199 protein-coding genes, 1 tRNA gene, 2 rRNA genes, 5 pseudogenes and 1 riboswitch (2 of these 208 running past the window's edge) are annotated in these 215,184 nt (G+C 73.4%); of the genes and pseudogenes, 99 read left to right on the top strand and 108 right to left on the bottom strand.

The genetic code is table 11. The annotated features are described in order from the left end of the window. A 23S ribosomal RNA gene (locus OOK41_RS19475) occupies positions 1-2,971 on the top strand (it extends 136 nt beyond the left edge of the window). A gap of 85 nt (positions 2,972-3,056) precedes the next feature. Then, positions 3,057-3,173 (top strand): 5S ribosomal RNA (gene rrf / locus OOK41_RS19470). Between the two features lie 71 nt (positions 3,174-3,244). Here the strand turns inward: rrf and OOK41_RS19465 are convergent. Continuing rightward, complete coding sequence (locus tag OOK41_RS19465; RefSeq protein ID WP_266266212.1) at positions 3,245-4,240, bottom strand: alpha/beta hydrolase family protein; 996 nt, start codon at positions 4,238-4,240, stop codon at positions 3,245-3,247. Between the two features lie 37 nt (positions 4,241-4,277). Continuing rightward, entirely contained in the window at positions 4,278-5,762 is a 1,485-nt protein-coding gene (locus OOK41_RS19460; RefSeq protein ID WP_266266211.1) for a VCBS repeat-containing protein, read from the bottom strand. Between the two features lie 310 nt (positions 5,763-6,072). On the opposite strand from OOK41_RS19460, the gene OOK41_RS19455 reads away from it, so the two are divergent. The 4 genes from OOK41_RS19455 to OOK41_RS19440 all read left to right on the top strand — a co-directional run bounded on the left by OOK41_RS19455 (position 6,073) and on the right by OOK41_RS19440 (position 14,219). Continuing rightward, on the top strand, positions 6,073-9,345 hold the full coding sequence (locus tag OOK41_RS19455) for a DUF2961 domain-containing protein (protein WP_266266210.1): 3,273 nt from the start codon (positions 6,073-6,075) through the stop codon (positions 9,343-9,345). Positions 9,346-9,356: 11 nt separating this feature from the next. Beyond that, the gene (locus OOK41_RS19450; RefSeq protein ID WP_323136184.1) at positions 9,357-10,874 is read left to right on the top strand and encodes a VCBS repeat domain-containing M23 family metallopeptidase; all 1,518 of its coding nucleotides are present in this window, start codon (positions 9,357-9,359) and stop codon (positions 10,872-10,874) included. Positions 10,875-10,893: 19 nt separating this feature from the next. After that, positions 10,894-12,999, top strand: coding sequence for an N-acetylmuramoyl-L-alanine amidase (locus OOK41_RS19445; RefSeq protein WP_266266209.1), 2,106 nt, complete (start codon positions 10,894-10,896; stop codon positions 12,997-12,999). Between the two features lie 101 nt (positions 13,000-13,100). Further along, complete coding sequence (locus tag OOK41_RS19440) at positions 13,101-14,219, top strand: DUF4185 domain-containing protein (protein WP_266266208.1); 1,119 nt, start codon at positions 13,101-13,103, stop codon at positions 14,217-14,219. Positions 14,220-14,294: 75 nt separating this feature from the next. Here the strand turns inward: OOK41_RS19440 and OOK41_RS19435 are convergent, their stop codons facing one another. Both OOK41_RS19435 and OOK41_RS19430 read right to left on the bottom strand, forming a co-directional pair. Then, positions 14,295-15,863 (bottom strand): WD40 repeat domain-containing protein, encoded by a 1,569-nt coding sequence (locus OOK41_RS19435; RefSeq protein ID WP_266266207.1) that lies wholly within the window; start codon positions 15,861-15,863, stop codon positions 14,295-14,297. Between the two features lie 113 nt (positions 15,864-15,976). Further along, positions 15,977-16,597 (bottom strand): L-threonylcarbamoyladenylate synthase, encoded by a 621-nt coding sequence (locus OOK41_RS19430; RefSeq protein WP_266266206.1) that lies wholly within the window; start codon positions 16,595-16,597, stop codon positions 15,977-15,979. A gap of 85 nt (positions 16,598-16,682) precedes the next feature. Between OOK41_RS19430 and OOK41_RS19425 the strand changes: the two genes are divergently transcribed. Then, entirely contained in the window at positions 16,683-17,084 is a 402-nt protein-coding gene (locus OOK41_RS19425; protein WP_117670625.1) for a hypothetical protein, read from the top strand. On the opposite strand, the gene OOK41_RS19420 is transcribed toward OOK41_RS19425, so the two are convergent. From OOK41_RS19420 to OOK41_RS19405, 4 genes are read right to left on the bottom strand one after another with little or no spacing between them, the layout of a single operon-like run. Then, positions 17,059-17,367, bottom strand: coding sequence for an acyl carrier protein (locus OOK41_RS19420; protein WP_266266205.1), 309 nt, complete (start codon positions 17,365-17,367; stop codon positions 17,059-17,061). The genes OOK41_RS19425 and OOK41_RS19420 overlap by 26 nt on opposite strands. Continuing rightward, positions 17,367-20,438 (bottom strand): amino acid adenylation domain-containing protein, encoded by a 3,072-nt coding sequence (locus OOK41_RS19415; protein ID WP_266266204.1) that lies wholly within the window; start codon positions 20,436-20,438, stop codon positions 17,367-17,369. Before OOK41_RS19415 ends, OOK41_RS19420 begins: the two co-directional genes overlap by 1 nt. A 25-nt stretch (positions 20,439-20,463) precedes the next feature. After that, complete coding sequence (locus OOK41_RS19410) at positions 20,464-21,969, bottom strand: class I adenylate-forming enzyme family protein (RefSeq protein ID WP_266266203.1); 1,506 nt, start codon at positions 21,967-21,969, stop codon at positions 20,464-20,466. After that, positions 21,966-27,548 (bottom strand): non-ribosomal peptide synthetase/MFS transporter, encoded by a 5,583-nt coding sequence (locus tag OOK41_RS19405; RefSeq protein ID WP_266266202.1) that lies wholly within the window; start codon positions 27,546-27,548, stop codon positions 21,966-21,968. Before OOK41_RS19405 ends, OOK41_RS19410 begins: the two co-directional genes overlap by 4 nt. 139 nt (positions 27,549-27,687) lie before the next feature. Here OOK41_RS19405 and OOK41_RS19400 point away from each other — a divergent pair, with 139 nt between their 5' ends. The 7 genes from OOK41_RS19400 (at position 27,688) to OOK41_RS19370 (ending at position 35,901) form a co-directional block, all read left to right on the top strand. Further along, complete coding sequence (locus OOK41_RS19400; RefSeq protein WP_266266201.1) at positions 27,688-30,516, top strand: condensation domain-containing protein; 2,829 nt, start codon at positions 27,688-27,690, stop codon at positions 30,514-30,516. Positions 30,517-30,673: 157 nt separating this feature from the next. Continuing rightward, positions 30,674-31,204 carry a SigE family RNA polymerase sigma factor gene (locus OOK41_RS19395; protein WP_243639958.1) on the top strand — a complete coding sequence of 177 codons (531 nt, stop codon included), beginning with the start codon at positions 30,674-30,676 and terminating at the stop codon, positions 31,202-31,204. Continuing rightward, the gene (locus OOK41_RS19390) at positions 31,201-32,643 is read left to right on the top strand and encodes a hypothetical protein (RefSeq protein WP_266266200.1); all 1,443 of its coding nucleotides are present in this window, start codon (positions 31,201-31,203) and stop codon (positions 32,641-32,643) included. Before OOK41_RS19395 ends, OOK41_RS19390 begins: the two co-directional genes overlap by 4 nt. Positions 32,644-33,149: 506 nt before the next feature. Beyond that, positions 33,150-34,355, top strand: a complete 1,206-nt coding sequence (locus OOK41_RS19385; RefSeq protein WP_266267898.1) for a helix-turn-helix domain-containing protein — start codon at positions 33,150-33,152, stop codon at positions 34,353-34,355. 187 nt (positions 34,356-34,542) lie between these two features. After that, a complete protein-coding gene (locus OOK41_RS19380; protein ID WP_266266199.1) occupies positions 34,543-34,707 on the top strand; it encodes a hypothetical protein in 165 nt (54 codons plus the stop codon). Next, positions 34,694-35,527, top strand: coding sequence for a helix-turn-helix domain-containing protein (locus tag OOK41_RS19375; protein WP_266266198.1), 834 nt, complete (start codon positions 34,694-34,696; stop codon positions 35,525-35,527). The genes OOK41_RS19380 and OOK41_RS19375 overlap by 14 nt, the downstream gene beginning before the upstream one ends. Continuing rightward, entirely contained in the window at positions 35,512-35,901 is a 390-nt protein-coding gene (locus tag OOK41_RS19370) for a hypothetical protein (RefSeq protein WP_266266197.1), read from the top strand. Before OOK41_RS19375 ends, OOK41_RS19370 begins: the two co-directional genes overlap by 16 nt. A 390-nt stretch (positions 35,902-36,291) precedes the next feature. Here OOK41_RS19370 and OOK41_RS19365 read toward each other — a convergent pair whose 3' ends face one another. Continuing rightward, complete coding sequence (locus OOK41_RS19365) at positions 36,292-36,627, bottom strand: hypothetical protein (protein ID WP_266266196.1); 336 nt, start codon at positions 36,625-36,627, stop codon at positions 36,292-36,294. Between the two features lie 289 nt (positions 36,628-36,916). Between OOK41_RS19365 and OOK41_RS19360 the strand changes: the two genes are divergently transcribed. Continuing rightward, the gene (locus tag OOK41_RS19360; RefSeq protein WP_266266195.1) at positions 36,917-37,519 is read left to right on the top strand and encodes a hypothetical protein; all 603 of its coding nucleotides are present in this window, start codon (positions 36,917-36,919) and stop codon (positions 37,517-37,519) included. A gap of 183 nt (positions 37,520-37,702) precedes the next feature. Here the strand turns inward: OOK41_RS19360 and OOK41_RS19355 are convergent, their stop codons facing one another. From OOK41_RS19355 to OOK41_RS19345, 3 genes are read right to left on the bottom strand one after another with little or no spacing between them, the layout of a single operon-like run. Continuing rightward, positions 37,703-38,167 carry a hypothetical protein gene (locus tag OOK41_RS19355; RefSeq protein ID WP_117670680.1) on the bottom strand — a complete coding sequence of 155 codons (465 nt, stop codon included), beginning with the start codon at positions 38,165-38,167 and terminating at the stop codon, positions 37,703-37,705. Continuing rightward, a complete protein-coding gene (locus OOK41_RS19350) occupies positions 38,142-38,774 on the bottom strand; it encodes an RNA polymerase sigma factor (protein ID WP_266266194.1) in 633 nt (210 codons plus the stop codon). Before OOK41_RS19350 ends, OOK41_RS19355 begins: the two co-directional genes overlap by 26 nt. A 31-nt stretch (positions 38,775-38,805) precedes the next feature. Next, positions 38,806-40,116, bottom strand: coding sequence for a S8/S53 family peptidase (locus OOK41_RS19345; protein WP_266266193.1), 1,311 nt, complete (start codon positions 40,114-40,116; stop codon positions 38,806-38,808). 193 nt (positions 40,117-40,309) lie between these two features. Between OOK41_RS19345 and OOK41_RS19340 the strand changes: the two genes are divergently transcribed. Both OOK41_RS19340 and OOK41_RS19335 read left to right on the top strand, forming a co-directional pair. Further along, entirely contained in the window at positions 40,310-42,925 is a 2,616-nt protein-coding gene (locus OOK41_RS19340) for a CHAT domain-containing protein (protein ID WP_266266192.1), read from the top strand. Between the two features lie 191 nt (positions 42,926-43,116). After that, positions 43,117-43,917, top strand: a complete 801-nt coding sequence (locus OOK41_RS19335) for a trypsin-like serine protease (protein WP_266266191.1) — start codon at positions 43,117-43,119, stop codon at positions 43,915-43,917. Between the two features lie 250 nt (positions 43,918-44,167). Here OOK41_RS19335 and OOK41_RS19330 read toward each other — a convergent pair whose 3' ends face one another. Both OOK41_RS19330 and OOK41_RS19325 read right to left on the bottom strand, forming a co-directional pair. After that, entirely contained in the window at positions 44,168-44,734 is a 567-nt protein-coding gene (locus OOK41_RS19330) for a GNAT family N-acetyltransferase (RefSeq protein WP_266267897.1), read from the bottom strand. Between the two features lie 14 nt (positions 44,735-44,748). After that, positions 44,749-46,863: a penicillin acylase family protein gene (locus OOK41_RS19325; protein ID WP_266266190.1), complete on the bottom strand. Its 2,115-nt coding sequence runs from the start codon at positions 46,861-46,863 to the stop codon at positions 44,749-44,751. A 47-nt stretch (positions 46,864-46,910) separates the two neighbouring features. Between OOK41_RS19325 and OOK41_RS19320 the strand changes: the two genes are divergently transcribed. The 6 genes from OOK41_RS19320 to OOK41_RS19295 all read left to right on the top strand — a co-directional run bounded on the left by OOK41_RS19320 (position 46,911) and on the right by OOK41_RS19295 (position 55,041). Then, positions 46,911-47,624 carry a siderophore-interacting protein gene (locus OOK41_RS19320; protein ID WP_266266189.1) on the top strand — a complete coding sequence of 238 codons (714 nt, stop codon included), beginning with the start codon at positions 46,911-46,913 and terminating at the stop codon, positions 47,622-47,624. Then, complete coding sequence (locus OOK41_RS19315; RefSeq protein WP_266266188.1) at positions 47,621-48,865, top strand: MFS transporter; 1,245 nt, start codon at positions 47,621-47,623, stop codon at positions 48,863-48,865. The genes OOK41_RS19320 and OOK41_RS19315 overlap by 4 nt, the downstream gene beginning before the upstream one ends. Positions 48,866-48,900: 35 nt before the next feature. After that, a complete protein-coding gene (locus tag OOK41_RS19310; protein ID WP_266266187.1) occupies positions 48,901-50,436 on the top strand; it encodes an MFS transporter in 1,536 nt (511 codons plus the stop codon). Positions 50,437-50,775: 339 nt separating this feature from the next. Next, a complete protein-coding gene (locus tag OOK41_RS19305; protein ID WP_266266186.1) occupies positions 50,776-52,962 on the top strand; it encodes a carbohydrate-binding module family 20 domain-containing protein in 2,187 nt (728 codons plus the stop codon). 410 nt (positions 52,963-53,372) lie between these two features. Continuing rightward, entirely contained in the window at positions 53,373-53,933 is a 561-nt protein-coding gene (locus OOK41_RS19300) for a GNAT family N-acetyltransferase (RefSeq protein WP_266266185.1), read from the top strand. Between the two features lie 172 nt (positions 53,934-54,105). Continuing rightward, positions 54,106-55,041, top strand: a complete 936-nt coding sequence (locus OOK41_RS19295; protein WP_266266184.1) for a siderophore-interacting protein — start codon at positions 54,106-54,108, stop codon at positions 55,039-55,041. Here the strand turns inward: OOK41_RS19295 and OOK41_RS19290 are convergent. Beyond that, a complete protein-coding gene (locus OOK41_RS19290; protein WP_266266183.1) occupies positions 55,008-55,670 on the bottom strand; it encodes a low temperature requirement protein A in 663 nt (220 codons plus the stop codon). The genes OOK41_RS19295 and OOK41_RS19290 overlap by 34 nt on opposite strands. On the opposite strand from OOK41_RS19290, the gene OOK41_RS19285 reads away from it, so the two are divergent. Next, positions 55,669-55,992 carry a TraR/DksA family transcriptional regulator gene (locus OOK41_RS19285; RefSeq protein WP_117670581.1) on the top strand — a complete coding sequence of 108 codons (324 nt, stop codon included), beginning with the start codon at positions 55,669-55,671 and terminating at the stop codon, positions 55,990-55,992. The genes OOK41_RS19290 and OOK41_RS19285 overlap by 2 nt on opposite strands. A gap of 48 nt (positions 55,993-56,040) precedes the next feature. Here the strand turns inward: OOK41_RS19285 and OOK41_RS19280 are convergent, their stop codons facing one another. Then, positions 56,041-56,505, bottom strand: a complete 465-nt coding sequence (locus OOK41_RS19280; protein WP_266266182.1) for a septum formation initiator — start codon at positions 56,503-56,505, stop codon at positions 56,041-56,043. Between the two features lie 102 nt (positions 56,506-56,607). Between OOK41_RS19280 and OOK41_RS19275 the strand changes: the two genes are divergently transcribed. From OOK41_RS19275 to OOK41_RS19260, 4 genes are all read left to right on the top strand, one after another. Further along, the gene (locus OOK41_RS19275; RefSeq protein ID WP_117670577.1) at positions 56,608-57,297 is read left to right on the top strand and encodes a response regulator transcription factor; all 690 of its coding nucleotides are present in this window, start codon (positions 56,608-56,610) and stop codon (positions 57,295-57,297) included. Next, entirely contained in the window at positions 57,294-58,577 is a 1,284-nt protein-coding gene (locus OOK41_RS19270) for a HAMP domain-containing sensor histidine kinase (protein ID WP_266266181.1), read from the top strand. The genes OOK41_RS19275 and OOK41_RS19270 overlap by 4 nt, the downstream gene beginning before the upstream one ends. Before the next feature lie 71 nt (positions 58,578-58,648). Then, positions 58,649-59,143 carry a PepSY domain-containing protein gene (locus OOK41_RS19265; protein ID WP_266266179.1) on the top strand — a complete coding sequence of 165 codons (495 nt, stop codon included), beginning with the start codon at positions 58,649-58,651 and terminating at the stop codon, positions 59,141-59,143. A gap of 341 nt (positions 59,144-59,484) precedes the next feature. Next, positions 59,485-60,060 carry a sigma-70 family RNA polymerase sigma factor gene (locus OOK41_RS19260; RefSeq protein WP_266267896.1) on the top strand — a complete coding sequence of 192 codons (576 nt, stop codon included), beginning with the start codon at positions 59,485-59,487 and terminating at the stop codon, positions 60,058-60,060. A gap of 76 nt (positions 60,061-60,136) precedes the next feature. Here OOK41_RS19260 and OOK41_RS19255 read toward each other — a convergent pair whose 3' ends face one another. The 3 genes and pseudogenes from OOK41_RS19255 to OOK41_RS19245 all read right to left on the bottom strand — a co-directional run. Further along, positions 60,137-60,892, bottom strand: a complete 756-nt coding sequence (locus OOK41_RS19255; RefSeq protein WP_117670676.1) for a zf-HC2 domain-containing protein — start codon at positions 60,890-60,892, stop codon at positions 60,137-60,139. Positions 60,893-62,013: 1,121 nt separating this feature from the next. Beyond that, positions 62,014-62,475: pseudogene (locus OOK41_RS19250) on the bottom strand (hypothetical protein). Positions 62,476-62,699: 224 nt separating this feature from the next. Continuing rightward, a pseudogene (locus OOK41_RS19245) lies at positions 62,700-63,044 on the bottom strand (methyltransferase domain-containing protein); the annotation flags it as partial. Between the two features lie 230 nt (positions 63,045-63,274). Between OOK41_RS19245 and OOK41_RS19240 the strand changes: the two are divergent. Next, positions 63,275-64,291: a methyltransferase gene (locus OOK41_RS19240; protein WP_266266178.1), complete on the top strand. Its 1,017-nt coding sequence runs from the start codon at positions 63,275-63,277 to the stop codon at positions 64,289-64,291. Between the two features lie 55 nt (positions 64,292-64,346). Here the strand turns inward: OOK41_RS19240 and OOK41_RS19235 are convergent, their stop codons facing one another. The 4 genes from OOK41_RS19235 to OOK41_RS19220 form a co-directional block, all read right to left on the bottom strand. After that, positions 64,347-65,378 (bottom strand): methyltransferase, encoded by a 1,032-nt coding sequence (locus tag OOK41_RS19235; RefSeq protein ID WP_266266177.1) that lies wholly within the window; start codon positions 65,376-65,378, stop codon positions 64,347-64,349. Further along, positions 65,375-66,553 (bottom strand): aminotransferase class V-fold PLP-dependent enzyme, encoded by a 1,179-nt coding sequence (locus OOK41_RS19230; protein ID WP_266266176.1) that lies wholly within the window; start codon positions 66,551-66,553, stop codon positions 65,375-65,377. Before OOK41_RS19230 ends, OOK41_RS19235 begins: the two co-directional genes overlap by 4 nt. Further along, complete coding sequence (locus OOK41_RS19225; protein ID WP_266266175.1) at positions 66,550-67,848, bottom strand: tryptophan 2,3-dioxygenase family protein; 1,299 nt, start codon at positions 67,846-67,848, stop codon at positions 66,550-66,552. The genes OOK41_RS19230 and OOK41_RS19225 overlap by 4 nt, the downstream gene beginning before the upstream one ends. A 68-nt stretch (positions 67,849-67,916) precedes the next feature. Beyond that, complete coding sequence (locus OOK41_RS19220) at positions 67,917-68,630, bottom strand: tryptophan 2,3-dioxygenase family protein (protein ID WP_266266174.1); 714 nt, start codon at positions 68,628-68,630, stop codon at positions 67,917-67,919. 292 nt (positions 68,631-68,922) lie between these two features. Here OOK41_RS19220 and OOK41_RS19215 point away from each other — a divergent pair, with 292 nt between their 5' ends. Next, positions 68,923-69,912: a diacylglycerol kinase gene (locus tag OOK41_RS19215; RefSeq protein WP_117670561.1), complete on the top strand. Its 990-nt coding sequence runs from the start codon at positions 68,923-68,925 to the stop codon at positions 69,910-69,912. Positions 69,913-69,990: 78 nt separating this feature from the next. On the opposite strand, the gene OOK41_RS19210 is transcribed toward OOK41_RS19215, so the two are convergent. Next, on the bottom strand, positions 69,991-70,761 hold the full coding sequence (locus OOK41_RS19210) for an HAD family hydrolase (protein WP_117670670.1): 771 nt from the start codon (positions 70,759-70,761) through the stop codon (positions 69,991-69,993). Positions 70,762-70,847: 86 nt separating this feature from the next. Between OOK41_RS19210 and OOK41_RS19205 the strand changes: the two genes are divergently transcribed. Both OOK41_RS19205 and OOK41_RS19200 read left to right on the top strand, forming a co-directional pair. After that, positions 70,848-73,649 carry an RNA helicase gene (locus tag OOK41_RS19205; RefSeq protein ID WP_117670559.1) on the top strand — a complete coding sequence of 934 codons (2,802 nt, stop codon included), beginning with the start codon at positions 70,848-70,850 and terminating at the stop codon, positions 73,647-73,649. A 162-nt stretch (positions 73,650-73,811) separates the two neighbouring features. Further along, entirely contained in the window at positions 73,812-74,702 is an 891-nt protein-coding gene (locus OOK41_RS19200; RefSeq protein ID WP_266266173.1) for an MHYT domain-containing protein, read from the top strand. Between the two features lie 156 nt (positions 74,703-74,858). Here the strand turns inward: OOK41_RS19200 and OOK41_RS19195 are convergent, their stop codons facing one another. The 3 genes from OOK41_RS19195 to OOK41_RS19185 form a co-directional block, all read right to left on the bottom strand. Beyond that, a complete protein-coding gene (locus OOK41_RS19195; RefSeq protein WP_117670556.1) occupies positions 74,859-75,779 on the bottom strand; it encodes a 5'-3' exonuclease in 921 nt (306 codons plus the stop codon). Positions 75,780-75,828: 49 nt separating this feature from the next. Beyond that, positions 75,829-76,164, bottom strand: a complete 336-nt coding sequence (locus OOK41_RS19190) for a DUF3040 domain-containing protein (protein WP_266266172.1) — start codon at positions 76,162-76,164, stop codon at positions 75,829-75,831. Between the two features lie 110 nt (positions 76,165-76,274). Beyond that, positions 76,275-77,027: a Clp protease N-terminal domain-containing protein gene (locus tag OOK41_RS19185; RefSeq protein ID WP_266266171.1), complete on the bottom strand. Its 753-nt coding sequence runs from the start codon at positions 77,025-77,027 to the stop codon at positions 76,275-76,277. A gap of 165 nt (positions 77,028-77,192) precedes the next feature. Here OOK41_RS19185 and OOK41_RS19180 point away from each other — a divergent pair, with 165 nt between their 5' ends. The 3 genes from OOK41_RS19180 (at position 77,193) to OOK41_RS19170 (ending at position 80,097) form a co-directional block, all read left to right on the top strand. Further along, positions 77,193-78,308, top strand: coding sequence for a Xaa-Pro peptidase family protein (locus OOK41_RS19180; protein WP_266266170.1), 1,116 nt, complete (start codon positions 77,193-77,195; stop codon positions 78,306-78,308). Beyond that, complete coding sequence (locus tag OOK41_RS19175) at positions 78,305-79,447, top strand: acyl-CoA dehydrogenase family protein (protein ID WP_266266169.1); 1,143 nt, start codon at positions 78,305-78,307, stop codon at positions 79,445-79,447. Before OOK41_RS19180 ends, OOK41_RS19175 begins: the two co-directional genes overlap by 4 nt. 146 nt (positions 79,448-79,593) lie before the next feature. Continuing rightward, entirely contained in the window at positions 79,594-80,097 is a 504-nt protein-coding gene (locus OOK41_RS19170; protein WP_117670546.1) for an Lrp/AsnC family transcriptional regulator, read from the top strand. Here OOK41_RS19170 and OOK41_RS19165 read toward each other — a convergent pair. Continuing rightward, the gene (locus tag OOK41_RS19165) at positions 80,030-80,638 is read right to left on the bottom strand and encodes a histidine phosphatase family protein (protein ID WP_266266168.1); all 609 of its coding nucleotides are present in this window, start codon (positions 80,636-80,638) and stop codon (positions 80,030-80,032) included. The two genes, OOK41_RS19170 and OOK41_RS19165, sit on opposite strands and share 68 nt — an antisense overlap. 167 nt (positions 80,639-80,805) lie before the next feature. On the opposite strand from OOK41_RS19165, the gene OOK41_RS19160 reads away from it, so the two are divergent. Beyond that, positions 80,806-80,991, top strand: coding sequence for a CsbD family protein (locus OOK41_RS19160; RefSeq protein ID WP_117670542.1), 186 nt, complete (start codon positions 80,806-80,808; stop codon positions 80,989-80,991). A 140-nt stretch (positions 80,992-81,131) separates the two neighbouring features. Continuing rightward, complete coding sequence (locus OOK41_RS19155; RefSeq protein WP_266266167.1) at positions 81,132-81,806, top strand: bifunctional 2-polyprenyl-6-hydroxyphenol methylase/3-demethylubiquinol 3-O-methyltransferase UbiG; 675 nt, start codon at positions 81,132-81,134, stop codon at positions 81,804-81,806. A 95-nt stretch (positions 81,807-81,901) separates the two neighbouring features. Here the strand turns inward: OOK41_RS19155 and OOK41_RS19150 are convergent, their stop codons facing one another. Then, positions 81,902-83,308: a KamA family radical SAM protein gene (locus tag OOK41_RS19150; RefSeq protein WP_266266166.1), complete on the bottom strand. Its 1,407-nt coding sequence runs from the start codon at positions 83,306-83,308 to the stop codon at positions 81,902-81,904. Positions 83,309-83,463: 155 nt separating this feature from the next. Here OOK41_RS19150 and OOK41_RS19145 point away from each other — a divergent pair, with 155 nt between their 5' ends. From OOK41_RS19145 to OOK41_RS19105, 9 genes are all read left to right on the top strand, one after another. Then, on the top strand, positions 83,464-84,513 hold the full coding sequence (locus tag OOK41_RS19145) for a zinc-binding alcohol dehydrogenase (protein ID WP_266267894.1): 1,050 nt from the start codon (positions 83,464-83,466) through the stop codon (positions 84,511-84,513). Positions 84,514-84,518: 5 nt separating this feature from the next. Beyond that, positions 84,519-86,105 (top strand): amidohydrolase, encoded by a 1,587-nt coding sequence (locus tag OOK41_RS19140; protein ID WP_266266165.1) that lies wholly within the window; start codon positions 84,519-84,521, stop codon positions 86,103-86,105. A 74-nt stretch (positions 86,106-86,179) separates the two neighbouring features. Then, complete coding sequence (locus OOK41_RS19135) at positions 86,180-87,739, top strand: lysine 5,6-aminomutase subunit alpha (protein ID WP_117670668.1); 1,560 nt, start codon at positions 86,180-86,182, stop codon at positions 87,737-87,739. Next, positions 87,736-88,488 (top strand): OAM dimerization domain-containing protein, encoded by a 753-nt coding sequence (locus tag OOK41_RS19130; protein ID WP_117670532.1) that lies wholly within the window; start codon positions 87,736-87,738, stop codon positions 88,486-88,488. Before OOK41_RS19135 ends, OOK41_RS19130 begins: the two co-directional genes overlap by 4 nt. Next, positions 88,485-88,877, top strand: a complete 393-nt coding sequence (locus tag OOK41_RS19125) for a hotdog domain-containing protein (protein WP_117670530.1) — start codon at positions 88,485-88,487, stop codon at positions 88,875-88,877. Before OOK41_RS19130 ends, OOK41_RS19125 begins: the two co-directional genes overlap by 4 nt. After that, positions 88,874-90,211: a glutamate mutase L gene (locus tag OOK41_RS19120; protein ID WP_266266164.1), complete on the top strand. Its 1,338-nt coding sequence runs from the start codon at positions 88,874-88,876 to the stop codon at positions 90,209-90,211. The genes OOK41_RS19125 and OOK41_RS19120 overlap by 4 nt, the downstream gene beginning before the upstream one ends. A 498-nt stretch (positions 90,212-90,709) precedes the next feature. Further along, on the top strand, positions 90,710-92,263 hold the full coding sequence (gene lnt / locus OOK41_RS19115; RefSeq protein WP_266267893.1) for an apolipoprotein N-acyltransferase: 1,554 nt from the start codon (positions 90,710-90,712) through the stop codon (positions 92,261-92,263). A gap of 38 nt (positions 92,264-92,301) precedes the next feature. Further along, the gene (locus tag OOK41_RS19110) at positions 92,302-93,096 is read left to right on the top strand and encodes a polyprenol monophosphomannose synthase (protein ID WP_165878202.1); all 795 of its coding nucleotides are present in this window, start codon (positions 92,302-92,304) and stop codon (positions 93,094-93,096) included. 55 nt (positions 93,097-93,151) lie between these two features. Further along, the gene (locus tag OOK41_RS19105) at positions 93,152-93,682 is read left to right on the top strand and encodes an FxsA family protein (protein WP_266266163.1); all 531 of its coding nucleotides are present in this window, start codon (positions 93,152-93,154) and stop codon (positions 93,680-93,682) included. A gap of 67 nt (positions 93,683-93,749) precedes the next feature. Here OOK41_RS19105 and OOK41_RS19100 read toward each other — a convergent pair whose 3' ends face one another. The 3 genes from OOK41_RS19100 to OOK41_RS19090 form a co-directional block, all read right to left on the bottom strand. After that, positions 93,750-94,091: an RNA polymerase-binding protein RbpA gene (locus OOK41_RS19100; protein WP_046564157.1), complete on the bottom strand. Its 342-nt coding sequence runs from the start codon at positions 94,089-94,091 to the stop codon at positions 93,750-93,752. Between the two features lie 405 nt (positions 94,092-94,496). Beyond that, positions 94,497-95,639, bottom strand: coding sequence for a hypothetical protein (locus tag OOK41_RS19095; RefSeq protein WP_266266162.1), 1,143 nt, complete (start codon positions 95,637-95,639; stop codon positions 94,497-94,499). Between the two features lie 143 nt (positions 95,640-95,782). Next, positions 95,783-97,132 carry an MFS transporter gene (locus OOK41_RS19090; protein WP_266266161.1) on the bottom strand — a complete coding sequence of 450 codons (1,350 nt, stop codon included), beginning with the start codon at positions 97,130-97,132 and terminating at the stop codon, positions 95,783-95,785. Positions 97,133-97,212: 80 nt separating this feature from the next. On the opposite strand from OOK41_RS19090, the gene OOK41_RS19085 reads away from it, so the two are divergent. Genes OOK41_RS19085 through OOK41_RS19075 form a run of 3 tightly spaced genes read left to right on the top strand, consistent with a single transcriptional unit; the run spans position 97,213 to position 100,041 of the window. Beyond that, positions 97,213-97,860: a TetR family transcriptional regulator gene (locus OOK41_RS19085; protein WP_266267891.1), complete on the top strand. Its 648-nt coding sequence runs from the start codon at positions 97,213-97,215 to the stop codon at positions 97,858-97,860. Positions 97,861-97,909: 49 nt separating this feature from the next. Beyond that, positions 97,910-99,220, top strand: a complete 1,311-nt coding sequence (locus tag OOK41_RS19080) for an NAD(P)/FAD-dependent oxidoreductase (RefSeq protein ID WP_266266160.1) — start codon at positions 97,910-97,912, stop codon at positions 99,218-99,220. Continuing rightward, on the top strand, positions 99,217-100,041 hold the full coding sequence (locus OOK41_RS19075; protein WP_266266159.1) for an SDR family oxidoreductase: 825 nt from the start codon (positions 99,217-99,219) through the stop codon (positions 100,039-100,041). The genes OOK41_RS19080 and OOK41_RS19075 overlap by 4 nt, the downstream gene beginning before the upstream one ends. A gap of 16 nt (positions 100,042-100,057) precedes the next feature. On the opposite strand, the gene OOK41_RS19070 is transcribed toward OOK41_RS19075, so the two are convergent. Next, positions 100,058-100,708, bottom strand: a complete 651-nt coding sequence (locus tag OOK41_RS19070; protein WP_266266158.1) for a LysE family translocator — start codon at positions 100,706-100,708, stop codon at positions 100,058-100,060. Between the two features lie 212 nt (positions 100,709-100,920). Here OOK41_RS19070 and OOK41_RS19065 point away from each other — a divergent pair, with 212 nt between their 5' ends. The 5 genes from OOK41_RS19065 (at position 100,921) to OOK41_RS19045 (ending at position 103,210) form a co-directional block, all read left to right on the top strand. Next, on the top strand, positions 100,921-101,496 hold the full coding sequence (locus OOK41_RS19065; RefSeq protein WP_266266157.1) for a GNAT family N-acetyltransferase: 576 nt from the start codon (positions 100,921-100,923) through the stop codon (positions 101,494-101,496). Positions 101,497-101,539: 43 nt separating this feature from the next. Beyond that, a complete protein-coding gene (locus OOK41_RS19060; RefSeq protein ID WP_266266156.1) occupies positions 101,540-101,923 on the top strand; it encodes a TetR/AcrR family transcriptional regulator in 384 nt (127 codons plus the stop codon). A 1-nt stretch (position 101,924) separates the two neighbouring features. Next, positions 101,925-102,269, top strand: a complete 345-nt coding sequence (locus OOK41_RS19055; protein WP_266266155.1) for a multidrug efflux SMR transporter — start codon at positions 101,925-101,927, stop codon at positions 102,267-102,269. Continuing rightward, entirely contained in the window at positions 102,269-102,592 is a 324-nt protein-coding gene (locus OOK41_RS19050) for a multidrug efflux SMR transporter (RefSeq protein WP_266266154.1), read from the top strand. Before OOK41_RS19055 ends, OOK41_RS19050 begins: the two co-directional genes overlap by 1 nt. Before the next feature lie 138 nt (positions 102,593-102,730). Further along, positions 102,731-103,210, top strand: a complete 480-nt coding sequence (locus tag OOK41_RS19045; protein ID WP_266266153.1) for a DUF1992 domain-containing protein — start codon at positions 102,731-102,733, stop codon at positions 103,208-103,210. Between the two features lie 198 nt (positions 103,211-103,408). Here OOK41_RS19045 and OOK41_RS19040 read toward each other — a convergent pair whose 3' ends face one another. Continuing rightward, positions 103,409-104,245: a serine hydrolase domain-containing protein gene (locus OOK41_RS19040; protein ID WP_323136265.1), complete on the bottom strand. Its 837-nt coding sequence runs from the start codon at positions 104,243-104,245 to the stop codon at positions 103,409-103,411. A gap of 272 nt (positions 104,246-104,517) precedes the next feature. Between OOK41_RS19040 and OOK41_RS19035 the strand changes: the two genes are divergently transcribed. After that, positions 104,518-105,015, top strand: coding sequence for a YcxB family protein (locus tag OOK41_RS19035; protein WP_266267889.1), 498 nt, complete (start codon positions 104,518-104,520; stop codon positions 105,013-105,015). A gap of 23 nt (positions 105,016-105,038) precedes the next feature. On the opposite strand, the gene OOK41_RS19030 is transcribed toward OOK41_RS19035, so the two are convergent. The 3 genes from OOK41_RS19030 to OOK41_RS19020 form a co-directional block, all read right to left on the bottom strand. Next, the gene (locus OOK41_RS19030; protein ID WP_266266151.1) at positions 105,039-105,839 is read right to left on the bottom strand and encodes a class I SAM-dependent methyltransferase; all 801 of its coding nucleotides are present in this window, start codon (positions 105,837-105,839) and stop codon (positions 105,039-105,041) included. A gap of 25 nt (positions 105,840-105,864) precedes the next feature. Continuing rightward, complete coding sequence (locus OOK41_RS19025; RefSeq protein WP_266267818.1) at positions 105,865-107,118, bottom strand: IS701 family transposase; 1,254 nt, start codon at positions 107,116-107,118, stop codon at positions 105,865-105,867. A gap of 248 nt (positions 107,119-107,366) precedes the next feature. Beyond that, the gene (locus OOK41_RS19020) at positions 107,367-108,482 is read right to left on the bottom strand and encodes an NAD(P)/FAD-dependent oxidoreductase (protein ID WP_266266149.1); all 1,116 of its coding nucleotides are present in this window, start codon (positions 108,480-108,482) and stop codon (positions 107,367-107,369) included. A 30-nt stretch (positions 108,483-108,512) separates the two neighbouring features. Here OOK41_RS19020 and OOK41_RS19015 point away from each other — a divergent pair, with 30 nt between their 5' ends. Together OOK41_RS19015 and OOK41_RS19010 are read left to right on the top strand one after the other, a co-directional pair. Continuing rightward, positions 108,513-109,238 carry a TetR/AcrR family transcriptional regulator gene (locus tag OOK41_RS19015; protein WP_266266148.1) on the top strand — a complete coding sequence of 242 codons (726 nt, stop codon included), beginning with the start codon at positions 108,513-108,515 and terminating at the stop codon, positions 109,236-109,238. 291 nt (positions 109,239-109,529) lie between these two features. Next, positions 109,530-109,727, top strand: a complete 198-nt coding sequence (locus OOK41_RS19010; protein ID WP_266268067.1) for a hypothetical protein — start codon at positions 109,530-109,532, stop codon at positions 109,725-109,727. A 111-nt stretch (positions 109,728-109,838) separates the two neighbouring features. On the opposite strand, the gene OOK41_RS19005 is transcribed toward OOK41_RS19010, so the two are convergent. Continuing rightward, positions 109,839-110,552: a hypothetical protein gene (locus OOK41_RS19005; protein WP_266266147.1), complete on the bottom strand. Its 714-nt coding sequence runs from the start codon at positions 110,550-110,552 to the stop codon at positions 109,839-109,841. A gap of 73 nt (positions 110,553-110,625) precedes the next feature. Next, the gene (locus OOK41_RS19000; protein ID WP_266266146.1) at positions 110,626-110,778 is read right to left on the bottom strand and encodes a hypothetical protein; all 153 of its coding nucleotides are present in this window, start codon (positions 110,776-110,778) and stop codon (positions 110,626-110,628) included. A 654-nt stretch (positions 110,779-111,432) separates the two neighbouring features. On the opposite strand from OOK41_RS19000, the gene OOK41_RS18995 reads away from it, so the two are divergent. Together OOK41_RS18995 and OOK41_RS18990 are read left to right on the top strand one after the other, a co-directional pair. Continuing rightward, complete coding sequence (locus OOK41_RS18995) at positions 111,433-112,632, top strand: IS110 family transposase (RefSeq protein ID WP_266267887.1); 1,200 nt, start codon at positions 111,433-111,435, stop codon at positions 112,630-112,632. Between the two features lie 486 nt (positions 112,633-113,118). Further along, on the top strand, positions 113,119-113,676 hold the full coding sequence (locus OOK41_RS18990; RefSeq protein ID WP_117670655.1) for a dihydrofolate reductase family protein: 558 nt from the start codon (positions 113,119-113,121) through the stop codon (positions 113,674-113,676). A gap of 163 nt (positions 113,677-113,839) precedes the next feature. Here the strand turns inward: OOK41_RS18990 and OOK41_RS18985 are convergent, their stop codons facing one another. The 3 genes and pseudogenes from OOK41_RS18985 to OOK41_RS18975 form a co-directional block, all read right to left on the bottom strand. After that, complete coding sequence (locus OOK41_RS18985; RefSeq protein ID WP_266266145.1) at positions 113,840-114,811, bottom strand: hypothetical protein; 972 nt, start codon at positions 114,809-114,811, stop codon at positions 113,840-113,842. An 8-nt stretch (positions 114,812-114,819) separates the two neighbouring features. Then, positions 114,820-115,167 (bottom strand): PadR family transcriptional regulator, encoded by a 348-nt coding sequence (locus tag OOK41_RS18980; RefSeq protein WP_266266144.1) that lies wholly within the window; start codon positions 115,165-115,167, stop codon positions 114,820-114,822. 178 nt (positions 115,168-115,345) lie between these two features. Beyond that, positions 115,346-116,752, bottom strand: a pseudogene (locus tag OOK41_RS18975) (hypothetical protein); the annotation flags it as partial. 144 nt (positions 116,753-116,896) lie between these two features. Here OOK41_RS18975 and OOK41_RS18970 point away from each other — a divergent pair. Continuing rightward, a complete protein-coding gene (locus OOK41_RS18970; RefSeq protein WP_266267885.1) occupies positions 116,897-117,841 on the top strand; it encodes an aminoglycoside phosphotransferase family protein in 945 nt (314 codons plus the stop codon). Between the two features lie 591 nt (positions 117,842-118,432). Here OOK41_RS18970 and OOK41_RS18965 read toward each other — a convergent pair. Then, the gene (locus tag OOK41_RS18965; RefSeq protein WP_266266143.1) at positions 118,433-119,779 is read right to left on the bottom strand and encodes an MFS transporter; all 1,347 of its coding nucleotides are present in this window, start codon (positions 119,777-119,779) and stop codon (positions 118,433-118,435) included. A gap of 80 nt (positions 119,780-119,859) precedes the next feature. On the opposite strand from OOK41_RS18965, the gene OOK41_RS18960 reads away from it, so the two are divergent. Next, complete coding sequence (locus OOK41_RS18960; RefSeq protein ID WP_266266142.1) at positions 119,860-120,822, top strand: LysR family transcriptional regulator; 963 nt, start codon at positions 119,860-119,862, stop codon at positions 120,820-120,822. Here OOK41_RS18960 and OOK41_RS18955 read toward each other — a convergent pair. After that, positions 120,805-122,022, bottom strand: coding sequence for a macrolide family glycosyltransferase (locus tag OOK41_RS18955; protein ID WP_266266141.1), 1,218 nt, complete (start codon positions 122,020-122,022; stop codon positions 120,805-120,807). The two genes, OOK41_RS18960 and OOK41_RS18955, sit on opposite strands and share 18 nt — an antisense overlap. Before the next feature lie 165 nt (positions 122,023-122,187). After that, the gene (locus OOK41_RS18950; RefSeq protein WP_266266140.1) at positions 122,188-122,790 is read right to left on the bottom strand and encodes a CatB-related O-acetyltransferase; all 603 of its coding nucleotides are present in this window, start codon (positions 122,788-122,790) and stop codon (positions 122,188-122,190) included. 807 nt (positions 122,791-123,597) lie between these two features. On the opposite strand from OOK41_RS18950, the gene OOK41_RS18945 reads away from it, so the two are divergent. Continuing rightward, complete coding sequence (locus OOK41_RS18945) at positions 123,598-124,446, top strand: hypothetical protein (RefSeq protein WP_266266139.1); 849 nt, start codon at positions 123,598-123,600, stop codon at positions 124,444-124,446. A 40-nt stretch (positions 124,447-124,486) separates the two neighbouring features. Here OOK41_RS18945 and OOK41_RS18940 read toward each other — a convergent pair whose 3' ends face one another. Further along, positions 124,487-125,878, bottom strand: a complete 1,392-nt coding sequence (locus OOK41_RS18940; RefSeq protein WP_266266138.1) for a hypothetical protein — start codon at positions 125,876-125,878, stop codon at positions 124,487-124,489. A gap of 470 nt (positions 125,879-126,348) precedes the next feature. On the opposite strand from OOK41_RS18940, the gene rox reads away from it, so the two are divergent. Further along, positions 126,349-127,779, top strand: coding sequence for a rifampin monooxygenase (rox, locus tag OOK41_RS18935; RefSeq protein ID WP_266266137.1), 1,431 nt, complete (start codon positions 126,349-126,351; stop codon positions 127,777-127,779). A 25-nt stretch (positions 127,780-127,804) separates the two neighbouring features. On the opposite strand, the gene OOK41_RS18930 is transcribed toward rox, so the two are convergent. Next, positions 127,805-128,647, bottom strand: coding sequence for a TIGR04222 domain-containing membrane protein (locus OOK41_RS18930; protein ID WP_266266136.1), 843 nt, complete (start codon positions 128,645-128,647; stop codon positions 127,805-127,807). A gap of 56 nt (positions 128,648-128,703) precedes the next feature. Here OOK41_RS18930 and OOK41_RS18925 point away from each other — a divergent pair, with 56 nt between their 5' ends. Both OOK41_RS18925 and OOK41_RS18920 read left to right on the top strand, forming a co-directional pair. Continuing rightward, on the top strand, positions 128,704-129,132 hold the full coding sequence (locus OOK41_RS18925; RefSeq protein WP_266266135.1) for a DUF2087 domain-containing protein: 429 nt from the start codon (positions 128,704-128,706) through the stop codon (positions 129,130-129,132). 218 nt (positions 129,133-129,350) lie between these two features. After that, positions 129,351-130,352 carry a tyrosine-type recombinase/integrase gene (locus tag OOK41_RS18920; protein ID WP_266266134.1) on the top strand — a complete coding sequence of 334 codons (1,002 nt, stop codon included), beginning with the start codon at positions 129,351-129,353 and terminating at the stop codon, positions 130,350-130,352. A gap of 49 nt (positions 130,353-130,401) precedes the next feature. Here the strand turns inward: OOK41_RS18920 and OOK41_RS18915 are convergent, their stop codons facing one another. Then, entirely contained in the window at positions 130,402-132,108 is a 1,707-nt protein-coding gene (locus tag OOK41_RS18915) for an acyl-CoA dehydrogenase family protein (protein WP_266266133.1), read from the bottom strand. Positions 132,109-132,228: 120 nt separating this feature from the next. On the opposite strand from OOK41_RS18915, the gene OOK41_RS18910 reads away from it, so the two are divergent. After that, a complete protein-coding gene (locus tag OOK41_RS18910) occupies positions 132,229-132,687 on the top strand; it encodes a hypothetical protein (protein WP_266266132.1) in 459 nt (152 codons plus the stop codon). A gap of 21 nt (positions 132,688-132,708) precedes the next feature. On the opposite strand, the gene OOK41_RS18905 is transcribed toward OOK41_RS18910, so the two are convergent. From OOK41_RS18905 to OOK41_RS18895, 3 genes are all read right to left on the bottom strand, one after another. After that, a complete protein-coding gene (locus OOK41_RS18905; protein ID WP_117670473.1) occupies positions 132,709-133,422 on the bottom strand; it encodes a thymidine kinase in 714 nt (237 codons plus the stop codon). Between the two features lie 87 nt (positions 133,423-133,509). Continuing rightward, positions 133,510-134,901, bottom strand: coding sequence for an MFS transporter (locus tag OOK41_RS18900; protein ID WP_117670471.1), 1,392 nt, complete (start codon positions 134,899-134,901; stop codon positions 133,510-133,512). Between the two features lie 22 nt (positions 134,902-134,923). Next, positions 134,924-135,691, bottom strand: coding sequence for a glycerophosphodiester phosphodiesterase (locus OOK41_RS18895; RefSeq protein ID WP_266266131.1), 768 nt, complete (start codon positions 135,689-135,691; stop codon positions 134,924-134,926). A 427-nt stretch (positions 135,692-136,118) separates the two neighbouring features. On the opposite strand from OOK41_RS18895, the gene OOK41_RS18890 reads away from it, so the two are divergent. Next, complete coding sequence (locus tag OOK41_RS18890) at positions 136,119-136,532, top strand: nitroreductase/quinone reductase family protein (RefSeq protein ID WP_117670467.1); 414 nt, start codon at positions 136,119-136,121, stop codon at positions 136,530-136,532. A gap of 53 nt (positions 136,533-136,585) precedes the next feature. On the opposite strand, the gene OOK41_RS18885 is transcribed toward OOK41_RS18890, so the two are convergent. Continuing rightward, positions 136,586-137,353 carry a 1-acyl-sn-glycerol-3-phosphate acyltransferase gene (locus tag OOK41_RS18885; RefSeq protein WP_266266130.1) on the bottom strand — a complete coding sequence of 256 codons (768 nt, stop codon included), beginning with the start codon at positions 137,351-137,353 and terminating at the stop codon, positions 136,586-136,588. A 188-nt stretch (positions 137,354-137,541) separates the two neighbouring features. Between OOK41_RS18885 and OOK41_RS18880 the strand changes: the two genes are divergently transcribed. The 3 genes from OOK41_RS18880 to eis all read left to right on the top strand — a co-directional run bounded on the left by OOK41_RS18880 (position 137,542) and on the right by eis (position 141,253). Further along, entirely contained in the window at positions 137,542-138,957 is a 1,416-nt protein-coding gene (locus tag OOK41_RS18880) for a cytochrome ubiquinol oxidase subunit I (protein WP_266266129.1), read from the top strand. A gap of 12 nt (positions 138,958-138,969) precedes the next feature. Then, positions 138,970-139,968, top strand: a complete 999-nt coding sequence (gene cydB, locus OOK41_RS18875) for a cytochrome d ubiquinol oxidase subunit II (RefSeq protein WP_266266128.1) — start codon at positions 138,970-138,972, stop codon at positions 139,966-139,968. A 112-nt stretch (positions 139,969-140,080) separates the two neighbouring features. Then, a complete protein-coding gene (eis, locus tag OOK41_RS18870; RefSeq protein ID WP_323136264.1) occupies positions 140,081-141,253 on the top strand; it encodes a GNAT family N-acetyltransferase in 1,173 nt (390 codons plus the stop codon). Positions 141,254-141,322: 69 nt separating this feature from the next. Here eis and OOK41_RS18865 read toward each other — a convergent pair whose 3' ends face one another. Beyond that, positions 141,323-142,015 (bottom strand): hypothetical protein, encoded by a 693-nt coding sequence (locus tag OOK41_RS18865; RefSeq protein ID WP_117670649.1) that lies wholly within the window; start codon positions 142,013-142,015, stop codon positions 141,323-141,325. Between the two features lie 67 nt (positions 142,016-142,082). After that, positions 142,083-142,544 carry a peroxiredoxin gene (locus tag OOK41_RS18860; RefSeq protein WP_323136179.1) on the bottom strand — a complete coding sequence of 154 codons (462 nt, stop codon included), beginning with the start codon at positions 142,542-142,544 and terminating at the stop codon, positions 142,083-142,085. A 122-nt stretch (positions 142,545-142,666) separates the two neighbouring features. On the opposite strand from OOK41_RS18860, the gene OOK41_RS18855 reads away from it, so the two are divergent. Continuing rightward, entirely contained in the window at positions 142,667-143,395 is a 729-nt protein-coding gene (locus OOK41_RS18855; RefSeq protein WP_117670647.1) for an SDR family NAD(P)-dependent oxidoreductase, read from the top strand. Between the two features lie 16 nt (positions 143,396-143,411). On the opposite strand, the gene OOK41_RS18850 is transcribed toward OOK41_RS18855, so the two are convergent. Next, positions 143,412-143,666, bottom strand: a complete 255-nt coding sequence (locus tag OOK41_RS18850; RefSeq protein ID WP_266266126.1) for a hypothetical protein — start codon at positions 143,664-143,666, stop codon at positions 143,412-143,414. 207 nt (positions 143,667-143,873) lie between these two features. Between OOK41_RS18850 and OOK41_RS18845 the strand changes: the two genes are divergently transcribed. Continuing rightward, entirely contained in the window at positions 143,874-144,641 is a 768-nt protein-coding gene (locus OOK41_RS18845) for a DUF5753 domain-containing protein (RefSeq protein ID WP_266266125.1), read from the top strand. Beyond that, entirely contained in the window at positions 144,632-144,826 is a 195-nt protein-coding gene (locus OOK41_RS18840; RefSeq protein WP_266266124.1) for a DUF397 domain-containing protein, read from the top strand. Before OOK41_RS18845 ends, OOK41_RS18840 begins: the two co-directional genes overlap by 10 nt. Before the next feature lie 203 nt (positions 144,827-145,029). Here the strand turns inward: OOK41_RS18840 and OOK41_RS18835 are convergent, their stop codons facing one another. The 4 genes from OOK41_RS18835 to OOK41_RS18820 are packed head-to-tail and all read right to left on the bottom strand — an operon-like array spanning position 145,030 to position 146,478. After that, a complete protein-coding gene (locus tag OOK41_RS18835) occupies positions 145,030-145,152 on the bottom strand; it encodes a hypothetical protein (RefSeq protein WP_256371549.1) in 123 nt (40 codons plus the stop codon). Next, on the bottom strand, positions 145,149-145,763 hold the full coding sequence (locus OOK41_RS18830) for an MFS transporter (protein ID WP_266266123.1): 615 nt from the start codon (positions 145,761-145,763) through the stop codon (positions 145,149-145,151). The genes OOK41_RS18835 and OOK41_RS18830 overlap by 4 nt, the downstream gene beginning before the upstream one ends. Next, positions 145,760-145,975 carry a hypothetical protein gene (locus tag OOK41_RS18825; protein WP_243639935.1) on the bottom strand — a complete coding sequence of 72 codons (216 nt, stop codon included), beginning with the start codon at positions 145,973-145,975 and terminating at the stop codon, positions 145,760-145,762. The genes OOK41_RS18830 and OOK41_RS18825 overlap by 4 nt, the downstream gene beginning before the upstream one ends. Next, positions 145,960-146,478: an MFS transporter gene (locus OOK41_RS18820; RefSeq protein ID WP_266266122.1), complete on the bottom strand. Its 519-nt coding sequence runs from the start codon at positions 146,476-146,478 to the stop codon at positions 145,960-145,962. Before OOK41_RS18820 ends, OOK41_RS18825 begins: the two co-directional genes overlap by 16 nt. A gap of 749 nt (positions 146,479-147,227) precedes the next feature. On the opposite strand from OOK41_RS18820, the gene OOK41_RS18815 reads away from it, so the two are divergent. Both OOK41_RS18815 and OOK41_RS18810 read left to right on the top strand, forming a co-directional pair. Next, the gene (locus tag OOK41_RS18815) at positions 147,228-148,247 is read left to right on the top strand and encodes a tyrosine-type recombinase/integrase (protein WP_266266121.1); all 1,020 of its coding nucleotides are present in this window, start codon (positions 147,228-147,230) and stop codon (positions 148,245-148,247) included. Between the two features lie 117 nt (positions 148,248-148,364). Beyond that, a complete protein-coding gene (locus OOK41_RS18810) occupies positions 148,365-149,264 on the top strand; it encodes a bifunctional 5,10-methylenetetrahydrofolate dehydrogenase/5,10-methenyltetrahydrofolate cyclohydrolase (RefSeq protein ID WP_266266120.1) in 900 nt (299 codons plus the stop codon). A gap of 138 nt (positions 149,265-149,402) precedes the next feature. Here the strand turns inward: OOK41_RS18810 and OOK41_RS18805 are convergent, their stop codons facing one another. After that, entirely contained in the window at positions 149,403-150,182 is a 780-nt protein-coding gene (locus tag OOK41_RS18805; protein ID WP_266266119.1) for an endonuclease/exonuclease/phosphatase family protein, read from the bottom strand. A 214-nt stretch (positions 150,183-150,396) separates the two neighbouring features. On the opposite strand from OOK41_RS18805, the gene OOK41_RS18800 reads away from it, so the two are divergent. Further along, the gene (locus tag OOK41_RS18800; protein ID WP_165878199.1) at positions 150,397-151,170 is read left to right on the top strand and encodes a TSUP family transporter; all 774 of its coding nucleotides are present in this window, start codon (positions 150,397-150,399) and stop codon (positions 151,168-151,170) included. A 42-nt stretch (positions 151,171-151,212) separates the two neighbouring features. Here the strand turns inward: OOK41_RS18800 and OOK41_RS18795 are convergent, their stop codons facing one another. After that, positions 151,213-151,827 carry a malonic semialdehyde reductase gene (locus tag OOK41_RS18795; RefSeq protein WP_117670451.1) on the bottom strand — a complete coding sequence of 205 codons (615 nt, stop codon included), beginning with the start codon at positions 151,825-151,827 and terminating at the stop codon, positions 151,213-151,215. A 101-nt stretch (positions 151,828-151,928) separates the two neighbouring features. On the opposite strand from OOK41_RS18795, the gene OOK41_RS18790 reads away from it, so the two are divergent. Genes OOK41_RS18790 through OOK41_RS18780 form a run of 3 tightly spaced genes read left to right on the top strand, consistent with a single transcriptional unit; the run spans position 151,929 to position 154,131 of the window. Continuing rightward, complete coding sequence (locus OOK41_RS18790; protein WP_117670449.1) at positions 151,929-152,285, top strand: helix-turn-helix domain-containing protein; 357 nt, start codon at positions 151,929-151,931, stop codon at positions 152,283-152,285. Positions 152,286-152,326: 41 nt separating this feature from the next. Next, positions 152,327-153,109, top strand: coding sequence for a GNAT family N-acetyltransferase (locus OOK41_RS18785; protein WP_117670447.1), 783 nt, complete (start codon positions 152,327-152,329; stop codon positions 153,107-153,109). After that, positions 153,091-154,131, top strand: coding sequence for a lysylphosphatidylglycerol synthase transmembrane domain-containing protein (locus OOK41_RS18780; RefSeq protein WP_266266118.1), 1,041 nt, complete (start codon positions 153,091-153,093; stop codon positions 154,129-154,131). The genes OOK41_RS18785 and OOK41_RS18780 overlap by 19 nt, the downstream gene beginning before the upstream one ends. 51 nt (positions 154,132-154,182) lie before the next feature. Here the strand turns inward: OOK41_RS18780 and def are convergent, their stop codons facing one another. Next, on the bottom strand, positions 154,183-154,692 hold the full coding sequence (gene def / locus OOK41_RS18775) for a peptide deformylase (protein ID WP_117670443.1): 510 nt from the start codon (positions 154,690-154,692) through the stop codon (positions 154,183-154,185). Further along, complete coding sequence (locus OOK41_RS18770) at positions 154,689-155,873, bottom strand: chorismate-binding protein (RefSeq protein ID WP_266267880.1); 1,185 nt, start codon at positions 155,871-155,873, stop codon at positions 154,689-154,691. Before OOK41_RS18770 ends, def begins: the two co-directional genes overlap by 4 nt. Before the next feature lie 162 nt (positions 155,874-156,035). Here OOK41_RS18770 and OOK41_RS18765 point away from each other — a divergent pair, with 162 nt between their 5' ends. Next, positions 156,036-156,236, top strand: a complete 201-nt coding sequence (locus tag OOK41_RS18765) for a DUF5999 family protein (protein ID WP_036371784.1) — start codon at positions 156,036-156,038, stop codon at positions 156,234-156,236. Positions 156,237-156,364: 128 nt separating this feature from the next. Here OOK41_RS18765 and gcvP read toward each other — a convergent pair whose 3' ends face one another. Both gcvP and OOK41_RS18755 read right to left on the bottom strand, forming a co-directional pair. Beyond that, a complete protein-coding gene (gene gcvP, locus OOK41_RS18760) occupies positions 156,365-159,175 on the bottom strand; it encodes an aminomethyl-transferring glycine dehydrogenase (RefSeq protein WP_266266117.1) in 2,811 nt (936 codons plus the stop codon). A 77-nt stretch (positions 159,176-159,252) separates the two neighbouring features. After that, positions 159,253-159,353, bottom strand: a riboswitch (glycine riboswitch). An 89-nt stretch (positions 159,354-159,442) separates the two neighbouring features. Further along, positions 159,443-160,306: an NAD-dependent protein deacetylase gene (locus tag OOK41_RS18755; RefSeq protein WP_117670435.1), complete on the bottom strand. Its 864-nt coding sequence runs from the start codon at positions 160,304-160,306 to the stop codon at positions 159,443-159,445. A gap of 96 nt (positions 160,307-160,402) precedes the next feature. Here OOK41_RS18755 and OOK41_RS18750 point away from each other — a divergent pair, with 96 nt between their 5' ends. Next, complete coding sequence (locus OOK41_RS18750) at positions 160,403-161,065, top strand: NAD(P)H-binding protein (RefSeq protein WP_266266116.1); 663 nt, start codon at positions 160,403-160,405, stop codon at positions 161,063-161,065. 24 nt (positions 161,066-161,089) lie between these two features. Here OOK41_RS18750 and OOK41_RS18745 read toward each other — a convergent pair whose 3' ends face one another. The 15 genes from OOK41_RS18745 to OOK41_RS18675 all read right to left on the bottom strand — a co-directional run bounded on the left by OOK41_RS18745 (position 161,090) and on the right by OOK41_RS18675 (position 173,476). After that, entirely contained in the window at positions 161,090-161,719 is a 630-nt protein-coding gene (locus tag OOK41_RS18745) for a hypothetical protein (RefSeq protein ID WP_266266115.1), read from the bottom strand. Continuing rightward, positions 161,716-162,939: a globin domain-containing protein gene (locus OOK41_RS18740; RefSeq protein ID WP_266266114.1), complete on the bottom strand. Its 1,224-nt coding sequence runs from the start codon at positions 162,937-162,939 to the stop codon at positions 161,716-161,718. Before OOK41_RS18740 ends, OOK41_RS18745 begins: the two co-directional genes overlap by 4 nt. A 3-nt stretch (positions 162,940-162,942) precedes the next feature. Next, entirely contained in the window at positions 162,943-164,115 is a 1,173-nt protein-coding gene (locus OOK41_RS18735; RefSeq protein WP_266267878.1) for a nitric oxide synthase oxygenase, read from the bottom strand. A 340-nt stretch (positions 164,116-164,455) separates the two neighbouring features. After that, positions 164,456-165,043 carry a MerR family transcriptional regulator gene (locus OOK41_RS18730; protein ID WP_165878198.1) on the bottom strand — a complete coding sequence of 196 codons (588 nt, stop codon included), beginning with the start codon at positions 165,041-165,043 and terminating at the stop codon, positions 164,456-164,458. Between the two features lie 209 nt (positions 165,044-165,252). Further along, positions 165,253-165,717, bottom strand: a complete 465-nt coding sequence (locus OOK41_RS18725; RefSeq protein WP_073833177.1) for a bifunctional nuclease family protein — start codon at positions 165,715-165,717, stop codon at positions 165,253-165,255. 225 nt (positions 165,718-165,942) lie between these two features. Further along, positions 165,943-166,647 carry a MerR family transcriptional regulator gene (locus OOK41_RS18720; protein ID WP_207892842.1) on the bottom strand — a complete coding sequence of 235 codons (705 nt, stop codon included), beginning with the start codon at positions 166,645-166,647 and terminating at the stop codon, positions 165,943-165,945. Between the two features lie 50 nt (positions 166,648-166,697). Next, positions 166,698-167,150, bottom strand: a complete 453-nt coding sequence (locus OOK41_RS18715; RefSeq protein ID WP_007071101.1) for an FHA domain-containing protein — start codon at positions 167,148-167,150, stop codon at positions 166,698-166,700. A 212-nt stretch (positions 167,151-167,362) separates the two neighbouring features. Further along, positions 167,363-167,743, bottom strand: coding sequence for a glycine cleavage system protein GcvH (gcvH, locus tag OOK41_RS18710; protein WP_117670635.1), 381 nt, complete (start codon positions 167,741-167,743; stop codon positions 167,363-167,365). A gap of 63 nt (positions 167,744-167,806) precedes the next feature. Next, the gene (locus tag OOK41_RS18705) at positions 167,807-168,700 is read right to left on the bottom strand and encodes a DUF881 domain-containing protein (protein ID WP_266266112.1); all 894 of its coding nucleotides are present in this window, start codon (positions 168,698-168,700) and stop codon (positions 167,807-167,809) included. A gap of 10 nt (positions 168,701-168,710) precedes the next feature. Beyond that, positions 168,711-169,043, bottom strand: a complete 333-nt coding sequence (locus tag OOK41_RS18700) for a small basic family protein (RefSeq protein ID WP_007071104.1) — start codon at positions 169,041-169,043, stop codon at positions 168,711-168,713. Further along, entirely contained in the window at positions 169,040-170,011 is a 972-nt protein-coding gene (locus OOK41_RS18695) for a DUF881 domain-containing protein (RefSeq protein WP_266267875.1), read from the bottom strand. The genes OOK41_RS18700 and OOK41_RS18695 overlap by 4 nt, the downstream gene beginning before the upstream one ends. 17 nt (positions 170,012-170,028) lie before the next feature. Beyond that, positions 170,029-170,679, bottom strand: a complete 651-nt coding sequence (locus OOK41_RS18690; protein ID WP_266266111.1) for a CDP-alcohol phosphatidyltransferase family protein — start codon at positions 170,677-170,679, stop codon at positions 170,029-170,031. 258 nt (positions 170,680-170,937) lie between these two features. Continuing rightward, positions 170,938-171,402 (bottom strand): MarR family transcriptional regulator, encoded by a 465-nt coding sequence (locus OOK41_RS18685; protein WP_266266110.1) that lies wholly within the window; start codon positions 171,400-171,402, stop codon positions 170,938-170,940. A 47-nt stretch (positions 171,403-171,449) separates the two neighbouring features. Further along, entirely contained in the window at positions 171,450-172,637 is a 1,188-nt protein-coding gene (locus OOK41_RS18680; RefSeq protein WP_117670420.1) for a PP2C family protein-serine/threonine phosphatase, read from the bottom strand. 92 nt (positions 172,638-172,729) lie between these two features. Further along, positions 172,730-173,476 (bottom strand): SAM-dependent methyltransferase, encoded by a 747-nt coding sequence (locus OOK41_RS18675; RefSeq protein ID WP_266266109.1) that lies wholly within the window; start codon positions 173,474-173,476, stop codon positions 172,730-172,732. A 126-nt stretch (positions 173,477-173,602) separates the two neighbouring features. Here OOK41_RS18675 and OOK41_RS18670 point away from each other — a divergent pair, with 126 nt between their 5' ends. From OOK41_RS18670 to OOK41_RS18660, 3 genes are all read left to right on the top strand, one after another. Beyond that, positions 173,603-174,484, top strand: a complete 882-nt coding sequence (locus OOK41_RS18670) for a universal stress protein (RefSeq protein WP_266266108.1) — start codon at positions 173,603-173,605, stop codon at positions 174,482-174,484. Positions 174,485-174,647: 163 nt separating this feature from the next. Continuing rightward, entirely contained in the window at positions 174,648-174,857 is a 210-nt protein-coding gene (locus tag OOK41_RS18665; RefSeq protein WP_091609202.1) for a phosphatidylethanolamine-binding protein, read from the top strand. Next, positions 174,854-175,330 (top strand): hypothetical protein, encoded by a 477-nt coding sequence (locus tag OOK41_RS18660; RefSeq protein WP_266266107.1) that lies wholly within the window; start codon positions 174,854-174,856, stop codon positions 175,328-175,330. Before OOK41_RS18665 ends, OOK41_RS18660 begins: the two co-directional genes overlap by 4 nt. Here OOK41_RS18660 and OOK41_RS18655 read toward each other — a convergent pair. Then, positions 175,327-175,533 carry a hypothetical protein gene (locus tag OOK41_RS18655; protein ID WP_117670412.1) on the bottom strand — a complete coding sequence of 69 codons (207 nt, stop codon included), beginning with the start codon at positions 175,531-175,533 and terminating at the stop codon, positions 175,327-175,329. The genes OOK41_RS18660 and OOK41_RS18655 overlap by 4 nt on opposite strands. Before the next feature lie 168 nt (positions 175,534-175,701). Between OOK41_RS18655 and OOK41_RS18650 the strand changes: the two genes are divergently transcribed. Continuing rightward, the gene (locus OOK41_RS18650; protein ID WP_117670410.1) at positions 175,702-176,355 is read left to right on the top strand and encodes a hypothetical protein; all 654 of its coding nucleotides are present in this window, start codon (positions 175,702-175,704) and stop codon (positions 176,353-176,355) included. A 63-nt stretch (positions 176,356-176,418) separates the two neighbouring features. Here OOK41_RS18650 and OOK41_RS18645 read toward each other — a convergent pair whose 3' ends face one another. The 13 genes and pseudogenes from OOK41_RS18645 to rho all read right to left on the bottom strand — a co-directional run. Further along, positions 176,419-176,604, bottom strand: a complete 186-nt coding sequence (locus OOK41_RS18645; protein ID WP_117670408.1) for a hypothetical protein — start codon at positions 176,602-176,604, stop codon at positions 176,419-176,421. A 77-nt stretch (positions 176,605-176,681) separates the two neighbouring features. After that, positions 176,682-176,879 carry a hypothetical protein gene (locus tag OOK41_RS18640; RefSeq protein WP_007071112.1) on the bottom strand — a complete coding sequence of 66 codons (198 nt, stop codon included), beginning with the start codon at positions 176,877-176,879 and terminating at the stop codon, positions 176,682-176,684. Positions 176,880-177,013: 134 nt separating this feature from the next. After that, on the bottom strand, positions 177,014-178,804 hold the full coding sequence (gene selB / locus OOK41_RS18635) for a selenocysteine-specific translation elongation factor (protein WP_266266106.1): 1,791 nt from the start codon (positions 178,802-178,804) through the stop codon (positions 177,014-177,016). A gap of 1 nt (position 178,805) precedes the next feature. Then, complete coding sequence (selA, locus tag OOK41_RS18630) at positions 178,806-180,104, bottom strand: L-seryl-tRNA(Sec) selenium transferase (protein WP_266266105.1); 1,299 nt, start codon at positions 180,102-180,104, stop codon at positions 178,806-178,808. Between the two features lie 24 nt (positions 180,105-180,128). Beyond that, positions 180,129-180,224: transfer RNA gene (locus tag OOK41_RS18625), tRNA-Sec, on the bottom strand. A 68-nt stretch (positions 180,225-180,292) separates the two neighbouring features. Next, positions 180,293-181,402, bottom strand: a complete 1,110-nt coding sequence (gene nrfD / locus OOK41_RS18620) for an NrfD/PsrC family molybdoenzyme membrane anchor subunit (RefSeq protein ID WP_117670401.1) — start codon at positions 181,400-181,402, stop codon at positions 180,293-180,295. Then, complete coding sequence (locus tag OOK41_RS18615; protein ID WP_117670399.1) at positions 181,399-182,442, bottom strand: 4Fe-4S dicluster domain-containing protein; 1,044 nt, start codon at positions 182,440-182,442, stop codon at positions 181,399-181,401. Before OOK41_RS18615 ends, nrfD begins: the two co-directional genes overlap by 4 nt. Then, positions 182,435-185,749 carry a formate dehydrogenase gene (fdh, locus tag OOK41_RS18610; protein ID WP_266266103.1) on the bottom strand — a complete coding sequence of 1,105 codons (3,315 nt, stop codon included), beginning with the start codon at positions 185,747-185,749 and terminating at the stop codon, positions 182,435-182,437. Before fdh ends, OOK41_RS18615 begins: the two co-directional genes overlap by 8 nt. A gap of 367 nt (positions 185,750-186,116) precedes the next feature. Continuing rightward, positions 186,117-186,431, bottom strand: a complete 315-nt coding sequence (locus OOK41_RS18605) for a MazG-like family protein (protein ID WP_117670395.1) — start codon at positions 186,429-186,431, stop codon at positions 186,117-186,119. 94 nt (positions 186,432-186,525) lie between these two features. Further along, positions 186,526-187,149, bottom strand: a complete 624-nt coding sequence (locus OOK41_RS18600) for a hypothetical protein (RefSeq protein WP_266266102.1) — start codon at positions 187,147-187,149, stop codon at positions 186,526-186,528. A gap of 467 nt (positions 187,150-187,616) precedes the next feature. Continuing rightward, complete coding sequence (locus tag OOK41_RS18595) at positions 187,617-188,348, bottom strand: hypothetical protein (RefSeq protein ID WP_266266101.1); 732 nt, start codon at positions 188,346-188,348, stop codon at positions 187,617-187,619. A 198-nt stretch (positions 188,349-188,546) separates the two neighbouring features. Then, complete coding sequence (locus OOK41_RS18590) at positions 188,547-189,728, bottom strand: DUF3626 domain-containing protein (RefSeq protein WP_266266100.1); 1,182 nt, start codon at positions 189,726-189,728, stop codon at positions 188,547-188,549. A 112-nt stretch (positions 189,729-189,840) separates the two neighbouring features. Beyond that, positions 189,841-190,944: pseudogene (gene rho, locus OOK41_RS18585) on the bottom strand (transcription termination factor Rho); the annotation flags it as partial. A gap of 495 nt (positions 190,945-191,439) precedes the next feature. Here rho and OOK41_RS18580 point away from each other — a divergent pair. Then, positions 191,440-191,598 carry a hypothetical protein gene (locus OOK41_RS18580; protein ID WP_266266099.1) on the top strand — a complete coding sequence of 53 codons (159 nt, stop codon included), beginning with the start codon at positions 191,440-191,442 and terminating at the stop codon, positions 191,596-191,598. Between the two features lie 28 nt (positions 191,599-191,626). On the opposite strand, the gene OOK41_RS18575 is transcribed toward OOK41_RS18580, so the two are convergent. The 4 genes from OOK41_RS18575 to OOK41_RS18560 all read right to left on the bottom strand — a co-directional run bounded on the left by OOK41_RS18575 (position 191,627) and on the right by OOK41_RS18560 (position 194,968). Further along, entirely contained in the window at positions 191,627-192,256 is a 630-nt protein-coding gene (locus tag OOK41_RS18575) for an MBL fold metallo-hydrolase (protein WP_117670381.1), read from the bottom strand. Further along, positions 192,253-193,341 (bottom strand): S-(hydroxymethyl)mycothiol dehydrogenase, encoded by a 1,089-nt coding sequence (locus tag OOK41_RS18570; protein WP_266266097.1) that lies wholly within the window; start codon positions 193,339-193,341, stop codon positions 192,253-192,255. The genes OOK41_RS18575 and OOK41_RS18570 overlap by 4 nt, the downstream gene beginning before the upstream one ends. A gap of 110 nt (positions 193,342-193,451) precedes the next feature. Continuing rightward, positions 193,452-194,309, bottom strand: coding sequence for an MFS transporter (locus OOK41_RS18565; RefSeq protein WP_266266096.1), 858 nt, complete (start codon positions 194,307-194,309; stop codon positions 193,452-193,454). Continuing rightward, on the bottom strand, positions 194,306-194,968 hold the full coding sequence (locus OOK41_RS18560; protein WP_266266095.1) for a GntR family transcriptional regulator: 663 nt from the start codon (positions 194,966-194,968) through the stop codon (positions 194,306-194,308). Before OOK41_RS18560 ends, OOK41_RS18565 begins: the two co-directional genes overlap by 4 nt. A 300-nt stretch (positions 194,969-195,268) precedes the next feature. On the opposite strand from OOK41_RS18560, the gene OOK41_RS18555 reads away from it, so the two are divergent. Beyond that, the gene (locus OOK41_RS18555; protein WP_266266094.1) at positions 195,269-196,714 is read left to right on the top strand and encodes a cryptochrome/photolyase family protein; all 1,446 of its coding nucleotides are present in this window, start codon (positions 195,269-195,271) and stop codon (positions 196,712-196,714) included. Positions 196,715-196,720: 6 nt separating this feature from the next. On the opposite strand, the gene OOK41_RS18550 is transcribed toward OOK41_RS18555, so the two are convergent. Genes OOK41_RS18550 through OOK41_RS18540 form a run of 3 tightly spaced genes read right to left on the bottom strand, consistent with a single transcriptional unit; the run spans position 196,721 to position 200,045 of the window. Beyond that, positions 196,721-197,569 (bottom strand): alpha/beta fold hydrolase, encoded by an 849-nt coding sequence (locus tag OOK41_RS18550; protein ID WP_266266093.1) that lies wholly within the window; start codon positions 197,567-197,569, stop codon positions 196,721-196,723. Next, complete coding sequence (locus tag OOK41_RS18545) at positions 197,566-198,483, bottom strand: SDR family oxidoreductase (RefSeq protein WP_266266092.1); 918 nt, start codon at positions 198,481-198,483, stop codon at positions 197,566-197,568. Before OOK41_RS18545 ends, OOK41_RS18550 begins: the two co-directional genes overlap by 4 nt. Positions 198,484-198,512: 29 nt before the next feature. Continuing rightward, on the bottom strand, positions 198,513-200,045 hold the full coding sequence (locus OOK41_RS18540; RefSeq protein WP_266266091.1) for an NAD(P)/FAD-dependent oxidoreductase: 1,533 nt from the start codon (positions 200,043-200,045) through the stop codon (positions 198,513-198,515). Between the two features lie 113 nt (positions 200,046-200,158). Here OOK41_RS18540 and OOK41_RS18535 point away from each other — a divergent pair, with 113 nt between their 5' ends. The 5 genes and pseudogenes from OOK41_RS18535 to OOK41_RS18515 all read left to right on the top strand — a co-directional run bounded on the left by OOK41_RS18535 (position 200,159) and on the right by OOK41_RS18515 (position 203,071). Then, positions 200,159-200,818: a TetR/AcrR family transcriptional regulator gene (locus tag OOK41_RS18535; protein ID WP_266266090.1), complete on the top strand. Its 660-nt coding sequence runs from the start codon at positions 200,159-200,161 to the stop codon at positions 200,816-200,818. A 124-nt stretch (positions 200,819-200,942) separates the two neighbouring features. Then, positions 200,943-201,641, top strand: a pseudogene (locus tag OOK41_RS18530) (helix-turn-helix transcriptional regulator); the annotation flags it as partial. A gap of 52 nt (positions 201,642-201,693) precedes the next feature. Next, positions 201,694-201,936, top strand: a complete 243-nt coding sequence (locus tag OOK41_RS18525) for a WYL domain-containing protein (RefSeq protein ID WP_266266089.1) — start codon at positions 201,694-201,696, stop codon at positions 201,934-201,936. A 229-nt stretch (positions 201,937-202,165) separates the two neighbouring features. After that, positions 202,166-202,585: a VOC family protein gene (locus tag OOK41_RS18520; RefSeq protein WP_117670364.1), complete on the top strand. Its 420-nt coding sequence runs from the start codon at positions 202,166-202,168 to the stop codon at positions 202,583-202,585. Between the two features lie 57 nt (positions 202,586-202,642). Further along, a complete protein-coding gene (locus tag OOK41_RS18515; protein ID WP_117670362.1) occupies positions 202,643-203,071 on the top strand; it encodes an archease in 429 nt (142 codons plus the stop codon). Positions 203,072-203,128: 57 nt separating this feature from the next. Here the strand turns inward: OOK41_RS18515 and OOK41_RS18510 are convergent, their stop codons facing one another. Then, on the bottom strand, positions 203,129-204,547 hold the full coding sequence (locus tag OOK41_RS18510) for an RtcB family protein (protein WP_266266088.1): 1,419 nt from the start codon (positions 204,545-204,547) through the stop codon (positions 203,129-203,131). A gap of 180 nt (positions 204,548-204,727) precedes the next feature. Here OOK41_RS18510 and OOK41_RS18505 point away from each other — a divergent pair, with 180 nt between their 5' ends. Together OOK41_RS18505 and OOK41_RS18500 are read left to right on the top strand one after the other, a co-directional pair. After that, the gene (locus tag OOK41_RS18505) at positions 204,728-205,642 is read left to right on the top strand and encodes a pentapeptide repeat-containing protein (protein WP_243639923.1); all 915 of its coding nucleotides are present in this window, start codon (positions 204,728-204,730) and stop codon (positions 205,640-205,642) included. Between the two features lie 59 nt (positions 205,643-205,701). Then, entirely contained in the window at positions 205,702-205,932 is a 231-nt protein-coding gene (locus tag OOK41_RS18500) for a hypothetical protein (RefSeq protein ID WP_117670357.1), read from the top strand. Between the two features lie 69 nt (positions 205,933-206,001). Here OOK41_RS18500 and OOK41_RS18495 read toward each other — a convergent pair whose 3' ends face one another. From OOK41_RS18495 to OOK41_RS18480, 4 genes are all read right to left on the bottom strand, one after another. Continuing rightward, positions 206,002-206,193: a ferredoxin gene (locus OOK41_RS18495; RefSeq protein ID WP_117670383.1), complete on the bottom strand. Its 192-nt coding sequence runs from the start codon at positions 206,191-206,193 to the stop codon at positions 206,002-206,004. 14 nt (positions 206,194-206,207) lie between these two features. Further along, positions 206,208-207,431, bottom strand: a complete 1,224-nt coding sequence (locus OOK41_RS18490) for a cytochrome P450 (protein ID WP_266266087.1) — start codon at positions 207,429-207,431, stop codon at positions 206,208-206,210. Between the two features lie 89 nt (positions 207,432-207,520). Next, entirely contained in the window at positions 207,521-207,994 is a 474-nt protein-coding gene (rnhA, locus tag OOK41_RS18485; RefSeq protein ID WP_117670353.1) for a ribonuclease HI, read from the bottom strand. A 92-nt stretch (positions 207,995-208,086) separates the two neighbouring features. Then, positions 208,087-209,280: a lycopene cyclase family protein gene (locus OOK41_RS18480; protein WP_266266086.1), complete on the bottom strand. Its 1,194-nt coding sequence runs from the start codon at positions 209,278-209,280 to the stop codon at positions 208,087-208,089. 161 nt (positions 209,281-209,441) lie between these two features. Here OOK41_RS18480 and OOK41_RS18475 point away from each other — a divergent pair, with 161 nt between their 5' ends. Then, positions 209,442-210,566: a serpin family protein gene (locus OOK41_RS18475; RefSeq protein ID WP_266266085.1), complete on the top strand. Its 1,125-nt coding sequence runs from the start codon at positions 209,442-209,444 to the stop codon at positions 210,564-210,566. Positions 210,567-210,618: 52 nt separating this feature from the next. On the opposite strand, the gene OOK41_RS18470 is transcribed toward OOK41_RS18475, so the two are convergent. Further along, entirely contained in the window at positions 210,619-211,212 is a 594-nt protein-coding gene (locus tag OOK41_RS18470) for a GNAT family N-acetyltransferase (RefSeq protein ID WP_266266084.1), read from the bottom strand. Positions 211,213-211,339: 127 nt separating this feature from the next. Here OOK41_RS18470 and OOK41_RS18465 point away from each other — a divergent pair, with 127 nt between their 5' ends. Further along, positions 211,340-211,666 carry a hypothetical protein gene (locus tag OOK41_RS18465; RefSeq protein ID WP_128763645.1) on the top strand — a complete coding sequence of 109 codons (327 nt, stop codon included), beginning with the start codon at positions 211,340-211,342 and terminating at the stop codon, positions 211,664-211,666. A 166-nt stretch (positions 211,667-211,832) separates the two neighbouring features. Here the strand turns inward: OOK41_RS18465 and OOK41_RS18460 are convergent, their stop codons facing one another. Continuing rightward, positions 211,833-212,765, bottom strand: coding sequence for a TauD/TfdA family dioxygenase (locus tag OOK41_RS18460; protein ID WP_266266083.1), 933 nt, complete (start codon positions 212,763-212,765; stop codon positions 211,833-211,835). 352 nt (positions 212,766-213,117) lie between these two features. Between OOK41_RS18460 and OOK41_RS18455 the strand changes: the two genes are divergently transcribed. From OOK41_RS18455 to OOK41_RS18445, 3 genes are all read left to right on the top strand, one after another. After that, positions 213,118-213,600: a hypothetical protein gene (locus OOK41_RS18455; protein ID WP_266266082.1), complete on the top strand. Its 483-nt coding sequence runs from the start codon at positions 213,118-213,120 to the stop codon at positions 213,598-213,600. A gap of 89 nt (positions 213,601-213,689) precedes the next feature. Then, positions 213,690-214,325: a class F sortase gene (locus OOK41_RS18450; RefSeq protein WP_266266081.1), complete on the top strand. Its 636-nt coding sequence runs from the start codon at positions 213,690-213,692 to the stop codon at positions 214,323-214,325. A gap of 76 nt (positions 214,326-214,401) precedes the next feature. Then, positions 214,402-215,184, top strand: the 5' portion of a protein-coding gene (locus OOK41_RS18445) for a magnesium and cobalt transport protein CorA (RefSeq protein WP_117670337.1). The gene runs 327 nt beyond the window's last position; 783 of the gene's 1,110 nt are visible here — the first part of the coding sequence; the start codon lies at positions 214,402-214,404; its stop codon lies beyond the right edge, outside the window.

Here is a 215,184-nt window from a genome sequence, read left to right as displayed (position 1 = left end):
AGTCATGTGATGTCACCCGCACCTGAATGCATAGGGTGTGTGGAGGGAACGCGGGGAAGTGAAACATCTCAGTACCCGTAGGAAGAGAAAACAAGAGTGATTCCGTGAGTAGTGGCGAGCGAAAGCGGATGTAGGCTAAACCGGTTGCGTGTGATACCTGTCAGGGGTTGCGTGGTCGGGGTTGTGGGACCCTGCTGAGTGTACTGACATGCATTCGAGAAGTTATAAAGCCAGTTGCTAGCCGAACAGTCTGGAATGGCTGACCGTAGGCGGTGAGAGTCCGGTAGGTGAAAGTGGCTGGTCTTCTGTGGGTGTTCCCGAGTAGCGGCGGACCCCTGTAATCTGCCGTGAATCTGCCAGGACCACCTGGTAAGCCTAAATACTTCCTGGTGACCGATAGCGGACGAGTACCGTGAGGGAATGGTGAAAAGTACCCCGGGAGGGGAGTGAAATAGTACCTGAAACCGTTCGCCTACAATCCGTCGGAGCCTTGCGGGGTGACGGCGTGCCTTTTGAAGAATGAGCCTGCGAGTTAGTGGCATGTGGCGAGGTTAACCCGTGTGGGGGAGCCGTAGCGAAAGCGAGTCTGAATAGGGCGTTCAGTCGCGTGTCCTAGACCCGAAGCGGAGTGATCTAGCCATGGGCAGGCTGAAGCGCGGGTAAGACCGCGTGGAGGGCCGAACCCACCAACGTTGAAAAGTTGGGGGATGACCTGTGGTTAGGGGTGAAAGGCCAATCAAACTCCGTGATAGCTGGTTCTCCCCGAAATGCATTTAGGTGCAGCGTCGCGTGTTTCTTGCCGGAGGTAGAGCACTGGATGGTCTAGGGGGCCCACAAGCTTACCGAAATCAGCCAAACTCCGAATGCCGGTAAGTGAGAGCGCGGCAGTGAGACTGCGGGGGATAAGCTTCGTAGTCGAGAGGGAAACAGCCCAGATCACCAGCTAAGGCCCCTAAGCGTGTGCTAAGTGGAAAAGGATGTGGGGTCGCATAGACAACCAGGAGGTTGGCTTAGAAGCAGCCACCCTTTAAAGAGTGCGTAATAGCTCACTGGTCAAGTGGTTCCGCGCCGACAATGTAGCGGGGCTCAAGCACACCGCCGAAGCTGTGGCATTCACATTTTAATCTCGCGTGCCCTTGATGGTGCGTGCAGGTGTGTGGATGGGTAGGGGAGCGTCGTGCCGGGGGTGAAGCAGCGGGGTGACCCAGTTGTGGACGCGGCACGAGTGAGAATGCAGGCATGAGTAGCGAAAGAAGGGTGAGAAACCCTTCCGCCGGATGACCAAGGGTTCCAGGGCCAGGCTAATCCGCCCTGGGTGAGTCGGGACCTAAGGCGAGGCCGAGAGGCGTAGTCGATGGACAACGGGTTGATATTCCCGTACCCGCGAAAGAGCGTCCCTGATGAACTTCGTTGTGCTAACCATCCGATCTTGGTGAGGTCTTCGGACTGATCTGGGGGAGCGTGGGAACCTGGCGGGTAGTAGTCAAGCGATGGGGTGACGCAGGAAGGTAGCTGATCCCGGCCGGTGGTTGTGCCGGGGTAAGCGTGTAGGCCGTGTTGTAGGCAAATCCGCAACACATGTGGCTGAGACGTGATGCCGAGCCGATTCAGGTGAAGTCAGTGATCCTATGCTGCCGAGAAAAGCCTCTAGCGAGTTCTTAGCGGCCCGTACCCCAAACCGACACAGGTGGTCAGGTAGAGAATACCGAGGCGATCGGGCGAACTGTGGTTAAGGAACTCGGCAAATTGCCCCCGTAACTTAGGGAGAAGGGGGGCCGGAGACGTGAAGCCCCTTGCGGGTGGAGCGTTGTATGGCCGCAGAGAGCAGGGGGAAGCGACTGTTTACTAAAAACACAGGTCCATGCGAAGAAGTAATTCGATGTATATGGACTGACGCCTGCCCGGTGCTGGAACGTTAAGGGGACCTGTTAGCTCTTCGGGGCGAAGCGGAGAACTTAAGCGCCAGTAAACGGCGGTGGTAACTATAACCATCCTAAGGTAGCGAAATTCCTTGTCGGGTAAGTTCCGACCTGCACGAATGGCGTAACGACTTCCCCACTGTCTCAACCACAGGCCCGGCGAAATTGCATTACGAGTAAAGATGCTCGTTACGCGCGGCAGGACGGAAAGACCCCGGGACCTTTACTATAGCTTGACATTGGTATCCGAATTAGCTTGTGTAGGATAGGTGGGAGCCGGTGAAGTCCATACGCCAGTATGGGTGGAGGCAATCTTGAAATACCACTCTGGTTGATTTGGGTATCTAACTTCGGGCCGTTATCCGGTTCAGGGACAGTGTCTGGTGGGTAGTTTAACTGGGGCGGTTGCCTCCTAAAGGGTAACGGAGGCGCCCAAAGGTTCCCTCAGCCTGGTTGGCAATCAGGTGTTGAGTGCAAGTACACAAGGGAGCTTGACTGTGAGACTGACAGGTCGAGCAGGGACGAAAGTCGGGACTAGTGATCCGGCACTTGCGAGTGGAAGCGGTGTCGCTCAACGGATAAAAGGTACCCCGGGGATAACAGGCTGATCTTCCCCAAGAGTCCATATCGACGGGATGGTTTGGCACCTCGATGTCGGCTCGTCGCATCCTGGGGCTGTAGCAGGTCCCAAGGGTTGGGCTGTTCGCCCATTAAAGCGGTACGCGAGCTGGGTTTAGAACGTCGTGAGACAGTTCGGTCCCTATCCGCCGTGCGCGTAGGATACTTGAGAAGGGCTGTCCCTAGTACGAGAGGACCGGGACGGACGAACCTCTGGTGTGCCAGTTGTCCCGCCAGGGGCACGGCTGGTTGGCTACGTTCGGAAGGGATAACCGCTGAAAGCATCTAAGCGGGAAGCCTGCTTCAAGATGAGGTATCCCACCCCTCTTTGAGGGGGTAAGGCCCCCAGCTAGACGACTGGGTTGATAGGCCGGAGATGTAAGCTCGGTAACGGGTTGAGTTGACCGGTACTAATAGGCCGAGGACTTGATTACTAAGCTGCTACGCGTCCACTGTGCAACTCTCGGCAAATGAACAACAGACCAGTTGTGTTGGTGTTGTTTGATATGTCGATAGAGTTACGGCGGTCATGGCGGAGGGGAAACGCCCGGTTACATTCCGAACCCGGAAGCTAAGCCCTCCAGCGCCGATGGTACTGCACTCGGGAGGGTGTGGGAGAGTAGGACACCGCCGGACATTCTTTCAAGAAGGGCCACCCCTGCGGGGGTGGCCCTTCTTGCGTCTACCGCCGAGCCGTCGGTGCCGGATCAGCCCGCACGACGGAGGCGGCCGAGCATCCCGTTGAGGTCCTGGACGAAGAGCTCGTGGCGGAAGTAGTGACCGCCGGGCACCTCACGCCACTCGTGCGGGATCCCCGCCTGACCGAGAGCGGCCCGGAACTCGCGCTGGCCGGCCAGCACCTGGGTCTCGTTGACCGTGTCGAACCAGTTGACCGGGTCGGGCGAGGTGCCGGCGGCCAGGAAGATCCGCTTGTTGTGGTAGCTCCCGATCCGCTGCACCGGGTTGTCGGCGCTGACCCGTGCCTCGTCCCACAGCGGGGCGCCGTAGACGGTGCCGCCGCCCAGTTCGACCGCGGCCGAGCTCAGGTTGGCCCAGTGCACGACGAGGCCGAAGTCCCGGCGCAGGCTGGCCGGGCCGGAGTGGGAGCTGACCGAGCAGAAGTGGCCGTAGTACTTCGCGGCGTACTTCAGGGCGCCGAACCCGCCCATCGAGAAGCCGGCGACGGCGCGTCCGTTGTACTCCGCGAAGGTGCGGAAGTTCGACTCGATCCACGGCAGCAGTTGTGCGATGTGGAACGTCTCCCAGTTGCGTGGCCCCGTGTTGCTGCTGACCGGGTTGGAGTACCAACCGGTCGCGGCGTCCGGCATGACGACGATGATCTCCCTGCCGGCGGTGAGGTTGATGATGTTGTCGTTCATGTGGAAGGTCCGGAAGTCGGCGTTCCCGCCGTGCAGCAGGTACAGCACCGGGTAGCGCTTGTTGCTGGTGTGGTACCCGTCGGGCAACAGGACGTTGACAGCGGGATCCCACTGGATCGCATCGGTGGCGAAGCGGTAGTACTGGAGGCGACCGCCGTTCTCGTTGCGGTCGACGATGCGCAGGCCGTGCCCGTCGCCGGCGGCCTGGGCCGGGAGCGGCGCGCCGAACGTGCCCGCCAGCGCGCCGGCGGCGGCGACTCCCGCGGCACCGGTCAGGAGCCGCCGGCGGGTGAGGGGCCGAGCGCCTTCGGGGTTGATTTGCATCGATTCTCCTCGGGGAAGCTGCTACGGGTTCGGGGGTTCAGAGGGTGGTTTCTTGGGGGAGGCCGAAGAAGTCGTGCCATTTGGTGGTGGGGGTGAAGGTGGTGCCGGTGGAGAGGGCTACGTGGACGTCGTTGGTGGTGCCTTTGGTGAAGACGATGATGTCGTCTTTGCCGTCGCCGTTGGCGTCGGCGAGGTAGGGGAATTCGCCGGGGAGGCAGAAGTGGTCGTGCCATTTGATGGTGGTGCCGGTGAAGGTGGTGCCGGTGGAGGTGGCGGCGTAGACGTCGGCGTCGGTGTTGCAGGTGAAGGTGACGATGTCGTCTTTGCCGTCGCCGTTGATGTCGCCGACGCGGGGTTGTTCGGTGCCGACGGCGAAGAGGTCGTGCCATTTTTGTGGTGTGCCGAAGGTGGTGCCGTTGGAGAGGGCGATGATGACGTCGGAGGCGGTGGTGGGGCCTTGGGTGAAGGTGATGATGTCGTCTTTGCCGTCGCCGTTGACGTCGCCGGTGGCGGGGTGTTCGCCGGGGATGGAGAAGTAGTCGTGCCATTTGATGGCGGGGGCGAAGCTGGTGCCGGTGGAGAGGGCGACGTAGACGTCGGCGGTGTTGTCGTGGGTGAAGGTGATGATGTCGTCTTTGCCGTCGCCGTTGACGTCGCCGGTGGTGGCGACTTCGGCGCCGGGGGCGAACCAGTCGTGCCATTTGGTGGCGGGGGCGAAGCTGGTGCCGGTGGAAAGTGCGACGTAGACGTCGGCGAGGGATCCGTGGGTGAAGGCGATGATGTCGTCTTTGCCGTCGCCGTTGAAGTCGCCGGTGGTCAGGGTTTCGCCGTTGAGGCCGAAGAAGTCGTTCCACTTCACCGAGGTGCCCGTGAACGATGATCCGGTGGACGTCGCGACGTACACGTCGTTGAGTGAGCCCTGGGTGAACGCCACGATGTCGTCCTTGCCGTCACCACTGAAATCCGTCGGCGAACCCGGAGCCATGCCGGTGACCCGCGACGCCTCGGCGAGTAGCGACCGGGCCTTGGCCTGCGACTGGTCGTAGCGGTCGGGAAAACCGGAGCGTTGGACGCACTGCGCGACCTGACCGGCGGTGTAGCCCGGGTTGTTGCGGTCGCAGGTGATGGCCCGGGTGAAGAACTGCGTCGACGAGTAGACCGGGTCCATGATCTGCTCCGGAGTGCCCCAGCCGTAGTCCCAGCGCTGCTGGAACACCCCGAGGGAGGACTTGTCCCCGCAGGGCAGGTTGTTCATGTGGGACTCGACCCAACCGGTCTCGAAGCCGGCGAGCATCACCTTGTCGTTGACGCGCAGGTTGAGGCCCACCCGGTGCACGATGACGATGATCGACGGGTCGTGGTTCGCCGGTATCGAGGTGCAGGCCAGCGTGCCGGGGCCGTCGGTCGAGGGGACCGCGGCGGCGGGTGCCGCCGGGGCGGTCACCGCCAGCGTGGCGACGGCGACGGCGGCGGCCAGCCGGGCCGCGAGGGGGAATGCGGGCGTTCGGGTGCGAGTGTCCATGATGGCCCTCTGGGAAGCGGGGAGCAGTGGTCCGGGCGGGGCGGCCGTCCCGGGCGAGGACGAGCAGCGAGTGCGAACGACGACATCTGTCGATAGATACATGAAACTTACGGCCACTCGACGGCGCAGTCAAGGAAGAAACTTTCGTGCCGGTCGGGTGCTCGGAAACGGCCTGCCACCTGCGGGAACGAGGACCTGTGGGAGCGTCGCGCCGCGAGTGCTCACGAGGCAGGGTATTGACAGAAATCGAATGCGTTGGCTTCACTTCCGCCAGTGGCGCCGTCCAGGGGCCCGCCCGCCGAGGTGACACATGGCCCGATCCCGCGGCTTGCGTACCGTCGTCCTCACGGCCGCCCTCGCCATGGCCGTCGCGTCCGCGCCGCCTGCGGCGTCCGCCACGCCCGGCCCCGCCGCCGCGCCCACGACCACCGCCTCGGCCGCCCCCGGCGCCGTCGGCTGGGACGTCTACCGACGCCTCGACCGGCTGCCACACCTCGGCAGCGGTGCCCGGACCCGGCAGTTCTCCAGCTACGACCGGACCGGCGGCAACGACGACGGGTTCAGCGGCGCCCACTCCTGCCTGCGCACGGACGGCGGCTGCGTGATCGCCGAGGACCACGGCGCCGGTGAGATCGAGTCGATCTGGTTCACCCGCGACGACGGCGCGGTCGCCGCCACCGGGTGGATCCGCATCGAACTGGACGGCGGGACCGTCGTCGACACCGGGTTGCAGCACCTCGTGGACGGCGGCCTCGGCGCCCCCTTCGTGTTTCCCCTGGTGAGCAACGCCGACCAGACCTCCGGCGGGGTGACCGTCAAGGTGCCGATGCCCTACCGGCGGTCGATGCGCGTCACCACCCAGCACAACCCGCTGTTCCACCACGTCACCTACCGCAGCTTCGCCGACGCCCAGGATGTCCCGTCCTTCGATCCCGCGGACGCCGCCACCGACGTGGTGAGCCTGCTGCGGGCCGCCGGCACCCGCGACCCCAAGCCGGCACAGCCGGGCGCCGCCACGATCAACGGCACCCGCACCGTCCCCGCCAACGGCCAGGTCACCCTCGCGACCCTGACCGGCCCCCGGGCGGTCACCGCGCTGCGCCTACGGGTGCCCGACGCGAGCGCCACCGACTCCCGCCTCGGGCGGCTGCGGCTGCGGATCACCTTCGACGGTCGGACCACCGTGGACGCGCCGGTGGCCGAGTTCTTCGGCTCCGGGCTCGGCGAACGGCCGGTCCGGTCGCTGATGTCCGCCATGGACACCGCCCCCGGCGGCTGGTACAGCTCCTGGTGGCCGATGCCGTTCCGGGCCGCCGCCGCCGTGGCCCTCGTCAACACCGACGGCGTCGACCTCGCCGGCGTCGGCTGGGAGATCACCTCCGCGCCCGGCGCCCAGTGGGCCGACGCCCTGGCCGCCGACGGCGACGCCGGCTACTTCACCGCCCAGTCCCGGCGGGGGGCGACCACCCCGGGGCAGGACTGGACCGTCGCCGAGCAGGGCGGGCGCGGGCGTCTCGTCGGCGTGTCGCAGACCATGCGCGGCCACGTCGCCGCCGGCAACACCCGCAACTACCTGGAGGGCGACGAGCGGGTGCACGTCGACGGCTCGGCGACGCCGCAGCTGCACGGCACCGGCACCGAGGACTTCTACGAGTCCGGCTGGTACTTCAACCGGGGCACCTACTCGGGCGTCTTCACCGGCAACCCCGGGCACCAGGTGCGCACCGGCGGCTGCCCGTACGAGTGCGACGCGGCGTACCGGCTGATGATCGGCGACGCGGTCGACTACGGCACCGGCCTGCGGTTCGGCATCGAGCACGGCCCGGCCAACGACATGCCCGCCGAGTACGGCTCCACGGCCTACCTCTACACCCAACCCACCGTCGGGCAGGCGCTCACCGACACGGTCACCGTCGGTGACGCGGCGAGTCGGACGGCCCACGACTACTCCGACGGCCCCGCGGCGCAGTACCCCCTCACCTCGGTCTTCGAGGGCGACGACGACGCGGCGACGGTCACCGGGCAGGTCCGCGCCACCTCGGCCCCGGTCCGGTTCCGCCTCGCCGTCGCCCCGGACAACCAGGGCGTACGGCTGCGGCGCACCGGCGAACAGGGCGCGGCGGGCCAGCAGGTGGCCGTGGCCGTCGACGGCGTCGCGGTGGGCACCTGGGCCCAGCCGCAGGGCAACGGCGTGCAGCGGTGGCGCAGCGACGAGTTCGTCCTGCCCGCGTCGGTGACCACCGGCCGGGCCTCGGTCACCGTGACGCTGACCCCAGCGGCCGGCCGGCCCGCCTGGACCGCCAGCTCCTACACCGCGTCCAGCCTCGTGCGACCGTACGCCGACACCCGGCCACCGACGACGGTGGCCGCGCCGACCGTCGGCGCCCGGACCCACGCGGTCGCCCTGAGCTGGCCGGCGGCGACCGACGACGTGGGCGTCGCCGGCTACCGGGTCTACGGCGCGCGCGCCGCCGACGTGCCGACCACGCCGGCCAACCTGCTCGGCACCGTGCGGAGCCCCAGCTTCCGGCACGGACCGCTCGTCGCCGGGCAACGGTGGCACTACCGGATCGTGGCGCTGGACGAGGCGGGCAATGCCAGCCTCGCATCGGGTACCGCCACGGTGCTCAGTCGTGGGCGCAACACCAGCGACGTCGACGGCGACGGCCGGGACGACGTGGTCGGCTTCACCCGCGGCGCCACCGCCGACGTCTTCGCCTCGATCTCCTCCGGCAGCGGGTTCGCACCGGCCGCCAGGTGGCACGACTTCTTCGCCACCGACGCCGAACTGCCCTTCACCGGCGACGTCGACGGCGACGGCCGGGCCGACGTCATCACCTTCACCCGGGGCGCGGCCGCCGACGTCCACGTCGCGCTGTCCACCGGCACCGGCTTCGCCCCCGCCAGCAGGTGGCACGACTTCTTCGCCGTCGGCACCGAGATTCCCGCCGTCGGCGACGTCGACGGCGACGGGCGAACCGACATCGTCACCTTCACCCGGGGCGAGGCCGCCGATGTCTACGTCGCGCTGTCCACCGGCACCGGCTTCGGGCCCGGGGTGAAGTGGCACGACTTCTTCGCTGCCGGCACCGAGACCCCCGCCGTCGGCGACGTGGACGGCGACGGGCGCGACGACATCGTCACCTTCCTCCAGGGAGCCGGCGGCGCCGTCTACGCCTCGCTCTCCGACGGCAGCCGCTTCGTGCAGCACGCCTGGAAGTGGGGCGACGGCGTGGCCACCGGCAGCCAACTTCCCGCGCTGGCCGACGTCACCGGCGACGGCCGTGACGACGTCGTCGCCTTCACCCGGGGCGCGAGCGCCGACGTCCTGGTCCGCCCCTCCACCGGCGGTGGCCTCGGCGCCGCCGCGACCTGGCACGGCAACTTCGCCGTCGGCATCGAGCTGCCCGGCGTCGGCGATTTCGACGGCGACGGGCGCTGCGACGCCGTCACCTACACCCGCGGCAGCGCCGCCGACGCCTACGTGTCGCTCTCCGACGGCAGCCGCCTCGTGCAGAACGGCTGGCGGTGGAGCGACCAGATCGCCCCCGGCTCCGACCTTCCCCGCCCGAGCCTTCCCTGACAGGAGCCGCCATGCCCCGGCACCCGAGAACCGTCCGTCGTTCCCTCGTCGCGCTGGTCACCCTGGCCGCAGCCGTCCTGACCGGCGTTGTCGCGGCGCCCACGGCCGCGCTGGCCGCACCCAACTTCAAGGCGCCGTTCCCGTGCGGGCAGCGGTGGACCTACGACCACCACAGCGCCGAGGTGCGCCAGGCGCTGGACTTCGTGCGGGCCGACGGCGGCACCACCGGAGGGACGCCGCAGGTCGCCTCCGCCGCCGGCGTGGCCCGCCGCTACTCGCAGCCCAGCGGCGCCGGCAACTACGTGGTCATCGACCACGGCGGCGGCTGGACCACCTACTACTTCCACCTCAGCGCCTACTCGGTGCCCGACGGGGCGTACGTCGAGCAGGGTCAGCAGATCGGCGTCACCGGCAGCACCGGCAACTCCTCCGGCCCGCACGTCCACTACGAACAGCTCTACAACGGGGTGGGGCAGACGATCGTCATCAACGGCGTCTCGCTCGCGCCCTACCCGGGCCAGTACAACCAGAAGTACCTCGTCAGCGACAACTGCGGCGGTGGTGGTGGGGGTGGTCGGTATCTGGCGGGTTCGCCGACGGATTTCAGTGGTGACGGTAAGGACGACATCGTGGCGTTCACCCAGGGCTCACTCAACGACGTGTACGTCGCGACGTCCACCGGATCATCGTTCACGGGCACCTCGGTGAAGTGGAACGACTTCTTCGGCCTCAACGGCGAAACCCTGACCACCGGCGACGTCAACGGCGACGGCAAGGACGACATCATCGCCTTCACCCACGGATCCCTCGCCGACGTCTACGTCGCACTCTCCACCGGCACCAGCTTCGCCCCCGCCACCAAATGGCACGACTGGTTCGCCCCCGGCGCCGAAGTCGCCACCACCGGCGACGTCAACGGCGACGGCAAAGACGACATCATCACCTTCACCCACGACAACACCGCCGACGTCTACGTCGCCCTCTCCACCGGCACCAGCTTCACCGGCACCGCCATCAAATGGCACGACTACTTCTCCATCCCCGGCGAACACCCCGCCACCGGCGACGTCAACGGCGACGGCAAAGACGACATCATCACCTTCACCCAAGGCCCCACCACCGCCTCCGACGTCATCATCGCCCTCTCCAACGGCACCACCTTCGGCACACCACAAAAATGGCACGACCTCTTCGCCGTCGGCACCGAACAACCCCGCGTCGGCGACATCAACGGCGACGGCAAAGACGACATCGTCACCTTCACCTGCAACACCGACGCCGACGTCTACGCCGCCACCTCCACCGGCACCACCTTCACCGGCACCACCATCAAATGGCACGACCACTTCTGCCTAACCGGCGAATTCCCCTACCTCGCCGACGCCAACGGCGACGGCAAAGACGACATCATCGTCTTCACCAAAGGCACCACCAACGACGTCCACGTAGCCCTCTCCACCGGCACCACCTTCAGCACCCCACAAAAATGGCACGACTTCTTCGGCCTCCCCCAAGAAACCACCCTCTGAACCCCTTCGGAGAGTCGCCATGTTCATTCGTTCCCCGCGACGCAGGCAGAAGCCTCCGCTGGCCGGCGTCCTCGTCGCCACCCTGACCGCCGCCACCCTGACGGCCGCCGCGCCGGCCACCGCCGCGCCGACCGACCGGGCCGACGGCCTCGCCGCCGCCTTCACCGCCGCCAGCAGCCGCTACGACGTGCCCCGGGACCTGCTGGTGGCGGTGGGCTACGGCGAGAGCCGGCTCGACGACCACGGCGGGCAGCCCAGCGCCGCCAACGGCTACGGTCCGATGCACCTGGTCAGCAACCCCACCAACCGGTCACTGGACGAGGCCGCCGCGCTCACCGGCGCAGCGGTGGATCAGCTCAGGGCCCGGCCGGAGGTGAACGTCCGGGGCGCGGCGGCCGTGCTGCGCTCCTATGCCGACACGGTGCGGCTGCGGGCTGCCGACCGGCACCGGGTCGACGCCTGGTACCCGGTCGTGGCCCGCTACGCCCACGCCGGCGACGACGCGACCGCCCGTCTCTACGCCGACCACGTCTACGACCTGCTGCGGCAGGGCTTCGCGGGACGTACACCCACCGGGCAGCGGATCAGCGTCACCGCCCGGCCGGTGCGGCCGGAACTCGGCCGGTACGCCACGGTCGCCCCCGCCGGGAGCCGGTCCACCGGATCCCCGGCCGCCCTGGCGGCGGTGCCCGAGTACGGTCCGGCCCGGTGGGTCGCCGCCAACGGCGGCAACTACCAGCCGGGACGCTCGGCCCGGATCACCACCGTGGTCGTCCACGTCACCCAGGGCTCGTACGCGGGGACCGTCAGCTGGTTCCAGAACCCGTCGGCCGGGGTCAGCGCGCACTACGTCGTCCGGTCCAGCACCGGAGAGATCACCCAGATGGTGCGGGAGGGCGACACCGCCTACCACGCCCGTTCGGCCAACCCGTACTCGGTCGGTATCGAACACGAGGGCTTCGTGGACAACCCGGCCTGGTTCACCGACGCGATGTACCGCTCGTCGGCCGCCCTCACGCGCTACCTGTGCGACAAGTACGGCCTGCCTAGGGACCGCAGCGCCATCAAGGGGCACAACGAGCTGCCGGGCAACGACCACACCGATCCCGGGCCCCACTGGAACTGGAACTACTACATCTCCCTGGTGAACGCCGGTGGTGGTGGGGGTGGTCGGTATCTGGCGGGTTCGCCGACGGATTTCAGTGGTGACGGTAAGGACGACATCGTGGCGTTCACCCAGGGCTCACTCAACGACGTGTACGTCGCGACGTCCACCGGATCATCGTTCACGGGCACCTCGGTGAAGTGGAACGACTTCTTCGGCCTCAACGGCGAAACCCTGACCACCGGCGACTTCAACGGCGACGGCAAAGACGACATCATCGCCTTCACCCACGGATCCCTCGCCGACGTCTACGTCGCACTCTCCACCGGCACCAGCTTCGCCCCCGCCACCAAATGGCACGACTGGTTCGCCCCCGGCGCCGAAGTCGCCACCACCGGCGACGTCAACGGCGACGGCAAAGACGACATCATCACCTTCACCCACGACAACACCGCCGACGTCTACGTCGCCCTCTCCACCGGCACCACCTTCACCGGCACCGCCATCAAATGGCACGACTACTTCTCCATCCCCGGCGAACACCCCGCCACCGGCGACGTCAACGGCGACGGCAAAGACGACATCATCACCTTCACCCAAGGCCCCACCACCGCCTCCGACGTCATCATCGCCCTCTCCAACGGCACCACCTTCGGCACACCACAAAAATGGCACGACCTCTTCGCCGTCGGCACCGAACAACCCCGCGTCGGCGACATCAACGGCGACGGCAAAGACGACATCGTCACCTTCACCTGCAACACCGACGCCGACGTCTACGCCGCCACCTCCACCGGCACCACCTTCACCGGCACCACCATCAAATGGCACGACCACTTCTGCCTAACCGGCGAATTCCCCTACCTCGCCGACGCCAACGGCGACGGCAAAGACGACATCATCGTCTTCACCAAAGGCACCACCAACGACGTCCACGTAGCCCTCTCCACCGGCACCACCTTCAGCACCCCACAAAAATGGCACGACTTCTTCGGCCTCCCCGGAGAAACCACCCTCTGACATCCGAACCTCCAAGGCTCGGCGCGCACCGCCCGCCGGCCGGGGGCATCGAGCGCACGCGCGCCCGGCCGGACCGGCCGGGCGCGCGGGAAGGACCTGACATGACACTGGACCGTCGGGCATTCCTCGGCAGGGTCGCCGCGGTCGCCACGGCCTCGGCCGTCGCGCCGGCCCTGGCTCTCTCCGGCCCGGCCCAGGCGGCCACCTGGAAGAAGCGGGTCACCGGCGCCGACCTGGACACCAACAGTCGGTGGCAGGTCGCGGGCACGGACCTCGGCATCCCGTACGTGCTGGAGAACGGCTCGATCGGCTACCTCTTCGGCGACACCTTCAACACCCCGTGGCCCGAGGGCCCGCCGCTGCCCAACGACTGGCGGTCCCCGGTGATGCTGCGCTCCAACGTCCACCCGGGCGCGCCCGGCGGGATCGTCTTCGACAGCGCCGCGCGGGTGGCCGGCAACGGCCGCGCCCCCGAAATCATGCACAACGGCCACTTCGGGATCGGGATCGACGGCCTCTGGGAGATCAGCGTCATCCCCAACGACGGGATCAGCTTCCCCGAGACCGGCCGCCAGTTGATCTCCTACATGAGCATCGAGAACTGGGACTCCGTCGGTCCCGCCGGCCCGCACTGGCGCTCGCGCTACGCCGGCCTGGCCTACTCCGACAACGGCAACGACTTCGTCCGGACCCCTCTGAAGTGGTGGAACAACGGGAACAACACCGACCCGTTCCAGATGTGGACGATGCAGCGTGACGGGGACTGGGTCTACGTCTTCTCCGTCCGCGCGGGTCGCCAGGACGGCCCGATGATGCTGCGTCGGGTCCGCTGGGACCGGCTGTTCTACCCCGAGTCGTACGAGGGCTGGGGCTGGAACGGCAGCAACTGGGGCTGGGGGCGACCCTGCACTCCGATCCTCACCGGCCGGTTCGGCGAACCGTCGGTACGCCGGCTGCCCGACGGCACCTGGGTCATGTCCTACCTCAACTGTGTGACCGGCTGCATCGTCACCCGCACGGCCGGCGGGCCGGACCAGGTGTGGACCGCCGAGAAGGTCCAGGTGTTCCCGTGGCAGGAGCCGGCGCTGTACGGCGGCTTCATCCACCCCTGGTCCGGCAGGAACGCCAACGAGCTGCACCTGATGGTCTCGAAGTGGACCCGGACGCCCGACAACCGCAGCACCGCCTACCACGTCAGCCAGTTCGTCGGATCCCTCTGAACCACCGCAGGTCGCCGGGCGGCGGGGCGCCCTCGTCCGCCCGGTGACCTGCGACGCGGGACCGGGCCGGGGTGGTCAGGAGGCCCCCTCCGGCGCGGCGAGGGACCGCAGCGCCGGCCGGAGGCGGATCTGCTCGACCGCGCGGTCGTAACCGGCGAGCATCAGGAACGAGTCGTCGCCGTCGCCGACCTGGCACATCGACCGGATCCAACCCGTCGAGCCCGCCAGCATGTCCAACAGCGACCCCCCGGTGCCCAACGAGCCCCGCCGCGTCCCGCTCGCCGGGTCCCACAGGGTGACGCCGATGCCGTCCCCGGCCGCGGCGAGGAGCACCTCGCCGTCCAGCTCCACCGTGCAGAGCGCATAGCGAGGGGCCTCGTCGTCGAAGGAGTCGAGGCGCTCGCCGCTGTCGGGGTCCCACAGGACCACGGTGCCGTCGCCGGCCGCCGAGGCGAGCCGGGTCACGCCGTCGACGGTGACCGCGCAGACGGCGTTGACGCCGCCCCGCTGGGCGCCCAGGTGGCGGACCAGCCGCCCGTCGGCCGGGTCCCACAGCCGGACGGTGCCGTCGGCGTACCCGGCGGCGAGCAGGATCCGACCGTCCACTGGCACGGTGCACAGCGCCCGGACGACGACCCACCGCGCCTGCCGGCCGACGACCCGCACCTGGCGGCCTGTCTCCGGCTCCCAGATCCGGATCCGGCAGTCGTCCCCGCCGGAGGCGAGCAGGACGGTGTCGCCGACCGGCACGGGGCACAGGGCGTTCACCGGGCCCCGGTGCCCGGCGAGGGCGTGTACCGGCTGGCCGGTCTCGGGGTCCCAAAGGTGCACGGCGTCGCCGTAGCCGGCGGAGGCGAGCAGCACCCCCCTCGGTGTCTCGACCGCGCAGGCGGCCCGTACCAGGCCGGGGGTGAGGCGGTCGAGCTGCCGGCGGAACGCGGCGGGCAGCGAATCCGGCAGCAGGCCCGACAGGTCGGCGAGCACGCCGCCGGAGCCCATCGTCCGCAGGTGCTCGCCGGCGCCCGGGTCGCCGATCCCGACAAGGTGCCCGATCCCGCCGTACGCGGCCCGCACGCGACCGTCCACGCGCACCGGTGTCACGCAGGCGTGCCACGGCCTGGTCCACGCCAGGGTCGTGCCCACGACGAGGGTGCCTCCCGCGACGAGGCCGCCCAGCAGCGCGCCGGGCCACCGGTTCGCCGACTGCACGCCCGGCACCACCTGGACGGCGGCGAGGTACCAGGCCGCCGGCACCACGAACCGCGCCGCGAGCCGGGCCACGCCGAGGACGTCCGGCGGGAACGGCTCCGCCCGCAGGGCGCGACCACCGCCGCGCAGCAGCGAGAACAGCACCGCCAGCGCCGCCAGGATCCCCCCGATGACCGCCGCCGGACCGGGTTCGTCGGTGAACGAGGCCAGCAGGACGAACGCGACGGCGGTCGAGAGGAACCCGCGGATCCACGGCGCGGCCCGGGAGAAGGCGACCCGGGACAGGCCCAGGGTCAGGGCAGCGCCGAGGGCCGTCACCACCGCGACCGCCGCCAGCGGCCAGAATCCGTCGGTCCGCAGGGCGTCCGGTTGTGACCACCGCACCGCGATCAGCACCAGCAGCGTCGCGGCGACCGGCAGGATGAGTCGCACCATCGAATGACCTCACAGTCCGCGTCCCCGGTGTATCCGGGGATCGATGAGCTTTCAGCGAATGCGGGTCCGATTGTGCCGAACGGCCGCCACCGTGCGGCGGCGGACCGGCAGCACTACGCGAAGCGGGACGGGTCGCCCGCGCCGACGCGGACGACCTCGGGTTCGCCGTCGGAGAAGTCGACCACCGTGGTCGGCTCGGTGCCGCAGTCACCGGAGTCGACGACCGCGTCGACGACGTGGTCGAGGCGTTCCTTGATCTCCCAGCCCTGGGTCATCGGTTCGGCGTCGCCGGGCAGCAGCAGCGTGCTCGACAGCAGCGGCTCGCCCAGCTCGGTGAGCAGCGCCTGGACGACGGGGTGCTCGGGGATGCGGACGCCGACGGTCTTCTTCCTCGGGTGCAGCAGCCGGCGGGGCACCTCCTTCGTCGCGGGCAGGATGAAGGTGTAGCTGCCGGGGGTGGCCGACTTGACGGCGCGGAACACGGCGTTGCCGAGGTGGACGAACTGACCGAGCTGCGCGAAGTCCCGGCACACCAGGGTGAAGTGGTGGCCGCTGTCGAGGTGGCGGATCTCCCTGATCCGGTCCATGCCCTCCTTGTTGCCCAGCCGGCAGCCCAGGGCGAAGCACGAGTCCGTCGGGTAGGCGATCAACCCGTCCCCCCGGACGAGGTCGACCACCTGCCGGATCGTCCTGGGCTGCGGGTTGTCGGGGTGCACGTCGTAGTACTTCGCCATGGGCGGAAGCTTAGGCCGACGCTTGGCTGTGTCGTCTTCCTGACAGTGTTCGATCGCCGTGAAGGTAGACCTCCATCGTTGTCTCATGGTGCTTCGACCGCCCCGCGCCGACGGGTACGACAGCGTGCTGCGCCGCCCGCCGATGCCCGGCCCCGTGCTGATCACCGTGCTCGTCTTCGCGCTCCTGGCGCTGCTGTTCCTGCTGGCGACGGTGCACCGGCTGCTGGTCGAGGACGGCTCGCTGGGCGCCGCCGTGTTCTTCGCCGCCATGGCCGTCACCTGCGCCTTCGTGGCGTTCAGCCTGTCCGGCCGGCGCCCCTGGGCGGCCTACCCGGCGTACGTGTCGTCCGGGCTGTTCGCCGTGGCCTCGCTCGGGATGTTCGGCGCGATCACGATCGTCGGGGTCGGCCTGCTGGCCTGGGTGCTGTGGGCCCTGAACACGCGCTCTGCCCGGGAGTGGCTCAGCGGCCGTCGCCGGCTGCGCTGACCGCCGCCGCGCCGTCCACCAGGTCGCCCGTGTCGTCCGGGCGGGCCGCCGCGACGACCGCCACTAGGTCGTCGAGGGTGTCCAGCCGGTGGCCGGGATCGGTCAGCTCGACCTCCACGCCGTACTCCAGCTCGATCGCGTCGACCAGGCGCAGCAGGCCGAGGGAGTCGACGCCGAGGGCGACCAGCGACCCGCCGCCGAGCACGTCGGTGGCCGGCACGTCACCCCCGGTGGCCTCGCTGACCAGTGCGGCGAGCCGCGCGCGCAACTCGGTGCTGCCCATCAGAGTTCCTTTCCGGACTGTCGGACGATCTCGGCGATCTCCGCGATCGTGGGGGTGTCGAAGAAGGCGTCGAGCGGCACCTCGACGCCGAGCCGCTGCTGGATCCGGCCGCTGATCCGGGTGATGGTCAGCGAGTGCCCACCCAGGTCGAAAAGGTCCTCGTGCACGCCGATGTCGGGGATCTTCAGCACGTCCTGCCAGATCTCGCGCAGGACGTCCACGACCGGGTCGCCAGCCTCCTCGGGCGGGGCGGTGGCCGCCGCGACCGGGTCGGCCCGGGGCGCCGGCGCGGGCAGCGCCGCCCGGTCGACCTTGCCGTTCGGGCTCACCGGGAGCCGGTCCAGCAGCACCCAGTCGGTGGGCAGCACGGCCGCCGGCAGGCTCAGCGCCAGGTGCCGGCGCAGGTCCGCCGGGTCCGCGACCGCGCCGGCCCGGGCCACCACGTACGCCGCCAGGCGGGCCTCGCCGTCGCCGTCGGCGCACAGCGCGGTGGTGGCCTCCGCCACCGCCGGGTGCTCCAGCAGCCGGGCGGTGACCTCGCCCAGCTCGATCCGGTGCCCCCGGATCTTGACCTGGTCGTCGGCCCGGCCGAGGAAGTCGATCCGGCCGTCCGGCAGCCACCGGCACCGGTCGCCGGTGCGGTAGAGCCGCCCGTCGCCGTCGCCGAACGGGTCCGGCACGAACCGCTCGGCGGTCAGGTCGTCGCGCCCGAGGTAGCCGTCGGCCAGCCCGGCGCCGGCCAGGTACAGCTCGCCGGGCACCCCGACCGGCACCGGCCGCAGCGCCTCGTCCAGCAGGTACGCCCGCACGTTGGGCAGCGGGCGGCCGATGGTCACCTCGGTCGGGTCGGCGGGGACGTCGGCGGTGCTGGCGTAGATCGTCGCCTCGGTCGGGCCGTACCCGTTGACCAGCCGGGTGGTGCGGGCCCGCAGCTCCCGGGCCAGGGTGACCGGCAGGGCCTCCCCGCCGGCGAGGGCGACCAGCGGTTTCGCCGTGTCCAGGCCCGCCTCCAGCAGCACCCGCCAGCCGGACGGGGTGGCCTGGGCGTGGGTCACCCCGGCGTCGCGGACCAGCCGCAGCACCCCGGCGCCGTCCAGCGCGTTCACCGCCGAGGCGACGACCACCCGGCCGCCGGTGACCAGCGGCAGGAACACCTCCACCGCGGAGATGTCGAACGACGGCGAGGTCAGGTGCAGCCAGCGGTGCCCGGGCCCGCTGTCCAGCAGGTCCCGCATCCCCAGCAGCAGGTTGGTCAGCGCGCCGTGGCGCACCGCGACGCCCTTCGGCCGGCCGGTGGAGCCGGAGGTGTACAGCACGTACGCCAGGTCCGCGGCGGCCGGCGCGTCCGGGTCCCGCGCCGGGTCCGGGCCGGTGAGCAGGTCCACCCCGTCCAGGGCGAGTTCGGGCCGGGCGTCCTGCGCCCCGCCGGACGCGGTCACCACCAGCGCCGGGTCGGCGTCGGCGAGCACCAGGTCCCGCCGGGCCGGCGGGTGGCCGGGGTCGACCGGCAGGTACGCGGCCCGGCGGCGCAGCACCGCCAGCATCGTCACCACCGTCCGCCAGGACCGGTCCAGCGCGACCGCGACCAGCGACCCGGGGCCGACGCCGCGCTCGCCCAGCAGCGCCGCGAGCCGGGCGCTGGCGGCGTCGAGCCGGGCGTAGCTGAGCGCGACGTCGCCGTCGACGACGGCCACCGCGTCCGGGTCCGCGGCGACCCGGGCCGCGAACAGCTCGGGCACGGTGTCGCCGGGGTACGCCCGCGCGGTGTCGTTCCAGCCCTCGGTGACAAGGTGCAGCTCGTCGGCGGGCAACACCGGCAGGTCGCCGACCGGTCGCGCGGGGTCGGCGACCACGGCGCCGAGCAGGGTGCGCAGGTGAGCGCCGATCCGGGTGACCGCGTCGGTGTCGATGGCGGTGGGGCTGTGCTGGAGGCTCACCGCGATCCCGTTCGGGCCGTCCACGATCTGCACGTGCAGCGCGTTGCGGGCCGCGCCGCCGAACAGCGTCCAGTCCACTCCGGTGGACACCCCGGGGAAGGCCGGCTCGGCGCCCCGCCGCCGGTAGCCGACCGAGACTCCGGTCAGCGCGGGCGCCGGGCGCAGCCCCGACACGGCGTGGGCGAGCGGCACCGCGCGGAACCGGTACAGCTCGCGCAGCCGGGCCCGCACGGCGCGGGCGTGCTCGGCGAACGTGCCGCCGGCCGGGTCGGCGGCGACGGGCAGCTCGTTGACGAACAGCCCGACCCGGTCGGCCTGCGCGGGCGTACGGGTGGACAGCGTGACGCCGACCGGGACGCCCCGGTTGCCGTACCGGGCCAGCAGGGCGTGCACCGCGGCGAGCAGCAGCTCGAACCGGGTCACCCCGAGCGTCCCGGCGGTCCGGCCCACGCCGTCGGCCAGCTCGGCGGGCAGGTCGACGTCCACGGCGGCGCCGGGTTCCGCGCCGGTGGGCAGCCGGCGCAGGCCGGGCAGCACCACGTCGCCCGGGCCGGACCAGTGCCGCGCCCAGTACGCGCGGGCCGCCGGCAGGTCGACCGCGACGCGTTCCCGCTCGGCCGCCGCGTCCCCGGCGTACCCGTCGCAGCGGGGCGTGGCCCGCGCCGGGAGGCCGGCGAGCGCGGCGGCGTACGCGTCGGCCAGGTCCCGGGCCAGCACGTCCTTGGACATCCCGTCGAAGACCAGGTGGTGGACGGTGACCAGCAGCAGGTGCCGGCCGTCCGGGGCGGTCAGCAGCGTGAACCGGGACAGCGGCCCGACCCGTAGGTCGTGGGGGCGGGCCAACTCCTCGGTGACCCGCGTGGGCGTCCACTCGCCGAAGGCGACCGCCGGGCGCACCTCGGCCGGAGCGAGCCCGGGGGTGCCGTCGGCGTCGCTGACCACCCGGGTGCCGAGGACCGGATGCCGGTCGGTCACCGCCGCGCACGCCTCGACGAGGGCCCGGCGGTCCAGGTCGGCGGCGAACCGGACGCCGAGCGCCATGTGGTACGCCGTGCCGGCGACCCCGGCCTGCTCGGTGAACCAGACGGCGTGCTGCGCGTATGTCGCCTCGGCGGTGCCCACATGCTCTCCCATGAATCGCGGTCCCGGTGCTGGGTGGTCAGTTGTCGAACAGGCCGGTGAGCTGCCGCTTGAGCACCTTGCCGCCCTCGTTGCGGGGCAGGCTGTCGAGCAGCAGCAGCCGGGCGGGAAGCTGGTGGTCGGCGAGCCGGTCGGCGAGGAAGCCGCGCAGCGCCGGCAGGGTCAGCCCGTCGGCGTCGGCCTGCGGCCGGGGCACCACGGCGGCGGCGACCGCCGACCCGAGCACCGGGTGCGGCACCCCGACCACGGCCGCCTCGGCGACCAGGGGGTGCTCGTGCAGCGCCGCCTCCACCTCGAGGGAGGAGACCTTGAACGCGCCGGACTTGATGACGTCCTGGTGCCGGTCGGTGAGGTAGAGGAAGCCGTCGGCGTCGATCCGCCCGACGTCGCCCATCCGCACCCACCCGTCGCGGAAGGTGGCCCGGTTGGCGGCCTCGTCGCGGTAGTAGGCGCGGGGGTACGGGGCCCGCAGCCACACGTCGCCGGTCGTCCCGGGCGGCAGCGGGGCGCCGTCGGCGTCGGCGACGCGTAGCTGCCCGCCGACCGGCCGGCCCACCGCGTCCCGGCGTGCCGGATCGAAGATCATCGTGGTCTGGGCCGGCGCCGCCTCGGTGGAGGTGTAGTAGTTCACGATCGTGGCCTGCGGGAACGCCTCCGCGAGCCGGGCCGCCACCGCCGGCGGCAGCGCCGCCGCGGTCGACCCGATCAGGTGTACACCGGCCAGGTCCCGGCCGCGCAGCGCCCCCGAGCCGAGCAGCTCGATCGCCATCGACGGGACGACGAACAGGGTCCCTGTGCCCGGGGTCTCGACCAGCCGGGCGAACCGGACCGGGGTGAACGCGGGGAGGGTGAGCGCGCCGGCCTTCGCGGTCAGCGCGTTGAACAGCATGGTCTGCCCGGCGTTGGTGCCGATGGCGAACGCGTGCAGGAACCGCTGCGAGTGGGCCAGCGCCAGCCGGCGCGGGTTCGTCGGCGCGCCGACGGTCAGGTTGGCGTGGCTGGCGCCGACGCCCTTCGGGCGGCCGGTGGTGCCGGAGGTGTAGAGGATCTGCGCGAGGTCGCCGGGGCGTACCGTCGGCAGGTCGGCGTCGGTCGCGGGCTCGGCGGCCAGGTCCCCGGCCCGCCACACCGGCACTGCGGCGGGGGCGTGCGGGGCGGGGGTGTCGTCGCCGTGCACGACGGCGGTGGCCGCGCAGTGGGCCAGCGCGTGGTCGAGCTGCCCGGCGGCGAGCCGGTCGGACAGCGGCACGGCCACCCCGCCGGCCCGCAGCACCCCGCAGTACGCCACGGCGAACCGGGTCCAGTCGCGGGCGCCGAACACCAGCCCGACCCGGTCGCCGGGGCGCAGCCCCCGCCGGCCCAGCGCGGCGGCGACGGCGGTCGCGCCGGCGGACCACTGCGCGAAGGTCAGCGCGCCCACCCCCGCCACCTCGACCGCGACCCGGTCCGGGTGCAGGGCGGTGCGCCACGCCAGCAGCTCCGGCACCGTCCGGGCGGGCGGTGGGCCGCTCGTCGTCGCGGTCACCGCCGTCCACCCCCGGTCCCGGCCAGCTCGGCCCGGCGCTCCCGATCGCCGCCGTCTACTGTGGCGCGGCCCCCCGGCTCCCCGGCACCGGTGGCCCGGGCCTGACGTTCCTCGATGCCGACGAGGTCGTCCGGCGGGGCGTCGGGCACCTCGTCGTCGAACCGGGCCAGCACCGGCGTGGCCAGCGCGACCAGCGCGGTCAGCGCGATGCACACCCCGAACACGACGTACAGCAGGCCGTGGCCCCGGCCGGGGCCGACGCCGAGCACCGCGCCGACCGTGCCGGCCAGCGCGCCGCCGGGCAGCAGCAGCGGCTCGGCCGCCCTCGCGGCGAACGGGACGATGATCCCCCATCCGAGGGGCATGGTCGACCAGGCGATCATCTGGTTGAGCGCGAACACCCGGCCGTGGAAGCGCGGCGGCACCTTGGTCTGGATGATCGTGTTGTAGACGCCGTTGACGATGCCCAGCGACAGGTACATGCCGAACGCGCCCGCGCCGACCAGCAGCGGGTCCGGCCGCAGCCCGGTCAGCACGGCGGCCACCGCGATGCCCAGGGTGCCCAGCAGCACCGCCCGCATCCGGCGGCGGCTCGGACCGCCCCAGACCAGCATCACCAGGCCACCGACGGCCGCGCCGACGCCGCCGGTCAGCGCGATCCGCGCCACCTGGTCCAGGTCGGCGAAGCCGAGCACCAGCGGGGAGAGCAGGTACAGCGCCGGGAACAGGAACAGGTTCAGGGCGGCGAAGAAGGTCAGCATCGCGCGGAACTCCCGCCGGCGCAGCGCGTAGCGCAGCCCGGCGACCATCTCCTCGCCGATGCCCTCCCGGCGTTGCAGGGCCAGGGTGCGGGGGAACCGGACGAGCCCCAGCACCCCCATCGCGAACACGTACGACGCCACGTCGATGAGCAGGATGCCGCGCAGCCCGACCGCGTCCAGCAGGGCGACCGCGACCAGCGGGACGGTGAACTGGGTCAGGCCCATCGCGGTCTGGGTCACCCCGTTGGCGTGGCCGAGGAAGCGCTTGGGCACCAGCTGCGGCACCGCCGAGACGAACGCGAGGCGTTGGAAGGCCAGCGCCACCGACAGCCAGGCGACCAGCGGGTAGAAGTGCCACACCTGCGCCCGGTCGGCCAGCACCAGGACGGCCAGCACCGCGTTCGCGCCCCCGGCGGCGACGCCCGCCGCCAGCAGCACCCGCCGCCGGCTGGTCCGGTCGATCACCGCGCCGGCCAGCGGGGCGACCAGCAGGCCGGGCAGCAGGCCGAGCACCGCGAACAGGGCGAACCGGGCCAGCGACCCGGTCTCCAGGTAGATCCACAGGGGGATCGCGAAGTTGGTCAGCGCGGTGCCCATGCTGGAGACGACCTGCCCGGCCGCGACCAGCCCGAAGCGGCGCATGCTCGGCTCCGGCGCCCTCGCCGGGGCGGTGGGTGGCCCGGCGGGCTGGCGGGAGACGCCGACCAGCTGCCACGCGGGCTCCGGCCCGCCGGTCGGCGTGGGCGGGACGGGCGAGTCGACCTGCCGGTGCACGGTCGTGACGATCTCGGCCAGCTCGCCGGCCCGGTACTTCAGGAAGTAGTGCCCGCCCTCGTCGATCACCGCGAGCGCGGTGCGGTCGGTGAGGAAGTGCCACTCCCGGAACCGCTCGCTGTGGTAGTCGGTGCTGCGGTCCCGCTCGCCGACCACCGAGACCACCGGCGCCCGCAGCGGCGTCACCTGTCGGCGCATCAGCTCGGTGAAGTACTCCTCGGAGACCCGGGCGTCGTGGCGCATCGCCCGGATCAGGAACGCCACCTCGCCCGGGTCGAGGGAGCCGACGGACGTGCCCTGCGCCTGCAACCAGGTCCGGTAGATCCGGTCGCTGCGCACCCGTTCGGCCAGGCGCAACCGCAGCAGCGGCCCGAGCAGCCCGCCGGCCGGCCGGCCGAACGGGAACACCGCACCGAGGTACACCGCCTCCAGCTCCCGGCCGGCGGCCTCCAACAGCCGGGCCACCTCCACGGCGAGGGCCCCGCCGGGGCCGCAGTGCCCGTACAGGACCAGCGGACCCTCCACCCGGGACAGGATCTCGGCAACGACGTCGGTGGCGACCTCCTCGATCGGCGCCGGATCGTCGGCCAGGCCGATGTCGTGGCCCGGCATGGCCACCGACAGCAGCCGGTACCCGGCCGGCAGCGCGTCGGCCAGCGGCTGGTACACCACGGCGCTGCCGCCGCCGTACGGGACGCAGACCAGCGTGGCGACCCGGTCGGCGGCGGGCACCGGTGGGGTCAGCTCGTGCAGCAGCCCGCCCGGCCCGGCCGCGCCGCCGGTGGCCAGGACGGCCAGCTCGCGGACGGTGCGGTGCCGGAACAGGTCCATCACGCTGACCGTGCCCGTCGCGCCGCCGTCGACGGTCGCCAGCTCCCGGCGCAGCCGGGCCACCACCTGGGTGGCCAGCAGCGAGTGCCCGCCGAGGTCGAAGAAGTCGTCGGTGGCACCCACCTCGGCCACCCCGAGCACGGCCTGCCAGATCCCGGCGATCAGCGTCTCCACGGGCCCGGCCGGCGGCACCCGCTCCCCGGCCGGGGCCTCGTCGGTCGGCTCCGGCAGGGCCCGCCGGTCCACCTTGCCGTGCTCCTGCAACGGCAGCCGGTCCAGCATCACCCACCGGCCGGGAACCATGTGCTCGGGCAGCCGGTCGGCCAGGACCCGGCGCAACTCGGCCGGCTCCGGCGCGGCAGCCCCGGGCGTCGGCTCCAGGTACGCCACCAGCCGGTCGTCGCGCAGCAGCACCGCCGCCTGGTGCACCCCGGGGCAGTCCCGCAGCGCGGCCTCGACCTCGCCCAGCTCCACCCGGTAGCCGCGGATCTTCACCTGGTGGTCGCGGCGGCCGAGGAACATCAACTGCCCGTCGGCGCGCCACCGGCCCAGGTCCCCGGTGCGGTAGAGGCGGGAGCCGGGTGGGCCGTACGGGTCGGGCACGAACCGCTCGGCGGTCAGCCCGGGCCGGTTGAGGTAGCCGCGGGCGAGGCGCTCCCCGCCGAGGTACAGCTCGCCGGGCACCCCGACGGGCACCGGCCGCATCCGCTCGTCGAGCAGGTACACCCGGGCGTGCGGCAGCGGCCGGCCCGTCGGCACCGGGCCGGTGGCCGGCCCGTCGGCGTCCACCTCGTAGGTGGCGACGCCGACCGTGGCCTCGGTCGGGCCGTAGTGGTTGAACACCCGGGCCGGCCCGGCGGCGGCGAGCGGGACGATCCGCTCCAGGTCGGACGCCTCCCCGCCGAGGATCAGCGCGCGGGCGGGCAGCAGGTCGCCCGGCCCGGCGTCGGCGGCCAGCGCCGCGAGGTGCGACGGGGTGATCTTCAGGTAGTCGATCCGGTGGGCGCGTAGCTGCTCGGCCAGCTCCGCCCCGGTGCACCGGCGCTGCACCAGGTGCACCGTCCCGCCGCTGGCCAGCGCCAGGTAGAAGATGGTGACGGCGAAGTCGAACGACATCGACTGCATCAGCGCGTACCGGGCGGCCGGGACGACGGCGAACCGGTCGGCCACCCCGTCGAGGTAGCGCAGCACCTGCCGGTGTGCCACCGCCACCCCCTTCGGGGCGCCGGTGGAGCCGGAGGTGTAGATGACGTACGCCAGGTTCCCACCGGTCGCGCCGGTGGACGGCGGCGTGTCGGGCCCGGCGGCGACCTCGGCGGCGATCCGGTCCAGGCAGGCCGCCCCGGTGACCGCGTCCGCGGGCAACCGGTCGCGCAGCTCCGCGCTGGTCAGCACCACCGCCGGCCGGGCGTCGGCGAGCATCAGCCCGAGCCGGGCCGGCGGCTGCTCCGGGTCCAGCGGCAGGTACGCCCCGCCGGCCCGCAGCACCCCGAGCAGCGCCACGGCCAGCTCCACCGACTGCTCCAGCAGCACCCCGACCAGCGTGTCCGGGCCGACACCGCGCCCGCGCAGCCAGTGCGCCAGCCGGTTGGCCCGCCGGTCCAGCTCCCGGTAGGTCACCGCGTCCGCGCCGCACACCACGGCCGGGGCGTCGGGGGTCGCGGCGACGTGCGGGGCGATCAGGTCGGCCAGGGTGGCCGCCGCCCCGGTGACCCCCACGCCGCCGGGCCCGGCCCCGTCGGCCCCGGGCTCGGCACGGCCGACCTCGTCCCGGTCGGGCCGGGCCAGCGCCAGCACCCGGTCCCGCTCGGCGGGACCGAGCAGGTCCAGGTCGACCACCGGCAGGTCCGGCCGCGCCACCGCCGCGCGCAGCAGGGTGTCGAGGCTCGCGGCCAGCCGGGCGATCGTGTCCGCGTCGAACAGGTCGGTGTTGTAGACGAACATCCCGCGCAGCCCGTCGGCGGCCTCGCTGACGTACAGCGACAGGTCGAAGCGGGCGGCGGCGGCGTCCGCGCCGAGGCTCTCGGTGGTCAGCCCCGCCGGCCACCGACCGCCGGTGCGGGCGTAGTTCTGGAGGGTGAACAGCACCTGGAACACCGGTGCCCGGCTGACGTCCCGGGGCACGTTCAGCTCCCGGACCAGCCGCTCGAACGGGATCTCCTGGTGGGCCAGGCCCTTCACCACGGTGCCGCGGGTGCGCCGCAGCAGCGCCGCGAAGCTGGGCTCGGCGCCCGGGGAGTCGGCGGTCGCGCCGACCGCGGAGAGGTCGGCCCGCAGCGCCAGGGTGTTGACGAACAGGCCGATCAGGTTCTCCAGCTCCGGCACCACCCGGCCGGCGACGGGGGAGCCGATGGCGAAGTCCCGCTGGCCGGTGTGCCGGAACAGCACGGCCTGTAGGCCGGTGAGCAGGGTCATGTAGAGGGTGGCCCGGTGCGTCCGGCTCAGCCGGCGCAGCCCGTCGGTCAGCTCGGCGTCGACGGTGAACCGGTGGGTGCCGCCGGCGTACGACTGCACGGCCGGGCGCGGCCGGTCGGTGGGCAGCTCCAGCGGCGGCACCCCGGCCAGCGCCCCGGCCCAGTAGCCGAACCCGTCCCCGGTTGCCGGCCCGTCGAGGCGGTTCCGCTGCCAGGCGGCGTAGTCGACGTACCCCGTCGTCGGGGCGGCCGGCGCCGGCCCGCCGTCGCGCAGCGCGGCGTAGCCGGCCGCCACCTCGCCGAGCAGCAGGTCCAGCGACCAGCCGTCGCTGACGATGTGGTGCATGACCAGGTGCAGGACGTGGTCGTCCGCGCCCAGGCGGATCACCGTCGCCCGCAGCAGCGGAGCGGCGCCGAGGTCGAACGGGGTCCGCACGGACGCGGCCACCAGCTCGCGGGCCTGCGCCAGCGACCCCGCGTCGGTGACGGTGACGGGCACCCGTACCTCGGGCAGCACCTCCACGAGGGGTTCGCCGTCGGCGTTCTCGGCGAAGCGCATGCGCAGGCTGTCGTGCCGGGCGGCGGCACCGTCCAGGGCGGCGCGCAGCAGGTCGACCTCCAGGGGCCCGCGCAGCCGGGTCGTCGACCAGACGAGGTACGCGGCGGTGCCGGGCGTGAGCTGCTCGGTGAACCAGATCCGTTCCTGGCCGAACGACAGCGACGACCCGGCCACGGTGCCGGGCGACGTCGCAGGCGGCGGGAGGGGGACGGCCCGCGTCGGTAGGTCGAGATTCGTCACGCGGAAGCCTTCTTACCCAGGTGTCGGACAGAGCCCGTAGTCTGCATGCTGCGAACAGCGCATCGCGTCGTCTGATCGGTCCACTGTGGAAAATCCGATCGACCGACCCGGGGCGGTACGGCCCGTCGTACGGTCGGGAATGCGATTCGCCGATGCCGTGGTGCCCACCGAGTGGGCGGACGAGACCCTGGTCCACGCGCCCTTCCGCGGCGCTGGCGCCGGCACGGCGCCGCTGACCTGGGCCCAGCAGGTGATCTGGCGGGCGAACGCCCGCCACGGCTCCAACCACCGCTTCCTCAACCTGCGCCGCACGGTGCCGCTCTCCGCCCGGGCCGGCGCCGACACCGACCGCGCCAGCCGGGTGCTCGGCGCGCTCGTCGGCCGGCACGGGTCGCTGCGTACCCGGGTGCGCACGGTCGACGGCGAGCCCCGCCAGGAGACCGCCGCGACCGGGCAGCTGCCGCTGCTGGTGCTCGCCGGCACCGGCGACGGCGCGCAGGCCGCCCGGGACGCCGCGGACCGCCTCGGCGACGTCGCGTTCGACCACGCGCGGGAGTGGCCGGTACGGGTCGCCCTGGTCACCGTGGACGGCCGGGTGCGGCAGGTGGTGCTGGTGTTCAGCCACTCCACCGTCGACGCCCACGCCGCCGAGGTGGTGCTGCGGGACCTGCGGCTGATCCTGCTGCGCGGGCAACTGGACACCCCACCCGGCCCCCAGTCGGTGGACGTGGCCCGGCTCCAGCACGGGGCCGACGGGCGCCGCTCCGAGCGGGCCGTGGCGTACTGGCTGCGGGAGTTCGCGCGGCTGCCCGCCGAGCCGCTGCCGCCGGGCGGCCCCGGGCTCACCCCCCGCCTGCGCCGGGGCGTGCTGGTCTCCTCGGCCGTCGACCTGGCGGCCCGGGCGATCGCCGCCCACCACCGGGTCAGCACCTCGGCGGTGCTGCTCGCCGGCGTGACGGCGCTGGCCGCCGCCCGGGCCGGGCGGGACCGCTGCGGCCTGTTCCCGATGGCCCACAACCGGTTCGCCGCCAGGTACGCGAACGCGGTGGCCAACCTCGGGCAGATCGGGTTCGGCGTGCTCGACGTGGCGGACCGCCCCGCGTTCCCGCTGCTGCTGTCCCGCGTCTGGCAGGCGTCGCTGAACGGCCTGCGGCACGCCTGCTACGACCCCGCCGCGCTGCGCCGGGCATTCGCCGACGCCGACCGCGACTACGAGACCGCATTCCTGCCGCACTACTATTTCAACGACGTCCGGCTGCCCGTCGGCGGCGCGGTTGCCGCGCCGGAGGTGACCCGACGCGACCTGCGGGCCGCCATGGCGCGTACCGGATTCTCCTGGACCAGAGGGCTGGACCGGGCGTCCTGGCACCTGCTGACCCACGTGGTCGACGAGCCGGGCGGGGTGGGGATAACCCTCACCGTCGACACCCGTCACGTCGCGGTCGACACGGTCGAACCGTTCCTGCGCGAGCTGGAGGAACTGCTGGTGGAAGCGGCATTCGCCGAGGTCTCCTGGCCGTCGGCCGCCCCGGCGGCGGCCCCGGTGGTGGCGGCGACGCCGCCCGTGGAGCTCCCGGCCGAGGCCGGCGAGGAGATGGCGTACGCCCGGTTCGCGGGCGGCCGGGCCGCGACCGGCCCGCTCACCTGGGGCCAGCGGGCGATGTGGCGGGCCGTCGAGGAGTTCGAGTCCCCGAGCCACAGCGTGCTGAACCTGCGCCGCGTCCTGGCCGTCTCGGCACGGGCCGACGTCGACGTGGCACGGGCCGTGCGGGCCGTCGCGGCCCTGGTGGACCGGCACGAGTCGCTGCGCACCCGGGTCCGCTCCGTGGACGGCGAGCTGTACCAGTCCGCCGCCCCGGCGGGCGGGCTGCCCGTCCTGGTGCACCCGGTCCCGCCCGCCGCGGCCGACCCCGACGGCCGGTCCGCCGCCGCGGCCCTGGCCGCCCGGCTGGGCGAACCCCGGTTCGACCACGCCGCCGAGTGGCCGCTGCGCGCCGCGCTGGTCACCGTCGACGGCCGGGTGCGGCAGGTCGTGCTGGTCTTCAGCCACTCCACGGTGGACTTCCACGCCACCGAGACGGTGCTGCGTGACCTGCGGATGCTCGTGCTGCGCGGCGCGCTGTCCCACCCGCCCGGCCCGCAGTCCCTCGACGTCGCCGAGCGGGAGCGGGACCGGGAACGCCGCCGCTGCGACCGGGCGGTGGCGTACTGGCTACGGCAGTTCCCCGGCCTCACGGTGGGCCTGTTCGACCCGGTGGGCCCCGGGCACACCCCCCGCTACCGCCGGGGCTCGATGGTCTCCGAGGCGGTCTACCACGCGGTCCGGCTCGTCGCCGCCCGGCACGGCGTCAGCAGCGCCACCGCCCTGCTCGGGGCGACCGCCGCCGTGCTCACCGCCGAGGTCGGCGGGGACGTCTGCGGCGTGTTCACCATGGCGAACAACCGGTTCCAACCCGAGTACGACGTGGCGATCAGCAAGCTCAACCAGATCGGGCTCTGCCGGCTCGACCTGGCCGACCGGCCCGGCTTCGCCGAGCTGCTGTCCCGGGCCCGCAAGGCGTCGCTGGACGCGTACCGGCACGCCTACTACGACCCGAACGAGCTGGAACGAGCGTTCGCCGAGCGGGGGACCGACTACCGCACGGCGCTGGCCCCGTTCTGCTACCTCAACGACATCCGGCTGCCGCACGACAACGACCCCGGCCCGGCCGGTCCGGACGAGGCCACGGTGCGGGCGGCGGCGAGCCGCAGCACCTTCCGCTGGCTGGAGGAACTGGACCGGTTCGGCTGGCGCTGCCGCCTCCAGGTCATCGACGCTCCCGGCGCGGTCGAGCTGGCCGTCACCGTGGACACCCGCTACCTGCCCCCGGAGCGGGCCGAGCGGTTCCTGCGCGCGGTGGAGGCGCTGCTGGTCGAGGCGGCCTTCCACGACGTGCCGTGGCCCTGGTCCCCGCCGCCGGCCGGCTGATCGACCCCGGCTCCCGGCGGGGCATACATGGTGGTGAGCCACCGGCGGATCCGAATCCGTCTCGACGTACGGTTTCCCACTCAACCCCGGACGCCGCCGATCGCGTCTCACTCTGCATCCGCACGTGAACGCGAGGCGGATGCGACCTGGAGGTGGCGTGAGTCGGCACGAGGACGACGAACAGTTCCGGCTGTTCGTACAACGACAGTGGGGGCCGTTGCTCCGAACGGCCTACCTGTTGACCGGCGACCGGGGGACGGCCGAGGACCTGGCGCAGTCGGCGTTGGAGAAGACCCATCGGCGCTGGGGGCGGGTACTGCGCAGGGACGCGCCCGAGGTCTACGTCCGCCGGGTGATGGTCAACACGGCGATCTCCTGGCGGCGTCGGCGGCGACCGCTGGAGGTGCCGCTGCTGACCTCCGACAGCGCGCCGACGCCGGACGCGTACGCGCAGGTGGAGCAGCGGCAACTGCTCCTCACCGCGCTGCGTCGGTTGCCGCCGAGGACCCAGGCGGTTCTGGTGCTGCGCTACTTCGAGGACCTCAGCGAGGCGGACACCGCCAGGGTTCTCGGCTGCTCCATCGGCTCGGTGAAGAGCCAGGCGTCGCGCGGGTTGGCCCGGCTGCGGGTCGAGTTCGCCCCACCCGCCCCGCAGTCCCCGGTACGGCTCGAGGAGGAACTGGCATGACCGAGAGCTTCGCGGATTCGACGCTCAGTCCTGCGCTGTGGCAGGCCGCGCACGGCGTCAACGTACCTGAGGACCCGTGGCCGGGGTTCGCCCGGCGCGAGCGACGGCACCGGCGGACGCGGCTGATCCGGGCGGCGGTGGCCGTCGCGGTCGGGGCCGCGCTCGTCGGGGTCCAGACCAACGTGGTGCCTCTGCCCAGGTGGGCGCCGGGCATCGCGGTCGCCGCCGCTCCGGCAGCGCTGCTCGACGCGCCGCCCCGGGGCGCGCTGGCCGGCGATCAGGCCTGGCTGGACGCGCTGCGGGCGCGGATCAGCACCGATCCGTCGATGAGCACCGACACCGCGTTGGGTGGCTGGAACCCGGACGGTATCTGGGAGGTCGGCGATCGCGACCGGATTCGCCTGCTCTACGGCAGTGACCAGCCGGGCCACCGGGTCGCGCTGGTCGCGGTGCCGCTGCGGTTCGGCCTACTGACCAAGGAGGCGCTGGTCTGGTACATGGGTCCGGCCGGGGCCGGTGCCCAACAGATGCACTACGCCGGCCACAGCGAGGGCGTCGACAGTCCGGTGATGACCCTGATGCGGGCCGGTCCCGACCGGGGCGGATTCGCGGTCGTCGTCGGGCCGGCCGAATCGACCGTGATGATCAGCGGCGACCCTCGGTACACGCCGGCGGGAACCCTGGAGTACCAGGACCTCGCCAGGGCGGACGGCAGCGGGGTCGGGTTCGCCGTCCTGCCGCCCGCGCCGCTTCGGAACGAACCCGTCGTCCGGGTCAGCCGTGGCGACCACGTGCTCTACCAGGGCGGCCTGGGCGGCGGCCCGTACGCCGCGATCGACCCGTCCGGGCCGGAGCTGGACGTCCTGCTCACCGCCGCCCGACGGGGCGCCCGAGGTACGCCGCTGGACGACGCCAACCTGCGCAACTTCGCCGGATCGGCACTCCTCGACAGTCGCCTCCCGGCTGCCGGGACGACGGTACGGGTGCGTTGGTCGGGCAGCGAGCACGGCCAGGCCGCCGCGCTGCTCACCGTGCAGCCTGCCGGCGGCGGGGTGATCGCGTACGCCATGCACGGCGACGACCGCACCGGCTGGTGGACCGACCTGCGGCTGCTGCTGCCGGCCGAGGGTGCCGACCAGCGACCGATCGGCTGGCGGATCCGGGCCGACAACAGCACCCGCACGCCGACGGACCAGGTGCGGGTGATCGCCCCGCCGGACGCGGCCCGCGTCACGGTCACGGTCGGCGGCGCACCCCCGGCCACGGTCACCCTCGACGCGTCGCACGCGGGCACCACCCGGATACCGCCGGACCAGCCGGCCACCCTCACTGCGTACTCCACGGACGGCAGCGTCCTCGGAACCACTCCGTTGCCGCCGGTCGAGGCCAACATGTCGGGCCTGCCGGGCGACAGCCCGGCTACCCGGGTGACCCCCTGACGAACCGAGAGCGTGGCCGAGCCGTCCGAAGACGGCTCGGCCACGCCGAGCAGGTTCAGCACGCGGCGGCCCGCTCCCACCCTCCCCACCTGGTCTGAAACGGATGCCGCCCGGCGTGTCACCAACCCGGAGAACGTTCCTGGACAGCGCACCAGTGAGGCTCCGCTGGGCTCAAGGCATAGCCGGGCGGCCACAATCGACGGTGTCAGATCTCGCGGACCCCGCTGCTCGCCCAGGCCGCCCTGGCGATGGCCCGCAGGCGACGGCCCGCCATGGCGACGACCTACCTCCAGGCCGACGACCCGGTCAACGCCGGCCGGACGCTGATCGCCGCCAGGCAGTAGATCCTGCACTGCCTCAAGCGCTACATCGTCCGCGACGTCTCCACCGCCCTGGTCGCCGACTTCGCCGCCCTGACCACTTGACCTTCATAGGAGCATAGTGGCGACCGTTACGTTCTATCGACGCCCGATGTACCGTCGGTAGTGGTTGTCTGCTGACGAGAGCTGGGGTGGGTTTCTCCTTCCTGCGCTGGGAGCGTCGTTGTGTCGCACGTCGATCCGCGGTTCGGGGCTCGGTTGCGGGCTCTGCGTGCCGGCCGGGGTTTGTCTCTGCGGGCGCTCGGGCAGCTCGCGCATCGGGGGAAGAGTCACCTGCATGATCTGGAGACCGGTGCGAAGGCTCCGACGCCCGAGACGGCCCGGCATATTGATGGGGTTCTTCAGGCTGGCGGTGCGCTCGTGCGGCTCGTTGGTCAGCCTGTCGATCATGGCGCTGAAGCCGATGATCTGCTTGCTCGGGTGCGTGCCAGTGATGTGAGCGTCGAGACGCTTACCCGGATCGAGGCGAGCGTTGATGACCTGGCCAGCGCGTACGCGACCACCCGGCCGGTGGATCTGCTTCCGATGGTGCGGAAGCACTTGGCGTATGTGGGCCGGCTGCTCGACGGTCGGGGGACTCTGGCGCAGCGGCGGCGTTTGGTCGTTGCGGGCGGCTGGTTGACCGTGCTGCGGGCGACGGTGCACGTCGACCTTCAGCAGCGTTCCGCGGCCGGCGCGCACCTGGTCGCCGCTGGCACGCTTGCCGAGCATGCCGCGCATCCGGAGATTCAGGCGTGGTGCCTGGAGACCCAGGCGTGGGACCGGCTCACCCAGGGTGAGCACCGACAGGCGATCGACCTGTCTCAGCAGGCCCAGCGGGTGGCGCCTCGGGAAAGCTCGGCGCACATCCAGGCGACGGCGCAGGAGGCGCGGGGGTGGGCGCGGGTGGGTGACGTGCGGCGGACCCGTGACGCGCTGGACCGTCTGGAACGGTTGACCGCGAATCTGCCCGTGCCGGAGCGGGCTGAGCACCATTACCGGTACGACCCGACGAAGGCGCTGGCGTACACGGCGACGACGCTGTCGTGGGCGGGTGACCCGGCTGCCGAGCAGGTGGCCCGGGTGGCGTTGGCGGAGTTGGACCCGCGCGGTGACGGGGGCGACCGGCCACGGCGGTCCGCTTCTGCCCGCCTGGACCTGGCTTTGGCGTTGGTGGCCGCCGGCCAACCTGACGAGGCCGGCGCGGTGGCCGCTGAGGCGATCCGTTCCGGGCGGGTGGCGTCGTCGAACTGGTGGCGGGCGCGAGAGGTGCTCCGGCGGGTCGAGCAGGCCGACGCGGCAGAGGCGTCGGCGCTGCGTGAGGTGTGCCAGGTGTACCGGCCCGTCGGCTGACAGAGGACAGTCGACCCGGCCAGCGGACACTCAACACCTTTGTGTGATCGTCCAGTCGCTCAATGCTGTGTTCGAGGGCGGGATTGGCGCGAACACACCAGATGGCCGCGACCCGCTCGCAGCCGGGCGCGGCGGTGTCGGTCCTTCCAAGAGCACGCCGCCGCGCCCCTACCAGCGGAGGTGGGGGATGAGCGACAACGGTTCGGTCGAGGGCAGAGGCGAGCAGATCCAGCAGGAGGAACGGGAAGCCGCCAAACGACGGATCCTGGCGCTGGCCGAGGAGGAACGGATACCGGCCGAGGAGACGACCAGGGCGGTGCCGGACCGACGGTGGCGTCGTGGACAGCAGTGATCTCCTGCCGGTGGGTCGTCGGGTGGCGTACTGGCGGGGGCGGCGCAAGCTCTCCCAGCAGGTGTTCGCCGACCGGCTCGGCAAGTCCAAGAGCTGGGTCGACAAGGTCGAGCGGGGTGTCCGGTCGCTGGACAAGATGTCGGTCCTCCGGGACGTCGCCGCCGTGCTGCGGATCGACACGGCGGTGCTGCTCGGTCGGGACACCCGGCCCGCCGACGTGACCGGGCGGGTCGAGGGCGTCGAGCGTGTCCGGGAGGCCCTGTCGACGTACGACATCGCGGTGGGCCGGTCGGCGGCGCGCTGTCAGGTGTTGTCGGCTGATCGGCTGGCGCGGGATGTCACACACGCTTGGATCACCTTCCAGCACGCCCGGTACCCGCAGGTGATCGCGCTGGTGCCGGACCTGCTGGCTGGCGTGCAGCGTGTCCACGCCGATGATCCCGGGTGGGGCCGTCCACTGCTGGTCGAGGTGTACCGGGTGACCGCGTCGCTGCTGGTGAAGCTCGGCGAGGTCGACCTGGGCTGGCTGGCCGCCGATCGGGCGATGGCCGTGGCCACCGGTGACTCGGCGCTGGTGGCCGCCGCAGCCGTGCAACTCGGCCAGGTGCTGCGCGCCTCGGGGCGAGCGCGGGCGGCCCTGTCGGCGATGCTGGCCGCCGCGTACCGGATCGCCCCGTCCAACCCGGACGACGGGACCCCGGCCGCACTGTCGCTGTGCGGGACGCTGCTTGTGCAGGCGGCCCTGGCGGCGGCGCGTGGCGGTGACGACCGGGTCACGTCGAACTCATCGGCGAGGCTGCCGGCATGGCGGCCCGGGTAGGCGACGGCCACGATCACCACCGGACCGCGTTCGGGCCGACTGCGGTTGACCTGGCCCGTGCCGCCGCAGCCCTCGAACTGGGCAACGCACACGACGCGGTCGCCTGGCACGAGCAGGCCACGAAGCGGGACGGCTGGCGGTGGCTACCGGTCGAACACCGCGCCGCCCACCTGCTCGACGCCGCCCGCGCCTACCTCCAAGCCGACGACCCGGCCAGCGCGGGCGGGGCCCTGGTCGACGCCGACCGCACGGCACCGGCCGAGGTACGCCACCGCCCCGCCGCCCGGAAGGTGCTCGCCCAGGTAGCCCGCGACCCGCACGCGCCGGCCACGATCATCCAGCTCGCCGTCGCCCTCGGGGTGACCCCAGCATGACCGGGCCGTTCCTGTCGCTGGCCCAGATCCGCAACCGGCTCATCCTCACCGCCCGAGCGGTCCTCCGCGACCACCGGACCGGCCCGGACGGCAGCTGCCGGGTCTGCCACACACCGGACTGCCCGGTAGCGACCGCCGCCCGCAACGTCATCGACGCCGCCGAAGAACTACAGCAGCGAAGTACAGCAACCGAGCCCACCGAACCCGACCGCGACGACCCTCAGCAGGACGGATTCCTCGGGCGACACCCGCCTCCAGTGCGCGGTGGAGCTGCTCGTTCGCCGCCGAGCTGGGACCGACGGGATCACCGCCAACACCAGCACCACCGGCACGGTCGCCGCCGGAATCGACGGGAGTTCCCGTTCGACCGGGAGGTTGTACCCGCCGCGCTCAGGCCCGCCCAGCGGGCGGGTCGTCCAGCTCCAGCGGCGACCCGCCGAACCGCCACGACACGTCGTCCTCGCCGCGGCGCACGAGCGCGTGCAGGAAGCAGGGCTCCTCGTCGTCCTCGTCGACCAGCAGCCACGTCTCGGGTGGGTGGCCGGCCGCGGCGAGCGCGTCGTCGTCCAGCCAGCGGGCGCCGCCGCCGTCGGACGGCAGGAACCCCTCGACGGCGGCCCACCCCGGCCCCGGCTCGAACCGCCCATGGACCCACGGGAAGTCGCCACCGACCCACACCAGGGTCGCGACGTGCAGACCACCGACCAGCCACCTCGACCGGTTCACTGCGCACCCCGTGTGTCGCGGTTCATGGCGTCCTCTCGCGGCCGGCGGCGGTCGATCGGCGAGGGCGGCAGGCGCTTCCGCCGTCGCCCGCCGTGGGCAGCCTAGCCCTGCCCTGAGCCGTCCCTCAGCTTCCTGTCGTCGGATCGGCGTCTGATTGATCCGACCTGGCGTCATCTGGACAACCGCCACCTCCGGTGTCGGTATCTGCGGGCCCGCGGCCGGCTCCTGAAGCCATGACCACGCCGGTCCGGGACCCTGGCCGGCCACCCCGTCGATGGGAGACAGCGTCATGGCATTCCTGGGTAGCCGCGCCCGGCGCGCGGCGCTGGCCCTGCTCGCCGGTACGGCCCTGGCCGGCCTGCTGGGCACCCCCGCCGCCCCCGCCGCCCCGCCGGCCGCGCAGCCGGACCGGGTCATGACGGTTACCGACGTCTGGATGCGGGACGTCGCCACCGACGTCGGCCTCCAGCCGCACACCGGCAGCCCGATCTGGTCCAGCCCCGACGTGAAGGTCTGTCCGACGGCGGTGGCGTGCGCGACCAGTCAGTTCCCGGTCGTCGGCATGACCAGCTACATCTTCGTCACGCTGCGCAATCCTGGCCCGTACGGTGCGGGCACCGACAGCGGGTCGCTGCGGATCTACCGCACCTCCCCGGGCGGTGGCATGGTCTGGCCGACGGACCTGACCTGGGTCGCGACGGTGAATGTCGTCGTGCCGGCGGGCGCCACGACCGTGGTCGTCCCGTGGGGCGCCGTGCCCGGCCCCGGTCACTTCTCCCTGCTGGCCGTGTGGGACTCCCCGGACGACCCGTTGCCGCTGCTCACCCCGGACCTGATGACCAACGTCCGGAACAACAACAACATCGCCTGGCGCGACCTCCTGTCGGTCTAGCCTTCGCGGGCGGGCGCCGGGATCCGGCCGATCGCCGGCGCCGATCCCGCTGCTGGTGGCCACCGCCGTCCGATGGCCGTACGGCGGGGTTCCGGACCGTCGGGTCCGGGGACCCCGCCGTACGCCTGCCAGCGTGAAGATCGTCGGGCGGGGCCGGGCCTGCGGAGGGACGGCGGCCCGCCGCTAGCTGAGGCTGACCCAGTCGGTGGCCACCGCGTACCCGTCGGCGCGGGCGGAGAGCCGGACCGGGCCGGCCGGGGGAGCGCCCAGCGAGAAGAAGCCCACCTCGTCGACCGGCGCCTCGTCGTACGGGCCGGTGGCGGTCCGGGCGGTGACCCGGCCGCCCCGGGGCGGGGAGAGCTGACCGACGATCCCGGCGTCGCTCACCTCGATCTCCAACACCACGGCGCCGCTGCGGAAGGACAGGGTCCGCGCCGCGCCGCCCGAGCGGGTCAGCCCGGCGGGCTCGGCGTCGCACGCCGAGTCGAACGTCAGCTCGGCGACCGCCAGTTCGGCGTCCACGGTCCGCCAGGCGAACGCCGCCCGCGCGGCGGTCAGGAACTCCTCGGGAACGGGTCCGGCGTCCCACAACGCCGCGCCCAGCTCCACGGTCAGGGCGTCGTCATCGCCCGGCGGCCACGGCGCCATCGCGGTCACCCCCGTTCTTGTTGGGGCCGCGACGGGCCCCGAGGAACGGGGCGAGCGCCGGGCAGTTTCGCAGCCTGTGCAGGCAGCGGGCCTGGGTGGGGCCGATGCTGCCGACCGGCATGCCGAGTCGCTCACCGATCTCCCGGTAGCTGACCGGCGGGTCGGCGGTGAGCAGGGCCAGCAGCTCCTGGCAGCGGGGCGGAAGCTGGGCGAAGCCCTCCCGCAACGCCTGGCGCCGCTCGGCCCGCAGCAGCGCCTCGTCCGGCGCCGCCGCGTCCACCAGCGGCCCGTGCCGGGCGTCGAGCGCGTCGTCGTACGGGTCGACCGGCTGGCTGCGCCGGCCGAGGCGGGACAGTCGGTAGCACTCCCGCCGGGCGGTGGTGGCCAGCCAGGCGGCCAGCGCCTGCGGGTCGCGCACCTGGTCCAGCCGCTCCACCAGGCGCAGCCAGACGGTCTGGTTGATGTCGGCGGCGTCGGCGCGGCTCATCCCGTGCGCCCGGATCACCGAGACCACCAGCGGGGTGTAGCGGCGCACCAGGTCGGCCCATGCCGCCTCGTCCCCGCCGGCGGCGGCGGCCACCAGGCCCGTCGCGGTCAGGTCGGTCACCGGCGTGCCCCTTCGCCGTCCGGGTCGGGCCTCACGCGACCAACACCCCGTAGTCGGGGTGCCAGCGGGGGTTCGCGAGCAGCGCGAGCCGGGCCGCGTCGGCGCTCAGGCCACCGGCGACCATCATGGCCGCCAGCCGGCCGGAGACGTACGCCGCGGCGAACGAGGTGCCGGCCCACCCGGCGAAGCCGTGGAACACCCGGGTCGGTCGCCCCGGCAGCGGAAGCTGGCCCTCGACGTACGTGCTGTCGCGCTCGCCGAGCGCGCAGGCGTCGACCCACGGCCCGAATCCGCTGTACGCCGCCGGTGCGGGGCCGGTGCCGCCCTGGCTCACCGCGGCCACGCCGAGCACCCGGCCCAGCGCGGCCGGCCAGGCGGGGCGGCTGGTGCCGGCGTTGCCGGCGGCGGCCACCACGGCGGTCTGCGCCGGCAGCGCGGCCACGGCGTTGACCAGGGGCAGTGGGGGCAGGTCGTCCTGGGTGAAGCCGCCCAGGGACAGGTTGACGACGGACACCTGCGGCCCGAGCCGGGCCATGGCCGCCACCAGCATCGACTCGTCGCCGACGCCGGTGGGGTTCAACGCCTGCTCCGGGTCGACCTTCACTCCCGGCGCGGCCTGCCGGACCACCCCGGCGACGAAGGTGCCGTGCCCGCCCTGCGGGGCCAGCACGTCGCCGGCGACGTACAGGGCGTCCTCGTCGTCCGGCTCGGGCAGGTAGCTGCCGCCGAGCCACTGCGGATGGTAGCTGCCGGCCTGCCGCCAGATCCCGGTGTCGCAGAGGCCGACGGTGACCCCCGCGCCCTCGCCGAGCCGGGCCGGGTTCGGCGCGGCCAGCGCGCCCACCGCCTTGGGTGGGCCGCCCGGGTTGCCCATGATGTTGCCCAGGCCCAGCAGGACGTGGTGCGGCTGCACCGCCGGGACCGGCTGGCCCGGCCACTGCTGCGGGCTGCGCAGGGCCGACACCACCGTGGGGATGTCGGTCTCCTTGGCGAACAGCAGCCGGGTGACGCCGGCGAAGCCGGTGCCCACGGTCACCTGGTGGCCGCGCGCGCGCAGCCAGGCGGTGACCCGCTGGGCGTCGGCGTCGGCCGCGAGCAACTGCCGGGGGCGGTAGAGGAACTCCCGGCCCGGGACGGTGTGCCGCCGCACGTTGGGGTCGGCGGCCAGCGCGTCGGAGAAGGCCCGCTGGTAGGCGTCGTCGTCGGTGCTCTCGCCGGCTGCGGCGCCGGGCCGCAGCCCGCCGCCGAGGGGCGCCGCCGCAGCGAGCGCGCCGAGGGCCAGCAGCCGCCGCCGGGACAGCCGGTCGACCGACGGCGGCGTGCGGGGACGGTCAGGCGGCACCGGTCCTCCAAGCGGTTGCGGGCAGCGCGGTCGTCGGGTTCCCGGTGCGGTCGTGACAGCACGTCCGGGGCGCTGTCGATTCTTCCAAAGCATAGTTAAATGTCAATGACACAAAAGGTCGACCCGGCCGGTGGAAATCCCATTTGTGGGGTCCGCATTGACGCTTGTCGGTTCATCGGGAACGCTGTCCGACATGGCCGACAGGGCCGATCCCGGTGTCGGAGCGGCCCAGGCCGCGCTCGACGCGGTGCAGCGCTACCCGCGCGAGGCGATCGCCATCGCGCAGCGGGTGCTCGCCGCCGGCCGCGCCGTCACCGGCGACGAGCGCTCCACCGCCGAACGGGCCGTCGGCCTGGCCCTGCGGGAGCTCAACGACCTGCCCGGCGCGCTGCGGCACCTGCGCCGGGCGGTGCGGGCCGCCGCGACGCCCCGCACCCGCGCACTGGCCCGGATGAGCCTCGGCTACGTGCTGGCCAACGCCGGCCGCACCGGCGCGGCCCTGCGCGCGGTGACCGCCGCCCTGCCCCCGCTCGTCGGGGCCGACGCCGGGCGCGCCCGGATGCAGCGGGGCGTGGTGCTGCACTACCGGGGCCGCTACGACGAGGCGGTGCGCGACTACTCCCTCGCCGTAGAGATCGCCCAGCGCGAGGGCGACCCGCTGCTGGAGGCCCGGGCCCGCAACAACCGCGGCCTGCTCAACGCCCACCGGGGCGCCGGCCGGGGCCGCGACGGCGACCTCGCCCGGTCGGCGGCGATCTTCCAGCGGCTCGGGCTGGAACTCGCCGCCGCCGACGCCCGCTGGAACCTGGGCATCGCGGCGGGCCAGCGCGGCGACACCGTGGGCGCGCTGCGCTGCTTCGCCGAGGTCGAGCAGGAGTACCGCCGGTTGTCGGTGCCCCGGCCGGCGCTGCTGCTGGACCGGTTCGAGCTGCTGCTGTCGGTGCCGTTGCTCGACGAGGCGGTCGAGGTGGCCGGGGCGGCCGTGCGGGAGCTGAGCCGCCGGGGGATGGCCTCCGACCTGGCCGAGGCGCTGCTGGCCCAGGCCCGCGCCGCGCTGCTCGCCGGGGATCTGGACACCGCCACCGACGCCGCCGCCCGGGCGCGGGTCCGCTTCCGTCGCCAGGGGCGGCGTACCTGGGCAGCCTTCGCCCGGCACGTCGAGTTGCGCGCCGAGTTCCGTCGCGGCACCGGCTCGGCGGCGCTGCTCACCGCGCTGGTGCGTACCGCCGACCAGCTCGACGCCACCGGCTGGCCCGGCCCGGCGCTGACCACCCGGATCGACGCCGGCCGGCTGGCCGCCGCGCTCGGCCGTACCGAGAAGGCGGCGACCCTGCTGGGCCGGGCGGCCCGCGCCCGCCGGCGGGGCACCGCGCCGGGCCGGGCCCAGGGGTGGTACGCCCTGGCGCTGGCGCGCCGGCTCGCCGGGGACGACCGCGCGGCGGCCCGGGCGCTGCGGCGCGGGCTGGCCGTGCTGGACAGCCACCGGGCCTCGCTCGGCGCCACCGAGCTGCGGGCGCACAGCGGGGCGTACGGGCAGCAGTTGGCCGCCGAGGGCCTGGATCTCGCCGTCCGGTCCGGCGTTGCCGGCCGGGTCCTGGCCTGGGCGGAGCGGTGGCGGGCCAACGCGCTGCGCACCCGGCCGGCGCTGCCGCCCGAGGACCCGGACCTGGTCGCGGCGCTCAGCGAGCTTCGCCTGGTCAGCAGCCTGCTGGAGGACGCCCTGCTCGTGGGCCGGCCGACGCACGCGCTGCGGGGCCGGCAGGCCCGGCTCGAACAGGTGATCCGGGACCTGGCCCGGCGGGTGCCCGGCGGTGGCGACGTGACGGCCCCGCCGGGCGTCGCGGCGCTCGCCGCCCGGCTCGGCCCGCGCGTGCTGGTGGAGTTGGTGGCGCACGGGGACCGGCTGCGGGCGGTGCTGGTCCGCGACGGCCGAGCCAGCCTGCACGACCTCGGTCCGCTCGCCGAGGCGGTGGAGCAGGCCCGGCGGCACCGCTTCGGCCTGCGCCGGCTGGTCACCACCGGCGACACGGCCGCCGCCCGGGCCGGGGTCGGGCACGCCGCGGCGGCCCTGGACCGGCAGCTTTTCGACCCGCTGCGCCGACGGCTGGGCGACCGCCCCCTGGTGCTCGTGCCGGTCGCGGCGCTGCACGCGGTCGCGTGGTCCGGCCTGCCGACGTGCGCCGGGCGGCCGGTGACGGTGGCCCCGTCGGCCACGGTCTGGCTGCGCGCGGACGGCCGGGCGGCGCCCGACGGCGCACCGGTGCTGGCGGCGGGTCCGCGACTGCCGGCCGCGCGGACCGAGGTCGAGCTGCTCGCCCGCGAGCTGCCCGGCTCCCGGCTGCTCGCCGGGGCGGACGCCACCGCCGACGCGTTGACCGCCGCGCTGGACGGCGCCGGGCTGGCCCACATCGCCGCGCACGGCACGTTCCGGGCCGACAACCCGCTCTTCTCCGGCCTGGAGCTGGCCGACGGGCCGCTGCTCGCATACGAGCTGGAACGGCTGCCCCGCCCGCCGGGCTGCGTGGTGCTCTCCGCGTGCGACTCGGGGCTGTCCGGGGTGCGCCCCGGCGACGAGGTGCTGGGCTTCACGGCGGTGCTGCTGGCGCTGGGCACCCGATGCCTGGTGGCGGCCGTGCTGCCGGTGCCGGCCGACCTCACCACCGCGCTCATGCTCGACCTGCACCGGCGGATGCATGCCGGGGCCCGGCCGGCGCGGGCCCTCGCCGACGCCCAGGCCGCGTTCGTCGCCACCGGCGACGGCTCCGCCGCGGCGACGGCCGCCGCCTTCGTCTGCTTCGGCGCCGGGTGAGCGCCGTCCGTGGTGGACGGGTCCGGTCCGGGTGGCTCGGGTGCGCGCCCGAGGGCCTCGGCCCGGCGTAGGGATAACACCGTCGTATGACCCGGAGAGGATGATCAGAAATCAATATCCATCAATAGAATTTCCGTCATCTCGAACGAGGTGCGTCCACCCGGCGCGCCGGTCTCGATGCGGAGGAACACATGGTTCGCTGGCGCACCCTCACCGGCCTGTTGGCCGCCGCGCTGGTCGCGGTGACCGCGGGCAGCCTCACTCTCACCGCACCCGCCGCCGCCGCGCCGCCCGACGGCACGATGACCCCCAACGTCGTCGGCGGCACCCGGGCCGCCCAGGGCGAGTTCCCGTTCATGGTGCGGCTCTCGATGGGCTGCGGCGGGGCGCTCTACAGCCCGCGGCTGGTCCTCACCGCCGCGCACTGCGTGGGCGCCACGGGCACCAACACCAGCATCACGGCCACGCTCGGCGTGGTCGACCTCCAGTCCAGCAGCCGGATCACCGTCCGGTCGAACTACGTCTACCGGGCCCCGGGCTACAACGGCTCCGGCAAGGACTGGGCGCTGATCCGGCTGGCCACCCCGGTCACCGGCCTGGCCACCCTGCCGATCGCCACCAGCGGCGCGTACGACAGCGGCACCTTCACCATCGCCGGCTGGGGCGCGGCGCGGGAGGGCGGCGCGCAGCAGCGCTACCTGCTCAAGGCCACGGTGCCGTTCGTCAGCGACTCGGTCTGCAACTCCAACTACGGCGGCGAGATCATCGCGGCCGAGGAGATCTGTGCCGGCTACGCCAGCGGCGGCACCGACACCTGCCAGGGTGACTCGGGCGGCCCGATGTTCCGCCGCGACGCCAGCAACGCCTGGATCCAGGTCGGCATCGTCAGCTGGGGCAACGGCTGCGCCCGCCCCGACTACCCGGGCGTCTACACCCAGGTGAGCTACTTCTCCTCCGCGATCGCCTCGGCCGCCGCGAGCCTCGGCGGCTGACCGACCCGACGACGGGCGACCGGCGGCGTCCAACCCGTCGGGACGTGGCCGATCCGGACCCTTGCACCGCCCGGCGGAGATCAGGTGGAACACGCCGTGGTAGTCGACCAGGGCCTGGCAGAGCGGGCCGGGCAGGTCGGAGCGGCCGTTGGTGCAGATGTTCAGCGCCGGGTGCGGGTTGGTGGCGGTGTGGTGCCACAGCACCCCGATCTACCCCTAGGATCACCGTGAAACTTTCTGTCGATCCCGCTCAGTCGGCCGGCGGCGCGGGGTGGTCGGCCTCGAACCGGGCCCGGGTGAGGAAGGCCAGCTGCGCCCGCTTGTCGGGCATGTCGATCTCGTCGTCGAAGGTGAAGCCGGACCGCTCCAGCCGGTGCAGCGCGGGCCCGTTGCGCACGTCCGGCTCGACCACCACCCGCTGCCGGGTCGGGTCGCGCAGGAGGAACCTCACCAGCGCGGGCCCCACCGTCCCGGTGAGGTTGCGCGGCGGACGCCGCCCGGGGGAGAGCAGCAGGTGCATGCCGATGTCGCCGGGCCGGACGGAATACCGCTCGCCGACCGGATCGGCCTCCGGTTCGTAGCTCTGGAACAGGCCGATCGGCTCGCCGTCGAGCAGGATCAGGTACGCGTGGTGGGTGGCCAGCCCGTCGACGAAGGCGTACACCTCGCGCACCTCCTCGACGGTGTGCCCGGCCATCCCCCAGAACACCGCCCGGGGCTGGGTCACCCAGCCGTGCAGCAGTTCGGCGTGGGCCGCCGGGTCGACGGCGACGAGGGACAACTCGCCGACGTCGGGCACCTTCTCTCGGTACGCCACGGTCTTTTGGTGTGTCACGGGGTCCTCGTCTCCTGCTCGGGGGTGAGCCGCGCCCAGTCGGTGACCACCGGGATCAGCTCCCCGGCGGCCCACCGGGGCAGTTGGTCGTCGAAGTGCGGGTCGCCGGGGCGGCCGGAGGCGCCGAACGGCACCACCCAGCGGCTGTCCGCCCGGTCGGTCAGGTCCCAGACGTAGCGGGCGACCGGGCCCCGCCAGCAGGCGTCGGAGAGCCCGGGGACGCTGCTCGTGGCCAGCACGCAGTCGGCGTCGCCGGAGAGCGTCACGCGCTCGCGCATCTCCTCCACCGCGACGTCGACCTCCTTGGCCACCGACAGGTGCACCGGGTGCAGGACGTGCCGGCGTCCCCAGGTGCCGGGCGGGTCGCCGTGCGACACCTCCTCCAGCGCGGCGGCGGCCACCGGCCCCACGTCCACGCCGAGGCGGTCCAGCCCCGCCACCACGGCGTCGAGGGCGTGGCCGATGCGGCCGAGGGGGTTGGTCCATGCCGCGAACAGCTCGTCGTACGCACCCTCGGCGCGCAGCGGACGCAGCCGCGGGTGCTCGTGCAACCCTCGGGCCAGCGCCCCCCGCCATGCGGCGAACGCGCCGGCGTCGGCGCTGTCGGCGCGCATCCGTCCGTCCCAGGCGGCCAGCCGGTCGCGCAGCGCCCGGGCCGGCGTGCTGAGGGCGTCGGCGTCGACGCGGTCGAGCGCGCCGCGCAGGACGGCGGCCTCCAGCCGGTCGTCGGTGTGCACGCTCGCCGGCCCGGCCCCGGCCGCCAGCAGCGTGCGGATGCGCCGGGCGCGGTGCGGCGGCGCGAAGTCGACGCCGAGCGCCGCCACGTCGGGCCGGCGGTCGTTGGCGCAGACCACCGGCCCGGTCACCGCGGTCCGGGGCAGCGGGGCGTAGTCGCCGGTCCAGCGGTAGCGCGGCTCCCAGCCGGGCACCGGCTCCCGCCGGCACCGTTCGTCGCGGACCGGGACCAGGCCGGTGACGAGCTGGGCCACCGTCCCCGACCGGTCGGCGACGAGCACGCTGTTGACCGGCTCGACCCAGCGGCCCAGCGCCGTGGCGACGTCGTCGACGCTGCGCGCCCGCAGCAGCGGCAGCAGCGCGTCGAAGCCGAGGCGCTGCTCGACCCGGGCGGGGGTGCGCAGGCTGATCGCCTCGCCGGTGTGCCGGTCCTCGTCGACGACGGGGCCGCGGGGCGTCTCGATCACCTCGACCTGCACCGGCTCGCCGCCGCGTACCACGATGCGCTCGACGTGGCGGCGGGCCGGCGCCCAGCCGTCGGCCTCGCGCACCAGGACCCGGTCGCCGTCGCGGCGCAGCCGCTCCCGGTAGAGGTCCTGGTAGTCGGCCATCGCGTTGGTCACCGCCCAGGCCACCTCGCCCGCGTGGCCGAAGTGCGGCAGGCCGGGGACGCCGGGAAAGGCGAACCCGAGCACGTCGAACTCGGGGCAGGCCAGGCGCACCTGGTGGTAGATGCCGGGCAGTTCGAGGATCCGGTGCGGGTCGCCGGCGATGACCGGGCCCCGCCCGGTGGCCGGGTCTGCCGGCACGGCCCAGGCGTTGCTGCCCGACCCGGCCGGTGGCTCGGCGCTGAACAGCCCGTCGGCCGCCGGCCCGAGGGCGGCGGCGACGTGCGCGCGCCACAGCTTGTTCGGGAAGGTCGCGAACAGCACGTGCTGCACCAGGAAGACCCCGAGCGGGGACCAGGGCCGCCACCGGCCGGGGGCGCAGCCGGCGGCGGCGAACTCGGGGGCCCCGGCGGCCCCCTCGGCGAGCCCGTCGTTGACCCCCTCGGCGTACGCGGCGACCCAGCGCCGGGTGGCGGGGTCGAGCCGGACGAAGCAGCGCCGGGCGGTGTCGTCGAGGCGGGCCCGGCGGGCGAACCGGTCCCAGCCCACCTCGGCGGGGCCGACGTGCTGGGCGAGCCGGCCCTCGGAGCGCCACCGCTCCACCTCGATCTGCCATGCCCGGTCGAGCGCCGCCGCCCGGCCCTGTAGCCGGGCCAGGTCGTCCACAGTGTCCGCCCACAGGTGCGCCACGCCCCAGGTGTCGCGACGGATGCCGGCCGTCCGGGCGTGCGGCGCACGCGGCGGGGCCGGCTCCCACAGCAGCTTCAATTTAGGTTACCCTCCCCTAACTTAGGCAGACCTTACTGGAGGGGTCCGTGAAACGGAACTGGGAAGCCCTGGTGCTGCGCGCGATGGGCGGCCGGACCTTCCGGCTGACCGTGCGGGGGACCGAGTCGGTCGGCGGGAGTTACCAGCGGCTGCACCTCGACGACGGCGGCCTGCTGGCGGAGTGCGGCGTGCACCCCACCATGTGGGTCCGGCTGTGGTTCGACAACGAGGGCCGCTCCCACCAGCGCGCCTACACCCTCGTCGACCCCGACGCGGCGGCCGGCCGGTTCAGCCTGGAGTTCGCCCTGCACGACGGGTGTGCCGCCCGGTGGGCGAGCGCCGCCCAGGTCGGCGACACCATCGAGGCCACCGTGCAGGGCAGCGCGTTCCGGCTGCCCGACCCGGCCCCGCGCCACCTCTACCTGGTCGGCGACGCCGCGTCCCTGCCGGCGGTGAACAGCCTGCTCGACGCCGCCGCGGACATCCCGGCCACGGTCTGGGTGGAGTACGCCCACGACGGCGAGCGGGCGCTGCCGACCCGGGACCGCGCCGGCCACGAGATCAACTGGGTGCCCCGCCGCGACGACGGCCGGCACCTCGTCGACACCGTCCGCGCGGCGCTGCCCGCCGGCGCCGACGACGCCCACTACTGGGTCGCCTGCGAGGCGGCCAGCACCCGCGACCTGACCAGGCACCTGCGCCGCACCCTCGGGGTGGGCAGGCACCAGCTCACCGCGCTCGGGTACTGGAGCGCCCGGTGAGGTCGCACCTCGGCACGCTCACCGCCCTCTACGTCACCCAGTACCTCGGCATCGGCTTCATCACCGTCGGCCTCACCGCGATCCTGCGCGACGGCGGCACCTCGCTGGACACCCTCGCCCTGTTGCAGTTCGTCGGCCTGATCTGGCCGATCAAGTTCCTCTGGGCGCCGTTGCTGGACCGGTACGGCTCCCGCCGCCGCGGCCACTACCGGTCCTGGCTGCTGGTGCTCCAGGGCGGCCTGGTGCTCGCGCTGCTGGCCCTGCTGCCGTACACCCGGCCCGCCGGGCAGCTCGGCCCGGTCGTGGCGATCTGCGCCGCGTACGTGCTGCTGTCGGCCACCCAGGACATCGCCGTCGACGCGGTCGCCGTCCGGGTGCTCTCCGCCCGCGCCCGGGGCGCCGGCAACGGTATCCAGGTGGCCGCCAGCTACCTCGGCAACCTGCTCGGCGGGGGCGCCTGCGTGGTCGTCTACGACCGGTACGGCTGGGTGCCGGCGATCCTGCTGCTGGCCGGGCTGACCGCCGTCGGCCTGCTGGTGGTGTGGCGGTTCCGGGAACCCGGGCGCACCGCCCGTCCCGCCGGCGCCGGCCAGGCGTACCGGGCGCTGCTGACGGTGTTCGGCCAGCCCGGCTGCCGCTGGTGGACCTTCGGCGTGGTGCCGCTGGTCTACACCGGCGCCGGCGCGGCGTACGCCGTGCTGTCCCCGGCCCTGGTCGACGCCGGCTGGTCGCTGGAGCGCATCGGTGTGGTCACCGGCATCGTCACCAGCGCGCCGGCCGTCGTCGCCGGCCTCGTCGCCGGCGCGTCGGTCGGCCGGTTCGGCCGCGCGGGCGTGCTCGTCGCCGCCGGGGTGGCGCTGGCGGCGTCCACGGCGCTGCTGCTGCCGCTGCTCACCGGGCGGGCCCCCCTCGCGCCGACGGTGCTGGCGCTGTCGGGATTCATGGCCGCCTACACGGCCGCCAACGTGGTGCTCTACACGGTCAACATGGACTACTCGCGGCCCGACACCGGCGGCACCGACTTCACGGTGCTGTCGTCGTTCGGGATGATCTGTTCGTTCGCGGCGGCCTCGGTCGGGCTGGTCGTCGCCGACCGGGTCGGCTACCCCGCGGTCGCGGTCGGCTCCGTCGTGCTGGTGGCCGCCGGCGTCGCGGTGGGCGTGGCGCACCAGCGCCGGCACCGCCCGTCGGCCCCGCCACTGCCGAGGCCCACCGGCGAGCCGGTGCCCGCCGCGAGCTGACCGTCCCGCCGTTCCGCCGTTGCGACAGGAGCGCCATGAGCCTGCCCGAACCCGCCGTCCGGACGCTGCCCGCCCGCGCCCGCCCGCTGCCCACCCGGTGGCTGATCCTCGCCGTGCTCTGCCTCGCCCAGGTCACCGTGGTGCTCGACAACACCGTGCTGACCGTGGCGGTGCCGGTGCTCACCGCCGAGTTGGGCGCCAGCACCGCCGACGTGCAGTGGACCATCAACGCGTACGCGCTGGTCCAGTCCGGCCTGCTGCTCACCGCGGGCAGCGCCGTCGACCGGTACGGCCGGCGCCGGCTGCTGCTGGCCGGTCTCGTCCTGTTCGGCGCCGGATCGGTGGCCGCGGCGCTCGCCCAGTCCACCGGGCAGCTCATCGCGGCCCGGGCCGGCATGGGCATCGGCGGCGCCCTGCTCGTCACCGCCACCCTCGCCGTGGCGATGCAGGTCTTCGACGCCGCCGAGCGGCCCCGGGCCATCGGCATCTGGGCGGCGGCCAGCGCGCTGGGCTTCGCGGCCGGGCCGCCCGTCGGCGGGCTCATCCTCGCCCACTTCCCGTGGGAGGCGATCTTCCTGGTCAACGTCCCGATCGTGGCGGTCTGCCTGGTGGCCGCCGGGGTCCTGGTGCCGGAATCCCGCGACCCGGCAGGCGGCCGTCTCGACCTCGGCGGGGTGGTGCTGTCCACGGCCGGCCTCACCGGGGTGGTGTACGCGATCATCGCCGGTCCCGACCGGGGCTGGGGCTCCGCCCCGGTGCTCGGCACGGCCGCCGGGGGAGTGCTGCTGCTCGCCGCCTTCGTGTGGTGGGAACGGCGGGTCGCCCACCCCATGCTGGACATGGGCTTCTTCCGTGACCGCCGCTTCGTCGGCGCGGTCTCCGGGGTCGTCCTGATCACCTTCGGCGCCACCGGCGCGCTGTTCCTGCTGACCCAGCACCTCCAGTTCGTACGCGGGTACCCGGCCTGGGAGGCGGGCCTGCGGATGGTGCCGTTCGCGCTGTCCATCGTCGTGCTCAACCTCGCCGGCATCGCCGCCCGGCTGATCCACCGGCTCGGCACCGCCGGGGCCATCGCCGTCGGCATGACCCTGCTCTCCGGCGGTCTGCTGTTCGTCACCCACGCCCCCGGGGACGGCTACGGCGTGCTGCTGGCCGGCCTGCTCACCATGGGCACCGGCTGCGCCCTGGCCAACCCGGCGATCGTGGAGGCGGTGATGAGCGCGATCCCGCCGCAGAAGGCCGGCGCGGGCGCCGGTGTGGACGGCACGATGACGGAGGTCGGCAGCAGCCTCGGCGTCGCCGTCCTGGGAGCCGTGCTGAACGCCCGGTTCGCGGCGCTGCTGCCCGCCGCGCTGGCCGGCGCCGGGTCGTTCCCCGCCGCGCTGGCCGCCGCCCGGACCGACGCGGACCGGGCGCAGGTCGCCGACGCCTTCCGCGTCGCGTCGGAGTCCGGGCAGACGGTGGGCGCGGTCGCCGTCCTGACCGGTGGTCTGCTCGCCGCCTGGCTGCTGCGCCGGGCGCAACGAAGCGGTGGAGGCGTCGCACGCGAACGGCTGCCGCAACGGGCCTGAAAGTTGCTGGAAAGTCTTGCGGACGAAGCTACGGCGGTCCGCGCGACGCGTCAAGGCTGTCCCAGCGCGGGCTGCCGCGTTCCGCCGCCGAGCTGCTCGTCTCCGGCCCGGCCGGGCGGCGGCGATGTCCAGGTCCCGCCCTTGCCCGGCGGGGTCGGGACGGCGAGCGCTTCCGGCCGGGAGGCGGCGCCTCCGTGGCGGCGATGTTGCCGGCGGGTTTCAAAAATCTTGCCGCAAGGTCTTGCAATTCCTTTCAGATATCCAGCATCGTCTTGCTACCCGGACGGCCGTCCACTCTCGCCAGTACCTCTTCGACCCCGGAAGAAGGTCCTCCCTGCCATGGAATCCGTGAGGCCACACCCGCGTAGCCGCGCCGCTCGCCTGCTGCTCGCCGCCGCGGTCGTCGCGGCCGGCGCGACGCCGGCCATCGTCGCCGCTGCCACCACCGCCGCTCCCGCCCGCGCCGCCGTCACCCTCAACGACAGCGAGGTGACGGCGAACCTGTGGGAGTGGAACTGGACGTCCGTCTCCGCCGCCTGCACCAACCACCTCGGCCCCGCCGGATACGGGGCGGTCCAGGTCGCCCCGCCCCAGGAGTCGGTCAGCCTGCCCAACAGCGCCGACGGCGTGCACCCCTGGTACGAGGTGTACCAGCCGGTGTCGTACAAGCTGGAGAGCCGGTTCGGCAGCCGGGCGCAGTTCGCCGACATGGTCACCGCCTGCCACAACGCCGGCGTGCGGGTGTACGTCGACGCGGTCGTCAACCACATGGCCGGCGCGAACAACCCCGAGTCCGTCGTCGGCTACGCGGGCACGGACTTCTCCGGTCCCGGCTACAGCTTCCCGGCAGTGCCCTACGGCACCGGCGACTTCCACCGACCGGGCGACAACTGCCCGACCTCCGGGGGCATCAACGACTGGAACAACGAGGCCCAGGTGACCAGCTGCGAGCTGCTGGCCCTGACCGACCTGTACACCGAGAAGGACAGCGTCCGCACGAAGATCGCCGGCTTCCTCAACGACATGATCGGCCTCGGCGTCGACGGGTTCCGGGTCGACGCGGTCAAGCACGTCAGGAAGGACGACTTCGCCGCCATCCTCGGCAAGGTGAACAACACCGTCGCCGAGAACAAGCGCCCGTACGTCGCGCAGGAGATCTTCGACGGCGCCAGCAACGACGCGCTCAAGGCGCGCGCGTTCACCGGCAACGGCGACGTGCTCGACTTCGCGTACGCCAAGGGCCTCCGGTCCGCCTTCCAGGGCTCGATCTCCACCCTCGCCAACATCCCGAGCTGGAACCTCGACGCCCCCAGCGCCAACGTCTTCGCCATGGTCACCAACCACGACCTGGAGCGCGACGGGGTCGTGCTGTCCTACAAGAACGGCACCGACTACACCCTGGCCAACTACTTCGCCCTGGCGTACCCGCACGGCAAGCCCTCGGTCTACGACAGCTTCACCTGGTCCAACCGCAACCAGTCCCCACCGGCCAACGGTAACGGCTACGTCACCGACACCGCCTGCGGTGCCACCTGGAACTGCCTGACCCAGTCCACCGGAGTCAAGGGCATGGTCGGCTGGGCCAACGCCGCCCGGTCCGTCAAGACCGTCTCCGACTTCACCGCCGTCAACAGCAACGTCATCGGCTTCCACCGCGGCGACCGCGCCTGGTTCGGCGTCAACGACTCCGGCAGCGCCGCCACCGCCACGTTCGCCACCGGCCTCGCCGACGGCCAGTACTGCGACGTCGTCTCCGGACCCGCCACCTCGTCCGGCTGCGCCGGCGGCACGGTCACCGTCTCCGGCGGTCGGGCCACCGTGACGATCCCCGCCAACGACGCGGTCGCGATCCACGTCAACGCCAGGCCCGGCGGCGCCACCCCGTCGCCGACCGCCTCGCCCACCCTGACCGCCAGCCCCAGCACCACGGTCGCCACCACCTTCACGGTCACCGCGAACCCGGCCGCCGGCCAGGACGTCTACGTGGTCGGGAGCATCCCCGAGCTGGGCTCCTGGGCCCCGGCCAGCGCCGTGCAGCTGCCCGCGCAGGGCGGCAACACCTACCGCGCGGTGCTCGACCTGCCCAAGTCCACCGCGGTGGAGTACAAGTTCATCAAGAAGACCGCTGCCGGCGCAGTGACCTGGGAATCCGGGGACAACCGCAGCTTCACCACCCCGGCGGCCGGCAGCTACGCGGTGACCGAGACCTTCCGCGGCGACACCGTCACCGCCGGGCAGATCGCCACCTCGTTCCACGCCACCGTCACCACGTCCTACGGCCAGAACGTGTACGTCGTCGGCAGCGTCGCCGCCCTCGGCGGCTGGAACCCGGCCAACGCCGTCCTGCTCTCCTCAGCCGACTACCCGACCTGGCGGGCCACGCTGAACCTGCCCCCGAACACCGTCGTCGAGTACAAGTACCTCAAGAAGAACCCCGACGGCACGGTCACCTGGGAATCCGGCGGCAACCGCACCTTCACGACCCCGTCCTCCGGCACCCGGACCAACAACGACACCTGGAGGTAGTCAGGAACTTGTGCCACCGAGGTGGCCGGTCCCCGCGCGACGGGAGCCGGCCACCTCGCCTCGGCCCCACGGCGGGACCCCCGTACCGCCCCGGACCCGGCAGTTGCCCGCTGGCCGTACGTCCAGTGACCGGTCCGGGCGCGGCTCGCCGGGGCGGGGTGGCGTCGCCGGCCGGCGGGCCCCTGGGCCGGGGAGGAGGTTCTCCGGCGGACGGTGGACCGTGGACGGAGGTCCTGCCGGGCGATCGATCTGTTCAAGCTACCCTGACCTGACTCTCCGTCGTGGCGTCGCGCCGTGGGGTGCGGGCAGTGGCGGTCGACGGTGGTCGGTGCCGGCGGTGCGCGATCTGCCCTGCCCCGGCGACCCGCGTCCGCGTCGCCGGGCGGAGCCAATCCCCACCGAGGAGAGACATGACGACGTCCCCGACCTGCTACTCCCGGCACATCGAGGGCTTCGGCGAGGTGGCCATCCGGTCCGTGCGGCCGGGCGAGGACATCGACGTGATCCACGACTGGGTCACCCGGGAGCGGTCTCGGTTCTGGGGCATGCGCGACGCCGGCCGCGAGCGGGTGCTGGAGATCTACGAGTACCTGGACTCGCTCGACACCCACCACGCCTACCTGATCCACCGCGACGGCCGGCCGGTGGCGCTCTTCCAGACCTACGAGCCGGGGGCCGACCCGGTGGGGGAGTGCTACGACGTCCGGCCCGGCGACTTCGGCATCCACCTGCTGATCGGGCCGCCGGACGGCGGCGCGGAGCCGGGCTTCACCGGCACCGTCCTCGACACCTTCCTCGACTTCGTGCTCGCCGACCCGGGCCGGCTGCGCATCGTGGTCGAGCCGGACGCGCGCAACGCGAAGGCCATCACCCGGCTGACCCGCGCGGGCTTCGTGCCCGGTCCGCAGATCGACCTGCCGGACAAGCGCGCCCAGCTCCTCTTCCTGGACCGGGCCGCCGTGCGTCCGTGACCACGCCTGCCATCCGTCGCGCCCGGGCCGGCGCACCGTTCCCCCGGAAGGGGGGAACACACCCCCACCCCGACACCCGATCTTGAGGTTAGGCTAGCCTAACCACGTGCTGGATGATCGAGTTCGCGCCCCGCGGGGGGGAGCGCCCCCACGGCGTGGAGCGGAAGACACCATGACCGCGGCCGAGACCCTGCCCATCGCCCCGTGGCGCCTGTTCACCGTCGAGGTCCGCGCCGTGCGCCGGCTCAGTCCCTCGTTCGTCCGCGTCACCTTCACCGGCCCGGACCTCGACCGGTTCGCCGACAACGGCTACGACCAGCGGATCAAGCTGGTGCTGCCGCTGCCCGGGCAGCACGGGGTCCAGTTGCCCGGCGGCCCCGACTGGTACGCGAGGTGGCGGGCCCTGCCCGAGGACCAGCGCTGCCCGGTGCGCACCTACACCGCCCGCGCGGCCCGGCCGCACCTGGCCGAGGTGGACGTCGACCTGGTGCTGCACGGTGACGGCGGCCCGGCCAGCCGGTGGGCCCACCGGGTCCGGCCCGGGGACGAGGCCGCCCTCCTCGGCCCGGACGCCGGCTACCCCGGCGAGCACGGCGGCGTCGAGTTCCGGCCCTCGGCGACGGACCAGGTGTTGCTGGCCGGCGACGAGACCGCGGTGCCCGCGATCTGCGCCATCCTGGAACGGCTCCCGCTCGACGTCCGGGGTCGGGCCCTGTTGGAGGTGCCGGAGCGGGCCGATGCGCTGCCCGTCCCGGCCCCGCCCGGCGTGGAGATCACCTGGCTGCCCCGCGACGGCGCTCTCCACGGCAGCCGCCTGGTCCCCGCCGTCGCCGCGGCGACGGCGAGCCTGCTGTCCGGCCGGGCGCCGGTCGGGGCGGGCCGGCCGTCCGGGCGGCCGTCGATCGCCGACCCGGACGTCGACCGGGACATCCTCTGGGAGGTGCCGCCCTCGGTGGCGCCGGTGCCAGGGCCGCTGTACGCCTGGCTGGCGGGCGAGGCCGCCATGATCCGTACGCTGCGCCGGCACCTGGTCGCCGAGCGGGGCGTCGACCGGCGGGTGGTGGCGTTCATGGGCTACTGGCGGCTGGGCCGGGCCGACCCGTCCTGAGCCAGGCCAGGGCCCGCAGCGCGGACACCCGGGCGGTCAGCGGCAGCAGCGCGGCGGCGCGCAGCGCGTGCTCGCCCGTGAGCGCCGACAGGTCGAAAGTAGATCCGCTCGAGCGCACCGGCGACGACGACGGCGAGCGCGGAGGCGACGGTCAGCCGCTGCGTGCTGGGCAGGTCGGTGCCGGCGACGCCGATCGCCACCAGCAGCTCGCCGATCGCCACGGTGACGATCAGGTTGTGCCGCTCGGCCCAGTGCCGGGCGGAGCAGACGGGCGCGGGTTCCCCGGGCCGCGCCGGCCGAACCCGGCCCGCCCGAGCGCGTCGGCGGACATCCTGGTTGGGTTCTGCGCCGGGGCGGCCTATGGTGGCCGCATGCCATCGGCCGCGCCGCTCGCCCGCGTCACCGTCACCCTCGTGACGGCGTCGCCGGCTGCCGCCGGCCGGCAGCGCACCGGGGTGACCACCCGCCCGGCGGGCGCGCCGTCGCTCGGTGCCGCGCCCATCCACGGGCTGCCGAGCCCGAGCCCCACCGGGCGTGGCCCTCCCGCCGGACGTGCAAATCCGACGGGTACGGCCACCAGGGCGAAGCTTCCGGCTTCGGCCCTTTTCTTTTTCCGGAAGGACCGACATGAGCACCGAAATCCAGGGGGTCAGCGATCGGCAGTGGCTCGCCGACCTGCGCGCGACACTGACCGACGAGCACGCGGCGCAGACGGCCCGGCTGACCGAGCTGACCGCCGACACCGGGGATCCGGGTGAGGCGCACACCCGCGCCGCGCTGATCGCGGCGGCCCGACAGAGCCGGGAGCGGATCGCCGACGCCCTGCTCCGTATCGAGGAGGGGCGCTACGGCGCCTGTGAGCGGTGCGGGGCGCAGATCCCGCCGGAGCGGCTGGAGGTCGTCCCGCACGCCCGCTTCTGCGTGCCCTGCCAGCAGAAGCACGGCGGCTGACGGCGGTCCGCGCGGCACCGGGCCGCGCCGCCGGTGGTCGCCGTCGGGTCAGTCGTCGGCGACGGCCACCGGCTGGCCGGCCACGCACCGCAGCTTCAGCTCGTGCTCGCCGCCCGGCCCGACGAAGGTGACCTCCACGTCGTCGTCCGGGCCCTGGTCGGCGTCGCCGACCCGGTAGCCCTGCGCGGGAGCCCAGGACACCAGCCGTACCCCGCCCGGCGCGCACTCGGCCACCGCGCTGCCGCCGGCGGTCGAGAAGGCCCGACGCGCGCCGGGCCCCGGCGGCGCGGTCGCCGGCGGTCCACCCGGACCGGTGGACGCCCTGCCGCCCGGCGCCGCCGTGCCCGCCGGCGGGGAGGCCAGCGCCCGCTCGACGTCGCGCTGGCTGTGCACCCCGCCCGGGGTGCCGGTGATGCTCTCCCCGACCAGCCGGATCGCGGCCACCCCGACCAGGGTGGCGAGCGCGGCGGTGGCCAGCCACCCGGCGAAGGCGAGGGTACGGCGACGGCGCATCCCCCGACTATCCCCGATCGAAGGTTGGCGGGAGCGCCGGACGACGCTAAGGGAGGGTTAAGGAGCAAGCCGGCGGCGGTCCCGGCGGCTAGCCTGCATCCTGTGCCCCGGCTGCTGCTCATCGAGGACGACCTGACCATCCGGACGCCGCTGGCGCGGGCGCTGCGGGACCGGGGGCACGCCGTGGCCGCCGCGTCCACCGCGATGGCGGGGCTGCGCGACGCCCTCGACGACCGGCCGGACCTCGTCGTACTGGACCTGGGCCTGCCCGACCTCGACGGGCGCGAGCTGCTGCGGATGCTGCGGGCGGTCAGCGCGGTGCCGGTCATCGTGGCCACCGCCCGCGACGACGAGACCGAGATCGTCCGGGTGCTCGACGCCGGCGCCGACGACTACGTGGTGAAGCCGTTCACCGCCGCCCAACTGGACGCGCGGATCCGTGCGGTGCTGCGGCGCGGGGGAGCCTCGGCGGAGGTCACGACGCTGGCGGTCGGCGGCCTGCGGGTCGACCCGCGCTCCCGGCAGGTGACCCTCGACGGCGCGCCGGTCGAGCTGACCCCGCGCGAGTTCGACCTGCTGCACCACCTCGCCGCCCGGCCCGGCGAGGTGGTCACCAAGCGGGAACTGCTCACCGAGGTCTGGCAGATCCCGTACGGGGGCGCGGACAAGACCGTCGACGTGCACCTGTCGTGGCTGCGCCGCAAGCTGGGCGAGAGCGCCCAGCAGCCGCGCTACCTGCACACGGTGCGAGGGGTGGGGGTCCGGCTGGAGTCCCCGGGCGGTGGCGGGTGAGGGCACGGCTGGCGCTGCTGGCCGCCGCGGTCAGCGTGCTCACCCTCGTGGCCTTTCTCGTCCCGCTGGCGCTGCTGGTGCGGGCGGTGGCCGAGGACCGGGCCACGGTCCGGGCGACCGCGGACGCGCAGAGTCTGGTGCCGGTGGTGGGCACGGCCGACACCGCGACCATCCGGCTGACCGCCGAGCAGCTCGCCGTGGAGTCGGGCCGGCCGGTCAGCGTGTTCCTGCCCGGCGACACGGTGCTGGGCACCCTGGCCCCGCGCACCCCCGCGGTGGCCCTGGCCGAACGGGGGCGCAGCCTCACCGTGGAGTCGGACGGGGGACGCGAGGTGGTCATCGCCGTGCAGGGCCGGCCCGATGGCACGGGCGTGATCCGGACGGTGGTGCCGCGCGCCGAGCTGACCGCCGGGGTGACCCGGGCGTGGCTGGTGCTGGCCCTGCTCGGGGTGCTGCTGGTGCTGCTCGGACTGCTGGTCGCCGACCGGCTGGCGCGCACCCTGGTCCGGCCGATCGCCGAGCTGTCCGTGGTGTCGCACCGGCTGGCCAACGCCGAGCTGGACGCCCGGGTGACGCCCGCCGGTCCGGCCGAACTGCGCGAGGTGGCCGGCGCGCTGAACCATCTGGCGGGCCGGATCCAGGTCCTGCTCGCCCAGGAGCGCGAGCAGGTGGCCGACCTGTCCCATCGGCTGCGCACCCCGCTGACGGCGCTGCGGCTGGAGGCCGAGTCGCTGCGCGAGCCGCAGGACGCGGCGCGGATCGCCGCCGCGGTGGACGGGCTGGAGCGGGCCGTGACCGGTCTGATCCGCCAGGCCCGCCGCGACCGGTCGCCGGCCGCCACCGGCGGTGACGCGGCGGCGGTGGTCGCCGACCGGGTGGCCTTCTGGTCGGTGCTGGCCGAGGACACCGGGCGGGAGTTCCGCTGCGACCTGGCCCCCGGGCCGCTGCCGGTCGGGGTGTCCGCCGACGAACTGGCCGCCGCCCTCGATGCGCTGCTCGGCAACGTGTTCGCGCACACCCCGGACGGCACCGCGTTCACCGTCCGCCTCGCCCGCGACGCCGACCGGGTGGTCCTCACCGTGGCGGACGAGGGCCCCGGCATGCCGGCGGCCACGGTACGCCGGGGAGCCAGCCCGGCCGGGTCCACGGGGCTGGGCCTGGACATCGCCCGCCGGGCGGCGGAGGCCGGCGGCGGACGGCTGGAACTGCGCACCGCCCCGGGCGGCGGGGCCGAGGTGCGCCTGCTGCTGGCCCCGCCGGCGACCTTAACCGGGCCTTAGCGTCGGTGCAGCGCGCCGCTATCCCGCCATGGCCGATCCTCGACCCAGCAACCGAGGAAAGGTGCACCGAGATGAAGCGCAACTCCCTGATCATGGCGTCCGTCAGCGGCGCGGCGATGCTGGCGGTGGCCGGGGTCGCCGTCGGCGTCACCGCCGCCGACGGTCGCGCCGGACGGACCACCCTGACCGCCGCCACCGTGGCCCCGGCGGCGACCGGCAGCCCGGACGACAGCGGCACCGACGCTCCCACCTCGGCCCCGGCGACCGGTGCGTCCGTCACCGGCTCGCCCGCCGGTACGGCCCCGCCGTCCCCCGCCGGCGGGAGCGTCGACCAGCAGCGGGCCGGCGAGATCGCGCTGGCGCGCGCCGGGGGCGGCCGGATCGTCGAGGTCGAGGCCGAGGCCGAGGACGGCCACCAGGTGTGGAGCGTCGAGATCGTCAACGGGCGAACCGAGCATGAGGTCGACGTGGACCGCAACGACGGCGCCGTGGTCAAGGCCGAGCAGGAGCCGGTCGACGACGATGACGACCGCGACGACCGCGACGACGACGGCAGCGACGACTGAGCGACGCCGGCCTGTGGGCGGCGCGCCGGGGCCGCCGGCGCCCCGGTGCCCGGCCGGCGCCGGCGGACGCGGGCGGGCCGTCCGACGCGATCCCGGCACAGCGCGGGCCCCGGGAACTTTTCCGTCCCCGCGACCGACAAACAGTGGTGCGCCGCACCGGGGCGCCGCACCGGAGATCGGCCTCCCACCGCTGGCGGGAGGCGTCAGCCGCCGCAGCCGGGCCGGGAGACAGACCACGTGAACGCAACAGCGCCGCGGGCCGTACCGGTCCACGTGAGCACCGCCGAAGCGCACCGCCGGGCACCGGCGGGCACCCGCGCCGGGTCGGGCGGCCGGCCGTGCTGACCGGGGAGGCCGACGACGAGCAGGTGACCCGCTGGGCACGCCTCGCCGGGCAGGGCGACCAGCAGGCCGCCGCGGCGTTCGTCCGGGCCCTGCAACGCCCGGTGTGGCGGTTCCTGGCCCACCTCGCCGGGCCGGGGGAGGCCGACGACCTGACCCAGGAGACGTTCCTGCGGGCGCTGCGCAGCCTGCCCAGCTTCGCCGGCCGATCGTCGGCCCGTACCTGGCTGTTCACCATCGCCCGCCGGGTCGCCGTCGACCACGTCCGGGCGGCGGTGACCCGACCCCGTACCGCGACCCTGCCGGACTGGCGCGCGGCGGCGGAGGCCGCGGGCGCCGTCGAGCCCGCGGCCGAGGACGGCGTCACCCTGCACCGGCTGATCGCCGACCTGGCCCCGGAACGACGGATGGCGTTCGTGGCCACGCAGGTGGCCGGCCTGTCCTACGCGGAGGCCGCGCAGGTGTGCGGCTGCCCGGTCGGCACGATCCGGTCCCGGGTGGCGCGGGCGCGCGAGGACCTCGTGGCCGCCTGGCACGCCGACACCCACCCCGCCCGCCCGACCAGCGCCGGCTGAGTCCCCGGTCGGGCGGCCGGGAGACCCGCCGACGGCGCCGGCCCCGCCCACCGAGGGCCGGCCCTCCGGCGGCCGGTCAGGCGGCCCGGCGGTCGCTGGCCTGCGCGGCGTACGGCTGCGGTGGCACCAGGCGCAGCGGGGCCGGCGGCGCGGCCTGGTCCGGCTCGACCCGCCAGCGCGAACCCCGCGACCGCCCCTGCCCGGGCGACGGACCGCCCGGGCGCAGCCGGGGCCGCGACAGCAGCACGGTGAGCACCCAGCCGACCACCAGGAAACCGTGGCTGACCAGCCGGGACACGGCCACCTGGCCGGTCATCAGGTCGTTCACCGACAGCAGCACCAGCGTCGCGACGAAGGCGCTGAGCATCGGCAGCACGCCGGCGGGCGGGAACCGCCGCGCCGCGACGAACAGGAACCCGGCGCCGACGGCGACGTTCCACGCCGCCGACTCGTGCCACAGGTGCTGGCCGGCGGCGTGCGCGTGCGCGACGACCGCGCCCCGCCCGACCTGCGTCAGCCCGAGCACCAGTTGCACGGCGCCCACCAGGCCCAGCGCCGCCCGCAGCCCGGCCGCCAGCCGGCCTCGCCAGGCGGGCGTCCACCACCGGGGGGAGGCCCCGGCCGGGACGGCGGCGAGGACCGCGTCGGCCAGGTCGGGCACCGGCGACACCACCCGGGTACGCGCCCGCCGGGTCACCGCCGCCGCCACGTCGTACCAGGCCCGGCAGTCACCGCACGTGTCCAGGTGTCCCTCGGCCGCGACCCGTTCGGCCGGGGTCTCCTCCCCGTCCAACTGGGCCGACAGGATCTCCCGCCACTGCTCACACCGCATGTACCGATAGTCGCTCGCCGACGGCGCGTGGTTCCCGGCCGCCGCCACGGGACGTCACCGCCGGCCGCGACCCGCCGCCGCCGACCCCTGGACGGGGTGGGTGTCACACGCCCCGGTGTGAGCGGCGTCACCGTCGCTCGGCAGGCGGTCGTCGACCGCGTCCACCGCGCCCCGCACGAGGACGGGCCGGTGCGGATTCGCCTGACCCTCCGTCAGAGCTGTTCGCAGATGAGAACTTCTGTTAACCCGCCGTAACGCCCGTTGCCGGCGCGCTGACCTGCGACGACACGGCTCGGCGGGCGGAGGAGTTCTGGAAGGGGCTGTGGAACGGTTTGTGGAAGCGCCGGCGGTACCGCCAATGCCACCGGCGCGCCCACCAGGAGGATCGTGTTGACGATGGCGGGTGCTGCATCGGATGAAACCCGCCACGCTCGACTGGCAGGAGCGCGTAGTCGTTTCGACGCGAGTCCCCCCGGCTGGCCAGCCGCTGTCGGGATGCAGTCTTGAAGGGGTAATCCGGGTGCCGGAGCTTGGATTCGGTGGTGAATCCGGTGGTCAGCTCGGTCTGGTTGGCGGTGTGCCAGGGGGCTGGCCTTCCACGTCGTGGTGGCCTGCCACGACATTCGACGTTCGTGCGGGACACGTCGGATCGTCTCGTTGCTGATCGCCGTGACGTGGCCTCGCCGGCCACCGCCCCCACAGCCTCATGCGTGGGGAGACGGCCGGCCCGACACGTCCTCGGCACCCACGGCGGGTGCGAATTTCGGGTGGGAGCGCTTCGGTCAGGGAGTCTGGGGTTTCTGGCGTGGGCGCTGTTGCACAGCAGGTGTGCCTTCCGGTGCATATGGAGCTGAGTCGGATACGACATCGGCCATGCCCGCCGCCATCGGTGACCGCCGGCCACGACCGTCAGCCATGACCTGACGGGGTGGTTGGTAACCGCGAACTGTGGTGGCCTGACCGGCGGTGATGACGTGAACGACTCAGCTCCATAGGCACCGCCCCTCATGTCATCGGCCGCCGCCCACGGTTCCGTCTGGGCCACCGTTTCCGCCGGCCGGGGACCGCATCCACGACCATGCGATGGCCTTGCCCCGCGTTACCGGACGAATTGAGAGTGGTCAGTGTGTTTGGGTCTCCCAGGCCGGCTGCTGGGGCTCGTCGTGTGCACGATGAGGTTGGCGTGATGGGTCGGGCGGACCGTAGCGAAGTAGAACTGTTGGGAGGGGATGTAACGCTCGCGCCAGCGCCGTTCGACGTCGGCTCGAGACAACACCCGGCGCTCTCATCGATCAATCAGTTCCGGGCGCATGAGGACGACGCCGTCGAAGACCAGTACGGCGTCGGCGGGGGCAGTCGTGGGTGTCGAAGTAGCAGCCTTCGGCCGAGTACTCGCCGCGCGGATAGCGCTGTGCCCGGGGGAAGAGGAAATCGTCGATCGTCGCGCGGATGACGTCGCGGCCCTGTTCGCGCAATACGACGGCCAGCTCGTCGGCGAGGGTGGTCTTGCCGGTGGTGGGCGGTCCGTCGATGGCAACCCGCGTCGGGTGTGCGACGGTGACGGACCCGACTGCCTCCGCCATGCGTGACTGTTCTGCCACCGATGGTGCGTCACGTTGAGTGATGGGTCGGGCGGCCCTCGACGCGCGGTCCTGCCGAGAATCGGGCATCGGACAAGGTGGGGATGGCGTGCCGCGCAGGCCCTCTGATATCGAACGTAGGCGTCGCACCGAGGCAGAATGTCGAAGGTGGTGAGCAGGCGTGTGCCCTGTCGGCGACCTCGATCACCGATGCCTTTCCGTCTACCTCACCGATGGGCGAAGACGAAGCCACCCTCGACGTTCGGGGCCGGGCGATGCAACATCTCCGCCAAGACGGTGAAACCGGCAGCGTCCAGCCAGGTCGCGACCCGGGCCGGTGACCGACGGTGCACGTAGACACTCATGGGGTGGCCGCCGTAGCCCTCCGTCTTGAGCTTGCTGCCGTCGCCGGCATGGAAGCCCAGCAGCAGGGCCCCGCCAGGCCGCAGCACCCGAAAGAACTCGGCGATGACCGTGGGGACCTCGTCGTCGGGGACGTGGATCAGGGAGAACCACGCGAGCAGGCCGGTCAGAGAACCATCGGCCAGTTCGAGACCCGTCATGGAGCGAAGAGCGCCGGGATGCCCCGCTGGAACGGCTCGCCGGCGAGGGCGTCCCGCAGTCGATCCGCGCGAGTGAGACGGCCGTGGCCGTCATGTATATGCAGACCAGCGCGAGGTGTCAGGGTGGTGGAGTGTGGTCGCCGGGCCGGGCCGGGTGGCCCCACGGTCGCGGTCAGGCTCTGGGCCGACACGCCGAACGACCACTGTGGACAGTCAGACATCTGTGATCTTATCTGTCCATGATCACTCCAACCCCACTCATGCGCCTCGTGGCCGGCGTCTGGGGATTCAAGACCCTCGCTGTCGGCGTCGAGTTCGGCCTGTTCACCCGGCTGGCCGGCGGCCGGACCATCACCGTCGCCGAGGCCGCCGACGAGTTCGGCCTCGACGAGCGCCCGGCGGACCTGCTGCTGGCCGCGTGCGCGTCGCTGGGCCTGCTAGAGAGGTCCGGCGACGGCTACCGCAACACCGAGCTGGCCGAGCAGTTCCTGGTCGAGGGCCGCCCGTACTACTTCGGTGCGCAGGTGCGCTACTCCGACCTGCGCACCTACCTGCCCTGGCACCGGGTGGGGGAGGCGCTACGCGGCAACCGGCCGCTGACCTGGGACCCGCAGGCGCAGCAGTCGATGTTCGACACCGCCGACCCGGACATGGTGGCCCAGTTCTGGGACGCGATGTTCTCCACCTCCAGCTTCACGGCCCGTGCCCTGGCCGACGCGTACGACTTCGGCGCGCACAGCCGGCTGCTCGACGTCGGCGGCGGTGCCGGGGCGTTTCCCGTCGAGCTCTGCCGCCGGCTGCCCGGGCTGCGCGCGACCGTCTTCGACCTGCCGCACGTCTGCGCGAAGGCCGACGAGCGGATCGCGGCGGAGGGCCTGACCGGGCGGATCGGCACGGTCGGCGGCGACTTCCTCGCCGACCCGGCGCTGCCGGACGGGCACGACGTCGTCCTGCTCAGCATGATCCTGCACGACTGGGACGAGCCGACGAACCGGGCGCTGCTGGCCAAGTGCCACGCGGCGCTGCCCCCCGGCGGGGCGGTCGTCGTCTGCGAGCTGCTGCTCAACGACGAGCGCACCGGCCCGCCGGAGGCGGCCCTGATGGGCATGAACATGCTGATCGAGACCGAGGGCGGGAAGAACTACTCCCGCGCCGAGTACGCGGCGTGGCTCGCCGACGCCGGCTTCGTCGACGTGCGTACCGTCTGGTTCGACGCCCCGGGCGCCAACGGCGCGGTGGTGGGCCGCCGGGCCTGACGCCGCCCGGCTCCGGCCGCCCGCCCCGCGCCGGGCGGCCGGAGCGCCGTCCGGCTCACGGCGCGTTCGGCGGCTTGTACGCGGTGACCAGCTCCCAGCCGCCGGGCAGCACCGCCACCCGGACGAAGCCGACCTCCTTGAGCAGGCCGGTGTAGAACTCCACCTCCCGCAGCCGGCTGACACAGCTGTCGACGCCGATGAGGAAGTAGCTCCAGAAGAACTGCATCGCCAGCCGGTCCGGGGTGCGGAACTCCTCGCAGATCAGCAGCAGCCCGCCCGGCGCGAGGGCGGCGTACGCCTTCTCGACCAGCGTGCGGGCCACGTCGTTCGGCCAGTCGTGCAGCACCCGCACGAAGGCCAACGCGTCGTAGCCGCAGGGCAGCGGCTCGGCGAGGAAGTCACCGCCGACGAACCCCAGCCGGTCCGAATGGCCGGACCGGACCCGCATCCGCTCCACCAGCGGCGCCACCGCCGGCAGGTTGTACACGTCGGCCCGCAGCCCCGGGGCGTCGTCGAGCACCCGCGCGGCGAGCGTGCCGTCGCCGCCACCGACGTCGAGCAGGCGGCGCCGGTCCGACCACAGCCGGTCGGCGTGCCGGTGGACCGTCTCGACCACCGGGCCGAGGCCGACGGCCATGCTGCGTTCGAAGGCGGCGGTCTGCTCGTCGTCGCGCGGCGGCCACGCGAAGTCGTCGTCGGTCATGCCGACCTCGCCGCGCAGGCTCTCCGCGAGCCGGCCGTGCAGCAGCCGCCACGGGTAGCGGTCCCGGTCCCGCTCGATCGAGTCCGGCCCGGCGACCGCCGCCACGGCGGCGCGCAGCCCGGGCACGGCCCGGTAGCGGGCCGCGGTGATGTCGTCGCCGGGCTCGTCCCGCTCGACGAACCCGAGGCTCTCCAGGCAGTCCAGGAACTTGTACAGCCGCAACGGCCGCACCCCGAACTTCTCGGCGAGCTCACCGAGGACGGCCGGACCCGGCTCCAGCACGTCGAGCAGGCCCATGGCGAGCGCTGTCTCCAGCACGTCCATGGCCTTGGTGCCGTTGGCGAGCAGGCTCATCAGTGCTCGCGGCGACAGCGTGACGGTCATCGGCCCAGCTCCTCTTCCAGCGCGTCCATGAACGTGTCGACCTCGTCGAGGGTGTTGTAGACGTGCGGGCCGACCCGCAGGTAGCCCCGCCAGCTACAGATCACGTCCCGCGCGGCCAGCCGCCGCTTGACCGCCTCACCGGCGGGCACGTCCAGGGCCACGACGCCGCCGCGCCGGTGCGGCTCGGTCGGGCTGACCACCGCGATGCCGGCGGAGGCGGCCCGGGCCAGGATCCGGGACGTGCAGGCCAGGGAGTGCTCCCGGATCGCGGCGATACCCACGCCGGCCAGCAGGTCCAGGCCGACCTGGGAGACCAGCGAGGTGAGTGGGAACGGGGTCCCGCCGGCGAACCGCTGGGCGCCGTCCGCCCAGCCGGTCGACGGCCGGAAGGTCAACGCCCGGTCACCGGCCTGCCAGCCGGTCGCCGCCGGCTCCAGGGCCGGCGCCAGGTCCGGGCGGACGTACAGGAAGGCGGTGCCGACCCCGCACAGCCACTTGTGCGCGCCGCCGAGGACGACGTCGACGCCGAGGGCCGTCACGTCCAGCGGCATGACCCCGACGCTCTGGAAGGCGTCCACCACCACCAGCGCGCCCACGTCGTGGGCGCGTGTGACCAGGCGGGGCAGGTCGATGGTGGCCCCGGAGGAGAAGCTGGCGTGCGGCACGCACACCAGCAGCGTCCGCTCGTCGACGCGCCGGAGGAGCGCGTCCTCGTCGAAGTCGGGGCCGCCGGTGCCGACCACGTCGAGCCGGGCGCCGTAGCGGCGGAACGCGTTCCACACGAACGGCACGGTCGGGAACTCCAGGTCGGTGATGACGACCCGGTCGCGCGGCGGGCGGTAGTCGAAGCAGGACGCGACCCGGCTGAGCAGGGTGCTCAGGTTCGCGTCGGTGACCACGCTGCCCGGCAGGGCGCCGATGAACGCGGCCAGCCCGTCGGCGTACCGGTCGAGGCCCTCGTGCCAGCCCTGCCACACGTCGTCACGCCAGGTGCGCAGCGTGTCCCAGTAGCCGGTGAGCACGCCCTGCGCGCCCCGCGGCACCGCGCCGGTCGAGTTGTTGTTCAGATAGAGATAGGTCTCCAACAGGGGGAACTCGGCGCGTAGCGCGGCGTGCGCGGCGGCGTCGAGACACCGCGGCCCGCCCATCGCGGACTCCAGTTCGGGTGCGCTCACTCGGGACAGCCTCCACTCGGTTCGGACGGGTCCGCCGGGTCGGGGTCGGCGGCGACGGCGGTGAAGACCGGGATCGCGCGGACCTCGGCCAGGTAGGGGGTCCCCTCGGTGTAGCCGGTGCCGGGCCGCTCGCCGAGCATCCGGACCGCCAGCCGGTGGTGGGTGCGCCGCCACTGCAGCACCGCTGCGGCGAACTCGCGCATCCGTCGCTCCACCAGGGCCCGGTCCGCCCCGGCCAGCCGGCCGGCGCGGACCGCCGCCCGCAGCGCCGCGTCGACCGACGGCCGCCCGGCGCGCACCCGGTCGCGCACCTCGGGCACCGACCGGTAGGCGGCCGAGTCCAGCCGGGACTCCTCAGGGGTACGGCACAGCGACTCCATCAGCTTGTACGAGCGGGACTGGATCGCGCTGGCCCCCTCGGTGTACGCCCGGAACGTCCGGAACGACTCCGGCTGCATGCTTGCCAGCAGCGAGAACAGGGGCGCGGCCGTGGCGAGCTGGTCCCGGGCGTACGCCAACCGTTCCGCCGCCGCGGCGGCCCGGCCCGCGTCGAGCGCGTCGATCGTCGCGCGCAGCTCGTCGGCGAGCCCGGCGAAGGTGCACTCGTATGCCTGGAGCACCCGGATGAACAGGTACTCGTCGTGCGACAGGTACACCGGCAGCATGCTCAGCCGCAGCGCCCGCTCCTCGGCGGCGCTGAGGTCGGCGGCGGCGAGGGCGCGCAGCGCCGCGGCGGCCCCCGCCGGCTGGGGATCGTCGACCCCTGCGGTCAGGCCCAGGCGGGACAACGCGGGGGCGACGGCCCGGACGCCCAGCCGGTGGCGCTTGGCCACCAGCGCCGGCCCGGGCCGCTGCTCGGGCAGCAGGTCGGTGGCGCCGGCGGAGGCGGCCAGCTCGAACCCCAGCGCGTCGGCGACCAGTCGCACGAGGAGCCGGTCGCGGTCGCGCCGGGCGGCCCGCCCCGCCACCGGCCCGCCGTCTTCACCGTCGTCGCCGCAGGGCAGCCCGAGCAGGCGCAACGCGAGATAGCTGCGGTAGTCGTACCGGCTGTCCCACTTGTCGAGTGCGACGTCGAGAAAGTCCCGCAGCAGCCGGACGGGGCCGGGTTCCGCCGGCCCGGCGCCGGCCGCCCGGGCGGCGACGTGCGCCCTGGCCTCGTCGAGGAGGGCGAGCAACTCCTTACCGACGAAGTGTTTGCCGGTCCGGTGGAACTCCGCCGTCACCGGGAGGTAGGGAAAACTGTCGGGATCGGCTCCACCGGACAGCCAGCTCGTCAGCTCGCGCACGAACCGCACCTCGACATTACAATTATGTAAAACACGGACGGTGACGTTCTGGCGATTTCCGGGCCGGTGGGATCCCTTCAGGGCCGTTCCGGGTGGGAAATGTCACCGGCCGGCGCGGCGGGGGCGACGCGCGCCTGCCACAACTCGGGGAAGAACCGGTGGTCGATCAGCCTGGCGAGCATGGTGGCCGGGCTGCCCTCGGTGCCGGCGACGCCGTGGCCACCGACCCGGATGGCGGCCTGGTAGTGCCGCACCCGCCAGAACGCGACCCGCTCGTCCCACTCCACCATGGCCTCGGCCAGCCGGTGCGCCGGGTCCGTCGGGTCCGCCTGGCGCAACGTCGACAGGTCGATCCCGCGCCGCGCGAGGTGATCGGTGAAGGCCCGGCCGAGCTGGCGGCTCTCGGCCTGCACCCGGCGCCAGCCGGGCGACTCGGCCCCGGACCCGTTGCCCAGCGCCGGTTGCATCGCCTGGAAGTCCGCCGGGGACAGGAACCGGAACATCGCCAACTGGTCGGTGACCAGCCGCATCGCGAGCGTCGCCCGGGCCAGCAGCGACTCCGCCGCCGCCGGCTCGTCGGCATCGACCCGGGCGCCCGCCTCGGCCAGCTCGGCTCCCGCCAGCTTCAGCCACAGCTCGGTGGACTGGTGCACCACCTGGAAGAGCAGCTCATCACGGTGGATCATCTGCTCCGGGCGGCGTTGGAGCTCCAGCAGCACATCCGTGCTCATGTAGCGTGCGTAGTCGGTGGCGCCGTCGCCCGGCAGTACGGGTGAGTGGTCCCGCTTCACGGAATTGTTCCCCTTCGATCGGCGTCGGTGACCCTGCACCCGACCCGTGACGGATCATTGCGGCAGCCATTATTAAACGACGAAAGGCAATGTGTCACGTCCCGGTCACGGACTGCCCCGTGGCGTCGCTAATGGGTCCGTCTCCACTGTTTTCATGGCAATTCCCGTGCCATTTAGCACGGTTACCCACCGCAGTCAATCCCTGGCGTGCCCAGGTCGGGACCCCGCCGCCGCAGGGCGGGTGGTTTTCGGGCACGCAGGAGGATGATCGCGGCGCCCGCCCGGCGGTACGGTGCTCGCCGTGACCGCCGCCGACCACCCCGCCCCGGGCCCGCCCCCCGAGGGGCCCATCGCCGTGCTCGCCAACCCGACGGCCGGCCGCGGACGGCACCGGGGACTGCTGCCCGGCGTGCTGGAGCGGTTGGCCCGGGCGGGCCGGCCGGTGCGCCTGCTGGAGGCGCACACGGCCGACCAGGCGGAACGCGCGTGCCACAGGGCGCTGGCCGCCGGGGCCGCCGCGCTGGTGACGGTGGGCGGGGACGGGACCGTGCACCGCGGCCTACAGGCGGTGGCCGGCACGGCCGTACCGTTCGGGGTGGTCCCGGCCGGCACCGGCAACGACTTCGCCGCCGACACCGGCTTCCCCGCCGACCCGCTCGCCGCCGCCGAGGCGATCGCCGCCGCCCTGCGGACCGGCCGGACCAGCCCGGTCGACCTGGCCCGGATGACCGGGCCGGACGGCATGCCCCGTTGGTACGGGGCGGTGCTCGCCGCCGGGTTCGACGCGATCGTCAACGAGCGCGCCAACCGGATGCGCCGCCCGCGTGGCCCCCGCCGGTACGACCTGGCGATCCTGGTCGAGCTGGCCCGGCTGCGTCCGCGCCGGTACACGCTGCGCCTCGACGGAGAGCCGTTGCAGGTCGACGCGGTGCTGGTCGCGGTCGGCAACTGCGCCAGCTACGGCGGCGGGATGCGGATCTGCCCGGACGCCGACCCGACCGACGGACTGCTCGACGTGGTGATCGGCGGCCGGTTCGACCGGCGCACCCTGGTCCGGGTGAAGCCGCGCATCTACCGGGGCACCCACGTGCGGCATCCGCTGGTGCGGACCCACCGGGCGCGCACCGTCGAGCTGGCCGCCGAGGGCATCACCACGTACGCCGACGGCGAGCGGGCCCTCGACCTGCCGGTGACCGTCACCGCCGTGCCGGGCGCGGTCCGGCTGCTGCGTGCCGCCGGGCCCGACGCGGGCGCCCAGTCGACCCGGCCCACCGCGCCGTAGCCCGGCGGGTACGGCTACCCGCTGCGCACCGCCGCGGGCACCCGGCGGCCGGACAACCCCCCGCCACCACCGCGCGGGTCAGCGCGGCAGGGCCAGGCCGAGCACCGAGCCCAGCCCGTTGGGCCGGCCCGGCTCGGCCTCGGGCAGCACCAGCACCGCGCAGCCGGCCCGCACCGCCCCGGCGTCGGCCGCGGTGTCGCCCACCATCAGCGCCCGTTCCGGGTCCACCCCGAGCATCCCGCAGGCCCGCCAGAAGATCCCCGGGTCCGGCTTGCAGCGCCCCACCTCGTACGACAGGGCGTACGCGTCGATCAGCCCGTCGAGCCCCCAGGCGGCGAAGAACGGCCGGATGTCGAAGCCGATGTTGCTGACCACCGCCACCTTCACCCCGGCCTCCCGCAGCGCCGCCAGGGTCGGCGCGGTGTCCGGGTACGGCACCCAGCCCTCGGGCACCAGCACCCGGTCGTAGAGCGCGTCGGCCAGCCCGTCGATCCCGGCGTCCACGGTCGCCGCCAGCCCCGTGTACGCACCCCGGTGGGCGTGCGGGTAGAGGTCCCGGTCGGCCCACAGCTCGGCCAGCGCCGGCGGCACCCGGGCCGGCAGCGGCCCGCCCGCCCGGCCCGCCGTGAGCAGCCGGTCGGCCAGGCCGGTGGCCCGCGCCCGCTCCAGGGTCGCCCCGCAGGCAGCCGCGGCGGCCAGCACCCAGTCGCGGGGCTCCTCCACCTGGGCGAGGGTGCCGTGGAAGTCGAACAGCACCGCCTCCACGGGCCGGCGGGACGCCTGGGCGCTGCCAGCGGCGTCGATGCCGCGCGGCGGGATCGGGCGGGGCGGTTCGGCATGGTCCGGCACGCCGTGCACCCTACCGACCGCCCTGTACCCCGGTGTCGGACGGCCTTGACCGGTGCGCCCGTGGCGCACGCATTAATCTTGACGACATGTCGAGCCCCGCCGAGCGGTACGCCGCGGCCCGCCGCCGGGCCGCGCAGGCCTCACAGTTCCCGGCGCTGGACGAGTTCGCCCTTGACCTGGGGTTCGATCTCGACGACTTCCAACGGGAGGCGTGTCAGGCATTGGAACGGGGCAGCGGGGTGCTGGTCTGCGCCCCCACCGGCGCCGGCAAGACGGTGGTCGGCGAGTTCGCCGTACACCTGGCCCTGCGCGGCGTGCCCGACCAGCCGGCGGACGCCGACGGCCCCGGCGCGGCGCCCACCCGGCGCAAGTGCTTCTACACCACCCCGATCAAGGCGCTGTCCAACCAGAAGTACCACGACCTGGTGGACCGCTACGGGGCCGAGCAGGTCGGCCTGCTCACCGGCGACAACGCCATCAACGGCGACGCCCCGGTGGTGGTGATGACCACCGAGGTGCTGCGCAACATGCTCTACGCCGGCTCGGCCACCCTCCAGGGCCTGGCCTACGTGGTCATGGACGAGGTGCACTACCTCGCCGACCGGTTCCGTGGCGGCGTGTGGGAGGAGGTGATCATCCACCTGCCGGCCTCGGTCACCCTGGTCTCGCTGTCCGCGACCGTCTCCAACGCCGAGGAGTTCGCCGACTGGCTGGTCACCGTGCGCGGCGAGACGGCGGTGGTGGTCAGCGAGCACCGGCCGGTGCCGCTGTGGCAGCACATGCTGGTCGGCAAGCGGATGTTCGACCTGTTCCACGACGCCGACGCCGCCCGCAAGCACGACGTGCACCCCGAGCTGCTGCGCTACACCCGCGACACGATGCGCCGGCTGGAGCTCGGCGAGGGCCGCAGCGCCGGACCCGGCGGCGGGCGGCGCGGCCCCCGCTGGCGTGGCCCGCTGCGCCCCGACATCGTCGACCGGCTCGACCGGGAGGGGCTGCTCCCGGCGATCCTGTTCATCTTCAGCCGCGCCGGCTGCGCCGCCGCCGTGCAGCAGTGCCTCGCCGCCGGCCTGCGGCTGACCTCACCCGAGGAACGCGCCGAGATCCGCCGGGTCGTCGAGAGCCGGGTCACCGCCATCCCCGGCGAGGACCTGACGGTCCTGGGCTACTGGGAGTGGCTCGACGGCCTGGAGCGCGGGCTGGCCGCCCACCACGCCGGCATGCTCCCGGTGTTCAAGGAGATCGTCGAGGAGCTGTTCGTCCGTGGCCTGGTCAAGGCGGTCTTCGCCACCGAGACCCTGGCCCTGGGCATCAACATGCCCGCCCGCTGCGTCGTGCTCGAACGGCTGGTGAAGTTCAACGGCGAGGCCCACGTCGACCTCACCCCGGGGGAGTACACCCAGCTCACCGGCCGCGCCGGCCGCCGGGGCATCGACGTGGAGGGGCACGCCGTCGTCGTCTGGTCCCCGGAGACCGACCCCCGGCACGTCGCCGGCCTGGCCTCCACCCGCACCTACCCGCTGCGCTCCAGCTTCCGCCCGTCCTACAACATGGCCGTCAACCTCGTCGGCACCGTCGGCGCGGAGCCGGCCCGGGCGCTGCTGGAGTCCTCGTTCGCGCAGTTCCAGGCGGACCGGTCGGTGGTCGGCCTGGCCCGCCAGGTGCAGCGCAACACCGAGACCATCGACGCCTACGGCGCGGAGGGGGCCTGCCACCACGGCGACTTCGACGAGTACTTCGCCCTGCGGGTGGCCATCGCCGACCGGGAACGGGCCATCGCCCGGCAGGGCCAGCAGCAGCGCAAGGCTGCCGCGGTGGCCTCGCTGGAGCGGCTGCGCGTCGGCGACGTGATCCGGGTGCCGTCCGGGCGGCGCGCCGGCCTCGCGGTGGTGCTCGACCCGGCCACCGGCGGGTTCGGCGAGCCCCGCCCGCTGGTGCTCACCCAGGACCGCTGGGCCGGCCGGGTCGGCCCCGGCGACTTCACGGCCCCGGCCGAGGTGCTCGCCCGCATCCGGGTGCCCAAGCATTTCAACCACCGTTCCCCGGCGGCCCGCCGGGACCTCGCCGCCGAGGTCGGCGGCACCGGGCTGGACCGGCACGGCGGGCGCCGCGGCGGCCGGTCCCGGCAGGGCGGCGGCGAGGACCACGCGATCAGCCAGTTCCGCTCCGAGCTGCGCCGGCACCCCTGCCACGCCTGCCCGGACCGGGAGGAGCACGCCCGCTGGGCCGAGCGCCGCCGCCGGCTGGAGCGCGACACCGAGGAGCTGCGCCAGCGGGTCGCCGGCCGCACCGGCTCGCTGGCCCGCACGTTCGACCGGATCGTCGCGCTGCTCACCGCGCGCGGCTACCTGTCCGCCGACGGCGCGGTCACCGACGCCGGGCGGATGCTCGGCCGGATCTGGACCGAGGCCGACCTGCTGGTCGCCGAGTGCCTGCGCCGGGGCGTCTGGGACGGCCTGTCGCCGTCGGAGCTGGCCGCCGCCGTCTCGGTGGTGGTCTTCGAGGCCCGCCGGGACGTCGACGAGCGGGCGTCGCTGCCGCGCGGGCCGGTCGCCGAGGCCGTCGAGGAGACGCTGAAGCTGTGGGGGGAGATCGAGGCCGACGAGGCTGCCCGGGGCCTCACGGTCACCCGCGAGCCGGACCTCGGCTTCGCCTGGCCGGTCTACCGCTGGGCGCGGGGTGAGGCGCTGGCGAAGGTGCTGGCCAGCGGCCACCAGATCGACGGCGAGATGCCGGCCGGCGACTTCGTCCGCTGGGCCCGGCAGGTGGTCGACCTGCTCGGCCAGCTCGCCGACTCCGGCGGGGCGTCCACCGAGCTGCGGGCCACCGCCCGGCAGGCCATCGCCGCCGTGAACCGGGGCGTCCTCGCCTACCACGCCAGCGCCTGATCATCACGCCCGGTCATCGCCGACGCTGATCGACGCATCGGACGGTTACCGCAATGGCACCCCCGAATTGCCCGGGGGTGCCATTGCGACAGCCCAAGCGGTCCCCGATCATGTTTTCGGCGCACCGTGTACGCGCCGGTAATCAGGCGAGGGGACAGCCCGGTGGCGGAGATCAATCACTTTGAGTACGGGTGGATCACCCCGGCCCTCAGCTACGCGCTGTCGGTGTTGGGCTCGTTTCTCGGCCTGGTCTGCGCGGGGCGGATCCGGACCGCCGGCACGGCCGGGCAGCGGGCCTGGTGGGGCACCCTGGCCGCGTGGGCGATCGGCGGCACCGCCATCTGGAGCATGCACTTCATGGCGATGCTCGGCTTCGCCGTCGACGGCACCCGAATCCGCTACGACGTGCCGATCACCGTGGCCAGCGCCCTCATCGCCGTCGTCGCCGTCGGCATCGGCCTGGCCATCGTCGGCACCGGCCGGCTCTCCGTGCTCCGCGTCGTCGCCGGCGGCCTGTTCACCGGGGCCGGGGTCGCCGCCATGCACTACACGGGCATGGCGGCGATGCGGCTCAACGGCTCCCTCGGCTACGACGGCGTCCGGGTCGCCCTGTCCGTGCTGATCGCCGTGGTCGCGGCCACCGTGGCGCTCTGGCTGGCCGTCACCGTCCGTCGTGCGCTGGCGATCGCCGCCTCCGCGCTGGTGATGGGCGTCGCCGTCAACGGCATGCACTTCACCGGCATGAGCGCCCTGTCGGTGCACCTGCACGAGCAGCGTGGCGAGGTCACCGGCGCCGGGTTCAGCACCCTGCTGGTGCCGATCGTCCTCGCTGTCATCCTCGTGGTGGTGGGGTTGGTGTACGCCCTGCTCGCCGCGCCCACCGACGAGGATCGGGCCGGCGCGGCGTACCTCGACGCGCGCCGGGGGCCCGCCGGGGCCGTGCCGGTCGCCGAGGCGCAGCCGGCCCCGGACCCGGTCGGCCTGCGCGCCCGGGGCACCCTGGCCCGGCCGGGCACCGCCTTCCCGTCCCGCCGGGACACCCCGCCGCGCTGATCCCCGGGGCGGTGGTGCCCCGGGGCTCCTGCCGCCCGCGCCGGATCCACTCGGCCCCGTCGCCGCGCCCGGACCGAGGCCCATCGCGCCCGGCGGCCCGCCTCGGGGCCCGGCGCGTCGGCGGGGATCTCGCGCCCTGCTCGGATGGACGGCGGGTCAGCCCTGGGCGGCCAGGGCGTCGACGAGCCGGCGGCAGGAGCCGGCGAGGTTCCACCGCTCGGCCAGCTCCAGCAGCCGCTCCGGGGCCGCCGGCGAGCCCGGCAGCGCGGTCGGCAGCTCTGGCAACGGCACGTCCAGCGCCACCCGCACCACCTTCGGCGCGACGGCCAGGTAGTCGCGGGAGGCGTCGAGCTTGGCCCGCAGGCCGGGGGCGAAGCCGGAGCCCGGGTCGTCGAGGGCGGCGAGGATGCCGTCGAGGTCGCCGTACCGGTCGACCAGCCGGGCGGCGGTCTTCTCCCCGACGCCCGGCACCCCGGGCAGCCCGTCGCTCGGGTCGCCGCGCAGGGCCGCGAAGTCGGCGTACCGGTTGGCGGGGACCCCGTAGCGGGACCGCACGGCGGTGTCGTCGCAGTCCTCCAGCTTGGCCACGCCCCGCCCCACGTAGAGCAGCCGCACCCCACGGTCGTCGTCGACGAGCTGGAACAGGTCGCGGTCGCCGGAGACCACCTCCGCCGGGGCCGGCTGGGTCACCGACAACGTGCCCAGCACGTCGTCGGCCTCGTAGCCGGCGGCGCCGACGGTGGTGATGCCGACCGCCGCCAGCACGTCCAGGATCACCGGAATCTGCGGGGTGAGGGTGTCGGGCACCACCTCGCCGCCGGCCGGGGCGAGCCGGTGCGCCTTGTACGACGGCAGCAGCGCCACCCGCCAGTCCGGTCGCCAGTCGTGGTCCATCGCGCAGACCATCCGGTCGGGACGGCGGGTGCGGATCAGCGTGGCGAGCATGTCGAGGAAGCCGCGCACCGCGTTGACCGGGGTGCCGTCCTCGGCCTTCGCCGCGGACTCGGGGACGCCGAAGTAGGCCCGGAAGTAGAGGCTGGGGGCGTCGATCAGCAGGATCGGGGGTCGGTGTGCCACGCCGGACAGCCTGGCACAACCGTGCGACGATCCGGCTGCGACGCGGCGGTCAGGTCGACCCGTCGCGCCGGTACAGGGTCTCCTTGCGGGCCAGGCGCTGCACCGCGAAGCTCGCCACCAGCAGCACGATCGCGACGGCCGCCTCCAGCCAGGCGACCGCGCCGTTGGCGACCGTCAGGCCGACGGCCAGCAGCGCCAGCCCGGCCACCGCGAGGATGCCGGCCCAGAGCAGCCGACGTCGCCGCCGCGCGTCCCGTTCCCGCTCGCCGTCCGCCACCCGCGCCGCCCACCTTCCGCCGTCGCCGCCCGCCGCTGCGGTGTCGGCGCGGGTCCAGGCTATCGACGCGGGCTCCGGCCCGGGCGGCTTTGCCGGGCGCCCGGTCACCGCTGGTCGAACCAGCTCCGGGCGCCCTCGACTTTCCTCCGTTCTCGGCGCGGGTGTGCGGGGGTGTCAGTCGGCGCCGGGCCGGGGGCTCGGTGCCCGCACGGTCGCGGTCACCGCTGTCCGGGCGCGGCGTCGAGCCGCCGCTCCAGCTTCTCGACGCGTGCGACGAGCGGCTGGAGCTGCTGGTGCACCGCCGCGGCCAGCGCCTGGGTCGGGTCGCCGGCACCGGCGGCGGGGGTCTGGGCGCGCAGGTGCAGGTAGCCGGCCAGGGCCGCCGTCACGGCCCGCCGGACCAGCCGGGGCTCGGCGCCCAACGCCCGCAGCACCTGCCCGGCGGTGCCGTCGGGCTCGGTGACCAGGCCCAGGAGCAGGTGTTCACAGCCCACGTAGTTGTGCCCCAGCGCGATGGCCTCGGTCGTCGTCAGTTCGAGCGCTCCGGCGGCGGGGGTGCTGGGGTGCAGCGAGTCCCGGCCCGTCGGGCCCTGCTCGGTGGCGGGGTGCCGGTCCAGGTCGCGCTGGACGTGTGCGGGGTCGATCTCCATCGCCCGCAGCACGTGCAGCGCCAGGTTCTGGCCCTCGGCGAGCATGCCGGCCAGCAGGTCGCCGGTGCCCACGGATGTCGCGCTGGCGGCGCGGGCCCGGTCGATCGCCAGCGTGACGACGGTGCGGGCCCGCGCGGTGAACCGGGGCAGCCGTTCGCCCAGGTCGTCGGCCCCCAGGTCGCCCAGGGCGGTCTGCCGGATGGCGGTGACCTGGCGTACGGCCTGTTCCAGCGCGCGCTGGCAGATCGCCGACACCGGCACGCCGCTGTCCCGGACCGCGTCGGCCAGCTCGTCGGGCAGGTACACATTGATCTTCGGCACGGTCGCCTCCCAGTGGGGTTAGCAACGGGTTATGAGATGGTTATACCCCCAGTGGGGGCGGTTGCACCAGCGACTGTCTCCCCCTCGACCAGCGCGGGACCCGCCAAGCCGCCGCGGGGCCGAGCCGGGTCTCGGGACCTACCAAACGACCGTTAAGCTGACCGGGTGGGAACCAACGGGCTGTACCCCGCCGACCGGCTGGCCGCCGCGCAGCGCGCCACCGCCGCCGCTGGCCTCGACGCGCTGCTGCTCACCCCCGGCTCGGACCTGCGCTACCTCACCGGCTACGACGCACCCGCCGGGGAGCGGCTGACCTGCCTGGTGCTGCCCGCCCGGGGGGAGCCGACGCTGATCGTGCCCACCCTGGAACGCCCCGCCGCCGAGGCGTCCCCCGCCCCGGCCACCGGCGTGCGGATCGTCGACCACCCCGACGGCGCCGACCCGTACCCGCTGGTGACCGCCGCCCTCGACGGGCCGGTCGCGGCCGTCGGCCTGGCCGACCGGATGTGGGCCGAGCAGGTCCTCGCCCTGCGCGCCCTGCTGCCCGCCGCGGCGCAGCGCCTCGCCGGTGAGGTGTTGCGCGAGCTGCGCATCCGCAAGTCCCCGGCCGAGGTCGCCGCCCTCGCCGAGGCCGGCGCCGCCATCGACGCCGTGCACTCGCGAATGGGGCAGTGGCTGCGCCCCGGCCGCACCGAGGCCGAGGTGGCGGGCGACATCGCCGCCGCGATCGGCGCCGCCGGCCACGTCACCGTCGACTTCGTCATCGTCGCCGCCGGCCCCAACGGCTCCAGCCCGCACCACGGCACCTCCGACCGGCCGATCGGCGCCGGCGAACCCGTGGTGGTCGACATCGGCGGCACCATGCCGTCGGGCTACCGCTCCGACTGCACCCGCACGTACGTCCCCGGCGGCCTGCCCCCGGCCGAGTTCACCGACTACTACGCCATGCTGCACGCCGCCCAGGCCGCCGCCGTCGCCGCGGTCCGTCCCGGCGTCACCGCCGAGGCCGTCGACGCCGCCGCCCGTGACCTGATCACCGCCGCCGGGTACGGCCCGGCGTTCCTGCACCGCACCGGCCACGGCATCGGGCTGGACGGCCACGAGGACCCGTACGTGGTCGCCGGCAACCCCCGGCCGCTGGAACCCGGCATGGCGTTCTCCGTCGAGCCGGGCATCTACCTCGCGGGCCGGCACGGCGCCCGGATCGAGGACATCGTCGTCTGCACGACGGACGGCGTGACCCGGCTCAACACCACCCCCACGGAGCTCATCGCGCTATGACTGTCGACCGGATCCTGCCCACCGACGAGGCCCACGACCTGCTCGCCCTGGCCACCGAACTCGCCGACCGGGAACTCGCGCCCCGGGCCGCCGGATTCGAGCAGCGTGCCGAGTTCCCCCGCGAGGTGCTGCGCACCCTCGGCCGCGCGGGCCTGCTCGGCCTGCCGTACCCCGAGGAGCACGGCGGCGCCGCCCAGCCGTACGAGGTCTACCTCCAGGTGCTGGAGATCCTCGCCAGCCGGTGGCTCGCCGTCGCCGAGGCGGTCAGCGTGCACACGCTGTCCTGCTACCCGGTCGCCCAGTTCGGCACCGACGAGCAGCGCAAGCTGCTGCCCGACATGATCGGCGGCGAGCTGCTCGGCGCGTACTGCCTCTCGGAGCCGCAGGGCGGCTCGGACGCGGCGGCGCTGACCACGCGGGCCGTCCGCGACGGCGGCTCCTACGTCGTGACCGGCACCAAGGCCTGGATCACCCACGCCCAGGTCGCGGACTTCTACAACGTCTTCTGCCGTACCGGTGGGCCCGGCCCGAAGGGCATCTCCTGTCTGCTGGCCGACCGGGACACCCCCGGCATCGCCCCGCAGGCCGCCGAGCGGACGATGGGCCTGCGCGCCTCCCCGGTGGCGCAGATCGCCTTCGACGACGCCCGGGTGCCGGCCGACCGGCTGATCGGCGGGGAGGGGGCGGGCTTCACCATCGCGATGTCCGCCCTGGACTCCGGCCGGCTCGGCATCGCCGCCTGCGCCGTCGGCCTGGCCCAGGCCGCCCTCGACTACGCGGTCGGCTACGCCCGCGAGCGGCAGCAGTTCGGCCGGGCCATCGTCGACTTCCAGGGCCTCGGTTTCCTCCTGGCCGACGCGGCCACCCAGATCTCCGCCGCCCGGGCCCTGACGCTGCACGCGGCCCGGCTGCGCGACGCCGGCCGGCCGTACTCGATCGAGGCGGCGAAGGCCAAGCTGTTCGCCAGCGACATGGCGATGCGGGTGACCACCAACGCGGTGCAGGTGCTCGGCGGTGCCGGCTACGTAGCCGACCACCCGGTCGAGCGGTACCTGCGGGAGGCCAAGGTGCTCCAGATCGTGGAGGGCACCAACCAGATCCAGCGCCTGGTCATCTCCCGGGACCTGGCGAGGGGCTAGCCCGGCCCGGGGTTGCCGCCTCCCGGGGCGGCGGCCAGGTCGCTGACCTGGTCGCGGACGCGGTGCGTGACCGGGTGGTCCGCTGGGTGTCACGCCCGGTGGGGTCGTCGTCGCGTGGGACCGCGTTTGCGGGTAGGTTGCACGCCGTGGAGGAGATCGACCGGGCCATCGTCGCGGCGCTGACCGCCGACGGGCGGCTGTCGTACACGGATCTGGCGGAGAAGGTGGGCCTGTCGGTGTCCGCGGTGCACCAGCGGGTCCGCCGGCTGGAACATCGCGGGGTGATCAAGGGGTACGCGGCCCGGGTGTCCTTCGAGGCGCTGGACCTGCCGCTGACCGCGTTCGTGGCGATCCGGCCGTTCGACCCGTCGCAGCCCGACGACGCCCCGGAACGGCTGGCCCACCTGCCGGAGATCGACTCCTGCTACTCGGTGGCGGGGGAGGACTTCTACCTGCTGCTGGTGCGGGTGGCCAGCCCGGCGGACCTGGAACGGGTGCTCCAGGAGATCCGCACCTCCGCGAACGTCACCACCCGCACCACGGTCGTCCTGTCCACCCCGTACGAGAACCGGCCGCCGAAGATCAGTGGCGAGCCGCCGACGCGTCGGCCCCGGGCGGCGGGGGAGCCGACTGGTTCCACCGCTGGATGACCCGTCGTCCGTGTTCGTGACCGAGCACGCTGACCGTGGCCGTGTCCAGCCGTAGCCGCCCGCCGGCGGCCGGCGGCAGCCCGATCCACCGGGCGCCGAGCACCCGCAGGCTGTGCGCGTGGCCGACGAGGGCGACGTCGCCGGAGTCGAGCAGGGCGGCGATCCGGCCGAGTACCCGGTCCAGCCGCTCGCCGACCTCGGCGGGGGACTCCCCGCCCGGGCAGCCGTCGGTCCAGATGTCCCAGCCCGGGCGGTCGGCCTGGATGTCGGCGGTGGTCCGGCCCTCGTACTCGCCGTAGTTCCACTCGGCCAGGTCCGGGTCGGTGGCGGTGACGGCCAGCCCGGCCAGCCGCGCGGTGCGCAGCGCCCGGGTGCGCGGGCTGGACAGCACCCGGGCGAATCGCCAGCCGCCGAGGACGCCGCCCAGCGCGCGGGCCTGGCGCTCGCCGTCGGGGGTGAGGTCCAGGTCGGTGTACGAGGTGTGCCGGCGGCTGGCGCTCCACTCGGTCTCGCCGTGCCGGACGAGCGCGATCTCTCCCATCCGCCCAGTCAACCAGGCCCCGCCGCCCACCGTTCCCGACTTCACCTAGCCTCCTAGGATGCCGTACGGGGTATGCGGGCACACACGTTTCCGTCCCGCACCGGCCGGGCATACCCGCTGCCGGAGCCGAATGGCCCGGACACCGCGGAGCAGAGGGGGAGTCCGAGATGAGCTTCACCGACAAGGCGAAGAACAAGGCCCAGGAGCTGGCCGGCGCCGCCAAGGAGCGGATCGGCGACGCCACCGACAACGAGCGGATGCGGGCCGAGGGCGCCACCCAGCAGAGCGACGCGCAGGCCCGGCAGATGGGCGAGCACGTCAAGGACGCCGGCCGGGACGCGTTCACGAAGTGACCCGACCACGGCGGGCCCGGAGCGGAACTGCTCTCCGGGCCCGCCGCTTCGTGTCCGGGGTGCCTGCGGACTTGCCGTTTCGGCAAACATATTTGCGGCGGTGCGGTCTGCCGGGGCAGGCTCGGGGCGGAGGTGGTCCGATGACGGCGGATGTGGGCACGGAGCAGTTCTGGGAGGGGCACTACCGGTCGCGGGAGCGGGTGTGGAGCGGGCAGGTCAACGCCGCGCTCGCCGACGTGTTGACCGGGCTCGACGCGGACCTGCCGGCAGGCACCGCGCTGGACCTGGGCTGCGGCGAGGGAGCGGACGCCGTGTGGCTGGCGCGGCGCGGCTGGCGGGTGCGCGCGGTCGACGTGTCGCCGACGGCGCTCGCCCGGGCGGCAGCGCACGCCACGGAGGCGGGGGTGGGCCACCTGGTCGAGGTCGCCCGGCACGACCTGGAGTCGTCGTTCCCCGACGGGCGTTTCGACCTGGTGTCGGCGCAGTACCTACAGTCTCCGCTGGACTTCGCCCGGCACCGCGTGCTGCGCCTGGCGGCCGAGTCGGTGGCGCCGGGAGGTCTCCTGCTGATCGTGGAGCACGCGTCGGCGCCGGGGCACCACGAGGACCATCCCCGGTTCCCCACGCCCGAGGAGACCCTTACCGGGCTGGAGCTGGCACCGGGGGAGTGGGCCCGGCACCGGGTGGACGCCGTGCGGCGGACGGTGCCGGCCCCGAGCGGCGAGACCGTCACTGTCACCGACTCGGTGATCGCGATGCGCCGCCGGGGTGACCCTGCCGACATCGTCGTCCCGACGCAACACCTAGTGTCCTAGGACGCCATACGGGAAGTAACCCACCGCACCGAATCCGAAAACGAACCGGCCCCCGGCTGACGCCGGGGGCCGGACTCGGGGTCGAGCGGCGGGACTCAGTCTTCGCGGTGCTCGCGCCACCACTGCTGCCCGGAGGCGGGCAGCGTGTCGATCGGGTCGTAGTAGGCGTAGCGCTTGTTGAGCGCCTCCAGGTCGGCCGACTCGATCGAGGTGCGGTAGTTCTTCGTCCAGTACGAGATGCCGCGCTCGCGGTCGTACTCGGTGAGCATGTGCACCCAGCGCTTGCCGACGAACGGGACGTCGCAGACGATCCGCGGGGTGGCGTAGCCGGGCAGGTAGCCCATGATGTCGTGCTGGAGCTGCTGGGCGTGCCAGACGGGGACCCGCCAGTGCTCGGCGTTGGGGATCATGTCGCACATGTAGAAGTAGTACGGCAGGATGCCGGCCTCGCCCTGGAGCGCGAAACAGAGGTCGAGCAGGTCGGGGGCGGTGGCGTTGACGCCGCGCATGAGCACGCCCTGGTTTCGGACGTCCCGGACGCCGACGTCGAGAGCGGTCTGGGCGGCCCGGGCGACCAGCGGGGTGATCGACTGGGCGTGGTTGACGTGGGTGTGGATGGCCAGGTTGACGCCGCGTCGGGCAGCGGTGCGGGCGACCCGTTCCAGGCCCTCGACGACGTCGGGCTGGAGCCAGTGCTGGGGCAGGCCCATGAGGGCCTTGGTGGCGAGCCGGATGTCGCGGACGGTTTCCAGCTCCAGCAGCCGCATCAGGTACGACTCGAGGTTGCGCCACGGCACGTTGGCCACGTCGCCGCCGGAGACGACGACGTCACGGACGCCGGGGTGGGCCTTGAGGTAGGCGATGTGGGCGTCGTACCGGTCGACGGGCTTGAGGGTGAGTTTGAGCTTGTCGACGGCGGGGGTGGAGTTGCCGACGAGGTCCATCCGGGTGCAGTGCCCGCAGTACTGGGGGCAGGTGGAGAGCAGCTCGGCGAGGACCTTGGTGGGGTAGCGGTGGGTGAGGCCCTCGGCGACCCACATGTCGTGCTCGTGCAGGGAGTCGCGGCTGGCGTACGGGTGGGAGGGCCAGTCGGTGCGCCGGTCTGCGGCCACGGGGATCATGTAACGCCGGATCGGGTCGGCGAGGAACGCCTCGGTGGTCATCGGCGCGAACGGGACCATGGTGTTGACCATCTGTGGCGGCACCAGCATGGACATGGTGGCCAGGGCCTTCTGGTCGGCCTCGAGGTCGGCGTAGAAGGACTCGTCGACGGTGTCGCCGAGGACGGCGCGGAGCTGCTTGATGTTCTTGACGCAGTTGACGCGCTGCCACTGGGCGTTCTCCCACTGCTCGCGGGTGACATGGCGCCAGCCGGGGAAGCGGGTCCAGTCGGGTTCGACCAGGGGGCTGCGGCGGTATTCGTACGGCTGCCCGGCGGTCGGTACGGCGACCGGGGCGTGACGAGGTTGAGGGATGGTCTCAACCGGTTGGGTCTGGGTCACGGCCCCTCCTCGGTGCGTGGTGCGGATGATCAGCAGGCCGTAGGCTACTGGAAAATATCCGGTGAAGAAATTATTCTGCCGTAAGTTTTCCCGCGACGCGAGTCCTGGCCAGGGCTTCGGGCGGCTGGACAGGGGAGGTCGGCGTGACGTCACCGGTGGGTCTGCACCGCGTTGTCGAACCGGCGGGGGTGCTGCCGCAGGCGGCGTGGCGGCTGGACGCCAGTCCGACGATCGCGCCGAACGAGGTGCGGATCCGGGTCGAGCGGCTGAACCTGGATGCGGCGAGCTTCCGGCAGTTGTGGGAGAAGCACGGCGGGGACGGGGAGAAGGTCCGCGCCGAGGTCCTGGAGATCGTCTCCACCCGGGGCAAGATGCAGAACCCGGTGACCGGGTCGGGCGGGATGCTGATCGGCACCGTCGAGGAGGCGGGGCGGCGCTCCCCGCTGGGGCTGAAGGCGGGCGACCGGGTGGCGACGCTGGTGTCGCTGACGTTGACCCCGCTGACGATCACCGACGGGCTGGCCCGCTGGGACGGCCGTAGCGAGCAGGTGCCGTGCGACGGGTACGCGATCCTGTTCGCCCGGTCGATCGCGGCGGTGCTGCCGGCGGATCTGCACCCGGAGTTGTCCCTCGCCGTGCTGGACGTGTGCGGTGCGCCGGCGTTGACCGCGCGGGTGGTCCACGAGCATGTGCAGCGGCGGGAGTGGGAGTGCGATCCGACGCCGGTGCGTGTGGCGGTGATCGGCGGGGCGGGCAAGAGCGGGTCGTTGTCCCTGGCGGCGGCGCGTCAGGCGGGCGCGGGTCGTACGGTCGGGGTGGTGCCGGTGGCGGCGGAGCGGGACGCGTTGGTGGCGGCGGGCCTGGCCACGGAGGTGGCGTTGGCCGACGCGCGGGATCCGGTGGCGTTGTCGTCGGCGGTGACGGCGGCGCTGGGGGTGCCGGCGGACGTGACGGTGGTGTGCGTGGACGTGCCGGGCTGTGAGCACGGTGCGGTGCTGGCCACGGCGGACGGCGGGACGGTGATCTTCTTCTCGATGGCGACGAGCTTCGCCGCCGCCGCGCTGGGCGCGGAGGGGTTGGCGGCGGACGTGACGATGCTGGTGGGCAACGGGTATGTGCCGGGGCACGCGGAGCTGGCGTTGGGGTTGTTGCGGTCGGAGCCGGGCGTGCGTGGTCTCTTCGAGGCGCGGTTGGCGGCAGACTGAGAGCCATGACGAACCCCTCGACGACGCGCCCGGTGACGTTGTACCGCGGTGGCGTGCTGCATTGTCCGGCCGATCCGGGTGCCACCGCGCTGTTGGTGCGGGACGGGCGGATTGCCTGGTTGGGTGTCGACGCGGACGCGCCGGCGGCGGATCGGGTGGTGGATCTGGGCGGGGCGTTGGTGACGCCGGCGTTCGTGGACGCGCACGTGCACGCGACGGACACCGGGTTGGCGTTGTCGGGGCTGGACCTGTCGGGGGTGCGGTCGGCGGGTGGGTTGTTGGACGCCGTCGCGGGGTTCGCGGCGGGGCTGCCGGCTGATGCGGTGGTGCTGGGGCACGGCTGGGACGAGTCGGGTTGGGTGGACAGGGCGCTGCCGGACGGGGCCGGGTTGGGGCGGGCGGCGGGGGGGCGGCGGGTGTATCTGTCGCAGGCGTCGATCCATTCGGCGTTGGTGTCGGAGGCGATGCTGGCGGCGTGTCCGGAGGCGGCTGGGGCGTTGGGGTTCGACGCTTCGGGGTGGTTGCGGCGGGACGCGCACCACGTGGTGCGGGCGGCGGCGTTGGCGTCGGTGACGCGGGTGCAGCGGGTTGCCGCGCAGCGGGTGGCGTTGGCGCGTGCGGCGTCGTTGGGGATCGCGGCGGTGCACGAGTGTGGTGGGCCGGACATCTCTGACGAGGAGGACTTCGCGGGTCTGTTGGCGTTGTCGGGTGTCGGGGTGCCGGAGGTGTACGGGTACTGGGGTGAGTTGGGTGGTGCGGCGCGGGCCCGGGAGTTGGGTGCGGTGGGTGCCGGTGGGGATCTGTTCGCGGACGGGGCGTTGGGGTCGCGGACGGCGCATCTGTCGGGGGCGTACCTGGACGGGGAGCCGGGGGCGTGTGGGCACGGGTATGTGAGCGCGGAGCAGGTGCGTGACCATTTGTTGGACTGTGCGGCGCACGGGATGCAGGGCGGGTTCCACGCGATCGGGGACGCGGCGATCTCGACGGTGTTGGAGGGGTTCGCGGGGGCGGCGGAGCGGTTGGGCACGGACCGGGTGCGGGCGGCGCGGCATCGGGTGGAGCATGCGGAGATCATGAGTAGGCGGTTGATCGCCGGGTTCGTGGAGTTCGGGATCGTGGCGAGCGTGCAGCCGGCGTTCGACCGGTTGTGGGGTGGCGCGGGTCGGATGTATGAGTCGCGGTTGGGGTTGGACCGGTCGTTGGAGTCGAACCCGGTGGGGGCGATGCACTCGGTCGGGGTGGCGTTGGCGTTCGGGTCGGATTCGCCGGTGACGCCGCTGGATCCGTGGGGTTCGGTGCGGGCGGCGGTGGCGCATCACAGTCCGGTGCAGCGGATGAGTGTGCGGGCGGCGTTCGCGGCGCATACCCGGGGTGGGTGGCGGGCGGTGCATCGCGACGGTGAGGGTGTGTTGGCGTTGGGGGCGGCGGCGACGTTCGCGGTGTGGGCGACGCCGGCGGGGGTGGATCGGGGTCTGCCGGTGTTGCAGGCGTCGGATCCGGAGGCGCGGGGTGCGGACGATGTGACGCCGTTGCCGGTGTGTCGGCGCACGGTGTTGCGTGGCGAGGTGATCTATGAGGAAGGGTCTGCGTGAGCGAGCGTAGCGAGCGAATCATCGATGCGGAACGGGCGCCTGTGGCGCCGTCGCCGAGTGTGGTGGGGGGCGGTGTGACGGGGAAGCTTGGTCTGGATCCGGTGCTGGTGGCGCGGGCGCGGGAGTTGGCGCGTCGGGCTGGGCGGCCGGTGGTGGAGATGGCCCGTGGTCATACGACGGTGTCGGTGGAGCGGGCGGTGCTGCGGTTGGCCGGGGTGACTGGTGCGGATCCGGACGGTATTCCGTGGGTGAACCGTCTGGTGGATGCGGTGGTCGCTGATGTGGGGTTGGGGCACGGGGTGGCGGTGCCGGTGTTCGATGCCCTGGTCCGGGAGCAGATCAGCGATGTGACGTTGTTGGCGCAGAAGGCTGCCGCCGGGTCGGTGCGGTTCGGCCAGCCGGTGGGGAGGTCGGCTACGGCGGCGCGGCGGGCCGCGCGGCGGGCGGTGGCGGCGGGGGTGCGGCGGATCGACCGGCGGCGGGCGGAGCGGGACCGGCTGGTGCGGCGGTACGGGGATCCGGCGCAGCGGCCGTGGATCTACCTGATCGTGGCGACGGGTGACATCTATGAGGACATTCCGCAGGCGCAGGCGGCGGCGCGGGCGGGTGCGGACGTGATCGCGGTGATCCGGTCGACGGGGCAGTCGTTGTTGGACTACGTGCCGGAGGGTGCGACGCGGGAGGGGTTCGCGGGGACGTACGCGACGCAGGAGAACTTCCGGTTGATGCGGGCTGCCTTGGACGAGTCGTCGAGGGAGTTGGGCCGGTATGTGCGGTTGACGAACTACGCGTCGGGTTTGTGTATGCCGGAGATGGCGACTCTGGCGGGGTTGGAACGTCTGGACATGATGTTGAACGATTCGATGTACGGGATTTTGTTCCGGGACATCAATCCGGTGCGGACGTTCGTGGACCAGCGGTTCTCGCGGCAGGTGCACGCGCGGGCGGGGATCATCATCAACACGGGTGAGGACAACTATCTGACCACTGCGGATGCGGTGGACGAGGCGCACACGGTGACGGTGTCGCAGTTGTTGAACGAGTACTTCGCGCATGAGGCGGGGTTGGCGGACTGGCAGTTGGGGTTGGGGCACGCGTTCGAGATCAATCCGGATGTGCCGGAGTCGTTCCGGCTCGAGCTGGCGCATGCGTTGTTGGCGCGGGAGTTGTTCCCGGATGCGCCGTTGAAGTGGATGCCGCCGACGAAGCACATGACGGGGGATGTGTTCCGGGGGAATCTGCTCGACGGGTTCTTCAATCTGGTGGGGACGATGACGGGGCAGGGGATCCTGCTGGTGGGGATGATGACGGAGGCGGTGGTGACGCCGTGGCTGTCGGATCGGGACATCGCTTTGCAGAACGTGCGGTACGTGTTGGGTGCGGCGGGTGGGTTGCGGGAGGATTTCGTTCCGGCGCCGGGTGGGTTCATCCAGCAGCGGGCGAACCGGGTGCTGAGTGAGGCGGTGGAGCTGTTGGAGCGTATCGGTGAGCAGTCGTTGTTGTCGGCGATCGCCGAGGGGACGTTCGGGATCATGAAGCGGCCGGCGGATCGGGGTAAGGGCCTGTCGGGGGTGGCGGCGCACGAGGGTGACTACTACAACCCGGCGACGGAGATCCTGGAGCAGCCGGCATGACGGAGAAGCAGATCGTGCGGCCGTACGGGGACACCACCGGTGACGGGATGGTGCAGGTGTCGTTCACGTTGCCGGTGCCGCATGACAAGCGGGCCGAGGGCGCGGCGGTGCAGTTGGCGAACAAGATGGGCATCGACCCGGCGATGTTGGTGCACGCGAAGCCGATGAGTGACGGGTTCACGTTCTTCGTGGTGTATGGGCGGGTGAACCACCTGGTGGACCTGGCGGCGGTGCGGGTGGTGGAGCGGGACTTTCCGCTGCTGTCGGCCAAGGAGGTCAACGCGCTGGTGAAGCAGCGGTTGCGGCGGAAGTTGTCGGTGGTGGGGGCGTGTATCGGCACGGACGCCCACACGGTGGGCATCGACGCGATCCTGAACGTGAAGGGCATCGCCGGGGAGAAGGGCCTGGAGTACTACCGGGAGTTGAAGGTGTCGAACCTGGGGGCTCAGGTGAGTGTGCCGGAGTTGGTGGAGGCGGCGCGGGTGGAGCGGGCCGATGCGGTGCTGGTGTCGCAGGTGGTGACGCAGCGGGACGCGCATCTGCACAACACGCGGGAGATGTCGGCGGCGTTCCGGGAGGCGATGCCGGCGGGCCGGCGTCCGTTGTTGATCGTGGGTGGGCCGCGGTTCGACGAGTCGATGACGGGCGAGTTGGGCGTTGATCGGATTTTCGGGCGGGGGACCACGCCGGGTGAGGTGGCTTCCTATCTGGTGCACGCGTTGGTGACGAGCAAGAAGGCGAAGGCATGAGTGATTCTCGGGTCGGTCTGACGGTGATGCATCGGCGGTATGTGCCGTACTCGCATGCGCACTACGCGGGGAGTCTGGTGGACGGGGCGTACGCGTTGGGGTTGTTCGGTGATGTGGCGACGGAGGTGTGTATCCGTACCGACGGTGACGAGGGGTTGTTCGCGTCGTATTCGGATGTGCAGTTCCGGGCGCCGATGCGGGCGGGGGACGTGCTGGAGGTGACGGCGACGGTGACCCGGGTGGGGACGCGTAGCCGCACGATCGACTTCGAGGCGCGGGTGGTGTGTCGGGGTCGTCCGGACCGGTCGGAGTCGGCGGCGGAGGTCCTCGATCCGCCGGTGGTGGCGGTCACGGCGACCGGCACGGTGGTCGTGCCCGCGTCGGCGTGAGGGTCGCGGTCTGCGCCGACGTCGGGTCGACGTACACGAAGGCCGCGGTGGTGGATCTGGACTCCGGTCGGCTGGTGGCGGCGGGGTCGGCGCCGACGACGGTGGGCAGTGACGTGCTGCGTGGCCTGGACGCGGCGGTGGCGGCGGCGACGGCGGGCCTCGCGGTGGGTGACGCGCCGTGGTACGTGTGTTCGTCGGCCGGTGGTGGGTTGCGGCTGGCGGTGGTCGGCTACGAGCCGCTGGTGACGGCGCAGGCGGGTCGGCGGGTGGGGTTGTCGGCGGGGGCGAACGTGGTGCACGTGGCCGCCGGCCGGTTGGGTGCGGCGGGGTTGGCGGCGTTGCGGGCGGCCCGTCCGGACGTGGTGTTGCTGGTCGGGGGCACCGACGGCGGTGACGCTGAGGTGTTGACGCACAACGCGACCCGGCTGGCGCGGGCGCGGTGGCGGGTGCCGGTGGTGTTGGCCGGCAACGTGCAGGTGCGGGACGGGTTGGGTGCGCTGCTGGTGGGCGCGGGGGTGCCGGTGACGGTGGCGGACAACGTGCTGCCGCGGATCGGGGTGTTGGCGCCGGCGTCGGCGCGGGCGGCGATCCGGGAGGTGTTCCTGCGGCACGTCATCGGTGGGAAGCGGTTGTCGCGGGGGTCGCGGTTTGCCCGGTTGGTGCGGGCGGCCACTCCGGACGCGGTGCTGACGGGGGTGGAGGTCCTCGCCGACTCGGTCGGTGGTGATCTGGTGGTGGTGGACGTGGGTGGGGCGACCACGGACGTGTATTCGGTGTTGACGCCGGACGAGCGGGCCGACGGTCCGGGTCGGGAGGTGGCGGGGACGCTGTGGCGGGCCCGGACGGTGGAGGGGGATCTGGGGATGCGGTGGAGCGCCCCGGGGGTGGTGCGGGCGGCGGTGGAGGAGCGGCTGGTCGGCGGTGGCGAGGAGGCCGGGTTGGCGGCGGCGGCGCAGGTGCGGGCGGCGGATCCGGGGTTCCTGCCGGCGGGTGACGTGGAGCGGGAGGTGGATGCGCGGTTCGCCGGGTTGGCGGCGACGGTGGCGGTGCGGCGGCATGCCCGGGGTGGGGCGACGGGGGAGCGTGGGGGGCGGGATCTGCGGGACGTGCGGCTGTTGGTGGGTTCGGGGGGTGTGTTGCGTCACGTCGCGCCGGTGGTGTCGGGGGCGGTGTTGGGGGCGGTGTTGGGTGACCATGCGGGTGGCTGGCCGGTGCCGCGGGATGCCCGGCCGGTGGTGGACACGGACTATGTGCTGGCCGCGGGTGGGCTGTTGGCGGGGGACCATCCGGTGGCGGCGGTGGCGTTGTTGCGCCGGCACCTCGGCACGGATTGAGACACGCCGACGCGACACGCCGTGGTGAACGGCGCGACAGGCCGGTGGTGGGTTGACAGGGCCTGGGGTGCAGCACGTACCGTCTTTGAGTCCTACTACGGGAAGCGGCTGTTGTTCGCTTCGTCCCTTCGTCCGCTGGCCGAGTGACTTTCGAGTCGCGGCGGCCAGGTCCAGCGGGCGGGGGTCGGCGGGGCGGCGCGAACCGGCCGCGGTTACCGGTGTATGGGCAGGGTGAGGTGCACGGCCAGTAGACAACGGCCAGGCGGGGGCAGCCAGTCTTCCGTCGGGTCGGTCCGAAGGTCGGCGTGCCTGATTCTTGCCCCACCGGCCGGGAAGGGCCTGGGAGCATCGGGGCGCGGCAGTTGCCGCGCCCCGATTTCCGTTCCGCCCCGGGTGGGCGGTGCTGCGGCGGTGGGACGGGTAGCCTTCGGCGGTGTGATCGCAGGTGAGGTGCCGGTGACGGCTGTCGCGCAGAGCCCGTCGGGTCCGGCGGCCGGGGTGCAGGCCGGTCCTGGGGGGCCGTTGCCGTTGCGGGTGGCGTTGCCGTTGGCGGTGGCCGCCGGGTTGGCGATGCTGGTGGCGTTCCCCCCGTACGGGTGGTGGCCGGCCGCGTCGGTGGGGGTGGCGTTGCTGGGCGCGGCGGTGCACCGCCGTCGGGTGCGGGCCGGCGTGGGGTTGGGTTTCGTGGCGGGTGTGGCGTTGTTCGGTCCGCTGCTGTCGTGGACGAACCTGCACACCGGTCACCTGCCGTGGCTGTTGTTGTCGCTGTTGCAGGCCGGGTATGTGGCGGTGCTGGGTGGGGCCGCGGCGTACGCGTCGCCGCTGGTGGACCGGTGGCGGTGGTCGTGGCCGGCGCTGACCGGGGTGCTGTGGGTGGGGCAGGAGGCGCTGCGGTCGCGGGCCCCGTTCGGGGGGTTCCCGTGGGGCCGGTTGGCGTTCAGTCAGGACGAGTCCCCGGCGTTGCGGTTGGCCGCGGTGGGTGGGGCGCCGCTGGTGACGTTCGCCGTCGCCGTGGCCGGTGGTCTGCTGGTGGCGGCGGCATGGCGGGGCGCGGCGGCGCGGTCGCGGTGGGTGGGGGCGGGTCTGGTGTGGGGCGCGGCCGGGGTGCTCGCGGTGGGGCTGCTGGTGCCGGTGGGGGTCGCCGGGGGTGGCGGCGCGGTGACCGTGGCGGTGGTGCAGGGCAACGTGCCGCGGCTGGGCCTGGACTTCAACGCCCAGCGGCAGGCGGTGTTGAACAACCACGTGCAGGCGACCCTCGACCTGGCCGCGCAGGTCGCGGCGGGGCAGCGTCCGCAGCCGGACCTGGTGGTGTGGCCGGAGAACGCCAGCGACATCGATCCGTTGCGCAGCCCGGGGGCGGGGCAGCGGATCAGCGAGGCCGCCGACACGGTGCGGGCGCCGATCCTGGTGGGGGCGGTGCTGGTGGGCCCCGGTGCGGGGCAGAGCCGCAACGCGGGGATCCTGTGGCGGCCGGGCAGCGGCCCGGACCTGGAGCAGATGTACACGAAGCGGCATCCGGTGCCGTTCGCCGAGTACGTGCCGCTGCGGGATGTGGCGCGGATGGTCAGCAAGGAGGTCGACCGGGTCCGCAGCGACATGGTGGCCGGTGACCGTGCCGGGGTGGTCGACGCCGGCCCGGCTGTGCTGGGTGACGTGATCTGCTTCGAGGTGGCCTACGACGGGCTGGTCCGGGACACCGTCACCGGTGGGGCGCAGTTGCTGGTGGTGCAGACCAACAACGCCACGTTCGACGTCGCCGAGGCCCGTCAGCAGTTGGCGATGGTGCGGTTGCGGGCGGTGGAGCACGGCCGTGCGTCGTTGATGGCCTCCACGGTCGGGGTGTCCGGGTTCGTCGCCCCGGACGGGCGGGTATCCGACGCCACCGGGTTCAACACCCGCGCCGTGGTGCTGCGCCAGTTGCGCCTCGGTGACGGGCGCACCCTGGCCACCCGGGTCGGGGTGTGGCCGGAGGCGGCACTGTCCGCCGCGGCGGTGGCCGCTCTGGCCGGGGCGGTGTGGCTGCGTCGGCGGCGGTCGGCGGTCGCCCGGTAGCGACACGTCGGCGGCGCGTCGGCGGGGGCGGAGGAACGGTGAGCGGAGCGGCGGGTGTGCGGCGGCCGGGGCTGGGGCGGGTGCTGGTGGTCATCCCCACCTACAACGAGGCTGACAACGTGTCCCCGATCGTGGCGCGGGTCCGCGCCGCCGCCCCGGACGTGGACGTGTTGATCGCCGACGACAACAGTCCCGACGGCACGGGGACGATCGCCGACGCGCTCGCCGCCACCGACGGGCGGGTGCGGGTGCTGCACCGGCCGGGTAAGCAGGGCCTCGGCGCCGCCTACCTGGCGGGGTTCGGGTGGGCCCGGGAGCGCGGTTACGACGCGGTGGTGGAGATGGACGCCGACGGTTCGCACGCCCCGGAGGACCTGCCGCGGCTGCTGGCCGCCGCCGGGAACGCCGACGTGGTGATCGGTTCGCGTTGGTGCCGGGGCGCGAGGGTGGTGGACTGGCCGCTGCGGCGGCTGCTGCTGTCGCGTTGCGGGAACCTGTACGCGCGCCTGGCGTTGGGGATGCCGGTGGCCGACGCGACCGGCGGGTACCGGGTGTACCGGTTGGCGGCCTTGGACGCGGTGGATCTGGGGTCGGTGTGTTCGCAGGGATACTCGTTCCAGGTGGAGTTGTCGCGGCTGGCGCATCGGGCGGGCGCACGGATCGTGGAGGTGCCGATCACGTTCGCCGAGCGGGAGCGGGGGGCGAGCAAGATGAGCCCGTTGATCGTCGCGGAGGCGTTGTGGCGGATCAGCGTGTGGGCGGTGCAGGACCGGCGGGCGGCGTGGCGGCGTGGGGTGCACGGCACCCGCGATGGTCAGGTGCGGTGGCCGTGAGCGGCGGCGTGTCATGCTTGGACGGGCGGGATGTCGGGACGGCCGATGGGGTGAGATGCGCCGAGGACTGAGATTTGTGCCGGTGGCGGCGCTGCTGGCGGTGGCGGCGGAGCTGGCGGTGTTCGTCGGGGTGGGCCGGCTGGTCGGGTTCGGGTCGGCGGTGCTGCTGGTGTTCGCGGCGTCGCTGCTGGGGCTGGTGTTGTTGCGGCGGGAGGGCATGCGGGCGTGGCGGGGTTTCCGGGCGGCGGCGCAGGCCGGTCAACCGCCGGGCCCGCAGGTCACCGACGGGCTGGTCGGGTTGTTGGGGGCGCTGCTGTTGGCGGTGCCGGGCCTGGTCACGGGCGTGGTGGGGGCGTTGCTGCTGGTGCCGCCGGTGCGGCGGCTGACCCGGGCCGGGGTGCGGCGGGCCACGGAGCGGCGGGTGTCGTCGATGGTGGCCGGTGACCTGTTCGGGCCGCGGGTGGTGCGGGTGCGCCGCGCGGCCCAGCCCACCCCGCCCGGTCAGTCGCCGGCCGGCCCGGCCGAGCCGAGCGTGGTCGACGGTGGCAGGGCCATCGAGGGGGAGATCGTCGAACCCGGCCGTTGAGCGGTCGACGAAACAGCCGAAACGCCCCGGAAGATCTCTTCCGGGGCGTTTCGGCTGTGTTCAACGGTCAGGCGCGGCCGCGGCGGGTGCGGACCTCCTGCAGCCGCTCGGCGAGGATGTCCTCCAGCTCGGCGATGGAACGGCGTTCCAGCAGCATGTCCCAGTGGGTGCGCGGCGGCTTGGCCTTCTTCTGCTCCGGCTCGCTGCCGTCGACCAGCCGGGCGACGCTGCCGTCGAACTTGCACTCCCAGGTGGTGGGGACCTCCGCGTCCACGGCGAACGGCACCTCGAACTGGTGGCCCTTGGCGCAGAGGTACTCGCGGGTCTGACGCGGCGCGAGCTCCGTGTTGCGGTCGGATTCGTAGCTGACCGCGCCCAGACGGCTTCCGCGCAGCATGCGCTCGCCCATGATCGACTTCCCCTCGCTCGTGGTGCTGTCTTCTCGTGTAACGGTCCGTGCCGGCCGGGCCATTCCCCGCCCGCCCTGGCGGGCCGGAACCCGCCCACCCGGCCGTCGCCCTGCAAGGGTAGCCGGACAGGACATGTACCCGGCGGGGTCGCCCCGGCCGGGTCGAGTCGGTGGGAGTGTTTCGGCGGTCTACGGGGATGTTACCCAACCCCAGCCGCGCGGAGGTGTCGATGCCCCGTGACGCGCCACCCCCGCGCCCTGGCCACCCTGTTTCCTCACCATGTGGGAGCGGTTCCGCTTCTGCGGCATGCGGGCGGTCCTGGTGGCTGTACCTGACCGCCGCGGTCGCCGACGACGGCCTCGGCCTGCCGGTCCAGCGGTGCTGGCAGGCCCCGGTCGGGCACGTCAGCGCGGTGCGGCGCCCAACCGGGCCAGCGCGGCGGCCAGGTCGCTGACCTGGTCGACGAGCTGCGCCGAGCGTCGCTGCGCGGCGTCCCGGTCGGCCTCGGCCGCGCCGAGGCGGGCCTCCAGCTCACCGAGGCGGCCCTGCCCGGCAGCCGCCGTCTCCCGGGCCGCGGCGAGCTGGGCGGCGACGGCGTCGCGGGCCGCCTCGGCCTCGGCCAGCCGTGCCGACAACGCCGCCGCCTCCTGCCGGCACGCCGTCGCCTCGGTCTGCGCCTGCTCGGCGGCGCGGCGGGCCTCGCCGGCGTCGGCGCGCCGCCGGTCGGCCTCCTCGCGGGCCCGCGCGGCCTCGACGCGCGCCGCCTCGGCCCCCTCTGCGGAGCGCCGCGCGTCGGCGCGGGCCCGCTCGGCGTCGGCGTCGGCCTGCCCGGCCCGCCGCCGTGCCTCGTCCGCCGTGTCGGCGGCGCGGCGGGCGTCGGCGGCGGCGGCGTCGCGCTCGGCGGTCAGGTCGGCGGCCCGCCGCCGTTCGGTGTCCCGTTCGCCGGTCACCGTACGCAGCTCGTGCCGGGCGGCGTCGCGGTCCCGTTCGGCCTGCACCCGCAGCGCCTGCGCCGCCCCGTTGTCGCGGCGCGCGCAGTCCCGGGCCGCCTCGGCGGCGTCGGCCCGCTCCCGGGCCTGGACGGCGTCGGCCTCGGCACGTTCGGCCCGCTCGCGGGCCGCGTCGGCCTCGGCTGCGGCCGTGTGGGCCTCCTGGCGGGCCCGGGCGGAGCCCGCCGCCGCGTCCTCGGCGTCGCGGCGGGCCTCGTCGCGTTCGGTGTGTGCCTGGGCCAGCTCGGCGGCGGTCTCGGCGCGTAGCTGCGCCAGCTGCCGCTCCACCCCGGCCGGGGACAGCTCCGCGTGCAGCGCCTCGGTGAGGGTCTCCACCACCTGGTCGAGCCGGTCCACGGCCTCCCAGGTGCGGGCGACCTGCCCGGGCAGGCCGGGGGCGTTGCGGTGCCGCATCCGGTTGTTGCGTGAGGCCCGCTGGCAGGCGCCGTCGTTGTCCCGGCAGTAGCGGAACGGCCGGCCCGCGCCGGCCCGCTGTGGCACGTCCCGGCCGCAGTGCGCGCAGGAACGGGTCTCGGTGGGGGAGGGCTGGGCGTCCATCGAGGCGGAAGTCTAGCGACGCCGCCGGCCCGGCCCCGCGTCGCGCACCGCCGGTCCCGGGCCGCCCGCCCGTTCGTCCGGCGCCGGCCCGCCGGTGCGTGCGGCGCCGGGGGCCGGGTCGACACCCGTGCCGGGCGGGCTGGTCAGCCGGCGGCTCGGGCCGCGCCGTCGAGGGTGTAGCGGCGCTGTGCCAGCACCGCGGCGAGCATCAGCGCGGCCGGCAGCAGCCCGAAGCCGTACCGGATCGCCGCGAGCGCCGCGTCCGGCTGGGCGACCTGGTCGCCGCCGGCCGAGGCGACGAACCCGCCGCCGGCCAGGCACAGCGCGTACGCGTACGGGCCCAGCGCCGCGCCGGTGGCCTCGGTGGCCGTCCACACCCCGGTGTAGGTGCCCGCGCCGGTGGCACCGGCGGCGCGGATGACGTCGGGCACCATCGCGAACGGCAGCAGCTGCATCCCGGCGAACGACACCCCGAGCACCGCCACCGCCGCGACCAGCACCGGCAGGCCCGCCGGTCGGCCCACGGCGAGCACCAGCGACCCGGCGGCGAACCCGCCCTGCGCGGCCAGCAGTGCCCGCTGCTTGCCGACCCGGCGGGCCACCGCCAGCCAGCCGGGGGTGACCAGCAGCGCCGGGGCGACGAACGCCGCGACGAGCACGGTGGTCAGCGCGGGGCGGCCCAGCTCGTACTCGGCGTAGTACGGCACCCCGGCGAGCACCAGGTGCGTGGTGGTCGACATCGCCAGGTACGCGATCACCAGCCAGCGGAACTGCCCGTCGCGCAGCGCCGCCAGCAGCGCCGGCCACCCGCCCGGGGTGTGGCCCTCGCCCGAGGTCCCGGCGGCCCGGCGCAGCCGGCCGATGCCCGCCATCCCGACCAGCATCGCCGCGAGGGTGCCCGCGCCCAGCAGCAGTCCCATCCGCTGGTAGCCGGCCCGCGTCGCGGTGTCCCCGCCGGTCAGCACCGGTGCCAGCAGGCCGGCGACCAGGATCCCGGCGGTGAGCACCACCATCCGGAACGCCATCAGCCGGGTCCGTTCGTGATAGCCGATCCGCAGGTCCGCCGGGGTGGCCAGATAGGGCACCTGGTAGGCGGCGAAGAGCAGGTTCCCGGCGACGAAGCACACCGCCACCCAGCCGGCCGCCGGCGCGCCGGTGAGCCCGCCGGGAACGGCGAACAGCGCGGCGAACGCCGCCGGCAGCAGGCAGCCGACCAGCAGTAGGCGCCGCCGGTCGCCGCGGCGGGCCTGCTGCACGTCGCAGCGGTGCCCCACCCAGGGGTGCAGCAGCACGTCGGCGACCTTCGGCGCCAGCAGCGCCAGGCCGGCCAGCCACGGCGGCACGGCGAGGACGTCGGTGAGGAAGTACAGCAGCAGCAAACCGGGTACGGTGACCCAGACGCCCATGCCGAGCGAGCCGGTGGCGAAGCCGAGCAGCGGCCCGCGCGGCAGGTGGGTGCCCGGTGCGCGGTCGCGGGTGTCGAGCCCGGTCATAGCTCTGCGTCCCTTCGGCGGCACGCCGCCCCCAAATCCAACGGTTGCTGGATTGTAGGGGGACAATGGCGGCCGTGACCATGCCACGACGGCGACCGGGCCGGCCCCGGCGCTCCGAGACCCGTGACACCCGCGAGGTGGTGCTCACCGCCGCCACCGCGCTGTTCGCCGCCCGCGGCTTCGACGCCGTCGGGCTGCGGGAGGTCGCCGCCGCCGCCGGCGTCGACGTGGCCACGGTCTCCCACCACACCGGTACGAAGGCGCAGCTCTACGACGCCTGCTTCGCCCGGGTGTTCGCCGCCGAGCGGGCGGTGCTGGAGGCCGCGGCGGCGCGCGCCCGCGACGCCGGGCCGCAGCAGGCGCTGCGCGCCCTGCACGACATGCTCGACGTGTTCGTCGACTTCCTGGAGGCCCGCCCGGAGACCACCGCGCTGTGGCTGCGCCGCTGGCTGGAGCCGAACCGGCACGCCGAACTGGACCAGCGCTACGCCGCTCCCCTGTACGACCTGGTGGAGGAGTTGCTGGCCGCCGTCGCGGCCGGCGGGGCGCTGGTCGAGCCGACCCCGCACGTCACGGTGCGTAGCCTGGTGTGGGCGGTGCACGCGCACGTGGTGGCGCTGGCCAGCCCCGGGGGGTCGCCGGCGCGGGAGCGGCGGGAGTTCCGGGCGTTCCTGCGCCGGCTGCTCGTCGCCCTGTACGGCCCGACCGGCTTGACGAGCGGGCCCTGACCCACGCATTATCCGACAGACGTTGGATTAACCGTCGGGAGGGGACCGCATGGGGGCACCGCCACGGGTCGCGGTCGTCGGCGCCGGCGCCGCCGGCCTGGCCACCCTCAAGGCCCTCGCCGACGCCGGCGTCCCCGCCGTGGCCTACGAGGCCGCCGACACCGTCGGCGGCCTGTGGGTGTACGGGGCCCCCGACTCGCCCGCATACCGCACCCTGCACCTGAACACCAGCAAGACCCGCACCCAGTTCGCCGACCACCCCATGCCGGCCCACTGGCCCGACTACCCCGACCACACCCGGATCGCCGGCTACCTGCACGACTACGCGCGACGCTTCGGACTGCTCGACGCCGTCGCGCTGCGGCACACCGTCACTCGCGTCGCCCCCGGCGCCGACGGCCGCTGGGCCGTCCGGGCCACCGGCCCGGACGGCCCCGTCGAGGTCGACGTGGAGGCGGTCGTCGTCGCCAACGGCCACAACCGGGTGCCCCGCCCGCCCGCGCCCGGCTACCCCGGCGACTGCGCCGCCGAACAGCTGCACAGCCACGACTACCGGGGCCCCGAGCAGCTCACCGGCCGGCGCGTCCTGGTCGTCGGCGGCGGCAACTCCGCCATGGACATCGCCGTGGACGCCTCCCACGCTGCCCGGCGCACCCTGCTGTCCCTGCGCCGCGGGGTGTGGGTGGTGCCCAAGTACCTGCTCGGCCGCCCGTCGGACACCCTCAACGGGGCGCTGGCGCGCCGGCTGCCCTGGCGGCTGCGCCAGCGGATCAGCCAGGCCATGCTCGCCGCCACCGTCGGCCCACCGCCCCGCTACGGCCTGCCCGCCCCCGCCCACGGTTTCCTCCAGGACCACCCCACCCTCTCCGACGCGCTGCTGTCCCGGCTCACCCACGGCGCCGTCGAGGCCCGCCCCGGCATCGCCGTGTTCCACGGCGACCGGGTCGAGTTCACCGACGGCCGCATCGACGAGGTCGACCTCGTCGTGTGGTGCACCGGCTACCGGGTCGCCGTCGACTTCCTCGACCCGGCGCTGCTCGGCGTCGGCCCCGACACCCTCCCGCTGTACCGGCACGTGTTCCACCTCGACGCCCCCGGCCTGGCGTTCGTCGGGCTGATGCAGTCCACCGGCGCCGCGTTTCCCCTGGTCGAGGCGCAGGCCCGGCTCGTCGCCGCGCACCTGGCGGGCCGGTACGCCCTGCCCGACGCGGACCGCCAGCGCGCCGCCTGCCGGGCCGAGCTGCGCGCCGCCACCGCCCGGTGGGGCCAGCGGCGGCCGGCGATGCGGGTCGACTTCGACGCGTACCTGGCCGACCTGCGCCGGGAACTGGTCGCCGGCGTCCGCCGGGCGGCGCGATGAGCGCCCTGACCGGCCGCCGGGTCGTCGTCACCGGTGCCCGGGGCACCTTCGGACGCGAGCTGTGCGCGACCCTGGCCGCCGCCGGCGCCCACGTCGTCGGCCTCGACCTGCACCCCGGCACCACCGCCGGAGTGCCGGTGCTCGGCGCCGACCTGACCGACCCGGACGCCACGACCGCCGTCGTGGGTGCCGCCGTCGGCCGGCTCGGCGGCCTCGACCTGCTCGTCAACAACGCCGGTGTCGGCGGACCCGCCCCCGCCGAACTGGCACCCGACGACACCGTGCGCCAGCAGATCGAGGTTAACCTGCTCGCCGCGTGGCGGACCACCGCCGCCGCCCTGCCCGCCCTCGTCGACGCCCACGGCCGGGTGATCTTCGTGGCCAGCCGGATGGCGGTCCTGCCGTTGCCCCTCGCAGCCGCGTACGGGGTCAGCAAGCGGGCCCTCGTCGCGTACGCCGACGCGCTGCGGCTGGAGGTCGGCACCCACGTCGGGGTCAGCGTCGTCTACCCCAGCATGGTGGCCTCACCCATCCACGACAGCACCGCCCGTGCCGGCCTGTCCCTGCGGGGGGTGTCCCGGCTGGAAACCGTCGAAGGCGTCGTCGCGGCGATCCTGCGGGCCGCCACCGCCCGCCGCGCCCCCCGGGACGTGGCCACCACCACCCGGGGCCGCCTCGAACTGGCCCTGGCCCGACACGCGCCCGCGCTCGCCGACCGCCTCGTGCGGCGTACCGTCGCCGGTCGGGTCGCCGCCGGTGACCTCGACGGCGCGCCGTTGGCCGAGGGCCTCGTCCGCCGCCACCGCGACGCCGCCGGCTGACCAGCGCGACGGGCCGTCAGACCGTGGCCGCGGCGGCCCGGGACCGGTCCGCCGCGATGCGCACGGCCAGGGCCGCCAGCACCGTTCCCATCAGGTACCGCTGCACCCGCAGCCAGGCCGGACGGCCGGCCAGGAACGACGCGACCGATCCGGCGGTCAGCACGATCAGCGCGTTCACCGTCAGCGCGATGACGATCTGGACGCCGCCCAGCAGCAGGCTCTGCCCCGCCACGTGCCCCCGCGCCGGGTCCACGAACTGCGGCAGCAGCGACACGTACAGGATCGCGATCTTCGGGTTGAGCAGGTTCGTGACCAGGCCCATCGTGAACAGCCGCCGCGGCCGGTCCGGCGGCAACGGCGCCGGCGCGAACGCCGACCGACCACCGGGGCGCACCGCCTGCCAGGCCAGCCACAGCAGGTACCCCGCCCCGGCCAGCTTCACCACCGTGTACAGGGTGGGCACCAGCACGAACACCGTCGCGATGCCGGCGACCGCGGCCGCCAGGTAGACGCCGAACCCGACCGCCACCCCGGCCAGCGACACCAGCCCGGCGCGGCGGCTCTGCGTCACCGACCGGGACACCAGGTAGACCATGTTCGGGCCGGGGGTCAGCACCAGTCCCAACGCCACCAGCGCGATCCCCAGCACCGCCGTCGCATCGACCACGATCCACCCCCGTTTTTCCCGTTCGAGTTCGCGGCCGAGCCTACGCCCCGCCCGGGGCCCGCACCGCCGATGGATCGGCAGGGGCTGGCTCCGGCGCGCTCAGCGGCAGGTGGGACGGGCGCCCTGCTGCCGCACCGTCCACTCCGACCCCTCGACGGGTTCGCGGCACGACAGGGGCAGCACCCGCCCACATGATGGGCGACACTACGGGGATGCCGGTCCTGCTGCGGGCACCCGCGACCGCCCACCGTCCCGAACTGGCGCTCCGCCCGTGGTGCGACGCCGACATCGCCGAGCTGATCGAGGTCTACCGCGACCCGGAGCTGCGCCGCTGGGTGAGCCATCCCGTCGACGACGTCGACGGCGCTCGGCGGTGGGTGACCCGCAGCCGGCAGGGCTGGGCCGCCGGCAGCCGGTTCAGCTTCGCGGTGCTGGAGCCGCAACCCGCCGCCGCCGACCGGCTCGTCGCCACGGTGGTGCTCAAGAACGTCCTGCCCGGCCGCGAACACGCCGAGGTGGGCTACTGGACGGCCGCCTGGGCGCGCGGGCGCGGCGTCGCGCCCCGGGCGGTGGAGACGGTCACCGGCTGGGCGTTCGCCCGGTTCGCCGCGGCCGGGCTGACCTGCCTGGAGCTGCTGCACCAGGTGGACAACCTGGCCTCGTGTCGGGTGGCGGAGAAGACCGGCTACCTGTTCCAGGAGGTCCTGCCGGCCCGCGCGCCGTTCCCCCGTGACGGGCACCGCCACGTCCGGCGGGCGCCGGCGATCCCGCGCCACGCCCCGGCCTGAACCGCCGCGGCTGATGTACCACTTCCGCACCAAGGAGGCCCTCATGGTTGCCCTCGTCGACGAGGTGGTCGACGGGTGGGAACGGGAGCTGACCGGCCGCCTTCACGTGCCGCTGTCCGAGGCATCCCCCCAGGACCGGTTGCGCTCGTACCTCGACTGGTCGCTGTCGGGCACGTTCGACGTGGCCGACCTGGTGATGCTGACCGATCCCCGGTTGCGGGACCGGCTGACCGCACGGTGGGCCGAACGCCTCGGCCCGTGGCTGGAGATCCCCGACGCCCTGCCGTCGGCGATGCGCGGCCGGCTGACCAGCGTGCGCCTCATCGCCGACGGCGCCTGGTTCGCCGACGCGACCGGGACGTTCCCTCTCTCTCCCGACGAACGCGCCCGCGTCCGCGTGGTCGCCGACCGACTCCTCGGGCACTGACATGAAGAAGTGGCTGTTCCTTGCCGGCGCGATCGGCAGCGAGGTCACCGGGTCGCTCTCGCTCAAGGCGGCACTCGACCGACCAGGCTGGTACGCCCTGGTCGGCACGGGTTACGTCGCGTCGTTCATCCTGCTCTCCCTCGTGCTGCGCACCGGGATGCCGCTGGGAGTCGCCTACGGCGTCTGGGGGGCACTGGGCGTCGCCGCCACCGCGGTGCTCGCGGCGGTCATCTACGGCGAGACCCTGACCATCGTCATGATCATCGGCCTTGCTCTGATCATGTTCGGCGTGCTGGTCGTCGAACTCGGATCTCAGCACGCCGCCACCGGAACGGGGAAAGCGTGATGCGGTGGATCTTCCTGACCGGCGCGATTCTCGCCGAGGTCAGTGCCGCCCTCGCGTTACGCGCCGCGACAACCGGCTGCAAGCGCTGGTACGCCGTCGTGCTCAGCGGCTACGCCCTCGCGTTCATCCTGCTGACCCTCGCCCTCGGGCAGGGGCTGGGGATCGGTGTCGCCTACGGCATCTGGGCCGCCGCAGGCGTGGCGCTGACCGCCGTCGCCAGCCACGTCCTGTTCGAGGAGCCCTTCACCTGGCTGATGGCGGCGGGCATCGCGCTCATCATGGGCGGTGTGCTCCTGGTGGAGGTCGGCGGAGCGGCCCATTGACCCGGACGCGCGGCAGCGGGGCGACAGCTGGTCGACCCCCTGGCGCCTGGACCTGCGTTCCCACCGGGAATGCCCGCCGCCGACGCGGCGCTACCCCGGGATGGGAAGAGGTTACGGTGGGTGCGGGAGGTGGCGACGGTGACCGACAGGTGGGAAGCGGCGGCCGAGGCGCAGATCCGCACCGCCCAGGAGCGCGGCGAGTTCGACAACCTGCCCGGCATGGGCAAGCCGCTCCCGGGACAGAACATGCCCTACGACGAGTCGTGGTGGATCAAGAGCTTCCTGGAACGTGAGGCGCTGCCCACCGACCTGCTGCTGCCGACCCCGCTGCAACTGCGCCGTCGGATCGAGCGGATCCCCGACGAGGTGCGGGACCTGTCCACCGAGCAGGCCGTGCGGGCGTACGTGGGCGAACTCAACGCACAGGTCCTCGCCTGGCTGCGCAACCCGACCGGTCCGCGGATCGTCGTTCGGCCCGCCAACGCCGACGAGGTGGTCCGGCAGTGGCGCGCCGCCCGGGACCGGTCCCGGGCGGAGACGGGCTCCGCACCGCCGCCACAGCCGCCGCGGACGCGAGGCCGCCGGGGCTGGTGGCGGGCCTGGCGCCGCCGCGCCTGACCGGGGTGACGGTGCGGCAGAAGACCATGGGTGTGTCGCACCCGCGGGATCGCGGGCGATGCAGTCTCGGCCTGCGGCGTCGTCGGCATGCTGCTCGGCGGTCCGGGTATCCGGATCCGTCGATGAGTGGATATCGGCCGCTGGCTTCGGCGAGGTCTTCCGGATCAGGACGGCCGCTGGTGGTTCGAAGTGCCTGATCTATGCGAGTAGAGGCACCACGGTGCTGGCATCCGTCGCCTCGGTGTTGCTGAGGACCACGATGCGGCGATCCAGTTCCGGAATGTTGGCGGCGAACGCCTTGAAGCCTGCGTTGTGGCCGCTGTGGTGCCACGACCGCCGGCCGTTGAGCTCACCAACGAAGACGCCGTAGCCGTAACCGCTTTCGACAGGGCCCTTGCCGGTCCGCGCCCGTTCGGTCAGCATCAGCGTGCGGTACGGTTCGCTCAGCAGGTGGCCGCCCTGGAGGGCATCGAGCCAGGCCAATACGTCCTTGGCCGTCGACCATACGTCTCCGGCCCCCATGCCTACCACGTCCAATTCGCAGGTCGGCAATGGCTGGCCCTCAGCGTCGTGGCCGCGCGCCAGGTTCGGCCGCGCGCCGGGCGCGCCCGCGAACGTCCTGGTCAAACCGAGGTGATCAAAGATGCGGTCTGCCAAGAAGACCCGGTACGGCGTATCGGCGGCCCGTTCGACGACGTGCGCCAGCAGCACGTACGCCGGGCTGCTGTAGCTCCAGCCCTCGCCCGGCGGGTATCGGAGTGGAACGCAGTGGAAGGTCTTCAGCAGTTCGCCGGGCTCAACCCGCTGAGCTAGGTCGATCATGGGATAGTCGTCCCAGTGACCGAGGCCGGAGGTGTGGGTGAGCAGGTGGTGCAGCGTGATGTCTCGCCACTCCTGCGGGCAGCCGTCGATCCAACGGCCCACGGGATCGTCGAGGACCAGCATGCCGTCCTCTACGAGCAAGAGCGCGGCAGCCGCGGTGAACTGCTTGCTCACAGAGGCCAGCTGATACCGCGTCTCCGTGGCGTCGTCCACGATGAAATCGGCACCCTGCCGCACCAGAGTCTCCGCTCGCGTCATGACGCCGACCCTAGACGCTTTCGCACCCGTCAGGCGTGGACCCTGGAGTCGCTACCGACCCCCGTGCAACCAAGAAGCCTGCCGACCGCCGCGGCCTGACTCCGCTGTTCTGGCAGCACGTCCAGCCCAACGGCGAGGTACGGCTGGACGTCGCCAAGCGACTGCCGCTGGCCGACGGCGCGAGTCAGGCGCTGCCCGCCAGCGGGTGGGGGCACTATCGTTCTGGCGTGCACATTCGTTTTGACGTCCCAGCCGATCCCGCCTACCCAGGGCGCGTGGCCGCTGCCTTGAGCAGTGTTCGGCTGCGTAGGTACGGTTATGTCGGCGCGGTGCTGGCGGCGGTCGGGGCGATCGGTTTCGCCGTCTCGCGGGGGTTCGCGTGGGGCGAGCAGATCTCGCCGCTGTGTATGACGATGGTCGTGGGTGGGCTGCTGTCGATGCTGTACTCGCCGTGGGTGCGGTTGCGCGCCCGGCGCCGCTCCAGTCGCTACGCTGTCGAGGGCGCCTACGACATCACCGACGAGAACATCATGATGCGCAGCGGCTCGGAGTCCGGCGGCATCGCCTGGGACGGGGTCGACCAGGTAAGGGACACCCCTGAGTTCTGGATCGTGTACGTCGGCCGGATGCCGGCGACCGTGATCCCCCGCCGCCTGATGTCCGCCGAGGATGCCGAAACGTTGCGAGCCCATATGGCCAAACGTGGGCTGCTCCAGCCTCGGTGAACTCAGTTGCCGCGATCCGCGCGTCACACAGCGTGGCTCGACGCCGCCGGCCTGACGCTCGAAGCTGCCGATGACAGGCGGCCAGTGCACATGCGGAGGGCGGGCGGCGGCAGCCTGGCCCCGGGCTCAGTGCGCTTCGAGGACGAAGAAGATGAAGCAGAGGAACGACGTGCGGTCCCCGAGGTGTGGAGGCAGGAGCTCGCGCGGAGTCTCGGGAGAGATGGGGGTTCGCTGATGACCGAGAGGCGGAAGCCCGCGTCGGTGAACGCATCCGTCATTGCGTGCAACGGCCGGTGCCAGTAGGTCAGCTCCGTGCTGTGCCCGTCGAACGTGTGCTCGTCCGACCAGCGCGCGAGGGCGAAGTAGTCGGAGTCCGGGTGCACTGCCTCGTAGACGATCGGGTGGTTCACGGACAGGAGGAGGCGGCCGCCTGGCCTCAGGACTCGTCGCAGCTCAGCCAGGGGCGCAGTCCAGTCCCGCAGGTAGTGCAGGACCAGGGACACCACGACGTCGTCGAACGCACCGTCGGCGAAGGGAAGCGGTTCGCTGAGGTCGGCCACCAGCAGCGTGGCGTCCTTGCCCAGCCGCCGTTCGGCCAGCTCGACCATCGCCGGGCTGGAGTCGAAGCCGGTCACGATGGCCCCTCGCTCGCGAAGAGCCGCGGACAAGGGACCTGAACCGCAGCCGGCATCGAGGATTCGTCGACCGTTCACATCCCCGGCAAGTCCGATCATCGCGGGCCGCTCGTAGTAGCCGTTGATCAGGTTGGATTCGTTATCCACGGAGTAGCGCTCGGCGAAACTGTCGTAGTGGTCGGCCTTCACCAGGCTGTCTCCTAATACTCCAACGTCACTTGATCTTTGGGCTGATGTGGTGAGCGAGTCTGCGCTGGTAGTGGGACCGGCGGGCTCGGGCTTGGGATGTTCGCCGCCAGATCGACCAGTGCAGGGTGTGCGCTGGGAGTAGCGGTATGGCGAGGACGAAGGTGTTGAGGAGTCGGCGGATCTCGGCGACGGTCAGCGCGATGGTCTCGGGCTCGGGGCAGGGCTGTTGCGCGGCGAGGATGGTCAGGACGGCCAGTGCGAGCATGGCGAGGGTGACGAACCGCTGCCAGCCGGTCCAGCCGCGGACCTGGTAGTGGTCCAGGCCGACCTGGCCTTTGCCGGTCTGGAACAGCTCCTCGATGCTCCAGCGGGAGCCGGCCGCCCTGACGAGGGTGTGTAGTGGCGCCGGGCGGGGTGACCAGCACAGGTAGTAGGCCAGCTCTGCGGTGGTGTGGTTGCGGCGGATGAGTAGCCACCGGTGCTCACCGGGTGTGGTGGCGGTGGTGATCCACGCCCATAGGTAGTCGCGGGGGCCTTTCGCTCCAGGCCCGCAGCTGTGCGGCTGCCAGCTGGTGGTGGGGATCCCGTCGGCGAGGTCGTCGACACGGATCAGGGTGCGGCCGTCGTTGACGTGCACGCGTCGGTCGCAGCCGACTGCCAGGACGTAGCCGATCCTGCGATGTTCCAGGTCGGCGCGTAGGCCGGGGTCAGCGCCGTAGACCTCGTCGCCGGTCACCCACCCGACCGGGACGTCGGCGTCCAGTGCGGCGGCGATCATCTGCCGGGCCAGGGCCGGTTTCGTGGCGAACCCGACTTCGTCGGGAACGCCGGCGGCGACGAGACGCTGCGGCTGTTGGCACCAGGTCGTCTGCGGTAGGTAGAGCCTGCGGTCGATCATCGCCCGCCCGTGCCCGGTGACGTAGGCCAGGAACACCCCGACCTGGGCGTTCTCCACCCGGCCGGCGGTGCCGGTGTACTGCCGCTGCACCCCGACCGAACACCCGCCCTTCTTCAGGAACCCGGTCTCGTCGACGACGAGCACCCCGTCGGGGTGGCCGAGCCGCTCGACCAGCCAGGCGCGTACGTCGTCGCGGACGGCGTCGGCGTCCCACACCGCCGTGCGCAGCAGCCGTTGCATCGCCTGCGGATCGGCGTGACCAGCCCGCTCCGCGAGGGACCAGCAGGTTTTGCGTTCCAGACCCGAGAGCAACCCTTCCACGAACTGCCCGGCGGTCGCACGCGGTTCCGCCCGGGCGAACCTGCCGGCGACACGCGCCACCGCCTCGTCCAGGATGACCCGCCACCGGTCGGGGTCTACGCTGTGGCACGCGGCCACCGCATGATCTTCGTTTGTCTTCACAAACCATCGATGATCAACGCGGTGGCCGTCCTCATGCGCACGCCACGCCCAACGCCGAACCAAAATGACGTTGGAGTACTAAGCAGGTCCCCCGAGGTCGAAAGAACGATCCTGCCATGGAGGCGGAGACACGGATGTGGACAGGGGGTTGGCTGTCCGGCGCGTTATCAGCCCGCGGGTGCCGGCTCGGCGGGCCGAGCTGTGAAGAAGCGGATGATGTCTTCCGCTGCGGTTGGGGACAGCATCATCGCGTGGACTCGTGCGGATATTTCGGCGATCGGACGGGTCCTGGTGAACATTTCGTGTTCGTACGCCCGGATCGCTGAGTGCGGGTCGGCGGGGTTGGCGACCAGTTCGCGGGCGAGTTCCGCGGCGTCAAGCATGGCCTGGTTGGCGCCCTCGCCGACCGGCGGCATGAGGTGCGCGGCGTCGCCGATCAAGGTGACGCCCAGCTGGCTGGCCCAGCGTGTACCGATCGGCATGGCCTCGATCCGGCGCGGCGTCGCCGCGCTGTCGCCGGCTTCGATCAGTGCGGTGAGGCTTGGATCCCAGCCGTCGAACATGTCCAGCAGAGCACGCTTACTACCGATGTGGCGGTCGTCCTCGCGTAAGGACGCCGCGACTCGCAGGCTGCCGTCGCCGCTGCGTTGCGCCGCCAGGATCTGGCTTACGCCGACGCACCACAGGTTCCCGGGACCGACCAGCTCGGCGAGGTCCGGGTGGCGCCGGTCGACGTCGCTGATGCTCAGCTCCGCCAAGGTGGCCACGTAGGTCAGTTTCGCGTCGGTCAGCAGCGACCGGACTATTGACCGTGCGCCGTCCGCGCCGATGAGGATCTCGCAGTCTGCTCGGTGGCCGCCATGAAATTCCAGCCGGAAGCCCCCGTCGGGTCGCGGTGTCGCCGCGACGAGGCGGTGCCCCCACGCGACCGTGTCGCTGGGGAGTGAATCGAGCAGAAGATCACGCAGTGCGCTCCGGTCGATCTCGGGTCGTCCGGAGAACGAGCCGGGTTGCGGCTTGTGGTGCAGGAGGGTCCGGCCGGCCGGGTCGAGGATGCGAAGTTCCTCGCCCTCGGGTCGCGCTTCAGATCGGAATCGGCCGGTGAGGCCCGCTTCCGCCAGGGCGTGTTGCCCGGACTCCGGGTGCAGGTCGAGTGAGCCGCCCTGCGATCGGGCGGATCGGCTGGCCTCGCGCTCGTACACCACCGCATCGATGCCGTGTCGGTGCAGGATCCGGGCCAGGGTCAGCCCGCCGAGGCCGCCACCAGCGATCGCTATGCGCATCATCAACTTCCTTAACGTACGCTGTATCGTGTGAATACACCGTACCTTAGTGAAGCGGAGCCCGTCTGGGAGCGGCCCGAACCCCGGACGCGGGCGGCGCCGGTGCCGTTGAATCGCGAGAGGATCGCCGCTACGGCGATCCGGGTGGCTGACGAGTACGGCCTCGATGGACTGTCGGTTCGTAAGATCGCCAAGGAACTCGGCGTCGGTCCGATGCGGCTCTACGCCTACGTGGTCAACAGATCCGAACTACTCGATCTGATGGTCGACGCTGTCTATGCCCGGATCGCCGAGGCCGGCCGGCAGTCCGATTGGCGTGCCACGGTCCTAGCCATCGCCCACCTGACCCGGGTCGCCGCCCTTGAACACGAGTGGTTTTCCGACCTGCTCGGTGGAAGGCCACACTTGGGCCCGAACGCGCTCGCCGTGGGTGAATCGACCGCGGCGGCGCTCAGCCAGGCCCCGGGCGTGCGCGACGTCGCCGACCTGCAGCGGGCCGTAGGAACCCTCAACGCCTTCATTATCGGAGCGCTGCGCAGAGAGGTCACCGAGCGGCGCACCGCCCGTTCCACCGGCACCGACGAGCGCGCCTGGCAGGCCAGCCTCGGCCCCTACCTGACACGTCAATTGGAAACCGGCAAGTACCCCACCATCGCCCGGCTCGTCATCGACGGCGCCCACCTCAACGCCGAGGAGAACTTCCATCGCAACCTGACCACCATCTTGGACGGCATCACCAGCCGTCCCTCCACGTGACCTCTGCTCCCAAGCCGTGGCCGGCTGAGCACCGGAACACCTGGACCGGACATCCGCATCTGCGGCCGACCGCGCGTGGCTGTGGGCCGTTGGACACGGTCCCCACCGAGACCCCGGCCGGCGCGGCGACGTCGTGAATGGTGACGATGCGGGGCCGGGTCATGCCCGGCAACGCTGCGGGTCCGCCTTCGCTGCCCGTTGCAGGACACCGGAGTCTCCGTACGCTTCGAACCCCCGCGACGTGCTTCTGCGCCAGGGCGACACGACCCAGCACGTGCACGTGGGTCGTGGTTGACGTGCAGGTTGGCCCGGGACGTCGGCGCCGCCTGCCCGGTCTTTCCCGGCAAGCGCTACGAGGACTGGAAGCCCGATGACCCGGCCGGTAAGGGCGTCGCGGCCGGCCGCCCGATCCGCGACGACATCCATGAAGGTCAACGGGGCGCTGGTCGCCCGGTCGCGGCGGTCGGTGGCGCGATCACCGGCAGGTGATCGACGCGCTCGCAACCAGACGGGCGCGCGATGGCGGCGCCTGCGGCCGGAGGACGTCTCCTCGAAGGCGTTCACACCAGGCTTGGCAACTGGGCGATCGCCGCGGTGTCTTCAGGCCAGCAGGTGCTCGCGCATCTTCGCGCCCAGGTTGATCCCACCTACTGCCCGAGAATCGGTCGGATCGTGCACGTCGAGGGTGTTGTTGCGGCGCATGAGCACACGGACCGGAGGTGGCAGCCGGGGCGGGTCGTCCATGGCTGCGAGGATCTGCCCGGCGGTTGAGATCAGTCGATCGGCCAGGGCGGCGGCGTTGGTGTCTATCCGTACTCGGCCGTACTCCCAGCCGGCGGTGGTGAGGTCGAGCACCTCGAACACGCGGGTCACAAGCGGGTTCGGGTCGGTCACCCGGTCGAGCCGGGGCGCCTGGCTGCCGACTACCGCGACGGCGGCGGCCACCTGCGCGTACGGGTGGAAGCCGCACGGCAACGCGGTCAGTGGCCAGCGCAGGGCTGGGCCGGCCTCCATCCACAGCGGCCGGTAGTTCTGGCGGTGCACCAGGAGCCGCCGACCCGTCCGTCGGTGTATTTCGTGGGCCTGGGCCTGTAGGTCCGCGTGGGCCTCGTCGGCGACCTGGCTCACGATCCGGGCCGCCACCACCAGACCGTCGTCGCCGTTCAGCATCCCGGTGACCGCCTCGACCTGCTCGGGAAACCGGATCTGCGCGTGGGCGCCATACCGGGACTGGACGTCCTGTAGCAACGCCTGCTGTCGTTCCGCATCGAGCTGGACCCGCCCGCCGCCCAGCAACCGCCGGAGCCAACGCATTTCGCCTCGTTTCAGCAGAGCCGTCCCATACCGCGGCAATGCTACAGAGGTTGAAAGGCTGGCGTCTGGGTTGTCATGGTGGTTCGGGGTCGACAGTCATGCCGGTCTGAGCGAGGAATCCGGCGATGAGGTCGGTCTGCTGCTGGCAGGCGCGTAGCCGTTGTTTGACGATGGCGGCGAGGCCGTCGACGCCGTGGACGACGATGTTCGTGATGCCGCGTTTCATCCAGGACCAGACACCCTCGGTCGGGTTGAGGCACGGCCAATGCTCTGCAGCGCTGCCGCAACCGGTCGACGTTAGGCAGTCTGGCGGCGATGTCGTACACGGTCACCGGGTGACCCTGCATGGGCAGCAAGCGACTCAATCACCTACCTGATTCGGTGCCGGCGGCGCCTATGCCGCCTTCGGTTGCCGCGTACTCCAATGCGGTGATCCGCGCGGGGCATAGGAGGGGCCGGCATCGCCGGTGGCCAGTCGCCCGTTGCTGGAACATCGACGTGGTGCGCGATGACGTGGGGGATTAGGTCGTCGCGTCGGGCGAGGAGTGCAGCGCGAGGTGCGGTCCGGACTACACGAACGCTTCCCGGACGCTATGCCCGGCCCTCACGCCTGGCGAGGATCGCAACCGATGGTCCCCCCCCCGTTACCTTTTTGATCGTCCCCAGCCGGGGACCCTCGGTCGCCCGGCCCGGTATGACTTCCTGCCCCTGTCGTTTGGATGATCCGGGGGGTGTTGTCGCCGGGTCGGGTGGCGTCGGCGGACCGCTGATAGGGACACGGCCACCCGCACTGGGGTAGGTCTTTTCGTAACGTGGCTGCCGGCAGTCCGACGCCTGGACCAGCGGCCGGGGCCACGAACACTACGTGGAGGCGGGTGTGGTGCACGACGGATACGGCGTCTTCCTCGGCTTGGACGTCGGCAAGGAAGGTCATCACGCGGTGGGTTTGGCCCCGGACGGCAGACGGCTGCACGACGCGGCGCTGCCGAACACCGAGACTCGCCTGCGGCAACTGTTCGACAAGCTTGCCCGCCACGGCCCGGTGCTGGTGGTGGTCGACCAGCCCGCCTCGATCGGCGCCCTGCCCGTCGCGGTCGCGCGGGCGGCAGGGCATCAGGTGGCGTACCTGCCCGGTCTGGCGATGCGTCGTATCGCCGACCTGCACCCCGGTAGCGCGAAGACCGACGCCCGCGACGCCTACGTCATCGCTGACGCCGCCCGCACCCTGCCGCACACACTGCGGCGGGTCGACACCGGTGATGAGACCCTGGCCGAGTTGGAGGTCCTCGTCGGCTTCGACGACGACCTCGCCGGTGAGGCCACCCGCGTATCGAACCGGATCCGTGGACTACTCACCCAGATCCACCCCGCCCTCGAACGGGTCCGGGGCCCGAAGGTGCACCACAAGGCCGTGCTGGAACTGCTGTCACGCTGCGGCGGACCCGTCGGGCTCCGCAAAGCCGGCCGCCGGAAACTGACCTCGATCGCCACCGCCGGCGCACCTCGCATGGGCGACCGGCTCGTCGAGCAGATCATGACCGCCCTCGACGAGCAGACCGTCACCGTCCCCGGCACGAACGCGGCCGAGACGATCCTGCCCCGCCTGGCCGACAGCCTCCGCGACGTCCTCCGCCAGCGTGACCAGGTCGCCAACGAGGTCGAGAGGATGCTCGATGCGCACCCTCTCGCCCCGGTCCTGACCTCGATGCCCGGCATCGGCGTCAGGACCGCAGCCCGGATCCTGCTCGAAGTCGGCGACGGCACCGCCTTCCCCACCCCAGGACACCTCGCCGCCTACGCCGGTCTGGCACCCGTGACCCGACGATCAGGCACCAGTATCCGCGGCGAACACCCACCCCGAGGCGGCAACAAAAACCTCAAACGCGCGTTCTTCCTCGCCGCGTTCGCCGCCCTGGCCGACCCCACCAGCCGCGCCTACTACGACCGCAAACGCGGCGAAGGCAAACGCCACAACGCCGCCCTCATCTGCCTCGCCCGACGCCGCTGCGACGTCCTCCACGCCATGCTCCGCGACAAGATCCCCTACCAGCCACGCCCCGCGACACCCGTCACCGCTTGACGAAACCCATAGGGACACCCCCCCCGCTTTGCCTCCGTCGCCGCCCTGTGCCCGGTCACCATGCGGGGCGCGAATCGCAAGGGTCAGCGCCCGGCTACGACGTCAGTGGGTGCGGCAGAGGGGCGGCTTCGCCCTTGCGCCGATGCGGCGCGGCACCAGTCGGTCCGGGATGAGTGTGCTTGTCGTTTGTGGGCAAGACTGTCTAGTAGAGATAGTTGTCAGGCGTGCTGTGACGACGTGGTCGCATCGGTGTGCCTTGTTGGTGGGCCGGGCTTGAGCGGATGTAGCCGGGCGGCTTCGACCGATCGGACGCGGTCAAGCATCGGTGACACCGCGTGACTTCACCTGTCACCTACCGGTGCAGCAGTCCCGCAGGCTCGTTCAGACCGACGACTTCAACGAGGCGAGGCGCGTGTATCTCGAGCTCGCTGACGCGACGCCCGCAATAGGCCGCGACGCCGTGTCGTGGCGCTAGACTCGCCGGCTATGGGTCTCCTCACCTTTAGCCTCAACCTCACCCTGGACGGTTGTGTCGACCACCAGGAGGGGATCGCCGACGATGAGACGCACGCCCGTTTCACCCGTTTTTTGGACGAGTGCGGGGCAATGCTGTGGGGTCGCGTCACCTACGAGATGATGGAGAGCTACTGGCCAGCCGTCGCACGCGGCGACCAGGAGGCGCCGCCGGCCATGCGCGAGTGGGCGGTCAAGCTGGAGGCCAAACCCAAGTACGTGGTGTCGTCGACGCGTAACGACTTCCCGTGGACCAACAGCCACCACATCGCCGGCGATCTGCGCGAGAGCGTGCAGAAGCTCAAGGACGCGACCCCGGCCGGGGTCCTCCTCGGAAGCGGCAAGCTCGCGACCGAGCTCGACCGGCTAGACCTGATCGACGAGTACCAGCTGCTCGTCCATCCCAGGATCGCCGGCCACGGCCCGACGCTGTACCAGGGCGGGCTGCCCGGCGCACGCCGGCTCGAGCTGCTCTCGGCGGAGCCGCTCCGCAACGGCGCGGTGGCCATGCACTACCGCCGCGCGCGCTGAATCACAGAAGTCCATCGCCGCCAGCTCACCGGCAGCGCGGTGTCCTCTCGCGCTCGCCGCGCAGCGCCGAACGACTCCTCGAAGGCAGGGACGTCTTCGAGGAGCCGGTCGAGGGCTCCGTGGATGTCACCAGCGGCGCAGGGGATCATGGCCCGTCCTGCGCTCACTCGCCGACGCGCATCACGGGTTCATCGGGTGGTAGCGACCGCACCTCGGGCTTGTGGCGACGGGCGAGGTGATTGATGCCAGTCATGGTGGCAGCGATCACCGTGATGAGGATTGCCAGTGGTAGCGGCTGACCGTCGAAGTGCTGCATCGTCGTGTTGGAGAGCAGCGGGTCAGGGATGAGCCATCCGGCGATGAAGCCGGTGAGTCCGACGCCGAGGATGACGGCGGGCCGGTGGCGGCGGACTGCGAAGGCGGCTCCGACAGCGGCGATGGCGGCGGTGAGGATCCCGAGGACCGTCGGCACGGCGTCGGGAACGTAGACGCCGTGACGTCCCCATTCTCCGGTGCCTTTCCAGGCGAGGATCCCGAGTGGGACGAGGGCCCACCAGAACAGGCGCGGCCGGGGCGCGGTCCACCGCTCGCGGCCGGCGATCGCGAGCAGGACGAGGGTCAGGACCGGTGGGGCGTACGCGAAGAGTTGTTGGCCGGGGTTGATTCCCATGCCGGAACCGCTGAGCACGTCGATGACGAACCAACCGACGTTGACCACCAAGAATATTGCTTGCAGGGTGAGGGCGGTCCGGGTCGCGCCGCACAGCCAGGCGATCAGCGGTGCGAGGGGCAGCAGGCCGAGAACGACCATCTGCGGCCAGCTAGCGATGATGGCCGGCATGTCGGTGGCGAGGACGGCGCCGGTGAACAGGTCCAGGGTCTGACCGGCGGGCTGGGTGCTGGCGGCGACGAGCAGGGCACTGAGTCCGGTGGTGAGGGCCGCGGTGGTGACGGGCGTCGTGAGTCGCAGCCGGATCGCCAGGGCGATGATGTTCAGTGCCTCGTGCCGACTCGGGTGTCGGCGGCCGTGGTCGAGGTCCAGCAGCAGTCCGAGCAGTTCCTCGCCGCGGGCGTTGCGGTGCGTGGCTGGCAGTAGGCGCAGCAGCCGTCGATATCGTCGCTCCAGGGGGCTCATGCCCGGGTTCATCCGCTGGTCCCAAGGCGCGGGGCGTTGCGGGCGGCACGCTTGTTGAGGCGCTCCTCGGCGAGCCGGACCGCGTTGGCCATCCGCCGGCTCTCAGCGCGGATGGCGTCTGCCCCCGTGTCGGTTAGCTTGTAAAAACGGCGTAGCCGGCCCTTCTCCACCTCGTCGTGGTCGGGGGCGATGAGCCCTTGGGTGACGAGGCGGTCGAGGGCCCCGTAGAGGGTGCCAGCGCGTAACCGGATCCTGCCGTCGGTCATCTCGTCGACCTCTGTCACCAGGGCGTAGCCGTGACGGGGTTGGTCGGCGAGGGCGGAGAGGATCAGGAACGCCTGCTCGCTGATTTCCATGCACAATATATATCGCACCGCGATATATATAGCAACGACTTCTCGTGCTGGAGGGACGGGACCGTCAGTACGCCCAACTCGGTGCTCGCACTGGCTGCGGCACCAGCGACGGCGACCACGGGCATAGCGCCTGCATGCAGGCGAGTAACGGCTTCCGCGCGCACTCCCGTCAACACGGAGTCGGCCGAGGGTTGTCGAACAGGGCTCTGGTTATCGTCGGAACGGACCGCTCAGGTTCCCACCACAGTGCGCCGGAGGGGTCGCCCGGTTCGGCGTGAGCCGCGTAGGTGGTCGCAGCCCGGCCTAGCTTGTCGTAGATGGTGTCGGTCACCACCGTGCCCCCGCCGACGCCATTTGTCTGCGTTTGCCGCTCTCGCAGCAGCGAGTCGAGGATCTGGTACGAGGTGCGGTAGCCGCCCGCCGCGTGCAGGCTTCGCGTCCGGGTGTACGGATAGGCGTCGCGGTTCGCCGCGAACGAGTAGGTGTACTCCACCGACGGGGACGCCTCGTGCCCGGTGTATGACCAGCCGGGGTTCCACACCCGCCAGGCGCGGCCCAGCGCGTCGTAGGCGGTCTCGGTGACCCCGGTCGTTCTGGTCGGTCACCCGGGTGGTCCCGCCCCAGTACGGCTCCTTCTGCTTGATGGCGACCCAGCTGAACGGCGCGGGTCCGGTGGTCGTCTCCAGCGTCACGGGGCCGCCGCTAGCCGGCGAGTAGGCGGTCTGTGTGGTGTTGCCCTTGACGTCGGTGGCAGTGAGCACCCGGCCGAACGCGTCGAACGTGTTCTGCTTGGTCGTCTGCCAGACCGTGCCACCGGCCGGCGACCAGTCACGCAGGGCGTCGACCCTGGTCACCGCCCCGCGGACCGGTGCGGTGTCGACGCTGGTGGCCCCGTCGAAGAAGTTCTGGACGTCAGAGATGACCTGCTCGGCGCTGGTCGGGGGCGTGCCGCAGTTCAGGGCCGTGGTGGTTGTCTGCTTTACCGCCCGGATCAGGTTGACGCCGATGTTGCGGTGGAAGATGTTGGTGATGCATTTTTCGTCGCCGGTCCTGTCGACGTCGCCGTCGTCCTGCTGACGTTCGACGGTGCCGTACGTGTCGGAAAGCCAGGTCTCGTTGCGCGACGTCCGCCAGCCGCGGGCGCCGTCGATACCGAGTGCCACGCGGTGTAGCCGACTTTGGTGCCGGTGAACCGCGCCGTCACCGTGTCGCCGTTGACGGTCCGCGAGGCGGTCGGCAGGGACATCCAGGGCACGTTGACGGTCTTGGACACCGGCTTGGCCTCGGTGCCGTTGTAGAGGATTTGTTCGCGAACCATTCCCGCGAACTGGTCTTCGTCGTTCACGACTTCGCCGCCGAGTGAGGCGGGCACGGTGACCTGCCGTGTGCCGCCGGACGGGGCGAGCCGGTCGCCGTGCATGCCGCGCAGGTAACGGGTCTCGCTGAGCGTCTGCGCGCCCGGCACGTCGCCGACCTGGGTCTTCACCGAGGCGTAGCCGCGGAACTGGCTCCAGGTCTTACGGTTCGTCTTGCTCAGCCCGTCGTCGTCGGCGTAGTGCCAGGCGGGCGTGCCGCCGTACTCGTACCCGCCATCGCTGGACGTCTACCCTGTATCCGGCAGCCACCGCTGCGTCATGGTCAGTCCATACAACCGTCCATGACCGATGGTGGCTGCTTTCGCTCGCGCACCAGATCGCGCTCGACTTCGATGGTCAACGAGGACGGCTCAGTGAGTGATATTCCGGATCTCGGTCCCCTGCCGCAGCGCATCACCGTCGACGCGGAACAGGTCCGTCGGCTCATCGCCGACCAGTTCGCGCACCTGGCCGACCTCCCGATCGAGCCGGTAGCCAACGGCGGCTGGGACAACTGGACCTTCCACCTCGGCCCCGAAAGGCTGGTACGTCTGCCCAGCGCTACCGAGTACGCCTTGGCGGTCGACAAGGAACATCGGTGGCTCCCGGCCCTCGCCGCCCGGTTGCCGCTGCCCATCCCGGCCCCGGTGGCGAAAGGCAAGCCAGATGCGGGCTACCCCTATCCGTGGTCGATCTACCGGTGGCTCGACGGCGAGCCTGCGAGCGTGGACCGCATCGCCGACCCGGTGCGATTCGCGATCGACCTCGCCGAGTTCCTAGCGGCCTTGCAGAGCGTCGACGCCGCTGGCGGTCCGCAGCCGGGTGTCCACAACTGGTTCCGAGGCGGCACCCTGCGCACCTACGACAAGAAAGTTGAGCGTGCGCTCACGGAGTTGGACGGCCACGTCGATGCCGAACTGGTGCGCGAGATCTGGGCGAGGGCACTCGACGCCTGCTGGGACGGTGTAGACCGCTGGTTCCATGGGGACATCGCCCAGGGAAACCTTCTACTTGCTGACGGCCAGTTGGCGGCCGTCATTGACTTCGGGACATGCGGCGTCGGTGACCCAGCCTGCGATCTGGCGATCGCCTGGACGTTGCTGACCGCTGACGGCCGGCAGGCATTCCGCCAGCGGCTGTCGGTGGATGATGCGACGTGGGCGCGCGGACGTGGCTGGGCCCTCTGGAAAACCCTCGCCACCTGCTCCTACACCTTCGAAGATCCCGAGGACGCAGAAGAATTCGCGAACGCGCAACGCGTCCTCGGCGAAATCTTCTCTGAATACACGGTCGGCGCTGTCACCAAGCCTCGCCCATGACAGCCAATACGCAGCGGCACGCCCTCGCCCAGCCGTGATCACGATCCCCGGCTGGAGTACTAGGCGTTCAGGGCTGCCCGCCGCGCTCGACGGCGGTATCCGGTCATGCCGCGATGGGTGCGGGGCGTAGGAGAAGCCGGCATCGCCGGTGGCCGGTCGCCCGTTGCTGGGACATCGACGTGGTGCGCGATGACGTGCGGGATCGCGTCGTCGCGCCGGGCGAGGAGCGCAGCGCGAGGTGTGGTCCGGGCTACACGAAGGCTTCTCGGACGCTGTGCCCGGCCCTCACGGCTGGCGAGGATCGCAACTGATGGGCCACTCCCGCTTCGCCTCCGGCGCCCCCCGGCCACCGCGCGGGCGAGGGTCGCAACGTCAGCGCCCGGCTACGACGTCATGCGGGGCAGGGGAGGGTTCGCGCTTGCGCCGATGCGGCGTGGCACAGGCCGGTCCGGGATGAGCGTGCTTGTCGTTTGTGGGATCAAGTGCGGTGACAGTCATGAATTGTGCCTCTCTGTATCGGCGGCTCGGCCGCGGTCTCTCACGTGCGGGCTCGGGGGCAGTTCGTGTTGTCGTCGCGTGACTTTGCGTCTGTCAGCTGTTGGTGGCCCCCTTACTTGACTTCACGGGAACCGCTGCCTGCGGTTGGGCACACGCTGTTGCCAGCTCACGGTCTGGTACAACTCCGGGACGCCGGCGGCGGGGTAGCAGCAGCGGGCTGGTGAGGATCAGCAGTCCCGCGATCGTGATAGCCGCGCGTGGGCTGGTGGCTGCGGCGAGCAGTCCGCCGAGCGCACTGAGGATGGCGATGGCCGCGCTGCTGCTGATCGACCAGGCCGACAGAGTACGGGCGATGCGGTCTCTGGGGGTGTACTCAAGTCGATAGGTCGCGAGCACCGGGTTGTACAGGCTCATGCTGATGATGATCGCGAGCTCGACCGCGATCACCGTCGCGAGGCCGGCGGCGCCGGGTTGAACGAAGGCGAGGCCGATCAGCCAGATCGCTCGCAACGTGCCGACGGTACGGAGGATGCGGTGTTGGCCGTACCGGGCCACGACACGAGGGGCCAGGCGTGAACCAATGAGTCCGCCGAGGCAGGGTGCGGCGAAGGCGAGGCCGTACTGCCAGGGTGGGAAGCCCAGCTCGCCGAGCAGGAGCACGGCCAACAGTGGCTCGGTGGCCATGATCAGTCCGCCGACGAGCAGCTGGTTGAGATAGAGCGCCCGCAGGCCGGGATGGCTCAGCAGGTGCCGCCAGCCGTCGAGCAACTCACCGGCCCCGAGCCGGCGCTTGCCGGTTCGCTGAGGGTGTTCGTCTCGGCCACGGATCGCCGTGATGCCCAGCGCGGAGAACAGGTAACTGAGCGCGTCGGCCACCACGGTGGCGACCGGCCCGAACAGGCCGACCGCCGCCCCGCCCAGCGGCGGCCCGACCGCGACGGAGCTCCACGTCGTCGACTCGAACCTCGCGTTGGCCACGAGCAGGTCATCCGGCCGGACGAGGTCCCTGAGGTAGGCGCCGCTGGCCGCGTTGAAGGCGATCTTGGCTGCGGCGACCACGGCCGAGACGACCAGCAACTGCACGAAACTGAGCCGGCCGAGGGCGTACGCGATGGGGATTGTCAGCATGACCGCGAACCGGGCCAGGTCCATCGCGATCATCACCGGCCGCTTGCGATGAAACTCCACCCACGGCCCGAGCGGCAAGGCGATCAGCGTGCCCACTGCCGGCCCCACCGCGGACAAGGCGGACACCTGGGCGGGGCTGGCATGCAGCACCAGCACGGCGATCAGCGGCAGGGCACCGAACCCCAGCCCAGAACCGTAGGCGCTGACCGCGTACGCCGCCCACAGCCATCCGAACTGCCGCCCCAGGGATCGTCTCGCAGCCAAGCGCCACACTCCCGCATCGAACAACTCGCCGTTGACCGCTGCGATCAAACCAAGGCCTGGGACGACGGACCAAACAACCGCGCCAGCGGTGAGCCACAACCAGACGTTGTGAGAGTAGGGTCTGCTCCGTGGATCTCGACGCCGTCCGTACCTTCGTCGCCGCCGCGGATGCCGGCCAGTTCCAGGACGCCGCCGCTGCGCTGTCGATCACCCAGCAGGCCGTGTCCAAGCGCATCGCCGCGCTGGAGAGGGACTTGGAGGTACGGCTGTTCACCCGCACGGCTCGCGGCGCCCAACTCACGATCGACGGCCAGGCATTCCTGCCCCACGCCCGGGAACTGCTCCGGGTCGAAGCGCGCGCCGACGCTTCCGTGCGCCCCGGTCGGCGCGCCCTCCGCGTGGACGTCCACAGCCGACGGACCGCGCCAGCGGTGCTGCTACAGGACTTCCACCGTGCGCATCCGCGGATCGAGCTGGATGTCGTGACCCTCGATGCCGACGTCCATGCCGCGACCGCCGCCGTCGAGGCGGGGGCGGTCGACGCCACCTTCCACGCCGTCACCGTCCCCGCGCGTCGACTGCCAGGCGCGATCAGGACCGCCCGCGTGATCGACGAGCACCACGAGGTCCTCGTTGGGCCACGCCATGCGCTCGCCAACGCCCGCGCCGTCACGCCCGCACAACTCGCCGAACACCGCATCTGGATGCCCGGCATGGCCCCCGGTACCGAGTGGGCCGACTACTACGACGAACTCGCCGCCGCGTTCCGCCTCACCATCGACCGGGTCGGGCCGGTCTTCGGGAACGAGGCACTGCTGGCCGAGATCGCCGACTCCTCGGAACTGGCGACGTTGGCCGGCGAACGCACGCGATACCTGTGGCCGGACAGCTACGACCTGCGGCGCATACCGGTACGTGACCCGGCACCGATCTACCCCATGTCACTGATCTGGCGCGACGACAACCCGCATCCCGCGCTCACCAAACTTCGTGACCACCTCGACTCCAGACGAGCGGAGGCACCCGACACCGAAGTCTGGATTCCGACGTGGGGGACAGCGACCATCCCAAGGTCACGAGCCAGACAGTGACGAATTCGTCACGGCCGGGGGCGGTGAGCCCAGCATGTCCTCGATGAGGTCGGCGGCCCGAGTGCTGCCACCCTCGGCCCGCGCGGCAGCACGGAGCAGCGCCAGACAGCGGCTGACCTCCGCGTCGGCGACAAGTTCGCTCAGGGCGGTCCGCAGCGTCACCGCGGTGGCCTGCGAGGTGTCGATGCGGCGGGCCACGCCCAGCTCGACGAGCCGGTCGGCGTTGCTGAACTGTTCGGCGGCCTGCGGAACGGCGATCATCGGAACACCGTTGAATAGCCCCTCACTGCTGCCGCCCATCCCCGCATGGGTGACGAATGCGTCGGCCTGTTCCAGAACCGCCAACTGAGGTACCCAGGAACGCACCTCCACGTTGGGCGGGATGTCGCCGAGTTCCCGAGGGTCGGTGTGCCTGCCGATCTGGAGTACGACGTGCCAGCCCGGCAGGTTGCCGTAGGCGGCCAGGCACTGGCGGTAGAACTCCGGCTGGCGGGTGTACGCCGAGCCCAGGGAGACCAGAAGCACGTGCTCGGCATCGGCGGGACGGATCCAGACGTCGTTACCCCCACTCGGGCCGGGACAGCGGCCGACGAACGTCACCGCATCGGTGTCGACCTGGTCGGCGTGTGGTTGCATCGCCCGGGGGATCAGGGCCAGGGCTCGCGCGGGGCGGCCGGAGAAGGCGTCCACGTCCGTGGTGGACGCCCCGCACTCCGCGAGCCACTGCGCGAACTTCGCCCGGTACGCGTCGGCGCCCGGCAGTTGCCACAGGTGTGCCGCGACGTCCTGGTCGTAGCTCCTCCACGCCACGAAGGTCGGGGACAACTGCATGACGGGACTGTTCTGCGTCTCGGCGAGGGCACGTGCGGCGTAGGCGCCGATGTCGTACAGGTAGAGGTCCGCGCGGTCGTGGTCGTAGGCGGCGCGCAACTGCGGGAGGGCCTGGATGGCGTCGTCGAGGAAGAGGCCCATCGCGGCGATGGGGTCGTCGGGCCAGTTGTTGTCGTCGACCGGCAGCGTGGAGGTGCAGGGGACGAGTTGGGCGCCGGTGGCGGCGATCAGGTCGGCCACCGCCGGGTCGTTGGCGTAGGTCACCCGGTGGCCGCGGGCCACCAGCTCGCGGATGACCTCGAGGCTGGGCAGGACGTGACTGACGGCGGGGATACCGACCATCGCGATGTGGGCACGGCGACGGGACATGGCGGACTCGTTTCAGGTCTAAGGCGAAGAGGACACGGCAAGCCGGTGCGCCAACTGCCCGACAGGTGTGCCCTGTCGTGACGGCGCACGGGTGTGCGGGACGGAAGCGGGGCATCGCCCCGTCCGGGTCAGCCGTAGATCTGATGGAAGTACATGCCCGAGACTCTAGCCCGGGACGGCGGCTTCGAGTTCGGCGATGCTGCCCGACATGATCGTCCGCAGGTGCTCGGTGATGTGTTCCGCCGGCCAGTCCCACCAGGCCACTGCCAGCAGCCGGGCAACGTCCCGGTCGGTGTAGCGGGTGCGGATGAGCCGGGCCGGGTTGCCGCCGACGATCCCGTAGTCGGGCACGTCCGTGGTGACCACGGCGCCGGAGCCGATGATCGCGCCGTGTCCGATCCGTACGCCAGGCATCACCATCGCGTCGTAGCCGAACCAGACGTCGTTGCCCACGACGGTGTCGCCACGATTCGGCAGGCCGGCGAGCAGGTCGAAGTGTTTCGACCACGAGCCGCCCATGGTGGGGAAGGGGAAGGTCGACGGGCCGTCCATGCGGTGGTTGGCGCCGTTCATGATGAACCGCACTCCCGTGCCCAGTGCACAGAACCTGCCGATGACGAGCTTCTCCGGCCCGTAGTGGTAGAGCACGTTGCGCGTCTCGAACGCGGTCGGGTCGTGCGGGTCGTCGTAGTAGGAGTACTCCCCGACCTCGATCAGCGGGGACTTCACCAGCGGCCTGAGCAGCACCACCCGTGGCTGATCAGGCATCGGATGGAGCACGGTCGGGTCGGCGGGCACAGGCATGGCGGGCGGCTCCTCCTGGGTCGCGGGTCAGTTCCAGTCCCATGATCGCCATACCGCGCCGGCCGGAACACCGATTTGACTCCAGCGGGTCAGGGCAGCGCGGCTTGCCACGTCCACGAGGTGCGGCGGGGTCGGCTCCCGAACTCCGCCCGGCCGGTCATCCACAGCAGCACCTGCGCCGGCGGACCCGGCGGGGCGTCGGGGAACAGCCGGTCCAGCGCGGCGACTCCCGCCCGGTGTGCGGCCCGAGCGCGCAGAGCATCGCGTCGGTCGCCACCCGGACGTACGCCCCACCCGTCTGCGTCGTCCCCCGGACCGTGCCAGCCCGCACCCCTCCGACAACCCACCCTGATTATCGTATTACCGGTAACAGCAATCCGATAATCAAGCTGGGCAAAACAGGCAAAAAGGCACTGCACCATAATGACAGTTATGTGCGGCCATCGAGGCGGATGGCGTCAGGAGGTCTGCTGCCGGCTTGTCCTGTCCCAGTGGATCTGAGACTTCCCGCTGAAGTTGGGGTCGTTGGCCCGACTATCTGCGGCCCGATCCAGTGAAGCTGTGGCGGCGGCTGCTTGAGTGAGCCGGACCCGGGTGACGTCCTGGTAGGCCGTGCTGGCGACGCGGACTGGTTAGTACGTCCGGCTAGCAGAGCTCGGTTACTTCGGTGACGATCGCCACGTCCACTGCTGGCCGGCGTGGCTTGACCTGACCGAGCGCCTGCTCACGGCGAGCCAGAGCGAGAGACGAGCGAGGAGCTAAGAGCCTCTCTTGTCTCGTTCGAGGACCAGCAGCGCGGCCGAGCGTCTCGGGCGCCTGATCTACGAGGTGGTCGGGCTTGGCTCGCTGCTCGTTGCTCGCTGCTCGCGGCGAGACGAGTACGGCAACTCATCCTCCGGGTGGCGGCTGGCCACCATCCTCGTAACCATGACTCCTCGTCGCCCGGTCAAGTTGGCAACGGCTGCACTTCTGCTGCTCACGCAGGCAGCCTGCGGGTCGGACGCACCCACGCGGGAGGAAACCAGCAGGGAAGCGCAATCGGCCGCAGCCCGGCAGGCAAGCGCTTCGAGCGCAGAGCAGATCGGCATCGTGCTCTCCGCCGTGGCCCGGGCGTCGCCGCTCAGGCCCGCCGCAACGTCAACGCGGGACGTCTGCCATGCCGGAGCCACCAATGGCCTGTGGCCGCACGACGACTACCGCCTCAGTTGCGGTCTCAGCGAGATCAGGTACTTCGGGGCCGGCGGTGACCTTCTGGATGTACTGCGCGAGGTTGACAAGGGCGCCAAGGCTGCCGGACTGATGCCGGTCACCACCTCGGCCATCGAGGATGTCGAGAGGTACTACGCGGCGAACGGCAAGACCGATGACGGGTTGCTGCTGCCCCTGCCGGGCCTGAGCTACCTCGTACCTGGGCACGGCTGGACGGTCCAGGTCGGGTGGTCGCAGGACAACATCCCGTTGAACGATCAACCGGTCCCGGACCTCACCTGGCCGACTGTCTTCGTTGAGGCCCACCCCGTTGACTTTTACACGCTGCGGAGTGGCCTGCTGGAAAGGCGCGAGTTTCTCGTCACCATCTCCTCGGGGACCACGTACTACGAAGTTCCCTGGCCTTCCTGACGAGCACGCAGGACCGGCAGTCTTGAGCTTCTCCTTACTACTAGGGGTTCTGCGGCCGGTCAGATGCCGGAGGTGGCGGCGGCGACCAGGAATGACGGGGCACGTCGGCCGCCCGCACCGGTCGCCTGGCCTTGCGTGCTTTCCGGCCCGCGTCGGCGCTGTCCCGCCGGTAGGTACACAGAACGGCCCGGGCCGGCGGATCGGTGGGCGACCGCAATGGCGGCCAAGGCCCGGTCGATCGTGCTGGCCGCCTTGGCCTCCTCAGCGACACCGGCGAGGCGAAGGAGCCCGGCCAGTACCCGGCCACCCGGAGGGCCGAGCGACCCTCTCGCTCTACGACCAGCTCGCCGACATGGCCAAGGATGGCGGCGACCTCCCCGGCGACGTCGTCCCGCTGGCGGTGCAGAAGCCTGCCGCCGGAGGCCACCCGCAGCGACCGGCGGACGATGCCGCGTGCCGCGTAGCCCCGTTCGGCGTGCTGTACCGCGTCACCGGTAACGGCGAACACGTCGGTGGGGGTGGCCAGGAACGCCAGCGCCACGTCGTCGCGGCGGTCCTGCAACCGGACAGTGAGCGCGTCGACCGCTGTGGCGACCCGGACGTTGGTCGCGCCGTCGGCGTAGACGTAGTTGCCCAGGACGAGCCGGCCGTCGACACCGAGCAGCCAGTCGGCCACCTGCGGAAGGTGGTGCAGCAGGTCGGCGCCGGCGCGGGCGGCCAACGCGCCGTCGTCGGCGCCGGTGCCGGCCGGGACGGGCAGGTGGAGCCGACCCCCGGAGCGGCGCGTCGTGTGCAGCAGACGCCGCCAGATCTCCGGGCGTGGCAGGTCGACCGCGACGACGTCGCCGCCCCAGCGCAGCACGGACGGCAGCGGGCCCATCTCCGCGCCCGCGCCGAGCACCACGATGCGCTGGTCGTGCAGGTCGAGCCAGTCCGGGTTGGCCATGACGGCACGTACCGCGTCGGCGCAGGACGGCTCGACGACGCCGGCGGTGACCCACGCGTCGAGCCGGCGGCGCAGGTCGTCGCCGCGCAGCCGTCGGCCCCGGTACGGCAGCGACAGCTCGCGCTCGACCGCACCGGTGCCGGTGACCGTCGCCGTCCGCAGCGGCTCGACATCGGTGGAGGTGGCGAACACGTCGCCGAGGCCGATCTCGGTGCCGTCGGCGCGGAGCACGGCCATCCGGCGATGCAGCGAGGCGAGCCCGTCGCGGGCGATCGTCACCGCGGCGTCGCGTGAGAGCAGCCCCGCCTCGACGAGCCGCCGGAAGTGCCCGAGGTATCCGTGCCGCCAGTTCGTCTCGTGTTCCGCCGAGCGCGCGCCGACCGGATCGACGGCACGCAGGGCGTCGGCCACGACCGCCCGCCCGAGCACCGACGTACTGCGTCCCGCGTCGGTCTTCGGAAACACCACCCCCGTCGGACCCTCCACGAACACCGTCCTCCATCGCCCTGAGGCAACGGCGTCACTCTGCCGCACCGGGCGGCCTCCTGCACGGCCCCGGGGATCAATGGAACGTGGTCGGCGCTGAGATTGGTTTTGGTCGTCCAGCGCAGGGGCGGGACGCCGACGCTTCGGGGAAGCTTGTCCGTCCACAGCGGACGACAAAGGAAAGGGCAAGGAGGCTACCCACTCCTGGCCACCTCCAACGTATAGCGCACCGGGGGCCTTGCGGCAAGACCCGGGTCGTCCCGCAGAATCTCCAGCCGAAGCAGAACCTGCGGAAATCAGGGATTCGCGAAGTACGTGTGCTCTTGTCGACGTAGGGGTCTCGCGGGACGTCGAACGGTCGGTGGGAGTCGCGGTGCGGTCGTGGCACTCGGCGTGCAGGTACGGGTGCACCGCCGCCGGACTGGGCGGGGGACTGGCCGAGCTGCGGCCTTGTCGGATGGGGGGTCTTCATGATCGACGTGATCGTTGCCGGCGGCGGACCGACGGGCCTGATGCTGGCCAGCGAGTTGCGGCTGCACGGCGTGCACACCCTCGTGCTGGAGAAGGAGTTGCAGCCGCCCCGCCATGTCCGCGCGCTCGGCCTGCACGCGCGCAGCGTCGAGGTGATGGACCAGCGCGGTCTGCTGCGGCGGTTCCTCGCGCTCGGCCAGCAACACCCGGTCGGTGGCTTCTTCGCCGCCCTCACCAAGCCGTCGCCGGACCGGCTGGACACCGCACATCCGTACGTCCTCGGCATCCCGCAGACCATCACCGATCGCCTGCTGGCCGGGCGCGCCACCGAAGTCGGCGCCGAGATCCGGCGCGGCTGCGAACTGGTCGGGCTGAGCCAGGACGACCACGGGGTGACTGTCGAGCTGGCCGACGGCACGCGGCTGCGCTCGCGCTTCCTCGTCGGCTGCGACGGTGGCCGCAGCACGGTGCGCAAGCTGCTCGGCGTCGGCTTCCCCGGCGAGCCCACCAGGGTCGACACGCTGCTGGGCGAGATGGAGGTGGGCGTGCCGCCGGAGACGCTGGCCGCCGTGGTGGCCGAAGTCCGCGAGACCCAGAAGCGGTTCGGCGTCGGGCCCTTCGGGAACGGGGTGTACCGCGTCGTCGTGCCCGCCGAGGGGGTGGCCGAGGACCGCTCGGTCCCGCCGACCCTCGATGAGTTCAGGCAACAGCTACGGGTGTTCGCCGGCACCGACTTCGGCGTGCACTCACCGCGCTGGCTCTCCCGCTTCGGCGATGCCACCCGGCAGGCCGAGCGCTACCGGACCGGCCGCGTGCTGCTGGCCGGCGACGCGGCGCACATCCACCCGCCGACCGGCGGGCAGGGGCTCAACCTCGGCATCCAGGACGCGTTCAACCTCGGCTGGAAACTGGCCGCCGAGGTCAACGGCTGGGCACCGGAAGGGCTGCTAAACAGCTACCACACCGAACGGCACCCGGTGGCCGCCGACGTGCTGGACAACACCCGCGCGCAGATGCACCTGCTGTCCCCCGAGCCGGGTCCCCGGTCGGTGCGCCGGCTGCTGTCGGAGCTGATGGACTTCGAGGACGTGAACCGGTACCTGATCGAGAAGATCATTGCGATCGGGGTCCGCTACGACTTCGGCGCGGGGCATGAACTGCTCGGCCGGCGGATGCGGGACGTGGGGCTGAAGCGGGGGCGCCGTCTCTACGAGCTGATGCACGGCGGTCGCGGGCTGCTGCTCGACCAGACCGGCCGGATCTCAGTGGCGGGCTGGGCAGATCGGGTCGACCACGTCGTCGACGGCAGCGAGGAACTGGACGTGCCCGCGGCGCTGCTGCGGCCCGACGGCCACGTGGCGTGGGTCGGTGAGGACCAGCAGGATCTGCTCAACCAGCTACCCAGGTGGTTCGGCGCTGCCGTCGGCTGACCTGCCGTTCGGCCCGCGTGTCGGGCTACCGGCCGAGGGCGCCGCGCCGTTCGCGGCGGGCGAGCTGCCGGGGTGTCGGCGGGCGGGGGCGCTCGTCGTCCACCCCGACCAGGTCGGCGAAGCGCGGGTCGACGGCGAGCAGCGGACGCGGCCCGTACAGGGCCATCGCCGTGAGCAGTTCGTCGGTGCCGCGTTCGTTCCACGCCGGTCGGTGCTGCGGGTCCAGGTCGGCGTGACTGCGGCGGGCCCGGCGCAGCAGCCGGCGGGCGGCGGCCCCGGCCTCGGGCACCTCGCACAGCCGCCACCCGCCGAGCAGGGTGGCACCGCAGGCCAGCAGCAGGCCGACGACGGACGCGGGCCCGCCGGCGTCGCGGTGCTGCACGGCGCTCTCCACCAGCCGGACGATCCCGACGGCGGCCACGGCGAACAGCGGCACCGCGCCGAGGGCGACGCGTCGGCGCTGCCATCGGGTGAGCAGCCAGCCGTCGCGTAGCAGGCCGGTGACCAGCCGGCGCAGTGCCCGGTTGACGCCGGGGTCGGCGAGCACGGCCGCCCAGGTCTGGGGCTGGCGCACGGCGGTGTGCACCGCCCGGGCCAGGGGCGCCGACCGGGCCGGGGCCGCAGCGACCGCGACCATGGTGGACAGTTCCGCCGGCCGGACCGCCCCGGCGCGGCGCAGGCCGGCGGCGGCGACCTGGCAGGCCAGCGCGGCCCGGTCGGTCAGGTACGCCAGCTCGATCAGGCCGGGCTCGTCGCCCCGGGTGCGCCGGCCGGTCAGTGACCGCACCGTCAGCGCGGCGAGCAGCGCGGCGGTGACCGCCAGCGTGTAGTCCAGCAGGAAGCGCGGACCGTCGACACCCCAGAGCACGTGGTCAAGTATGGCGGCGCGGTCGTACGGCCGGCGCCCCCGCACCCCTGGCCGCCGTGGCGGCCCGCACCGGCCTGTCCGTCCGGGACACCGCCACGCGTCGGCTGACCGACGCCGGCCTGGTCGTCGACGAGGCCACGGGCCTGCGGGTCGACGAGGCGCGGCTGCGGGAGCTGGCGCGCACGCGTACCGCCGATCCGGTCGCGCCGGCACCGTCGCCGGCCGCGACGGTGCTGCGGACCTTCCTGCGCGACGGGGTACTGGTGCGGCTGCCGGCGCAGCGGGGCCGGCGCCGGCACCTGCTGGAGCACATCGCGGCCCGGTCGTTCGAGCCCGGGGTGCGGTATCCGGAGCGGGCCGTCGACGAGCTCCTGCGGGCCTGGTGCGACGGGGGCGGGTCCGACCACGTGACGCTGCGCCGCCACCTGGTCGACGAGTCGCTGCTGGCCCGGGAGGGCGGGGTGTACTGGCGGACCGGTCCGTGACCCGCCCGGGCGGTCGACCTGCGGATCGACGCGATCGGCCCGAACTTCGGCACCGAGGCGCTGCTCGACGCGTCCCGCCTGCCGCCCCGCCGAGGATCACCGGTTTGAAGGTCGTGTCCGGCAGCCGGGACGTGGTGGAGATGACCCTGCGGAAGGGCGGGGAAACGGCCGGGCGCGCCTCACCGCCGATCCGACCGGGGGCTGAGAGTCTTTCTCGCATGTCGCGTCCCGAGTTTCCGGTGCCCTCGCGTGGTGCGGCCCGTCCGGCCCTGCGCGGGGTCGGGCCGGGTGACTTCACCGAGGCGTGGCTACGCAACCGGCGGCTGTCCGAGCACACCCGCGACGCGTACCGGCGGGACGTGGCCGGCTGGTTGGCCTGGTGCGCCGCGCGCGAACTGGACCCGCTGCGGGTGAACTTCCTCGACGTCAACACCTACGGCCGGGAACTGGAGGGCACCCCGGCGGCGCGCAGCGGCCGGCCGCTGACCCCGGCGACGGTGGCCCGCAAGCTGTCGGCTCTGTCGAGCTGGTACGACTTCCTGCTCAAGCTCCAGGCCATCGAGGCGAATCCGGTGTCGGGCGCCGACCGGCCCCGCATCGACCGGGACCACTCGGCGACGGTGGGGTTGACCCCGGAGGAGGTGGACGCGCTGCTGGCCGCCGCGGAGGCCGAGGCTGGCCCGACCGCCGCGCGTAACCGGGCGGCCGTGGCGCTGCTGGCGGACCTGGGGCTGCGGGTGGGTGAGCTGGTCTCGCTGGACCTGGCCGACCTGGGCGCGGAGCGGGGACACCGCAGCGTCCGCTTCGTCGGCAAGGGCGGCAAACCGCGCCGGCGGGCGCTGACCCCGTCGACCGCGTACGCGGTGGACGCCTACCTGGCCGAGCGGGCGGCGGCGGCCGGGGTGACGGTGCCCGAGCTGACCGGGCCGCTGCTGGTGACCGCGACCGGCGCCCGGCTGGACCGGCACTCGGTGTTCCGGCTGATCCGCCGGTTGGCCCGCACCGCCGGCATCCCGGCGTGGGCGAAGCTGTCCCCGCACTCGCTGCGGCACGCGTTCGCCACCACCGCCCGCGCCGAGGGGGTGCCGTTGGAGGACGTGCAGGACGCGATGGGGCACGCCGACCCGAGGACCACCCGGCGCTACGACCGGGACCGGCACAACCTCGACCGGGACCCGGCGTACGTGATCTGGGCGGCGCGGGCCCGACGCCGGGCCTGACGCCGGTGGCGGCCCGGCGCGCCCGGGCGCGCCACCGGCGTCCGGGCGTTCAGCAGAGCAGGTCGAGGTGCTGGTGGGCGTCGCCGGCGATGTCCTCGTGGCGCAGCCGCCGCCGCGCCCACAGCCGGGCGGCCACCTCGGCTTGCTCGTCGCCCCACGCGGCGTGCTCGACCAGCAGGGCGCAGGTCAGCGCCGCCGCCAGGCGCAGCGCCAGCCCGCGCGCCCCGGCGACCACCCCGGCGGCCTGCGGGTCGGCGGTGACGTCGGCCAGCGCCACGGTCAGCTCCCCGGCGACCGCGGCGAGGGTGTCGGCCAGCGCGGGGGACAGCGGCCGGGCCAGGTCCGCCGCGGCGGTCAGCCGGCGCAGCAGGGGCGCGCCGGCGTCCTCGCGGGTGACGGCGCGCAGCACGTCCAGGGCGAGCACGTTGGTGGTGCCCTCCCAGATCGGCAGGACCTGCGCGTCGCGTAGCAGCCGGGGCACGCCGGTGTCCTCGACGTATCCGGCGCCGCCGAAGCACTCCACGTACTCGCTGGCGGAGCTGACGGCGAGCCGGCCGGTGGCGAGCTTGGCCAGCGGGGCGACCACCCGCAGCTCGGCGGCGGCGTCCGGGTCGGCGCCCACCTCCACCCGCCCGAGCAGCGCGAACGCGTGCCCGGTCAGGGCGAACGCGCCGGCCGCGTCGACGGCGAGGGCACCGAGGGTGCCCCGGTGCAGCGGGTTGTCGGCCAGCCGCCCGCCGGCTGTGGTGCGGGCGTCGGCGTACGCGCGGGCGTAGGTCAGGCCGCGGCGCATCCCGCCGGCCGCGGCGGCGGCGTTGTGCACCCGGGTCACCACCACCAGGGTCATCGCCCGGACCAGGCCGGGCACCGCCGGGTCGCCCAGCGGCAGCGCGTACGCGTCGCGCAGCCCGATCTCGGCGGTCGGCACTGCCCAGGTGCCGAGCTTGTCCTTGAGCCGGTGCACGGTGACCCCGGGCGCCGGCGCGTCGGCGGCGGCGGTGGTGCCGGCCAGCGGCGAGTCGGCGGCGTAGCGGGGCACCAGGAACGGGGCGAGCACGCGGCTGCCCCGGCCGGCGCCCTCCGGCCGGGCGAGGGCCACCGCCATCGGGGCGTCGGCGGCGGAGCAGAACCACTTCTCCCCGGTCAGCCGCCACGACCCGTCGGCGGCGGGCCGGCCGGTGGTGGTGGACCGGGACAGGTCGGAGCCGCCCTGCGACTCGGTCATCCACTGCCCGCTGACGATCGCGGTGTCCGGGTCGGTGGAGGTGAGCCGGGGCAGCCACGCTTCGCGGATGCCCGCGTCGACCTCGGGGAGGCTGAGCAGCGCCGCCGCGCCGTCGGCCATCGCCACCGGGCAGGTGAAGGTGGCCGACTCCGGCCCGTACAGGTGCAGCAGGGCGTGCTGGACGACGCGGGCGGCGGCGCCCCACGTGCCGCGCGCCGACTCCAGGTAGGGCAGCGCGACCACGGCGTGCCGGGCGGCGGCGGCGCGTTGGGCCTGCCAGCCGGCGGAGGTGTCGACGCGGTCGACGCGGGCGCCCCACGGGTCGTAGCGGACCAGGGTCGGCGGGTGGGCCTCGGCGTCGGCGTGCGCGGCGCGCAGCGGCCCGGTCACGTCGGCGGCCAGGTCGCTCAGCCGGTCCTGCGCGGCGGCGTGTCCGTCCGCGCCGAGCTGCCGGTGTAGCCAGGACCGCAGGAGGCGGTCCCCGGTGTACGGGTCGTCGGGGGTGGGCACCGGCTGCACGTAACGGGTCATCGTCTCGCCTCCGGGGGCGCTCGCGTCGGGGTGTGCGCCGACGGTAGACGATGCGCGCCCGGGAGGCGACCGGGGGCGAGTTGCTGCGGGCCGGCCGCCGGCCGCCTACGGTCGGAGGTGATGGGCGGTGAGCAGTCGTGGAACCGACCGGCCCGGCGCCGCCGGCCGGTGCGCACCGGGCTGCTGGCCGCCGGCGCGGGGCTGGGGTTGTGCCTGGTCGGGGTGGCCGGCCTGGGGGCGTGGAACGTGCAGGTGGTGACGGGGTCCAGCGGCCCGGTGCGGGAGACCGCCGACGGGTTCCTGCGGGAGGTGGCCACCGGCGACGCCGACCGGGCGTACGGACGGTTGTGCGCCGACACTCGCAGCCGGTGGAGCCCGGCCGGCTTCGCGGCGTGGCTGCGGACCCCGCCGCAGATCACCGGCTACGAGATCACCGACGTGGCGGTGGCCACCCGCAGCGGCCGTCCCCGGGGCACGGTGGCGGTGCGGCTGACCCGCGACGGCGGCGGCAGCGAACCACGGGAGCTGCCGGTGGTGCGGGAGCCCGACGGCTGGCGGGTGTGCGGGGACCCGTACTGACCGGCCGGCGCGGGCGGGCCGCTACCGGCCGCCGAGGTCCCCGGCGCGGTAGTGCCGCCGGCACAGCACCTGGTAGCGCACCTGCGCGGTGTCCACGGTGTCGCCGATGACGACCTGTTCGCCCTCCCGGACGACCCGGCCGCCGACGACGCGGGCGTTGAGCAGCCCCTCCCGGCCGCACCAGCACAGCACCTCCACCTGGATGCGGGCGACGGAGTCGGCCAGCTCGAACAGCCGCTGGGCGGCGGGGAACAGGCAGGACCGGAAGTCGGTGGCCAGGCCGAAGGCGTACACGTCGACGTCGTAGTTGTCGACCAGTTCGGCCATCTGCTCGATGTGTTCGAGGTCGTAGAACGACGCCTCGTCGCAGATGAGGTAGTCCACCCGGACCCCCTCGGCCCAGGAGTCACGGACCAGGTCGCGCAGGTCGAGGCCGTCGGTGACCTCGATCGCGGAGTGGGCCAGGCCGATGCGGGTGGTGACCTGCGGGCCCAGCGACCGGTCGATGCGGGTGGTGACCAGGCCGCGGCGGCCCTGCCGGGCGTGGTTGTAGTTCATCTGCAACGCCATCGTGGACTTTCCGCAGTCCATCGGCCCCCAGAAGAACTTCAACGCGGCGGCGTGCAGCGGCCGGCCGTCGACCCCCCGGGCGGCGGCGCAGCCGGCGCGGGTGTCGTCCGGGCCGGGGAGGGGCCGGGCCAGGCAGATCGGGGCGGCAGCGGCGTCGTCGGTCACGTCGGGGCAGCCTAGCCCATCGACGTCGGACGATCAGTCCGGTGCGTGGGCCCCGGGGACACGGGACCCACGCACCGGCCTGGCGCGCTACAGCACCCGCGGCGGGGTGTTGCCGGCGGCGACGATGGCGCGGCGGATCGGCACGGCGGCCAGCAGCGCGAACCCGACCACGAAGAAGATCAGCAGGGAGACCAGACCCACCCGGTAGGAGGAGGTCAGCTGGAACACCAGCCCGAACGCCAGGGGCCCGAGCCAGCTGGTGCCCTTGTCGCTGATCTCGTAGAAGCCGTAGTACTCGCCCTCCTTGCCGGCGGGGATGAGCTGGCTGAACAGCGACCGGCTCAGCGCCTGACTGCCGCCGAGGACCAGACCGATCGCCCCACCGAGGATCATGAACGGCAGGGGCGCCTCGGCGGGCAGCCGGAACGCGGCGATGATCACACCGGTCCACAGCACGAGGCTGAGCAGCACCGTCTTCCACGCCCCGATCCGCCGCGCGAGGGCGCCGAGGGCGAGGGCGCCGCCGAAGGCGAGGAACTGCACCAGCAGGATCGTCGTGATCAGGGTGCTCTGCCCCAGCTTCAGCTCCTCGGTGCCGTACTGGCTGGCCAGGGTGATCACGGTCTGGATGCCGTCGTTGTAGACCAGGAACGCCAGCAGGAAGAACAGGGTCAGCGGGTACGCCTTGACCTCCCGCAGGGTGCGGCCGAGCTGCCGGAACCCGTCGGTGAGCACGTTGCCGCCGCCGCGCAGCGCCGCCGCGGCAGGGTGTTCACGCAGCCAGCGCAGCGGCACCAGGGTGAACACCGCCCACCACACGCCGGCGGACACGATCGACCAGCGGGCCAGGTCCAGGGTGCGCTGCGGGTTGCCGTCCTCGCTGAGCATCGTCACGGCGATCAGGTTGCCCGCCAGCAGCACCCCGCCGCCGAGGTAGCCGATTGCCCAGCCGCGGCTGGAGATGCCGTCGCGCTCGTCGGGGCCGCCGAGCTGCGGCAGGAACGAGTTGTAGACCACCACGGCGGCGCCGAAGGAGATGTTCGCGACGAGGAACAGCGCCCCGCCGAGCAGGTACCGCTCGCCGGTGACGAGGGCCATGGCGATGGTCGCCCCGGCGCCGGTGAACGCCGCCGCGCCGAGCAGCCGCTTCTTGTGCGCCGACCGGTCGGCCACCGCGCCGACCACCGGCAGCACGAACACCGTCAGGAACACCGACAGGGAGATCAGGTACGGGTAGTACGAGCCGGCGGCGACCCGGATGCCCAGCGGGTGGACGTAGCCGTCGCAGCTGTCGGCGCCGAGCTCGCAGCCGGCGGCCAGTTCGGTGACGGTGGTCAGGAACGGACCGAGGAACACGGTGATGACGGTGGTCTGGAAGGCCGAGTTGGCCCAGTCGTAGAGGTACCAGCCGCGCCGCTCCCGGGCGGTGCTGGCCGGCGGCGGGGGGTTGTCCACCGTCGGGGTGACGGTCTCGGCCATGGGGGTTTTCCTCCGCCGGTTCTCAGGCGGCCCAGTGGCCGCGGCTGCGGTAGACGTCGCGCAGCACGCCGACGTGATCGGTCATGATGCCATCCACTCCAAGATCAAGTAACCCGTGCATCTCGGCAGGTTCGTCGATCGTCCAGACATGCACGTGCAGTCCGAGCCGGTGGGCGTAGGCGATCAAGCGACGGTCCACGACCGGGATCCGGCCGTAGCGGGGCGGGACCTGGGCGGCGACCACCGACGGGGGCAGCCGCAGCGGCCGGCCGTGCAGGGACGCCATCCGCAGCCGGGCCACCCCGCGCATGCCGAGGCCGGTGGCGATCCGCCCGCCGGTCAGTGCCCGCAGCCGGGCCAGCCGGGAGTCGCTGAACGAGGCCAGCAGCACCCGGTCGCCCGCGCCGGCCCGGCCGAGCGCGGCGACGGTCGCCTCGATGCCCCCGTCGGCCTTGACGTCGATGTTGAACCGCACGTCCGGCCAGGCGGCGAGGACGTCGTCGAGGCGGGGCACCACGGTGGCGCCGCCGACACGCACCGAGGCCAGGTCGGCCCAGCGCAGGTCGGCGACGCGCCCCGGCTGGCCGGTGACCCGGCGCAGGGTGGCGTCGTGGAAGACCACGGCGACACCGTCGGCCGTGCTGTGCACGTCGGTCTCGACGTACCGGTAGCCCAGGTCGACGGCGCGGGCGAACGCGGCGGCGGTGTTCTCGTCGCCGTGGGCCGCGCCCCCGCGGTGGGCGAACGCCAGCGGCGCGGGCGCGTCGAGGTAGCCGGAGCGGGGCTGCACGGTGGGCAGTATGCCCGGTCGCGGTGGCCGATGGGTGACCGGCCGGGGATCACCCGCCGCCGGGGCGGACGCCGGCCAGGTCAGCCACCCGGCGCTCGGGTGCGCCCCCCCGGCCCCGACCGACGACGGCGTCGGGGCCGGGGCGTTGCCAGCGGCCCGGGGACGGCACTAGATTGGCCGTCGTGACTGCCGGGTCGGCCATGGGCCACGAGCGGACAGGGCACCCGGCCGGGGCGTGAGGGCCGGGTGGGCCCGCGGCCCGCCGTGCGTGAGTGACCTCCACCGCCCCCGTGCGGGCGGCTCATCTTCCCCGCGTCACCTCACCCTCTTCCGCGCGCGACGCGCCCCCGCGACCGCCGTCGCGCGACTTCCCCTCACCATCGCCCGCCCTGCGGGGCGGGCACCGAGTCTGAAGAACGGACACCGCATGCCCAACGACTTCAACCAGCAGGTCATCGAGGAGTTCCGCGCCAACGGCGGCCGGGTCGGGGGGTGGTTCGAGGGCGCCCGACTGCTGCTGCTGACCACCACCGGAACGCGCACCGGCGCCCCGCACACCACCCCCGTGGGCCAGGTGACCGGCGAGGACGGCCGGGTACTGGTCATCGCCTCCGCCGGGGGAGCGCCCCGCGACCCGCAGTGGATGCGCAACCTGCGGGCCGATCCGCTGGTCACCGTCGAGGACGGGACGTCGACCTGGCGGGCCCGGGCGGTCGTGCTCACCGGCGACGAGCGGGACCGGGCCTTCGCCCGCGCGGCGCAGGCCGACCAGGGCTGGGCCGACTACCAGGCCCGGGCGGGCCGGGTGATCCCGGTGGTGGCGTTGGAACCGGTCGGCTGACCCCGTCGACCCCGGTCGCGTCGGGACGCCCGACACGACCGGGGTCAGGGCCGTCAGCCGCGCCGGTGGGAGCGGCTGGTGTCGCTGGGACGCCCCGGGTCGACGTGCCGGGGCCGGTCGGGCTCGTCGGGGCGCAGCGGGACCAGGCCGTCGGTGATCGCGTCGATGATCCGGTCGGTGGCCAGGCGGGCCGCGCCCGGGGCCGCGGGGTCGACGCCGGTCAGGTCCACGGGCGCGCCGAAGTGCACCCTCACCACCGGCCGGCGGCGCACCGCCCGGGCGACGGCGCGCAGCATGCCCTTCGGGGCCCGGTAGGGCAGCACCTCGTGGGAGCCCCACTGCGCGACGGGCACCACCGCGGCGCCGCAGGCGAGGGCGAGCCGGGCGGTGCCGGTCTTGCCGCGTTCCGGCCACAGGCCGGGGTCCAGGCCGATGCGACCCTCCGGGTAGACCAGGATCACCGAGCCGTCGGCCACCGCTCTGGCCGCGTCGTCGAGGGCCCGGTGCACGGCGTCGGTGCCCCGGTCGACGCGCAGGTGCCCGGCCCGGCGCATGGCGGCGCCGACGAGCGGGGCGCGGAACAGGCCGCCGGTGGCCATGATCCGGGGTGCCACACCGCGGGCGCGGCAGGCGGCGGCGAGGACCACCGGATCGAACGGGCTGAGGTGGTTGGCGGCCAGGATCAGCGGGCCGCGGCGCAGCCGGTCGGGCACGTCGCCGCTGACCTCGAGGCGGGCCAGGGCGCCGACGACGGCACGGGCGAACAGCTGGGCGCCGCGCCAGATCAGGGGCGGCCGCCAGGGGTTGGTCGGGGTGTCCATCAGCGCTCGATGGTCGCACGTCGCCGCCACGGCGGTGCGCCCGCCCGGCGCACGCGGGTGGGTTGGGCGGCAGAGGTGATCGAGGTCATTGGTCCCGGGCCGGCTCGGGACCTCCGACCCTGCCGATTCCTCTACGACACCCGGTAGTATTTACTACGTCTCGTAGTATGAAAGGCTGGGGGTTCCAGGTGGACGCGTTGGACGTCGCCCGCTGGCAGTTCGGTGTCACCACCGTCTACCACTTCCTGTTCGTGCCGCTGACCATCGGCCTGTCCGTCCTCGTCGCCATCCTGCAAACCCTGTGGCACCGCACCGGCAACGAGCGCTACCTGAAACTCACCAAGTTCTACGGCAAGCTCTTCCTGATCAACTTCGCCATGGGCGTGGTCACCGGCATCGTGCAGGAATTCCAGTTCGGCATGAACTGGAGCGACTACTCCCGCTTCGTCGGCGACATCTTCGGCGCCCCCCTGGCCATCGAGGCCCTCGTCGCCTTCTTCCTCGAATCCACCTTCATCGGCCTGTGGATCTTCGGCTGGGACCGCCTACCCAAACGCCTACACCTGGCCAGCATCTGGGCCGCCGCCATCGGCACCAACCTCAGCGCCTACTTCATCCTCGCCGCGAACTCCTTCATGCAGAACCCCGTCGGCTACCGGATCAACCCCGACACCGGCCGTGCCGAACTGACCGACTTCCTCGCCGTACTCACCAACAAGGTCGCCCTGATCACCTTCCCGCACACCCTCGCCGGGGCGTTCCTCGTCGCCGGCTCCCTCGTCGTCGCCGTCGGCCTGTACCACGTCATCCGCAACCGCGACAGCACAGACACCCCCGCCTACCGCTTCGCCACCAAGTTCGGCTCCTGGGTCGTCCTGATCTCCTCCGCACTCGTGGTCATCACCGGCGACATCCAAGGCAAGATCATGACCGAGGTGCAGCCGATGAAGATGGCCGCCGCCGAAGGCCTCTACACCACCGAGAGCCCCGCCTCGTTCTCCGTACTCACCATCGGCAGCCTCGACGGCAGCCGCGAGATCTTCGCCATCAAGATCCCCTACCTGCTGTCCTACCTCGGCACCGGCGACCCCAACGGCACCGTCCACGGCGTCAACGACCTTCAGGCCCAGTACGCCAGCCAGTACGGCGCCGGCAGCTACACCCCGATCATCCCCGTCACCTACTGGAGCTTCCGCTTCATGATCGCCTTCGGGCTCGCCGCCGCCGCAATCGCCCTGCTCGTCCTCTGGACACAACGCAAGGGCCGCACCCCCACCAGCCGCTGGCTGCTGCGCGCCGGCCTCGCCATGCCCGTACTGCCCCTACTCGCCAACTCCTTCGGCTGGATCTTCACCGAGATGGGCCGCCAACCCTGGATCGTCTTCGGCGAGATGCTCACCCGCGACGGCGTATCCCGCAGCGTCTCCCTCACCGAAGTCCTCACCTCCTTCACCGCCTTCACCCTCATCTACGCCACCCTCGCCGTCATCGAGGTCAAACTCCTACTCCGCTACGCCCGCGCCGGCGTACCCGACCTCACCGACCACCCCGAACCCACCGACGACAGCGACGACGCCGAGCGCCCACTCGCCTTCGCCTACTGACCGGAGCCCACCGTGGAACTGACGACCATCTGGTTTCTCCTCGTCGCCGTACTGTTCACCGGCTACTTCATCCTCGAAGGCTTCGACTTCGGCGTCGGCATGCTGCTACCCGTCCTCGGCCGCGACGACCGCGAACGCCGCGTCCTGATCAACACCATCGGCCCCGTCTGGGACGGCAACGAGGTCTGGCTCATCACCGCCGGCGGCGCCATGTTCGCCGCCTTCCCCGAGTGGTACGCCACCCTCTTCTCCGGCTTCTACCTGCCCCTGCTACTCATCCTGCTCGCCCTCATCGCCCGCGGCGTCGCCTTCGAATACCGCCACAAGCGCCCAGAAACCACCTGGAAACGCCGCTGGGACACCGCCATCTTCCTCGGCTCCCTCATCCCGGCGATCCTCTGGGGCGTCGCCTTCGCCAACATCCTGCGCGGCGTACCCCTCGACGCCGACCACGAATACGTCGGCGGCCTCCTCAACCTCCTCAACCCCTACGCCCTGCTCGGCGGCGCCACCACCGCCGCCCTCTTCCTCACCCACGGCGCCGTGTTCATCGCCCTCAAGACCGTCGGCGACATCCGCCACCGCGCCCGCACCCTCGCCGTACGCCTCGGCGCCGGCACCGCCGTACTCGCCGTGGCCTTCCTCACCTGGACCCTCACCATCCGCTCCAGCACCACCGCCACCGTCCTCGCCGCCGCCGCCGCGCTCGCCCTGCTCGCCGGCCTCGCCGCCGCCCACACCCGCCGCGAAGGCTGGGCCTTCACCGGCACCGCCGTGGCCATCGCCCTGGCCGTGGCCACCCTGTTCGCCGCCCTGTTCCCGAACCTGCTGCCCTCCACCGGCGACCCCACCGGCACCCTCACCGCCAGCAACGCCGCCTCCACCCCCTACACCCTGAAGATCATGACCTGGGTGGCGGTCGTGTTCACCCCCATCGTCCTGGCCTACCAGGGCTGGACCTACTGGGTGTTCCGCAAGCGCATCGGCGTCGCCCACATCCCGCACCACTGACCACCACCAAGACAACGGGCCGGCGCGACAAACCGCGCCGGCCCCGCCACCCACCACCACAAAAGCCAGGCAGCCGCACCACACCCCCCGCTACCGTCACCCGATGCCCACCATCAACGTCCGAGAACTCACCCCCGACGACCTCACCGCCGCCTGGACCCTCGGCCGCCACGCCTTCGGATCCGACCCCACCCCACCACCACACGCCACCACCACCCCACCCGGCCTGACCCGCTACGGCGCCTTCGACCCCACCGGCCAACTCCTCGGCAAAGCCGTCGACCTGCACCACGACCAGTGGTGGAACGACCGCCCCGTGTCCGCCGCCGACGTCGCCGGCGTCGCCGTCACCCCCGCAGCCCGCGGCCGAGGCATCGCCCGCGCCCTGCTCACCAACCTCCTGCGCGGCGCCCACGACCGCGGCGCCGCCGTCAGCGCCCTGTTCCCCACCACCACCGCCCCCTACCGCGCCTGCGGCTGGGAGGTCGCCGGAGCCCTACGCACCCTCGACCTACCCACCGCCGCCCTACCCCGACACCGACCCAACCCCCACCTCACCGTCCGCGACGGCGGACCCGCCGACCTACCCGCCATCACCAACCTCTACGAAACCGTCACCCGCCACCGCCACGGCCTACTCACCCGCCGCGGCCCCCTGTTCGACCACCCCACCGACACCCTGCCCACCGACGGCCTCACCCTCGTCGAACACGACGACCACCTCGTCGGCTACGCCACCTGGAACCGCGGCCGAGGCTACGGCCCCGACGCCGTCCTCACCGTCGACAACGTCCTCGCCACCACCGCCGACGCCGCCCGCGAACTCATCAGCACCCTCGCCACCTGGGCCAGCGTCACCCCCACCCTGCGACTCACCCTGCTCGACGGCGACGCCCTAACCGCCCACCTGCCCATCGAAGCCACCCGCGAACACCACCGCGACACCTGGATGCACCGACCCGTCGACGTCACCCGCGCCGTCACCCAACGCGGCTGGCCCACCCACGCCCGCGGCACCGTCACCTTCACCCTCCACGACCACCTCGCCGACTGGAACACCGGCACCTGGCGCCTCGACGTCGCCGACGGCGCCGCCGAACTGCACCGCACCACCACCGACACCCCACTACACCTGACCGTCCGCGGCTTCGCCCAGCTCTACACCGGCACCACCAACGCCGAAACCCTCCGACACACCGGCCTGCTGCACACCACCACAGCCGACCCCCGCCCCCTCGACCTGCTCGCCGCCGGCGGCCCCGCCCAACTACACGACTACTTCTGACCCCCGACACGCCCCCGCCCCCCGCCGCACACGGCGACGAGGGGCGGGGGACAGGCACACCGGACGCGATCAACCCACCTCGCGCAACTCCGCCAACCGCGCCTCGATCTCCGCCAACTCCGCCCGCAACTTCTCCGCCTGCTGCTCCGCCTCCGCCCGCTCCGCTCCCAGGATCTGCTCCACCGCCTCCTGCACCCCCGGAACGTCCACCAACGCCACCATCCGCAACGCCTCCGCCGGCTTCACCACATACGGCTTCGCCAACGACTTCGCACCCTGCTGCGCCGCCACCGTCCACTCACCGTCGGCATACGCCAACGTCACCGTCAACCCCGCCGGCCCCTTCGGCTTCACCGCCTTCACCGGCCGCCGCGCCGGCGGCTTCGACTCCACCTGCTGCTGCTCCACAATCGGCTCCTCCCGCCGCGCCGCCGGCACCTGCGGCGTGTCCAGCACGAACTCCGGCTCCGCCACCGGCGACACCGGCTCAGGCTCCGCCTTCACCTCCGCCACCCGCCGACCCGCCCCCCGCGGCGCCACCGCCACGTCGGCGGGGGAGAACGGCAACTCGTCCCGACCGAACCGCACCACCACGAACTCGTCGGACACCGACGGATCGGTCAACTCCACCACCTGGCCCACCTGGCCGGCGATCTGACCCGCCGACGAGGTGAACACCACCTTCGGCTTCCGGCCGGCCGCCAACGCCTCCCGGATGCTCTGCACCTCGTCAGTGGACAAACCCTGGCCCACGGCACCCATCACAACCCTCTTCCGTACACCTGTTTGATTCCTGCCTTGATACCAGCCCACTGCGACACCCGAAAGATCACCCCCCCAACGCGCGCAACGCCCGATCCGCGTGCTCGTTCATCCCCAACTCGCTGTGCACCACCTCCACCACCCGCCGATCGGAACCGATCACGAACGTCATCCGCCGCGTACTCAACGGCCCCAACGGCACCCGCCGCAACACCCCGAACCGCCGCGCCACCACACCGTCCACGTCCGACAACAACGGATAGTCGAACCCGTGCAACCGGGAGAACTCCGCCTGCTTCTCCACCACGTCCCGACTGATCCCCACCCGCTGCGCGCTCACCGCCGCGAACTCCGCCGCCAGGTCCCGGAAGTGACAGCTCTCCGCCGTGCACCCCCGCGTCATCGCCGCCGGATAGAAGAACAACACCACCGGACCCACCACCAGGAACTCCGACAACCGCCACGGCGTCCCCGTCTCGTCCGGCAACTCGAAATCCTCGACCAGGTCACCGACCCGCACACCCGCCACCCGCCCACCTCCACTAGTCGACGCCGGCAGCGTAGGCGATCACCGGTGTGACCGCGCTCTCCACCACCACCGACCACCCCCGCCGGTACCGTCACCACCAGCACCCGGGGGAGGAGTACCCATTGAATCCCGTCACCATCATCACCGGCGGCAGCCGCGGCATCGGCGCCGCCACCGCCCGCCGCCTCGCCCACCACGGCCACCACGTCGCCATCGGCTACCGCCGCGACCAGCATGCCGCCGACACCGTCGTCGCCGACATCCGCGCCACCGGCCGCCAGGCCGTCGCCGTCCCCGCCGACACCACCGACCCCGACGCCATCACCCGCCTCTTCGACGCCGCCGCCGACCTCGGCCCCCTCACCGGCCTGGTCAACAACGCCGGCGTCACCAGCCCCATCGGCCCCCTCACCGACCTGCGCGCCGACGACCTGCGCCACGTCGTCGACGTCAACCTCATCGGGTACGTCCTGTGCGCCCAACAAGCCGCCCGCCGCCTCACCCACGGCGGCGCCATCGTCAACGTCTCCTCCGCCGCCGCCACCCTCGGCAGCCCGGGGGAGTACGTCCACTACGCCGCCGTCAAAGCCGCCACCGACACCCTCACCGTCGGCCTGGCCAAGGAACTCGCCCCCCACGGCATCCGCGTCAACGGCGTCGCCCCCGGCATCGTCCGCACCGACCTGCACGCCCTCTCCGGCGTACCCGACCGCGCCGACAGCGCCGCCGGCCGCATCCCACTCGGCCGAGCCGGCGAACCCGACGAGATCGCCGCCGCCATCGCCTGGCTCCTCGGCCCCGACGCCAGCTACACCACCGGCGCCGTCCTACGCGTCTCCGGCGGCCTCTGACGCGGGTACGCCCCGTCTACCCGCGCGGGCGCGCCCACGTCACGAACCGGCCGGTCAGCCCACCCGGAGGCGCCGCCGGGGTGAGCGGGGTCAGCTGCGCCCGCGCCGACCGACGGCCCGGCGGTAGCGCGACCGGCGGCAACCAACGCAGCCCTTCGCGCAGGACGAACAACTCCCGCTTCGCCACCGCCTCGCCCCGGACGTCCAGCTGGTAGCCCTCAACCCAGGTCCACCCGTGGTACGTGTGCCGATCCCTCAACTCCCGAATCACCCGCACGACGATCGCGCCGACGAACTGCGGGCTCGCCGCGCGGGTTGCAGCACGTCCCCGCCCCGGTGATCTCCCGGTGGCGCATCGGACTCCCCGTCTGTCAGCGACGGACGATTTCCAACACCCACCTCGCCGACGGTTGCGAACCAATCACACCGCGTAGAAAGATCGCCCCCGACAAGTCAGGATGTCCTGAAAGGAAACGGGATGAACCACGCCGTCGTCGAGGCCATGACCACAGTGGGGGAGACCGCCGACAGCCTCGCAGCCCAGATCGGCGTCGACTCGAAGACAGCCGCCCGATGGGCAAACCCCGGACGTATTCCCCAGACCCGGCACCGCGCGCAGGTCGCCGCGATCCTCGGCCGCGAGATCGTGGACCTATGGCCGGACGCGCTGAAGCGCCGCGAGCCCGTGTGGTTCCGTCGCTGGGCCGACATCGAACGCGAGGCCCTGTCCCTGCGGTGGTTCGAGCTGGCCTGGGTCCCGGGCCTGCTCCAGACCGAGGCGTACGCACGGGCGACCCTCGCGGGGGAGGCGCTCACCGCCAGGGAACTCGACGACCTCGTCTCCGCGCGCCTCGCCCGGCAGGCCGTGCTCCACCGGGATCGGCCTCCGCTGCTGGTGGCCGTCATCGACGAGGGAGTCCTGCACCGCACGGCCGGAGGCGACCGGGACATGATGCGGGCACAGTGCGAACACCTGGCCGAGTGCGCCCAGCTCCCCGCGGTGCAGGTGCACATCGTTCCCGCCACGACCGGCATGTACGGGGGACTCGGCGGGCCGTTCATCCTGGCGGACAGGCCCGACGGCACCCGGCTGTCCCACGTCGACGGTCAGATCAAGGCGCAGATCCTCGACCAATCGGCCGACATTGCTACCCTGGACCGGCGGTTGGCGCGCATCACCGGCGAGGCCCTGCCGCGGGCGCAGTCTCTGGCCCTCATCAGGAAAGCGGCGGCATCATGGACCTGACCCGGGTGCGGTGGCGCACCAGCACCAGGAGCGGCAACAACGGCGGGGCCTGCGTGGAGGTCGCCGACAACCTGCCCGGCGTCGTCCTCGTCCGCGACACGAAGAACCGCGAGGGCGGCACCCTGACCTTCTCGCCGGCCGCATGGCGCGGCTTCATCGCCCTGACGAAGATGAGAACTCCCTGACACCTTTCGTCCTGGGGCTGGAAGCCACGGACGGGCGACCTGCGGGAGAAGCCCCGGGACCGACACGCCAGGTCAGTGACGGGCCCGCCATTCCTCGACGCGCCGCACGTAGCGAATCACCCCGGCCGGGCCCGTCGAGGCGGGCCAGTCGTCCGTTGCCCGAGGCAGCCCCGGTCACCACGTACGTACCCCGTCGGTGCCCCTCAGCCCGTGAACAGGTTCGCCGCCGTCAGCACCGTCTGCACCACCCCGTACCCCAGCAGCGCACCCACCAGCAACCAGGAGATCCACAACCGGCCGGTCTGCCCGGACGAACCGTTGCTCATCGCGCTATCCCTCCCTGCACCCCGCCCGAACCAGCGGGCGCCAGCTCGTAAAACCGTTCCGGCACCGGCCGCACCAGCAGGTTCGCCACGAACCCCACCGCCAGCACCCCCACCATCGTCAACAGCGCCGGCCGGTACCCGGCCGCCGTCAGCGTCCCCGGCGCTCCCTTCGCGTCGAGGAACCCGTTGATGATCAACGGACCGGCGAACCCCGCCGCCGACCACGCCGTCAACACCCGGCCGTGGATCGCCCCCACCTGGTACGTGCCGAACAGGTCCCGCAGGTACGCCGGCATCGCGGCGAACCCGCCCCCGTAAAACGACACGATCACGCACGCCAACAACACGAACAGCGCCGTCGCCACCTGCCCGAACAACGCCAGCAGCAGGTACAACACGATCCCCACACCCAGGTACAGCACGTACACCGGCTTACGGCCGATCATGTCCGACGCCGACGACCACACGAACCGGCCACCCATGTTGAACAGCGACAGCAGCCCCACGAAACCGCCCGCCGCCGCCACCGACACCGCCGCCGCGCCCTCCTCACGGAAGAAGTCCTGGATCATCGGACTCGCCTGCTCCAGGATCCCGATCCCGGCCGTCACGTTGCAGACAACACCACCCACAGCAACCAGAACTGCCGCGTCCGCACTGCGTTCGCCGCCGACACGCTCGCTGTGGTGACCATCGGCCTCGCCGTCGCCCGCGCCGGTTCGAACCCCGCCGGCCGCCAGTCCGCCGCCGGCACCCGCACGTTCGCCACCCCGAACATCATGATCACGAAGTAGCCGACGCCCAGCGTCACGAACAGCCACACCATCGCCGTCCCCCGACGCCGTTGCGCCCGCGACGGCGTCCGGGTCGTAGCCCGAGGTCGTAGAGCGACAACAGCTGCCGGGACAGGGGAGAGGCCACCATCGCGCCACCCCCGAACCCCATGATCGCCAACCCGGTAGCCAGGCCCGGCCGGTCCGGAAACCACTTGATCAACGTCGACACGGGGGAGATGTAGCCGATCCCCAAACCGATCCCGCCCAGCAGCCCGTACCCCACGTACAGCAGCCACAACTGCTCCGTCGCGATCCCCACCGCACCGACCAGGAACCCCGCCGCCCAGAAGCACGCCGAGACGAACATCGCCTTACGCGGACCGTTGCGCTCCACCCACGTACCGGCCACCGCCGCCGACAACCCCAGCATCACGATCGCGATGCTGAAGATCACCCCGATAGCCGTCTGGCTCGCGTCGAAGTGGGCGATCAGCGAGTTCTTGTACACGCTGGTTGCGTAGACCTGCCCGATGCACAGGTGGATCGCCAACGCGGCCGGCAGAATCAGCCAACGGCTGTACCCGGGCGGCGCGACGGTGTGGCCGACGGTCGAGTGCGGAAAGCATGCTGCCTTCTTCCCGAAAGCTGACGAAAAACTCTCCGCCTGAGGCTCGCTCCACGCCCCGAGCCCTCACCCCGCCTCACCCCGGTGATCATGGAGTTATTGCCATTGAGTCTGGGCGTGTCGTGGCAATAACTCCATGATCACCGGGGTGAGGTAAGCCAGGTGGGGCCCCCGCCAGTGGACATGCGGCCCCGCCCTCCGCTGACGGGATGCCTGGAGTAGCTCGGTTTCGGCGGCCGGGTACCGGGCGCAGCCGCGCGAGTGGCTGAATTGCCTTCGGGCGGGAGTCCTTGCAGCTCACGGCACTCTCGTTCGCCGATTCGATAATCTACATTATGTCAAGTAGCCACCTCGCCCCCTCCGCCGTGTCGGCCACGCTCATGGGCCACCGTGCCCGGACTCTGGAGTTCCTGCCGGCACTTCCCAACGCCCTGGCTCGACACTTCCCAACACCCCTGGCTCCGGGTGGCCCTGCTGATGAGCGGCAGGGCCAGCTACCGCCACCTCCATGTTCGGCAAGCTCGCATCCCCGACGACGACTCCAGCCGCCGCGTCCGCGCCGTCCTCACCTACCTGAACGAGCCCCGGCCTGATCCGGGAAGGGTCGCTGCGGGTAGGCCCCATCCCCTTCTCTGAGGTCGCCGACAACCCGAAAATCATGCATAATATCCCTTATGCATGACAAACAGGACGAATCGGTGCGCTCGTTGATCGAGGAGTTCCTGACCGCCCGAGCCACCCGCAAGCCGTCCCCGCACACGCTGGAGGCGTACCGCCGGGACCTGCGCGCGGTGGCGGCCCTGGCCGGCGAGACCATCGCCCCTCCCCTGCCGCCGGACGCGCTCCCGGTCGCGGCCCTCTCCCCCAGGGTCATGCGGGCCGCGTTCGCCCGGTTCGCCGCTCCCCGCGCCGTCGCCTCGGTGCACCGCGCCTGGTCGACGTGGAACAGCTTCTTCTCGTTCCTGGTCGCCGAGGGGGTGGTGGCGGGCAACCCGATGCCGGCGGTGGACCGGCCCCGCGCCCCGCTCCCCCAGCCGAAGCCGCTGCGGGGCGAGGACACCCCGGAGCAGCTGCTCGCGGCGGTGTCCCGGGAGGACGGTCGGCAGCGCGACCCGTGGCCGGAACGGGACGTGGCGGTGCTGGCGTTGGCGCTGTGCGCGGGGCTTCGCCTGTCGGAGTTGTTGGCGCTGCGGGTGGCGTCGCTGACCGGGCGGCCCGGTGAGCGCCGGGTGGACGTGGCGGGCAAGGGTGGCCGGCCGCGGGTGGTGCCGATCGAGCCGGAGTTGGATCGGGTGCTGGTGGCGTACCTGGACAGCCGGGTCCGGCGGTTCGGGTCGCGGTCGGTGCGGCCGGACTCGGCGCTGCTGGTGGATCGGCGGGGCGAGCCGCTGCGCCGGGGTGGCCTGCAGTATCTGGTGGAGTCCTGTTATCGGCGGGCGGGGGTGAGCGACCGGGTGCCGCGCGGTGCGCAGTTGCATGCGCTGCGGCACACGTTCGCGACGCGGTTGGCGGAGGACGGGGCGAGCGCGGCGGAGATCATGCGGTTGCTGGGGCATGCGTCGTTGGCGTCGTCGCAGACGTACATCGAGGTGACGGCGGGTCAGCAGCGGGCGGCGGTGCGGTCGAACCGCACCAACCGGGCGTTGGTGGGGTTGGTGCGGGTGGAGGGGGGCGGGGCGGGGTCGGCGGGGTGACCGGTGGGTGTGGCAGGGTGGCGGGGTACGCGACTGGCGGCACCGGGGATGGGATCGACCATCGGGGAGCTCGCCGTGGGGGTCGTCCGCCTGGGCTCCCGCGGGCGAGGTGGTGCCATGTCCTCTTCTTCTGTGGTGAGCGCGGAGGCGTCGGGTACGGCGCGGTTGTTGCAGGGTGCGCCGGTGGCGCAGCAGGTGCTGGGTGAGGTGGCGGCGGAGGTCGCGGCGTTGCGGGCGGCAGGGGTGACGCCGTCGTTGGCGACGGTGTTGGTGGGCGACGACGACGCGAGTGCCGGGTACATCCGGATCAAGCAGCGGCAGGCGGCGGAGTTGGGGTTCGCGTCGCCGCACGTGCATCTGCCGGCGTCGGCGTCGCAGGCGGATCTGCACCGGGTGGTCGAGGAGTTCAATTCCGACGCGGGTGTGCACGGGGTGTTGGTGCAGCATCCGATTCCGGGGCACCTGGACTACGACCGGGCGTTGCAGGTGCTGGATCCGGACAAGGATGTCGATGGGATGCATCCGGTGAACATGGGGCGGTTGGCGTTGGGGTTGCCGGGTCCGTTGCCCTGTACGCCGGCGGGGATCGAGGCGTTGTTGGCGTTCCACGGGGTGCCGGTGGCGGGGCGTGAGGTGGTGGTCCTGGGTCGGGGTGCGACGTTGGGGCGGCCGTTGGCGATGTTGTTGGCGCAGAAGCGGCCGACGGCGAACGCGGCGGTGACGGTGGTGCACACGGGGGTGGCGGACTGGCCGCGGTACACGCGGCGGGCGGAGATCCTGGTGGCGGCGGCGGGGGTGCCGGGGATCGTGCGTCCGGAGCATGTGCGTGCGGGTGCGGTGGTGGTCGGTGGTGGGGTGCGGTATGAGGGTCGGCGGTTGCTGCCGGATGTGGACGAGTCGTGTGCGCGGGTGGCGGGGGCGATCACGCCGAGGGTCGGTGGGGTGGGGCCGACGACGGTGGCGATGTTGTTCCGTAACGCGGTGGCGGCGGCGCGGCGGGTGGCCGGGCGGGGTTGAGGTCGGGACGGCGGGTGGGTTCTTCGGGTGCGTCTGTTGCTGCCGTGGTGACGATGGTCGTGCCCGAAGGGCGCGTGGGCCTGGTGTCCCGGTCGTGTCGGCGGGGTTCGGGGCGGCCGAAGGTCGACGAGTTCGGGGTCAGCCGAGGTCGATGACGAGGGGGCGGTGGTCGGAGATGGTGGAGGCGGGGGTGGTGACGGCGGTGACGGGTGGGAGGTGGTGGCGGTGGTGGCGGTCGGCGAGGATGTGGTCGAGTTGGACGCGGGGTTGGGCGGCGGGGTAGGTGGGGCGGCGGCCGAGGGGGGTCCAGCCGGAGATGAGTCGGGCGGGGCCGGCGGGGAGGTTGAGGTCGCCGAGGAGGATGCGGGGGGCGGGTAGGGCGCGTAGGGCGCGGACGGTCTGGCGAAGTTGGTGGATGTTCCAGCCGGGGACGAAGGACAGGTGGGTGGCGGCGACGGTGATGTCGCCGTGGGGGGTGTCGAGGACGGCGGCGAGGACGACGCGGGGTTCGTCTTCGAGGAGGATGAGGCCGCCGCCGGGGCCGGGTACGTAGACGGGTGAGCGGACGGGGGCGGGTTTGAGGCGGGTGACCTGCCAGGTGCGGACGGGGTGGCGGGTGACCAGGCCGATGCCGTAGCAGGGTTCGCCGTGTCCGTCGTCGTCGTGGCGTAGGGGGCGGAACTGTTCGCCGGGGGTGCCGACGACGGCGGCGGCGAAGCGGTGTTCGGGGGCGTTGAGGGCGCGGGCGGCGATGGCGGTGAGGTCGAGGTTGCCGCTGCGGGTCTGGTCGCGGTCGACTTCCTGTAGGGCGAGGATGTCGGCGTCGAGGGTGGTGACGGCGGCGGTGAGCCGGTCGGGGTCGACGAGTCCGTCGGTGAGGGATCGGCCGTGGAGCAGGTTGAAGGTGGCCAGGCGCACCTTTTTACCCTACGTGGGTCGTGGGAGGGTTGCCGGATGCTGAAGGTGTTGGTGTGTTCGATGGTGGTGTTCGTGGCGGTGGGTTTCGTGGGGGTGTGGTTGCGGCGTCGGCGGTGACGTGGGGATTGGGTGTGGGTGGGCTGGTGGTGAGGCGGGACACTCGGGTTGTCGGCGGGTGGGGTGGCGGGGTGTGGGGTGGGCAGAATGGCCGGCCGTGGATGGTGCGTCGCTGATCACGTTGCTCGCTGCGGCTGTGTTGGCCGGTTGGGTCGATGCTGTGGTGGGGGGTGGTGGGTTGTTGTTGTTGCCGGCGTTGTTGTTGGTGGCGCCGGGGGTGCCGGTGGCGACGGCGTTGGGGACGAACAAGTTGGCGGCGATCGCGGGGACGGCGACGGCGGCGGTGACGTATGCGCGGCGGACGAAGCTGGATTGGCGGGTGGCGGGTCCGGCGGCGGGTTTGGCGGTGGTGACGGCGGGGTTGGGTGCGGCGTTGGCGGGGGTGGTGCCGGCGTCGGCGTATCGGCCGGTGGTGTTGGGGGTGTTGGTGGTGGTGGCGGTGTTCGTGGTGGCGCGGCCGCGGTTGGGGGTGGTGGCGGTGCCGCAGCGGCGGACCCGGGGGCGGGTGGTGGCGGCGGTGGTGGTGGCGGGGGTGGGTATCGCGGCGTATGACGGGTTGATCGGTCCGGGGACGGGGACGTTTTTGGTGGTGGCGTTCACGGCGCTGGTGGGCGCGGACTTCGTGGGTGGTTCGGCGATGGCGAAGGTGGTGAACGCGGGGACGAACCTGGGGGCGTTGGTGGTGTTCGCGGCGACGGGTCATGTGTGGTGGTTGTTGGGCGCGGCGATGGCGGTGTGCAACGTGGTGGGGGCGGTGGTGGGGGCGCGGATGGCGTTGCGGCGGGGGGCGGGGTTCGTGCGGGTGGTGTTGTTGGTGGTGGTGTTGGCGTTGGTGGTGAAGTTGGGTTACGACGAGTGGGTGGGGTGGTGAGGTGCCGGCCGGCGCGGGTCGCGCGCCGGCCGGCCGGGTTGGTCAGGCGTGGCGGGTGATGTCGTCGTAGTCGAGGCGGGGCAGGCGGGGGAACCAGGCGTCGGGGCCGGGCTTGCCGAGGTTGACCACGAGCAGGGAGCGCCAGGTGCTGTCGGCGAAGAGGTCGCGGTCGAGGGCGGCGGCGTCGAAGCCGGCCATGGGGCCGGCGGCGAGGCCGGCGGCGCGGACGGCCAGTAGCCAGTAGCCGATCTGGAGGGTGGCGTTGAAGCGGGCCATGCCTTCGCGGGCGGTGGCGTCGGCGGCGAGGCCGTCGCGCATCTCGGGGCGGATCGGGAAGACGCGTGGGATGAACTCGTGGAAGTCGGTGTCGGCGGCGAGGACGGCCACGACGGGTGCGGTGGCGGTCTTGGCGCGGTTGCCTTCGGACATGTGGGTGAGCAGTCGGTCGCGGGTCTCGCCGGGGCGGGTGTAGAGGACCCGCAGGGGCTGGGTGTTGGCGGCGGTGGGCGGGTACTTGGCGAGGTCGAAGATGGCGCGCAGTTGGGCGTCGGTGACGGGTTCGTCGGTGAAGGTGTTGGCGGTGCGTGCGTCGGTGAACAGTTGTGCCTGGGCTGCGGGGTCGAGGGTGATCAGGTCGGTCGTGGCGGTGTCGGTCATGTCGGGTTTCCTTCGCACCTGGGGGGCTTAACTGCTCAGAGACTAGCAGCTAGTTTTTTCGAAGTTGCTTTGTCGTGCGGAACGCCACGTATCCTGGGGTCATGACGCCCCGCTCCCCCACCGGTGAGGTTCCCCGGTCCTGCGACGGGGGGCTGACGCGGGCGTTCGCGTTCCTCGGCAAGCGGTGGAACGGGGTGCTGCTGGGCACCCTGGCACACGGGCCGGCGGGGTTCGCCGAGCTGACCCGCGCGTTACCGGGGATCAGCGAGTCGGTGCTGTCCGACCGGCTCGGCGAGCTGGCCCGGGTGGGGTTGGTGCACCGCACGGTGCGGCAGGGCCCGCCGCTGGGGGTGAGCTACGAGCTGACCGAGCGGGGCGCGGCGGTGCTGCCGGCGTTGGATGCCCTGGCCCAGTGGGCGCACGAGAACCTGCCCGCCGAGGAGTGCGGCCGGGCGTGAGCGGGTGACCGCACCGGCCCGGGGCATGTGATCATCGTCGGATGCCGTTACGCGCCGAACACGACCGGATGCTGCTGGGGCGGCTGCTGGGCCGCGACCCGACGCTGCACGCCTACCAGCTGGGTGACCTGGACGACTTCTTCTGGCCGTACACGTCGTGGTTCCGCCGCGGCGAGCAGGTCGCGCTGCTGTACCACGCGGTGGTGCCGCCGACGCTGCTGGCGTTCGCCGACGCCGCCGGCCGGGAGGAGTTGGCGGCGCTGCTGACCGACCTGGCGCCGGTGCTGCCGGCGCGGCTGCACGCGCACCTGTCCCCCGGCCTGGCGCCGGTGCTGGCCGGCTGGTTCCGCGTCGCCGACGGCGGCGCGCACCGGAAGATGGCGCTGACCGACCGGGCGCGGCTGGCCGCGGTTCCCGGTGCGGGGCAGCCGCTGGGTGCCGCCGACCTGCCGGAGCTGACGAGGCTGTACGCGGTGGCGTACCCGGGCAACTGGTTCGACCCGAGGATGCTCGACACCGGCCGGTACGTGGGGGTGCGCCGTGACGGGGAGCTGGTGGCGGTGGCCGGGGTGCACGTGTACTCCCCGGTGTGGCGGGTGGCGGCGCTGGGCAACGTCACCACCCATCCCGGGTATCGGGGGCGGGGTTTGGCGGCGGCGGCGGTGGCCGCGCTGTGCCGGCGGCTGGCCGCCGACGTCGACCACGTCACGTTGAACGTGCGGGCCGACAACGTGGCGGCGCTGCGGCTGTACGAGCGGCTCGGGTTCACCGAGGTCGCCGGGTACGGCGAGTACACGCTCACCGCGTGCCCGGGACCGCGGTGAGCGCCGCGCCGGCGGCGGGGCTGTGGCGGCGCCGGTGGGTGCGGCTGCTCGCCGTGGCCGTGGGTGTCGTCGGCGCGGCTGTGGTGGGTCTGCGCGGGCGGCTGCCCGACCCGCGGGAGTTCCTCGCCGCGTTGACCGGCGCCGGCTACGGGTGGGTGGTGCTGGCGGTGCTGTTGCAGGCCGTCTCGTTGGCGGCGTTCGCGTTGCAGCAGTGGCGGCTGCTCGACGCCCTGGGGGTGCGTCTGCGTCGGGGCCGGGTGGTGGCGATCAGCCTGGCCCGCACGGCGTTGTCGATCTCGTTGCCGGCGGGGGCGGCGGTCTCCACCGGGTACGCCATCCGGGAGTACGAGCGTGCCGGCGCGCCGCGGGAGATGGCGGCGGCCTCGGCGGTGGTGTCCGGGTTGGCGTCCATGGGCGGGTTGGCCCTGCTGTACGTGGGCGGGGGTGCGGTGGTGCTGGTCCGTGCCCCGGGCGGGTGGGACTGGCGTCCGCTGGCCGTCGTGGCGGCGTTGGGTGGGTTGACGGCGTTGGCGGTGCTGGCCGGACGCAGGCAGCCGCGTCGGCGTGCGGTCGGGCCCGTTGCGGGGCCTGACGTGTCGGGGGGCGTGGTGCGTCGGCACGTGCGGGCGTTGCTGGTCTCGGCCCGGCAGGCGTGGCGGGCGGGGGCGAAGCTGCGGGTGCGGGACTGGGCGGCGGCGGTGGGGTACGCGGCGGTGAACTGGGCGGCCGACCTGCTGTGCCTGGCCGCCGCCGCGCTGGCGCTGCACCTGCCGGTGGGGGTGACCGCCCTGGCGGGCATCTACCTCGGTGTGCAGATCGTCCGGCAGGTGCCGCTGACCCCGGGCGGGGTGGGTGTCATCGACACCGCACTGGTCGCCGGGCTCACCGCCTCGGGCGCGACCGCGGTCAGCGCCGCCGCTGCCGTGCTGGTCTACCGGATGCTGTCCTGCTGGCTGCTCATTCCTGTTGGCGGGATCGCCGGGTTGACGCTGCGCGGCGACCGGGCGGTGAGCCGGGTCTGAACGCCGGGGGCGGCGGGACGCGACCGCGTCCCGCCGCCCCCGGCGGGTGGGTCAGCGGCGGCGGGTGGGTGAGTCGAAGCGGCCGGCGCGGATCTCCCGTAGTGCCCGCCGGCGGGCGTCCCCGCGCAGGGTGTCGACGTAGAGGCGCCCGGCGAGGTGGTCGGTCTCGTGTTGCAGGGCGCGGGCGAGGAAACCGCTGCCGGAGATGGTCAGCGGCTCGCCGTGCTGGTCGAAGCCGCGGGCGGTGGCGTGCAGGGCGCGGGGGGTCGGGAAGTACAGCCCGGGGATGGACAGGCAGCCCTCGTCGTCGTCCTGCGACTCCTCGGACAGCTCCACCGTCGGGTTGATCATGTGGCCGCGGTGGCCGTCGGCGTCGTAGACGAACACCTGCGCGGGCACGCCGATCTGTGGGGCGGCGACGCCGGCGCGGCCGGGGGCGCCGAGCAGGGTGTCCATCAGGTCGCCGACCAGGGCGCGCAGGTCGGCGTCGAAGCTGGTCACCGGCTCGCAGCCGGTGCGCAGCACCGGGTCGCCGATGATCCGGATGGGCCGCATCGTCATGGCAGCAGGCTATCGGCCCGGGGTCCGGGTGCGGGGGCGAGGGCGGCGCGGACGGGCCGGGCCTTGGCGGCGGCCTCGGCGACCTCGGCGTCGGGGTCGCTGTCCCAGGTGATGCCGCCGCCGGCCCAGCCGTGCAGCAGGTGCCCGTCGGCGGCGGCGGTGCGGATGGTCAGGCCCAGGTCGATCCGGCCGGCGCCCACCCAGCCCAGCGCGCCCATGCTCGCGCCCCGGCCCACGGGTTCGTGGGCGGCGACGACGTCGAGGGCGGCCAGTTTCGGCGCGCCGGTGACCGACCCGCCGGGGCAGACCGCGCGCAGCAGGTCGGCCAGGCCCAGGCCGTCGGCGGGGGCCGCCGACACCGTCGACTCGGCCTGCCACAGGTCGCACCAGCGGCGTACGGCGAACAGTTCGTCGACGGTGACGGTGCCGGTGGCCGCGACGCGGGCCAGGTCGTTGCGTTCCAGGTCGACGATCATGATGTGTTCGGCGCGTTCCTTGGCCGAGGCGAGCAGCTCGGCGCGGCCGGCGGGGGTGGCCGGGCGGGTGCCCTTGATGGGGCGGGTGACCAGCCGGCCGCCCTCGACGGCGATCAGGGTCTCCGGGGAGGCGCAGCCGATCGCCCAGCCGGGGCCGTGCAGGGTGCCGCCGTAGCGGGCGCCGGGCAGCCGGCTCAGCCGGGCCAGGGCGGGGCGGGGGTCGCCGGTGTACGGGGCGGCGGCGTGGCCGACGAGGTTGACCTGGTAGACGTCGCCGCGGCCGATCGCGGCCCGCACGGCGGTCACGGCGTCGGCGTGCTGGCGGGTGCTCCAGCTCGGGGTCCAGTCGCCGATCCACCAGTCGCCGGCCCCGGGTGGTGGCGTCGGCGCGGCGGCGGGGGTGTGCGCGTAGACGACCACGGCCAGGTCGGGCAGGGCGGGGGCGGGGCTGGGCGCGCCGGGTGCCGCGGCGGCCAGCACGGCCCCGGCCGCGGCGGAGACGTACAGGGCGGCCCCGCACACCCCGGCCGGGTCGTGGGCCGCCGGGCGGGTCAGGTCGTCGACGCCGAGGCCGTGGGCGGTGAGGAACTCCTCGACGAGGCGGGCCGGGTCACCGCCGTCGCGCAGGCGCCAGTGCAGGCGGTCGCGTTCGGTGAGCCGGCCGCGGCAGCCGGCGGGGGCGGCGGGTGCGGTCACCCGTGTCAGTGGGAACGCTTCCACGCCGTCTGGCCCATTCCGCCTCGTCCGTTCAGTGGAATTCCCCCCGACATGGCGTGAACCCGCTCGATGCGGCTCACGTTCGCTTGGTACTGTGCGTCACTGGTCATGTGAACCATGACACAGTGCCCCCACAGTCCGGAGAACCCGATGTGCCAGCACCAACCCACCTGCCCCTCCGCCGAAGCGACCGACCGGGAAGCCGCCCGCGTCCTCGCCTGCTTCCCTGAGCAGGGCTGGAGCCTGCTCTGCAACGGTGTCATCGTCTTCGAGGACACCGGCGAACTCCTCCCCGACGGCAGCACCATCGCCCCCCACCGCGGTCCCGCCCGACACGCCCTCGTCGCCTGACCGTTCACCCAGCGTCAACCTGACGCACCCCGTCGACCACAGGCCAGCCCCCGGTCCCCGCGACCAGCCTGCCCCGGTCGACGCACCCGCCGGGGCGGCGCGAACCACCGCCCCGGCGCGCCCCGACGTCACTCCTCGAACGCCTCCGGCGCCGGACACGAGCACACCAGGTTCCGGTCACCGTACGCGCCGTCGACCCGCCGCACCGGCGGCCAGTACTTCCCGGCCCGGTCCACCCCCGCCGGGTACGCCCCCACCGACCGCGGGTACGGGTGCGGCCACTCGTCGCCGGCCACCATCGCCGCCGTGTGTGGCGCGTTCGCCAGGGGATTGTCCCCCGCCGGCCACTCGCCCGAGCCCACCTTGTCGATCTCCGCCCGGATCGCGATCATCGCCGCGCAGAACCGGTCCAGCTCGGCCAGGTCCTCACTCTCCGTCGGCTCCACCATCAACGTCCCCGCCACCGGGAACGACATCGTCGGCGCGTGGAACCCGTAGTCGATCAGCCGCTTCGCCACGTCGTCGACCGTGACCCCGGCCGCCTTCGTCACCGGCCGCAGGTCCAGGATGCACTCGTGCGCCACCAGGCCCTTGTTGCCCGCGTACAACACCGGGAAGTGTTCCCGCAGCCGCACCGCCACGTAGTTCGCGGCCAGCACCGCCACCCCCGTCGCCCGGGTCAGCCCCGCCGCGCCCATCATCCGCAGGTACGCCCACGGGATCGGCAGGATCCCCGCCGACCCGTACCGCGCCGCCGAGATCGCCGGCCGGCCGGCACCGCCGCCGCCCGGCAGGTACGGCGCCAGGTGCGCCCGCACCGCCACCGGACCCACCCCCGGCCCGCCCCCACCGTGCGGGATGCAGAACGTCTTGTGCAGGTTCAGGTGCGACACGTCCGCCCCGAACCGGCCCGGCTTGGCGAACCCGACCAGGGCGTTGAGGTTCGCCCCGTCGACGTACACCTGACCGCCCGCGTCGTGGACCTTCGCGCACAACTGCGCGATGCCCGTCTCGTACACCCCGTGCGTCGACGGGTACGTCACCATGATCGCCGCGAGCGTGTCCCGATGCTTGTCGATCTTCGTGTCGAGGTCGACCAGGTCGACGTTGCCGTCGCCGTCGCAACCCACCACGACCACCCGCATCCCCGCCATCACCGCCGACGCGGCGTTCGTGCCGTGCGCCGACGACGGGATCAGGCACACCTCCCGGTGCCCCTCACCCCGGTCCCGGTGGTACGCGCGGATCGCCAGCAGCCCCGCCAGTTCCCCCTGCGACCCGGCGTTGGGCTGCACGCTGACCGCGTCGTAGCCGGTCACCTCCGCCAGCCAGCCCTCCAACTGGGCGATCATCTCCCGGTACCCGGCCGTCTGCGACGCCGGCGCGAACGGGTGCAGGTGCGCGAACTCCGCCCAGCTCACCGGCTCCATCTCCGTGGTCGCGTTCAGCTTCATCGTGCACGACCCCAGCGGGATCATCCCCCGGTCCAGGGCGTAGTCGAAGTCCGACAGCCGCCGCAGGTACCGCAGCATCGCCGTCTCCGAGTGGTGGCTGCGGAACACCGGGTGGGTGAGGAAGTCCGAGGTGCGCGCCAACGCCGCCGGCAGGGCCCCGTCCCCGTCCCCGTCGACCCCGGCCACCCCGAACGCCGCCCACACCGCCGACAGGTGCGCCGCCGTGGTCGTCTCGTCGCAGGAAATCCCCACCCGGTCGGCGTCGACGCACCGCAGGTTCACCCCCCGCGCCTGCGCCTGCGCCACCACCTCGGCGGCCCGGCCCGGCACGCTCGCGGTGACCGTGTCGAAGAACGCGACGTCCGCCACCGCCACCCCACCGGCGCGCAGCCCGGCCGCGAGCCGCGCCGCCATGCCATGGGTACGCGCCGCGATGGCACGCAGCCCGTCCGGGCCGTGGTAGACGGCGTACATGCCGGCCATCACCGCCAGCAGCACCTGCGCGGTGCAGATGTTGCTGGTCGCCCTCTCCCGCCGGATGTGCTGCTCACGGGTCTGCAACGCCAACCGGTACGCCGGGTTGCCGTCGGCGTCGCGGGACACCCCGACCAGCCGGCCGGGCAGCATCCGCTCCAACCCCGAACGCACCGCCAGGTACCCGGCGTGCGGGCCACCGAAGCCCATCGGCACCCCGAACCGCTGGGTGGTGCCGGCGGCCACGTCCGCGCCGATCTCCCCCGGCGGGCGCAGCAACGTCAGCGCCAACAGGTCCGCCGCCACACACACCAGCGCCCCCGCCGCGTGCGCCGCCGCCACCAGCGCGGCATGGTCCCGCACCGCCCCGGACGCCCCCGGGTACTGCAGGTGCAGGCCGAAGAACTCCGCCGGCAACTCCTCGGCGTCGACGTCGAGGACCCGCACCTCGATGCCCAACGGCTCCGCCCGACTCATGATCACCGCGAGGGTCTGCGGCAACGCGTCGGCGTCGACGACGTACACGCCGCTGCGGCTCTTCGACGCGCGGCGGGCCAGGGTCATCGCCTCGGCCGCCGCGGTGCCCTCGTCGAGCATCGAGGCGTTCGCGGTGGCCAGCCCCGTCAGGTCGGTGACCATCGTCTGGAAGTTCAGCAGCGCCTCCAGCCGGCCCTGGCTGATCTCCGGCTGGTACGGCGTGTACGCCGTGTACCACGCCGGGCTCTCCAGCACGTTGCGGCGGATCACCGCCGGGGTGTGCGTGCCGTGGTAACCCAGCCCGATCATCGACACGGCGACGGTGTTCCGCGCGGCGAGGGCCCGCAGCTCGGCCAGGGCGTCGTGCTCGCTGGCCGGCTCCGGCAGGTCCAGGGCACCGTGCCAGCGGATCACCTCGGGAATCGCGGCGTCCATCAGCTCGTCGATCGAGTCGTAGCCGACGGCCTCCAGCATGCGGCGCTCGTCGGCCGGATCGGGGCCGATGTGACGGGCGGCGAACTGCTCTACGGTCATGGCGGCGCTCCCGCAGGGGTGAGGTCGACAGGTCGGCCTCCCCCTGAGTCGCACCCCGGGAAGGGCGCTCCACAGTGCCTGCCCACGAGGTCCTTTTGCCTGAGAGGTTCCGGGGAGGAAGCTGCCCCTTCGGCGCCGCCCGCAACGATCATCGGACGGTCTCTCCCACGTGGGTGGTACCGGCGACATCCACGCTACCAGCGCCACCGGCACCGGCGGAGGTCGTCCCCCCGACCAGTGGATCACCGGCAGGCCGGGCGCGGCGGGTCAGCCGGCGACCGGCGCCGGGGCCCCGGCGCCGGCGAGCCGGTCGGCCAGCGCCGGCAGCAGCACGCCCAGCGGCGCATCGGCCCGCACGGTGGCGTACCCGTCGCCCCGGGTCACCCCCTGGTTGACGATCGCCACCGGAATGCCCCGTTTCGCGGCCCGGATCACGAACCGGCGGCCCGACATCACCGTCAACGACGACCCGAGCACCAACAGCGACCGAGCCCCCTCGACCAGGTCGAAGCAGCGGGCCACCCGGGCGGCGGGAACCGTCTCCCCGAAGAACACCACGTCCGGTTTCAGCAGCCCGGTGCGGCAGAACCCGCAGTCCACCGGCCGGAACCCGGCCACCTCCCGGTCGTCGAGATCCACGTCACCGTCGGGGTGGACCGCCGCGACCACCGCGTCGAACCCCGGGTTGGCCTGCCGCAGCCGCCGGTCCAGTTCCTCGCGGGAGGTGTGGTTGCCGCAGTCCAGGCACACCACCTCGTCGAGGCGGCCGTGCAACTCCACCACCGGCTGCGACCCGGCGACGCTGTGCAGACCGTCGACGTTCTGGGTGATCACCGCGTCGACGAGCCCGCCGCGTTGCAGACGGGCCACCGCCCGGTGCCCGTCGTTCGGGGCGGCCCGGGCGATCGTGCGCCACCCCAGGTGGCTGCGCGCCCAGTACCGCCGCCGCGCCACCGGATCCCCGGTGAACGCCTGGAACGTCATCGGAGTGTGCCGACGCGCCACCCCGCTGGGCCCCCGATAGTCCGGAATGCCGGACTCGGTGGACAGGCCCGCCCCGCTCAACACCACGACACCGCCCTCGGCGAGCAGCCCCGCCAACGCGTCGAACGTCTCCGTCACGGCATCCATGCTGCCCCAGCGCCACCCCCGCCGGCGACCACCCGCCCGTGACCCTGCTCGCCGCAGCGCCGGTGCCCGCGCGCCCCGGCGGCTACGGTGGCAGGTATGCGCGTCGTCATCGCCGGCGGACACGGCAAGATCGCCCAACTGCTGCACCGGGAACTCGCCGGCCGCGGCGACACCGCCGTCGGACTGATCCGCAACCCCGACCACGCCGCCGCGCTACGCGCCAGCGGCGCCCACCCCGTCGTCTGCGACCTGGAACACGCCGACGCCGCACGGGTCGCCACCCACCTCGACGGGGCCGACGCGGTGGTCTTCGCCGCCGGCGCCGGCCCCGGCAGCGGCGCCGCCCGCAAGGACACCGTCGACCGGGCCGCCGCCGGCCTGCTCGCCGACGCCGCCCAGCGGACCGGGATACGTCGCTACCTGCTGCTCTCCGCCATGGGCGTGGACACGGCCCCACCCGCCGGCACCGACGACGTGTTCGCCGCCTACCTGCGGGCCAAGAAGGCCGCCGAGGACGACCTCACCGCCCGCGACCTGGACTGGACGGTCCTGCGCCCCGGCCGGCTCACCGACGACCCACCCACCGGCCGAGTCACCCTGACCCGGCACACCGACCCCGGGACGGTCACCCGCACCGACGTCGCCCGGGTCCTCGTCGCCCTGCTGTACCACCCGGGCAGCGCCGGCGCGGTCCTGGAACTGGTCACCGGCAACACCCCGATCGCCGACGCCGTCGCCGCTGCCTGCGCCCACCCCTGACCGGCCGACCCACCGACGGCGGGATCAGCCGCCGACGACCTGCCGTAGCTGCTGACTCGCCGCACCCGCCGCCGCCGCGTCGGCCCGCAGCCGCTCCGCCTGCGCCGACAGGTGCGCCTGCCACTGGTTCAGGTGCTGCTGCGCCGTCGCCACCGCCGCCAGCAACGCCCCGTGCCGCCCCTCCAACTCGCGCACCTGCCGCTGCAGATCCTCCGACCGCGACCCCGACTGCGCCGGCACCGCCCCCGCCCGCCGGTGCGCCTCCGCGAGGATCTCCTCGGCCTGCTGACGCGCGTCAGCGATGATCTCCGCGCCCTCCTCGCTGGCCTCACCGATCGTGCGGTTCGCCTCGGCCTGCGCCCGCACCGCCAACTCGACCACCATCGGGTCCGGGCCCTGCGGGGCGGCGCTCGGCAGCGCCCCGTGCCGCAGCATCTCCACCTGCTGCACCAGGCCCTCGTTCTCCCGCCGCAGCCGCTGCAACTCACCGTCGAGCAACGCGATCCGCTCGTCGGCCGACCGGGCCACGTCCGCGACCTCGTCGACGGACACCCACTCGCTGCCCCGGAACCGCCGCGCCTGCACCGCCCCCAACGCCCGGACCGTGTCGTCTCGCTGGAAACCGGTGACCCCGTCGCCGTGGTCGATGCTCATCGCGCAGCCGTCCCGGTGAAGTCCCGCGACGCGGCAACCGCCGCGCCCGCGAGGGGCGGATAAAGAGAATGATCATAACTTTCGGCCAGGATCCGGTCCGCCGGCACACCCGCGGCCACCAAGGCGCCGACCGTCTCCCGGGTCATCTCCGGACTGCCGCACACCAGCACGTCGGTGTCCCGCCACGAACCCAACCGCAACGCCGTGTCAGCCGCCGTGCCCACCGCACCCGCCCACTGCCACCCGACCTCCACCGTCGGCACATACCGCAACCACCCACCGACCCCACCGGAAGACCACGCCGACGCCGACGCCAACTCCCGCAACCCCTGGTCGTCGTACAGGTCCTCCGGGGTCTTCGCGCCCACCACCAGCGTCACCGCACGCCCCGGCCCCTGCCGCAGCGCCTCCACCACCGCCCGCAACGGCGCCACCCCCGTCCCACCGGCCACCAGCAACAACGGCAGGTGCGGCGACCGGTCGTACGACGACAACGCCGCACCCACCGGCGAACCCAACAACACCTGGTCACCGACCCGCAGCCGGCGCACCAGATGGGTGGAGAACCGGCCCGTCGCCCGGACGTGGAACTCGATCGTCCCGTCCGGGCGCGGCGCGTTCGCCGGCGACAGGTACCGCCACACCCGCAACTGCGGCACCTGCACCGGCAACGACTGCCCCGGCAGGTACTCGCACAGATAGTTCGGCCGGACCGTGAACACACACACGTCCGCGCGGCGCCGCTGCACCGACAGGACCTCCGCCTCCCAGTACGGCGGCGACGACCGCTCCGCCTCCGCCGCCCCCGTCAGCATCAACCGCGCCACCACCTCGTACGCCGCCGCCCACTGCGCCCGCAACTGCGGCGTCCACCGCGGCCCGAGGAACCGCTCCAACGTCGCCAGCAACGCCTGCCCCACCCACACGTAGTGCCACTCCCCCAACGGCACCTCCCGACCCTGCCGGTCCGTGCCCCGGAACCGCCGATGGTCCGCGCCCAACCGGTGCGCGAACGCCGACAACTCCCGCTCGTCGTCGACGTGGGACACGATGTGCCCCAACGCCGCCAACAACTTGTCCTCCTGGTAGCTCATGTTCGTCGGGAACATCGACCGCGCCTCCGGCGCGATCACGAACAGGGTCGCGTAGAAGTACTTCGCCGCCTCCGGACCCGCCGCGCAGAACTGCGCCCAACTCTGCCGCAACGCCACGACGTCCACGCCTCAGTCCTCCCGCCGGCGGGCGGCATCGTGCCGCTCCCGCAGGGTCTGCTCCACCACACCGGCCGGCCCGTACGCGCGCTCCGCCGGCCACAGGTTCGGGTTCGGCACCCGCGGGTCGTAGTAGCGGTGATGCACCGCGTGCAACGCCGCCCACCCCACACTGCCGTTGAGCCACGACCAGTCACCGTGCACCGGCCGCCCCGCCCGCTCCTCCTGCGCGCAGAACTTCATGAACAACTCCGACTCGGTGTGCGGATCCGACACCCGCACCCCCGCCAGCCGGAACGAGTGCAGCACCGCCTGGTTGAGCACCAACACCGCGTGCTCCCGCCACAGCGTGTCCTCCCGCGACGTGTCCAACCCCAACCCCCGCGCCACCGGCAGCAACTGGTCGTACCGGTCCCGGTCGCCCAGGTTGCGCGTCCCGATCTCGTCACCCAGGTAGTGCCCGTTGAACGGGGCGCAACTGTAGTCCACCCCACCGACGCGCAACCGCATGTTGCTGATCACCGGCAGGGCGTGCCACCGCAACCGCAACTCCTCGAACCACGGATACGCCGGATGCACCAACGCGACCTCCCGCACCAGGTCCCGCGGCACCTGCACCAGCGTCGGATCCGCGTACGCCGTCTCGATCACCCACGGCAGCAGGTCGAACCGACCCGGCACCGGCGGCGGACGCCACCCCAACCGCAGCGCCGCGTCCGTCATCGCCACCTGCCCCGGATCACCCAGCACCGACCCGGCACCGCACCGGTGCCCGCAGTAGCGGATCAACTGGTCGTTCCAGATCCGCGCCCGCGGACCCACCCCCGGCCGGTCCGGCGCGAACACCGTCATCACCGACTGGATCCGGCCGCCGTTGTCCGCCACCGCCAGGTGCTGCGCCAACTCCCGCGCGATCCCCGCCACCGTCGTCACGTCCCGGCGGTCCCGGACCCGCAGCCCCGCCCACCGCACCCGGCCCACGCACCGCGCCGACTGCCGCCACGCCACCTTCGCCCCGTACGCCAACTCCTCACGGGTGTGCCGGTACGCGCCCGTGAGCGCGACCTCCTCCCGCACCTGCGCGATCCGCGCGTCCACCCCCGGCAGCCGCCGCTCCTCGTGGAACAGGTGCAGGAACTCCACCGCCTCCGCCAGCGTGTCCCCGACAGGCGGCGGCGTCGACACCCGGCCGGCGTGCGCGACCGGACACCCCGAGGCGCCGGCGTCCACGACCCGCCCGCCGACGTCCACCAAGGTCGCGGCGGCACGACTGTCTGTCTGCACTACGGTTCAAATCCGATCGTCGGGCAGGCGACCTCGCCGCTCCCTGCGTCGTCTCCGTCCGCCGCCCCCACCGGCCGTCACCGACGGTGAGAACCCCGAGGCGGGGGGCGAACGCCGCACATAGGATTACCGGCAACGCCACGACTGTCAACAAGACGACCCAAGCCGGGAATGTCCACACACGAGGCTTCCCGCGCGGCCGGACCACAACGGACACCGCCCACAGCGGACGCCCGACGCCTCAACCGGCCCGCCGACGCGCCCGACGCGCCGCCAGCTCGTCACCCACCGGATCCGCCGCCGGCTCCTCCACGACCCCACCCGCCGGCTCCGCCGGCAGATCCGACAGCGAACCCTCGATCTCCTTGAACGCCCCGCCGATCGCGATACCGAACACGCCCTGGCCACCCTGCAACAGGTCGACCACCTCCTCCGGCGACCGGCACTCGTACACCGTCGTCCCGTCCGAGATCAACGTGATCCCCGCCAGATCGGCCACCCCCCGCGACCGCAGCGCTTCGATCGCCTTCCGGATGTTCTGCAACGACACCCCGGCGTCCAGCAACCGCTTCACGACCTTCAACACCACCAGGTCACGGAACGAGTACAGCCGAGACGTCCCCGAACCCGACGCGTCCCGCACGCTCGGCACCACCAGCGACGTCCGCGCCCAGTAGTCCAACTGCCGGTACGTGATACCCACCGCGTGGCACGCCGTCACACCCCGGTAGCCCACCGCGCCGTCACCCTCAGTCGCCGGCCCCGCCGGCACCCCACCCGCCCCCCGCTGCTGCTGCGTACCAGGCTCGGGATCTCGCGGCTCGTGCATCCGGACAACCTCCCCGCCAGTGCGGTGACACGTCGCTTCCGGGACGTGCACCCCTCGACACGGCAAACCCTATAGCGCCCTTGAGGAGTTACCGCGCAGGAACGGTCACGACACGCCGCGCAGCCACACCGAAGATCCACGGCAGATCACCCACAGTGACCACACCGGGACGAGAAAGAAACACGCGCGGGCCCCACCCGCACCCGGGATCAGCCCGCGAAATCCTCCGGACGCACCTGCTCCAGGAACTCCCGGAACTTCTCCACCTCATCCTCCTGCTCGTCCGGAATCACGATCCCCGCCTCACTGAGGACCTGCTCCGCACAACGAATCGGCGCACCGACCCGCAACGCCAGGGCGATCGAGTCACTCGGCCGCGCCGACACCCGCACCCCGTCACCGATCAACAGATCGGCGTAGAAGACGTTCTCCTTCAACTCGGTGATCTCCACCGCCCGCAACGGCGCCTGCAACGCCGCCAACACGTCCCGCAAAAGATCATGCGTCAACGGCCGGGCCGGCTTGACCCCCTGCTGCTCGTAAGCGATCGCCGTCGCCTCCACCGCACCGATCCAGATCGGCAGATAGCGATCCCCCTCGACCTCCCGCAGCAGGACGATCGGCTGGTTGCTGGGCAACTCCACCCGAACTCCGACCACGCTCAGCTCGCGCACCGCCGCCTCCGTGTCGTTGTCACCTACGCCCGCACCGCGCCCTTCCCTGCACGGTACACGGACCGCGACACGCACATCCCATGCGCTACGTGCACCACGCCCCGCGCCAGAAAGGGGTTACCCCGGCAAGCCTACGACACGCACCCCCACCCAGATCTTTCCCACCGCCCCCCACAAACACCACGCGGCCCGGACCACCGCCCGGACCGCGCAGCACACACCACCTCACCGACCCAACGTCGACCGCAACCCCACCCGCACCAACGCCGCGTGCAACTGCTGAGACAACGCCACCAACTCCCGCGCCGTCTCCGCCGCCCGCGCCCGCGCCGCCGGATCACTCTGCCGCGCCAACGGGGCCACCAACTGCGCGAACAACCCCACCTCCCGATCCGCCGCCGTCCGGTAACCCCGCAGATGCCGAGGCTCCAACCCGTACGCCGCCAGACCCGCCACCGCCCGCGCGATGATCAACGCATCCCCGTCGTACCAACCCGGCGGATCCGACACCAGGATCCCGAGCCGCTCCAACTCACCCAACGTCGACTCGTCGATCCCGCTCCGCGCAACCAGGTCAACCCGACCCAACCGCACCTGCGCCGAATCCACCGGCTGATCCGCCGCGGCCCGGCCCGGCACCTCCCCACCTGGACCCACCGCCACCAACGTCGGCCGAGACGGCACCGGCCCCTCCGCCGACGCATCCCACTGCGCCAACTGCTCACGGATCACCCGCAACGGCAGATACTGGTCCCGCTGCGCGGTCAACACGAACCGCAACCGCGCCACATCGTCCCAGCTGTACTTCCGATACCCCGAAGCCGTCCGCTGCGGCTCCACCAGCCCCTCGGACTCCAGGAACCGCAACTTCGAGATCGTGACGTCAGGAAACTCCACCCGAAGCTGCCCCAGCACCTCGCCGATACTCATCAGCGGTTGGGCACGGGCCGCCCCGGGAGGCGTCGAAGCCGCAGGCTCGTTCACCCCCGGCCGGCCTCCTCCTCCGGGCGCGGACCGGCGATGAACACCACCCGGAACTTGCCGATCTGCACCTCGTCACCATTACTCAACGTGGCCGCCTCGACCCGCTCCCGGTTTACGTACGTGCCGTTCAAACTTCCCACGTCCCGCACCGTGAACGTGCCACCATCCCGGTGGAACTCGGCATGCCGCCGCGACACCGTCACGTCGTCCAGGAAGATGTCACTGTCCGGATGCCGGCCACTCGTCGTCACATCATGATCCAACAAGAACCGGGCACCCGCATTCGGACCCCGACGAACCACCAGCAGCGCCATACCCGGCGGCAACGAACCGGACATCCGGCTCGGCACCACATCGGTGTCCGGCCCCTCCAGCACTTCGTCGAGCGAACCGAGATTGAGCGTCGAAGTGACGTCGAGCGGGGGGAACTCGTCGTCTGGGCGCGTCATGGGACCACCTCACGGATCTGTTTCACGTCGGCGTCGGGTAATGGCGGGTCTGGCCGCCGGGCAGTCCACCCGGCGGCTGGCTCCCCGTGCCCGGAAAGGCAATTCCGCAACGCTCAACTCATTGGGTTCTCGGTCGACTGGGCGAGCCTAGCCAGCGCCGAAATGCAGGGCAACCGGACGCGCGGACACAACACCCGCACGCCCACGGACACTCAGCTCTCAGTCAGCTCGCGATACGCCCCGGCGGTCAACAACCCGTCCACCGCCACCGGATCGCTCGGCGTGATCTCCACCAGCCAACCCGCACCGTACGGATCAGAGTTGATCACCTCCGGAGTATCCGCCAACGCCTCGTTCCGCGCCGCCACGACCCCACTCACCGGGGCGTAGATCTCGGACACGCTCTTGGTCGACTCGATCTCACCCAGGGAGTCACCCGCGGCCACCTCCGCGCCCTCCTCCGGCAACTGGACGAACACGATGTCACCCAGCGCGTCCTGCGCGAAGTGCGTGATGCCGACCCGGACAGAGCCCGACCCGTCACCCGCCACCCACTCGTGCTCGGCGGTGTACCGCAGATCCTCAGGAATCACCACACGCGTCCTTCATCGTCGTGCCGACCATCGCTGCGCCGGCGAACCGGCGCGCCGCGCCGGTCAGGAGACCGGACGGGCGTGTTCCAACTTCACGGGCGCGTGCAGCGCCGAAACCTCGGCAACCTCACGATCCTCAACGATCACGGTACCGCCGTCACCGGCAACCGATGCGGCCACCCCGCCCGGAATCTTCAACGCCGTCGCCATCGTCGTCGGATCACCGATCACCGTGATCGTGAACGGACCCGTCAACGGACGCCCGTCCACCACCAGAGCACCGTCCCCACCATCCAGGAAGTACGTCGACGCGATGATCCGAACCGACGCCCCGTCCCCACCCGAGATCTGCATCGCCTCCGCCCCCGCACCCCGCAACTCCTGCACCGCGTCCAGGATCCGGTACGCCGAAATCGGCTTCGACCCCGCCTCGAACCGCACACCCAACCCCGGCCCCCGCGCCGGCAACGTCCCCGCCAGAATCCCCAACTCGTCCGCCCGCCGCGTCGCCTCCTCCAGCGCCGCCTGCCGACCCTGCTCACCCGAACGCAACTGCCGCTGGCTCTCCTCCAACGACTCGATGTCCTGCCGCAGCCGCTTCTCCCGCGAATCCAGATCCGAGAAGATCCGCACCAGGTCCTCCTGCCGCGTCGCCGCCGACGTCGGGTCCGTCGACGTCGTCCGCAACTGCACCACCAGAGTGAACCCCAACAACCCCAGCAACAACGCGATCATCGCCCCCGCCGAGGTGAACCGACGCCCCACCCCGGCCACAGCCGCAGCCCCCGACGAACCCCCGTCCTGCGCCGGCGGCTCACCCTCCGGCACCAACGGACTGATCTCGTCCGGATCCGGCGCCTCCGGCCGCGGATCCGGCTCCCCCGCCGGACCCTGCGGACGCGCCGGACCCACCGGCCGGGGCCAACCGGTACCCGTCTCGCTCTGTTCCTCGCTCATCGCCACAAACCTACGCCCGGAACAGGTGCCGACGGATCGCCGCCACATTCCCGAAGATCCGCACCCCCAGCACGACCACCACACCGGTGGACAACTGCCCACCCACCCCCAACTGGTCACCCAGGTACACGATCAGACCCGCCACCAGCACGTTCGAGATGAACGACACCACGAACTGCTTGTCATCGAAGATCCGGTCGAGCTTCGCCCGCACCCCACCGAACACCGCGTCCAACGCCGCCACCACCGCGATCGGCAGATACGGCTGCAACGCCGCCGGAACCGTGGGATCCAGGTACACCCCGAGCACCACACCGGCGAGCAACGCCAACACCGCGATCATCGGCCACCTCCGGAAGGGCTGGGAGACACACCCGAGCCGGACGGCTCAGGCCGGGACGAACGGTCGGCACCCGACCCCGCCACGGACGGACTCGGACTGACCGACGGCTCGGCGTAGCGTAGCCGTGGCTCCGGCGCCGCCGGCAGGGTGAGGTCCTCCACCGCACGCACCTGGAACGACAACCCCACCGACTCCGCCAGGTCCCGCATCAGATACGCCGCCCGACTGCCGTCGAACCGCTCCCGCATCGACCCCGGCCCGATCGCCGACACCTCGTACGGACCCGTCACCGGCCGGAAATCCACCAGAATGGCCTCACCCGCCGACCGGATCGTCGACGTCGCCGTCAACCGCTGCCCGTTGATCGCCACCGCCTCCGCACCCGCCGCCCACAGGTCGTTGGCCACCTTCTGCAGATCCGTGTACAACACCCGCGGCGGACCGCCCTCGGCCCCGGTCACCCCGTCCTTGTCCTGCGCCGGCGCGTCCGCCAACCGCACCACCACACCGTCACCGCGCACCCGACCCAGCCCCGTGCCCGCCTCCAGCCGCCGCAGCCGCGACGCCTGCGAACCACTCAACGCCGCGTCCCGCTGCCGACCGACCTCCTCACGCAACCGGTCCGCCCGCGCCGCCAACCCGTCGGTCTCCGCCTCGCGCTCCTTGATCTCCGCCACCAAACCGGCCCGCGCCTGACTGCGCCCCGGCTCCTCGGCGACCGTCTGCCGGTACGCCACCGCGAACAGGAAACCCAACGCCACCGCCACCACCAGGCTCACCGACCGCGACGACCACGCCCGCCACCCCGACGGCGCCGGCGCCTCCCGGCGGCGGGCCGCCGCGTCCGCGTACCCCGGATCCAACGGGTTGCGAAACAACTCGGTCAGGAAATCCGGCGTGTACACCCGCAGCGCCGAACCCCGCCCCTCGCCATCCGCGCCCGGCCGCTGCCCCGCCGCGTCCCGCACCGGCCCCGGACCCGCCGTCACGCCGGCGCCCCCGACGACCCGGCCCGCACCGATCGCACCAGCCGCGCCGCCTGGACCACGTAGAGCGCGCCGGCCACCCAGTACAGCACCAGCCCCCACCACGCCAGGCCCCAGCCGATCGCGCCCGCGACCGTCGCCGTGGCCGCCGACGTCGCGTGCGCCAGCAGCAGGACCGGGAACGCGGCCAGCAACAGGAAGGTGGCGGTCTTGCCGACGTAGTGCACCGGCGGCGGGCCGTACCCGTACCGGCGCAGCACGCCGAGCGAACCCAGCAGCAGCAGCTCCCGCGTCAGCAGCGCGGCGGTGAACTGCCACGGCACCACCTCACGCGCCGTGAACGCCAGCAGGGTGGCCAGGATGTACAACCGGTCGGCGAGCGGATCCAGCAACTCGCCCAGGCGGCTGACCTGCTGTAGCCGGCGGGCGACCCAGCCGTCCACCCAGTCCGTCGTGCCCCCGATCGCCAGCACCACCACGGCGGCGACGTCGGCGCGCGGGACCAGCAGCAGGTACAGGAACAGCGGTACGCCGAGCAGCCGGACGAAGCTGATCAGATTGGGCAGGGTGAGGATCCGGTCCCCGCCCGGCACGACGCCCGGACCGCCGGTGCTCTCCGGGGGCGACGCCCCCGCCGGCCGACGCGACACCGAACCTCCCTCCGCAGCACGGTCCGGCGCCCTCGGGCGGGCGCTACGGAAGGACGTGCGCGTTGCCGGGCCGGGCTCCGCCGGCGCCTGTGTGATCCCGGACCGGGACCTCCCCTGGTCGGCCCGCGGTCACAGAGACCGCCGGCCGGTGAGTTGCGCTGCCACTATATCGGGCTCGCTTTCGGCTCCCCGGGGCCCGAGCTCGCCTCGCCGCTGCGTTGCCCGGGTTGTGGCGGGAGTCACGCCGTCTAGGGTGTCCTAGGACAATGGGGTACGGGGGTGGGTCAGGCCGTTCGGGCCGGCGAGCGCCTGCCCGAACGCCAGCAGCGCCAGCAGCAGCTCGTGCTGCGTGCGGGCGGGCATCCGGTCCAGCACCGCGCCGATCGCGCGATGCCGGCGCTCCGCCAACTCCCTCAGCAGGGCACCGCCGGCGGCCGTCGGCACCAGCCGGACCTCCCGCCGGTCCCGCGGGTCGGCGACCCGCCGCAGCAGCCCGATCGCCTCCAACCGGTCGCACAGCCGGCTCGCCGACGACGGCACCACGTCGAGCAGCTCCGCGAGCCGGTTCACGTTGGTCTCCGGGCGGCTGCTGATCAACGAGAGCACCCGTAGCTGGGTGGGCGACACGGTCATCCGGTGCCGCGAACCCGCGGGGTCCAGGACGCCGACGAGCACCTCGGCGGCGGCGGCGATCGCCGCCGCCAGATCCGAAGGTTCCTCCACCCGACGTCCCCTGCGAGTTCGCGTTCGTGTTCCGCTTACCGCCCCCGTCACCGCGCCCAGCCGACCGCTGCCCCGTCCCGGCCACGCCAGTCGAGGCAGACGACCACCGCGTCGTCGCGAAGATCGACGTCCGCGTGGTAGGACTGCAGCCCGCGCATCACCGTACCAACTGCTTCGGTCGCCGGTTGCAGCCGCGTCGCGCGCATGGACCGCGCCATGGCCCGTTCCCCGTACGGTTCGCGGCCGCCGGGAGCCGCCGCGTACACCCCGTCGCTGACCACGAAGAGCCGGTCCCCCGGCTCCACGGTGAACTCCTGTACCTCGTACCGGGTCTCGGCGAACATGCCCAGCGGGAGCTGCTGCTCCAGCGGCACCCGGGCGACCGACCGGCCACGCACTCGCAGCACGTGCGGTGACCCGGCGTCCACCGCCCGGACCCGGCCGTCGGTGGTGTCCAGTTCCAGCAGCAGGGTCGCCACGTGCCGCTCGCCCCGGTGCTGGAAGAAGATGGTGTCCGAGGCCAGCTCGGCCTGCTCGACCAGGCTCCCGCCGGAGCGGCGGGCGTTGCGCATGGCGTTGACCGACACCGCCGTCAGCAGCGCCGCCGACAGGCCCGTGCCGGCGCCGTTGAGCACCGTCACGGTGAGCCGGTCACCGTCCACCGACCAGTCGAAGTGGTCACCGCCCACCGTGTACGCCGGCTCCAACTGCCCGGCGAGCAGGAACGCGCCGTGCGTCACGCTGCGGCCCGGCAGCAGGTCCCACTGCATCTCGGCGGCCATGCTCAAACGCTCCCGGCGGCGGGCCCGACGGTACCGGTCGGTCTGCCGGTCCGCCGCGCGCAGCGTCACCGCCAGCTCGCCGGCGATGTCCCGCACCGTCTCGACCGTCGCCGCCGACGGGGCGGTCGGCAGCTCCACCAGGAACACGCCGAGGCGCTCGCCCCAGACCGTCAACGGGAGGTAGACCCGGCATCGGCCGTCTTCCCCGCCGTCGAGCACCGGCTGCTGGCTGCTGAAGCAGCGCTGGGCCACGCCGTGGCAGGCGAGGAAGCCGGCGTCGGGAAGGTCCGGATCGAGTACGGGCCACAGCCCGCTGATCCGGTAGTCGGCGACGAAGATGTCCGTGCGCGACGCGTCCAACCCGGCGCGGACGGCCCGGTCGGCGGCCTCGGCCAACCGGTCGGGCGGCGCCTCACGCAGCGCGCGGGACACCGGTCCGAACACGTCCGACATGTTCCCCCTCCGACAACTCTTGCTGTAGGGCAAGCATCATACGGAGGGCCGGAGCCGGCCGGCCGGCGCGGTCGGTCCGTGGCGCGCGGCGGTCAGCCGGAGCGCTTCGTGGCCAACCCGCCGTGGAAGGCGTCCGGCAGGTCCGCCGGCGGGCCGTCGGGCCGCCACCGGGCCACCGGGACGATCCCGTCGTCGGTCGGCGTCCACCGGCCCAGCAGCGGGCCGAACGCCGCGGGTGGGCGCATCCGGAACTGCGGCCCCATCATCGCCAGGGCCTGCGGGTGCGCCGCGAGTTCCTCGCCGTCGAAGTCGACGGCGAGGAAACTGCCGGGCGCCGCCGCCGCGTACAGCTCGTCGAGGGTGCGGGCCAGCGTCGCGTCGTCGAGGAAGGCGGCCAGCCCGAGGAAGACCACCCCGACGGGCCGGCGCCCCCAACCGGGCACGAAGCGGTGCAGCAGCGCCGGGTCGACCGTGCCGACGTCGGTGGCGTCGCCGTAGCCGTAGCCGGCCCGGTCGCTGCCGGCCAGGATCCGCTGGCCGAGCCGGATGGTGACCGGGTCGACGTCGGTGTAGAGCACCGTCGCCTCCGGGGCTGCCTCGTGCACGTTGCCCCGGGTGGGCACCCCCGCGCCGAAGACCAGGAAGCCGTCCACCCCGGCCGCGGCGATCGTCCGCACCGCCCGGCCGAGGAACGCGCGCAGCTCGCGGAACAGCGGGGCGCACGGGCCGTACGCCCCCTCGAAGGCCCGCGCGGCGGCCACGTCGACCGGGAAGTGGTCCTCCCCGCCGAGCCAGAAGTCGATCATTCGGGCGGTGCTCGGCCGGTCGGCCTCTTCCATGGGCGTCGCTCCCTCCGGTGAAGTGTCGGGCCAGCGTAGCGGCGCCCCGCCCTGCGCGGTATCGCCTCGGCGACGCCCGGACGACCGGGATACTGACCGCGAGCCCACGGCGGAGGAGGTACGGCGGTGAACGCGGCCAACGGCGCGGCGGTGGTGGTCGGGGTGGACGGTTCCGAGCCGGCCCTGCGGGCCGTCCGGCTCGCCGCCAGGGAGGCCACGCGCCGGGGCCGGACGCTGCGCGTGGTGCACGGCTTCATCTGGCCGCTGCTGCGGGTGCCCCTCGGCCCGGTGCCCGACGCGCCGCCCGGCGCCGGCCTGCGCGAACAGGCCGAACGCCTCGTCGCGCAGGCGGTGGAGCACGCCGAGTCGACCGCTCCGGGGCTGCGGGTCACCGGGGAGATCATCGACGGGGAGGCGTCCGCCGTGCTGGTCGGCGAGTCCCCCACCGCCGCGCTGATCGTCCTCGGCGACCGGGGGCTGGGCGGCTTCGCCGCGCTGGTGGTCGGCTCCGTGGCGGTCCAGGTCGCGGCGTACGCCGACTGCCCGGTGCTGGTCGCCCGCGGCGCCGAGGGGGCCGACGGCCCGGTCGTGGTCGGGGTGGACGGCTCCGCGCCGGCCCGCGCCGCCGTCGAGTTCGCCGCCGACGAGGCGGCGACCCGCGGCGTCGCGCTGCGCGCGGTGCACGCCTACCGGCACCCGGGCTCCGCGGGGCCGGGGGACATGCAGCCCCTGGTGTACGACGAGGGGCGACTGCGCGGCGAGGAGGAGCGGGTGCTGGCCGGGTCGCTGGCCGGCCTCGACGAACGCTGGCCGACGGTGCGGGTCGAGCGGGTGCTCACCCGGGCCCGGACCGCCGCCGCCCTGGCCGAGGCGTCCCGCGCGGCGCAGTTGCTGGTCGTCGGTGGCCGGGGACACGGCGAGTTCACCGGCCTCGTCCTCGGCTCGGTCAGTCACGCCGTGCTGCACCGCGCCGACTGCCCGGTCGCCGTGGTCCGCGCCCCGGCCTGAGCCGGCTGCCCGGGACCCGGCCGCCGACCCGCGCAGGGCCCCGCGGCCCGCGGCGGTACGGACACGGACCGCCGGCACACCACGGGCGGGGGGCCGACGGTTGGCCCCGGCGCAGGCGGGTAGACGGCGTGACCAACGGTCACCGCGACGTCAGGAGGCGGCGATGCCAGGACCACGGCCGGGCAGCAACGCGTACGACAAGGAACGGGCGCGACTGCGCGATCTGATCGAGAACTCCGGTCGGGCGGCCGACCAGGAGGCCAACCAGGTCGCCAACCGGATCCTGCAGGAGGACCGGGGACAGCGCGGCGTCGTGCGGGGCGAGCGGACGTACGGCCCGAAGGGTGAGCGCGAACCGGGCGACCCGAAGTGAACGGCACCAAACTGGTCGACGGGGCCATCGCCGGGGCGGTCGGCAGCACCGCGCTCAACATGGTCAGTTACCTCGACATGGTGCTGCGCGCCCGACCGGCCAGCGGCACCCCGGAGGACAGCGCCGGGCGGGTGGCCGAACTCGCCCACGTCGACCTGGGGCCCGAGGCCCGCGCGGCCAACCGCCGCTCGGGCCTCGGGCCCCTGCTCGGGTACGGGATGGGCATTGCCGCCGGCACCGCCTTCGCCCTGCTCGCGGGACGTCGGCGCACCCCGTTGCCGGCCGCGGTGGCCCTGCTCGGCGGGAGCGTGATGGCGATGTCGGACGGCTCGATGGCCGCGTTGGGGGTGACCGACCCGCGCCGGTGGAGCCGCATCGACTGGCTGTCGGACCTCGTGCCGCACCTGGCGTACGGGATGGCGGCCGCAGCCACCTGGAACCGGCTGCGACCGCCCTCGTCCCGGCGGCGCTAGCCCCGGTCGGCGCTGTCGTCGTCGGCCACCTGGCCGCCGGCCGGGCCGTACGGCGACTGCTGGCCGCGTGGCACGGTGCGGCCCCGGTCGCCCTGGGACGTGCCACGGTGGCCGGGGTGACCGGACGCGCCGGGCCCCTTGGCGTCCTGCACCGCGTTGTTGCGTGCGTTGCGGCGCAGCTCCGGCTGCTGCGGGTTCGTCACGGGAGTTCTCCCTTCCGGGTGGACGGCGCGGCGTGGACCGCGCCCGCCACCGGCTTACCCGCCGCCGTTGCCCCCATTCCGCCGCCACCGGACGGTCCGGCTGCCACCGGGGCGTGGCAGTCGGACCCGGGCACGGGTGGGCCGCGCCGATCCGGGTACCCGGGTGGGGTGGCAGACGCACGGAGGACAGCGCGGGTCCTGCTGGACCGGCAGGGCCGCACGTACGCGCAGGAGGCCGGCATCCGGCTCGCCGACCGGCCCGGACCGCTGTACCAACTGCTGGTGCTGACCACGCTGCTGAGCACCCGGATCCGGGCGTCGGTCGCGGTGGCCGCCGCCCGGGAGCTGTTCGCCGCCGGGTACCGCACCCCGCAGGCGATGGAGGCGTCCGGCTGGCAGGACCGGGTCGACGCGCTGGGCCGGGGGCACTACCGGCGCTACGACGAACGGACCGCCACGATGCTCGGCACCGGTGCGCGGCTGTGCCTGGACCGCTGGCACGGCGACCTGCGCCGGCTGCACCGGGAGGCCGACGGGAACCGGCCCGCGCTGCGGCGACTGCTCACCGGGTTCCCCGGCATCGGCCCCACCGGCGCGGACATCTTCCTGCGCGAGGCGCAGCAGGTGTGGCCCGACGTGCGCCCGTACGCCGACCGGCGGACGCTGGCCGGGGCGAGACGCCTGGGCCTGCCGGCGAACCCGGACGGGCTTGCCGGGCTGGTCGGGGGCGGCGACTTCGGCCGGTTCGCCTCGGCGCTGGTCCGGGTCGCCCTCGGCGAGGAGTCCGCCGGGGAGGTCACCCGCACCGCCGCCACCCGCTGACGCAGCCCGCCGACGCCCCCGGTCGGGGTCGCGCCGGCTGCCGGCACCGCGCCTGGCCGGCGGTCACTTGGCCGCGTTGTCGCCCGGCTTGGTCAGGTGCCAGGCCAGCGCGGCGGCCAGCACCGCGAGCACCACCACCCCGCTGGAGACCCCGCCACCCTCGTCGGCGCTGCGTCCCTTGCTGCCGAAGTAGATGACCGCGAGGCCGGCGAGCACCGCCACGACCGTGCGCATTCCTCGGTCCTTCACGCTCCGCACGGTACGGAGGCGACACCGGCCCACGCGCCGGAACCGGCGCCGGTTCCCCCGGACGAGGGGTGACCGGCTCAGTCGGTCTCCAGGTCGTCCAGCGAGATGGCGTGGGTCATCAGCCAGCGGGCCAGGGCGGCCATCCCGAACAGCCACAGCGGGGCCGACTCGGTGGGGCCGTTGGTGGCGAAGACGGCGAACCGCAGGTCCGGCGCCCGGTACGCCTCGATCCGCCACCGGTGGCTCTTGTCCCGCCAGACCGCCGAAGGGTCCATGCCGTCACGCTAGGCCACCCCCGACCCCCACGGGGCCGCGTCGCGCCGAACCATCCTCGCCCACCCGCCGCCCGTGATCGTTCGCGGCTGACGGTGACGACCCGCCGGAGCGGGTCCCCGCGACGGTCAGACGATCATGACAGGGGCCGCGACGCCCCCGGCTCAGCCGGGCGGGCGACGACCGTGCGGGCGTCGTCGGGCAGGCGGCGGGTGACGCCCCGCCGGTCCAGCAGCTCCAGCAGCGGCACGGCGACCCGGCGGCTCGTGTCCAGGGCCTGCCGGGCGGCGCTGAGCGTGAACGGCTGCGGCAGCCGGGCGAGGACCCGGGCCGCGTCGTCGACCGCGCCGGGCAGCAGCACCACGTTCTCCGCGAGCCGCAGCAGCGCCCCCGCCCGCACGGCCGCGCCGATCTCCCGGGGTCCGAGGCCCAGATCGACGAGGCGGTATGCCTCGGGGGCCTGGAACGGGCGGTCGCCGTACTCGGCGCGGACCCGGGCCACGGCCCGGGCCACCGGCTGCGGCAGTGCGTCCGCACCGGCCGCGCCGACCCGGCCGGCACGCACCCGCAGCGGCGGGCGGACCAGGGCCTCCACCAGCGCCCGGTCGGGCAGGTCGAGGCGCTGGCGCAGCACGTCGACCGGGACGCCCGGCTCCAACGGGTGCGCGGCGGCGTACCGGTCGGTCTCGGCGGCCAGCCGGGCGGCGAGGGCCCGCCAGTGGTCGGGGTCGGCCAGCCAGTCCCCGGCGACCGGGGCGGCGGTGACCGGCACCCCCATCCGGGTCAGCTCGCCCCGGCGGGCCAGGAGCCGGCGGCGCAACTCCCCGGCCAGGTCCGGTCGCCCGTCCAGGCCGGCGAGCACCCGGGCCCGCGCGGCGGCGGCCCCCCGCCGGGTCAGCGGGGGCGGGGCCACGTCGAGGACGGTCACCCCGCCGGCGACGTGGTGGCGGCCGGGGTCGCGCAGCAGCGCCCGGTCACCGACGAGCAGCGGCAGCGGGCGGGCCAACCGCAGCCGGGCGGTGTCCGGGCCGAGCGGACGGACCCGGACGGCGACGGAGGCGGAGCCGACGTGCAGGGTGAGGGTGGCCGGCAGGTCGGCGGCCGGGTCACCGGCGACCCGCACGTCGAGCAGGTCGGTGCGATGGAACCGGCCAGGGGTGAGCAGGGCCTCGCCGCGGCCCAGCCGCTCGCGGGGCACGTTGCGCAGGTTCACCGCCACCCGGGCCACCGCGTCGACCCGCTCGTGGGGCACGCCGAGGCAGTGCAGGCCACGCACCCGCACCGGCTCACCGGTGTCGGCCAGTTCGAGGTGGTCGCCGACGGCCAGCCGGCCGCCGCCGAGGGTGCCGGTGACGACCGTGCCGCTGCCCCGGACGGTGAACGACCGGTCCACCCACAGCCGCACCGGGGCGTCGGCCGCCGGGCCGGGCAGCCGCGCCACGAGCCGGTCCAGGGCGTCCCGCAGCTCGGGCAGGCCGGCCCCGGTGACCGCGCTGACCGCCACGGCCTCCACGGCGCCCAGGGAGGTGGCGGCGATCTCCGCGCGGGCATGCGCCAGGGCCGGCCCCGGGTCGGCCAGGTCGGCGCGGGTCACCACCAGCAGCCCGTACGACACCCCGAGCGCGTGCAGCGCCGCCAGGTGCTCGGCCGACTGGGGCATCCACCCCTCGTCGGCGGCGACCGCCAGCAGGGCGGCCGGGACGGGGCCGACGCCGGCGAGCATGTTCGGCACGAACCGCTCGTGGCCGGGAACGTCGACGAACGCCACCGTGCCACCGGAGGGCAGCGTGGTCCAGGCGAAGCCGAGGTCGATGGTCATGCCCCGGCGGCGCTCCTCGGCCCACCGGTCGGGCTCCATCCCGGTCAGCGCCCGGACCAGGGTCGACTTGCCGTGGTCGACGTGCCCGGCGGTGGCCAGCACCCACACGTCAGCCGCCCGCGGGCACGGTCAGGACCGCCGCGCGCAGCGCGTCGTCGGCGGCGGCGGGGACGCAGCGCAGGTCCAGCAGCAGCCGCCCCTGGGCCACCCGGCCGAGCACCGGGGGCGCTCCGGCGCGCAGCGGCAGCGCGTACCGCTCGGGCAGCGCCAGGGCCCACGAGTCCAGTTCGACGCCCGGGGCACCGCCGCCGCCGACCACGGCGACGGCGGGCACCACCTCGGCCTTGCAGCCGTCGGCGGCCAGCAGGTCGCGCAGCCGCTCGGTGCGCTGCCGCAGGGCTGCCGGGTCGGCGTGCAGCGCGTCCCGGGTGGGGGTGTCCGGGGTGCGCAGGGTGGCCGCGAGGGCGGCCAGGGTCAGCTTGTCGACCCGCAGGGCGCGGGCGAGCGGGTGCCGGCGCAGCCGCTCGACCAGGTCGGCGTCGCCGAGCAGCAACCCGGCCTGGGGGCCGCCGAGCAGCTTGTCGCCGCTGGCGGTGACCAGGTGGGCGCCGGCCCGCAGGGTGCTGGCCGCGTCCGGCTCGGCGGGCAGCAAAGGGTCGGCGGTCAGCAGCCCGGAGCCGATGTCGGCGACCACCGGCACGCCGAGGCTGGCCAGCCGGTCGACGCCGACGGCGCGGGTGAACCCGGTGACCACGAAGTTCGACGGGTGGACCTTGAGCACGAAGCCGGTGTCGGGCCCGACCGCGGCGGCGTAGTCGGCCAGGTTGGTGCGGTTGGTGGTGCCCACCTCGCGCAGCCGGGCACCGGTGCTGGCCAGCAGGTCCGGCAGGCGGAACCCGTCGCCGATCTCCACCAGCTCGCCCCGGCTGACCACGATCTCCCGGCCGGCGGCGAGGGCCGTGGCGGCGAGGACCAGGGCGGCGGCGCCGTTGTTGACCACGTGCACGGCAGCCGCGTCGGGTACGGCGGCGGCGAGCGCGGCGAGGGCGTCCCGGCCGCGCCGGGCCCGCCGGCCGGTGGCCAGGTCCAGTTCCACGTCGGTGTGCCCGGCGGCGGCCACCAGGGCGTCCACGGCGGCGGCGCAGAGCGCCGCCCGGCCGAGGTTGGTGTGCAGCACGACGCCGGTGGCGTTGAGCACCACCCGGGGGGCGGGCGCGGGCAGGGCGGCGAGCGCGGCGTCGCGTACCCGCTCGGGGGTGATCTCGCCGCGGCGGGCGCGGTCCTGGGCGGCGACGATCGCGGCCTTGACCCGGCCGCGGCCGAGCGTGGCGACGGCGGCGGCGAGCCGCGGGTCGGCCAGCAGCAGGTCGGTGCGCGGCACCCGCCGCCGTGGGTCGGCGTCGCGCATCGCGTCCTCTCCAATGGGTCTGCCTGGCGGAGACGGACGGGAATCGAACCCGCCTGGCCCGGGTACCGGACCACACCGGTTTTGAAGACCGGGAGGGGCACCAGCCGCCTGAACGCCTCCACCGGCCATTTGATCACAGCGCCCGCCCGGCCGCGCAGGAAGGGCCTCAGCGTCCGCCGGGAGGGGGATCAGCCCTCGACGGCGGGGCGTTCCGCCTCGCGGCGGCGGATCCGTTCGCGCTGCGGGACGACCGTGTATTTCGGGTCGCGGGCGGAGGCGACGCCGCCGTGGAAGATCCCGAACCGGGTGGCCACCGACGCGGCGAGCAGGGCGACGCCGGAGAGCCCGGACAGCACGCGGCTGCGCCGGCCGACGAGCGCCCCGGCGACCCCGGCGGCGGTCAACGCCCGGCCGGCGCGCAGCAGCCGCCCGGGGGTGCCGGTGCGGTAGGGCTCGCTGAGCAGGCCGAGCCGGTTCTCCACCCGGTGCGAGCCCCACAGCTCCAGGGCCGCGCCGGCCACCGCCATCCGCCGGGCCGGGCCGGCCTGGTCGCCGGGCGCGGCGAGCAGGCCCACGCCGGCGCCGCTGGCCAGGGCGCTGCCCGCGAAGATGATCGGCAGTTCCGGGTACGCCTCGTGCCACGACGGCACGGCCGTGCCGGCCAGCAGCACCCCGGTGTACGTGGCCAGGGCCGGTGCGGTCGCGGCGGCGACCAGCCCCGCGGCCTGCCCGACCGGGGGCAGCAGCCGGCGGCCCAGCCCGAGCACCCCCCGCTCGGGCAGCCACGGCGCGGCCTCGGCGACGGCGGCGACCCCGGCGGCGGGGCCGAACGCGGTGAGGATCCAGGTGCCCACCGACATCGGGGAGGTCAGCTTTGCCACCCGCAGCATGTGGTGGAACCGGTCCGGCCGGCCCAGGTCGTTGACGAGAAAGTACGCGCTGGCGCTCACGGCGGCCAGCGCGGTGACCCGGCCGGCTCGGCGCAGCGCCGGCCGGCCGGTGAGCTGCCCCCCGGCGGCCAGCAACGACGACCCCGCGGCCAGCCCGCCGGTGAACAGGTACGCCGCGATGTCCCACTTCCACACCGGCGGTTTGAGCACCGGCCGGCCGTAGTAGGAGGTGAACTCGGCCGGCGGGACGTTGAGCTGCTCCCCGCCGCCGCGCCGGCCACCCCCGCGCCGGCCGGCGCGGGGCCCGCCCCCGGGGCCGGTGGGGACGTCGCCGGTCGGGCCGGCGGCGTCGAGGCGCCCCAGGAAGCGGCGGAACCGGTCGCCCACCGGGGGACGGTGCGGACTCACGAGGAACCTCCGACGAACGCGGCGACGGCCGCCGCCGCCATGGCCAGGGCGGCCAGCCCGGCGCGCTTCCACATCGCGGGCAGGTCCCGGGTGGTGACCACCGGGTCCGGGGGCAGCCCGTACACCTCGGGTGAGTCGAGGAGCAGGAAGAACGCGCCGTCGCCGCCGACGCCGTCGGCGGGGTCGTGGCCGTAGAGCTGGGCCTCCGGCACCCCCCGCTCGTGCAGGGTGGCCACCCGCTCGGCGGCCCGCTCCCGCAGTTCGTCGAGCGGGCCGTACTGGATGGACTCGGTGGGGCAGGCCTGCGCGCAGGCCGGGGTCTGCCCGGCGCCGAGCCGGTCGTAGCACAGCGTGCACTTCCACGCCCGGCCGTCGCCCCGGCGCTGGTCGATCACCCCGTACGGGCAGGCGGAGATGCAGTAGCCGCAGCCGTTGCAGATGTCCTCCTGCACCACGACCGTGCCGAACTCGGTGCGGAACAGCGAGCCGGTGGGGCAGACGTCCAGGCAGGCGGCGTGGGTGCAGTGCTTGCACACGTCCGACATCATCAGCCAGCGGAAGTCGGTGCGCTCGGCGGGCCCGGTGGCCCGGCCGGGTGGCTGGGCGCCCGGCATGCCGAGGAACTCCGGGCCGGCGGCCATCCGGGCGGCGGCGACCGGGTCGCCCGGCGGGAGCCCGGGGTCCGTGCCGGTGTCGTCGGCCGTCCCGGCGGCCACCGCCGCCGACGCGGCGCTGACCGTCGCGGCGGTGGGGAGCCCGGCGAACGGCGGGGTGCGGTGCCCGGCCGGGCGGGGCTGCTCGACGAACGCCACGTGCCGCCACGAGTTCGCGGTCAGCGCGCCGGTGTTGTCGTACGACATGCCGAGCAGGTCCAGCCCGGAGCCCGGCACGTCGTTCCACTCCTTGCAGGCCACCTCGCAGGCCTTGCAGCCGATGCAGACGCTGGTGTCGGTGAAGAAGCCCATCCGGGCGCGGGCGTCGGTCCAGCCGGCGTCCGGGGCCGGGTCCAGCGGCCCGTAGAGGCTGTTGGCGTCAGGCATCCTCGCCCCTCTTCTCGACCGGCGACGCCTCCGGCGAGCGCTCGTCGGTGCCGCCGCCCGCCGCGTCGGTGGTGGCCACGGGGGTCCTCCGGTCCACGCTCATCCCGGCCCGCCGCCGGTAGTCGGCGACCAGGTCGAGCAGCGCCGGCCCGGTGGGCCGCCGGCCGGGCCGCACGTGGCAGGTGCCGACCTTGCTCTCCTGGATCAGCACGTTCGGGTCCAGGGTGATGCCGAACAGGTCGTTGGCCGAGTCGCCGGTGACCAGCCCCTCAGTGCCGAAATGGTACGGCAGCCAGAGCTGGTGGATGATCCGCCCGTCCACCCGCAGCGGGGTGAGTCGGTCGGTGACCAGCACCTTCGCCTCGATCACCGACCGGCCGGTGACCAGGTGCGCCCAGCCCAGGTGGGCCAGCCCGGCCTCGGCGGCCAACTCCGGGGACACCTCCACGAACATCTCCGGCTGCAACTCCGCCAGGGGCCGCACGGTGCGGCTCATCCCGCCGGCCGTGTGGTGCTCGGTGAGCCGGCTGACCGTGAACACGTACGGGAAGACGTCGCTGTGCGCCTCCGGCGGGCTCGGGTTCATCAAGTTCACCGGGTGCTCGTAGACCTTGCGGGCCGGGTTGGCCTGCTGGCCGTACATCGGGTTGCGCATCGGGGACTCGGCCGGCTCGTAGTGCGTCGGCAGCGGGCCGTCGAGCACCCCGCTCGGCGCGTACAGCCAGGCCTTGCCGTCGCTCTGCATGACGAACGGGTCGTCGCCGGCGATCCCGTCCGGCCCGGAGGCGTCCTCCGGCGGACGGTACGTCGGCGGCTTGGTCCTCTCGAAGTCCGGCACGTCGTAGCCGGTCCACTCCGCCTTCTCCGGGTCCCACCAGACGTAGCGCTTGCGTTCGCTCCACGGCCGGCCCTGCGGGTCGGCGGAGGCGCGGTTGTACAGGGTGCGGCGGTTCGCCGGCCACGCCCAGCCCCACTCGGCGGCCACCCAGTCCTGCTCGTGCCGGGACTTGCGCCGGGCGGCCTGGTTGACGCCGTCGGCGTACACGCCGGTGTAGATCCAGCAGCCGATCGCGGTGGAGCCGTCGTCGCGCGCCTCGGTGAACGCGGACAGCGGCCGGCCGGAGGCCGTGTCGTAGCCGTTGATCTCGCGCAGCACCGCCTCGGCGCTGGGCTCGGCCAGGTCACCGTGGGTCGGGTAGTCCCAGGCCAGGTCGAGCAGCGCCCGGTCGCGCCGGTGGGGGGAGCCGGCCAGCTTCTCCCGCAGCTTGCGGCCCAGGTGGTAGAAGAACCACAGTTCGGAGCGGGCGTCGCCCGGCGGGTCGACGGCCTTCTCCCGCCACTGGAGCAGCCGCTGGGTCTGGGTGAAGGTGCCCTCCTTCTCCACGTGTGACGCGGCGGGCAGGAAGAACACCTCGGTACGGCACTCCTGCGGCACGATCTCCCCGGTGTCCACCTCCGGGCTGTTCTTCCAGAAGGTGGCGCTCTCGATGAGGAACAGGTCCCGGACGACCAGCCAGTCGAGGTTGGCCATGCCGAGCCGCTGTGCCTTGCCGTGCGCGGAGCCGACCGCCGGGTTCTGGCCGAGCAGGAAGTACCCCTTCACCTTCCCGTCGATCATGTTCAGCACCTGCTGGTACGTGCCGTGGTCGCCGGTCATCCGGGGCAGGTACCCGTAGCCGAAGTCGTTGTCCGGCGTCGCGGCGTCGCCCCAGTACGCCTTGAGCAGGCTCGCCGCGAACGCCCGGGAGTGGCCCCAGAAGCCCTTCTGACCGGGGTGACGGATGCTGCGCACCCAGTCGTCGAAGGTTTCGTGGTCGGCGTGGTGCGGCATCGGCAGGTAGCCGGGTAGCAGGTTGAACAGGGTCGGGATGTCGGTCGAGCCCTGGATGCTGGCGTGCCCGCGCAGCGCCAGGATCCCGCCACCCGGCCGGCCCATGTTGCCCAGCAGGGTCTGGATGATCGCGCCGGTGCGGATGTACTGCACGCCGACGCTGTGCTGCGTCCAGCCCACCGAGTAGACCAGCGCGCCGGTGCGCTCCCGGCCGGAGTTCTCCGTCCAGGCGCGGGCCAGCTCAAGGAACCTCTCCTGCGGGATCCCGCAGACCCGCTCCACCATCTCCGGGGTGTACCGGGAGAAGTGCCGCCGCAGGATCTGGTAGACGCAGCGCGGGTGCTGCAACGTCGCGTCCCGCCGGGTCCGTCCCCGCACGGACGCGCCGTGCGACTCGTGCTCCAGGCCGGCCGCGGTGTCCCGTTCCTTCCCGGTGTCGTCACCCCCGGAGTTGCGCTCCTGGCCCTCGTACTGCCAGCTCGTCTGGTCGTACGAGCCGGTCTCGCTGTTGTAGCCGGAGAAGAGGCCGTCCAGGTCCTCGGTGTCGACGAACTGGTCGCTGACGATCGTCGCCGCGTTGGTGTACGCCAGGACGTACTCCCGGAAGTCCAGCTCGTTCTCCAGGATGTACCGCACCACGCCGCCGAGCAGCGCGATGTCGGTGCCCGCCCGGATCGGCAGGTACGAGTCGACGACCGCGCTGGTCCGGGTGAACCGGGGGTCGACGTGGAAGACCTTGGCGCCGCGCTTCCTGGCCTCCATCACCCACTGGAAGCCCACCGGGTGGGCCTCCGCCATGTTGGAGCCCTGGATGACGATGACGTCAGCGTTGACGAGGTCCTGCTGGAAGTCCGTCGCGCCACCGCGACCGAAGCTGGTCCCCAGACCGGGGACGGTGGCGGAGTGTCAAATGCGGGCCTGGTTCTCGATCTGGAGCGCCCCCATCGCCGTGAACAGCTTCTTGATGAGGTAGTTCTCCTCGTTGTCCAGCGTCGCCCCGCCCAGGCTGGAGATGCCCAGTGTGCGGTTGAGCGGCCGGCCGGCGTCGTCGACGTCCTCCCAGGTCTCCTCGCGGGCGGCGAGGATCCGGTCGGCGATCATGTCGACGGCGGTTTCGAGGTCCAGGTCCTCCCACTCGGTCGCGTACGGCCGGCGGTAACGGACCGTGGTCTGCCGCAGCGGGCTGGTGACCAGCGACTTGCTGGCCGAGCCCTTCGGGCAGAGCCGGCCCCGGGAGATCGGGCTGTCCGGGTCCCCCTCGATCTGGGTGACCCGGCCGTCGGTGACGAAGACCCGCTGGCCGCAGCCGACCGCACAGTACGGGCAGACGGACCGGGCCACGCTGTCGGCGGTCTCGGTGCGCGCGGTCAGCGCCGCCGAGCGGGCCGACTGGGCCGCTGTGCCCCGGCCGAGCGGGTCGGTGCCGGTGAGCTGCCGGTAGACCGGCCAGCCCTGGATGAAGGTCCGCAGCCCCATCCCGAACACCCCCTCCCCGGTCGGCGGAAGCTGACCTCCTGAACATAGGCCAGGCCGGTGCGGGTCGCGACCCCGGGCCGAGTCTTTCCACCATACGGTTTGCCGCCTGAGCCGAAACCGCCCCCGGCCGGCGGGCCAGGGGCGGTTTCGGTGTCGGTGTGCAGGTCGCCTCTCGGCGCGTGGCGCGACGCGGCTCCAGCCGGACGGTATTCCGCGACGGCGATTCAGGTGAGGCCCGGGGACACTGAGCACACCGACACTGGCTACAACCTACCCACCCCACGGGCTGTTCCACCCGGCCCGGGTGATCCACCGCACTCCCCCGCCGTCGCCGGGGGTCACCGCCGTGCGCCGCGCCCGGTGTCGGTCACGCGGTGCCCGTGCGGGCGCGAACCTTGGCGGCGCAGGCGTGCAGCAGCGACCGCGGGTCGAGCCCGAGGCTCTCGATGGCCACCAGGGCGGTGAACGCCACGTCGGCCAGCTCGGCCGCGACGTCCTCGCGGCTGTGCGTCACCCCCTTGCGCGGGTTCTGACCCAACGCCCCGATCCACGCCCCGGCGACCTCGCCGGCCTCCTCGGTCAGCTTGAGGATCCGGCAGGTCAGCTCCGCGTCCCCGGTGCCGTTGGCGGCGTCCAACCAGCCCCGCGACGCCCGTACCGAATTCCAGATCGACTCGTCCACCCGTCCAGTGAAACCCGACGGACCCCGCCCGCGCGAACGCCGCCGGCCGGTCCCCGGGGTGTCGGGGACCGGCCAGCGACTTGTTCGGTACGGGTCAGCTGTTCCAGTGTTCGGCGACGAGGTCGGCGGCCTGCTGCTCCCACTGCGCGTACGCGTCGGGGTACGCCGACACCTGCACCGTCTGCGCGGCCTCGGTCAGCGGCATGTCCCGCCACCCGTCGACCTGCTTGAGGCCCTTGAGGAACGCCAGGGTCGAGTGCTCGGGGTCGGTGATCTGCTCCGGCGAACCCCACCCGGAGGAGGGGCGCTGCTGGAACAGGCCCAGCGAGTCGTGGTCGTTGCGGTCGCCCAGGTGACCCAGGTTCTCCAGCTTCGACTCCTGCAACGCGGTACCGACCGAGATGACGGCGGCCCGCTCGTCCAGGCCGGCCTTCTTCGTCGCGGCGACGATCGCCTTGACGTTGGCGGTCTGCTCACCGTCAAGCGTGATACGCGACTGCTCGCCCCGCACACCGTGCGGGATCAGCTTGCCCTTGTCCACGCCCGGCTTGTCGATGCCCGGCTTGTCGATGCCCGGCTTGTCGGCCTGCACGGCGACCGCCTTCGGGGCCGACTCGACGGCCGGAGCGGCGTGGCCGGTGGCCGGACCGGCGAACACACCACCGGCGAACGCGAGACCAGCGATACCGAGAACGCTCTTACGCATGATCGTGTTCATGGGGGTGACTCCAATTCGGGGGTCGACACACCAACACCCCACGGGGGCAGGGCGGGCATGTGAGCACCACGTCGAGGCGCCCAAGAAGATCAAAAGGGGGGAAGGTCGCGCACCGGGGGTGCCGGTGGCGGGTCCAGGTGTAACGACCGGCGGCCGGCCCGCATTCCGTCCCCGAGATCCAGGGGGTGGGGCGCGGCCCTACTCGATCGTCCGCCATGTGTAACCGCCCCGGCCCGGCCGGTGTTCCGCCACCCGGATGCCAGCCGTCACACCCATGCGGCGGCGAACCGGACATCCGGCACCGGTTGGTCCAGGCGGGTCGGGACCGGGCAGGCGGGCCGACGCCGGGTCCCGACGAGCGGGGGCATCCGGGTCACTCGTACCCGCGATGCCACTGACCGGACGCCGGTCGGGAAAGACCCCGGCCGGCCCCGTGCGGGGCCGGCCGGGGCCGGGTCAGGATTGCGTCACCAGAGCTGCTGGACGACGTCCGCGGCCTGGTCCTCCCACTGCGCGTACGCGTACGGGTACGCCGACACCTGCACCGTCTGCGCGGCGGCGGTCAGCGGCAGTTCCTGCCAGCCGCCCACGTTCTTGAGGGCGTTGAAGAACGCCTTGGAGGCGTAGTCGGGATCGGTGATCTCGTCGGGCGAGCCCCAACCCGACGACGGGCGCTGCTGGAACAGGCCCTGCGAGTCGTGGTCGTTGTACGCCCCCAGGTGGCCGAGGTTGTACAGCTTCGACTCCTGCAACGAGGTGGCCACACCGATCACCGCGCCCCGCTCGCCGACGCCGGTCTCCTTGGCGGCCTTGATGATCGCGTCGGCATTCTCGAGCTGTGCGGCGTCGAGGGGGATGCGCGACTGGGCGCCCTCGACGCCGTGCGGGACCAGTTCGTCCCGGTTCGGCTTCTCGGCCGACGTGGTCCTGCTGACGCTCTCGCCGGTGGTCAGCGCGGATTCGGCGGCAGCGCCCTCGCGGCTCTTGCCGGTGGCCAGGTCGATCGCGGCCACCGCACCGGCGTGCGGGCCGGCGGTGACCGGGGCGGCGACGGCCGTGGGGCCGAACGCCAGGCCGCCGAGGACGGCGATGCCGGCGATGCTCAGGAGGGTCCTGCGGTTCGGGGTTCTCGCGATGGTCGGGATCCGGTCGGTGGTCTTCGCGATGGCCGGGAGCCATCGAGTGAAGTCAGCCTTCACGATGGTTGCCCTTTCGATCGTTGCGACGCGCTCCGGGTTGAGCGCCCCTCGGGGGGAAAGGCTCCACCGGTGGTTTACCGGCAGGCGGTACAGGGGACACAACCAGCTTGGCGTGTCCGTCATTCCGGATATGCACGGCAGCAGGCCCAGACTGCGACCGTGGTCACCGCCACCAACGGTCGGCGGTGACAGGAACGCTCAACGGACGCGGGGCGTACCAAACCGGACGAGCACGTGCCAGAGCTGCTTGAGGTGCTGGCCGGTGACCGGCAGCGAGCCCCGCCCCGCCCACCGGTCCGGTTCGGTGGCCACGGAACCGGCGGCCCGGCCGACCAGCGCCGCGTCGACCGGCTCGCCGGGCCGGGCCAACTCGGCGTGGATCCGGGCCGCCACCAGGGGAATGTCCGGCCCACGGAACTCTGGGTCGATCCCGTCGACCGGCAGCTCGAACCCGGCGTGCCAAAGCAGCGCCCACCCGTGCCGGGCGGCCAGGTCGGTCAGGAGCCGTCCCACCTCGGTGCCGTCGAACGAGGGGTCGAGCACCAGAGCGTCGACGTCCCGGCTGAGGCTGATCTCCCCGTGGATCTGCGCCTCGACGTAGTCGTCCAAGGCCCGGGCGGCCGGGCCGGGGCGCCAGGGGTCCCGGCCCGGCCGCCGGAACAGGGTCCGGGCCAGGGTGGCGGTGTCCATCCCGGCGACGCCGAGGGCTACCCCCGTGCCGGCGGTGGCGTCGAAGAGGGCGGCGAGGACCGGTTCGGGCACCTCGACGGTGCCGAACCGGGTCGGCCCGAGGTGGCTGTCGCCGAAGCAGAGCGTGGTCCGGGCGAGAACCTCAGGCCGCAACCGCAGATGGCAGGAGCCGAACCGGGGGCAGGCGCCGTCGGGGTGGTCGAGCAGGTTCAGCCCGCCGTACCGGGGACGGTCGCATGGGGGCACGCCCGGGGTCTGGTAGGCGCCGCCGAACAGCGCCTCCTCCCAGCGGTCCCGGTCCCCACCCGGGTACGCGGTGAGGCCGCCGTTGGAGATTCCCGTCTCGAACTGGTTGCGGTAGCTGCCCTCCGCGGCCAGCGCGGCGGCCACCGTCCGCCCGTCGGCGAGCACCCGGTCGGGGTGGAAGTTGACGGTGAGCCGGCCCCGCGCGGCGACCGCGGCCACCAACTTCTCCGGGTGGTGGTGGACGCCGGCCCCGGCCAGGTGCCGGGCGATCACGGCGAGGGCGGCGGAGCGATCACGGAGCGCGGTCCGGCGCACATGGGCCAGCGCCGCCGCCTGCGCCGGGGTCGGCGCGCGGAGCGGCCAGGCGGCCCGGGCCGGAGTCGGCACGGGGATCGGCGCGGCGGCCCGGTCGGAGGTCGATAGATCACGATCGGCGGCAGGCACGGGCCCGAGTTTGCCCGCTCGGGGGCGCGTGCCCGTACCGGTTTTCCCGCGACACGGTCAGGCGTCGCGGTACCGCTGGTGCCGAAGCCGTCGAGCCCGTACGCTCGTTCGGTCAGGCCAGCCGGGTGAGGAACCGGCGGTTGTCCGGGGTGGCCCGCAGTTCGCCCAGCAGGCGGGCGAGGGCGGCCTGGCGGTCCAGGGTGGACAGCGCGGCCCGCAGCCCGCGCAGCCGGGTCAGTTCGGCGGGCGGGACGAGCAGTTCCTCCCGCCGGGTGCCGGAGGGCCGGATGTCGACGGCCGGGTACGTGCGCCGGTCGGCCGATGCCCGGTCCAGCCGCAGCTCGGCATTGCCGGTGCTCTTGAGTTCCTCGTGGATCAGCGTGTCAGCCGCCGAACCGGTGTCGACCAGCGCCGAGGCGACGACGGTGAGCGAGCCGCCGTCCTCGATGTTGCGGGCGGCTGCGAGGAGCAGCTTCGGCGGGGCGAGCGCGGCGACGTCCACTCCCCCGCTGAGGGTCCGTCCGCCCGAGCGGGTCGCCAGGTTGTACGACCGGGCGAGCCGGGTCACGGAGTCGAGCAGCACGACCACGTCGTGCCCCAACTCGACCAGCCGCTTCGCCCGCTCGATCGCCAGCTCCGCCACCGTCGTGTGGTCCTGCGGCGGACGGTCGAACGTGGCCGCGATGACCTCGCCCTTCACCGACCGAGACATGTCGGTGACCTCTTCGGGCCGCTCGTCCACCAGCACCACCATCAGGTGACACTCCGGATTGTTGTGCGTGATCGCGTTCGCGATCGCCTGGAGCACCATCGTCTTGCCCGCCTTCGGCGGCGACACGATCAGCGCCCGCTGGCCCTTGCCGAGCGGCATGACCAGGTCGATGACCCGGGTCGTCAGGATGTGCGGCTCGGTCTCCAACCGCAACCGCTCCTGCGGGTACAGCGGAGTCAGCTTGTAGAACTCCGGCCGGCGCTTCGCCTCGTCCGGCTCCATCCCGTTGACGGTGTCCAGCCGCACCAGGGCGGCGGGCCGGGGGCTGCGGCGCCCGCCGTCGGGCGCGGGGCGGGCCGCGCCGGTGACGAGGTCGCCCCGGCGCAGGCCGTGGCGGCGCAGTTGGGCGGCGGGGACGTCCACGTCCAGGGGCGACGGCAGGTACCCGTCGGCCCGGACCACGCCGTGTCCGGCGACGATGTCGAGCACCCCGCTGACGGGCAGCGCGGGCACGGATTCGTGAGACATGGTGTTGTTTCCTTTCGGGGCAGGGGTCGTGCACCGCCGCCGGTAGCGGCGGCACGGGGAGAAGCCGCGCGGGGAGAGCCGCGCGGGCCCGGTGGAGAACGAGACGCCGGAGCCTGCGGCGGTGCCGGACGAAGCCGAAGGCAGGGCAGGCGGGAGGCTGGGGCCTTGCCGCCGTCGGGGCCGGACGCGCGGAGCTGACGGACCGGCGCGGACCCGCAGGAACCGGCGAAGCCGCAGGCACCGGGCCGAGTCGGGAGGTACCGCCGGGGGGTGGGCACCGGGCGGCCACGGCTGGGGGCCGGGGGCGGATCGCCCGGACCGGATCGGCTGCCGGGCGATGGAGGACTGACACCGGGCGGCTTGACGCCGACGTCCGGGTCATTCGCAGGTTATCGCCCCAGCCCGCACCCGGCAAGCACCCCGGCGGGGCGTCGGGTCCCGCCCCGGGTCGGGGTTACCGTGCGGACCGCGTTGACGAGGACCGGCCCGACCCGGCGGCCCGCCGTGCTGGCCGTCTCCGAGCTGAGCTTCGGCGAGCGCGCCCGGGCGAAGCCGCGGGGCGTACGGCCGATGGCGAGCCGACCGGCGCCGGTCCGGCTGCCGGAGCCGGGGCGGCCGGCCGGTGGCTGACGCCGTACCGGCCGGCCGGCGGACGGGGTCAGTGGCCCCGGGCGATCCACTCGTCGAGGTGCGGGGCCTCGGCGCCGACGGTGGTGCTGTCGCCGTGGCCGGTGTGCACGACCGTCTCCGGCGGGAGGGTGAGCAGCCGGGTGCGGATCGACTCGACGATGGTGCCGAAGTCGCTGTAGGAGCGGCCGGTGGCGCCCGGTCCACCGGCGAAGAGGGTGTCGCCGGTGAAGACCACGCCGAGTTGCGGGGCGTACAGGCTGCACGCGCCGGGGCTGTGGCCGGGGGTGTGCAGCACCCGCAGGCCGGTGCCGGCCACCTCGATCGTGGCGCCGTCGCGCAGTTCCCCGTCGGGGGCCGTGTCGGGGTGCACCAGGTCCCACAGCACCCGGTCGTCGGGGTGCAGCAGCACCGGCGCGCCGGTGGCCCGGGACAGCGACGGGGCCACCCGGACGTGGTCGTCGTGGGCGTGGGTGGCCACGATCGCCACCACCCGGCGCTGGCCGACGGCGCGCAGGATCGCGTCGACGTCGTGCGGGGCGTCGACGACGAGGCACTCGCTGTCGTCGCCGACGACCCAGACGTTGTTGTCGACGTCGAAGGTCTGCCCGTCGAGGGAGAACGTGCCGGAGGTCACGGTGTGGTCGACGCGGACGGTCACGGGAAGACCACCACCGAGCGCAGCACGTCGCCGTGGTGCATCCGGGTGAACGCCTCCTCGACCTGGTCCAGGGCGATCTCCTCGGAGACGAACGCGTCCAGGTCGAGCCGGCCCTGCAGGTAGAGCTCGGTGAGCATGGGGAAGTCGCGGCTGGGCAGGCAGTCGCCGTACCAGCTCGACTTGAGGGCGCCGCCGCGGCCGAAGACGTCCAGCAGGGGAAGGTCGACGGTCATCTCCGGGGTGGGCACGCCGACCAGCACGACGGTACCGGCGAGGTCGCGGGCGTAGAACGCCTGCTTCCAGGTCTCCGGCCGGCCGACGGCGTCGATGACGACGTCCGCGCCGAAGCCGCCGGTGGCCGCGCGGATCGCCTCGACGGGGTCGTCCTCGGAGGCGTTGACCGTGTGGGTGGCGCCGAATTTCCGGGCCCAGTCGAGCTTGCGGGAGTCGGTGTCCACGGCGATGATCGTGGTCGCCCCGGCCAGGGCCGCGCCGGCGACGGCGGCGTCGCCGACCCCGCCGCAGCCGATGACGGCCACCGAGTCGCCGCGGGTGACCCCGCCGGTGTTCATCGCCGCGCCGAGGCCGGCCATCACCCCGCAGCCGAGCAGGCCGACGGCGGCGGGCCGGGCAGCCGGGTTGACCTTGGTGCACTGTCCGGCGTGGACGAGGGTCTTCTCGGCGAAGGCCCCGATGCCCAGGGCGGGGGACAGCTCGGTACCGTCGGTGAGGGTCATCTTCCGGGCCGCGTTGTGGGTGGCGAAGCAGTACCACGGCCGGCCCCGCCGGCAGGCGCGGCAGACCCCGCAGACTGCCCGCCAGTTGAGCACCACGAAGTCGCCGGGCGCGACGCCGGTGACGCCGTCGCCCACCTGCTCGACGATGCCGGCCGCCTCGTGGCCCAGCAGGAAGGGGTACTCGTCGTTGATCCCGCCCTCGCGGTAGTGCAGGTCGGTGTGGCAGACCCCGCAGGCCTGGACGCGGACCACCGCCTCGCCGGGCCCCGGGTCGGGCACCACGATCGTGGTGACCTCGACCGGCGCGCCCTTGCGCCGTGAAATGACTCCCCGGACTTCCTGGCTCACGTTCTCCTCCTGCTCCACCGCTGTCGGTGCCGGCGACCCGTGGTGGGCGGGACGACGACGGAGAGCGTCACCGGGCGGGTAGGCCACGTCGATCACGCTCCCCGGCGAAACTACCGCTGATCACGACTCCGAGCCCAGCAACGCCCGGTGGTTACCACGGCCGGGCGGCGGGAGCCCCGCAGCGCCGGTGGGCTGGTGGGCCGGTGCGGGCGTAGTCGAAGCCGATGGCCGAGCCGGGGCCGTTGGCGGCGAGCACCACGACCAGGGCGACCAGCAACCAGCCCGGGGCGCGGCCAGGCCAGCACCACGGCCCAGATCGCGGCGGTGGCCGCGGTGACGGTGAGGACCAGCACCGAGCGGCGGAACGGGTGCCGGGCGCACAGGTAGGCGACCAGCGGCCCGGTCAGCAGGCCCGCCAGGGTCATCAGGGTGAGCAGGGAGGCCGCGGCGGTGGGTGTCATCCCCTGCCCCTGCACCAGGAACGGGTATCCCCACAGCAGCGCGAACACCGAGCCGGAGAACTGGGTGACGAAGTGCGTCCACAGGCCCAGTCGGGTGCCGGGCTGGGCCCAGGCGGCAGCCAGGTCCCGGCGTACGGTGGCCAGGTCGGGGGTGGGCGCGGCGGCGTGCTCGCGGTGCGGGGTGTCCCGGACGGCCGCGACGACCATGGTGAGCACGGTGGTGCCGAGCGCGGCGGCGGCGAGGAACGCCCGGGTCCAGCCGGCCTGGTGCAGCAGGGCGACCAGCGGCACGGCGCCGAGGACCGCGCCGAACTGGCCGAGGGTGCAGGTGAGCTGCACCAGCATCGGGTTGCGCCGGCCGGGGAACCAGAACGCGACGATGCGCAGCACGCCGAGGGAGCTGCGGTGGAACACCGCCGCCACGTACGCGCTGAGGGCCACCGCCCAGACCAGCGCGGCGGAGCGGCGGGGTGCCGCGGTCGCGGCGGTGGTGGCGGCGACGCTCACCCCAGGGTCCGCAGCACGGTCGCGGCGTTGTCGATGTGCGCGCCGACGCTGTCCAGCCAGACCCGCAGATCGTCGCCGTCGAGGGCGGCGAGTTGGGCGGCGTGCTCGGTGAGCGCCACCTCGGCCCAGCCGGGCGAGAGCCGGAAGCTGGCCTCGCCCATGCGTAGCTGGCGGTCGCGCAGCCGGTGGTACAGCTCGGCGAGGATCTCGTTTCCGTCGGCCTCGACGACGGTGGCGTGGAAGGCCCGGTCGGCGGCCATCAGCGCGGTGACGTCGCCGGCGGCGTGGGCCTCGCGCATCCGGTCCAGCCAGCGGGCCAGGTCGGCGCGCAGCGCGGCTCGGCGGGGCCAGACCCGCTCGGCGGCGTGCAGCTCCACCAGCCGGCGCGCCTCGATCACGTCGGCGACCTCCCCGGCGGAAACCGGCCGGATCAGCGCGCCGCGCTTCGGGTAGAGGGCGACCAGCCCTTCGGCCTCCAGCCGCAGCAGGGCCTCCCGGACCGGGGTGCGGGACACCCCGGTCGCCTCGGCGATCTCCCCCTCGCTGATCAGCAGCCCGCCGGGGTAGACCTGTTCGAGGATCGACCGCTTCAGGTGCCGGTACACCCGCTCCGCGGCGGAGGGGGCGGCGGCGCGCGGCGCGGGGGTGGGATGCGTCATGTATCTATGCTGCGTCGCGGTCCTGCGGGGCCGGGTCCCGGCTCACCCGGACGTGGCCCGCGCCACGGGGGCGCGCACCGGCACGCCCGGGTGCCACGGCCAGGAACGGGTGGGAGCGACGGCACCGCCGCCGGGCTGCCGGTCCGGGTCGCCACGGCGTCCGACAGGTCGCGCCGCGGCGACACCGGCCCGCCGCGCCGGGTCGCCGCGCGACGAGAGAGGGGACGCTGTGGCGTGCGCCACCCGTCGGACACGCCGGGACGGCGGGCGACGCCCCGTCGCACTGGGCAGAATCGACGCATGTCTTCCCGCCGGTGGCTGCTCGCCGACCAACTCGGGCCGCATTTCCTCGACGACGGGGCGCAGCCGGTGCTGCTCGTGGAGGCGCGGGAGTTGTTCCGGCGGCGCCCGCTGCACCGGCAGAAGGCCCACCTGATCCTGTCCGCGCTGCGCCACCGGGCCGCCGAGCTGGGCGATCGGGCGCTGCTGGTGCGGGCCGGGACGTTCCGGGAGGCCCTGGCCCGCGTCGACGGGCCGGTCGAGGTGTGCCACCCGCCGTCGCGGGCGGGGCTGGCCTTCGCCCGCTCCGTGCCGGGGCTGACGATCCTGCCGCCCCGGGGCTTCCTCACCAGCCGCGACGACTTCACCGCCTGGGCGGACGGGTCCCGGCGAGGGCCGTTGCGGATGGCCGAGTTCTACCGCTGGGCCCGCCGTGAGCACGGCGTGCTGGACGGCCCGCCGGGGCGGGTGCCGCGCCGGCCCCGCCGCGCCGGCGGCACGGTCGCCCCCGCTCCCCCGCCGATCGTCGAGGACGAGATCGACGCGGAGGTGCGCGACGATCTGGACCGGTGGGAGAAGGACGGGATGCGGTTCGTCGGCCAGGACGCGCCGCGCCGCTACCCCGCCACGCACGCCGAGGCCGACGCCCGGCTGCGGCACTTCGTCCGGCACCGGCTGCCCGACCACGGCCGCTACCACAAGGTGATGAGCGCCGGCGACCCGCTGTTGGCGCACAGCGTGCTGTCGTCGTCGTTCAACCTGGGGCTGCTCGACCCGGCCGAGGCGATCCGGGCGGCCGAGGGGGCCTGGCGCGAGGGGGCCGCGTCGCTGTCGGCGGTGGAGCCGTTCATCCGCGGGCTGCTCGGCTGGCGGGAGTTCCTCTGGCAGCTCTACTGGTACTTCGAGCCCCCGTTCCGGGGCGCCAACTGGCTGGCCGCGACCGAGCCGCTGCCCGGCTGGTTCGCCGACCTGGACGCCGACGCGGTCGAGGCGCGCTGCCTGGCCGACGTGCTGGCCGGGGTGCGGGACCGGGCCTGGGCGCACCACTCGCAGCGGCTGCTGGTGCTCGGCAACTACGCGTTGCAGCGCGGCTGGCGGCCGGCGGAGCTGGCGGACTGGTTCAGGGGGTGCTTCGTCGACGGCGCCGACTGGGTGATGAACGCGACGGTGGTCGGCATGAGCTGGTACGCCGACCTGGGCCGGGTGGACACCCGCCCGTACGCGGTCGACGGCCGGTACATCGACGAGCTCAGCGACTACTGCGGCGGCTGCCGGTACCGGCCGGACACCGTGCTCGGCGACCTGGCCTGCCCGTACACCGGGGGGTTCGACGCATTCCTGCACCGCAACCGGGGGCGGCTGGCCGACGACCCGCGGCTCGCCGCGGAGCTGGCCGAGCGCGACGACCCGCACGTGCGGGAGGCGGTGCTGGCCCAGGAGGACAAGCGCGGCGGCAGCCCGCCCTGACCGCCCTCAGCCGCGCGCCGGGTGGTCGGCCCAGAAGTCGGTGACCAGCCGGTGGAACTCCTCGGCCCGCTCGATCTGGGGCAGGTGGCCGGTGTCGGCGAACAGGTGGGCGCGGGCCCGGGGCAGCCGGGCGCGGGCGGCGTCGAGGTGCGCGGCGGGCAGGATCAGGTCACGGTCGCCCCAGACCACCAGGATGGGCAGGTCCAGCCGGGCCACGGCGTCGAGCAGTTCGGCGCGCCACCCGGGGGCGACGCCGCGGACCGTACCGAGGCTGCCGACGAGTTCCAGCATCACCCGGGCGGCGTGCGGTCGGCGGGCCACCGCGAGGGCCTCGGCGAGGCGCTCCGGCGTGACGTGCCGCCGGTCGTGGAAGAGGACCCGCTCGGTGCGCCGGACCACGGCCCGGTTCGGCCGCAGCAGCAGCCGGCCGAGGGGCCGCAGCGCCAGCAGGCGCAGCGCGATCGTCACCTGGCCGCCGAAGCCGGCGCTGTTGACCAGGGCCAGGCTGGCCGCGCGGGCCGGGTCGTCGACGGCCAGCCGCATCGCGACCGCTCCGCCGAGGGAGTTGCCGACCAGGTGGGCCGGGCCGTCGACGCCGAGGGCGTCGAGGCAGTCGGCGGTGGCCCGGGCCAGCGCCGGGAGGGTGTGCGGCTCGTCCAGCGGTGCGGAGCCGCCGTGCCCGGCCAGGTCGAGGCTGACCACCCGGTGGTCGCGGGCGAGCAGGGCGTGCTGCTCGGCGAAGTCGGCGAGGGTTCGGCCGATCCCGTGCAGCAGCACCACCGGTGGTCCCTGGCCGGCCACCCGGCAACGGACCGCCCGCCCCCGGACGGTGCGGATGGAGGCCGGCCCGGTCACGTCGGCTCCCCGGGGCCGTCCGCCGGCGCCGGGGCGGTGGGCGGACCGGCCGGACGGCGGGGCGCGGGCCCGGCGGTGGCCGGCCGGGGGGCGCGGTTCAGGGCGAGGGCGAGGACCCGCCCGTACGAGGCGGGGGCGAGCCGGGCCAGCAGGTCCGGCAGCTTCGCCGACCAGCCGATCAGCACCCGGCCCCGGCGGCGCTCGACGCCGCGCAGGATGACCTCGGCGGCGGTGGCCGGGTCGATGGAGAGCAGCTTCTCGAACTGCCGGCGGCCGGCCTCGAACTCCTCGGCGGGCACGCCGCTGCCGACCCGGGCGCTCTGCGCGATGCGGGTGCGGATGCCGCCGGGGTGCACGGAGGTCACCCCGATGCCGTCGTCGACCAGTTCGTGGCGCAGTGCCTCGGTGAAGCCGCGGACGGCGAACTTGCTCGCCGCGTACGCGGCCTGGCCGGCGGGGGCGATGAGCCCGAACAGGCTGGACACGTTGACCAGGTGGGCGCCGGGCTCGGCCTTCAGGGCGGGTAGCAGGGCGTGGGTCAGCCGCACCACGGCCCGGAAGTTGACGTCGACCACCCAGCCGAACTCCTCCAGGGTGACCTGGTCGAACCGGCCGCCCAGGGCGACGCCGGCATTGTTGACCAGCAGCCGCACCCGGGGATGGCGGTGGCGGATCTCCTCGGCCACCGCGTCGGTCGCGGCGGCGTCGCCGAGGTCCACCAGGTGGGTGCCGACCTGTCGGTCGGGGTGGGCGGCCCGGATCGCGGCCACCACGGCGGCGAGCCGGTCGGCGTCCCGGTCGAGCAGGACCAGGTCGGCGCCGCGCCGGGCCAGGCCGTGGGCGAGGGCCTCGCCGATGCCGCTGGCCGCCCCGGTGACCACGGCCGTCCCGGCCGCGAAGTCGAACCTGCGCACGTCGGTCTCCTCTGCTGGTCGGCGGGGGGTCAGCCGGCGGGGGTGTCGGCGGGGTCCCCCACCTCGGCGTGTTCGCTGCCGGGCAGACGGTCTGTCATCGACGGCGTGCCCGCGCGGGAGAAGCGCACCCCGGAGTCGGCGAGCCGGCCGTGCCGCATCAGCAGCACGTCGCGGGGGTAGTTCTGGTGCAGCCGCCACGGCGCCGCCGCGCCCTGCTTGGGCAGCGCGTCGACGCTGCGCAGCACGTACCCGGACTTCAGGTCGATGAGCGGCTCCAGCTCACCGCAGGCGGGGGCGAGCGGGGTGACGACCTGCTGGCCGGTGTCGTCGAGGTGGGTGAGCAGCCGGCAGACGTAGGTGGCGACGAGGTCGGCCTTCAGCGTCCAGGAGGCGTTGGTGTAGCCGATGGTCATCGCGAAGTTCGGCACGCCGGAGAGCATCATGCCCTTGTACGCCACCGTCCGCGCGAGGTCGACCCGTTCGCCGTCCACGGTGATCGTCATGCCGCCGAGGACGAGCAGGTTGAGGCCGGTGGCGGTGACCACGACGTCGGCGGTCAGCTCCGCGCCGGAGGCGAGGCGCAGGCCGGTGGCGGTGAGGGTCTCGATCCGGTCGGTGACGACCGAGGCCCGGCCCTGCCCGATCGCGGTGAACAGGTCACCGTCGGGGACCACGCACAGCCGTTGGTCCCACGGGTCGTAGCGGGGCGAGAAGTGCCGGTCGACGTCGTAGCCGGCGGGCAGCCGGCTCTTCGCCGCGCGCCGCAGGAACCGCTTCACCAGCTTCGGGGCGCGCCGGCTGAGCTGGAAGGTGGCCGTGCCGAACAGCACGTTCTTCCACCGCACGATCGGGTACGCGGCCCGGGGCGGCAGGAAGCGGCGCAGCGCGTCGGCGAGGGCGTCGCGCGCGGGCAGCGCGACCACGTACGTCGGTGAGCGCTGGAGCATGGTGACGTGGGCGGCCCGCTCGGCCAGCGCCGGCACCAGCGTCACCGCGGTCGCGCCGCTGCCGATCACCACCACCCGCCGGCCGGTGTGGTCGAGGTCGGCGGGCCAGTGCTGCGGGTGCACCAGCCGCCCGGTGTACGCCCGCGCGCCGGGCAGGTCCGGGGTGTAGCCGGCGTCGTAGCGGTAGTAGCCGGAGCAGGTGAACAGGAACGCGCAGGTGAGGGTGACGTCCTCGCCGGTGTCGTCGCGGTGGGCGCGCACCGTCCAGCGGGCGCGCGCGCTGTCCCACTCGGCGGCGAGCACCCGGTGGTGGAAGCGGATGTGCTTGTCGACGCCGTACTCGCGGGCCGTCTCGCGCACGTAGTCGCGGATCGAGTCGCCGTCGGCGATGGCCAACGGGTTCGTCCACGGCTTGAACGAGTAGCCGAGGGTGTACATGTCCGAGTCGGACCGGATGCCCGGGTAGCGGAACAGGTCCCAGGTGCCGCCGATCGCGCCGCGCGCCTCCAGCACCGCGTACGTCTTCTCGGGGCGGTTGCGGCGCAGGTGGCAGGCGGCGCCGACGCCGGAGAGGCCGGCGCCGACGATCAACACGTCGACGTGGTCGGAGGCCATCGCGCGTCTCCCGTCGCAGGGTGGTGAGTCGGACCCTATCCAGCGCCGTCGACGTCGGTCAACAGCATGTCGAGTGGAATCGACACGGTGTTGAGGTAGTAGCATCTGCGCTCATGACCGCCACCGCCCGTACGCCCGGCGCCGGCGCGCGGGGCCGGCGGGCGGCCCGCTCGACCGGGGACGACCGGCAGCAGGCCATCCTGGCCACCGCCGAGCGCCTGCTCACCCAGCGGCCGTTCGGTGCGATCTCCGTCGACGACCTGGCCCGGGGCGCGGGCATCTCCCGACCGACGTTCTACTTCTACTTCCCGTCCAAGGACACGGTCCTGCTCACCCTGCTGGACCGGGTCACCGAGGAGGCCGACGCGGCGGCCGGCGACGTGCTGGTCCGGCTGGCCGAGGACCCGCGGGCCCGGTGGCGGGAACTGATCCACCGGTTCCACGAGACGTTCGGCGCGCACCGCGCGGTGGTGCGGGCCTGCGCCGAGGTGCGCGGCACCAACGCCGAGGTGCGCCGGCTGTGGGCCGCGGTGCTGGAGCGCTGGGTGCAGGCCGTCGAGGCCGCCGTGGCGGCGGAGCGGCGCCGCGGCGCGGCCCCGGACGGGCTGCCCGCCCGGGACCTGGCGATCGCGCTGACCTCGATGAACGAGCGGGTCTGGTACGCCACCTTCGCGGCCGACGGGCCGGCCGTGGCGGAGCGGGACGTGGTGGACGTCCTGCTCGACGTCTGGCTCACCAGCATCTACCGGGGCGCGGTGCCCCCGACCGGCTGAGGCGTCCCGGCCGGTCAGCGACCCACCGGGCCCTCGGCCCGGGTGTCGGCCAGGTAGCCGTCGAGGTCCGGGCGGCCCGGGGCGAGGACGTGCCGGGCCCAGGCCTGCAGCTACCGTCAGCGGAGTGCGAGCCACCCGCCTCCTCTCCGTCCTGCTGCTGCTCCAGGCCCACGGCCGGCTGACCGCCACCCAGCTCGCCGAGCGCCTGGACGTCTCCCCCCGCACGATCTACCGGGACGTGGAGGCGCTGCACGCCGCCGGCATCCCGCTCTACGGCGAGGCCGGCCACGACGGCGGGTACCGGCTCGTCGACGGCTGGCGGACCCGGCTGACCGGGCTCACCGCCGAGGAGGCGGACCGGCTCTTCCTGGCCGGCCTGCCGGGACCCGCCACCGAACTCGGGTACGGGGAGGTGGTGGCCGCGCTCGGGCGCAAGCTGCACGCCGCCCTGCCGCCCCCGCTCGCCGACCGGGCGGCCGGTATCCGGCAGCGGTTCCTGCTCGACGCCCCCAACTGGTACTCCGACGGCGACGCCTCGGCCCACCTGCCCGCCGTGGCCGACGCGGTGTGGCGGCAGCGGCGCATCCGGGTCCGCTACCGCGGCTGGTCCGGGGAGGGCGACCGGACGCTGGCGCCGTACGGGCTGGTGCTCAAGGGTGGCCGCTGGTACGTGGTGGCCGCGCGGGCCGGCCGGGACTCCCCCGCCACGTACCGAGTCAACCAGATCCTGACGCTGACCGAACTCGACGAGGGCTTCGACCGGCCGGCGGGGTTCGACCTGACGGCATACTGGCAGGCGCACGTGGCCGGATTCCGGGCCCGGCTGCACCGCGACGACGCCACGATCCGGCTCTCCCCCCGGGGGGCGGAACCGGTTGCGGGAGATCGCCAGCGACGTGGTCGTCGCCGCGGCCGAGCGCACCGCCGGGCCACCGGACGACGCCGGCTGGGTGACGGCGGTGGTGCCGATCGAGTCGCTCACCCACGCCCACGGCGACCTGCTCCGGCTCGGCGCGGACGTGGAGGTGCTGGCCCCGGCGCGGCTACGGGCCCTGCTGGCCGCCACCGCGGCCGAACTGGCCGCCCTCTACGCCGCACCGGCCGGCACCGGCGGCTGACCCTCCACTGTGGCGGCTCGGGGGCGGCGCGGGGGCTCGCAGGCCCGCCACGGCGGCGTGTTCGAGTTCGGCGGCTGACCCGGTACGACCGACCGGAGGGTGCCGCAACCGCACCCGAGCCGGCACGATTCGTCATGAGCGCAGACGGGATCGTCGATGTTCCGAGGGCTCGACGGCCGAGCCACCGCCGTACCGGAGGAACCGCTCATCGAGGCCAGGGGGCTGGAACATGGACTTCACGCTCGAACTCGTCGTGGTGCCGGTGTCCGACGTGGACCAGGCCAAGGAGTTCTACCAGGAGCGCGCCGGGTTCCGGCTGGACGTCGACTTCCGCTCCGGTGACGACTTCCGGGTCGTGCAGCTCACCCCGCCGGGGTCGGCGTGTTCGATCGCCCTGATGCGCGACCCGGACGGCGCGGGCGGGGTCGGCGGCCTGCACCTGGTGGTGACCGACCTCGACGCGGCACGCGAGGAACTGCTGGCACGCGGGCTGCCGGCGAGCGAGATCTTCCATTTCGAGGAGGGCGGGGTGCGCGTCCCCGGCTCGGACCCCGAACGGCGCGACTACGCCTCCTACCTGTCGTTCAGCGACCCCGACGGCAACGGGTGGCTGGTGCAGGAGGTCCGCCGGGCGACCACGACGGCCTGACCGGCGGGTTCCCGGCACAGTGCCACCGGGGCCCGGTCCGGGCGAGATGATCGGGGGATGCGACGAGGACCAGGGCGGGGGCATCGGGCCGTGCCGCACACCGCCGACGTGCGGATCGAGGCGTGGGCGCCGGACCGGGAGGGCTGCGTGGCCGAGGCGGTGACGGCGATGGTCGAGACCTTCGCCGACACCTGCGGCGCGGGCGAGGGCGCCGAGGTGACGTTCGACGTCCCGGCGGGCGCCGACGGGGACCCGCTGGTGGGCGTCCTCGACGAGGTGATCTTCCGGCTGGAGACCGAGGGGGTGCTGCCGGTCGCGACGGACGTGACCGCCGGCCCCGACGGTGGCCTGCGGGTGCGCTGGCGGGTCGTGGCCGCCGACGCGGTGGAGCCGGTCGGCGCGGTGCCGAAGGCCGTGTCGCTGCACGGGCTGCGCTTCGACCGGGACGAGGCGGGCTGGTCCTGCGCGGTGACCCTGGACGTGTGACCCGCGGCGCGGGCCGCCCCCGCCCGTCCGCGAGGGCCGCTCGGCCCGGGCCGCGGGTCAGCCCTTGACCACGCCCAGCGGCACCAGCCGGGCCACCCGGCGGCACAGGCCCGCCCCCTCGGCGGCGTCCACCACGGCCGTGACGTCCTTGTACGCCTCCGGCGTCTCCTCGGCCAGCCCCCGCCAGGACGCCCCGCGCACCGCGATGCCCCGGGCCTCCAGCTCCCGGCGCAGTTCCTGCCCCCGTACCATCTTCATGGCCTGGCTGCGGCTGCGGACCCGGCCCGCGCCGTGGCAGGTCGACGCGAACGCCGGGCCGCCAGCCACCCCGGTCAGCACGTACGAGGCGGTGCCCATCGAGCCGGGGATGAGCACCGGTTGGCCGGCGGCGCGCAGGTCGGCGGGCAGGTCGCTGTGCCCGGGCGGCAGCGCGCGGGTGGCGCCCTTGCGGTGCACGCAGAGCCGCCGGTCGACGCCGTCCACCCCGTGCGTCTCGATCTTGGCAAGGTTGTGCGAGACGTCGTACACCAGGTCGAGCCCGCTGCCGGCGACCCGTCGGAACACCTCACGTGCGGAGGCGGTGAGGAGCTGCCGGTTGGCCCGGGCGTAGTTCGCGGCGGCGGCCATCGCCCCGAGGTAGGCCCGCCCCTGCGGGGAGTCAACCGGCGCGCAGGCGAGCTGCCGGTCCGGCACCTCGATCCCGTGCCGGGGCATCGTCCGCTCCATCGCCTGGACGTGGTCGGTGCAGATCTGGTGGCCCAGCCCGCGCGACCCGCAGTGGATCATCACGACGACCTGGCCGGCGCGCAGCCCGAACGCCGCCGCCACCGCCTCGTCGTGCACCGCGTCGACCGCCTGCACCTCCAGGAAGTGGTTGCCCGAGCCGAGGCTGCCGACCTGCCCCTGGCCGCGCTGCACGGCCCGCTCGCTGACCTGGGCCGGGTCGGCGTCGTCGACCGCGCCGAAGTCCTCGCACCGGTCCAGGTCGCGCGGCACGCCGTGGCCGCGTGCGACGGCGTACCGGGAGCCGCCGCGCAGCACCGCGTCCAGCTCGGCCCGGTCGGCCAGGTGCCACACCGCGCCCCGGCCCATGCCGCGCGGGACCGCCGCGTCGAGGCCGGCCATCAGCGCGTCGCGCAGTCGGGGCAGGTCGGCCCGGTCCAGGTCGGCGGTGAGCAGCCGGACCCCGCAGGAGATGTCGAAGCCGACCCCGCCCGGGGAGACCACCCCACCGGCGGCGACGTCGGTGGCGGCGACGCCGCCGATCGGGAAGCCGTACCCCCAGTGCACGTCGGGCATCGCGTACGAGGCGCCGACGATGCCGGGCAGGGTGGCCACGTTCGCCACCTGCTTCAGGGCCCGGTCCGCGCCGACGTCGGGGAGCAACGCGCGGGAGGCGAAGACGACTCCGGGCACCCGCATCGGGTCGCGCCGGTCGATCCGGAACCGGTACGGCGACTCCTCGGCCAGCTCCATGGGCGGCGGCTACCCGCCCCACGGCCGGCCACACCTGCCCCGCCGGCCGGGATGGTGGGGCGGCGTGCCGCGGACCGGGCCCGACGGCACCCCCGGCCCCCGTTGGCGAGGGCCGGCGGGACAATGGGAGAACCGGGGACCACCCCGGTGTCTCGCCCCGTCCCGAGGAGAACGCCCAGCGTGTCCGGTACGCCCCAGCCCGCGCAGTCCCCGTCCACCGGCGGCGGCGACCTGCGGGCGGACTGCTCCCGGTGTTTCGGGCTGTGCTGCGTGGCGCCCGCCTTCGCCGCGTCGGCGGACTTCGCCGTCGACAAGCCGGCCGGGCGGCCCTGCCCGAACCTGGGCGGGGACTTCCGCTGCGGCATCCACCGGGACCTGCGGGCCAGGGGCTTTCCCGGGTGCACCGTCTTCGACTGCTTCGGGGCGGGGCAGCAGGTCGCCCAGGTCACCTTCGCCGGCCGTGACTGGCGGTCCGCCCCGGACACCGCCGCGCGGATGTTCGACACGTTCGCGGTCATGCGTCCGCTGCACGAGTTGCTGTGGTATCTGACCGAGGCGGTCGCGCTGACCCCGCCCGGCCCGCTGCGCGAGGAGCTGGGCGCCGCGCTGGCGGATACCCGACGGCTCACGGCCGGCAGCCCGCAGGACCTGCTCGGGCTGGACGTCGACGCGCACCGGGGGCGGGTGAACCCGCTGCTGTCCCGGGCCGGCGAGCGGGCCCGGGGGAACCGGGCCGGGCTCGACCGTCGGGGGGCCGTCCTGGTCGCCGCCGACCTGCGGCGGGTCGACCTGGTCGGGGCGAACCTGCGCGGCGCCGTCCTGCTCGGCGCGGACCTGCGCGACGTGGACCTCACCCTCGCCGACCTCACCGGCGCGGACCTGCGCGGCGCCGACCTGCGCGGGGCGGACCTGCGGCGCGCCCTGTTCCTGCACCAGTCGCAGGCCGACGCGGCCCGCGGCGACCACCGGACCGGGCTGCCGCCGGCGCTGGCCCGGCCGGCGCACTGGTCCCTGCCGGTCACCCCGGTCCGCCGCCCCGGCGCGCCCCGGCAGCCCCGCAGGCCTCACGGCACCGCCGGCGGACGCCGCCGGTGACGAACCGGAAGTGCCGGCCGGGGACGTTTGCGGCCGGCCGGGGCGGGCAGGACTGCGGCATGACCAGTGAGGAACGCTTCGACCGAGCCAGCAGCGACGAGCCCGACGGCGCGACCGCCTACGAGGCGTCCCTGCGACCGCCGGGCGAGTCGCTGCGCACGACCGAGGACACCGGGGACGATTTCGCCGACCTGCCCGCCGAGAACGCCCGCCCGGCACGGGAGACCAGCCGAGCCGGTTACGACGTGGATGCCGTCTCCGGCACCACCGACCCCTCCAGCGAAACCTGACCCACCACCCACCCCACCGTCCCGGCGCCCCGGGTTCCGCAGCGGCCCGGTGAGGCGGATGGCGGGGGGTCAGGTGAGGCGGATGGCGCCGGCGGGGCAGACGTCGGCGGCGCGGCGGACCCGGTCGACCGCCTCGGGCGGCGGCGCGGCGCGGAGCAGCAGCACCAGCCCGTCGGCCTCGTCCTGGTCGAAGACCTCCGGCGCGGCGAGCACGCAGTTTCCCGACCCGCAGCAGCGGTCCCGGTCCACCTCGATCCGCATCGTGCCGCCCCCGGTCACCAGGTCACCGGCAGGCTGTTGAGGCCGAACACGACCGACGTGTCGCGGGTGGAGACCTGCTCCGGCGTCGCGGTGGTGCGCAGCCCGGGGAAGCGGCGGGCCAGCTCGACCAGGGCGATCCGCAGCTCGGCGCGGGCCAGCGGCTGGCCGATGCACTGGTGCACCCCGAAGCCGAACGCCAGGTGCTGGTGCGCCTGCTGGTAGGGATCGAACTCGTCGGCGGCACCGAAGACCTCCGGGTCGCGGTTGGCCAGCGACAGCACGGCGATCACGCCCTCCCCCGCCCGGATCAGCCGGCCGCCGATCTCGATGTCCTCCAGGGCCAGCCGGGGCAGGCCGGTGCGGACCACGCTGAGGTAGCGCAGCAGCTCCTCGACCAGCGCGGGAGCCCGGTCCGGGTTCTCCCGCAGCGCGTCGAGGCGGCCCGGCTCGCGCAACAGCAGCAGGGTGCTCAGGCCGATCATGTTGGCCGTGGTCTCGTGGCCGGCGACGAGCAGCAGCAGGGCCATGCCGACCAGCTCGTCGACGGAGAGCTGCCCGGTGGCCACCCGGTCACGGACCAGCCGGCTGATCAGGTCGGTGGAGGCGTCCGCGCCGGTCTGCCGGGCGACGATCAGCTCGCGCAGGTAGTCCCGCAGCTCCCGGACCTCGGTGCGGACCCGGTCCACGGGCGCGGTGCGGTCGAGCAGGGTGCGGCTGCGGGCCTGGAAGAAGGCGTGGTCGGCGTACGGGACGCCGAGCAGGTGGCAGATCACCATCGAGGGCACCGGCAGGGCGAACGCCTCGACCAGGTCGGCGGGCGGGCCGGCGTCCTGGAGGTCGTCGAGGGCCTCGTCGACGGTCCGCTGGATCAGCGGCTCGATCCGCCGAACGTTCTTGATCATAAATTCGGCGGTGAGCATCCGGCGCAGCCGCGTGTGCTCGTCGCCGTCCATCCGGATGAAGCCACCCTGACGGTCCACCTCGGACTGGGGCGGCAACGGACGAAGCAGCGGGAAGCCCGGCTTCTCGAAATTGGCGCTGAGGCCGGGGTGGCGCAGCAGCTGACGCACGTCGGCGTGCCGGGTGACGAGCCAGGCGGTGCTGCCGGTTGCCAGCCGGACCCGGGTCACGGGCCCGGCCAGGCGGCCCCGCTCCGCCTCGTCGAGCAGGGCGAACGGGCCGTGGTCGGGGTTGGTCGGCGGCCAGAGGGGCAGGTCGGTAGCGGCGGTCGCGGTCACGCGGACACCTCCCGTGACAACTGTGAGTGACGCAATCAATCCGCAACGTTACCTATCGATGCGGATCGACACAAGACCGCGCGGCAGCCTCACCGCGCCGCGGACACCGCCCGGGCCTCGGTCATCCCCTTGTTGGCCAGGGCGTCGGCCCGCTCGTTCTCGGGATGGCCGTTGTGCCCCTTCACCCACAGCCAGGTCATCTGGTGCCGGGCGCAGGCGGCCTCCAGCCGCTGCCACAGGTCGGCGTTCTTGACCGGCTGCTTCGCCGCCGTCAACCAGCCGTTGCGCTTCCAGCCCGCCAGCCAGCCGGTGATGCCGTTGCGCACGTACGTGCTGTCGGTGTGCAACCTCACGGTGACCGGCCGGGTCAGGCTCTCCAACGCCTGGATCGCGGCCATCAGCTCCATCCGGTTGTTGGTGGTCGGCGTCGCCTCCCCGCCGCACAGTTCCCGCTCGTGTTCGCCGTAGCGCAGCAGGGCGCCCCAGCCGCCCGGGCCCGGGTTGCCGCTGCACGCCCCGTCGGTCCAGATCTCCACGACCCTGTCGGCCGTCGCGTCCGCCATGCCCGCAACCTACCGGGTACGCCCCGCGCCACCGTGGACCGGACCGTCGGGAACGGGCGGCGTCGCCCACACCACCACCGGCCGGCGGCGGGTCAGCCGCCGGGGCGGCGCAGCCGGCCGCCAAGCCGTCCGACGGCGTCACTGACGACGGCACAGGTCATCGGCAGCAACGGGCTGGACCGCATCACCGCCAGGTCCTCCGCCGGCGAGGTGTCGCCGTCGAGGAAACGCAGTACCCGCTGGGCGGGGTTTCGGTCGAACAGCCGGTCGAAGAACTCCGGGCCGCCGACCCGTCCGGTGTCCAGGGCCCGCAGCGCGACCGCGTCCATCCACAGGTGCCGCCGGGGGTACGCGGGCGGCGGCACCGGCGGCCGGCCGACGGCCAGCGCCCGGGCCACCCGGTCGGCCTGACGCAACATGGCGGAGAAGGTGAAGCCGGTGGAGGGGCGGGTGGCGCCACCGGCCGTGCCGAGGCGGACCACCCGGGGCGAGGGGCGGCGCGGGAACGAGGCGTCGGTCATCGGGATCACCCCGTCCTCCACCTCCCGCACCGCCAGCGCGGCCGGGTCCAGGCCGAGCCGGCCGAGGTAGCCGCGCAGCGCCCGGTCGTACCCGTCGTCGGTGAGCCGGTCCGGGGAGAACTCGGTGTACTCGACCAGCGCGTACCGGTCGCTGACCGGCAGCACGTAGCCGAAGGAGACGCCCCGCCGGGGCTGCGGGGTGCGGAAGTCCATCAGCACCGCCCGGGTGGGGTCGAACAGCGGCCCGCCGGACTCCACCCACCAGCCACGGAAGTGCTGCAACCAGGACGTGCGACCGGGCCGGACCGGCGGGTGGGGGCGGGAGTCGAGCACCCAGGACGCCCGGGCCAGCGGGACCCCGCCGGCGCCCCGGACCAGCACCCCGGCGCCGTCGTCGTCCAGGCCGGTCACCGCCGCGTCGATCCGCCTCGCCCCGAGGCGGCGCTCGGCCTCGGCGGCCCGGGCGTAGACCGGGGCGGAGCGCAGCATGGCGTACCGCAGCGGGGTGAGGTCGAGCACCCGGCGGCGGGCCGGGGTGGTCACCTCGACCTGGTCCCAGCTCGCGCTGAGCAGCGGGTCCAGGTCGCCGCCGGGGCGGTCCCAGAACGCCCAGGTGCGGTCCTGGCCACGCCTGCGCACCGGGTCGAGCACCGCGACCCGCAGCCCCCGCACGCCGTGCCGGTCCAGGGCGGCCAGCACGAGGGACCCGGCCCCGCCGCCGCCGACCAGGGCGAGGTCGACGTCGACCGGCGCGGAATCGTTCACCCCGACACGCTGTCACACCGCCGGGCTTAACCCGGCGCCACCCGGCCGGGTCGCGCCCGCCGGGTGACGGCTCCCCGCCGCCCGGTGGAGATCCTCTGGCATCCTCGACGGCGGCCGGCCGCCCGGCGGCTGCCGCATCCGCCCGACCCGAGGACGTCCGCATGAGTGTCGCCGCCACCAACGCCCTCACCGCCCGCTGGGCGTCCACCCTGGAGGACGGGCCGGGGGTGCTCTCCGGCGCCGGGGTGTACCCGCTGCTGTCCCTGCTCGCCCGGTACGCGGCCGACCCCGCCCGCTGCGAGCTGCTGGCCGCCGCGCCCGAGCCGGCCCGGTACGACCTGGCGGCCTCGCCGGCGGTGCGGCTCGCCCTGGGCGTCTGGTCCCGGCGGGGGCTGGAGCTGTCGGAGCGCTGGCGACGGGAGGTGCCGGCGGCGATGCGCGGCGAGTTGACCGGGGACCCGGCGGTGGACCAGCCGCTGCTCGACGAGTGGGCCAGCAGGCACACCGACGGCCAGGTCCCGCAGCTGCCGGTGCGGGCCACCCCGGCCACCGTGCTGGTGCTGGCCAGCGCGCTGTCCGTGTCGACCCGGTGGGCGCAGTCGTTCCACGAGACGTGGCCCCGCCCCGAGGCCGGCCCGTGGCGGGGCCGGAACCTGGTCGGGCTGTTCCGCGCCGGCGCCGACCTGAGCGCCCTGCGGGTGGTCGGCACCGGCGTCGGACCGCTGTCCCTGCTGACCGTCGCGGGCCGCGACGACGTCGACGTGGTGCTCACCCTCGGCCCGCCCGGTACGGGGCCCGCGGCGGCGCTGCCCGCCGCGATCGGCGCCCTGGGCGGCGGCGACCCGCTCCCGCTCGACGCCGGGCCGGGCGTGACCGAGCGGCTCGTGGCGGCGCCGGACGACCGGCCCGAACTCCAGGTGTCGACGGTCGGGTTCACCGTCACCGCCGAGCACGACCTGCTGGCCCGGGCCGCCCTGTTCGGGCTCGCGGCGGCGACGGATCCGACCGGGGACCACTTCCCCGGGATCAGCCCGCGCCTGGTGGTGTCGCAGGCCCGGCAGAGCGCCACGGCGTCCTTCAGCGCCACCGGCTTCCTGGCCGCCGCGGTGACCGCCCTGGGGTTCCGAGCCGGCTCGGCGCCGCCGCGGGACACGACCCACAAGCGCGTGGTCCGGCTGGACGTCGACCGGCCGTTCGGGTTCCTCGCCGTGCACCGCCCGACGGGGCTGGTGCTCGTCGCCGGCTGGGTGACCGACCCCGACACCCGGGACGCCCCGGGCCGCTAGCGGCCACGCACGGCGGCGACGTCGGCGACCAGGTGCTCGGGGGACGGTGCGGTCACCCAGCGTCCAGGTGCCCGCGGCGTGGGCCGTGACGGTCCCTGTGTCCATGATCAGAGTTTCCCGGGCGTCGCGCCCGGTACAGCACGTGCCGGCGCAGCGGGCCCGAGTCGACCTCGGGGTGGTCGAAGTCCTCGCCCGGATCGGTGGTCATGCCGAGGCGACGCATCACCGCCTGGGAGCGCACGTTGCCGACGGCGGTGATCGCGACGATCTCGGGCAGCCCGATGGTGTCGAAGCCGTGGCGCAGGGCGGCGCGGGCGGCCTCGGTGGCGTAGCCGTGGCCCCAGGCGGGGCGGGCCAGCCGCCAGCCGACCTCCACACCGGTGAACGGCATCCCCTCGTCAACGTCGTCGAGGCCGACGAAACCGACGAAACCGCCGGTGTCGCGGACCTCGACGGCCCAGAAGCCGTAGCCCTTGGCGTCGAGGTCGGCCTGGAAACGGCGGGCGGACGCGGCGGACTCCCCGGCGGTCAGCGGCGGGCCGAGGAACTCGCGCACCTGCGGGTCGGCGTTCATCGCCGCCCACGGCGCCAGGTCACTGGCCCGCCAGCCCCGCAGCACCAGCCGTTCGGTCCGGAATTCGATCACCGGCCCACCGTACCGCCGGGATCCAGCAGTTTTCGCCGCGGCGGCGGCGGACCGGCCGGACGGACGGACGGCGCGACGGTAGCCTCCCGGAGGAACATCCATGTCCGACGATCCGATGGAGGATGGCATGACGATTCGACGGCGCCTGCTGCGGGCCACGGCCGGCTGCGTCGCGACGACGGTGGCGGCGACGGCGCTGGCGGTCGCCGGGCCGGCCGGGGCCGCGCAGGCCGCCTGCACGACGAGCAGCTTCACCGTCGTGTGGGACTACGCGGGGATGTACACCGAGCCCAACGAGGCCACGCTGTACGGCACCCGCCGCTACGGGCAGGTCGTGACGGGCCCGACGGGCAACACCTCCAACGGCTGGACCCTGACCTACGACTGGTGGAACGGCCTGCCGCTGTGGGCGTACATGAAGGACGCCTCGTTGCAGTACCGAGGGTGCGCCTGACCGACAGGCCGGCCGGTCCGGTCACCGTGGGGTACCACCCACGGTGACCGGCCGTCGCCCATCCTCCCGCCATGAGCCTGTCGCTGCCGGAACCGGGACCGTCGAACGCGCCGGACGCCCTGGGTGGGCGGTTCACCGACGCGGCGACCCGGCCGACGCGGGCGGGTCAGTCCCGGCCCGTGTCCAGCCAGAGCCGGATCAGGTCGCGGCGCCGCTCCGGCTCGGGATGGTCCTCGTACGCGGTGCGCGCGTGCACCACGACGTCGTTGGCGAGGAACTGCATGTCCCCCACCCGCAGGTCCATGCCGAGCACGAACCGCGGGTCCTCGTGCAGCCAGTCCAGGACGTCCATCGCCTCCCGCTGCGCCGGGGTCAGCGGCGGCACGTGCGCACCCCGCTGCGCCGAGCGGATGTAGTCCGGCCCGTAGTGGGCGGTGAGGCGACCGCCGACGCGGGCGTACACGGGCCGCTGCGCGAAGCTGTCCGGCCCGTCGCCGGTGCGCCGGTCGTACCACCACGGCTCGTAGAGCACGCGGGCCAGGTCGGGGCGGGTGCGCACGATCTCGTTGTGCACCGCCACCGAGCTGACGACCGTGCTGAGCCCGCCGGAGCGGGCCGGCCGGACGCAGAGCAGGGCGACGACGTCGGTCGGGTCGGCGTGGTACCCGATGCCGCGGCGGTGCTCGTAGCTGCGGGTGGTCGGCCGGTCTGGGTCGGCGCCCCGGTCGCGGACGTGTCGTAGGACCGCGCCGTCGGGCCCCTGCCCGACGAGCCGGCCGACGTGGGCGGCGACGCCGAGGGCGAGCAGTTCGCAGCCGCGCGCGGTCAGCCCGGCGACGGGCAGGCCGCGGACGAGCCCGACACCGCAGCCGCCGGTCACCTCGGCGGCCAGCCGGTCCAGCCGCGGGCCGAAGGTCGGCAGCGGAAAGTCGGCCTGGGACAGCCCGTCCGGTGAACCGCCGGTGGCCTCCACGGCGGCGACCGCGGCCCGCACCTCGGCGCGCTGGGCGTCGCCGAGCACGAGCTGCCAGTGCCCGGCGGCGGCGAGCTGGTCGGCCCGCCAGTCGGCCGGCCCCCGCACCTGGTCGATCACTGCCACGGCACCTCCCCGGATCGGGCCCGGCCCGCCCCGGCCGGACGTCGTCCCATCATCGACCGGAGTCGACCCCGGCGGGGGCGCGCTCTGCCGAGGGCGTAACCCGTGCTCGGCCGCCGGCCCGCCGCGCCGGGCGGGTACGACCCGGACCGCCGGGCTGACGAGCGCCGGCACCGCCGTTTCCGCAGCTCTCATGCCGCCCGGGTGGACACGTGACGGCAACGAAGAATTCTCGTTTTCACCGGATCGGGTGCCCAACCCTCCTAGTGTTGGGCACACCGGTGCTCAGTCACGGAGTTGGCCACCCGAACGACGTCCCACGCAGTCAGCGGACGAAAAGTGAGGGAAGACGCGAATGAAGACACAGTCAGTTCTCGGATCGGTGGCGCTCGGCGTGGGTCTCGGCACGCTTCTGCTCCCGGTCGCCGCGCTCGCGGACACCACGGTGTCACCGGCCACCACCCCCGTCGGCGGGACGGTGGTGCTCACCTCGACCTGCAACCCGAAGTCGGGCGACGCGATCTTCCGCGTCACCGGCCCCGACCGCGACCAGAACGTCCGGTCCACCACGGCCGCCGCCGGCGGCGGGCTCAGCGCCGAACTGTTCACCGCCGGGTTCACCCTCGGCACGTACACGGTCACGGCGACCTGCGGCGACGGGACCTCCTCGGGCAGTGCCACGTTCACCGTCACCCCCATCGGCGGAGCCCCGGCCGGCACCGGCCCCCGCGCGGACAACCACGGCCTGCTGGCGGCCGGCGGCACCCTCGTCGCAGCCGCGGCCACCGGCGCACTGCTCCTGGTACGTCGCCGGCGCTACGCGGTCGCCCGCGCCTGACGACGTACGTCACCACCATCCCTGAGACGGGTGCCCGCGCCGGCCCACGCCGCCGCGGGCACCCGCCCGCGTACGCGAAGGAGGCGCACGTGCCCACCGGCGACCGGGTCCCACGGACCGCCGTGGCGCTGATCGCGCTGGCCGGCGTCGCCGGAGGCGGGCTGCTCGCCCTCGGGGCGACCCGCACGCCCCCACAGCCACCCCGGGTCGCCCCGGGTACCGTGACCGACCCGGCGACGGGCCGCAGCACCGTGCCCGGGAAGCCGCTGCCCCGCGCCACGCCGGTCCGGATCACCATCCCGGCGATCGACGTACGCGCCGACCTGGTGCCGGTCGGCGCCAGCGCCACCGGCGAGGTGGAGGTCCCGCCGTCGGACCGGCCCGCCGCCGCCGGCTGGTACCGCCTCGGGGCCAGCCCCGGCGAGGCCGGCAACGCCGTCGTCGTCGGGCACGTCGACTCCCGGGAGAGCGGCCCGGCGGTCTTCTTCGCCCTCGGCCGGCTCAAACCGGGCGACCGCATCCAGGTCACCCGCTCCGACGCGCGGGTCGCCACGTTCACCGTGGACGGCGTCGGTTCGTACCCGAAGGCGCGGTTCCCCACCGACCTGGTCTACGGCGCGGGCCCCGCGCCCCGGCTGCGCCTGGTCACCTGCGGCGGTCGGTTCGACGAACGCGCCCGCTCCTACCTGGACAACGTCGTCGTCTTCGCCACCCTGCTGCCCTGACCGCCCGCCCCCGCCCCGCCGGCGCCCGGGAGATCGCCTACGGTTGCGGTCAGTTCCGGCGTCGCGGAGGTGAGCGGTGGACCAGCGAACCGTGCGGGCCCGATGGCTCGGGCGGCTGCCCGCCCTGTTGCGCCGTACGTGGAGCCGGCCGGTCGCGGTCGCCGTGCCCGCCGGCGGGCGGTCCAATCCGGACGCCGTGGTCGACTGCGCGGTCTACGTCGACGGACGACGCCAGCCGGGACGCCCGCACTACACCGAGGCGTACACGCGGCGCAGCCGGAGTCGACGCTCGTTCGTCTGGCTCGGCCTGCACGACCCGGCACCGGCGGTGATGGCCGCGGTCGGGCTCACCTTCGGCCTCGACGAGCACAGCGTCGCGCAGGCCCTCGCCGACGGGCACCGGCCGACCCTGCAACGGCACGGCGACGTGACGCTGCTGGTGCTACGCACCGCCGGCTACGTCGCGCACACCGAACTGACCGACACCTCCGAGGTGATCGACACCGGCGACGTGATGGTGTTCCTCGGCGACCGGTTCGTCATCACCGTCCGGCACGGCGCGGCCGGCGCGCTCGCCACGGTACGCGAGGACGTCGAGCGCCGCCGGGCGGTGCTGGCCGAGGGCCCCTGGGCGGTGGCGTACGCGGTCTGCGCCCGGATGGTCGAGCTGTACCTGGAGGTCGCCGGCCACGTCGAGTCGGACCTGGAGCGGCTGGAGGAGACGGTCTTCGCCCGCGACCGGTCCGCCGACATCCAGCAGATCTACCAACTCAAGCGGGAAATCGTCGAGTTCAAGCGGGCGGTACTGCCGTTGCAGGCGCCGATGCGGGTGCTGCTCGGGCAGCAGCCCGACGGCCCG

This window comes from Micromonospora sp. NBC_01655 (assembly GCF_026339755.1).
GTDB lineage: Bacteria > Actinomycetota > Actinomycetes > Mycobacteriales > Micromonosporaceae > Micromonospora.
This window is presented reverse-complemented; position numbering and strand designations above follow the sequence as displayed.

Excerpts from the sequence above, each read along its gene's own strand:
- OOK41_RS19105 (WP_266266163.1), top strand. The coding sequence starts at position 93,152 with ATGCGCCGAGGACTGAGATTTGTGCCGGTGGCGGCGCTGCTGGCGGTG.
- OOK41_RS19130 (WP_117670532.1), top strand. The coding sequence starts at position 87,736 with ATGACGGAGAAGCAGATCGTGCGGCCGTACGGGGACACCACCGGTGAC.
- OOK41_RS19420 (WP_266266205.1), bottom strand. The coding sequence starts at position 17,367 with ATGGGCAGCACCGAGTTGCGCGCGCGGCTCGCCGCACTGGTCAGCGAG.
- OOK41_RS19450 (WP_323136184.1), top strand. The coding sequence starts at position 9,357 with ATGCCCCGGCACCCGAGAACCGTCCGTCGTTCCCTCGTCGCGCTGGTC.
- OOK41_RS18500 (WP_117670357.1), top strand. The coding sequence starts at position 205,702 with ATGACCAGTGAGGAACGCTTCGACCGAGCCAGCAGCGACGAGCCCGAC.
- OOK41_RS18665 (WP_091609202.1), top strand. The coding sequence starts at position 174,648 with ATGCCAGGACCACGGCCGGGCAGCAACGCGTACGACAAGGAACGGGCG.
- OOK41_RS18985 (WP_266266145.1), bottom strand. The coding sequence starts at position 114,811 with ATGAGCCCCCTGGAGCGACGATATCGACGGCTGCTGCGCCTACTGCCA.
- OOK41_RS18795 (WP_117670451.1), bottom strand. The coding sequence starts at position 151,827 with ATGACCGACACCGCCACGACCGACCTGATCACCCTCGACCCCGCAGCC.
- OOK41_RS19430 (WP_266266206.1), bottom strand. The coding sequence starts at position 16,597 with ATGGCGAAGTACTACGACGTGCACCCCGACAACCCGCAGCCCAGGACG.
- gcvP (WP_266266117.1), bottom strand. The coding sequence starts at position 159,175 with ATGACCGTAGAGCAGTTCGCCGCCCGTCACATCGGCCCCGATCCGGCC.
- OOK41_RS19305 (WP_266266186.1), top strand. The coding sequence starts at position 50,776 with ATGGAATCCGTGAGGCCACACCCGCGTAGCCGCGCCGCTCGCCTGCTG.
- OOK41_RS19290 (WP_266266183.1), bottom strand. The coding sequence starts at position 55,670 with ATGTCGGTCCTTCCGGAAAAAGAAAAGGGCCGAAGCCGGAAGCTTCGC.
- OOK41_RS19020 (WP_266266149.1), bottom strand. The coding sequence starts at position 108,482 with ATGCGCATAGCGATCGCTGGTGGCGGCCTCGGCGGGCTGACCCTGGCC.
- OOK41_RS19285 (WP_117670581.1), top strand. The coding sequence starts at position 55,669 with ATGAGCACCGAAATCCAGGGGGTCAGCGATCGGCAGTGGCTCGCCGAC.
- OOK41_RS18885 (WP_266266130.1), bottom strand. The coding sequence starts at position 137,353 with ATGGACACCCCGACCAACCCCTGGCGGCCGCCCCTGATCTGGCGCGGC.
- OOK41_RS19435 (WP_266266207.1), bottom strand. The coding sequence starts at position 15,863 with ATGGTGCGACTCATCCTGCCGGTCGCCGCGACGCTGCTGGTGCTGATC.
- OOK41_RS18915 (WP_266266133.1), bottom strand. The coding sequence starts at position 132,108 with ATGACCCGTTACGTGCAGCCGGTGCCCACCCCCGACGACCCGTACACC.
- OOK41_RS19335 (WP_266266191.1), top strand. The coding sequence starts at position 43,117 with ATGGTTCGCTGGCGCACCCTCACCGGCCTGTTGGCCGCCGCGCTGGTC.
- OOK41_RS18510 (WP_266266088.1), bottom strand. The coding sequence starts at position 204,547 with ATGGAGCTGGCCGAGGAGTCGCCGTACCGGTTCCGGATCGACCGGCGC.
- OOK41_RS18790 (WP_117670449.1), top strand. The coding sequence starts at position 151,929 with ATGACGCCCCGCTCCCCCACCGGTGAGGTTCCCCGGTCCTGCGACGGG.
- OOK41_RS18990 (WP_117670655.1), top strand. The coding sequence starts at position 113,119 with ATGGGTCTCCTCACCTTTAGCCTCAACCTCACCCTGGACGGTTGTGTC.
- OOK41_RS18815 (WP_266266121.1), top strand. The coding sequence starts at position 147,228 with ATGCATGACAAACAGGACGAATCGGTGCGCTCGTTGATCGAGGAGTTC.
- selA (WP_266266105.1), bottom strand. The coding sequence starts at position 180,104 with ATGCGCGACGCCGACCCACGGCGGCGGGTGCCGCGCACCGACCTGCTG.
- OOK41_RS19340 (WP_266266192.1), top strand. The coding sequence starts at position 40,310 with ATGGCCGACAGGGCCGATCCCGGTGTCGGAGCGGCCCAGGCCGCGCTC.
- OOK41_RS18675 (WP_266266109.1), bottom strand. The coding sequence starts at position 173,476 with ATGGAAGAGGCCGACCGGCCGAGCACCGCCCGAATGATCGACTTCTGG.
- OOK41_RS19370 (WP_266266197.1), top strand. The coding sequence starts at position 35,512 with ATGGCGGCCCGGGTAGGCGACGGCCACGATCACCACCGGACCGCGTTC.
- OOK41_RS18865 (WP_117670649.1), bottom strand. The coding sequence starts at position 142,015 with ATGGGTGCCGTGGGCCAGGGTTTGTCCACTGACGAGGTGCAGAGCATC.
- OOK41_RS18680 (WP_117670420.1), bottom strand. The coding sequence starts at position 172,637 with ATGTCGGACGTGTTCGGACCGGTGTCCCGCGCGCTGCGTGAGGCGCCG.
- OOK41_RS18730 (WP_165878198.1), bottom strand. The coding sequence starts at position 165,043 with ATGCACGAGCCGCGAGATCCCGAGCCTGGTACGCAGCAGCAGCGGGGG.
- OOK41_RS18615 (WP_117670399.1), bottom strand. The coding sequence starts at position 182,442 with ATGCCTGACGCCAACAGCCTCTACGGGCCGCTGGACCCGGCCCCGGAC.
- OOK41_RS19360 (WP_266266195.1), top strand. The coding sequence starts at position 36,917 with ATGGCATTCCTGGGTAGCCGCGCCCGGCGCGCGGCGCTGGCCCTGCTC.
- OOK41_RS19065 (WP_266266157.1), top strand. The coding sequence starts at position 100,921 with ATGCCGGTCCTGCTGCGGGCACCCGCGACCGCCCACCGTCCCGAACTG.
- OOK41_RS19445 (WP_266266209.1), top strand. The coding sequence starts at position 10,894 with ATGTTCATTCGTTCCCCGCGACGCAGGCAGAAGCCTCCGCTGGCCGGC.
- OOK41_RS19255 (WP_117670676.1), bottom strand. The coding sequence starts at position 60,892 with ATGCGGTGTGAGCAGTGGCGGGAGATCCTGTCGGCCCAGTTGGACGGG.
- OOK41_RS19140 (WP_266266165.1), top strand. The coding sequence starts at position 84,519 with ATGACGAACCCCTCGACGACGCGCCCGGTGACGTTGTACCGCGGTGGC.
- OOK41_RS18720 (WP_207892842.1), bottom strand. The coding sequence starts at position 166,647 with ATGAGTATCGGCGAGGTGCTGGGGCAGCTTCGGGTGGAGTTTCCTGAC.
- OOK41_RS18465 (WP_128763645.1), top strand. The coding sequence starts at position 211,340 with ATGACGATTCGACGGCGCCTGCTGCGGGCCACGGCCGGCTGCGTCGCG.
- OOK41_RS18920 (WP_266266134.1), top strand. The coding sequence starts at position 129,351 with ATGTCGCGTCCCGAGTTTCCGGTGCCCTCGCGTGGTGCGGCCCGTCCG.
- OOK41_RS18535 (WP_266266090.1), top strand. The coding sequence starts at position 200,159 with ATGACCGCCACCGCCCGTACGCCCGGCGCCGGCGCGCGGGGCCGGCGG.
- OOK41_RS18950 (WP_266266140.1), bottom strand. The coding sequence starts at position 122,790 with ATGCCTGATCAGCCACGGGTGGTGCTGCTCAGGCCGCTGGTGAAGTCC.
- OOK41_RS18600 (WP_266266102.1), bottom strand. The coding sequence starts at position 187,149 with ATGAACACGATCATGCGTAAGAGCGTTCTCGGTATCGCTGGTCTCGCG.
- OOK41_RS18955 (WP_266266141.1), bottom strand. The coding sequence starts at position 122,022 with ATGTCCCGTCGCCGTGCCCACATCGCGATGGTCGGTATCCCCGCCGTC.
- OOK41_RS19090 (WP_266266161.1), bottom strand. The coding sequence starts at position 97,132 with ATGACCGGGCTCGACACCCGCGACCGCGCACCGGGCACCCACCTGCCG.
- OOK41_RS18810 (WP_266266120.1), top strand. The coding sequence starts at position 148,365 with ATGTCCTCTTCTTCTGTGGTGAGCGCGGAGGCGTCGGGTACGGCGCGG.
- OOK41_RS19300 (WP_266266185.1), top strand. The coding sequence starts at position 53,373 with ATGACGACGTCCCCGACCTGCTACTCCCGGCACATCGAGGGCTTCGGC.
- OOK41_RS19400 (WP_266266201.1), top strand. The coding sequence starts at position 27,688 with ATGCGATTCGCCGATGCCGTGGTGCCCACCGAGTGGGCGGACGAGACC.
- OOK41_RS19390 (WP_266266200.1), top strand. The coding sequence starts at position 31,201 with ATGACCGAGAGCTTCGCGGATTCGACGCTCAGTCCTGCGCTGTGGCAG.
- OOK41_RS18835 (WP_256371549.1), bottom strand. The coding sequence starts at position 145,152 with ATGAGCAACGGTTCGTCCGGGCAGACCGGCCGGTTGTGGATCTCCTGG.
- OOK41_RS18475 (WP_266266085.1), top strand. The coding sequence starts at position 209,442 with ATGAGTGTCGCCGCCACCAACGCCCTCACCGCCCGCTGGGCGTCCACC.
- OOK41_RS18540 (WP_266266091.1), bottom strand. The coding sequence starts at position 200,045 with ATGGCCTCCGACCACGTCGACGTGTTGATCGTCGGCGCCGGCCTCTCC.
- OOK41_RS19280 (WP_266266182.1), bottom strand. The coding sequence starts at position 56,505 with ATGCGCCGTCGCCGTACCCTCGCCTTCGCCGGGTGGCTGGCCACCGCC.
- OOK41_RS18705 (WP_266266112.1), bottom strand. The coding sequence starts at position 168,700 with ATGAGCGAGGAACAGAGCGAGACGGGTACCGGTTGGCCCCGGCCGGTG.
- OOK41_RS19380 (WP_266266199.1), top strand. The coding sequence starts at position 34,543 with ATGAGCGACAACGGTTCGGTCGAGGGCAGAGGCGAGCAGATCCAGCAG.
- OOK41_RS19235 (WP_266266177.1), bottom strand. The coding sequence starts at position 65,378 with ATGACCGTCACGCTGTCGCCGCGAGCACTGATGAGCCTGCTCGCCAAC.
- OOK41_RS19000 (WP_266266146.1), bottom strand. The coding sequence starts at position 110,778 with ATGAAACGCGGCATCACGAACATCGTCGTCCACGGCGTCGACGGCCTC.
- OOK41_RS18840 (WP_266266124.1), top strand. The coding sequence starts at position 144,632 with ATGGACCTGACCCGGGTGCGGTGGCGCACCAGCACCAGGAGCGGCAAC.
- OOK41_RS19055 (WP_266266155.1), top strand. The coding sequence starts at position 101,925 with ATGAAGAAGTGGCTGTTCCTTGCCGGCGCGATCGGCAGCGAGGTCACC.
- OOK41_RS19165 (WP_266266168.1), bottom strand. The coding sequence starts at position 80,638 with ATGGGAGAGATCGCGCTCGTCCGGCACGGCGAGACCGAGTGGAGCGCC.
- OOK41_RS19460 (WP_266266211.1), bottom strand. The coding sequence starts at position 5,762 with ATGGACACTCGCACCCGAACGCCCGCATTCCCCCTCGCGGCCCGGCTG.
- OOK41_RS19005 (WP_266266147.1), bottom strand. The coding sequence starts at position 110,552 with ATGCGTTGGCTCCGGCGGTTGCTGGGCGGCGGGCGGGTCCAGCTCGAT.
- OOK41_RS18555 (WP_266266094.1), top strand. The coding sequence starts at position 195,269 with ATGTCTTCCCGCCGGTGGCTGCTCGCCGACCAACTCGGGCCGCATTTC.
- OOK41_RS18845 (WP_266266125.1), top strand. The coding sequence starts at position 143,874 with ATGAACCACGCCGTCGTCGAGGCCATGACCACAGTGGGGGAGACCGCC.
- OOK41_RS18900 (WP_117670471.1), bottom strand. The coding sequence starts at position 134,901 with ATGGCCGAGACCGTCACCCCGACGGTGGACAACCCCCCGCCGCCGGCC.
- OOK41_RS19355 (WP_117670680.1), bottom strand. The coding sequence starts at position 38,167 with ATGGCGCCGTGGCCGCCGGGCGATGACGACGCCCTGACCGTGGAGCTG.
- OOK41_RS19060 (WP_266266156.1), top strand. The coding sequence starts at position 101,540 with ATGGTTGCCCTCGTCGACGAGGTGGTCGACGGGTGGGAACGGGAGCTG.
- OOK41_RS19415 (WP_266266204.1), bottom strand. The coding sequence starts at position 20,438 with ATGGGAGAGCATGTGGGCACCGCCGAGGCGACATACGCGCAGCACGCC.
- OOK41_RS18750 (WP_266266116.1), top strand. The coding sequence starts at position 160,403 with ATGCGCGTCGTCATCGCCGGCGGACACGGCAAGATCGCCCAACTGCTG.
- OOK41_RS18765 (WP_036371784.1), top strand. The coding sequence starts at position 156,036 with ATGTGCCAGCACCAACCCACCTGCCCCTCCGCCGAAGCGACCGACCGG.
- OOK41_RS19465 (WP_266266212.1), bottom strand. The coding sequence starts at position 4,240 with ATGCAAATCAACCCCGAAGGCGCTCGGCCCCTCACCCGCCGGCGGCTC.
- rox (WP_266266137.1), top strand. The coding sequence starts at position 126,349 with ATGATCGACGTGATCGTTGCCGGCGGCGGACCGACGGGCCTGATGCTG.
- OOK41_RS19095 (WP_266266162.1), bottom strand. The coding sequence starts at position 95,639 with ATGGACGCCCAGCCCTCCCCCACCGAGACCCGTTCCTGCGCGCACTGC.
- OOK41_RS19265 (WP_266266179.1), top strand. The coding sequence starts at position 58,649 with ATGAAGCGCAACTCCCTGATCATGGCGTCCGTCAGCGGCGCGGCGATG.
- OOK41_RS18560 (WP_266266095.1), bottom strand. The coding sequence starts at position 194,968 with ATGACGCATCCCACCCCCGCGCCGCGCGCCGCCGCCCCCTCCGCCGCG.
- OOK41_RS19075 (WP_266266159.1), top strand. The coding sequence starts at position 99,217 with ATGAGCGCCCTGACCGGCCGCCGGGTCGTCGTCACCGGTGCCCGGGGC.
- OOK41_RS19205 (WP_117670559.1), top strand. The coding sequence starts at position 70,848 with ATGTCGAGCCCCGCCGAGCGGTACGCCGCGGCCCGCCGCCGGGCCGCG.
- OOK41_RS19175 (WP_266266169.1), top strand. The coding sequence starts at position 78,305 with ATGACTGTCGACCGGATCCTGCCCACCGACGAGGCCCACGACCTGCTC.
- OOK41_RS19050 (WP_266266154.1), top strand. The coding sequence starts at position 102,269 with ATGCGGTGGATCTTCCTGACCGGCGCGATTCTCGCCGAGGTCAGTGCC.
- OOK41_RS19310 (WP_266266187.1), top strand. The coding sequence starts at position 48,901 with ATGAGCCTGCCCGAACCCGCCGTCCGGACGCTGCCCGCCCGCGCCCGC.
- OOK41_RS19295 (WP_266266184.1), top strand. The coding sequence starts at position 54,106 with ATGACCGCGGCCGAGACCCTGCCCATCGCCCCGTGGCGCCTGTTCACC.
- OOK41_RS18785 (WP_117670447.1), top strand. The coding sequence starts at position 152,327 with ATGCCGTTACGCGCCGAACACGACCGGATGCTGCTGGGGCGGCTGCTG.
- def (WP_117670443.1), bottom strand. The coding sequence starts at position 154,692 with ATGACGATGCGGCCCATCCGGATCATCGGCGACCCGGTGCTGCGCACC.
- OOK41_RS19085 (WP_266267891.1), top strand. The coding sequence starts at position 97,213 with ATGCCACGACGGCGACCGGGCCGGCCCCGGCGCTCCGAGACCCGTGAC.
- OOK41_RS18495 (WP_117670383.1), bottom strand. The coding sequence starts at position 206,193 with ATGCGGATCGAGGTGGACCGGGACCGCTGCTGCGGGTCGGGAAACTGC.
- OOK41_RS18640 (WP_007071112.1), bottom strand. The coding sequence starts at position 176,879 with ATGGACCCTTCGGCGGTCTGGCGGGACAAGAGCCACCGGTGGCGGATC.
- OOK41_RS19080 (WP_266266160.1), top strand. The coding sequence starts at position 97,910 with ATGGGGGCACCGCCACGGGTCGCGGTCGTCGGCGCCGGCGCCGCCGGC.
- OOK41_RS19155 (WP_266266167.1), top strand. The coding sequence starts at position 81,132 with ATGACGGCGGATGTGGGCACGGAGCAGTTCTGGGAGGGGCACTACCGG.
- OOK41_RS18745 (WP_266266115.1), bottom strand. The coding sequence starts at position 161,719 with ATGAGCATCGACCACGGCGACGGGGTCACCGGTTTCCAGCGAGACGAC.
- rnhA (WP_117670353.1), bottom strand. The coding sequence starts at position 207,994 with ATGGCGGACGCGACGGCCGACAGGGTCGTGGAGATCTGGACCGACGGG.
- OOK41_RS18520 (WP_117670364.1), top strand. The coding sequence starts at position 202,166 with ATGGACTTCACGCTCGAACTCGTCGTGGTGCCGGTGTCCGACGTGGAC.
- OOK41_RS18910 (WP_266266132.1), top strand. The coding sequence starts at position 132,229 with ATGGGCGGTGAGCAGTCGTGGAACCGACCGGCCCGGCGCCGCCGGCCG.
- OOK41_RS18890 (WP_117670467.1), top strand. The coding sequence starts at position 136,119 with ATGCCCAACGACTTCAACCAGCAGGTCATCGAGGAGTTCCGCGCCAAC.
- OOK41_RS19440 (WP_266266208.1), top strand. The coding sequence starts at position 13,101 with ATGACACTGGACCGTCGGGCATTCCTCGGCAGGGTCGCCGCGGTCGCC.
- OOK41_RS18455 (WP_266266082.1), top strand. The coding sequence starts at position 213,118 with ATGAAGACACAGTCAGTTCTCGGATCGGTGGCGCTCGGCGTGGGTCTC.
- OOK41_RS19100 (WP_046564157.1), bottom strand. The coding sequence starts at position 94,091 with ATGGGCGAGCGCATGCTGCGCGGAAGCCGTCTGGGCGCGGTCAGCTAC.
- OOK41_RS19125 (WP_117670530.1), top strand. The coding sequence starts at position 88,485 with ATGAGTGATTCTCGGGTCGGTCTGACGGTGATGCATCGGCGGTATGTG.
- OOK41_RS19160 (WP_117670542.1), top strand. The coding sequence starts at position 80,806 with ATGAGCTTCACCGACAAGGCGAAGAACAAGGCCCAGGAGCTGGCCGGC.
- OOK41_RS18515 (WP_117670362.1), top strand. The coding sequence starts at position 202,643 with ATGCGACGAGGACCAGGGCGGGGGCATCGGGCCGTGCCGCACACCGCC.
- OOK41_RS18700 (WP_007071104.1), bottom strand. The coding sequence starts at position 169,043 with ATGATCGCGGTGTTGGCGTTGCTCGCCGGTGTGGTGCTCGGGGTGTAC.
- OOK41_RS19455 (WP_266266210.1), top strand. The coding sequence starts at position 6,073 with ATGGCCCGATCCCGCGGCTTGCGTACCGTCGTCCTCACGGCCGCCCTC.
- OOK41_RS18755 (WP_117670435.1), bottom strand. The coding sequence starts at position 160,306 with ATGGATGCCGTGACGGAGACGTTCGACGCGTTGGCGGGGCTGCTCGCC.
- OOK41_RS19425 (WP_117670625.1), top strand. The coding sequence starts at position 16,683 with ATGGTGCTTCGACCGCCCCGCGCCGACGGGTACGACAGCGTGCTGCGC.
- OOK41_RS18715 (WP_007071101.1), bottom strand. The coding sequence starts at position 167,150 with ATGACGCGCCCAGACGACGAGTTCCCCCCGCTCGACGTCACTTCGACG.
- OOK41_RS18980 (WP_266266144.1), bottom strand. The coding sequence starts at position 115,167 with ATGGAAATCAGCGAGCAGGCGTTCCTGATCCTCTCCGCCCTCGCCGAC.
- OOK41_RS19240 (WP_266266178.1), top strand. The coding sequence starts at position 63,275 with ATGATCACTCCAACCCCACTCATGCGCCTCGTGGCCGGCGTCTGGGGA.